The organism is Paenibacillus sinopodophylli (genome assembly GCF_005930355.1).
Lineage (GTDB): Bacteria > Bacillota > Bacilli > Paenibacillales > Paenibacillaceae > Pristimantibacillus > Pristimantibacillus sinopodophylli.
This window is the reverse complement of record NZ_VDBO01000001.1, coordinates 2,135,820-2,304,210: the sequence shown is the minus strand read 5'-3', so window position 1 is coordinate 2,304,210 and position 168,391 is coordinate 2,135,820. Positions and strand designations below refer to the sequence as shown.

Sequence of the window (168,391 nt, the reverse complement as noted above, 5' to 3'; positions counted from 1 at the left end):
GTCACGCGTGCTCCTTCGGCAACCGCTGCACTTGGTTCACTTACACTTAGTTCGGCTACGCTTAACGAACCGTTCGCTTCCGGCACCACCGCTTATACGTCAAATGTCGCGAACAACGTCGATTCGATTAGCATAACGCCAACTGTATCGGACAGCACGGCGACTTTGGAAGTGAATGGCGTTTCTTCGGTAAGCGGCGATGAGTACGGCCCGATTTCACTCGATGTCGGCCCGAACACGATTACCGTCAACGCAACGGCCGAAGATGGCACCACAGTGAGCGAATACACGATTATTGTCACGCGTGCTCCTTCGGCAACCGCTGCACTTGGTTCACTTACACTTAGTTCGGCTACGCTTAACGAACCGTTCGCATCCGGCACGACCGCTTATACGGCAAATGTCGCGAACAATGTAACGGAGATTAGTGTGACTCCGACCGTTTCTCTCAGCACGGCATCGCTGAAGGTTAATGGTGTGGCGACGGTTAGCGGATCAGTGTACGGACCAATTGCGCTTGCTATCGGTGCTAACGTAATTACGATTGCTGTTACCGCGCAGGACGGTGTGACAACTAGCTCCTACAGCATAGTCGTGACACGTGCTCCAGCTTCTACAGTACCGCTGCCGGAACAGTCTTCAGGAGGAAGCGGGATTGTAACGCCTCCGGTCATCTTGAATGATATTTCCGGTCATTGGGCGGAAGCAGAAATACGTAAAGCGGTAGCGGAAGGATGGGTTACCGGTTATCCGGACGGCTCGTTTAAGCCTAATGGTGAAGTGACCAGAGCCGAGTTCGTTCAGATGTTGGCGAGGTCTCAAGGTTGGAAGATGCTAGAATCGATGAATATTCCTGTTTTTACCGACATCAACGACATTGGATTATGGGCGCGGCCAACCATTTCGATGGCGGTTCAGAAGGGCATTATTAACGGCTACGAAGATGGAAGCTTCCTTCCCAATCAGCCAATGATGCGTGCAGAAATGACTATGATGATCATCAGAGCACTTGGTATAACCGTTGAGTCGGATGGATACACCTCATTCGCTGATAACGCCAAGATTCCCGCGTGGTCACGGCCTTATATTGCTGAAGCAGCCAAGCGAGGCCTTGTCAAAGGGGGGGATAATAATCGGTTCGAGCCAAATCGTACATCAACGCGAGCTGAAGCTGTTGTCATCCTAACCAGATTGTTGAATAAAAATTAGTCGATCCATTCACTGGCCATCCCCGCACAAGAATACAACCAGCCCGCATTCTATTGGATGCGGGCTGGTCTGTTTTTACAGCTTGAGCATTACTGCAGCATGCGTTGATCCTAAAGAATAGACTCCATTCAATCCAGAACACGCCTAGCATCCAACTGCTGCTGTACTTCTTTTCTTACCTCTTCGATACCCGCTTGCCGGAGCTCCTCGTTAAACTTAGGGAGGATCATGTCAACATCTACAGTGCCCGTCATAAGGCTTGAATAGTATTTCTTCCATACCATCTCGATGTTATCCATTTGGGATGTCATTTTGGTTAGATCTGGTGTGAAGCCGAGAACGGTTGACTTTATGACTTCAGCGTTATATTTGCGGAATTGATCCCATTTATCAGGTGGCTCTGGATGATCACCACCCATGGTTTTTAAGATAAACCAATTTCCCTGTGTGTATTGTACGCCTGCATAGCTTGCTGGTGCATCTGGGATCGGGTTGCCTTGACTGTCTTTTTCCGGAATTGGAATGGCTTGCCCATTTTCACTTAGCTTGTAATGCACGCCTTCAATTCCATAATTAAATAAGTTTCGTATCTCAGGGTCGGTATTGAGTAAATTCAGAAACTTAATGGATGCAATGGGATGCTTGGTGTAGGCATTAACAGCCATAATCCCGCCTCGTACAGATTCTGTCGTGACGACGATGGGGGTTACCGGATTCGAAACAACCGTGTAGCCGCGATCCTTGCTCCAAGTCGTTTCCGAGAGCGGCCCGCCGCCTGAGGATTTCCAGAACACTTTATCCCCACGTTTTAGCCCGCCAGGCTCACGCAGCGCGGCATCCTTGTTAATGAAGCCTTCCTTGTAATAATGCCGTAATGTGTCTAATACCTGCCGCGCTTCCTCGGTTTCGAAGATGTTCACGACCTTAGCGCCTTGTTCCAGTGACTTCACCATCAAGGGCATTTTATGGTTCACAATATATTCGTAACCATAGAGTGCGAAGAAATTGTGTGAATCCCGATCTAATTCCATCGGTACATATGCAGGCTCCTTCTGCTTAATCATTCGGAGCAGCGGTTCAAGTGATTCCAATGTATTATACTTCGTAATGTCGATCTTGTACTTATTTACGATTGAAGCAGGGTACATCCAATGATCACGCACGGCCAATTCTTTATTGGTCGGTACACCATAAATACCTCCATCATTCATTCGTACCCCTTGCCAAAAGGTTGGGTCAATGGTATCGTACAAATCTTGACCCAGACCGGTAAGATAGTTATCAAGTCTAAGCCATGCGCCGCGCATAGCGGTTGTTCCATAGTTGGGGGTAAAAGCAATGTCAAAGGGAGTTCCTGCGGATATAATGGTGTTCAGCCGCTCTTCATATTCCTGCCAGCCTATTTTAATATAGGTAATCGTCACGCCTATTTTACGAGACATGATTTCATTAATTTTATCATTTACGAGCTGTAGATCCTTGTCAGGTTCTCCGATCGTGTAGTAGATCAGATTGATGGTTTCACTATAATCATTGTCATCAAAGTTTCTGCTAGGCTGACGGGAGCAACTGGTTGAATACGCTGTAAGCAGCAAAATCATACTGATCGTCATGAAGATACTTTTGTATCTAGAGTACTTTAGCATCCCTATTCTCCATTCAGTCTCGATCGTTGTTATCCTTTTACCCGCAGATCAGAGGGAGATTTCCCGAAAAAGCTGTGAAAGTGTGTATAGAAATAATTGAGATTGTTATAGCCTACGGAAACCGCGATCGTTGAAATTTTCTCATCTGATGATTGTATATGCTGTTGCGCAAGGAGCATTCGATAAGCCATTAGATATTCTGAAAATTTCATACCAGACTCTTTCAGAAATAATTGCCCAAGATAGGTGCTGTTCATCTGAAAGAGCTCCGCTACTGATTTTAAGGTAATATTCTGAGCATACTCCGTCTTAATCATTAATAGTATGCGGTTGACCAGCTTGGATAAGCGATCATAGCTTACACCGAGTACAGGGTCCTTGTTCAGGCTTTCGCAGCTTACATTACCTACTGTACCACCCAGATCCTCAACAATAATTTTCTCAATGACTTGCTGCAGCTTGGTACGATCTAAAGGCTTGAGTAGATAGTCTTTCACACCACAACGAATAGCCTCTTGGGCATACTTGAATTCACTATAGCCGCTCATGATCACATATTTGGTCGGAATTTGAAGCTCGTTCAGTCTTCGGATCGTTTCATAGCCAAGGTCCTTGCCCACACAAACATCAAATATGGCGACATCCGGCTGTTGCTCTACAACCTTAGACATTGCTGCATCCGTAGATTCGCACGTATCTATTCGACTGAAGCCGTATTGCTTCCAATCCAAGATTCGCTTCATGCCCTCTAGTATCTGTGGTTCGTCATCCATGATCAGTAGTTTGTACATCCCGGGTCACCTCTTTCGGAATCTGTACAGAAATTTTAACTCCAGCTTCTTCGTTATTTCCAATCTCTATGGAAAAGCTTCTCCCATAAAAGATGTGAAGCCTTGTGTATACGTTGCGTAAACCGATACTTTCGGAGGAAGTATCATCTTGGCTGAATAGCGTGCTTCGCACGGCATGTAAACGCTCGGCTTGAATACCACGCCCATTATCCACAAATTCTAAAACATAATGATCTTCAGCTTCCCAGCCATTGACGACATACAGGTTAAACGCATTACTAGCGTTAAAGCCATGGATGAAAAAATTCTCAGCCAAAGGCTGCATCCAGAACTTCACGGTAGGGATGGAGAGTAATGCATGGTCTACATTAACTTGATAAAAGAAACGTTCGGGGTACTTGAATTCCATAATCTCTAAATACTTCTGCAGTAATTCCAGCTCACTAGCAATCGTAATCGTATTTTCCTTTTTGACGATTTCACGAAAGAGAGCCCCTAAGGTAGCTATGGCATCAGCGGTGTCTCTATCTTGATTAACAAGAGCAGTGGAGCGGATAACCTCTAACGTATTGTATAGAAAATGAGGGTTGATTTGATTCTGAAGCGCTTTCATTTCTGTTTCTTGTTGTTTGAGTTTAAGCAAATATTCATTACGTATATGCTTATCTAGCTGCTGAATCATATCATCTAATTCCCTTGCGATCATTCCGTATTCATTGCGACGATAACGGGCAGGGCGATTAGGCGTGAAATTGGCTGTTTTCACACGTCCAATCGATTGAATAATGCGGTGCAGGAAGCGAGAATCATCCCGCAAATTGTACACAATGAGTAGAAGTACGCTAATCATGGTCGTTAAGACGATTAGAAAGATGGTGATCAGCATCTTGGTATGCTGCTGAATGAGCATAGACAAATCAACGATGCTAACGAATTTGAAGTTGAACTTGGTCGACGGAAAGGTAATAAAAAAGCTATGCTCAAAGACTCCCTTCGAAATATAGCCATGACTGTGTCCGCTCGCCACGGCTAGACGGGATAATTCCTTCAAGCTTTGGTCCTGTGGATTGCCGATAAGGTAGATTTCGTCAGAAGCACTAACTGCAGCGGCCTTTCCCAATCGATATTTGGGTATGGATTTGAAAATTTGTTCACTGCTTACCAAGAAGCGAAGCTCTCCTAGTTCCTTCGAGCCCAGAGCCGGGTCCGAAAGTTTCTTGCGATATACGAAGCCCTTTAGAATAGTATCTTGAAATGCTTCGTCTGAATTAGGCAGACCGAATAGGAAGCTTGCAATGCCGTTATCATTGAATCGTACGACATTGCCATGCTGGTTGGTATGCAGGCTAACCTGTGTAATTTCACCTTGCGCCCAGCTGTACAAATACGTTTTGATATCCTCTGGGAAGGATACGAGCGGCTGTGAGAATTGGCTGTTCTGAAGACTATTGGTTAAGTAGCCTTCGGCACTGCTGCTTAAGAAGCTGCGAGCATCATCCATCAGACTATGATTGGAGTATATGCGCTGCATGTAAGCCTCAATTCGGTCGGCATCATATTGCAGCTCATTCTCTACACCGGCGAAAGCATTAGCAGCCTCTAAACGAGCATCAGCAACCCATTGGTTCAGCAGCATGGCGCAGGTTAGAATCCCGAGTGTAAGTCCAATGATTACGACGAAGATTACGTATGCAATAAACTTATAACGATAAATTTTGATTTGTAGAAAAGAGCTCATAAGGCACCTCAATTGCAGCAGCTCATCTTAAAGTAAGTATTTACCATACTACTTTATCATGATTATGCAAAGCTTCATAGGTAGCATGAAAAAGCATCCCAGACAGAGTGTCTCAATAAGGGATGCTTATTTCAAATATAGGAAAGGATATGAGTTTACTCATACTTTCTCTATGTGTTTCGCAGAAACGATGGCGTCTATAGTAAGCACGCCATCGTTTCTTCTTAACTTACTGGAAATAACTATTAATTTGCTCTTGAGCAGCTTTCATAATTGCGTCCATGCCAGCGGACTTTAGTTCAGCTGTTATTTTCGGAATCATTTTCTCCGGATCGGATGCGCCTGTAATGAGTTCATATTTGTATTTATCCCATACCGCTTGGCTATTCGCGATTTCCGTCTGAAGATTGCTGATGTCCAGTGCGAAGCCGAGTACGGTAGAAGATGTAGCTGCATCATTCAACTTTTTAACTTGATCCCATTGATCCTCAGGAGCACCTTTGGTAACGGCTAGGTTAAAGAATGTAGCTTGGGAGTATGCAGCCAGCGGCCAAGTATCGGAAGTGCGCTCGATAACCTTCTCGCCATCCACATTTTTGTAGTCTACGTCTAGCTCACCGAATGCGAGCATGTTACGTAGTTTCGAATCCGTGTTGACTAATTCGAGGTATTTCAATGCTTCTTTCTTATACTTTGAATTCGCAGAAATCGCGTTCAGTGAGCCTTGAATCGTGCTCGTTGTATATATAGGTCCGAAGTGCTGAACCATATCGTACTTTTGGACAGCGTCGTTGATTTGCCAGCCTATTTCCGCGCCTGGGAATGCCTGTGCGGCAAAGAATGGTCTGCCTTTGTCACTTTCTGTTTTAGTCGGAGCGTCAGGGTTGATGATGCCATCGTTATACCATTGATGCAGAATTTTCAGATCGGCTATAACATCAGGCTGCTCAAGAACAGAGACAACTGTGCGCGATCCATCATCCGTTTTTACGCCAATGGGAGTGAAGCCGAGCGTTAAATCATCATAATTGTTGAAGAAGCCGTTCAAGCCTTCGCCTTGTGTCATTGGCAACGGATAGAAGTTTTTGCCTTCGCCGGATTTTATACTGCGCAGCGGTTTATCCAGATCCTGCAGCGTTTTGATGTTGTTGATATCGATATTGTATTTTTGTACGTACTTATCATCATATACCCAATATTGTGTCAGCGATGAATCCTTATAAGTAGGAACGGAATAATACTTGCCGCCAATTTTCGTGCCATCCCATACTTTCTCAGGAATCAATTTGTATAAGTCAGGTGATTCACTTTGAACCAAATCTGTAATATCGGCAAAAGCACCCATAGCGACCTGCTTGCTGTATTTGCCGCTGTTTGTGAACATAATGTCGAATGGTTCGCCTGTATTCACAATCGTGTTAATTTTGGTATCCCATTCTCCCCAGCTGGCTACCTTGATGTCGATTTTCACACCAATTTTCTCCGCTGTGTATGCATTCATGGCGTCAATCGCTTTGCTGAAGTTACTCGGTACTTGGCCGCCAATCGTCCACCAGACCAGTGTCGGAATATCTTTATTTGGTTCTGTGTTGTCCTTTGGTGCATCTGTAGCTGCATTCGTTGCATTGGCTGCATTTGTCGCAGCTGGAGAGTTCGTCGAGCCGGAACAGGCTGCTACGGTAGTTGCCAGTAGTGAGAGCGTACAAAGCATAGACATGAGCTTCCAAGGTTTTTTCATTTCATTTCCCCCTTATTGAAGTTGGATCACCGTACGAGTTGTAAAGTGATCTATCATAAACCAAGCTAGCTTGGCTTATTTCGTTGGTTATCCTTTGACAGCGCCAATCGTAAGTCCGGAGATAAAATATTTCTGGAAGAACGGATAGGCGAAGGCTACAGGCAGAACGATAATAATGGCTACAGCCATGCGGGCAGATTCCTTCGGCATCGTTGCAACGAGTACGGCGTAGCTAACACCCATACTTGCGGCATTTTTGGCAAGGGCATCGACATTGCTCATCAAGCTATTTAGCAGTGCCTGCAGTGAGTACAGGTTCTGGTTGTTGATATACAGCATCGATTGAAACCAGTCATTCCAATAAGAGAAGCAGAGAAACAGGCCTATGGTTGCAATGACAGGTAAAGAGATCGGTAGGACAATGGAGAAAAAGATTCGCAGCTGGCTCGCACCATCTATTTCGGCAGACTCAATCAACCCATCGGGAATCGTGCTTTTGAAAAAGGTTTTGCAAATGATTACGTTGAACGATGAGACGGCCAGCGGCAGAATAAGTGCCCAGACACTATCCTTCAGCCCTAGTAAATTCGTATTAATGAAGTAGCTGGAAACTAAACCGCCATTAAAGATCATGGGAATGAATACGACCCAGGTCAGAAACCCATTCAGCTTGTAGGTTGGGCGAGAAAGTACGTAGCCCATGGAGGTCGTAAGCAAAACACCGAGCACAGTACCTACTAAAGTAACAAGAGCGGATACGCCGAGCGCTCGCAGAATCATCGTTCCTTGCTTGACCACATAGGCGTAAGCCTCTCCTGACAAAGCAACCGGCAGCAGATGATAGCCTGACTCACGTATGGAATCCTCACTGGATAATGAAATAGATAGGACAACGATTACAGGTATAACACAGAGCAGCGCCAGTATGATAAAGATCAAGTTGAAAAAGAGGTTTACAACGTTGCTTGTACGATTAAATTTCTCAAGTCCTGATTCGTAAGTCTTTCTCGTAGACACGGTCATGCCTCCTTACATCATCGCGCTGTCAGGATCAATTCTGCGAACAATCCAATTAGCGATTAGAATAGTTGCACAGCCTAGTACAGACTGCACGAATGCGGCAGCACCTGCCATCCCTAAGGTAGCGGATTTCAGTTGTTTATATACCATGACATCGATAGTGGTAGATACGTTGAACAGAGAATTGGAATCTCGCGTGACCTGATAGAACAAGCCAAAGTCAGTGTAGAATATACGTCCAACTGCCAAGATGAACAGCATGACGATAACAAGCTTGAGCATAGGCAAAGTAATATATCTTGTCTGCTGCCAAATGGAAGCGCCATCAATAACGGCTGCTTCATAATAAGTGCTATCCAGGCTTGTGATGGTTGCCAGATAGATGACCATGCCGTAGCCTAAGCCTTTCCACACATTCAAGAGAATAAGAATGTAAGGCCAGTATGCAGGCTCCATATACCAGTTAACTGAATCGCCTCCCATATTGACGAGCGTCTGATTGAGAATCCCTTTATCGAAGCTTAGGAACGCCCAGCCTACCGCAGAGACGACAACCCAAGATAGGAAATAGGGGAGGAACATCATCGTCTGATAAACTTTACTAGCTTTGCGGCTGTGGAGCAGTCCGATCATAATAGCGAGTAGGACAGGCAGTACAATGCCTAGAACGATAAAAATGATGTTGTATCCAATGGTGTTTCGAATAATGATCCAAGCGTCATTCGACCGGAATAAAAATTCGAAGTTTTTGAAGCCTACCCAGGGACTATTAAATACGTTGCTCAGAAACCCGCCGCTAATTCTGAAGTTTTTGAAGGCAATAATGATTCCGAACATCGGCAAGAAGCAGAACAGGATGTACCAGATCGTCGTAGGCAATGCCAAGAGTGTGAGCTCCGTATCCTGTTTATGCCAACGAATCCGTAAGCGCTTTCTTTTTTCTTGAAGCTCGACTGTCGATTTCATGCCTCTCAGTCCTTTCGGTGTTTTCGCTTGTCGTGCACCTGTTGATTTCATTGTATATGACGAGGATTCGATGCTTCTAGACAACAAACTTGATACTGTAGTCAACAAACGTTAGATTCGAACAATTCGGTAACCGGTGCAGTCATCGGTAGTGAGGCTATACAAATGAAAAAAGCTCAACCAGGGTGCTGGTTGAGCTTTTGATAGGAACAAAAAAAAGATGATCTCCTGATGAATACAAGGATCATCTTCTGACAGCTAAAAGTTGCGATCGTTTGGTGTAAGGGTCAAAAATCAGGATAGTGTTGCGCTCACTCAGAGAAAAAAATAAATTGAACACAAAATAACGCTGTGATACAATCAATAGCGTAATTGGCAAATTTAAATAAAGGTGTATTTAATTTTATCCCTACGTTAATTGTACATCTGGCGTTTTGATTTGTCAATGCTCTTTTTTATTCCAGAAAGAGGAAAAAGGAGTGTGTTCGGGAGAGATGGAAACAAATGATTGGCGGCAGGAACAGGAGAGAGTTGATTGGGTAAGGAACAAGCTGCTGGCGAGAATTACTAAGCTGGAGCCAGAGGTAGCAGGGCTGTACGATCAAGCAACGGATATCCGCAGACGGTTCTGGGAAGAAGTTACGATCAATACAAGCACGTATGAGGATTTCGAAGAAACCTTTCACACAATTAACCAGCAATCTGCGATATTGGCTGAACGGGAGCGCGGCCACAAGCTGTTGACTCAGCAATGGAGAAGTATGAACCGACTGCTCCCGTCTCCTTATTTCGGACGCATCGACTTTCTAGAGGATGGCTTGAATGACAATGAGCAAATCTATATCGGTGTATCTTCCTTCGCTGATGAAGAGGGCTTGAGCTTTCTAATTTATGACTGGCGTTCACCAATTGCCAGTCTGTATTATGATTACTCTCCTGGCTTGGCGTCTTATACCACACCTGCCGGAAGAATTGAAGGGATGATGGAACTCAAAAGGCAGTACCAGATTCAAGACGGGCATATCCGCAATATGTTTGACGCTAGCGAAACGATTGGTGACGAATTGTTGCAGCAAGTGCTTGGCAAAGGCGCAGATTCACAAATGAAAAGTATTGTTGCAACGATTCAGAAGGAACAGAATGCCATTATTCGTAATGACCAAAGCCGTATGCTTATCGTGCAAGGGGCTGCAGGCAGCGGTAAAACCTCGGCGGCACTACAACGGGTGGCGTATTTGCTATACAAACACCGTCAGTCGATTAGGGCGGATCAGATTGTTCTATTCTCACCAAATCCGATGTTTGCTAGCTACATCTCCACCGTCCTTCCGGAGCTTGGTGAAGAGAATATGCAGCAGACGACCTTTCAAGCCTATCTCGATTATTGGCTCGGCTCCGCTTTACAACTAGAGGATTCTTTTGACCAGATCGAATATGTTCTTACCGCAAGAGGAGCACAGGGGTATGAGGCACGACTAGAGGGGATCGCATACAAAGCTTCCGAGGATTTCCTGAAAGCACTGCAAAACTATGGCACTTGGCTAGGACGGGAGGGCATGCGCTTCAACGATATTCGGTTTCGGGATCGCAAGCTGATTACCGCGGAGCGAATAAGAGCGAAATTTTACAGCTTTGATCGCACTTTGCCATTAAACAATCGTGCCGTTCTCTTGCAGGAATGGCTGCTGGATGAACTAGTTTCGTTGGAACGCGTGGAGCGCGATGCGCTGTGGGTGCAGGATGAGCTGCAATATCTCGACACCGAGCAGTATGCGGAGGTTTTTGCCATGCTGCATAAAGATAGGGAAGTATTCGACGTTGCTGAACAATTCGCCACAATTCGCGAGAAAATGAACAAGAAGCGTAGAGAAGATGAAGGCGACTTTGACTTCGCTTGGCGGGAAGAAGAGCTGCTCCGCAAAGGAATCGTGAAAGAAAGCTTTCAACCGCTAAGGAAAGGTGTGAAAAAATTCTCGTTTATAGATGTTAAAGGTATATATGGTCAATTATTCGAGGGTGACGCCGCTTATCAAGAGCAAACGAATGGGACTACGATCCCTCCGCTTTGGAATGAAATATGCAGTCAAACGAAGGAGATGCTGCTGAGAAACGAGCTGTTCTATGAGGATGCTACTCCGTATTTGTATGTAAAAGAAATGATCGAGGGCGTGCGGACAAACACGGAAATAAGGTATGTCTTCGTGGATGAGGGTCAGGATTATTCGTCATTTCAGTATGAATATTTGAAAAAACTATTTCCTCGTGCCCGGATGACGGTGCTCGGTGATTTCAGTCAAGCGATTTACATGCAGTCTACAAGCTTGACCGCATCCGATTCGCCGCTAGTTCGCCTCTTCGGCGAGGCTGAAACAAGCCTTATCAGCCTTGTTCGCAGCTATCGATCAACGAGGGAGATTGTTGAATTTACGAAATCAATGCTTCCAAGCGGAGAAGACATTACATCGTTTGAAAGGGAAGGGCGGAAGCCGCTTCTGACGAGACTGGATGGCGGGGAGAAACGTGATTCGCAAATTGTGGCACATATCGCATCGCTCCTAGCTGAGGGCTTCGAATCGATCGCCGTAATTACGAAGACCGCAGCCGAAAGCCGGGAGGCTTATGAGTCCTTACGGACTCAAGGTGGCGAAGCTCTGCAGCTTATTACGAAGGAGACGCTCGTTTTTGAAAAAGGAGTGATGGTCATTCCTGTATATCTCGCCAAGGGTGTCGAGTTCGACGCCGTCCTCGTCTATGATGCTTCTTCCGAAGCTTATGGACTAGAAAATGAACGGAAGCTTCTTTATACAGCGTGTACGCGGGCGATGCACCGGCTTCATCTTTACACGACGGGCAATTGGTCGCCCTTTGTGCAGGCATTGCCAGCCAAAGTGTACGAGAAAGCACCATATTGACGGTTCAGATTCACATTGGATAAGGTAAGCTGCACTTATGAATCTACAAGTTTTGCGCCATCCTAAACCACAACGTTTATTATCATCCATACACAGCTCTCTGAGCAGAAAGCAGGACTATATGTCAGCATCTACGCAAATGAAACCAACGCCATCAGGCGAGGACAGCTTCTCATTGAAAGCCATTCTGCCGCCGCTCATAGCTATTATTGCCGCCATGATCATGGTTATTCTGGACAGCACCGTCGTCAATAATGCCATACCGAAGCTTGTGGAATACTTCGATACCGATCTGAAGACGATTCAATGGACCATTACCGGCTATACACTAGCCTTATCAGCGGTTATCCCGCTTGCAGGCTGGATGACCGATAAATTCGGATCTAAGCAGATTTTCATGCTTACAATCGCCCTGTTCACAATCGGCTCCGTGCTGTGCGGTATCGCGCAAACGCCGGAACAGCTGATTATTTTCCGTATCATTCAAGGCTTGGGCGGCGGCATGGTGGCACCAATCGGAATGACCATGGTGTTCAAGCTCGCACCTCCAGAGCGCCGCGGATCCATCATGGGCTTACTTGGCATCCCTATGCTGCTGGCGCCAGCGTTCGGCCCAGTGCTATCCGGCTGGCTTGTCGATTCTGTCAGCTGGCACTGGATTTTTATTATCAATCTGCCGATCGGCATCATCGCCTTCATTCTCGGTCATAAATATTTGCCCAAATCGGAACGCCATGTCGCTCCTCATCTAGATCTTATTGGGATGTGCCTCGCTCCAATTGCATTCTCCATGCTGGCGTTTGGCGTAAGCGAAGGTGGCACCAGTTGGTCTAGTACATCGACCGTTACGGGCTTGACGATTGGCGGCATTGCGCTTATCCTCTTTATCTTCGTGGAACTGAGACAAAAGCAGCCGCTGCTGGAGCTTAAAGTGTTCAAGTCGTCCGACTTTACACGCAGCATCATCTTGACGTGGATCGTACAGCTCGCAATGTTCGGTGCTATGCTGATCGTACCGCTGTATCTACAAGGCGTTATGCACTATACGGCGCTTGAAACAGGCTGGATTCTCATGCCTTATGCGCTATGCGCGGCGATCGGCATGCCGATAAGCGGCAGGCTGTTCGACAAGATCGGCGCACGTCCGCTCGCTTTCGCTGGTCTTACCGTCGTGTCTATTTCCTTGTATATCTTGTCCGGCATCTCATTGGATACCTCGCTGTGGGTGATCATTGTGTGCATCAGTATCATGGGTCTCGGGATGGGCTTCTCCATGATGCCGCTTAATACGCATGTGCTAAATTCTGCGCCTCGCCGTCTGGTGAGCCGCGTTACACCGTTGACAACAGCAGCTCAGCAAGTCGTCGTCTCGTTCGCGGTCGCGGGTTTGACCGGCTATTTGACTTCACAAATCACTCTCCACGCTGCAAGCGCAGGCGAGGACACCAATCCGCTAAGCGCTGTCGTTGCGGGTTACGGCGACACGTTCTTCCTCTCCGCATGCCTTGCGACCGCAGGCGTTGCACTTTCGCTTATTTTGCGTAAACCGAAGCAGCAGGAAGAAGACGGACCCGCTGGCGGAGACAAACCAGATCCTTCGGCGATGATGGGTCACTAACCGCGGAAGGGAACGGATTCGCTCTTATGAAAATAGCCTTGGCCGCTAGTCGGCCAAGGCTATATGTGCTGATTATGTGTTGGTCTGTATGGTGCGTCTTCTCAACACTTTGTTTTGAAATTAGCTTTTCCTTCCAAAGTAGCATTCAAGAATTTTTTCGACTTACTCAATCGCCTTTGAATATCATCAATTTCTTTGATTTTTTGTTCTACCATTCTCTTCTTTACCTCGTAAGACAGGTTAAGTTGTTGATTTACAAGCAAACTTAACTCCTCTATAGAAAAGTCTACGGATAATAGTGCCTTCACATCATCTAGGAATTCAACGATCTCTACAGAAAAAATACGATAGTTATTTGCATCTCTTTTAACAAATGAGTTCGGAATTAGGTTTTTACGTTCATAGAATCTCAATGTGGATATAGGCAGACCCGTTAATTTTGAAACATCATTTATTTTCATATGAGGACCTCTTTAGTTATTGCTATAAACCTAGGTTTATAGTTCATAATACGAATATGATAACGAACGACATGCATATTGTCAAAAAATCTAATGTTATCAAGAGGAGAGGTTCTATGTTTAACCGTATTAAGAATAACGATTTCACCAATATCGTCAAGGGAAGACGTTCCGTGCGTAATTATGATGAGAACATTAAAATATCGAAAGAAGAGATTAGCGAAATGGTTATGGAAGCCAGTTTGGCTCCATCCTCTGCCAATATGCAGCCTTGGCGTGTCATTGTAGTTGATACTCCAGAAGGAAAGGAAAAACTAAGACCTCTTGTGCGTTTCAATACGTTGCAAAATGATACTTCATCAGCCATGTTATTAATTTTTGGTGATACTCAAAGCTACTTAAATGCTGAAGAAATTTACAATACAGCGGTGGAACAAGGAAAAATGCCAGCCGAAGTACGAGATAGTCAACTTGGAATGATTCTAACGATGTTTCCGACGCTATCAAACGAATTGAAAGTTGAAGTCGCAAAAGTGGATAGCAGCCTCTTTGCGATGCAGCTTATGTTAGTAGCTCGTGCACACGGGTATGATACGAATCCAATGGCAGGCTTTGAAGCAGATCAGCTAGCAAAAGCATTTGATTTAGATGAAGAACGATATGCTCCTGTCATGATTATTTCAATAGGAAAAGCCAAAGACGAGGGACATGAGACCGTTCGATTAGATTCTGAAAAGATCACATTTTGGAGGTAGGCATTTATCCGTAATCTATTAAAAGCCACTAAAGGCAAGCTTGCTATTGAACTGGAGAGCTTGATTTATTCTAACGGGAAGCTATAGCTTAACGATCATATAACGAGGCAGCCGGCATAGATCGGCAGCCTCGTTGTGCTAACAGACAGGCTGGAGCCATGACAATGCTGCTTGGATATTGGGGCTGTGAACGATAAATGAAGGCTCGATATATCGGATAGCTGCAATTTAGTTTGATTATTTTGACTTTTCAGAATTTAAAAAAGTAATTAGTTCCATTTTATGGTATGGTGATTTGTGGTGAATGTCATACTATAGGGGTTGTATATGAATGATAGAGGATACGAAAGAGAAAGAGCGGACGATATTTGATCATGTTGGAAATATGATTAAGACAAATGATCGAGAGATTCGCATTCTTGCCAAGTATGAGTCGCCGTTGGTTGTTGTACTAGGAAATGTGCTTAGCGATGAGGAATGCGATGAGCTAATTCAACACGCTAGGGAAAAACTGCAACGCTCAAAAATAGGCGGAAATCATGAAGTTAATCAAATTAGAACGAGCAGCGGGGTGTTCTGTGAGGAGAATGAGACGATTACTAGAATAGAGAAGCGTTTCTCTCAAATTATGAACATACCGATCGCGCATGGTGACAGTATGCAGGTTCTGCTGTATACCCCTGGTCAAGAGTATCAACCTCATTATGATTTCTTCGCGGAAAAGAGTCGAGCAAGTGCTAACAATCGAATCAGTACGATGGTGATGTATTTGAATGACGTGGAGGAAGGCGGAGAAACGGCGTTCCCTATGCTTAATATTTCAGTTATTCCTAATAAAGGCATGGCTGTCTATTTTGAATATTTTTACAGCAATCATGAATTAAACGATTTTACCCTTCATGCAGGCACCCCTGTGATTAAAGGGGAAAAGTGGGTTGCAACGATGTGGATGAGACGGCAAGCCCTTCGCTTTTCCTAAACCCATACCATTGAAAGTGAAGTATGGTTCCGATTGAAACGTTGGAAGTTCTGGATTCTAATCTGCCTGAAGCGGTTAAACCCCCTTAACGTTTTATATACCGCACTATACCGGTTATCTAGAACAAGGTGCTTAACGTTAAAACACCCCACCAACAGTAATATCATGTCAGTGGAGTGTGCCTAATTGTGTAGTTAGCTGGATTCTATTTTAGGGTACCTTGAGTCTCGAATATGCTTGAAAAGCAAAGCCACAGCTATCTATAATGCCAGTGTTGTAAGTACCATGAGTATTAGGAGCATACCCCTGTTACCTAGAATACTAATCCACAATTTTATTGATACGATTATCCAAGGAATAAGCGTAAACTTTGAGCCTAGAAATACGTTCAACATCTTAAACGGTACTTCTATTATAGTCCAAAAGCTTCTGTCCTTTCTTAAAGAACCCCTCTGAATAGCTACTGTATTTGTCTTAGCTGCGCAGATCTGTCTTGGATCAAAAATAACAAGTTTTATTTTACTATAAGTGCAGGTTTTTCTAAGCTAATCGGCAATATTCCGAGTATAATATTCGATTATATCTTTGCGGCGAATAATACCAAGGAAGACACGATCGGCGTTAACGACCGGAACGAAGTTCTGGTCGGCTGCTAGCGCGAGCATATCGTCCAAATCGGCGTTAATTTCGACGCATTCGATTTTTATCCGTTTTTTGATAGAGACGACAGGGATTTCGTGCATATTATTAAAGCTTAGTTCAGGTGTAGCCTTCAGCTTCCATAACAAATCACCCTCGGATAACGTTCCAAAATATAAGCCATTCTCGTCCAAAATCGGAATAGCTGTATAGTTGCTCGCTTCCAATTTATCAACAGCTTCCTTCATTGTAGAGGAAGTCATGAGGTATGAGACCTCGTTCTTGGGATATAAAAACGAATTGATGTCCATTGAGTCACACTCCTTTGGTATATTAAAGCATATTTCGTCGCGAAGTGCATGTGGGAGTAACTGGGGTGTGCTCTTCGGATATAAAATTACATCTCCATTTATATAGACTGAAATAGCAAAGTTAAAACGATTAATACGCCACTAAGTGGATGAATAGGATTTTTTAATGGGATTTTTTTATTTTCAATTCGTTTCGAATAATAGTATAAAAGTAGTAGGAGTGGGTGATGAGGAGCGGTATGTATAAATCTAAGTATGTGAAAAACGGTGAGTTAGTCATACTTGGATATACCTGTTTTAGTGGCAAGAGGATTGCTTGAAGATTCGCTAATATCGAACTCTGATATCGAGCTTTATAAGCGTATGTGCACTAATTTGATAATCAAACAATATCCGGCTTCAGGTCATGATCTTAAAGGACATGACAAAGAAAGATTTTACAACGATATTCTCACTTTTATAAACGACATTGACTAAACCATTATCTTAACACGATACCATTTGGCTATAGTTGAACAATCAGAGAGCAGCTATTCGACCGATGATTTTGTGAAGCGTGCCTATTCTTGGTGCTCGGGAGATTATTCGGAAGAGAAATCAATAGCTGAGATGAAGGAAATTTATGATGAGATTAATAGTCAGAGCATAAAACTTAGCTCATACAGGGTAGATGGTATTGCCACAGCAGAGGATGGCGCAGTCATGATTAAGGTGACTCGGCATTGGGAAGACAAATCAGAGGATCAAACCTCTTATTCTATTATCAATTTGGATGGCCAGTGGAAGATAGATGATCGCTTCTAACGATGCGAAATAAGGTGTATTAGCACGAAATAAAACATGCAGTCTCTATATTTTTCACGATTAAGTACGTTTTTCATTGCGAGCGTAGGCTGTAACGGTCATGAACGCAGGTTAGCATCGAAAAAACGAAATGTGTAATGGCTAACGGACAATAGGGATGCTTACAGATCAAAATTCAGACGTCTAACTAGTTCATCTTGTCCTTAGTTGCAGTGGTGACCGTTAAAAGTTAGGATGGCCTTCTTTCATCATGTTGCCCGCCGTTATGTCCGTTAGAGAAGATCCCGATCATGGTTACATTCTCAACGACGTAACAGCTTCAACGAAATTACTTGCCAGCGTTCGTGAAAGGTCGTCCAGTATCTATGCCGGTATGGGTAAGCTGCACATGAGCTTCAATTGTAAATGCACTTTTACTGAAACGGTCGTTCCACGTCGTCTCCCAAGACTTCCAACGTTTATTATGGTAACGATGAAGATAAGTACCTGCTCCGATGACATCAGCTTTCTCCGCCATTATATAATTCATCGTATCGGCAAGCTGTTTCTTCAGTTTATTCTCAATCTGATCGGTGAAATGATTAATTTCTTGTTCTGTTCCAAGCGGTGAGCAGGTCAGTTCCATCACGCTGCCTGAAACGGTAACATTAACATGAAGCAGAAGTGAGTTATCCTTAATATGATGCGAAATCTTTGTTTCAAGTTTGTCAATCCGAAAGGCATCATTCTGTTTCGGAGAATTTTTGCTATCCGAACAAGGGGTTGTGATCATACCGCTTTGATATTTGTTCATGAGCATGAGCAGATAAGGTGTTTTGCTATGGGGCACAATCTTCAGCAGCTTTCCCTCGGGAAAACTGAATATAGCTGTTGTGTTAGAGGGGGGCAGCGTGCTCTCGGCGGCAGAGTACACAAATGGGATAACAAAGGTCGCACTAGGTTGTTTGGCGAAAATGCTGAGATCCGTTAGCGTGACGGTTGTGGATAAACCAGACTGTTTCTCGGTTGTTTTGATGCTTGAGGAAAGCTGCTGCCCAATATTGTTATCGACGAAGGGCTTATCTTTCAAATAGGTAAGGGCATCGCCGTGTGTAACGATAATGGACATAGAGCTCTTCGGTTCATTCGAACGGGAGAAAAAATCAAGCACCTCACCGATATTTCTTTTTCGTGAAAAGTTCTCTCCTATTAACAAAGCCTCCATATGGCTCCATTGTATCTTTCTCCCCAGCTCGTTGTTGATCAAAAGGGAAGCACCAAATACAGTTGTACCTTCACTTGTCATATTAAAGAAGGATGACTCTTTACCTGGAATCATATCCTGTGCATTCGTCCCGCCTGGCTTGTAGATCTGTGTGGTCAGACGAATACGGCCGTCATCTGCAAGGTCGATACCAGCTGCTTGGACGAATGCCCAATCGTTCAGCTCCAGCTTGTCCCAGCAGCCGCTCAATACAGGCATGACCAAACAAAGCAAAATAAATATATATATCGGTCTCATCAAGCGGCCTCCTTGCAGTAGTTGTTATTGTACGCCTAGTATGCGCAGGGGCAGCCCTAGACGTATCATTCTTTACGGCTGGAGCTGTGCAGGCGTCGATTTCTCGGGGATTTCAACATTTGCTTTAACGGTACTCGAATGAAAATATCGCGCAGATCTCTAATTTTCAACGGAGCTAGTGATGATAAGTATGGTTGGCCAAGCGAATGCAAACAAGTCAAATGAAGCAATGTAAGCAGAAATACGACCATAAGCCCATAGCCTCCCAGCAGGCTTGCAGCAATCATATAAGGAAAGCGCAAAACCCTAAGTGCAATAGCCATATCGTAATGAGGGATCGCGAAGGACGCGATTCCGGTTAAAGCAACGACAATGACCATAAAGGGAGAGGCGATTTTGGCCATTATCGCAGCTTGTCCGATAACGAGCGCGCCGACGATGCTTACCGCAGAGCCTACCGTTCTTGGCAGCCGGATGCCTGCCTCACGCAGCAGCTCGAACGAAATTTCCATAACAAGCGCTTCAATGAAGGCAGGGAAAGGAATGCCTTCCCTGGAATCAACAATGGCAAGCAGCAGCACTGTTGGTATGAGCTCGGGATGGAAGGTTGACAGCGCGATGTAAATGCTTGGCAGTGTGAGCGCAATAATGAAAGCGAGCAATCGTAAGCTGCGGATAAAGGTTGCAAAGACGGATCGGATATAATAATCCTCAGCCGTTCCCATGAAATCAACCAGCAAGGCAGGGCATATCATAATCATAGGCGAGTTCTCAACTAATACGATTATTTTTCCATCTAATAAAGCGGCAGTTGCCGTATCGGTTCGCTCCGTATAGCGAACCTGAGGGAACGGGGTAAGCGTCGATTCCTCAATCCAGTCTTCCACATATGACGTTTCCAGCACTTCATAATCAACGATGCTTGCGATGCGTGTGCGGAAGGTTTGGAGAACCTCTTGATTGACGACGTGCTCCAGATAGCCGAATCCTATTTTGCTTTTGATAACTTTCCCAACTTGCAGAAATTCGACCTTGAACTCCGGCGTGCGTACTCGTTGTCTAATCATACCGAGATTGGTAGCCATATTCTCTACTGTACCTTCTCTTGGGCCATGTACAGCGGGCTCGTTGACAGGTTCTGTTACCTGCCTTTGTGCCGTAGATCCGGATTCGAAAGCGAGCGCTTTATCCAACTGGTCGAACACGATTATGATATACCCGTTCATGATGTACTCGTATACCTGCTCATAATGCTCAAGCAACACAAAGGGCTGGAGTGCCGTATTATTGGTGGATATGCAGGTCGAAAGCTTACCCGGCGTAACGGATTCCCAAGTTTCTAAAGCATAGGCTGCTACTTGCTCCAAGGCTTGTTGAAGCAGATGCGTCGTATAGCTGGCCAGAGATGCGCAATAAATAGAGAGTGCATCATATTGAAAGGACGTGCCGTATTGCCAATCTTGAAAATTAACATCCTCACAATTCGTAAAAACTTGTTCAATTTGCTTCCGATTTACGAGCAGATTTTGATCCAGTTTGGTTATCAGCGAATTAGCTTCTGTCAAAGTGGCGTCCTCATTCTTTAATGGTTATTTTTTTGATCCAAGTAATGAAAGTGAATAGAAACACAAGAAAGCAGCCTACGGCCAGTACGCTAAACGGCCAAATGAGATAGACCTGCTCTTGAAAATCGGCAGGACTCTTAAACATCGTTAATGATAAAAAAATACAGACCAATGCTAGCGGATAAATGAATATTTTATCGTCCTTTATCCGCAGAAGTTCAATAAAGACGTAATTCAATATCATAAGAAGCAAGGTTGCCTTCATATAAGAACCCAGAATAAGGGCTATCCCGATGATGGCCTCCACCCGTTGGAAGAGCTCAGCAATATGGATTTCAACAGCTAGGCGGTACAAGGAATAATTGAAGACGCCTGCTGCGGGGCCGAATGCCATCGTTGTGCTCAGCGTTGATATAAGCAGCATGAGTCCGGCAAAAGAAAAAGCATAATACAGCTTTTTATTAATGGATTGCTTATTGATCGTTTTGACAAACGGCAACAGCATAGAGAACAAGCAAATTTCTCCGAATGGAAATCCGGCTGCGATAAAGAAACCGTGTAGAACTGGCTTTAGACCATGGTCGAACATAGGGAGCAACTGGCCCGGCTTATAAATCGGAATCGCAAGCACAATCACAAGCAAGGAGAAGAGGAGCATAATGACAAGCAAGAGCAGAAACATTCTCGCGGCGACTCGAATGCCGGCTCGAGCTGTCAAGGCCGAAAGCAGCATGCCGATGGAATGAAAGACGTACGGAGGCGTTTGCTCCATCATGACGCTTGTGAAAAAATCGCCAATACTGGAGTTAATGGCACTTATAGCGAAAAAAAGCATACCTATGATCGGAATAGATATGATGACGGTCAGCGATTTGCCGATGAGTGTGCGACTATATGCAATTAAATTGACGCCGTTATGCGCATGGTATAGATAGAGTACGCAAGCAAACACGAGCATGCCGAATAGATAGGCGGCCGTTATGGACAGCCATGCGTCATTTCCTGCAGCAGCCGAAAGCGGGTTAGGAATGAACACGATGGCTGACCCGATCGAATAGGCTGAGAGCAAACCAGCAAGTTGCGTTAAGGTTATTGTTGAAGTTTTGGCAGTCATAGTGGTTACCTACTCTCGATTTGGTTCTATGTTAATAAGGCCAATAACTGTTTGGCTGGCCACCCGTAGGCGATTCGAGTGATATAGCCGATATTAGGCCACGGCAAATGAAAGATAAACAGGATGGACAGGTAGGCGGACGGGATTAGCAGCAGAATATAAACCGTTCTAGCCTTACTAGCAGCTTGCTTGAAATTCCGCCAATCACATAGCCATATTGCGATAAGCAATATGGAAACGACAATAAGGTTCTCCAGCATGATCATGTTCCTCTCGCAATATGTGGGGAGATAACCTTATCATTCCTGTAGGCTTCCCAAAATATTCAACAATTGGCTGACTTCGGGCGGGCTCGGAAAGCTGCAAATGCCCATATGTCTTTCATTGCGCGTGCATCGAAAAAGTTGTAAAATATTCTTTATAATCGCAGTCGTACTGGAAGGAGTTATACTATGACCGAATTACAGTTGAAAGTGCTCGAGCTGCTGAAGGAAGACGCGCGAAGAGATGCTGAGCTGATTGCAACGATGCTTGCCGTGCCTATTGAGGAAGTGAAGCAAGCGATCTCCGAGCTTGAGAATGACCATATCATTGTGAAGTATGCTACCGTTGTGAACTGGAGCAAGATCGATGACCAGAAGGTAACGGCTCTGATCGAGGTACAAATTACACCTGAACGCGGTCGCGGATTCGAAGGAATCGCCGAGCGCATTTATTTATATCCGGAAGTAAAATCGGTTTACTTGATGTCGGGCGCCTACGATCTGCTGGTTGAGGTTGAAGGGAAAAACTTGAAAGAGGTTGCCTCTTTTGTTTCGAATAAATTATCGCCAATCGACGCAGTACTATCGACCAAAACATTTTTTATATTAAAAAAATACAAACAAGACGGCATTATCTTCGAGGAGCATGAAGGTGATCATCGGTTGATGGTTTCGCCGTAAAAAGGGTGATGGCAATGATTAAAGATGAAGAGAAACAACCCACCACACCTGTGCGGCGTCAATCCATGGCCGATTATTTGTCCCCGCTCGTTCGGGACATTAAACCGTCGGGTATCCGTCGGTTTTTTGATTTGGTCAGCACGCGCAAGGATGTCATTACGCTAGGCGTAGGTGAGCCCGATTTCGTAACGCCTTGGCATGTACGGGAAGCAGCCGTATATGCGCTGGAAACAGGGAAAACGCAATATACCTCGAATGCCGGTATGCCTGAACTCCGCGGAGCGATCGGGCAATACTTAAATGATCAGTTCGCGGTGGAATACAATCCTGCGGATGAGATATTAGTAACGGTAGGCGGCAGCGAGGCGATCGATCTTGCACTCCGTGCGTTTATTGCACCAGGCGATGAGATTCTAATACCAGAGCCTTGTTACATTTCTTATTCGCCGATTACGGCGCTGACAGGCGGCAAGCCGGTAGGCATCGAAACCTTTGCCAAGGATGAATTCAAGCTCAAGGCAGAATCGCTTCAAGCGGTCATTACGCCGAAATCAAAAGTACTTATTCTCTGTTACCCGAGCAATCCGACAGGCGGCACGATGACCTACGAGGATTGGCTGCCGATAACGAAGCTTGTTGAAGAGAATGATCTCGTCGTGATATCTGACGAAATATATGCAGAGCTTACTTATGGCTCGAAGCATGTGAGCTTTGCCGCTATGCCGGGCATGAAGGATCGTACGATTCTAGTGAGCGGATTCTCCAAGGCGTTTGCAATGACAGGCTGGCGGATGGGCTATGCTTGCGGGCACCCGGATTTGATTGCCGCCATGCTGAAGATTCATCAATATACAGTGATGTGCGCGCCGATCATGGCGCAATATGCTGCGCTTGAAGCACTTCAGCATGGACTTGAAGAGAAGGACCGTATGGTTGAAGCGTATAACCAGCGGCGCCGTCTTGTCGTTAAAGGCTTTCGGGATATTGGCCTCGATTGCCACGAGCCGCAGGGGGCTTTCTATGCATTCCCATCGATCGTATCGACGGGCTTAACGAGTGAACAATTCGCACAGCGACTGCTCGATGAAGCGGGTGTTGCAGCCGTTCCGGGTGATGTGTTCGGACTTGGTGGCGAGGGTCATCTTCGCTGCTCGTATGCGACCTCCGTTACGAATTTGACAGAGGCGCTTGAGCGAATCGGCGGATTCGTCCACCGTTTGAAACAGCAAGCTTAAACCGGATTGGTTATTTTACTTTAAAGAGCAGCAGGTCAGGAGCATATCCGACCTGCTGTTTGTATGATAATCGGGCTAGGTATGAACGAGGAGGCTGATCAGATTGAAACTATATACGAAAACCGGCGATAGCGGCCAAACTTCCTTGATTGGCGGGCGAGTGCGCAAAGATGATGCTCGCGTTGAGGCATACGGCACAATTGATGAGCTTAATTGTTTCGTCGGTCAAGCAGCAGCAGAAGCGGCGAAGCACGAGGGACTAGCGGAAATGGCGGCATTGTTGATCGATATCCAGCATGAGCTGTTCGATTGCGGCTCTGACCTTGCATATGCAGTCGCAGGAGCTCCGCTGAAGATCGATGCGGAACCAGCTGTTCGACTGGAGGGCTGGATTGACCGTTATGTGACGGAAGCGCCGGAAATAACAAAGTTTATCTTGCCAGGCGGAAGCTCAGTGTCTGCGCTGCTGCATGTTTGCAGAACGGTATGCCGCCGTACGGAGCGGCGCGTGGTGACGCTTGCTGGCGAGAATGAGATTAATCAAGAGGTTATCACCTATCTGAACCGCTTGTCGGATTTTTTCTTCGCTGCTGCGAGAGTGGCTAATGAGAAGCTTGGTGTGTCGGATACCGAATATATACGAAGCGCAGAAGTATTTCGGAATCCGAAGAAATGAATGAGCAATTAGAGGAGCTGTATTACAAACCGCTAATTGCCATTGTTCGTGAAGCGGAGCACGGGAAAACGGTTCGCACTGTTCTGGAGCGGCAGCTTGGCGTCTCTCGCAAGTTGCTTTCACAGGTTAAATTGACGGAACATGGGCTGACAGTTAATGGCATTCGTGCCTATACGACCGCACCTGTTGTAGCCGGCGATATTATCCGTGTTCGCATGGAGCGAGAAATATCTGAGGATATATTGCCGCAGCCCATTCCCGTTCAGATTGTATTCGAGGATGAGGATCTCTTAATTGTGAATAAACCAGCTGGAATGATTGTGCATCCGACGCACGGACATTACACCGGCACACTTGCGAACGGAATCGTCTATCATTGGCAGGAGAATGGGGAACGGGTTCGCTTTAGGCCCGTTCATCGCTTGGATGAAGAAACCTCGGGCCTAGTCGCCATAGCCAAAACCTCATATGTTCATCAGCAGTTATCTGAGCAAATGCAGGCGAACGGTTTTTTGAAGCTGTATCGGGCATATGTGTATGGCAATCCAATGCCGGCGCAAGGGACAGTCGATGCACCGATTGATCGCGATCCTGATCAGCCGCATATTCGAATCGTTACACCAAAGGGTTATCCTTCCGTTACGCATTATGAAACGTTGACGAGCTTCCAAGGGACAGCTTCCAAACCTGCAGCCGCAGTTGTTCAATTGAAGCTGGAGACTGGCAGAACGCATCAAATTCGTGTTCATATGCAGCATATCGGCTGTCCGCTAATAGGAGACAAAATGTACGGGCTTGAAGACGGCAGCATAGAGGCCTGGGAGCAGACTGCTCAGAGACAAGCATTGCATGCCGAAATATTAGGCTTCACTCACCCGCTCACGAAGCAATGGATGGAATGGCATGCAGCACTGCCGCCTGAGCTGGAGCTGCTGGAGCAAATGTTGACTGAATCATAACGATGTCGTTATTCATATATAGGGGGAATCAGGGAGATGGCCAAGCAACAACAGCTTACGATCATACAATATCCGAAATGCAGTACATGTAAGGCAGCGGTGAAATCGCTGCGAAGCAAAGGGAATGAAGTAATCCTGCGCGATATTGTGGAGGACACACCTTCAGCATCAGAGCTGAAAGTGCTTGTCGCAAACAGCGGTTTGGATCTGAAAAAGTTTTTTAACACCTCAGGAGATGTTTATCGGGAGCAGGGGCTCAAGGACAAGCTGGCTGGCATGTCAGAGAATGATAAATATGCTCTGCTTGCAGCGAACGGCATGCTAATCAAACGCCCCATCGTGACAGATGGTAGTAAAGTTACGGTTGGCTATAAGGAAGAGCAATACGAGCAAGAATGGAATAATGGAAAAGGGTGAACGCAACTATGTCGCAAACCAAATGGCGGTCGAATCGGCTCTCGCAACTAGGCTCTTCCATATTTGCTGAAGTAGCTGCTTGGAAACGGGCTGCAGCTGAGAGTGGACTTGATATTATTGACCTTGGCATTGGCAATCCGGATCAACCGCCTGCAGCAGTAGTTAGGCAAGCGTTGAGCGATGCGGCTCTCCGCCCTGATATGTACGCATATCCCGCCATCAAGAGTGGACTTCCCTTCCGTGAGCAAGCAGCGGCATGGATGAAGCATCGCTTCAAGGTGGAGCTTGATGCCGAGACGGAGCTGGTTACACTTCTGGGCTCTCAGGATGGTCTCGCACATCTAGCTATGGCGCTTTGCGATCCGGGAGATATGGTGCTGCTGCCTAACCCCGGCTACCCGATTTATGCTGCTTCATTAGCGCTTGCAGGTGTGGAATCGGTGCTCATGCCGTTAAGGGAAGAGAATGACTTTATGCCTGATTTGAATGCAGTCTCAGACCAAGAATGGGATAGAGCCACATTTATTTTGGTCAATTATCCGAATAACCCTATTTCGGCCGTTGCAGACATCGCTTTCTTCGAGCGTCTTATTGAAAAGGCACGCAAACATGACGTCTTGGTCGTTCATGATCTTGCTTACTCCGAGATGGGCTTTGACGGCTGTGAGCCGCCGAGTATCTTGGAGGTTCCAGGAGCGATGGAGCAGGCTGTAGAATTCCATTCATTGTCGAAAAGCTTTAATATGGCAGGATGCCGCATTGGTTTCCTTGCGGGGAACAAGGCTGCTGTAGCCGCGCTTCGTGAACTCAAAGCCAACATTGATTACGGTGTGTTTGATCCTATACAGGAGGCAGGTATCGCTGCTCTGAGGGAAGCAATCGCAAGTCCAGAACAGCCAAAGGCGGGCAAGCTATATGAGCGGCGTTGTGACCTGTTTCTGGAAGCGCTGAGGAGTGAAGGCTGGCTAATAACGGCGCCGAAAGCGACGATGTTTATATGGGCACCGCTGCCTCCGATGCAATGGACACAGGAGGAGCCATGGAATGCAAGGCGGATTTCCCAGGAAATGCTGAGGCAGACGGGAGTAGTTGTCGTGCCAGGAGAGGCATTCGGCTCTGAAGGCGAGGGGTATGTAAGAATTGCTCTTGTCGAGGACGAGGAACGTCTTCAAGAAGCGGCGAAACGAATTGGACGTTTTATTCGCGGATAATAAATGATGATGAAAGAGAGGGTGATAGAAATGACTGAACAACGGTTGCTGCTCGTAGATGGCATGGCTATTTTATTCCGTGCTTATTTCGCTACATCATTCACAGGCAGCATACGCAGGACGAGCACCGGCGTACCGGTTAATGCAGTGCATGGGTTTGTACGTTATTTCATGGATGCAGTCAAAACGTTTAATCCAACTCATGTGATTTGCTGCTGGGATATGGGAAGCACGACCTTCCGAACGGAGCAATATGTGGGCTACAAGTCGAATCGCCCTGCTGCTCCGGAGGATCTCATTCCCCAATTTGATCTCGTAAAGGAAGTTGTAGCTAGCTTTAACGTACCGAATATCGGCATTGAAGGTTTTGAAGCGGATGATTGTATCGGCACTTTAGCGGCTGCGCTTAAGGATCAAGCACATGTATACATCGTAACAGGTGATCATGATATGCTCCAACTCGTAGACAATCGTGTTTCTGTTGCGATTATGAAGAAGGGAATCGGCAACTATTTGGTGTATACGCCGGAGAGCTTGATGGAGGAACGTCAGCTCACGCCTTTGCAAATTATTGATATCAAAGGGCTAATGGGCGATACGAGCGATAACTATCCTGGTGTTAAAGGCATTGGAGAGAAAACGGCACATAAGCTGATTCAAGAACATGGCTCGATTGAAGGGTTATTATCTAACCTGGATGCTGTTTCCAAGACGATTCGTGCCAAAATCGAAGCAGATCTCGAGATGCTTCATTTGTCACGCGACCTGGCAACTATCCAGCTTCAAGCTCCTGTTGCCTGCGAGCTGCTTGACTGTCTCTGGAGACTGGATACGGCGATAGCCATCCGCAAATTTGAAGAGCTGGAATTCGGTAGTTTGGTGAAGCTATTGGAGCAGCCTATATTACGTTAAATAGAACGACAAAAACAGCTGAACCGCTATGATGTGGTGCAGCTGTTTTTTTGTGTCATTTTGGAAATGAAAGAGAGTGTTATCAGAAAATTCAATAGGTCAAAAGTAACATATACTGAAATTGGGCATAGATAGTTGCCTGAATACATGCTACTATGGAATCAAATTGCGCAGAAATTGTTTCAATGTGTCGTTATATGGGTATGTAACCATGGAGGAGGGTGTTCAAATGGGCAAGTTTGCCGTTCATATCGTTGTTGTCTTCTCGTTGTGCCTGATGACGGCTTGCGGAAAATCGCAGTCTGGAGCTATCAAAGAAGCACCATTACTCCCTCCAAACCACTACGGAGACAGCGTCAAGCAGGCTCCGAACAGGGCTGCTTTAATAAGCTTTATTACGAATAAACTGTCAGGTAATGACGGTACATATACAAATTACATAGATACCGAGCAGTCAGCAGAAGCCGCATCGGGGCATGAGGTGCTTAGCGAATCGGCTGGTTTGCTTATGAGGTATTATGCCATGACCAAACAGCAGGATGCATTCGATTCTGAGTGGGCGCGAGCTAAGCGACTGTTTGATCTTAAATACGGATTCAGCTACCGCTTCAGTCCTAAGCAAAGTAAGTCATATCAGCTTAACGCGGCGGTAGATGACTTGCGAATCATTCGAGCGCTCCATGAAGCAGGAGAGGTGTTTAAGGATGCCCATTATACGCAGATCGCGGATGAATACGGCAGCAGATTCTACATGTATAACGTAAAGGATGGCTATTTGTATGATTTCTATGATGAAATCTATCAATTAACGAACGATTTCATTACATTATGCTACATTGATTTGAAATCTTTGCAGCTTCTTCCTCTTTCCTCGAAGGAAAAGAAGACATTGATGAACCAGATGACAGAAATTACTCGAAATGGATATTTGTCAGATGCATTCCCCTTCTACGAAACTCGTTACACGTATGCTTCGCACGCATACAGCTCTGAGAAGATCAATACGGTGGAATCGATGCTAACGATCCTTGCATTGTCCGAGGTGGGATTACAGCAAACCGCGAGTATCAGCTATCTGAAGGAGCATGTAAAGAACGGGACGCTGTATGGGCAATACACAAAGGACGGAGCAGCGCTCACGGAAATAGAGTCGACAGCGATTTATGCGATTGCGGCTATGATAGCAGCTGAGATAGGCGATAAAAGCTTGTATGAGGATAGCATGGAGCAGATGAATCAATTCCGTATTGTTGATGCGAGCAGCAAGTTTCAAGGCGGCTTTGCCGATGAAGCATCAGGTCAAGCTTATTCGTTCGATAACCTAATGGCATTGTTGGCTTATGCTTATTAAATCTCTCTCAGAGGAGGCAATCACCAAGCATGTCGGTCATTGACACCCAGAATTTATCTACAATAAATCGCCGATGGGCAGCTCTTCAAAGATGGTTCTCACCGGCTGTGCTTGCTTCATTAGGCGTGCTGATTATCACTTCTCTAGCCCTGTTTGTCTCGCCGTATATCGGTATGGCGGATAACGGGGATTATTTCCGTATATTATACAGCAATGGGCTGTATTTCAACGCTCCTGATTACGATAGTCAATATTTGGGGCATTTCGTGAAAAATTACGGAATATTTCAATATTACAACGAGAACGGAGCCACTTTATCCTCGTCCCAGTCCTTATTTATTCGATTATCGATATGGATCAATCAATGGTTCAATTCGAACCAGTTCGATATCCGTATTCAAGCTGCGTTGTTCACGCTGCTGTATACAGGCGCGATATTCCTATTGACCGAGAGCCTTACTTGGAAATTAAAGGCGAAACAGGGCTATATGATTGCTGGCATTACTATTTTTATATTCGGAGATACAGCATATACGGCCTTTTTCAATTCTTTCTTCAGTGAAAGTATTGTATTGATCTCGATGATCTATTTGTTCGCCTCGGTGCTGCTGTTGTACCGTCATCGGTTCAACGACTACGTCTTAATGGGCATTTTTCTAATAAGTGGACTGCTTCTAACAACGAGCAAGCAGCAGAATGCCCCGGCTGGCATCGTAATAGCTGTAACTGGCATTTTATTGATTTTTGTCCGCAAACAAAAGTCGTTCCGAGTCTTCGCAGCCTCGTCACTGGTTTGTCTATTTGCAGCAGGTATTGCGACTTATGCATTCATTCCGCAGCAATTCGTCAATATAAACAAATATCATGCCATGACACGCGGCGTTTTGCTGCAATCGGAGGACCCTGAAGCTGCATTAAAGTCATTCGGTATTGATCAGCAATTCGCAGTCTTGGGTAAAAGTATTTATTACGAGCCTTACACGACCATAGATGTGGATTCTGATTTATTACAGAAACAATTTTATAGTAAATATGGTTTCGGTCAAATCGTTGCGTATTATGCCGCGCATCCTGATCAGGCTGGGAAAATGCTTGACCTAGCGGCTAAAAATGCATTCACGATCCGCCCAGAGGCGATGGGGAATTACGAAAAGTCTGAGGGAAAGGCGTTCGGTGCCCAGACGAGCTTCTTCACGGCTTATAGTGATATTAAAAAAATGCTTGCCCCGAAAACCTTTGGTTTTATCGTGATTTGGACGATTATTATTATAGGCCTTTATCTGCCGTCCTTCATAAACGCATGGAGAGATAAAGATAGGAGGCGAATGCTGCGGCTGCCTCATATGGTGTCGATGATTGCAATGGGCTTCTCCGGCATTCTCGTATCGATCATTGGTGCCGGAGATGCGGACTTGTCTAAGCATGAATTTCTGTTTACTTTAGCTTTTGATATTGTTACGTTTGCGACAGCGGCCGATGCGATCCAAGGAAATCTATGGAGAAGCGAGAAACGGCAGCCATCCGTTACCCTTAGTCACTCAGCATGATTTGGTTATCAAGGCGGTGATTCGAATGTACAAGCCCATTAAGCCTATTTCAACAAAGATTGCGCTGCTGTTTATGATGTTCCTGCTGCTGCCTTCATTTTACGTTGAAGCGCAGGAGAAGACTGAGCCTGGGGCTGTTCTGCTCGTCTACGATAGCTTGGCTGTCGGGACGGATAATGAGGGGAATATTGAGGCACTTCAGCGACTGCTTGCTGGGTTTGGTGTGACGGTGACACTGCTCGCGCGTGATGGCTATCGGGCTGGAGACATGCAGCATTTTAATAAGGTCATTGGACTCGTTAATGCTTCCGATATGGCTGATTCAAGTCAAGCATATACCGATGATCTCAGTCATTTTGCAGGTGATTACCTCCATATTGGCGGCAATGTGCCAGCAATGGTTTCAACGAAGCTTCATCTCAATCTCATACAGGGCGGCCAGGATAGTGTAAAGCTGACAGTTCGTTCATTCACAGAATCGTCCATTAGGGTGCAGGATACTGCTTATATCGAACAGTCAGAAGGAAAAGCTTACGGTGAGATTACTTCAGGCAGCATAGCGGTGGCCTCTCCTTACGGTGTAATCCATGAAGGCATCGCTTATATTCCTTTCTTCAGGTCGAAACATCTTAGTGAATGGGCCATGTCCGATGTGTTGAGGGATTGGCTCGGTATAACGGCTGAGAGCCAGAGCTATGTAGCATTTAAAGACATATACCCCTTCTCTGACCTTGAGCTGCTTGTGAAGCTGGCTGATCGGCTCTACGATGCGGGCATACCGTTTATCGCAAGTGTCAGCCCAGTCTTTGACAATACCGATTATCCAGCGATGAAACGCTATTTGGAAACACTGAAATATGTACAAGCGAGAAATGGAACGATTCTAGTCAATGCTCCCGCTGTCGCATCTACGATCAGTGAGCTAGATCGCGATTTGAAAAAACAGATGGAACTGTTTATTGATACGCTAGCTGATTATGGCATTGCACCACTGGGCATAGGTGCCGAGATGTATTGGTCATATGACCAGCTGTATGTGGATCATGCGATGACCCTGTTCGATTCAGCTCTTCTCTTCCCGAATGAAAAGGTGATGCACAAAGCACGTACGAATACATCATATGCTTTCCCGTCTTCGCTATACAGTGTACAGCCTGACGAATGGGCGAATTATGAGGATAAGGGAAAGGTAATCGAGCCGCTGCCCATGGATACTGTGATTACGATTCCATTCTTCACGAATGAAGAAGAGCTGGGCAGAGGTGTCCAAGCTCTTATGAACAGCTGGCTGATATTTGCTGATTATAAAGCCCGCGAGCATAAGGTCCAGACCGCGAACCATGTAATCACTTCTCGCAGCGGAATGCTGCAAGTAAATGGCGAAAGCTTATCCTTGATCAGCGAGAGGACGAGCATCAGTTCAGAATATGTTTATGCGCCTGAAGCAGAGCAAAGCTTCGTGAAATGGTTTGCCGTACAAAATAAGCTGTTCATCGGTATTATCTTGATTGCGATCTCTGCTTTCACCGTATTTTTCTTCTTAGGTTCCCGGATGTATAAACGCAAATATTACAAGTAAGGAGACAGAAATGACAATTGCTGATGTATTAATGCTGATCGCGGTCATTTGTATCTGGTCGCTGTTGCTCGTGAACGTTGTGCTTATTATTGCGGGCTATTTGTTTTATATGGAGAACGAGGGCAGGCCTGTGCCTGATATCGAGGGAGAGGCTCCATTCGTGTCGATCATGGTTCCTGCACATAATGAAGGGATCGTCATCGTACAAACGGTAGAAGCGCTCTTGGCGCTGGATTACCCGCATGATCGATATGAGATTATCGTTATTAACGATAACTCGTCAGATAATAGCAGTGTGCTGCTAGGCGGCTTACAGCAAAAGTATGCCGGCAGGCAGCTGATTGTTATTAATACGGATGCGGTTACCGGCGGGAAAGGAAAGTCCAATGCACTCAATATTGGCTTTGCAGAGAGCAAGGGACAATTGATCGCCATCTACGATGCGGATAACACGCCGGAGAAGAAGGCGCTTCGCTACCTAGTAGGGGAAATTATGCATGATCAATCGCTTGGCGCCGTAATCGGCAAATTCAGAACCCGTAATCGTAATGCGAGCCTGTTGACCCGTTTCATCAACATAGAAACCTTGTCCTTCCAATGGATGGCGCAAGCAGGCAGATGGAAGCTGTTCAAGCTTTGTACGATTCCTGGAACGAACTTTATTATGAGGCGTGATATTGTAGAGCAGATCGGCGGGTGGGACGTCAAGGCTATTGCCGAGGATACAGAGATAAGCTTCCGAATCTACATGATGGGCTATCGCATTAAGTTCCAGCCCAAGGCGGTGACGTGGGAGCAGGAGCCGCAAACGCTCAAGGTATGGTTTAAGCAGCGTACGCGTTGGGCGAAAGGGAATATTTATGTCATTGTGAAAAATACGCCTTTGTTATTTAATCGCTCAGCCAAAAATATACATTTCGACATTCTGTATTTTATATCGATCTACTTCTTATTGTTAACCTCTTTGATTATGTCGGATTTGCTGCTGCTACTGCACGCGCTCGGATATGTGCATACTACGATTGCGGGATACAGCGCATTTCTATGGGTGCTGGCTATCATTTTATTTATTACTGGGACGTTTATCACCTTAATTACTGAAAAAGGCGAAATGCGCCTCTCCAATGTTTGGATCATTATGCTGATGTACATAACCTACTGTCAATTATGGATGGTGGTCGCAGCTTACGGGCTATACAACTATGTGAAGGATTTTATTTTCAAGAGGGAAATCAAATGGTATAAGACAGAACGTTACTGAGTAGGAGGAGAAGTAATTGCAAATGAGATGGTTAGTCACAAGCTTGCTCTGCCTTACTTTATTATTTTCTCAGAATGGATATGCTGCAGCCGCTGCAGCCATTCTGAACCCGAGCTCTAATCACCATTATGATGTTACCTTGGCGAATACGGATTCGTTGCTGTCAGGAAGCTCAGCATCCAAGCCATTTTATTTCGAGATAGAGGATTATTGGAATATAGAGACGGTAACGCTAAATCTGGACTACAAAATGACACCACTCGCACAAGACGAATACTCCAGTATTACGCTTTCTGTGAACGGGAACGCTTTTCATTCTTTCAGGCCAGAAGCAACGTCAGAAGAGAAGAATCATTTGACGGTATCTGTGCCCAAAGCGCTTTTGATAGCGGGCAATAATATGCTGACAGTCGGTGGCGTTGTACAAACAGCGACGCCTGACCAAGTTTGCTTGCCCGTTGATAAGCAGGAGAGCTGGCTTCAGTTGTACAAGACGTCGAACCTTTCTATGACGTATGCTAAAGAACCAATTGGAGGCAGCATAAAAGGCTTCTATCAGCAATTTATAGGTCTTGATACGGTGAGTGCAGGGTTGAACGCGATAGCCGTGCCAGTGGATAGTGAACCTGGTGAGCTGGAGGCTGCGGTACAAGCCTTAGCAGGCCTAGCGAAAGCAAATCCGCTCGAGGATGAGAGCATCCCGATGCTGGAGTGGAACAGTGATGCTAGGCTAACGAAATCGATGATCGTGGCAGTGGCTCTATATGATCACTTGCCGGGTGAAATTAAAAGCCAATTAGCTGATGAAGATCTGAGCAAACAGGCGTTGATTCAGTTACTGAGCGTTGACAAGCAGCAGATTCTTGTTGTGACATCAGAGAATGCGGAAATGCTTGTAAAGGCAGGGCGATTGCTCAATAATCAGGAGCTTGTCTTGCAGCTAAGCAGTAGTAGAAAGCTCGTAGGCGAGCAAACGAATATTGCGACACCTGCTGTCAGTGTGAATAAAAACGTTACGCTCACGGAAACGGGAGATCGGCTAACCGGAATATCGCATCAGGAAAAAGCATATTTCATTGCACTGCCGGCTAACCGATCAATTGCAACAGCAAGTAAAATTAGTCTAGATATGCGTTATGCGAACAATCTGGATTTTGACCGTTCCTTGGTTACAGTATTGATCAATGATTTGCCGATTGGCAGTAAGAAGCTGAGCGCTGAGCTAGCGAATGGTGATCAGTTGACATTGCCGATTCCAAAAAATATGGATATAACGGGCAACTTTTCAGTGACGGTGGCATTCGATCTGGAGCTGAAAAATGCTGGCTGTATAACGCTTCAGAATCAAACGCCATGGGCATTTGTAGAGAATAGCTCCGTCTTACAGCTGAATACGCTGGATCAAACGGCGCTGCTGTTTAACAATTACCCAAATCCTTTTTTGCGGGACGGCGCTTTTAATCAAGTAGCAGTCGTGCTGCCTGAGGTACGCGACCGTTATACGTACTTAACCATTTCGAATTTATTCCATATGCTCGGCCGTTTCGCTGAGAGTAATGCGGGAGAAGTTGAGTTCTATGAGGACGACACGGAAGCTGCTGCGCTTGCGAACCGTAATATTATCGCGATTGGCACTTATCAGAACAACAAGGTTATTCGAGATCAGAATGAGCACCTTTATTTCCAATATAACGAAGCTGGCGATGCGATCCAATCGAATGAGAAAATGAGCATCGACGAGGACTACGGCAAACGAATTGGAACATTGCAGCTGATTGATTCGCCGTATACCGCAGGTCTCGGCTTGATGGCTGTGACAGGAGCAGGCTCGGACGTTTATTACTTGGCATCCAAGCTGCTGACGAGTGAGAGTACGAAGTGGAAAGTATTCGGTGATGGAGCCGTCACAGACAAAGATGGAAATATTTACGCTTTCCGCTTCAAGAAAGAAGCAGGGGGAGAGCAATCGACAAACATGATCGAAGAGGTAATGGAGAGAAGCGATGTGCTTGGCTTTATGGTTGCCATCGTGCTGGTTCTAGTCGTCATCTTGCTTTCATTGATTCTGTTGATTCGCAAATATCGGATGAAACGGAGGGAGAGCGATGAAACGTAATCAAAGCAGTCTTATGTCGGACATCGCTTTTCTGCTCTTGTTCGTTATAAGTTTTATATCGATCCTATTCACAGCGGGCAATCCCGATCAATATATCCTTAACATTATTTTATTGAATATTGCGTTTCTAATCTCGATCGTAACGTATTTCACGTCCGTTACTACGGGGCTGATTATGAATATTTTGTTTATATTCGGCTACGGAACGTTTACGCTGTACCAGACAGTTGCCCTCGGAGACGTCGTAGACATCCAAAATTACTTTTGGCTGATCATGACCCCTGTGTTTACGATGGTGACCTGGATGCTGACGGCAGCAAGCAAGCAGCTTCAAGCAGAGAAGGAGCAATTGCTGAAACAGAATGCTTCGCTGGCTACGATGGACGAGCGCACAAACTTGAAAAACAGCCGTTCTTTCCAAAAAGACGCTACTGTATTTATGGCTCTCTCAACTAGATACAGCATTCCTTTGACTTTGATGGTTGTCACTGTAAAGTACTGGGATGAGCTAAGCCGAATGATTAGTCAGACGCAGATGACCGAGATGATCTATGACGTTTCCAAATTAAACGAGACGAGCATCCGTTTGAATGATTCCTTATACATGCTGAATACGGAAACCCCGACTTGGGGAATGCTGCTCTTCACGGATGAAGAGGGGGCAGGAATCGTTATCAAGCGTTTAAAGGAGAAGGTTGAACAGTTCAACTCCGTTGATTTTGCGGAAAAATATAAAGTGGAATTGAACCTTACAATGGGTGCGGTTGAATATAAACCGGAATCGATCCCGACACCTCTGGATTTCATCGTTCAAGCACGGAAACGACTGGAGTACGATGTGTAGCTGCATACTAGCTGTCCGATTAATTTTATGAGCAGGAAAATCGCCGAAATCACTTGATTTCGGCGATTTTTCATCCTATAGGAAAGACGATAAAACGACAAATGTAGATGGAAAAAGCAGAAATGGTATTGACTTTGTTCTCTTTAAAGAACTAAGATATAGTTACTGTCTGTTATAAAGTTTTTGTTTTCGGCAAGTACTTAGCAAACGGTTAGGATCTAAACTGGGCGAAGGAGAATAATATGATTGGGGAACGGATTAAAAGTCTACGGGAAAAAAAGGGCTATTCGATAACGAAGCTTGCCGACCTAGCAGGCGTATCCAAGTCCTATTTGAGCTACATCGAACGAAATATGCAGAACAACCCTTCTCTACAGGTGATGGCAAAAATAGCGGCACCTTTGGATTCTAACATTGAATATTTGCTTGGGAAAGAGATTTTACCGAAACGTAATCAAGAAGAAACGCTTGATGAGGAATGGCGTGCGATTATTAAGAATGCAGTTGATGAGGGTATGAGCAAGGGCGATTTCCAAGCGTTGAAAGATTTAGTTCAATCGAATATGTGGAAGAATAGCAGAGTAGAAACAAACGTCCATGCAAGCCAGAAAAAGAAATCATCAAATATCATTATTCTTCATATCGATAATTGATCATCACCTGATCAACAGTAAAATGATATTGACATGTTCTATATAAAGAACTAATATTGACTTATTGTTCTTTATAAAAAACAACGTAAGCAGGTGGGTGTTCACATGTACGTTAGTCAATCAGATGACTCGCAGGCCATTCGCGGCGAGAAGGAAAAGATGAAAGAAATTAACATTAAAGCCTTATACGCAATCATTCGTAAACGAGTATGGCTAATTGTACTTATTACCATCGTTGTAACGGTTTTGGCGGGTCTCTACAACAATAGGCCCGAAACACCTATGTATGCGGCTTCGTCCAGAATGATTGTCGCTGCCACTCCAGATATGATTGGAACGGTCAGAGTATTGTTCAGGGAGCCGCTTGTGCTGAAGCAAATTATTGAACAGCTTGAACTGAATCGCTCAGTTGCGCAGCTTAGAGGCCAGATCCGAGTAGACAGCGTAGACGGCTCGCTCGTCACGGTCGTATCGGTAGTGGACACTAATCCTAAGCTAGCGGCTGACATTGCAAATACAGGCGTAGAGATTTATAGAGATGTGGCTAGGGATACCTTAGGCGTAACGAGTATTCGCCTTCTTTCTTCGGCAGAAGAGAATCCATACCCAATCAATGAGCAAAGTAATTCAATCGTGTTTATAGGCTTCATCGTAGGTTTGACGCTAGGCATCGGATTGGTATTTTTACTAGATTCGCTCGATGATTCTATTAAATCAGAACGAGAGATTGAAGAGCTTCTCGGGCTGACGATGCTTGGTCAAGTGACCAATATGAAGCGTAAAGACTATGTTAGACATTTGAAAAAACGAAAAAGTATTGTAACCAGAGGTGAGACAATTGGTTCGTGAGAGGCAAAAGGCACCTAAATCATATGTAAATCGAAGCTTGATTGCTTCTATTCACCCGCATGGCGATATAGCGGAGCAATATCGTACGATTCGAAATAATATTCAGTACGCAGCTAATGGCAAAAAAATTCGATCTTTGCTAGTGACCTCATCATCTGAAGGCGAGGGTAAATCAACGGCTGCGGTCAATCTGGCGGTCTGTATGGCACAGCGCGGGGATCGCGTACTCATTATCGACACGAACTTCAGAAACCCGATTATCAACAAAATCTTCAATGTACAAACCTCGCCAGGTCTGTCGAATGTGCTGGGGCAGCAGCTTGAAATACGCGAAGCGATCTACAATACCGAGGTCGAGGGTTTGGATATATTGCCAAGCGGCCAGCGGATGTATAATTCAACAGAATTGCTTGATTCGCAAATTATGGTAGATGTTATGGAGTTTGCATCCGAGCATTATGATATGGTTTTGCTGGATTGCCCGCCTGTTCTCGGTATATCGGACACGAATACGCTGGTCAGTAAGTGTGAAGGCGTGTTGCTGCTTGTGAAAAGTGGAAAAACACAGCTGGCGCTGGCACTCGAAGCAAAGCGTGCGTTGTTGTTCGCCAAAGCTAATATTCTTGGCGTCATATTGAATAAAAAGAGCGGTTGATCAGGTAACACTTTTTTTGAAAAGTAGAAAAGTATAGCTAAAGGCTATGCTCTCGCTATTTGTCCAAATGAAACGTGCTGAGTCGTCAAAGGGCGGCGACAGCCGTTTCATCTTGACGTATAGGAAAGATTATGATTTTACTCCTACTTTCGCTATACATTTCGCAGAAACGATGGTGTCTATAGTAAGGACGCCGTCAAGCGGTGCTTCTTATGGAAGGGTGTTCTTTATAAAGCACAATCGCCTGTTTGCAAGAACAGATGGCGAGTGCGGTAATGTCTCCTGACCGTTATCAATGGAGGCACTCGGTCATGCTGTGGGTTTGTTTTAACCTTAGACGCCAGTCGTCAAGAGTGTGGTGTGAGGTGGGGTTGAATGCCCTGAATTCTGCGTTAGAGTTTTTAACTAAATGGTTTTGCTAAAAGCCTCTTAGTTAAACACTCTAAAGATATTGCAGTATTCAGCTTGGGAGTAGCCTAACAATAGTGTTTGGTCGTTGACATCCACTTGATATGAAGGATGACAGGAAAGGGTGAAAGAGTTTGACGTATAGGCAAAGATTGTCCTTTTTAATGTTTATTGACTCGTTTATCGTTCTGACCGCTATTTTTTTTAGCAGATTTTTGCTGAGTGCTTCGCTTGATGTGGTGACAGCACCAATTGTGATCAGCTCTATTACGTTATTGTTAAGCCATCATTTCTTCTCATTCTATTACAAGCTATATAAGAAGGCATGGGAGTATGCAAGTGTTGGCGAGCTGTTGATCATTTCGAAAGCAGTGACGTTCTCAATCATTGCAGCAGCGGTTATCCAGCAAGTTGTCATGCAGGATGTGTTTTTCAGACTGCTTGCTGTTACATGGATGATCCACATGCTCTTGATCGGCGGTTCTAGGCTCTGCTGGCGCATATTCCGAAGCGGCTATCAGAGAAACGTGGGCACGCGCAAGCGTACCTTGATTGTGGGTGCAGGCTCTGCTGGTACTATGCTTGCAAGGCAATTGTTAAGCAACAGCGATACCGAACTGCTTCCGATTGCGTTCATTGATGATGATGTCAACAAGCATAGCCTTGATATCATGGGCATTCCCGTCAGAGGGGGCGTCGCAAGCATTGCAAAAACGGCAAATGAGCTTGCAATCAACAATATTGTGATTGCGATTCCTTCACTGAGCAAGAAGCAGCTCAATACGATTTTTAGCGAATGCGGGAAAACGAAAGCGAAGACGCAAATTATACCGATGCTTGAGGATTTGGCTACCGGCAGAGTCTCGGTTAGTCAATTTCGTGATGTTCAGGTAGAGGATCTGCTCGGACGGGAGCCTGTAGAGCTGGATATTGAGAGTATCTCAGGTTACGTGACCCAGAAGGTAGTCATGGTAACGGGAGCAGGTGGCTCGATTGGCTCAGAGGTATGCAGGCAAATTTCGAGATTTTTGCCAGAGAAGCTCATCTTGCTTGGTCACGGAGAAAACAGTATCTATTCCATAGAGATGGAGTTAAGAGAGCTGTATGGGCATACGAATATTGAATTTATAACCGAAATAGCTGACTTGCAGGATGCAAGCAAAATGCTGACTGTCATGCAGGCTCATCGTCCGCAGGTTGTCTACCATGCAGCCGCTCATAAGCATGTGCCTTTAATGGAGAGAAATCCAGAGGAAGCATTTAAAAATAACGTTATAGGCACATTAAATGCGGCAAGAGCGGCAAGTCAAGCGAAAGTAGATACGTTCGTTATGATATCGACGGATAAGGCAGTTAATCCAACTAGCGTCATGGGGGCGACCAAACGCATAGCCGAGATGGTCATACAGCATATGGACCGTGCAAGCCAAACGAAATTTGTAGCTGTTCGATTCGGTAATGTACTAGGAAGCCGCGGCAGCGTCATTCCATTGTTCAAGAAGCAAATTGAAAAAGGCGGTCCAGTTACCGTGACACACCCGGATATGGTTCGGTATTTCATGACGATACCCGAGGCTTCAAGGCTCGTCATTCAAGCCGGTGCGCTCGCCCGAGGCGGAGAAATATTCGTTCTGGACATGGGGGACCCCGTCAACATTACTGATCTCGCACAAAACGTTATTCGGATGTCCGGCTTCACGGTTGAAGAAATTGGCATTCATTATACAGGTATTAGGCCTGGCGAGAAGCTGTTCGAAGAAATGCTCAAGGATAGTGAAATGAATGAGAAGCAAGTGTATCCCAAAATTTACATAGGCAAATCCGCAGACATCTATTTCGACCAGATTGAAGAAATAATTGCACTTCATGGCGGTATGAACAAAGTAGAGCTGAGAATTAGATTGCTCGATCTCGCGAATAACGTAGTCGAACTGCCGGAATTCGTATCGGTTACGGGCTAATAGAACAAAGGAGCTGTTGAGGCGATGAAAGTTAGAAAAGCGATTATACCTGCTGCAGGACTAGGTACGAGGTTTCTGCCTGCAACGAAAGCGATGCCTAAGGAAATGCTGCCGATCGTTGATAAGCCGACGATACAGTATATTGTCGAAGAAGCCATTGAATCGGGTATCGAGGATATTATTATTGTGACTGGAAAAGGCAAACGCGCGATTGAGGATCATTTTGATAATTCGGTCGAGCTGGAGCAGATTCTGACCGCCAAGCACAAATTTGATCTGCTTAGCGAGGTTCGCAAATCTGCGGATATGGTAGATATTCACTACATTCGTCAAAAAGAGCCTAAAGGACTTGGGCATGCGATATGGTGCGCTCGCAAATTTATCGGCGACGAACCGTTCGCTGTATTGCTTGGTGACGATATCATCTCTGCGGAGAAGCCATGCATTAAACAAATGATTGAGAAATATGAGCAGTATCATACCTCCATTATTGGTGTGCAGCGAGTCGCTGACGAAGCGGTATCAAGGTATGGGATCGTCGACGGCGCTATGATGGAGGAGGGCTTCCACCGTGTCAGAAATTTGGTCGAGAAACCAGCAAGAGAGCAGGCTCCTTCCAATATGGCGATTATGGGACGATACATTCTGAACCCGGCTATATTCGATATATTGGGTAAGCAGACACCAGGGGCTGGCGGCGAGATTCAATTGACGGATGCAATTGCGGCATTAAACTTGTCCGAGGCTGTTTATGCATACGAATTCGACGGAAAGCGTCATGATGTTGGCGAGAAGATGGGGTTTATCCAAACGACAATCGAGTTTGCCCTGCAGCGCGAGGATTTGCGTTACGACCTATTAAACTACCTATCGGCTATAGTTGACCTTGAAACCGCTAGAAAATAATTCTAGTATAGGATGGTATGAGCATGCCTAATAAAATATTATTTTGCGCAACTGTTGATTACCATTTCAAGGCTTTTCATTTGCCAGTTCTGGAATGGTTCAAGCAGCAGGGCTGGGAGGTTCATATCGCCGCTAAAGGCGAGCTGGATCTCCCTTTTGTTGATCGCAAGTTTAATTTGCCGATTGAGCGCTCCCCCATTCATACAAACAATATAAAGGCGTATCGAGAGCTTAAGGCGATCATGAATGAACAGCAATATCAAATCATTCATTGCCATACGCCTACAGGCGGCGTTCTTGCCCGCCTTGCAGCGCAGGGAGCTAGAAAAAAGGGCACCAAGGTTATTTATACGGCGCACGGTTTTCATTTCTGCAAGGGCGGCTCGCTTGTGAATTGGATGCTATATTATCCAATCGAGAAGTACTTTGCGCGTTTGACGGATTGTTTGATAACGATTAATAACGAGGATCATCAGCTTGCAGTATCTAGACGGTTCCAGGCAGGGCAGATCGTCCATACCCACGGAGTAGGTGTCAATACGGTCCGCTATAAGCCTATGTCCAAAATCGACAAATGGCGGCTAAGGCAGGAGCTTGACTATCGTACAGACGATTTTCTAATGTTCTATGCGGCCGAGTTCAACAACAACAAGAATCATCAATTGCTAATTCATGCGCTGGCTTCTATTAAAGAGGAAGTACCTCATGCAAGGCTGATGCTCGCGGGAAAAGGCGGCCTGCTGGAAGCTTGCAGAGCACTCGCTGAGCAGCTTGGCGTTGGCAACATGGTTCATTTCCTTGGGTACAGGACGGATATTGATAGGCTTCTGCCGATGTGCGATGTCGCTGTTGCTTCCAGTCTGCGCGAAGGGCTGCCCGTCAACATTATGGAGGCTATGGCCTGCGGTCTGCCGATTGTAGCATCTCGGAATAGAGGGCATTCAGAGCTGGTCATAGACGGGGTGAATGGATTTGTACTGGAAGGGCATCAGATACAGGCATTCGGGCAGCGCCTACTTGAGCTAAGTCGATCCAAGACGCTAAGGGAAGAGTTCGGCGGGAACAGCGGAGCAATGGTCAAAAAGTATTCATTAGCGCATGTAGCACTTGAATTACACGAAATTTATAAGCCTTTGATGGGGCAGCCGCAGGCAGAGCAGGAGGAGAAGTTGCAATGGGTGGTCCTTTAAGGATATTGCATGTTGTCGTAAACATGAACCGCGGCGGCGCCGAAACCTTGCTTATGAATATGTATCGTCATATCGATCGATCCAACGTTCAATTTGATTTCTTAACCTGCAAGGAAGGCGTATTCGATGAAGAGATTCGTAGTCTTGGCGGAATCATCTATCGTATTCCACATATTACTGAGGTTGGTTATCGATCTTATATGAAAGGTTTGGAGCGTTTCTTCGTGCAGCATGCAGAGTATAAGGTCATTCATTCGCATATGGACAAAATGAGCGGCTTCGTTCTTCGTGCTGCTTCCCGTGCAGCTATTCCAGTAAGAATTGCGCATAGCCACAACACAAGAAGCGAAGGCAGCGTTCCTGCTCGGCTCTTTAAGTGGTATGCGGGAACGCTTGTAGAATCGGCTGCTACGCATTATGTCGCTTGCTCCAGCGCTGCTGCTACCTGGATGTTTCCAAGGAATAAGAAGAAATCAACAGTGCTGCCAAATGGAATAGCCAGTGAACAATTCGCCTTCTCTATAGAAACGCGCTCAAGGCTCCGCAGAGAGCTGAATATTCCGGAGGATTGTTTAGTTGTCGGTCATGTAGGCAGGTTTGCACACCAAAAAAACCATACCCAGCTTATTGATATGTTTTGTTTGCTGCAGAACAAGAAGCCGAATAGCCTGCTTGTATTAGTGGGCGACGGGCCGCTGAGGACAGAGATCGAGCGCAAAGTAAGTGAGCTTCAATTAGACCATAAGGTCATGTTTCTAGGTGTGAGGAGCAATATTAATGAAATGATGCAGGCCTTTGATGCATTCGTATTCCCATCTCATCATGAGGGACTGGGCATCGTTGTTATAGAGGCGCAAGGTGCTGGGCTGCCTTGTATTATCTCGGAACATATTCCTGCGGAGGTCGATATGGGGATCGGCTTGGTTCAATTTTTCTCTCTGAAACAGGTCGATAGCGGTGTGGATCATATCATAGCAGCAGCCCCGCGCGGAGCTAGGGAAATTCCAGAGGGAGCGCTAGCTCAAAAAGGCTATGATATTCGCCAAACTGCAAGGCAAGCAACCGAGCTCTATTTATCCCAATTCGAGGTGACGAATGAAGACGCTAACCGTGTTTACGCCCACGTATAACAGGGCTTATTGTTTGCATCAAGTATATGAGAGCTTGCGGCGCCAGACATGCAAAGATTTCGAGTGGCTTATTATTGATGATGGATCGAGCGATGACACCGAGGCGCTTGTCGCTGGATGGGCGGCGACGCAGGAGCTATCCATTACATATGTCTATCAGCACAATCAAGGCATGCATGGCGCCCATAATACAGCATACGAACATATTGAAACGGAGCTCAACGTATGCATCGATTCAGACGACTATATGCCCGACGATGCAGTCGAACAAATCGTCAGCTTCTGGCATACAAATCGAAGCGACAGCGTATGTGGTTTTGTAGGGTTAGATGCGTATGGAGACGGGAGAATCGTTGGCTCGACATTTCCGGAGGGGCTGTCAAGCTCAACTTTGTTTGATCTATACCACAAGCATGGCGTTACTGGTGATAAGAAATTAGTGTACCGCACCGTATTGACGAAACAGCATCCCTACCCTCTGTTTGAAGGAGAGCGGTATGTTGGATTGGATTACAAGTATCATCTGCTGAGCCAGAATTATGAGCTTCTGCTGCTGAACAAGGTTCTTTGCCATGTGGAATATTTGGCTGATGGCTCCTCTAGAAATATGCTGATGCAATACCGAAGAAATCCTAATGGTTTTGTGTTCTATCGGAGATCGTTGATCAACATGCCGATCGGCGGCCTCAAGTTCAAGTACAGGCAGGCGATTCATTATGTATCAAGCGGCCTCTTGTCTAAGAATGGGCAATGGGTGAAGGAAGCTCCTTCCAAGCTGCTGACGATAGCGGCTCTACTCCCCGGACTGCTGTTGTTTGCATATATTACGATAAGAACAAGCAAGGCGTACTCAGCGAAAGGAACAGCCAATGACTATCCTATGGCTTAACTTAATCGTCGTTTTTATGTTGGCAGTCACTGCGAGATATTATGCTGTGCCAGCCCGAATAGGCTATCTGACGATTCAGCCTAATAAAATATTAGCAGCCGCGGCTGCGGTATCGCTTATTCTTGTCTCCGGCCTGCGGAACAATATCGGCGATACCTTTTTTTATGTTCATGCGTATACGGTAGATCATTATGACTGGGCTACCATTGTGAGTAAAAAGGATATCGGCTTCGGCATTCTGCAGCTTCTGCTCAAGCAGATTACAGCAGACCCGCAAATATTGTTAATGACGACAGCCCTTGTGACCAACATGATCATAGCCATCGTCATGTTCAAGTACTCTCGTATGTATGAATTAAGCTTGTATGTGTATATAACGTCCGGTGCATTTGTCGTTTCCATGAATGGGTTACGTCAGTTTCTAGCTGCTGCAATCGTATTTGCTGCGACCAAGGCTCTTTTCGAAGGCAAATGGAAAACGTATACGGCAATCATTCTATTCGCCGCTGTATTTCACCAAAGCGCCTTGGTCATGCTCCCGCTTTACTTCCTAGTGAGAAGAAAAGCATGGACAGGCACAACCTTTTTTTTACTAGCAATAGCTATCATTATTGTCGTAGGCTTCAATCAGTTCTCCGATTTGTTATTCAAAGCGATTCAAGGTACCCAATACGCCCACTATCAGAATTTCGAGGAGGGTGGAGCGAGCATCATTCGGGTACTCGTTTATGCTGTACCGCTTCTGATCTGCTTTCTGGGGAGAGAGAAGCTAAGAGCATTATTTCCGAAAAGTGATATTTTAGCGAATTTATCGATTATAGGCATTATCCTTATGATTATTTCAACTCAGAACTGGATTTTTGCAAGAATGACGATTTATTTTAACCTGTACCAGCTCATTCTGATCGGGTGGATCGTGAAGGTGTTTCGAGAGAAAGATCAGAAGCTGATTTATATGGCTATCCTCGTATTCTATTTGCTGTTTTTCTATTTTGAAAGTGTCATTACATTGGATATTAGATATACAAGTGATTATTTGAAATGGTAAGCACAAAGGAGGCAGCAGCGTGAGTGAAGCCGAAAAAATTCCCCGTATTTTGCATTATTGCTGGTTCGGCAGAGGGGAGAAACCGCGGAAAATAGTGAAGTGTATGAAAAGCTGGGAAAAGCAGCTAGGTGGCTTTCAAGTCATAGAATGGAACGAGGACAACTTCGACATCTCGTCCAATCGTTATGTGAGAGAAGCATACGAGGCTCGCAAATATGCTTTCGTAAGTGATTATGTACGATTATACGCTTTGTATAAGTTCGGGGGCATTTATTTGGATACCGATGTCGAGGTCATCAAGCCGCTCGATGCCTTTCTAGGTCATGAGGCGTTCTCGGGATTTGAAGACGAACGGTTTTTGCAGTCTGGTACGATGGGAGCTGCGCTAGAGCATCCTTGGATTAAGGAGCTGTTAGAAAATTATGATCAGCGCAGCTTTTTGCTTCAAGACGGAAAGCTCGATACGACGACCAATACGGCTGTAATTACCGAGATATGCAGCCGACATGGCCTTCAATTAAATGGCCAATATCAAGTGCTGAGCAATGGTGTAACCTTTTATCCGCGTACGTATTTCAGCCCTTATGATTATATCGATGGCGGTAATTACATATCGACTGACAGCTTTACCATTCATCATTTTGCTCAATCCTGGCTGCCTGCCCATGTACGTATGAGAGGCAGTCTGAAGAAGGCAGTAAGCCGTATTGCCGGCCCTGCTTTTATCTCCAGAATGAGAAAGCTGATGTCTTCTAATTAACGAATGAACGAAACAAATTGAATGCCAGGAGCCATACTCATGATAAAAAGATTAGTTGACCTCATTCTCTCAGCCTCGCTACTCATACTGCTCTCACCAGTCATTGCTGTAACGGCAATGCTGGTTCGATTCAGGCTGGGCGCGCCCGTCTTGTTCAAGCAGCAGCGGCCAGGGCTGCATGGCGTTCCATTCCATGTATACAAATTCCGTACGATGACCTCAGAGAAAGACAGTATGGGCATCTTGCTGCCTGACCATCTGAGATTGACAGACTTTGGAAAATTCATGCGCAAGTTCAGTCTTGATGAGCTGCTGCAGCTTGTGAATGTTCTTAAAGGCGAGCTTAGCTTAATAGGACCGCGTCCGCTGTTGATGGAGTATTTGCCGCTGTACAACGAGCAACAGGCAAAGCGCCATCTGGTACGACCAGGCATTACGGGCTGGGCGCAAATTCATGGTCGAAATGCGGTCTCTTGGGAAGAGAGATTTGAGCATGATGTCTGGTATGTAGAGAATCAAAGCTTCATGCTAGATTTACGAATATTAATATTGACGGTGAAGAAGGTCGTCACGTCTGAAGGGGTATCCAATGGCAACCATGCTACGATGCCCATATTCCAAGGAACGACGACGAGCAGTGAAGGGTAAAGCCATTCATCAAGCAGCAGCATAGCTTGAGGGATGGCTTATTTTAGTGGATAAGGATGTGTGGAGACATGCCCACAAATGAAATGAAACGAATCTATTTATCCCCTCCTCATATGAGCGGCAGGGAACAGGGCTATATTAATGAGGCATTCGAGACGAATTGGATTGCTCCCTTAGGGCCCAATATTGATGCCTTTGAGAAGCAGCTAGCGGCATATACGGGATCTGCTGACGCAGTGGCAGTCAGCTCAGGCACGGCTGCGATTCATCTGTCCTTGCAGCTTCTTGGCGTTGGTGTGGGAGATACGGTATTGTGCCCCAGCTTTACATTTGTTGCAACCGCGAATCCGATTCGTTACTGCGGAGCGGAGCCCATATTTATTGATTCAGAGCCGGAAACCTGGAATATGTCGCCCTCTGCACTCAAGCGGGCTCTTGAGGATGCGGATCGTGGGGGCACATTGCCGAAAGCGGTCATAGTCGTCCATTTGTACGGCCAAGTTTCGAAGATGGATGAGCTGGCTGCTCTGTGCGAGCAATATGAAGTGCCTTTAATTGAGGATGCGGCAGAATCACTTGGATCTACCTACAGAGGGAAACAGAGCGGCACATTCGGCAAGTTCGGCATTTATTCCTTTAATGGTAACAAAATTATAACGACGTCGGGCGGAGGGATGCTTGTTTCCGATGATGTTGAGCTACTTCATAAAGCACGTTTTCTGGCTACGCAGGCTAGAGATGCTGCAGCGCATTATCAGCATAGCAGCATGGGGTTCAACTATAGGATGAGCAACATATTGGCAGGTGTTGGAAGGGCTCAGCTAGAGGTGTTGGATGAGAGGGTTGCGGCCAGAAGAGCCGTATATGAGAACTATGAGCAAGCATTATCGGCTGTACAGGGCATAAGCTTTATGCCTGAGCTTCACTATACGCGCTCCAATCGCTGGTTGACGACGCTAGTCATAGATCAGAGTGTGACGAACACGACGATAACAGAACTGCTGGAATGCATGGCGGCTGCCAACATCGAAGCTCGTCCGTTATGGAAGCCGCTGCACTTGCAGCCGTTGTTCGCCGGAACAAAGTTCTATTCGCATGCCGGCAATATAGCGGTCTGCGAGCAGCTGTTCGAAACCGGCATCTGCCTGCCTTCAGGCTCAAGTATGACTAGCATCGATCAAGTAAGAGTCGTCGATTGTGTGAAGGATGTATTAACGAAGGCAACCGGGAAAAGCATACAATCCGCATAAGTAGCCTCCTATAGATAGCGTTCGCCTTGCACTCTGGTGCGAATGACCTTAGCTGGCGTACCGTAAGCTACCGAGAAGGCATCTATATGGGATAGGACAGTTGAACCGGCGCCGATTACTGCATGCTCGCCAATGGTTTTGCCGTGAATAATGGCTGCACCGATCGACACGACCGTATAATCGCAGATAATGACGTTCCCTCCTGTACATGCTTTTGGGGCCAGTGTAACATAATGACCTAGTTGTGAATCATGCTCAATGACAGACATCGCGTACATGACGCAATGGTCGCTAATACGTGCATCGCTGCCGACGATACAGCCCGCCATAAGGACCGTTCCGCTGCCAATTTGCGCTCCTCTAGCTACCGAAGCAGTAGGATGAATGGCTGTTATGAAGGTGAAGCTCGGCATGATGTCCTTGATTTTTGCAACGACGGATGCTCGCGTCCAATTATCGCCGATGGCGACGATACCGCTGTATACAAGTGACTTGCTGCTTGTCAGCCAGCTCTCATCACCCAGTATCTCATAGCCGTAGAACTTAGAACCGACTGGTTTATACCCGTCGAGTATACCAACGATCTGGTACAGACCGGTTTTCTCAACCGTATCAATGACAGCTTTGGCATGGCCGCCGGCACCGAATATGATTATGTTCTGCATAGGCTTGAACGCTCCTTATCCATTAAGCGATTTACTCGTTTCTCCTATTCTAGCAGAACCAGTGTCGTTTATCTAAAAGAATAATGTAAGCCATAAGGAATGTAGATTGACAGATATTAGGGAAGGTGTTAATCTGTATTGGTGTTCTCTTTATAGAACAAAATACATATTTTGTTCGTTATTGGCTAATTAGTATGAAGGAGAAATTCATGAATAACGATGTCACTCTCCATAAAGAAGATTTGTCTGATGAATTGAGACTGATGCTCTCGATTCTTTCAATGGACCATAAGGCTGAAATTACATTTGATTTGCAGGAGCTGCTTCGTCATGCAGATTGGGATCGATTCATTGAGCTCGCCAGACATCATAGAGTATTCCCATCCCTTAATCATAAGCTGCAGAAGCTGAAGACGAGTGGCATTCCGGTATTTGTCTCCCAATTGTTCCAGAGAGATTATTATCGGAATACGCTTCAGATGCTCACTTTGAGCGGTGAGATGGAGCAGCTTGCCAAATTGTTCTCGGACAATGGCATACGCTCGTTATTCCTGAAGGGGCCTGTTATCGCTGCAGACTTATACGGCGACGTGTCGCTTCGAACCTCATGCGATTTGGATCTGCTCGTTCCTATTGTTGATCTGGAAAGAACAGAAGCACTTCTTCTCTCGTGCGGGTATGTGAAGGACGATTATATCGTGTCGGTATTGAATGATTGGAAATGGCGGCATCATCATACCTCCTTCATGCATCCAGACAAAAAGATCAAGGTAGAGGTTCATTGGAGGCTGAATCCTGCACCTGCCAAGGAACCAAAATTTGACGATCTATGGGAACGAAGAAGACAGAGCTCGTTGATTTCGCGCCCTATTTATTACTTAGGCAGAGAGGATCTATTCCTGTTTCTTGTATCCCATGGAGCGCGTCATGGCTGGTCGAGGCTTCGCTGGCTGCTCGATATTAAGCAGCTGCTGGAGCAGAAAGTAGATTGGCCTAAGCTTAATCAGCTTCTTCGCAAGCATCAGCTCTCACATATCGGGGGGCAGGCCTTGTTATTGCTAGCCAGGCTGTTCACCGTTCCGCTGCGCGAGGAGATGAAGCCATTGATAAATGATAGAAGAGCAGAATGGTCGGCTGAGGATGCGATGTTCTATGTGCACCGAATGATTAATTTGCATAGCCCGCCTATACCGGAGGATGTTGATCGTTACCATCGTAAATATTTATTCGGACTGCTTACTGTGAGGCAGAAGCTCGTATTTCTAGCCAGCTTTTTGTATCCGTATCCGGAAGATGCAAGGACACTTCCGCTACCGAAACCGCTGCATTTTCTTTATTTCCCGCTTCGTCCATTTATTTGGGGCTGGAGAAAGCTCCGCCATACGAATAAGGATAACGAAACTTATATGTGACTAGGAGTCAAGTATGAAAAATGTACTCATAGCGTCTTACGATATGGAAGTCGGCGGCGTTGAGCGAAGCTTAGCAGGCATGCTCGATCAGTTTAACTATACGGCGTTTAACGTTGATCTGATGTTGTACCGGCATAAGGGCGATTTCATGAGCCTTTTGACTGATCGAGCAAACCTGTTAAGTGAAATTCCGCAATACACTTCGTTTAGAAAATCAATAGCAGAAACACTGAAGGATAAACAGCTTCCCATCGGCATTGCCCGTATCATGGCAAAAGCACATGCCGGGCTTTATCGCAGAATGAACCGAATCGAAGATATCGGCTATGTTCAAATGCAAATGGTCTGGAAGTATGCGATGCCGTTTCTGCCGCCGCTCAAAAGCGATTATGACGTCGCGATCAGTTATTTGTGGCCGCATGATTTTGTTGCCAATAAGGTAACTGCGAATCGTAAAGTCGCTTGGATTCATACCGATTATTCAACGATAGCAGCGAACCATCAGCTGGATTTGGAAATATGGGATAAATTTGATTACATTATTGCGGTTTCTGAGGCGTGTAGAAACTCCTTTCTTGAACGCTATGAATCACTTCGTGTGAAGGTGTTCGTTATTGAGAATATCGTAGCGCCGATTCCTATTCAAAGCCTCTCTATTCAGCCTGTTGAAGGCAATCCACTGGTTCATGATTCGCGGTTTAAGCTGCTATCGGTAGGCAGGCTTTGTCATGCGAAGGGATTTGATGACGCGATCAGAGCATTCAAGCTACTGATTGATAAAGGCTATGATAATCTCGTGTGGTATATCGTTGGCTACGGCGGCGATGAAGCGATGCTTCGAGCCTTAATAGAGGAATATGAGCTGGAAGATCGGTTCATTCTACTGGGGAAACAAATCAATCCCTATCCGTTCATGAGCCAGTGCGACTTGTACGTACAGCCTTCCAGGTACGAAGGCAAGGCGGTTACCGTGACAGAAGCCCAAATATTAGGGAAGCCGATTGTCATTACGAACTATGCAACGGCTGCAAGTCAGATTGAGCATCTGAAAGATGGCTATATTGCAGAGCTGTCAGTAGCGGGCATAGCCGATGGGATCGAGAGATTATACAACGACCATGAACTGAGAGCACAGCTTGCCGATTATTGCAGCAGCTCGGATTACAGCAACAGCGGCGAGCTTGAGAAGCTGTATATGCTGCTGGAAGCGGAGGGGGTCACCGAAATTGACGATAAAGGTTAGCGTCATTATACCGGTATACAATGCGGAAGCTTATCTTGCTGAGTGTATAGAATCGCTTCTTAACCAAACCATTCAAGCATGCGAATTTATATTTATTAATGACGGATCGGCGGATAACAGCGTCTCTATTATTCAGAAATACGGACAGCAAGATACTAGAATTATCCTCGTCGAGCAGATGAATCAAGGGGTTAGCGCTGCGAGAAATGCAGGGCTGAAGGTAGCTTCAGGAGCATACATCGGATTCGTAGACGCGGATGACTATGTTGAAGCGGATATGTTCGAGCGGCTTTATACAGCTGCAGACAGGGATGGCAGTGAAATTATGGTATCTAATTTCGGAACCGTGATTGAAGGGCAATATGTGATGGTGAAATACAGTTACCCTGTGGATAAGCGCTTAGATGAAGCTTTTATTCAAGCTCAAGTCATACCTAGGTTTTTGGAGAAAGATGATTTGAATGCCGTCTGGAATAAACTCTATCTCAGATCGCTCATTCAGACCAATGAAATTACTTTCTCCAAGCAGCTGGCTCTCGGAGAAGACGGCTTGTTTAATATGATCGCGTTCAGCTATGCAAAGAGTATGACCTATATTGATTATGCTGGTTATCACTATAGAGAAACGCCAGGCAGCGCTACAAGAGATATTGTACGTATGGATTATTTCAAAAGGGCAATAGAAGTGTATTACACGGACCCTCCTGATCGCTACAAGCAATTGCTAGATGAACAAACGATTGGCGAGCTTAAAGCGATTAAATTAATGAACAATGTCATGGCTTACATCCATATGTACTCGAAACCGACCAGAAACTTCCCTTTCAACGAACAAATTAAATACATACAACGCATGATCGCCTGTGATGAGGTCCGAATGGCACTGCGTACTTATAAAGGGAAAATAAGGGCGGAGCGGAATCGGTATGAAAAGCTTTTTCTTCATTTCATTGGCATAAGGTCATGGCTGGGTCTTTATTGCATGACAGCTTACAGCAGATATAGAAATTGAAATCGTGGAGGGTAATACTGTGAAAATAATGATGTTTGCTCATGATGGCAGTCTTAACCGTGGATGTGAAGCAATCGTTAGATCGTCGACATCTATCATCAAAGAAAAAATAGAAGGTGCACAGGTGTTCCTAGCTTCAAGACAACCAGAAACCGACCATATCATTCCGAAATTAGATGGTGTCTACAATGGCTCAAACGTATCCATTAAAAAATACTCTTACGATTGGTTATTATCTTCAATGAAGTTCAAGTTATTTCAAGACGAGTCTTATGCTTTAGGAAAAATCCATCACAATATTATAAAAAAAATTAAAGACATGGACGTTTGCCTGTCGATTGGCGGAGACAATTATTGTTATGGGGAGCAGCCAGGCTGGTATGAAGTTGACAGACGGGTGAAAGCGGAAGGAAAGAAGCTCGTACTGTGGGGCTGTTCCATCGGAGAAGAGGATATGTCGGAGCGCAAGCTCGAGGATCTCAAGTTATTTGATCTTATTCTATCCCGCGAAACGCTTACCTATCAGATGCTGCAAAGTAAAGGACTTACCAATGTGAAGCTGTGCGCGGACCCCGCGTTTACGATGGAGAAAGAGGAGCTGCCGCTTCCAGAACGATGGCAGGAGGGCAATACGATTGGCCTTAACTTCAGCCCGCTGGTGTGGAAGCGCAATAAGCAATCACAAGCTGCGGTAGATGACTTGATTCAGCATCTATTGGATACAACGGATATGGCTATCGCATTCACACCGCATGTCATCATCAACGGAAATAATGATTATGATGTTCTGAGCGGCTACTATGAGAAATATAAGCATACAGGTAGAGTGCTCCTATTACCAGATAATCTGACGGCTGTTCAATATAAAGGCTACATTGCAAGAATGAGATTTTTTATAGGTGCTCGAACACATGCAACGATTGCGGCGTATTCCAATTATGTACCAACGATGGTGCTTGGCTACAGCGTGAAGTCAAAGGGAATCGCGAAAGATATATTCGGAGAAGAGAAGCTTGTGCTCGGTATTGAAGAAATATCAGACAGCAAGCGCCTAATCGATAAGTGTGACGAGATGCTTCGTGATGAGGAAGCGATCATCACGCAGTTAAAGCTATCCATTCCCCGCATTAAGAAGATGTCATACAAAGCAGTAGACTATTTGCGCAGTCTAGCATGAGGCAGCTATGAAAAAAAACGTATTGTTCATTATTCCGAGCCTCTCAGCCGGAGGTGCCGAAAGAAGCCTAATCAACCTGCTTACTCATATGGATTTCGAACAGTACCAGGTAGATTTGTTTATGTTCAGCCCTAAAGGCATATTTCTAGAACTGCTGCCCGAGCAGGTTCGGGTACTGCCATTGCCAGACAATTATAGCCAATTTGTAAAACCGATGTTTCCTGCTGTATCGCGCTTATTGTGGAGAAGAAATGCGAAATTGGCCTTTAGCAGATTGATGTATAGCTACAAGAATCGAATAGCTGGCAACACCAGTGTAAAGGAACAAGAAAGCTGGAAGTATATGGCGCATTCCTTCGCTGTCCTAGAAAAAAAATATGATATCGCAATCGCTTTTCTTGAGAAATCCTCTATTTATTTCTGTGCGGAGAAAGTGCAAGCCGATAAGAAAATAGGCTGGGTACACAATGACTATGACATGCTCGGCATGAATCCGTATTTCGACCAAAGCTATTTCCGTAAGCTGAATTATATCGTTACCGTTTCCGAGGAGTGCCGCCAGATTTTGCAGCAAAGATTTCCTAACCAGAGTGAAAAGGTAAAGGTGATCTACAATATTGTATCTCCAACGATTATAAGAGGGCTGGCTAATAGGGTTTCTGAGGATGTTTATGATCGGAAAGCGGATGAGATGGTTATTCTGTCGATTGGAAGACTGCATCCACAGAAAGGTTTTGAACATGCGATAAGAGCAGCAAAGTGGCTGCTTGACAGCGGTTATCCATTTCAATGGAACATTATTGGCGAAGGGGAGGAGAGGGCTGTATTATCAGAGCTCATTGCTTCGCTCGGACTCACCCATCACGTAAAGCTCCTCGGATTGAAATCGAACCCCTACCCGTATATCAAACAAGCAGACATCTATGCTCAAACCTCTATATATGAAGGAAAAGCGATCGCAATTGACGAGGCCAAAATTTTGCATAAACCGATCGTCATTACGAACTTCAGCACAGCTAAGGATCAGCTGGAGCATGGCATCGAAGGGCTTATCGTCGAGACGAACGCGGAGGCGATCGCAATAGGAATAAGTGACCTCATTCAGAATGCTGAGCTTCGCTTGCGGATTACGCAGCATTTGGCAGAGCTTACACTCGGTACGGAAGACGAGATTGAAAAGCTGTATCAAATTATAGGATAGGCGGAGATGAGTTGAAAAAAAAACTATTGTTCGTCATGAACAATTTGAACTGCGGAGGTGCAGAGAAGTCTCTGCTTTCCTTGCTGCAGACCATTGACCTCTCCAGGTTTGACGTTGATCTCTATTTATTCAAGCATGAAGGCATCTTTCTCGATAAGCTTCCCGAGGCCGTTCATTTGCTAGAGGAACCGATTGGCTTTCGCTATTATGATATGTCGGTTCGGAAGGCCGTATTTGCATGCTTGAGAAGCGGCAACGTGATGCAGGCCATCAATCGAATCGTTGCAGGCTTTATCTTCTCTTCTGAGAAGAATGCCGCAAGAAGAGAGCAGCGCGTATGGAAATATTTGTCCAAGGGGCTGCCGAAGCTTCAACAAAAATACGATGCGGCTATCGGTTTTCTTGAGAAAAACCCGGTTTACTTCTGTATCGAAAAGGTTAATGCTAATCAAAAAATCGGATTTATCCATAATGATTATGACAAGCTGCAAATGGATCCAAGGCTGGATCTGCCCTATTTCAAAAAATTAGACCATTTGGTTACGGTGTCTGACGGATGTGGAGAGGTGCTGCTTCAACGCTTCCCGCAATTCAAACAGAAAATCAAGGTCATTCAAAATATTGTATCACCTCCCACCATTCATAAAATGTCGGCAGAAAGAGCAGATGTAGATATAAATGAAAATCCCGCTATTTCGATTGTCTCCATTGGACGCTTGACTGCGCAAAAGGGTTTTGAGATGGCAATTGAAGCTTGCAAAGCTTTGATTGAGCAAGGCTATACCATTCAATGGTATGTCATTGGAGAAGGGGAAGAGCGGCACAGGCTGGAGCAGCTAATTACTGCATACGGGATTCATCGCTATTTCCATTTGATTGGTCTAAAGGAAAACCCATACCCCTATATCCACAATGCGGATCTTTACGTCCAGCCCTCGCGATTTGAAGGGAAATCGATTGCAATCGATGAGGCGAAAATACTGCAAAAGCCGATTATTGTAACTAATTTTAGCACAGCGAAGGATCAAATTACGCATAATCAAAATGGACTTATCGTTGAGATGAATGCGGGTTCGTTAACTGAAGGTATCAAGAAGCTGATTGATGACGAAGGCATGAGGCTGTATTTCAAGGAACAATTAGCGCTTGAGAATCTCGGGAATGAGTCGGAGATCGAGAAATTGTATGCCATTATATAACGATTGGCGAGGGAGCGAATAAGATGCTAGAAATTTTAGCTGCTATATTTATCGGAATGGTTATCCTTATCGTGCTGATTGATATTGTGCCGATGAGCTGGGACTGGGTAAGCAGAATTTATATTGGAAGATATCGAAGCAAGCAGGAATGGAATCAATCCATTACACAAATCGGCGTGAATTGGCTTAATCATACGCCAAAGATTAAAGTGACGGACAATGTAAGATTAGTTGCAATCGATATGATCAAAGGCAATTATTCGAAAAGTGCGATTCAGCATTGGCAGGAAGCCTCATTATTGCTGGGGCTGTCGGAGTGTATGAAGAATGGTGCAGGCAAAGAGATGGATATGAGCATCGAGCAATTTCTTAAAGCGAAGTTCGATAGCAATGGCGAGTGGAAAGTGAAGCCGGATTATATTGATTGTGCCATTCTCGCTTACGGCGTATTGAAGCTGGAGCATGTGGATATCGATCGATTTAAGCCTGCTTTCGACAGCACATGGCAGCTCATTCAATCGCATATTGGTGAAGACGGAACCGTGCAGTATCGTAAGTTTATGAATAAATACAGGTACGTCGATACGATTGGTTTTGTGTGTCCGTTTCTGGTGAGGTATGGCATGAGATACAACAAGCCGGAATGTGTAAAGCTGGCCGTTAAGCAATTGGAGCAATATGAGAAGTTTGGCATGCTCGAGGAGCATTTCATTCCAAGTCATGCTTATCACACCGATAATGCTATGCCGCTTGGCTTGTACGGCTGGGGGAGAGGACTTGGCTGGCTCGCAATTGGTTTAAGCGATGCTTGGTGTGAATTGCCTGATGAGCATGAATTCAAACCGAGATTGAATCAATTTGTGCTGAAATTTGCTCGGGCGATTCTAGCCTTTCAGCGTCCAGATGGGAACTGGAACTGGACGGTTACACGGAAAGAGACGCGAGCAGACTCTTCGACTACAGCTACGTTAGCATGGTTTTTACTGCAGTCTTCACAGCTGCCAGAGCTGTCAGAGGAGTGCTTGGAGGGTTCAGAGCGGGCGATTCATTACTTAATGAAAGTCACGAGAAGAAGCGGTGCCGTTGATTTCTCACAAGGCGATACGAAAGATATAGGTGTGTATTCCATGTTGTTCAACATTTTGCCGTTCACGCAAGGCTTCTGCATCCGAATTGCCAATTTTCGTTCAAGTGCAATGGGAGGTTAAGCGTATGCTTGCAAAGATCATCGCATTCGGGAGAGCGCGGATAAGGAAGTGGCTGCTAGAGGAAATATGGATGGAGGATTATGTGAAGCTGGGTATGAAAATCGGTCAGAACTGTTCCATACAGCCGGGTGTAACGTTTGACTACTCCCATTGCTGGCTCATATCGATCGGCAATAATGTGACAATTGCTCCACAAGCCTACATTTTGGCGCATGATGCGAGCAGTAAAAGAGCAATGGGCTACACTAGAATCGGAACTGTCACGATTGAGGACGATGTATTTATTGGTGCTAGAGCAATCATTATGCCAGGCGTATCCATTGGCAAAGGATCGATCATTGCAGCTGGAAGCATCGTTACGAAACCAGTTCCGGCAGGCTGCGTGTATGGGGGAAGCCCAGCCAAAGAAATGATGAATATGGAAGCTTACAAGCAAAAAGTCAGAAAGGCGTTTGACGAGCAGCCCCAATATGACGAGCGCTTCACGTTAAAAGGAAGTATGACTAAGGAAGAAAAGGAACGGATGTACAAGGAACTGCTAGTTACAAACGGCTTCGTCAGATAGGAGATTCACATGAGGGTAAAGAGCTCATTACTGAACATTTCTGCCGGTCTTGGCAGTCAGCTCGTCATAACGATATTAAGCTTTGTATCAAGAACGGTGTTCATTAACAGCTTAGGCATTGAATACTTAGGCGTTAACGGCCTATTCACTAGTATCCTGGCTATGCTCTCGCTTGCGGAGGCTGGAATCGGGTCCAGTATTATTTATAATTTGTATAAGCCTGTCGCTGAGAACAATAGACCCAAAATCTTAGCGCTTATGGATTTGTACAAGAAGGCTTACCTTGTTATCGCAGGACTCGTTATGCTGCTGGGCCTCGGTGTTATGCCGTTTCTTGATCTTATTATTAAGGACACAAGTGTCGAGAACCTGTCGATCATTTATTTGTTGTTTCTTATCAATACGGCAGCTCCCTATTTATTTGTCTATAAACACTCCTTCCTGAACGTAAATCAGAAAAACTATATCGTCACCTCGATCTTTTCCATCTCTTCTATTCTATCCACTGGTTTGCGAATCGCGATATTATTGTACACAGAAAACTATCTCCTTTATTTGGCTGTTGAAAGTGTCTTCTCGATTATTACATCCGCCATTGTCGTTATTCTAGTAAACAAGATGTATCCTTTCCTCAAGGAGAAGGTAGAAGCAAAGCTTGATCCGGAGACGAAAGCTAATTTTATCAAAAATATGAAAGCGATCATTTTGCAAAACGTAGGCAATTATTTTATTTTTGGTGTAGACAGCATTCTCATCTCTACGTTCGTCAGCATTACGGCCGTAGGGCTTTATTCGAATTACAAAATGCTTATCGATATTTGCCGGACTCTACTCAATCAGGTATTCGCCAATATGTACCATAGTTTAGGCAATTTAATCGCGAAGGAAAGCTCGGATGCGGTATACCGCATATTCAAGGTAACCTATTTGCTTAATTTTTGGTTGTATTCGCTCTTATCCATTGGTCTTTATTTGTTGGTCGAGCCGCTTATCACGTTATGGCTAGGACAGGAGTTTGCGATGAGCAATGCGATATTGTTAGTGCTGGTGGTGATGTTCTACGAGAGAGGCATGCGGAATTCGCTCAGTGCCGTGAAATCGACCGCAGGTATATTTCATGAGGATCGTTACGCTCCGATTGTACAGGCAGCCGTCAATTTAACGGTTTCACTGATTCTGGTTCATTATCTTGGTATTCTAGGTGTGTTCATAGGAAACATAGTCAGTGCGCTAGCTGTACCGTTCTGGTACACACCCAGGCTTGTTTATCGCAACGTCTTTCAGCAGCCCGTCATGCACTATTATAGAAGTTATCTATTGTATACGTTGTTAGGGGTATCGGTATGTTTAGTAGCGGGCTTCATCTGCGAGCTTTTTCCATCCTCCACTCTATTAGGACTTGTTGGCAAAGGATTCGTATGCGTGGTCCTTGTTAATTTCGTTTATGTAGCCGTATTTTACAAGACGGAGCAGTTCCGCTACTTGCAGATGATAGGGGTCGGATTATTAAATAAAATACCGTTGCTGCGAAATCCGCGACTGAAAAAGCAGGAACATAGCCGTCCTAGCTTGGAAGTTGGCGGAGATAAGTAACCTTTTGCTGACAAGCTACATACGATAGCGGTAAAAGGAAGGTGAGGGCTATGACTCAGCATACGACTTACCGCTTAGAACTTGACCGGTTTAAAGTTAGCAATACGGGACGGAATGCAGCAGAAACGACCAAAGGGATTAATGATGCAATTGTGTGGGCCAAGCAGGAGGGGTATTCTCATGTGGTGCTTCCGAGCGGAATCTATAGCGTGAAGCTAGATCCTAGTATGCTTATTGCTATTAAAATGCAAAGCGGCATTCATTTGGAATTGGAGCAAGGCTGTGAAATTGTTCTTGAGCCCAATTCATCCCCCAATTATTCTATCATTGATATGACAGCGGTTAACGATGCCAAAGTATCGGGCGGGAAGCTTATTGGGGACAAAAAAAAGCATGTATATGAGATTTATGTAAAGTTTGTCAGGGGAGGAGTGAATGCGGACGGGACATTAAATAATGATCCCAACTGGATTCGCAGCGAAGTGATTGATCGATATGCAAACCCAGGCCTGCTGGCGAGCTTCAGACTGTGGAGTATAGCCGGCGTTAATGCTGTATCCTATTCTTTCTATCAATATAAGGATACGGTCTCCAAAGCAACCTTAGTAGGCTTCCGCACCAACGGCGTGTTTGCGCCGACGAGCTCTGCGGGGAGAGGCTGGTTCCTTAACGAGGATAAGGATGTCAGCCGGAACAACAAAATGGTATTTGCGATACCATTAACCTCGCCGCTCACGGATGGTAAAATTTCCGAAATTGCGGCCAAAGTCGATTCTTCTTATTATACGCATGAGGGCGGCTATGGCATTGGATCGTTTGGGTCCAATCATATTGAGATTAGCCATATCGAAATTTCGGATTGTGTAGGCGATGGCATTATGACGGGATGGGAGAAATACCAACTTGATCCCGCAGCCTACACACAAGAGCAAATGGGGCAGCATGTTCTGATTCATGATTGTCATATCCATCATTGTAGAAGACAAGGCATATCGCTTTGCGCTTCCAGCGACACGCATGTATTTAGAAATAGGATTCATCATATCGGCTTTGATGATGACGGAGTAACAACAAACTTCCGCAACGGCACTCCGCCTATGTTCGGGATTGACATTGAATCCATGTACGGTGAAACGAATATTCCAATTAAATCGCCTGATCGTCCGAATGGGCTTGAGCTGAACTACCGAATTCGAATAACGGATAATTATGTGTACAGCAATGTTCGGGGACATTTCGTCAATTCGGATGGAACGGATGTTACAGTTACGAACAACACATTCGAAGGCGGGAACGTCGGCGGAGTAAGCTCAAATTCTATATTTCCTTATGTTAAATTTATTAACAATACGTTTATTGGATGTGAGCTGTGGGTTCAAGGAGATCAGTTCGTGAACGGTGCAGTCATTCAGAACGGGAATTTGAGATTACTTGATGTAAGGGGAGCCGTTGTCCAGAATTGCAAAATTATGAATGGAGCTGTACATGGCTCCAGCGTATATGGATACTTCGGATCTCCAGCGGTCGATGTTTCGAAGGGCGTATTTACGTTTAAAACGGCTCATAACATGGGTAACGGCGCGCAGGTTGCCTTCGAGCAGTGGGTGGGAAAAGTGCCTACTGGCATTAGTGTGGATAAATTGTATTATACCGTAAACGTAACCTCGTTAGGCTTCCAGGTTTCAGAATCGCTGGGCGGGGCTCCGGTCATCATTAAGGATGCGGGTGAAGCGGGTTTTCATGTCGCGCGGTATCAATATGGCAGATGTTATTTATCGAACATCACGGTTGAACGGGAGTGGCGCAAGGATAACGCGTTAACGCCTAACTTTAATGTATTAGCTGCTGGAGCAGTGATTAGAAACGTCACGATCAAAAATTATGATTTGGCGTTATTGGTTCCTCCCGATTATGCTGGTCGTCCCAATATAATTGACGGACTCACTTTAATTGAAGGGTCAGCCCGCTTTGAAGGCAGTCACATTAGTAACAGTGAGTTTCTAAGAGCAAAGACGCCTGCACTTGGGAGCACTGACATCCAGCTAGGCTCTAACGATGTGAAATACAAGCGGCAAATTACGCTGCGCAACGGATTATTTCAAAGTCTTGGACTGGTCGTCGATGGGAATGTAACCGTAACGGGAACGACCTTCTTGAATGGGGCAGTTGGCAAAGCAGATAATACGAATAAAGCAGTCATCGCTCAATCTTATTTCGAGAGCAGTAAATTGAATTTCAACTGGTTGCGACAGAATCAATCGGTTACGGTTGCAAAGTCTGTATTTAAGGGAGTAACGGTAACGGGAACAGCACCTTATATAAGGCTGATAGATAATACGGATTTAGGCGTTTCATGATAGCTGGATACGAATATCCCTGGAGTTTTTATACGCTGCAGGGATATTATTTGTTATAATGTTCTTAATAAAGAAAATAATGATGTAAAAAAGGATAAGAGAGGGGCTGATGAAATGGCCATTCTGGTAACAGGCGGGGCAGGCTACATTGGGAGCCATACTTGTGTGGAACTATTGGAAGCGGGATATGAGGTAGTCGTTGTAGATAATTTGTGCAACAGCAGCAGAATCTCTTTGGATCGAGTTGCTGAAATTACGAATAAGGAATTATCATTCTATGAACTGGATTTGCTGGATAGGAATCGGCTTGATGACGTATTCACCAAACATGATATTGAAGCCGTTATTCATTTCGCAGGTCTTAAAGCGGTGGGAGAATCTGTCCGATTGCCTCTCTCTTATTATTATACGAATCTGACAAGCACGCTTGTACTATGCGAGGTTATGAGAAAGCATGAGGTACATAAGCTTGTATTCAGTTCTTCAGCGACGGTATACGGTCTTCCGGATCAGGTGCCGATTTCAGAGCATTTCCCGCTTGGAGCAACTAATCCCTATGGATGGACGAAGCTGATGCTTGAGCAAATTCTTCAGGACTTGGCTGCGTCGAGCGAGCATTGGGGCATATCTATTCTACGCTATTTCAATCCAATCGGTGCTCATAAAAGTGGTAGGATCGGTGAGAATCCAAGTGGTATACCGAATAATCTACTGCCTTACATTGCGCAGGTGGCCGTTGGAATACGGGAGCAGGTTAACGTATTCGGCAATGATTATCCAACAATCGATGGGACGGGAGTTAGAGATTATATTCATGTCGTAGACCTTGCAAGAGGACATTTGAAGGCGCTGGAGCAGGTGATGAGCAAAACAGGCGTAGATGTGTTCAACCTTGGTACGGGACGGGGATATAGTGTACTGGAGATGATTGCAGCATTCAAGAAAGTATCCGGCAGAAATATTCCTTATGCGCTCATTTCACGCAGACCTGGCGACATAGCTGTATGTTATGCAGATACGGTGAAAGCGAACGTGGTCCTTGGGTGGAAAGCAACGATGGGCATTGAAGAGATGTGTGCAGACTCTTGGCGCTGGCAGCATATGAATCCTGACGGTTACGGTTTAGACACGGCTGCGGGGACGATAAAGGAAACAGCGGAATACATAAGTGCAGCACAATAATAAACCGTATAAAAAAAGTCTGACTATATTCGGCGTTTTCACGAGTAGATTTTCATTAAATATTCCCTAATACCATTCGACAAAACTTGTAAGTATTTCTCATTTTTGGCGGACATGAAGCGACAGCATACGCAAATATGGTGATCTATAATACTACTATAAGTGAATGAAAAGCATAGGGAGACGTTGAAATGCGTTTAGTATCTGGGCACCTTAAACGCATGGAGTCAGTGGTGCAACCGCCCCAATTCGAATGGGGGATATGTGAAGATGGCACTTGTGAAATCAGATCATAATCAAGACCTGGATATGGAATGGACGAGACTTATTATGAAGGCTCGTCAATTAGGCTACAGCAAGGAAGATGTTCAGAAGGCGCTTCTCGTCCTAAAGGAAAGCAGTAAGGACGATATTCAAGAAGCCGCTGTATAGACAAAGCCTGATTATTCGCGTTTAATCTTCCATTTATTGAACTCCAGAAATTCCTTGAATTGATCTTTACTTACGCCTGAGGCCATCGCTTCTCTTACGAGATCGGCCCATTCAAGATCAAGGATCTCTGATTGGTGTTCGGAATGGTCATTGTTTAAAAACTCTTCAACGGGAACCTTCAGCACCACTCCTACTTTCTCGAGAAATTGGATGGAAGGGTTTTGTTGCAGGCCGCGTTCAATGGAGCTTAGATAGGATTTCGCAACACCGGCTCTTTGTGAAAGCTCAGTTAAGGATAGGCCATTTCTCTTTCGCAGTGCTTTTATGCGTTCTCCGATCATAACAAACTCCTCCGTCAATGCATCGTTGTAAACTAGAACTAATTATAACGAATTATTAAGGAATGCGAAAGCTTTTTAGCCGCCACATCGGTATGATAGTGGAGATTATCATTCTAATTCGATCATATTATTTAAAATTCTCGTACAATAAGCAATAGGGCTTACCTCCAGCGGTAAGCCTTTTTTATATAGCTATCATTGTAATAGGCTGCATGACTATGCACTTGCCACGGACTGGTTGTGCAGCAGACTTCCGAACAGGCTATTCGAATCAGCTGCTAGCTGGTGAAATTCCCCTTGCTCGACTACCGCTCCTTGATTCAATACGATAACCTGATCAGCTTGCCTAATGGTTGACAACCGATGAGCAACGACAATTATTGTCATCTTCCCCTTCAAACGTTCGATCGCCTCTTGAATCTTTCTTTCATTGTCCGTATCCAGCGCACTCGTTGCTTCATCTAGAATAAGGATAGACGGTTTTCGTATAATCGCACGGGCAATGACAATGCGTTGACGCTCGCCTCCAGATAGCCGTATTCCGCGATCCCCGATAACCGTATCAAGTCCTTCAGGCAGCTTATGAACAAAGTCGGCAGAGGATGCGAATTGCAGCGCCTCCCACATTTCAGTGTCGGACGCGTCAGGTTTGACCATATAAAAATTTTCTCTTATGCTCGCATTGAACAAGAATGGGTCTTGCGCTACGTAGCTGATTGAATGGCGGTAAGAAGCGAGCTGATGGCTGGCGAGAGGAAAGCCGTCAACTAAGATGTGGCCAGCTTCAGGCTGTATTAAGCCCATTATAAGATCGATCAGCGTGCTTTTTCCCGCTCCAGAAGGACCAGCTATGGCGGTCATCTGGTTAGAGGGAATGAACAGGTTTATGTTATGCAGCGTGCAGGCATACTCATCTTGGTTGTATCGGAAGCTGACATTGCGGCATTCAATTCCATGATCAATGCGCAAGGCGGCGGTTGTTTCCATATTTAGATCGAGCTGCTCATCTGAAGCTCGGCATTCATTCTGAAGTTGAATAAGTGCTTTGCAAGCAGGTACCATCGATGAAAGCTGCTCCAACGTGGATTGGATGCTGGTGAAGCGCGGCCATAATCGAGCGAATATAACCGTAATCGTCAGCAACTGTATGCTTTGTGACTGGAATAGCTTGAATGAAATGAGTATAAAGCATGAAATGAGCACCGCGGAAGTTAATTTATAGACGAGCTGCGAGTTCATTCTTAGCCGAACATAGGCGACCTGCTCCTCCATCATTCCCCTCGTCAAAGCGGACAGCCAGCGTAAGCGAGAAGCTTCAAGCGTGTTGCTTTTGATATCCTTCATTCCATTTAGTTGATCGGTTATGCCAGCAAGATAGCTCTGTGACAATTGTGAGGTCTGATTCCCAAGCTGCTTAGCCTGCTTAATGAATTTTCTGGAGCAGACGCCTAGTACAATACCGCAGCCGAGCACGAACAGCGTGAGTACTGGAGACAACCAGAAGGCGATTCCAATTTGAATCACGGTGAAGATAAGCGCGGTAATCAACTGCAGGAATAGATGGATGGCGCCGAGCACACGAGCGAGTTCAATCGTCAGCAGATTAATAAGATCCGATGATCTTTTTTTTATGAAAAAGGACCAGTTGGATTGCAGAAGCGTTCGGTACGTTTCCTGGCGTAGATGGCGACTATAACGTTGTTGGATTTCGGCGTTCCGAATCGTTACCTTTTGTTGAATGCGATTCTGGATGAGCACGATCGTGATATAGACTCCAAGAATAATGGATAAGGACAGCGTGGGGGAGAGCTTCTGCATATAAGTAGACAGGCTGGAGAAATAGCTGTTCTGAACGTCGAGGTTGATGATGCCGATCAGGCTCAGCATAGGAATTAATAGGAGGATGCCGATACTTTCGAGAAAGCTGGAGACGGTCATTCCGAGAAGGTTAATGGATAGTGCTGCCCCCGAGAAACGATGCAATCGCTTCATGAAATATAAGATAGAATTCATTTTCTTCTCCTTTCGGGAACTGCAGATAGCAAGCAACGCTTACTCCATCTGATTGCGAGGAGAAGGCTCAGCTTGCTTTTTTAGCGAATTTTTGGACGATAATGAATTGCTCCATAACATCGGCACCTGTTATAAATAAAGGACCGCTGCGCAGCCAGGCATGTGCAATTAATTTGCCCTCTTCATCTTTAGCTGTACCTAGATAAAGCGTACTGTCTAGCTTTCTTCTCTCTAGCATTTTTGAGCCGGCGATCGCCTTTACAAGGCATTTGCTGTCCCAGAACGTATAGCGGCTCACGATGCTCACCGCTTGAGAGATACGCTTCAACTCGCGCAGATCCTCTTTCCCGGCGTGGAGGGTCGTTTCTTCCGTTTTAGCTCCAAGCAACGGTGCGATTTTTGAGAATGGCCGAAGCATAAGCAGGCGTGCCCATGCCAAGTAGAGATAAGACTCACCAAACAAGAGGAAGGTGCGCTTGTCTAGCACGGCTATGAGCTTAAGTTTTTTCAGCAACAAGCACGAGACCTTCTTTCCTCATTTGCTCCAAAAACGAAATAACCTGCTGCTCACATTCCCTCTGATCAACATCATATTCAGATAATAGCTGCTCAACGATTTGCTGCGCCGATATATTCTCAGACAGAAGATCCCAAATTCGTCCGCCAGTTGTCCCTAGATTGTAATAGTTGCCGTTGCGTATGCTGAGCATGACCTTCTCACCGCCCATATCGCTTACGATGTTTTGCTCGCATGACATAATAAGATCTGATAATTGGATCGTTTCAGTATGAAGCATTTCATTATTCCTCCTTCTGTAAGGTGTTTACTAATAAGTCGGCAAGCTCATGTGCGCTAAAGTGCGAAGAGGATCTTTGCAGCTGGTGCATATCGATCTGACTCACAAATCGCGAGAGAGTCGTGAAATGCCAGCTCCGCAATTGCAGATGCTCTAATAAGAAATTTCGGAACGTATGCCGGAGCAGCGTTTGGAATCTGATTAGCCCTTGAATAGGCTTAATCAAGGTGTCTCCTTCCGTCTTCACAAGCTCGAATATTCCGCATAGCGGCAAGGGCTGGCTGCAGAATTGTGCCGTCACTGGAACCGTGAATTTGGTTTCCCGATCAAACAATGGCTGGAGGCGAGCAGAGCTCATGCCGAGGTGGTCGATCGTTTCCTGCCACATTTTTTGCTGTGGATAGGAAGGTGATACAATCGGAACGTTATTCTCATTAAGTGTTAGCGGTATGAGATCATCGCTTAATAGATGAAAGCCTTGACGAAGCAGCGTGGAGGCAAGCGTTGATTTGCCGGCTCCGGACTCGCCCAGAATGGCGTAGGCTTTGCCATGAATCGCAATTGCGCTTCCATGCAGCGGGAGAATTCTTTTCTGCAACAAAATAACGCCCATACAGGTGCCCAATAGGTACAATCTTATTTTATCTTCATTAAAGCCCTCAAACGGAGAGACGGTAATGCTATCGCCATTGCTTATAAGGAATATGGCGGTGTCAGGAACCCGAATGAGCACTTGATTATTTTCAACTGCGAAGTATTCATTGTCTGAGACCACGGAGCTCCATTGCAGCGTAAGATCCATCCGCGTTATGTGGACAGTATTCTCGGCGCTTGTATGAGGCTGAGTAAGCGGCGGGAGCTCAGGCAGTGGTAGATAGCTGTCGATTCGGAAACCAAAGGAAAAGTAGCTGTTCATGTTTATCGTATTAATCAAGGGTATCACTCCGGATCATGATGCGATATTGGGGGGCAGGTGCCTACAAGGAAAGATATAGGCACCTGAATGCTAAGTATGGGAAACGTATGGACTTGGAGCTAGCTGAAGTTGATAATTTCAGTTGGATCGGGTTGAACGGCATCGGGAGTTTTCAGCCCTGGTCCAGCCATAGTCATATTGACATTAAGCACTTCCAAAGCAGGTTGTTGCCACGATTTTTTTACTTGATTTTGCATAGAAATCACCTCCCTTCAAGCATGTTTTTTAATAAAGCGGCGAAAAATGAGACTGCGCATCAATATTCGAAAGTCAGTCTCGAAAACCTGTTCAGGACGCGGATTTTTCTCAATGGCAAGCAGCGCCTTTTTAAGCTCTACGATATTGAGGTAGTTGGATACGAGAGGGTCGCTTACCACTTGTCTCAATTCATCAATCAGAACGTCCCAAGAAGGAAGCATCCGATGTAGTCCATCGGCGCCTTGTATACCGCGTACCTTCTGATTAAGTCTGATGTCTTCTGGCAAATAGTTTTTGGTAGAGCGCCGAATGAGAGAGCGATCGAAGCCGTTCTGTACGAACTGCTCCTCAGGTACTGACAGACAAAATCGGATGACACGCAGATCATTCGTAGCATCACGTTCCCAAACGGCATACTTCAGCGATTGCTTGCAGCCGACAGTACCTGTAATGTTCCAATAATAGAGCATTTCGAATTGCTTCTTCCTTACCTCGTACACATCTTGGAAGGGGTTGCCCCAGAAATCATAGCCATGCTGCTGCAGCCGCTCATAGACATTCGTTTTGCGAGCGAATTCCGGATTGATTAGGTCGGGTAACTCAGGTTCGCTATTCCGAGACATCAGCTTCGCCATTGCGGGGAAAGCTTTTTTGCCCAGAATTGGCCAAATCCGCGATTGCTTGATGCCAAGCTCTTTGCTATAAAGTCTGGACTCCTTGGCAAGCTGTACCCACTTCAGCTTTCGCAGCAGGCTTGCTTGGTAATCGAGGGCTGGTCCCCAAGAAATGGTCCAGTTGCCGCGGCTCCCAGTGAGCAAGACGCCAAGGTTAAGGGCATTTGCTTGCTGATAAATACCTTTGACCCAATACGAGTTTTCATAAAACTTATAAGGTGTTTCCATAATCTCAAGCCATTCATCAATTTCTGTAAATGAGTTCTGATCGGGAAAGTTCAAATATTGCTCATGAATATTGCCAACGTGATCGACTGTCGATTGAATATTGTGGCGTTCATTTGCAATACGGCTCTTGGGCGTCCAATCATGGAAATCCTCGAGGGGCACATAGCTGAACGTATGCAATCGCTTGTTTTGCTCACGCAGCGCCTTGGCTGCAAAGCTTACGACGGATCCTGAATCGAGCCCGCCGCTTAGATTCGCACCAACTGGGCGGTGTGTGCGAAGCCGTGATGAAACTGCTGATTGGAAAACGTCACGGAAAGCTTCCTCATAGTCCTCGTTGGATTTCAGTTTTAGTTTAGTATGATAGGTAAATGTCGAATAGCGCGAGAACTTCAGCTCGCCATTACAAACCGTAATCGTATGTGAAGGCGGGATCTGGCCAATATGCTTATATACAGTCGTAAAGAGATCTACAGCCTCTGTCGTAATCGGAATCGCTAGAAATTCGGACATCCATTGCTCATTCAACTGTTTGTTTAAGCCCGGAATGGATAACAGCGGCTTTATAAGAGTGGAAAATGCGAACAACTCTTTCGTTCGGGCGTAATACAAGGTGCGGCTACCCGAGAAGTCTCTGGCTCCAAACAAGGAGCGATTATGCTCATCCCATATGACAAATGCGAAATCACCGATTAAGTGCTTAGGAGCATCATTGCCCCACTTCTTATAAGAGAGTAAAATTAACGCGCTATCCGTTATTTCTTTGCGGTTAGCCGGAGGAACTTGCAATTTCTCAAATAATTCTGAGCGATTGTCTATAATGGCATCAGCGGTAATGGTAAGACCGCTTGAGGGATCATGATAGGGCATGCTTTCTCCTACGGATTCAGGAGTAATCCATTGGGCATGGCAGCCTAGAAATACTTGCTCGTTGTGCCATGCATCAATATGATCAGCGGGATATTTCTGCAATTGCTGAAGCAGTGCAATACCCAGCTCTGGAGCGATAGGTTCATGATTGAGATGGCATATACCGACGATAGCGCTCATTGTTTCCTCCAGTCATTGATTAAGCAAAAATCAGTTGAAACTGTATTTGATGAATAGAAGGTTCTTATTAAAGAACATCCATGTGTGGTTGAAGTAAATGTTATTCATAAAGAGAATACATAAGGGCGGGCATGATCTGGTTTGGCATATTTAGCAGGGCGCTTCTCTTATTTTTGTTCTTTATAAAGAACTTGTGATTAGATTAGCATCTCTGCTGATTCGTTGTCAACAAGTTAATTTGAAAAGTGTGTTTTTTGTAGAAAGAGAGGGGATTAATAGATCGAGGATCGCTTATGCCAGCTGGCCATCTCTCTTGAGAGCAGTTGAGATTCGTTATTTAGTTTAATATACTAGAGCGTAAAGGTGACGTAGATGTCGGAGAAAAAAAGGGGGGGGGGAGATCGTTCTGATCTATATGCTAATACCCGCAGGTGTCGTTATTCTGTATTTATTATTTGTTTTCCCGACCCAATGGTTAAAGTTAGAGAGGATTAAACAGCCGATTGGCTTAAATAAGAAGATTTTGCAAATAAGCGATCTTCACTTTGATAGATTGCGTATACCTGTCAGCCGTATTAGCAAAGTCATTGAGGAGAATCGTCCTGACTATCTATTTCTGACAGGAGATTATACGTATAAGGAACGATATTTGACACGTGCAGCCCACTATTTCGAAGCGTTTGCGAGAAGTGGCATACCGATATATGCCGTATTAGGAAATCATGATTATGAACTGCCTCACCTGCAGAAGCTGCTTCGATTATTCGATGCTTACGGAATTAAGCTGTTACGGAATGAAGCTGTATTAGAAGAAAGCTTCTATTTGGTTGGGATTGATGATTACGGAACGGGACACAGTAAAATCAATAAAGCGTTTCAGTTTGTAGATGATTCGAAGCCCATCGTCGTTATCACCCATGATCCAAACGTGGTGCTTCGAATGAAGCGTCCATACAACTACTTAATGGCAGGTCATTTACATGGAAAACAGCTGAATGTGCCTTTCTTCTTCACCTTTAAGCCCAAAGGGCCGCTCACAGCGAAAGGGATATATAAAGGGCTTCATCACGACGAGAATGGAACCTACTATATATCCAAAGGAATAGGGCAGGCTGGGGTCAATGCACGCTTTATGGTTAGAAGTGAATTGACAATTCATGAGCTGTAACGCATTTGGCTTTAGGATTAGCTTTAAGATTAGCATTGACAAAGCTGCATGATGTTGCTAAGATTCTGATATAACCAAGTAAATCACTATGATTATCCGATTTAGGGATTTTTATTATTTATATACTCACGCGACCGTACAAACGGAGGTGTCCTTTTTCACAAGGGTCACCTCTTTTTTTATGTATATAGAAGGAGTGGCTGACATGGCAGAGAGAACGATTGTGTCACAGACGTTTGAGATTAAGTTGAACGAGCACCTCTATTTACGCGGCAGGGTGAAGACGCTTGAGGGAGGAGTAGCGAGGCCGATCGCCATCGTCGGTCATGGCTTTCGCGGCTTTCAGGATTGGGCATTCTGGCCAGAGGTGACGAATGGCTTGGCAGAGAATGGGTTCTACGCTGTCAGCTTCGATTTCTCACGGATTACAGCAAGGGAAGCTGGAATTAGCGAGGAGCTCATCGCTCAAGCTAGTACGGTTACGCAAGAACTTGTAGATTGGGATGTCATTATTCAGCATATTAAGCAAGGACTGCTGCCGCTTATCGAAGCTGCAGATGCCAGTCGAATTGCAATAATAGGCCATAGCAGAGCAGGAAGCAGCGGCCTCATTCTAGCAGGTGAGCAGCCAGAGGATGTGCAAGCTGTTGTCGTTTGGAATGGAGGTTCGACACCTTCCGGCGCTGCTGCCGATCAGCAGGCTACGCTGCTCCAGCAGCGGGTGGCTGAGGATGCGGAGACCAATCAACAACGGTTTGATGTGCTTGCCCATTTCGGTTCATTGGAGCAGCCTGTACTCATTGTGCAGGGAAGCATAGATCATGAGCGCCTACTCGCCGAGAATGCGAAGCTACAAGAAGCGAATCCAGAACAAACCTATGTTTCAATTGAGGGAGCCGACCATGTGTTCGGCGTTCGTCATCCTTATGAGGGAGCAACGCTTTATCTGAAGGAAGCACTCCATGCTACACTTAGTTTTCTTGAGAAGGTGTATTAATTTCTCTTTAAGTTAACAAGAGACCCCGAACAGCCGTTTAAGAGCGGCAGCACGGCGTCTCTTTCGTATGCCAGCCTATAAGAAAAAAAGAGATTAGTACGTTGAAACGGTTGCTGTTGCAAGGAAAAATCATGTTGACACATATGAAATGACGATGATATATTGTTTTCAGTAAAGTGCAGTAATCTTATCGGGATTATAATTGATTAATTTAAAAGTTAATTTGTGCATTACGTAATAGTCATTAGACAGAGGGGAAGATTGCTGCATTATGGAAAATAATTTATTAACGGCACTTGAGAACAATTGGATTACCTTGGTCGTATCAGCGGTGCTGCTTGGCGGTCTATACTTCTTGGCCAAAAAGCGGGTCGGCTTCGGAACTCGGGTCCTCGTTGCCCTCGGTTTGGGATTGGTTGCAGGCATTCTATTTAATAACTTCGAACTGGAAACCGAGGGAGTTGGCACAATTGGCTCCATCTACATTAACTTGATTCGAATGATCGTAATCCCGCTTGTATTCGTTCTAGTCATTAACAGTATCATATCGATCACGAACATTGAGTTTCTCCGCAAGCTTAGTGTTAAAACCATTGCATGGTTCCTCGCTACGACAGGTGTAGCCGCAATTATCGGACTACTCGTAGCGTCGGCAATTAATCCAGGCGCAGGCTTTGAATTAACGACACCAGAAAACTTTGTGGCTCGTGAAGTGCCAAGCTTCTTCAAAGTTATTTTGGATCAAGTACCGTCGAATCCGATTAGTGACGCTGCAGATGGGAAAGTAGTACCGATACTCATATTTGCGCTGTTTATTGCGGTTGCAATCGTGAAGGTAGGTGCAAAAAATCCGGAATCTGTTCAGCCATTCCGAGCGTTTATTCAATCAGCTACCACTATTCTTCATCAGGTCGTTAAGTTTGTACTTCGCTTTACGCCATACGGTGTTTATGCGTTGATTGCAGTTATGGCAGCCAAATATGGCTGGGAAACGCTTGAGCCGTTAGCCATGCTGATTGCTGTGAGTTATATCGCACTCATCCTCCATTTTGTATTCGTATTTGGCGGGTTGGTAACGTTTGTTGCGAAGGTTAATCCGTTCAAGTTTTTCCGGAAAGCTTATCCGACGATTGCAGTAGCGTTCACAACGCGCAGCAGCTTTGCGACGCTTCCTATCAATTTAGAGGTTATTACGAAACGTTTGCGCGTATCACCCAAAATTGCTAGTTTTGTAGCTCCGTTAGGCGCTACAATGAACTTTAATGGCTGCGGCGGCATTTGGCCGGCTGTTGTGTCCGTATTCGTCGCACAGGTTTATGGAGTAGCACTTACGGCAACGGACTATGTCCTAATTGTAGTAGTCAGCGTAATTTCATCAATCGGCGTAGCAGGAGTACCTGGACCTGCATCTATCTCAACAACGGTTGTTCTAACGGCTGTTGGCTTGCCGCTTGAAGGTATTGCTCTTGTAGTAGCGGTTGAGTCTCTAATCGATATGGGCCGTACAGCTGTTAACGCAACAGGTACGACTGTAACGGCATTGCTTGTAGCAGATTCTGAAGGTGAATTCGATCGTGAAGCATTCAATCGCGGGGATGAAGATGATCTGGAGCTTAATCCAGCCTAATCCGAAGAGTTTGTTCACGTTGCCGGCGCGAGCCTGAGGCAGTGCTCGCAAACGATCAAGCATACTGCATATAATGGAGTTTTGTGTTAAAAAAGCCCTTGCCTGTCACATCTATCGTGTGATGGCAAGGGCTTTGTGCAAATATAGGAAAGAATATGAGTTGACCATTCTTTCTCTATATTTCTCGGAATGAAACGCGCCGCCAAAGGAGAGAAACTGCCGTTTCGCCTTGAAATATAAGAATTTATAAGATTGTTCGCTTATAAAGGGCTTATATTTCACCGTCAAAGCTACTTCAGCGTCTTAAATGACGCCGAAGGCGTTTTTGCTTGGATTATGGTTCGTCGTGTACCTCTGGAAACCCGTGATCGTATTCGTCTTCACCGGGATAATCACGCGGCATTCCCGCATGGAGCGAGCGGTTCTCGTAATAAAAGCGGTTGGATGGCCGCTGGTCTATTCGCCATGGCGTGCTCTTGCCCAGTGATTCCATCAGCAGGTCAGAGCCATACGGGCCATCCGGAAATTCCTCCGGAATCAGGTCGTTGCGCTGCGATTCTACCGTCGATACATCGGTGTACGGCTGGCGATTTTCTTCCACAAATCGATCCATCAGCAGACTCCTCCTACAATGGTATGTGATTACCATTAAAGTGTACCCTGATTAATCGGTAAAATGCACCGTACCTACAACAAAATACAAAAATTGTACAAGCTCGGAAGCTTCTTCTTCCGTTAGTTTAAATACATGCTCTAAATAGCCTTCTTCTTCCAGATCATCCGGGCCGATTATAGCGGTTTTGCCGAATTGAAGATCTGTAATCAGCTTCTTGCCATAAAATCGGCTTGTAGACGTGATGGCCAGATCAAAACGCTTCAAGCTTGGACCGATAAATGTCACGTAGCGGGTCGACGTTTCTTCGGTAGAATCGGACATAAAATCAAAATCAGGCAGCAGCATATCGTATAGCCTCCACTTCATTAGTACAATCATTATACAATAACAAAATGCTTGTAATAAAGAAATCATTATGATAGCATGAAGGCAATCGAATCATTGAACGTGGAGGAAGCACCTCCTTTGCCCGTTGGGCAAAGGAGGTGCTTTTTTTTGTTTTACGGCATCCTCTCCTTCATTGGAAGCGCCTGCCCGTTCAAGCCATTCGCGAAACTACTATTTATTGGAGGATTGAGGTCAATATGCAAATTGTTTTTTTTAACACGTTTGAGAAGCCAGGCGAGGATCAAGGAATGGCCAGCGCACAGCTGTCCATTTGTGAGAGTCAAGGAATCTGGTCTGTGCTATGGATGGAGGGCGAATCGGAAAGCGGCAGCCCCCTGACCTGGTTCGAGGGCATGTCGTGGGAGGAAATGATCGTAGCCTTCCGGCATGGAGTCTCACGTGTTATGGGGGAAGGATACACACCCATTATCGATGGCATGCTGGATGATCGGAGGCCATCGTCAGGCAGCTTCGTCACGATGCTGCAGTGCTATGGTGAGCATCATCACAATCCAGAACTGTTCCAGAAGCTTCGCGAATGGCGACGTGCAACAGCGATAGCAGAGAAGCGTTCTGCCTATCTCGTTGCGACGAATCGGATATTATGGATGATCAGTGCATTCGTTCCTAAGACAGCAGAGGAATTATCCCAGATTCCTGGTTGGGGCAGCACGAAGCATGCTTCCTATGGTGCAGAAATGCTCGCCATTCTGGAAGAAGTGGAGCATGATTCGGTGTTCCCGCTGCAGTGGGTTGCTGAGAAGCTCGATACTGGCATTTATACACAGTGGCTCTACAAACAGAAAGAAACAAAATATAAATCGCTGATGGATCGTCAGATGGTCAAAAAGCACATTCTGCTAATGGTGCAGCAGGGGGGCTCGCTGGAACAGCTTGGTTCTGAGCTGGAGCTGTCCAGACGTGAGCTTATGGATCGGATCGAGCAATTGGAGCAGGAAGGTTATGACATGGATTCCCTCATAACGAGAGAGCTTAATGAGGTTCCCGAGGATGAGCAACTGCTCGTATGGGAAGCGCTGTCGCAGGTCGGTGATAAATACCTCAAGCCTATTCTTCAACAGGTATATGGGGCATCGGATGCATCGCAGCTCGGTAAGCCAGTCGATGTATTATATGAAAGGTTGCGGCTAATCAGGCTGCGGTTTCGCCGAAGCCTGACAAGTAAAGCTGTATAACGTAGAAGAACGACTGCGATATCTTTGGTGCTGAGCGTGCAGGCGTCTTCGTTAAGAAGGCGCCTTTGTGATTCCGATCTGATCAGTCCATACCGTATCCGCGAACCGAATACCTATATCCGACTCGCAAGGAAGACCGGTTTCGTAGGAACGGTTGCTGATCAGTGCAATGGCATGTTCGCGCAGCTCGCGCACATAAGAACGATCCTCTTTGGTAATCTGAGGTGCTTCATGGGCTCTGAGCCAAACAAGTATCGAGCGGATGACCTCGATTCCGTCATTTAGTGCTTGCTCCCATAAAGTCCACGCACTTGCATGATGATAGGAAATGCCATCTACAGGGTCAAGCCAAGGGGCTTCTGCTACATTCAAGACATCATAAGGAAAGGGTTCCTTTCCAAAGACGAATGGTTTAATCTGACCAAAGGTTAATGCACTTCTGAGTCCTGTCGGATCATGGAACAATCGCTGAGCAGCAATAAAATCTCGATTGGCTTGGTTGAAATCTTCACGCTGAATAAGAGGTGCAAGCTCTTCGTAATAGTGCGCAACAATGGATTCCAGCGCATCAAGTATAGGCGGAGGAAAGCTTCCGCCCGTGTGAACGAATTTCCAAACTGGGGTTTTCCATGTTTCGACACCCCAAAGCTCTCGCGCGATAATGGTGTCCATCATAATTTCAAAACGTTGATGATCCCATTTGCGGAAACCGGATTTGCTGAATACGTAAGGGTGCAAATTGCGATCGAGCACGTGATGAAGCACGAATCCAAGCGCATATAGGATGGAGGAATCAGGACTTTTAGGGCATGCCTTCCTTCCATTGACACCATCAAGCAGCTCTACTAGGACAGGGCCGCAATGAAAGTTATGCATTTGAGTGCCTAAACGGTTTAATGCTAAGCTTTGCTGCCACGGGAAGAAGCGGTGATAAAACAAAAAATCAGGTCCTTGGCAGCCCATGTTAAACATGTTTTTATGCTGTTCGGATTGCAGAAGCGCGCTTTCTCCCAGCTTTCCAAGCACTAGCTGTCCAAATATGAAATGAGCCCATACGTTTGGCACGCAGTAAACCCTCCAGTCCATTCCGGCATAGTGCCGTTTTCAAAAATAAAAAATAGTTCTTTAGTTATATATATTTTTTTTATAGTATACTTGTCCTAATCAATTAAGTATAATATAAACTAAATAAGACAAACCACGAATTTTGTCGAAAAGGAGCGTATCTTCATTATGAAGGCAGAATACATTAACCCGTTTCTTGAATCCGCAAAAATCGTAATTGAGCAAGTTGTTCAAATACGTCCTGCGACTGGAGAGCTAGGCCTCAAGGACATCAAGTTTGTAGAGAACTATATTTGGATTCAAATTGGGCTCAATGGACAAATGAACGGAGACATTGTATTCGGACTAAGTGAAGAAGTAGCTATGAAAATGGTTTCTGCGATGATGGGCGGATACGTAATTTCTGAAATCGATGAAATCGTGAAGAGTGCTATTTCTGAGCTCGGGAATATGATTAGCGGAAATGCCAGCACGATGTTGTTTAACCAAGGGGTGCGTGTCGATATTACGCCGCCTAAGGTTATCCAGTCTGCACAATCAGCAGGCTTTACTGCGCAGAAGGCACTGACCATACCGCTTATTATGGATGGAATCGGAGAGCTTGACATCCAAGTTTTAATCGCATCTTAGCATAGAAATAGCTCCTTAGGGAGCTTTTTTTGCGTCTGCAGGAGCAATCAAGTAAACTTGTAAATGGGTGATGTTGGATGCTAAAAGGCAAGGTTATATTCATCTCCGGCGCATCAAGCGGAATCGGAGCGTTAACGGCAGTCAAGCTTGCGGAGCAGGGGGCAATACCTGTGCTAACCGGAAGAAATATCGATAAGCTCAAAGAGATCGCCTCGATGATAAAAGGTTCAGTCTCTTATTATCAAATGGATGTAACCGACAATAATCAAGTACTGCAAACAGTAGAAGCCGTCATTGCGAAATACGGTAAAATAGATGTCTTGCTGAATAATGCCGGATACGGTCAGTTTGAACATTTTGCAAGCATGCCTTTGGAGAACTTCGCCCAGATGATGGATACCAACTATATGGGAATCGTACGCTGTACAAAGGCTGTCCTCCCGCATATGGTGAAACGCGGAAGTGGACACATTGTTAATATTGCTTCGCTAGCAGGCAAGATCGGAACAGCGAAATCGACCAGCTACACGGCTACCAAGCATGCGGTGCTGGGCTTTACGAATTCGCTGAGAATGGAGCTTCAAGGGAGCGGCATTCAGGTGTCAGCCGTGAATCCAGGGCCGATTGATACCCCTTTTTTCTCGCTTGCTGATCCTTCAGGCTCTTACGTGAAAAACGTTAGTTGGTTTATGATGAAGCCAGAGTACGTAGTCACTCGGATTGTCAGGCTGATTAAACGGCGGAAATCCGAGCTTGACCTTCCCAAAAAGGCGGCTTTTGCCATCAAGCTTTACCAGTTGCTGCCACGCACCATTGATCGACTCTTCGGCGGCATGCTGAATCGAAAATAAAGGTTTAATTGAGAGAGGATTAAAGAATGAGTAAGCATACTTGGAATGAGATTGGTATTAATGAGCTGCTTGAGAGTAAGCTGGCAGCTAACGGAATAATGGAACCAACGGATGTGCAGGCAGAGACGATCCCGATTCTGCTTGGCGGAAGCGATGTTTCTGCAAGATCGCAGACGGGGACAGGCAAGACGCTTGCCTATTTGCTGCCGCTGCTGCAGAAGCTGAACTCGTATTCGAATGCGGTACAAGGCGTTATTCTTGCGCCGACGCAAGAGCTTGCGATGCAAATCGTGCGTGTAGCGGAGATTTATGCAGAACCGCTCAATATACGTGTGCAGCAGTTGATTGGCGGTGCGGCACTTAAGCGTCAGGTCGAGAAGCTCAAGCTTCGCCCTCAGCTCGTTATCGGAACGCCGGGGCGCATCCATGAGCTGATTAAAATTCGTAAGCTCAAGCTTACGGATGTCAACAATGTCGTTGTCGATGAAGCGGATCAAGTATTCCAGCTTGGCTCGACAAAAGAAGTTGAGGTTATTTTGCATAACATGGGCAAGGGACGTCAAATCGCGTTTTTCTCTGCGACATATCCGGATCAAATGGCGCGTTTTGAAGGCCGCTGGATGAAAAATCCGGAGCGTATTCAAATTACGCCGGAGCATCGTGTGTCTCAAACGATTGATAATTATTTCGTAGTCAGCGACAAACGTGACAAGACGGATACGGCGCGGCGCCTTGTCCGCTTACTGAACCCATCATCGGCATTGCTTTTCTTGAATGACACGGATAACATCTCCAACTGGGAATCGAAGCTTAGCTATGAAGGATTTACAGTTGAGGCTCTTTATGGTGACGCGGACAAGCAGCGCAGAGCCGCAACGCTTACACGGTTCCGCGAGGGTCGCTGCCAACTGCTGCTCGCAACCGATGTTGCTGCAAGGGGACTCGATATTGAAGGTTTGCCACTGGTGATTCAGCTAGATCCAGCAGCTGATGCGGATCATTACGTTCACCGTGCTGGGCGCACAGGGCGTATGGGCAGGCCAGGTACGGTTATTTCGATCGTAATGCCGCAGGAGCTATTCATAATGGAGAAGTTCCGTAAACAGCTCGGTATCGAGCTTTCTGAGCGAACGATGTTTAGAGGCAAGCTTCTATCGGATGAAGAACTGAAAGAAGCAACTCGTCCATTCGCGGCCCGTCATGAAGCGAAGCTGGCTGAGCGTTCAGATGCACAGTTCAAGCGTTCACAAGAAAAGAAGGAAGCTGCTGCAATGCCAACAGCAACAACAGCAACAGCAACAACAGCAACAGCAACAACAGCAAAGGAACTGAAGCCTGTTGAGATCAAAGCCGCTGCCGCAGCACCAAAACCGAAAGTGAAAACGGCAGCCCAAGGAACTCCTAAGCCGTCACCGAAGAAAGTGGAGCGTAAGCGCGAGGGTAAAAACAAGGGCGCTCCGAAGTGGTTGAAAGCGAAGCGCGAAGCCGAAAAAGAAAAGTAATACAAAAAATTTGAACAGCCACCCTCTTAAATCGATTAGCCTATCCCGAAACCTATGGGCGAAGGTAAAAAAATGCGGCAAAACCCGCAATCGAAAAAGGAGAGTGGCTTTCTTGATGAAACAAACGATGTGGAAAAAGACGGCAATATCCTCGCTTGCGCTGCTAATGCTTGCAGGCGGAGCTTCGTCAGCTTTTGCTGATGGAGGTAAAGGCAAGGGGCATAACGGCGGTCGAGACGACGATAAGGGCCGTAATGAGGATAAGAAGGATAAAGATGATGATTATAAAGTAACTTGGAAATTCAAGGATGAGGATGACCTGAAGTGGGCAATGGAGTATATTATGCGACTAGCCTCGAAGGGTGTATTCACCGGATATGAAGATGGCAGCTTCAAGCCGAACCAGAAGATCAGCCGGATTGAAACGCTGACTGCAGCAGTCAGACTTATGGGTTTGCGTGCACAAGCTGAATCGACGGAAGAGATGAACACCGATCTTCAATTCAAGGATGCAGACAAGATTGAGAAAAAATATCCGTGGGCGGTTGGCTACGTAGCGGTTGCACTGGAAAACGATTTGTTCTCCGAGACTGAAACGGAAGTGAAACCGGAGGCAAACGCAACAAGATTGTGGTCCACCATTCTTCTTGTAAAAGCGCTTAAACTGGAAGCTGAGGCGAAAGCGCTGAACAATACGAAGCTGGACTTTAAGGATGCAAACGAAATACCAGCCGGATCTGTAGGTTATGTTGCGCTTGCACTTAAGAAGGGTATCATTACAGGCTATGAGGACAAGCACGGTAAAACCTTCCGACCGAATCAGCCGGTTACTCGCGCAGAGCTGGCAGCGCTTCTGGATCGCACAGATACGGAGATGCCGGATCAGGATGCCCAGGCTGTAACGGGCAAGCTGAAAGCTGCTCCTGCTGACGGCAAGCTGACTATTGTGAAGACAGACAATTCGGAAGCAACGCTTGCCATTGATCCGAATGTATTCATATTCCGCGATGATAAGAAAGCACCACTGAGCGCGCTGCGCGCCGGCGATGAGGTTCTCGTCCGGACTTATCAGAATAAAGTAGTATTCATCGAGGTAACCAAATCTGCGCAGGCGGTTACGACGTTCTCGGAGCTTGGTACTATTCATTCCTTAACGTTTAATGCGCAGGCAAAGCTTGCAACGATTTCCATTACACGGGTTGAGAACTCGCAAACCGTGCTGCTGGTCTATAACGTAGACGCCAATGTAGCCATTGCCGGAGACGCATCGCTGCTGAAAGCGGGACAGCTTGTGCAGGTGAAGGGTGAAAATACAATTGCAAAGGTAATTGAAATTAAATAATGGTTAAGAGACGGCGCCATCGCTAGCGATGGCGTCTTTTTTTTGTTAGGGCACGCTAGGAGATAAGGTAGGAAAATAGGCTTCTTTACTAATTCCGATAAAAACGATGGGATAAATTAAAATAATCGTTGACATGGCATTCTTTGGGTAATAGAATAAACATGTAATCAAAGTGTGTTGGCTAACCATTTTGTAGGATAACAAAAGAAGAATAATCGACTGGACCACCAGAGATTCGATGAGCGCGCTAAGAGGCGTCTTGTTGAGTCTCCTTTTTTTATCTTAGCAAATAACAACAAAACGATGCTCAATGAGCGAAGCGAAAGGGATGTTTACAAAAATGAAAAAACTAACATTAACATTGATTTCTGCTACCGTGGCTTTCTCAGCTCTTACTTACGTAGCCGTTTCTGCAAAACAAGCACAAGGCGTTCCACTTCCTAAGAATAATGCTGCAGTTACAGCTCCTGTTCAAGAAGAGAAGCCGGCAGTTGCTGATACAGCAGTCGTAAAAACAGCTTCAGCAGTGGTAGAGAACGAGCCAAAGGCAGATGCTGCGGCAGTGAAAATAGAGGAAGCAGCACCGCAAGCGGCTAAAGCGGCAGTGGTGGTGGAAGAGCCGAAGGCAGCAGCTGCGGCTGAAACCAAAACAGTGGAATCCAAACCAGCAGTTGTCGCATCATCTACTGAAAAAGCAACGGCACAGCCTAAAGCAAGCACATCGGCAGTAAAAGAAGAAGCTCCAAAAGCAGCTGCTCCTGTCGTAAAAGAAGCAAGCACTACGAAAGCTGCTGCTTCCGCTCCAGTGGTGAAAGAAGAAGTAAAAGCTGCTCCTGTAGTGAAAGAGGAAGTAAAAGCAGTAGTGAAAGAAGAAGTAAAAGCTGCTCCTGCTCCGGAAGTCGTGAAAGAAGAGAAAAAACAAGTTACGATTATTAAAAAAGAAGCAGCTGCACCGAAAGCACCAGCAGCTGCGAGCTCAAATTCTTCGTCAGGTTCTTCTTCAGGCTCTTCGTCAGCACCAGCTGAGTCAAGCACATCTGTTGAAGAGATTTGCTAGTCATAATACGTATCAGTAATAACCTATTTCCATATGAGCTTCCTAATTAGCTCTACACAAAAAATGGGCGGTCGATGGCTGCCCATTTTTTTTGTTTCATCTTGCTGTGATAATAGCATGTCTGAAGATCAAGGGCATACGAAGGAGTAGAATAGTTTGGATTATTTTTTAGCATTTTCAGCAGGGCTGTTATCTTTCTTATCGCCATGTGTACTCCCGCTTATTCCGGTTTATTTAAGCTATATTATCGGCTCATCCGCATCAGAGGCGAACATCGGCAAAGCAAAACTAAATGTTGGCGCCAAATCTGTGTTCTTTATTGTTGGCTTCTCAATTGTATTCATTCTTCTAGGCATTTCTGTAAGCTCAGTGAGTAAATTGTTCGCTGATCATATGGTTGTCATTCGGCAGATCGGCGGTATTCTCATCTTTATTTTTGGCTTGCACATGATCGGTCTGTTTAGAATCAAATTTCTGTATGCACAGAAAAGATTCTCACCTGCTGCGTCAAATAAGAAAACCTGGAGCTCGTTTCTTCTAGGCATGGCTTTCGCAGCTGGCTGGACCCCCTGCATCGGGCCAATATTGTCTACGATTCTGATCTACGCTGGAAGCATGGATACGATTGAGAAAGGGGTATCGCTGCTTGTCCTCTATTCACTTGGCATGGGTCTGCCATTCTTTCTGTCAGCCTTGCTTGTTGATCATTTGAACGTTTATTTGAAAAAGTTTTCAACCTATATGCCGATCGTATCTATCGTCAGTGGAGTTATTATGCTTGTAATGGGTGTTCTCGTCCTCACTGACAAGCTGGATATGATCAACCAATCCTTTAGCTTCTTCGGTTTATAAGCGAAGCGATCCAACTGCCAAATGTCTATTTTCGAAACCGAAGCATTGTTTTTTTTGATATTGGACTCATAATTCGGTATGCTGTTTACGAGTAGTATACCAATTTGCAATGTTGAAGGTGATAGAATGGAGTCTATTTTGAAAGTAAGCGGATTAACCGGAGGCTACAGCCCAAGAAGACCTGTGCTGCATGATATAACCTTTGAAGTGAAGGCAGGCGAAATGATCGGGCTGATTGGGCTGAACGGAGCAGGGAAAAGCACGACAATTAAGCACATACTGGGCTTGATGAAGCCGCAGACCGGTGATGTGCGTATCGACGGCGTCACGCTGGAGGAGGAGACAGAGCGTTATCGTTCGGCATTCGCTTATGTGCCGGAGACACCGGTGCTGTTCGATGAGCTCACGGTGGAGGAGCATTTACGGTTAACGGGCATGGCTTACAGCGTCAAGGATAATCATTATGAGGAGCGGGAGGAAGAGCTGCTGGAGCAATTCCAAATGATGCCTAAGCGCAAAGCGTTCGCGTCACATTTGTCGAAAGGCATGAAACAGAAGGTTATGATTATGAACGCGCTACTAGCGGATCCGTCTTTGTACATCATCGATGAGCCTTTTCTAGGTCTTGACCCGCTTGGGATCCGCTCTTTGCTTGAGCGCCTAGTTGAGGTGAAGCAGAAGGGGGCGGCGATCCTGATGAGCTCGCATATCCTATCAACCGTGGAAGCCTATTGCGACCGGTTTATCGTTATGCATCACGGTTCAATCGTTGCGATGGGGACGCTGGAGGATGTGCGCAGAGCAGCAGGGATGGAAACAAGGGGCGGTTCGCTGGAGGATGCCTTCTATAAGCTTGTTACTGGGGGCAATGCTTAATGGGCAGCGACCGCACGCTTGAATCGATATGGCAACGACGGGCAAAAGCATTTCGAACGGAGACTATGCCTTATTTCCGCTATATGGGACAGAGTGGATTTCCTGCATTCCTGTCATTGATCGTTATATCCTCAGCGATCGGATATATCGGTTTACTTCGTCATGTACCAGATGATTTTCCATTTACGATTGTCGGCGTTATCGCTTTGACTCTAGTCCTCTGCTGGAGCCCGCTTCGTACTTGGCTGGCTGCTGGCGATACCGTATTTATGATGCCGCGCGAGGCGGACATGAACGGTTATTTGCGATTATCTCTCCGTTATACGACGTTAGGCTGTGCAGTGCTCGTTGCAATCGTATTCCTTCTGTATATGCTCATTTACGTACAAGGGCCAGCTATTAATGGTGCTTGGACACTTGGGATTGTGGCTGCCGGCTTAAAGGCAGTCAATGTTTGGGGCGCTTGGCAGGAACGTCAGATGACGTGGCCGAGCATGAGATGGCTGCTTCGTTCGCTGCGCTGGGCGATGACGGCTTTGACTGTTGCAGCCTGGCTTACCAGTCTGTTATGGCAAGCTGCAGCCTTTACATTGCTTCTAGGCATACTCTGCATGGTATTGTACCGATTGCCAAGCAAGCATCGTTTCCCGTGGGAGAGGCTGATTGACGAAGAAGCGAGAACACGGAAGCGCTATTATGTTTTTTTCGGATTGTTCATTGATGTTCCGACATTGTCATCGAGCATAATCAAAAGATCCTACTTGTCTTGGATGCTCCGCAGGATTAGCTTTGCGAATCGCAATACTTTCGTTTATCTCTATTCTGCATCGCTGATGAGAACAGAGGTAGGGGGAATTGTCCTTAGGCTTCTCTTCCTTGGCTGCTTAATTGTTTATTGGTTTGCTGAGGCCGTTTCTTTGTCTGGCTATGGCAGCTTGATCGCCTTTTTCATTTTCATGGGTTTGATCGCTGTTCAGTTAGGCGGGTTGAGGCATGTTCATCGTTACTCGGTGTGGAAGCATGTATATCCACTGCCAGAGAAGCAGAGAACGGATCAATTTCTACGCGTAGACCGCTTTGCAATAGTGCTGTGCACAGCACTATTATGGCTGTTTGCAGCGATTCCATTGGCGCTGTCTGGCGTGTATATGCTTTCGCTTGCGGCGGCAGTGCTGGCGATCGTTTATTTGGCTGTTCGTCCCATGCGTTTGCGCAAGAAGCTTGCTCAAGACGAGGAAGAGGAATAATAGTGCAGTACAACAGCAGCTCATAACAAAAAAACGTGCTTGCGGGCATTGTCAACAGACAAGCCGCAAGCACGTTTTTTTTTATAATATTAGGAAAGTAGGTTATTTCGCCAATAATTCATTAACGGCTTTGAATATCGTATCGAACAATTCTTCGAGGTTGCCTTCCTCAATGCAGGAGAATGCAACTCGCAGGTCCGTTTCACCTAGCGCGATTGTCCCAATGCCGTATTGGTTCAACAAATGGACCCGAACCGCTTCAGCCGAAATACCTTGCAGCTTCAAGCACATGAAATAGCCGGAGTTAAACGGGTAGTATCCCCATACATTGCCATAGCGCCCGCTTTCGAGCAAATTTTTGACGCGGTTGGCGCGCCCCTTCATAATATCGTACTTCTCAGCCTTCTGGGCTTCGAAATCAGGTGATGTCAAAGCATGCAGTACGAAGGTTTGAGAAGGATGAGGTCCGCTCGAAATCGTTGCACGTATAATGCCGGTCGTTTTTTGCTCAAGTGCAGCCAGAACAGCTGGGGAACTGGATGCATAGGTGATAAAGCCAACGCGGAAGCCCCATACGTATTCCTCTTTTGTAGCGCCGTCTACCTTAATTGCAAGCACACGAGGGTGCAGATCGGATAGCTTAGCGAACAGCGATTCGTGCAGGGAATCCTCAAAGAACAAGCCGAAATAAGCATCGTCGGTTACGACAACGACATTAATGCCTGCATCAGCGGCATCACGGATTGCAGCAACGATCTCATCGCCTTCTTCAGGACCTGGTGTGTATCCAGTAGGATTGTTCGGAAAGTTAAGCAGTACAATGGCTTTGCCTTTATCCTTCTGAGCCAGCAATGCTTGGCGGAGACCTTCGCTGTTGAAACGAGTTTGGTCATTATATAGCGGGTACTCCACGATTTCGGCGCCGCGGCGAATGCCGAAGGTCAGCTCGTAATTTTCCCAATTTTTATTCGGAATAACAACAGCATCTCCCGCATCCGCGAATAAATCGGCAACAATGCTTAATCCGTGAGTCAAAGCGTTGGTTACGACAGGATTGCCGAAGCTCTTGCTCTCGAGCGACGGGTTGTCTTTCACCATCTTGGTGCGCCAAGCAGCGCGAAGCTCGGGCTTCCCGCCTGGAGGCGCATATTCATATATATCTTTCGGATTGTAAGCAGAAAGCGTCTCTTGAATAACCTTGAGATGCATAGGCTGTCCGCCTTCTGTTGCAATGCCGATCGTAGCGTTAAATTTAGTTGCTTTCGTCTTCGCTTCGGCGGACTGGCTCAGTATGCCCTCTTTCGGGAAATAAATCGCTTTGCCTAAGGCTGACAACATCGCATAGACGTTCGGACTCTCCGATTGCAACGTCTCGTTTAACTGATGAGCAAGTGGGTTCATGGACTTTATTCCATCCTTCCGAAATCATTCTTTTAGATTGTATACTATTAGGCGTAAGCCATTTTCGCTTGAAATATAGGAAAGTATATCTTTAGGCTATACCTTCTCTAAATTTCTTGGAATGAAACGCGCACCGCCACCAAAGGACAGAGACAGCCGTTTCACCTTGTCGGGTGCTATTATAACATTTTTTTCGAGCTGCAAACCATTCTCAAAGCAAATATTTTCGTAATTTTACGTGGCTTGCGTAAAACTTTGCCACTGTTGTATGATGACGGCATAGATTTGTACAGGAGGTTGCATGATGCTGCACATTTCGCCGGATTCATTTGTTCTACTGCCTGCTTTTGCCAAGATCGTATGCGAGCCTGGCTGGAGATGGGCAAGACGCGAGAAGCCAATGGCTAATTTTGATTTATTTTATGTATGGAGCGGAGAAGGCGAGGTAGAGGTTAACGGAACCCCCTACGACGTTGGACCGGGAAGCTGCTTTTTATTTCGTCCAGGTGATTACACTAGCGCCACTCATAATCCTCAGCGTCCACTCGTATTATCCTATATTCATTTTGCCGTCAGTGAAACGATAGATGCGGTGCCTAATCGCTATAGGCAATTTCAAGACACCGTCGACTTTGAATATATGCTCTCTCGTTACGTAAGGTTGTTTCTTGTTCAGACCTACGCGGCCGAGGAGGAGGCGCAGCTCGTTCTGAAGCAGCTCATGATTCATTTGCTGCGAGAGGACAAGCAGCTGCCTGTGGAGAAGAAGGCGAGCAATCAGTTGACCGAGGCCATCCATGAAGTGGCTAACTTCGTCCGTCAGAACCCGAGCATTGCACATCGCGTTGAGGATCTGGCCATGCGTGCTCAGCTGTCGCCACGATACTTCTCGATGAAATTCAAAGAGTTGATCGGCATGTCTGTACAAACCTACATGATCCGCACACGTATTGAACGGGCACAGCATTTGCTCATGCATGCGGGAATGAACGTAACAGAGGTAGCGGATGCACTGGGCTACCGGGACATCTTTTTTTTCAGCCGACAGTTCAAGCAGTATACGGGGCGCAGTCCATCGGAAATAAGATGACGATGTATGAATACGACACAAACAAAAACCGAACGGCTCTGTAAGGAGCCGTTCGGTTTTTGTTTGAAATAAAGGAAAAGATACATTTCGCCAACTTCTCCATATTTCTACACGAAACGTTAGCTTAGCCGCCAGATGACTATATCAGCCGTTTACGCTTGTGTCGTTAGCTGTGAAGAGTACCAAGCAGCTCGCCCATTCGAACCTTTGTGCCAAGCAGTCCACTCTCTCTCGGCTTGAAGCTGCCATCCTCTAACAGCAGTACTACGGTGGAGCCGAACTCGAAATAAGCAAGCTCATCACCCTTAAGCATCTCCTCTTGAAGCGGCAGCACATATTGAATGCTGCTTACATTCATCGCACCAACCTTAACAACGGCGGCCTCGCCTGCTTCGTGCTTCATATAGGTGATGAGCCGCTCGTTTCGGCTAAGCACCCGGCGCATATGACGGAGCCCGAAATCGTTAACGGGGTATACCTTGCCTGGAATATGCTCGCGTTCAACGACACGTCCGCGGACAGGTGTGTGAATGCGGTGGTAATCGGTAGGACTCAAATAAAGGACGAGGTAATAACCATTCATATAATTAGCCGTTCGTGGTGATTGGTTTAGCAGCTCATCAATCGTATAATTCTGACCTTTTACATTGACGATTGTGCCGCTGTTAATGTCACCTGCACCTGTGATCAGCGCGTCTACCGGACTGACGAGGGAACTAGCGCCATCGTGAATCGGCCTTAGTCCTGGTTTTAGACGGCGGGTGAAAAACTCGTTTAACGTCTTATATTGTGAAAGAGGTTTTTCTGCTTCCTCCGTTTTAATACCGTATGCTGCGGCGAAGCGTGAAATAAATCGACGGCTGACGGTCGATTGCGCCAACTTGCCGGTTATGCGGGATATCCACTTGCGAGAGCTTAATTCTGTCATTGAACGAAGCAGCCATTTCATCATACGTGAACCGTCACGTCCTTTCCTGCATGGGCCATTTATACTTATACCCACCACACAGTGTGACATATCCAGTTCCATTTTTCAATATGCTGCAGCTTTCCTTTTATTCGCAAGGATAAAAACATACACAGCAGTCGCGGCGAGAAGCGCCGCAAGTATAAAGGCCGCAACTGTAACATCAGCCTGCTGTCCGTCTTTGACAGCAATGGCGATGAAAGACCATACGAAAACGAGAATAAAGGCAGGATCAAGATAGGCGAAGCCGATGGTTACAGCAAGCAGTGTAGCAATAACAAGCAGAATAACCGTCCATATGTCATCGGATAAGCCGAAGCCGTTCCAGTTCGTTGCAGACAATGCAACCGTAATGTTCACAATGGTCGCATTGCTGATCCAGCCTAGATATATACTGAACGGAAGCCTGACGAGAAAACGTTCACCTGAGGTAGGGGACTGCTTTCTTTTTCTTACGGCTGTATAAATAGAGATAAGTGAAAGCAGCAAAGCAAGCATCACGAAGACACTGCTGCCCAGTTTTTCGTAATGCCATACGAGGATCCAGGCTATGTTAAGCAAACAGCTGATTAGAAACCAAGGCCCGATACTCTGTACGATTTTGCTATTTGTGCCTTTAGGGGTTAGCTGATAGAATACGAAGCCGATCAACAGCAGGTAGATGACGGACCATATGGAGAATGCATACGGCGCAGGAGTAATAAGCACGGGATATTTGGCGGATAACTCACCTGTTGTTTTCCCATTAATCGGGAGCCACTGCGCCAGTGCATTCACGATTAAAACGGCAGCGAGACCAATTACATTCAACCATCGCAAACTGCTTTTCATTTCAGATCCCTCCAATTTCATTAATTGCATAAGCTTCTTGTATCATATGTAAACCATTCGACTGCTTTTTATTCATAATAAGTTGTTCGTAAGCGAGGAGGTCTAGTTTAAGGCTGCAACAAATGACCAATCCTTATGCTAAGAGGTGAAGCAGAGAAATGATCATTTTGATAGGGGCAGCCCTTGTTGTCGGAACGGTTTTAGTCGTATGGATGAGCAGAATCAGCGAAGTTGCCAGCCGTGTTTTGGACGGTGCAGCGGCTTTGGCTGTATTTTTGTTTTTTGTAACTGCAGCAGATGCCGTGGCAGAGACGCTGCTTCATGACACCATATTTATGACAGAAGTGCATCGTGTGCTTGCAAATCCTATTTTTCTTGCTAGTGGTGCTTACCTCGGACCTTACTTATTAGCGAGGATAGCTGCGCTGCCAGTGTATTTCAAATATAGGAAAGGATAGCCTAGGCCATCCTTTCTCTATATTTCTCGGAGTGAAACGCGCCACGCCGCCAAAAGATGGCGCCAGCCGTTTCACCTTGAAATATAGGAAAGTATATGATTTCGCCATCCTTTCTCTATATTTCTCGGAATGAAACGCGCCACGCCGCCAAAGGATGGCGCCAGCCGTTTCACCTTGTTCAGTCCCAAATATGCCATCTCGCTTGCCATTATTTCCTGCATTCCAGTATGATATGAACAGACGTTGAAGGAGGATTCTGCTATGAGTGAGCCAAAGCTTCCCTTGCCGGAAGCGTTAATATTTGATATGGACGGCACGCTGTTCGAGACGGATACACTGCTTGTAGCCGTTCACGAGCGCGTGTTCGAGACGCTGAGAGCAGAGCATCTTTATGAGCATCCAACACCTCCGGTGGAACGTTTGCTTAGCTGCCTCGGCATGCTGCTGGAGGATATATGGCGCCAGGTGATGCCGGGAAGCACAGAGGCGGCTAGAAATCGCGCAGATGACTTGCTGCTGCAATATGAGCTTGAGGGCTTGGCAGTGGGTGAGGGGAAGCTTTATCCCTATGTGGCAGAGACGCTTCGCGAATTGAAGCTTCGTGGAATCAAGTTGTTCGTTGCAAGCAACGGGCTGGAGGATTATGTGAAGGGCGTTGCACGTTACAAAGGCATAGCTGAGTTGTTTGACGGACTTTATAGTGCGGGCGAGTATGCAACTGCGAGCAAGGTCGATTTGGTCGAGCGTCTTATGCAGGATCATGGCATACAATCGGCATGGATGGTCGGAGACCGTTCATCTGATGTGGAGGCAGGAAAGGGAAATGGATTGCCAACCATCGGGTGTGCATATGCAACATATGGGCGCTCTGCTGAGCTTGAGGGAGCGGACGCCTTGATTAACGATTTCCGTGATCTACTCAAGCTGCTGGAAACGTAATAGAATAAACGCGCCTCTAAAGGCAACAAAGCTAAGGCTGCCGATTAGAGCACGAGGCTGGAGTTGAATGAACGTGGTTCAAGCTATCAAAGATTCAGAGCTTATTGTGTCCGCTGAGCAATTGAAGGAAATCGTAGGAACGCCGCATGAAGCTGTTGTCAAAAAAAGTGTTTCCCGAATGGAAGATCATATTCGGCACTTCTTATCATTATCTCCTTTGTTTTACTTATCGTCATCGGACGCTTCGGGTCGTTGTGATTCGTCTCCGCGTGGAGATGAGCCGGGCTTCGTAAAAACGCTTGATGATTACAGACTCGTTTATCCGGAGCGGTCAGGCAATCGCCGAATAGACTCTTTGCTCAATATTATCCAAAACCCTCAGATCGGCATGCTCTTTATTATTCCCGGCATGCAGGAGGTGCTTCGTCTGAACGGGCGCGCTTCGATCACGAAGGATGTGGAGCTGATCGAAGGTATGGGGTGGAGTGGGAAGGCTCCTGAGCTTGCTGTCATCGTCGAGGTAGAGGAATGCTTCATTCATTGTCCAAGGGCATTGAAGCAATCAGGCATCTGGTCTGCAGACACCTGGCCGGAGGCTGAGGGTTTGCCGTCGACCAAAGAGATGTTCAAAGCACATTTGCAAATGAATGGATACGAGCTGTAGACTGCTTATATAACGATTTCTGAAAAGCAGCCAATGACAAAAAACCTGCCGGTAAGCTGCGCTGTTGCGCTCAATCCGGCAGGTTTTTTTGAACGATAGGAGAGTATATATCCTTTGGCTATACATTCTCGACACTTCTCGGAACGAAGCACGAGTATTAATCGAAGTCCCATTCATCGTCATAATCAGCACGGACATCCGAGACAGCTGCCTGCTTATCCTTGAATCTCCTGCGCTTCTTCTGATTGTAAAGCCACAGAGCGTACTCCAGCGGACGAATGATCGCTTTGCGGTACACTTCTTTCTCACCAGCCTGCGCGAATACTTCCCGTGCCGGCTTTGGATTAACCTCCAGCAGCCAGATACCGCCTTTGCGATCGATAGCGAGATCAAGGGCAAGCTCGCAAAGTCTTCCGTAGTTCCTCTCAAGGTAGGCGGCTATGGACACACCGAGCTGCTCCGCTTCTTCCTTCACCTGCGAAACTCTCGTTTCGTCGCGCAGCCAATCTTTCAGCAATGCGCTCATCGTAGCGGCATGGCCGCCGCCATGCAGGTTGGAAGTAATGCTTCCAGCTGCACCGATCCGCCCAGCGCAGCCGGTTACCTCCCATACACCCTCGCCGTTTTTTTGCACGAGCATACGATAATCATGTACGCGTCCGCTCGCAAGCTTTATTTGAATGCCTTGCTGGGCAATGTATCGGTTGCTCTTGAGGTGCCACGGGATCAAATAGCTGCTTAGTTTTGACGCCGTAATATGCTGCGGACTGACGATACGTCTTGCTTGGTCGCGGCCTTGAATATGGAGCTGGCCATCTTTACCTTTCTGGATTCGCAGGATGCCTCTACCGCCAGTTCCGTTAATCGGCTTAAGATATACGAGCGGGTACTTGCGAATCATATCCGATACGTCACTAATATCTTCGATATACTTCGTTGCTGGGAGATAAGTGCGATAGACCGGTTCCTTCGATAAGATGCGATGAATCGTCCATTTATTGCGAAGAGGGCGGTTTAGAAATGTCAGATGACCATATCTGCTCCGAAACTTCAGCAATTGATCGAACCGATACGTTCGTTGAATGCGGCAGCGATCATAGATCATATGCGGGAAAGCGGTCCATTTGCGTGACCAAGAGTTTGTCTCTGTATGGTAGAACAGCGCATGAATGCGATTCAGCGTATAATTGACATCCTTTGGCGTGAACACGAAGACGCTAAGTCCAAGCTTTCGTCCAGCCGCAGTCATTTTTTGGTAGATAGAACGTTCCTCCAGATGCCCTGCTTCATTGAGGTATAAAGTCAGGATGCCTAGGACGGGCTGTGTCATTGGCGGTTCCCCTTTCAAAACGAAGCGTTGGTTTGCCTGTCGGGCCTCTGTGCATAGACACAGCAGTCATACCAAGCCGAAAACATAGCGCCATGCTCGCGGTGTTATCTGCCGCAACATTGCAGCTTAGCTTACCTAAACGCTGAATCATAGCTTGAACGAGGGATCCGCCGATACCGAGACTTCTTGCTTCTGGATGAACGACAACCATGCAAGCCGCCTCCCCGCCTGCTTCCGCAAATCCAAAGCCTACGATGCGGCTGCCATGCTTCGCTAGAATGGCTGCCGCGCCGTATTGTCCGTTCAAACCTTGGTCGAGCAAAGAAGGATCTAGTTTGCGGAGCGCGTGGATGGTTGAGACTGCAAGGCGTTTATCTCCGAATCGAATGGAGAAGCCGATGAGTCTTTTTTGTTCCGCCAGCCATGTTTCAGGTGTGAGCAGCTCTAGATCCACATTACGCGCCTCCCGCTTTTTCTGTTTTTAATCTTGCTAAATATGCACCATAATGAAAAATACGCTCCAGCGATTTTTGGCGGATATGCGGCTCATCGAACTTCATAGGCTTGGAGTTTGCCTCGAAGAACCACATGTTTCCCGCATGGTCTATGCCTAGATCCATCGACATTTCGCCGAGCTGCTGTCCGGAAGCGCGCTCGATCTGCTTGGCGATCAACACGGCCGTATTTTTTGCTTTTATTAGTAGTTTACGCGCCTGCTCTTCATTAAATGAATGGACAAGGAGCTTCTCTGGGTCCTCGATCATTCCACCGCGTGGAACATGGGTTGTAATGCTGGAGACGCCGGCTATTCTTGCACCGATGCCCGTAATATCCCATTGTCCCCGTTGGTTTTTTTGGACGAGTGCACGGAGATCAAACCTTCTCTCATTAAAGGAAGCAAGATTGATGCCTTGCTGAGCAATATACGCCTCGCCGGTGCTTTGCTGCTGGATTCGGCTCCAGAGCTTATAGATCGTTGCACAATTAAAAGTGGCACTTTTTTTGTTTTCTTGAATTTTCAATCGATAAGGGAGCTGCTTCTCAGCATATACCTTGATGGTCATGATGCCTTTGCCTGCTTTCCCGCTTTCCGGCTTCAGATAGAGGTAGGGATGTTTCTGCATCATTCGGCCTAGGCCGGATATCGAATTGAGCTTGCGCGTCGTCGGAATATACGGTTTGGTAGATTTCGATAGACGCAGCCATTCGAACAAATCCCATTTGTTAAAAAAAGCCGGATTAAACAATGTGACGCGGGGATGCTTTTTGCAGGCATTAATCTTCATTCGCACAGAAGGCTGAATCTCATCCTCCCGCAGCGGAATCCGGTTATAGATGATATCGGGGAAAGGCAGCAAACGCAGCTGCCAGGCATCCTCGGATTCATTATAAACATAGCCCTTGAGACTGCGCCTCGTGAGCAGTAGGTTTTTGACAGTTAATACATAAACGATGAAACCCATAGATTGACCGGTACGGATCAGATCAACAAAGTTGCTGCGGTTGCCGCGAAAAAGCTGGACATCATCCTCGATGGTGAGAATAGCCAGCACATTCCTTCCGGCGCGCAGCTCTTTGTAGTCGGCGTCCTCTGGAAGCATGCTGTCCATTAGCCATTACCTCCCTGACCTTGGAAGCGACTAAGGTATAAGCAATGTTCTAAAATATAGGAAAGGGATGCGCGCCCCTCGGAGCGAAGCGCCGGATGCTTGAAGATCGATCGTCCAGGCTTGGCGTTGGCTTCGAACATCCATATTTCGCCGTCCTTATCAATACCCAGATCAAGACCCAGCTCGCCTAGTCGATGTGGGTAATTACGTTCAATGGCCTCCGAGAGCTTGATGGATGCAAGCTTTGCTTTCTCGAGAACGGCATCCGCTTCGGAGCCGAATGTTTTGCTGAGCGCTTGCTCGGGTGTCATCAAGGAGCCGCCGTTCTTAACATGAGTCGTCACACTGCCGCGACCCGCTTTCTTGGCGCCAATACCTGCTGGTATCCATTCGTTGTTGCCGTTTTTATGCATATGAAAACGGAAGTCGAGCGGGCAGCTGTCTATTTCGACGAGGCGAATGCCTTGCTGAACAACATAATGGTTTAAATTGCCGCCGTGCTTTGCCTGCAGCATGCGCATAAGGCTGCTGAAGGTGTTAAAGCGAAGCAGCACATTCTGGCTTCCCTTGCGATAACGCGCGAAATAGCCGCGCTTTGGATGATAGGTCAGGCGATAGATGCCTACGCCAAGGCTGCCAGCGGTAGGTTTGAAGTATAGAAATTGATGCTTCTCGAGCATTTCCTTCATTTTCTCAGCTGATGGTCCGGATATCGATTCAGGCAAATGATTCAGTGCTTCCGGGTCACTGTCCAGGAGCTTGTAGACATCAGCCTTATTGAAGAAGCTCCAGTTGAAGAATGGAATTTTACGGCGGACAAAACGCTCGCGGAGCGCGTTGATAGAAGCGGATGTTTCAGCTTTTCGACTTGGCAATCGGTTGTATACAACATCTGGAAGGGGCACGATTTTACGATACCACCCGCCTTGAGGATTGAGGAAGTAACCGTTAATCGTTTCCTGCTGCCAGTTAATATCACTTGGTGTGAAGCCGAACAGGTAAGCTTTATGCTCTCCGGTCCGAATAACCTGTTTAATGAAACCGGTTCTTGGGCCGAAAGGATTGCTCTCGGAACGAATAGGGTTATCACTCAGAATGCCGACCAGCGGACCGAGTTGTACCTCGTTTTCACCGGAATTGAGCACATACACGTTGCCTGACTTAGGAACCTTGATCGACTGGCGGATGCCGGAAGGCAAATACAAGTGATTGCCCGGCCGCTTGAGCTGCTTAATTTCCGCTACGATTACCTCATTGCCCAGCTTAAGATGAATCGATTTTTTCCCGGAGAGCTTCAGCTGCTTGAGGAGCGGGCTGGATAAATAGACGATTTTATTCGATTGCTGCGAGAAATGTACGTTGCAAGTTGTCAAACTCATCGATGAACCTCCTGAACGTTGAAAGGCCGTAATAGGTTATTAGGGCTTGCGTGAAGAAGACGGCCGTTTGCGGATTCATTGGCTACAAATGACGGTGATAAACGCCTAGTCAAAGTGCGTGCGTATAGAAGCGGTCTTTCGATTGAAAGCCGCTCGGCTTCTTGGTCGCCAATCCTCTGGAAGGATGAACGGCCTGGCTTGGTATTCGCTTCGAGCAGCCAAAGTCGGCCGCTGCGGTCAATACCGTAATCCAACCCAAGTTCGGCAAGTCTGCCGAAATGGCTTTCCAGCTGTTCGGCGGTTTGCTTGCTTATTGTATGGATTTGTTCTAGTAAACGTTCGGCTTTTGACTTTCCGAATTTGGCAGAGAGCAGCTGCAATGCTGGATAAGCGTTGCCTCCGCCGTGCAGGTTGGAGGTAACGGAGCCGGCAGTGCCTGAGCGAACGGCAACCCCAGTAATGAACCAGCGGCGGTTCTCTCCTTTTTGGACGAGTGCTCTTACATCAAACGGTTTTTCATCTTCTCCGCTCAGCTCCAAATAGGGCTGTAGGAGGTATGGGGAGCGATTGATGAAGCGGGATATCCAGTCTCCAAACACCCGTTCCTTGGAAAATGAAGCAGTGAAAAAAAGATTCTCTCTGTTGCGTCCCTTAACGAGAATATTCCGCTCAATCGGGCAGCGCGTTACATGGAGAATGCCTCGTCCCTGCATGCCTGCTGATGGCTTGATAATGATACCGCTAGTGTATCGATCTGCAAGCGCAAGCAGTTGCTCTGGTGTATCAAGAAGCACAGTGTGTGGCAGATGCTTTGCAAGCAGGCTCTGTTCCTTCAGTGACTCATATACGCCCAGCTTTGCCGGAAGCTTGCCACTCAGTTGCTTGAAAGGTTTGATCTGTGCAAGCTTGCTCAGCATGGTTCGCGCAGCTAGCTGCTGCGCTGCATTTGTGAAAAAACAGCGATCATATACGATGTCAGGCAGCGGGACAGGCTGCAAGGCGAATCGATTCTGCTGCCATCTCCAGCCAAGCAGCTCATGAGCATGCAGACCTTCTGCGCTAAAAACGTAAATATCGATGCCAAGCCGTTTGCCTGCAAGGCAGAGAGCCTTGTAGAAGGAGGCCTCAGGCAATAGCGGCTCATTTTCTTGGTTCAAGGGAATGGAGGCGACGAGTATTCCGAGATGGAATGAAATTGCTTGCATAGGCGCCCCCATCAAAAGCCCGACAAAAATCGGGAGTATTGAATCATCATGCGGACCGACGGACGTATTTTGTTGTCATTCAGCGGCGTATTATCGTTTTTGGATGGCTTGGAATTCACTTCAAGCAGCCATACGCGTCCGCTTGTATCCATGGCAAGATCAATGCCCAGCTCGCCGAAATGTGCCGGAATTTGTGTATCGACTCCGCGTGCGATATTTAATGCAGCTTGCTGAAGCCGCTGGGCGGCATCTTTCCTGCTGACACCTGCTTGCAGATTAGACTTGGCTACGGCCTCGCCAACTGTACTGAGCGTTCCGCCGCGCGCCAAATTAGAAACGAAGTGATGGGTGCCTGCAGTTCGTGCCACGATCGAAGTTATCGTCCATTTGCCGGCTGCATTTTTTTGGACGAGAGCGCGGAAATCTACCGGCCGCTTCTGAATTTCAATCAATTGCAGTCCTTGCTGGATTTGATACCGTACCGTTTTCATTTTGACCGAGATCGTAGAGAATAGCTTAACTAAGCTGGTATAGGGCTGCTTGCGCGTTCCTGCCGCTGTTGCGTACATCGCTTGATAAGTGCCATTGTCGAGTCGTATAATCTGAATGATTCCTTTGCCTAAGCTGCCGCGAACGGGCTTGAGAAATACGCTGCTATAACGCGAACACATGGATTTCATCATCGTGTAATTGCGTAGCAAATGAGATTCGGGCAAATAGCGTACCAAGGTTTCATCCTTTTTGAGCGCGTCGAAAACCTCGGTCTTATCGAGAAATTTTTCGTTAAACACACTCGTCTGATGCTGCTGTTTTACTTCCTTCATGAAATGTTGGACGCTGGGTCTGTTCTCTAGTTTTCGAGAGGTTAGACGATTATTGACGACGTCAGGGACAGGCATCGTGACTTTGCGCCAGCCGCCCTCGTACACCCAGCCGTCGAGGTTGTCAAGACTTGAACCGATCTGATTGGGCGTGAAAAAATAAACGTATGCGCCTTGCGCCGTGCAGGCTTCAACAAGCTCCTTGCAGAACATTGTGATGGAACCAAAAGGTTTATCCGGCATATGAGGATAATCCCGACTGATGAGCACACCGATCAATGGCCCCATAACAAGCGTTGACGTGTTGGCTTTGTACTGCAGCCGAATAACCGTTCCGTTTGTTATTCCCATTAGTCTGGCTAAGCTTTGGCTCATTCTCATCCCGTCATACTTCGCGACAGGGATGACCTTCACATGCTGCCGAAACGCGCCGAACTTCAAGAGGATATGCTGACCTTGAGGGATTTTCCATTGCTTGACTTGAGCTTCGCCTAGCATGAGTGTATCCTCAGGAAGCATGCCGGAGCTGATCACCTGTACGGCTACTTTCGATTTGAGCATCATAAATCTCCTTCCAAGCAGGAGGATGACGATAAGTGGTTAGCGGCCTATAGGTGTTTTACACGAATTACTTCATCATATGAGGACATCTATCCCTTTGTGAATCGAAGACGAGTGTGAATTATTTTGGGAATAGGAATGGGAGAGATTCGAATGAATGTTTATGACAAAGCTTATGAATTAGCGAAAACGCTCAAGGAAAGTGAAGAGGCAAGTCAGTTGAAGCTTGCGAAGGAAGAGGCAGAAGCGAATCCTGAAGCGAAGAGTATGCTGGATGATTTCCGCGAGCGTCAAACGTTTCTGCAGCAGAAAATGATGGCCGGCGAAGAGCCGTCTACCGAGGATATGGAGAAGATGAGCGCGCTCTACGAGGTCATTACGCTTAACCCTTTGATTGGCAAGCTTCTTGATGCTGAGCGTCGCTTTGCTGTCGTATTCGAAGATGTGAACCGCATTATGTCTGACGTGCTGAAGTCGATCGTAGATTAAGGGAGTCATATAACCTGTCCGTCCTTCATAGAATAGTCATAGGGACAAGGTGATTGTTCATCTATGACGTTATGGAGGAGTTGAATGAGATGGTTAACGGAAAAGTCCGTCACGTATTGTATTTGATTGTTGCGCTTGCGATGCTTGTATATGCGTTTCCGCGACTGGAGCTGACTGCGCCATGGAGCTTGATGAGTGTATTCGGGCTTGTATGGCTCGTGTTCGCGTCATTGATTGTCATTGCTAATGTCAATGCGCTTCTGATGGGAGAAGAGAAACGGAAGGAGCTGGCCCGTATAAAGAAAGCGAAAGCTCTTCTATGGGAACAAAAGCTTCTTCAAAAGGCATCAGCCTCCAGAAGAGTACGCGGCTGATCGGATTTATCACTATTTTTCAAGGACGCTATAACAAAGAAGCTGCTCAATGTCATCCTAGATGACTATTGGGCAGCTTCTTGTCTGTACAAGCCTATCTTATTCCCGTTCATTGCATATCTTTGAATTGAACGAGCTGCTTTACGAATCGGTAGACGGCTTCCTGCTCCTTTAAGCTGAGGCCGTTCATTTGATGAACCACCTTTGTAGCATAACCGTCTTCGAGCGGCTCTCTATCAGAGTTTGCCAAACTAACGACGTTTACGATGTTCTCTAAGGGCATTTGAAGCGCTTCCGCGATTTTACTGAGCACATCAATCGTTGGGTTTTTCTCGCCGCGCTCAACTTGTCCCATATAGGATGAGTTGATGTGAGCACGTAAAGCGAGCTGTTCCTGACTGAACCCTCTTTTTTTACGCAACTGACGAATATTCTCGCCAACAAGCCCCGCAATTTCACTCATGCTCTCACCTCAGTCTAACGATAAAACTTTAGGAGTCTACCAACAACGTCCTATAGAGGATAATAAAAAAAGTGACTATAGTCATTGACTAATAGATGGACTATTTACTATAATTGTGTAAAAAAGTATCATTCTAATATGATGATTACCTGTTAAGGATCAATTTACCAATTCCAATAATAATGGTAGGATAATAAAGGGCAAAATTGTTGACGCGAGGAGGTTGTAAAATGGTTGATGAATTCGAGTTTTTCAGAAAAGTTCGTGCTTATTACAATAACGTACCCTTTTTAGTTCAATTCACCTATCGCTTGTCTCATCGCGTCGATAAAGCGATAACAGCCCGCGGGTCCTTCAGTTGCCGCGTTAATCCCCATACTCAAATTGTGGAATATGTGATTGATCTGAAATCAGACATTATTTCCAGACCTTATAGCGAGCACAGCTCATTCTTATTTTCGAATATATATGATGAAATTCCGGCACAAGTGATTGAATTGAGTGAGTATCCCATTCAATCCTTACGTTATCCACTTCCGATAGAGTACGATTGGCAGGCTTTTATTATGTCTGGCGCAGAGGACTCTATTAATACGCACACGCTTCAGCAGTTGCTCAAGAAATGGAGATTTAGGAGACCGGAAGAGCAGGCAATTGACGGGAAGCTGAAAGTAGAGCAGGTATTGTTGCAATGGCAGTTGTAGACGATGAACAGCAGACAAGAACATGACTTGTTCCGAGCTTTCACTTATAATTAGACCATTATGATTGAAAGTTGGACGGAGGACATACATTGGCTCCAATCGGACCTAGTAACGATACAATTACGAAACATGAGCAGATTCTAAACTATATTCAAGGACTCAAGATTGGAACGAAAATATCAGTCAGAGCTATCGCGAAGGCGCTTAGTGTCAGTGAAGGAACAGCCTACAAGGCTTTCAAGGAAGCGGAGAGCTCAGGACTTGTCAGTACGAGGGAGCGTATCGGAACGGTTCGAATCGACCGTAAGCGCAGGGAAGCGCTTGATCAACTGACATTTGGCGAAGTAGCTGAGATCGTTGAGGGCAGACTGTTCGGCGGTGCTGCGGGACTCGATAAGTCTCTGCACAAATTCGTCATTGGTGCGATGGAGCTCGATGCTATGCTTCGTTACATTGACCAAGGCAGCCTGCTTATTGTAGGTAACAGAATGGGAGCCCACCGCTTAGCGCTTGAGGAAGGAGCAGGCGTTCTTATTACCGGGGGCTTCGAGCCGAGCGCAGAGATTATTCAGCTTGCTGATGACCGCGTTCTTCCTATTATTACGTCACGGCACGACACTTTTACTGTTGCCTCCATGATTAACCGAGCGATGTATGATCGCCTTATCAAACGTAAGATTATGCTCATTGAGGATATTGTAACATTCAGCAAGCCAGCAGATGTGCTTCGAATGGGGCAATCCATTACAGCATTTCATAGACTCTCACAGGAAACGGGCTACTCGCGTTTTCCAGTCGTAGATGATCGAAGCAAGGTTGTAGGCATGATGACGGCCAAGGATGCAATAGGCTCCCCTGAGGATGGAACGATCGATAAAGTGATGACCAAGCATCCCATTACGGCCGCGCCGAATATTACGGTTACGTCGGCTGCCCATACGATGGCGGCAGAGGGCATTGATTTGCTTCCTATCGTAGATAGACACCGCAAGCTGCTTGGAGTAGTGACGAGGCAGGAAGTATTGGACGCGATGCGATTTGCTGGCAAACAGCCTGAATCTGGCGAAACCTTTGAGGATTTGATGTGGACAGGCTTTCTCGCTACAGCGAGTGTCAACGCTTCTGGATATGACGAGCTTGGCATTGCTTACAAGGGCATTATTACGCCTCAGATGTCGGGAGCGCTTGGGATGGCATCAGAAGGAATGCTGGCAACGTTGATGACGCAGGCGGCGCGCAGAATGATTAGGGAAACAGCGAAGCGGGATTATCTGCTGGAGAGTATGACGACTTATTTCGTAAGACCGGTGCAGATTGACAGCGAGGTGACGATCATTCCAAGAGCGCTTGAGATGAGCAGGAAGTTTACGAAGCTTGAAATCGAAGTGAAGGATGGGAAGGGCTTGGCCGCCAAAGCGATGATGACGGCCCAAATGATTGATCCCTACTGATTTAAGAAGCGAAGCTTAATGTCTAGTTGTGCTGTAAACACTTAGATTGCGAAGGCCGGCGAACAGATTGAATACACCGAGGACTAAGAAGATCGCACCAATGACGATGCGCAGCGTGGATTCCCCGGACAGAAACAGCTGTACGAGGGCGATGAACATGAGCATGGTACCCATACTTATGTTCATTCGTGCCGAGAATAGGCCTCTCGTTCTCGCATCAGAGGATCGGCGGGATTTGAAGCTGAATATGGCAGAGAGGACTAGTGAAATCAGGATGCCTGGAACGAACACCCATTGCAGCAGTTGATCCAAAACTTGCAGCTCCTTTAAGTGGAATAATAACGGCTATGTTTCGTGATTGTCAGCCCTATTGTAACATGAATGAATGCTGTGTGCCTAAGCAGGCGGCTTCGTATACCCTCGAACCTTAACCCACACCTGAAGGTCGTTATCAACCACCAGAATCGTATTCAACTCGATAGAATAATCTTTGTTATATACATCCATATAAACCTTTTGTTCGAGCAGGCTGCGTGCGAGGCTGGCATCGGAATCGATTTCATAAATGCTTCTGCCTATGAAGATTTTGAGATCTGCTTTAATCCGTTTGATAAGCTCAGCCTCCGTAACTTGGTCAAGTCGAGGCCGCTTCGAATCCTGTCCGGCTTCTTTCTCGATGCGCGGCAGCAGGCTCTTTATTACCGTATGCTGATTTTTAAATTCTTTTAAGTGTTTCATATCCTGCTCATATTGCTCCAGCTTAACCTCTAGCTCACTCTTCAAGGTAATTAACGCCTCGAAACGTGCAATGAAAATCGTATTATATAGGATCGCGCCTATGATTATGCCGAGTGTCAGAATGCCCGCCATTTGCATCCCTCTGACAAATCGGTCAAACGGCGGCATACGCATCTTACGCAGCTCCTTTGCATATTAAACGAACGAGCTCCGTCGCCAAATGCGCCCCAAGAAATGCAATAATAATAAAACAAATCTGCTGCGCAGCAGGAGATAAATGTCCCTCCATAATATTGCTTTCGATGACCCGTACAGGATCGATTGAGCCGCCAATTGCGGCTACGATCGCCCATATTTTTAGTCTTGCAGCTGTGTCGAGCATTGTCGTCGCCGGAGGAAGAAGCATGAAAACAGATCCGACTCCCGCAAGTGTAGATCCCCCCATGACAACGCCAAATGCAATAAAGAAATCAAGCCCTGCTTTGGACAAGAAGTAGCTCATCTATATCCCTCCACGATCTTTAATAATGGAACAAGGCAGCCTGCATCGAACGCCCTGCTACCATTCTATGGGCGTGTCCACTGTGATTATGATAAAATAGAGTTACTTATTTGGACATCGCGGAAAGGATCGGATGCAATGAGCGGTCAAAACGAACCATCTTTCGTACATTTGCATGTTCATAGCGAATACAGCTTGCTTGACGGAGCAGCTAGAATCCGTGACCTTACGGCAAGAGCGGCGGAGCTAGGTATGAAGGCGCTAGCACTAACTGATCACGGAGTCATGTACGGGGCAATCCCGTTCTATAAAGCGTGCCGGGCGAGAGGCATTAAACCGATTATCGGGTGTGAGCTCTATCTGACGACCGGTTCACGGTTTGAGAAGGGTGCGCGGAAAGACAATCCTACTTATCATTTGATCGTGCTAGCCAAGAACGAAATAGGCTATCGTAATTTGATGAAGCTGTGCTCGATCGGTCATTTGGAGGGCTTTCACTATAAGCCGAGGGTCGACTTTGAGGTATTGCGAAGCCATTCTGAGGGTTTGATTTGCCTGAGTTCATGCCTTGGGAGTGAAATATCCCAGCATTTGCTGCATGATCGAACCGAGGAAGCGCGGACAAGCGCTCTGCGTTATAAAGAGATTTTTGGCGATGATTTCTATTTGGAGCTTCAGGACCACGGCCTGCTCGAACAGAAGAAGGTCAATCTGGCGATGATTCAGTTGGCTGAAGCTGTAGGAGTTAAGCTTGCGGCGACTAATGATGTTCATTATTTGCAAGCTGAGGACGCTGTGATGCAGGATGTGCTTATATGTATAGGCACAGGCAAAACAACGGAAGACGAAGGCAGATTGCGTATGCATTCCGACCAGATGTATTTGAAAAGCACGGAAGAAATGGCATTGCTGTATCGGCATGTACCAGAAGCTATATCGAACACCATTGAAATTGCGGATAAATGCGAGCTGGAACTAACTTTTGGCAGGGCAGCTCTTCCCGTATTCCGTCCAGTACCGTCTGCGATGAGCTCTTCAGACTATTTGGCTGCGCTATGCATAGACGGCTTGGCGGCAAGATATGCAGGATTGCCGTTAGATCAGGAGTTTATGCAAAAAGCAGAGCAGAGGCTGGAATATGAGCTCTCCGTCATTGATAAGATGGGATTCAGCGATTATTTTCTAATCGTTTGGGATTTTATTCGCTTTGCTCATGAAAGCGGGATTAGAACGGGACCGGGACGCGGCTCTTCTGCGGGCAGCTTAGTTGCCTACACGCTGCGAATTACCGATGTTGATCCGCTGAAATATAAGCTGTTGTTTGAGCGATTTTTGAATCCTGAGCGTATTTCTATGCCCGATATCGATATCGATTTCAACGATGAGCGCCGTGATGAGGTTATCGCCTATGTGGCAGCTAAATATGGAGATGAGCATGTCGCTCAGATTATTACCTTCGGAACGATGGCGGCAAAGGCGGCTGTACGGGATGTAGGAAGAGCGATGAACGTACCATTCCATGAGGTAGACCGTGCAGCCAAGCTTATTCCGAATCAACTCGGCATTACGCTGGAAGAGGCACTTCGTATGAGCAGCGAGCTGCGCGAAGCCAGTGAGCGTCAGCCTAAGACGGCTAGCATGCTCAAGATGGCTGTAAAGGTAGAAGGAATGCCTCGGCATTCATCTACGCATGCTGCAGGTGTTGTTATTTCGCAGGAGCCGCTAACGAACCATACGCCGATTCAGACTGGCAGCGAGCAAATTCCGCTGACTCAGTATTCGATGGAGCATCTGGAATCAATTGGACTGCTCAAAATGGATTTTCTCGGACTTCGTACGCTCTCCATATTGGAGCGCGCACTTCAAGCGATTAAAGAGCAGCATGGCAAAATCATCGACTTTCAATCGATTAGCGATAATGATCCTGCGACGTATGCCATGCTCAGCAGAGGCGATACGACGGGTATATTCCAGCTTGAGTCAGCTGGTGTACGGCGGGTGCTGAAGGAGCTGAAGCCGACGGAATTCGAGGATATCGTATCTGTGTTAGCCCTCTACCGACCAGGTCCTATGGAGTTTATTCCTAAATATATACAAGGAAAGCATGGACTTGTTACTGTAGAATATCCTCACCACTCGCTTGAGCCGATTTTATCGGAAACCTACGGGATCATTGTGTATCAGGAGCAGATCATGCAGATTGCATCCTTGATGGCAGGCTTCTCGCTAGGTGAAGCTGATTTACTGCGCCGCGCCGTCTCCAAGAAAAAGCGGGAAGTGCTTGACGAGGAGCGTGCACATTTCGTAAAGGGAAGCCTCATGCAAGGGTATTCGGATGAAGAGGCTAACCGTGTCTATGATATGATCGTTCGATTCGCTGATTATGGTTTTCCACGTGCACATGCCGCAGCATACGGCGTGCTTGCTTTCCAGACAGCTTGGCTTAAAGCCAATTATCCGATTCCTTTCATGGCATCGATGCTTGCTTCAGTCACCGGAAACCAGCGTAAAACAGCTGAATATGTGGATGAATGCCGCCGCATGGGCATTGCAGTATGGCCTCCTGACGTAAATGAAAGCAGCGTTTCATTCACACCGACCGAGCAGGCCGTTCGCTTTGGTTTAGCATCGATTAAAAACGTAGGTACTCAGGCGATTGATGCGCTAATGAAAGAGCGTCAAGAACGTCCCTTTGAGAGCTTGCTCGATCTGTGTCAAAGAGTGGATTTGCGCGTCGTGAATAAGCGGGTTCTCGAGTCTCTTATTCAAGCGGGAGCCTTCGACACACTTCCTGGACATCGTGCCCAGTTGCTGGCCGCACTTGAGGAAACGGTGGAAACAGCAGTCAAATGGCGCAAGGAACGCGAGGAGCTGCAAATCGAAATGTTCGGTCTGGACGAAATTCAGAACTGGGATGTCGAGCTTCCGGATATACGTCCGTACACGACTGGACAGCAGTTGGATTTCGAGCGGGAGCTGCTAGGCTTATACTTATCGGGCCACCCACTGGATGCAGCGGAGCAGCAGCTTGCACCGCTTGGTCTTGATCGACTATTGGAGCTGAGCGATGCGAAGGATGGCACCATCGCGATTGTTGGTGTAATGGTCGTATCGATTAAACCTTTCACGAATAAGAAAGGTCTTTCAATGGGTTTTATCGAGCTGGAGGACCGAATCATGCGCGTTGAAGCAGTTGTTTTCCCGGCGGTATGGAAACGGATCGGCAGCAAGCTTGCGAAGGGCGGCCTTGCGATCATTCAGGCAACTGTTCAGCAGCAAGATGACGATTATAAGCTTCTAGTGGAGGATTGTGTGCCCATTGCAGATACCGATATGGATCTCAGAGAGCATGCTGCAAGGCTGCAGAAGCAGGCTAAAGCGCGCGCGGCACGCACAAGCAGCAGTGGGGCTGCTTCAAGCCAAACGGCAGCGCAAAGTACGCCTGCTTCAGCGGAAGCACGCAATGGGCAGCCACTAAGAAGCAAAGCAACGTTAGTATCCGGTGCGGATCATACCGTGGCTGCTGTTGGAGAGGGAGTGAAAACGACTCTCCAAGCAGATCGTAAGCCGCAGCGTGCCTATATCAAAATCTCGTCCCAGATGGAGCAGCCAGTGATATTGGAGCAGCTTAAAGTGTTGCTCGCAAGTCACCCTGGTCAGCTTGCAACCGTGTTGTTCTATGAGCAAAGTCAGAAGTCTATCGCTCTTAGCGACAGCTACCGTGTTAAGCCGTCCTCTCAGCTTATTGCTGCTGCGGAGAAGCTGCTTGGCGCAGGGACGATTATCGTCAGATAGCCTATTCCCGTTGTCTTGGAAACAAAAGTATTTCTTGTGCACGTAAGGGCTCGTACTTGCATATGTTTAGAGATACAAGTGACGATGGCAATGATGCTCCTTTACTCGAGAACCTTATGTTTAGGACAATGTCATCTGCTCACGCCAATGTTTCCAAGGGTAAACGTACAAGCAGCTACTGGAGGGATGAGTCCGATGACAGGAATCGAGAAATGGCTCTTAAAACGAGGGGTATCGATCGACGACGTATCCGAAATTGTTTATACGCTTCAGCGTCCCTACAATGCCGACTTAACAATGGAAGAATGCGAGGAGAGCGTAAGGGCAGTACTTGCCAAGCGCGAGGTTCAATACGTCATGTATACGGGCATTGCCCTAGATGAGCTGGCAGAGCGCAAATTATTGCCCGAGCCCTTGCAGTCAATTATGGAAACCGATGAGTCGCTATATGGCGTTGATGAGACACTGGCGCTCGGGATAACGAATGTTTATGGCATGATTGGATTGACGAGCTTCGGATATTTGGATAAAGTAAAACCCGGTATTATTCGTCAATTGAATGTGAAAGGCGAGCGCATTCATGTGTTTTTGGATGACTTGGTTGCCGGATTAGCCGCTGCTGCATCGGCCAGAATTGCGCATCAGGACCCGAAAGCGATCCGATATCATTTGCCGGATTCGCCATGACTATGGTATCATTATGAGATCATATGGCCTGTTACCGGGATAGCTATGCTTAGTAAGTGAGCTTTGCGGAAGCAAAGTTTTCAGGAGGTACCATGATGTGGACGGTCATTTATATCGCACCAACAGCAAAAATCGCAGATAACATCAAGAAGCGGCTAACGGAGGAAGGATTTTTGGTGAAAATCCGCTCTGTCAATCTGTCCAAACAGCAATACGAGATACTGGTTCCATCAGGAGAGTTGGAGGAAGTACAAGAAGTATTTAACTCCATTATGCGCCCTTTATGATGGATAGCTTTATACTATTGCGCCTTGAGAGGTGTCACACGTGCAAATAAAGGATCTATTTACGAAGAAGAAGTATGCAACCATACCATCGGAGCCGCGCAAGCGCGAGGTTCCTGAGGGCTTAATGAATAAGTGCTCCAAGTGCGGCACCATTCAGTACAGCAAAGAACTAGAGAAAAACTTGAAGGTATGCTCCTCCTGCGGACATCATTTTCGTCTCACCGCTTGGGAACGTATCGCTTTGACGTTAGATGACGGGCATTTGCTCGAATACGATGCGGATATGGAATCCGTCGATCCTCTTAACTTCCCTGGATATGCCAGCAAGCTTGAGCAGCAGAAGAACAAATCGAATCTTCGCGATGCTGTCATTACAGGAGAAGGTACGATCGGCGGTTTTCCGGTTGTCGTATCCGTTATGAGCTTTGATTTCTTTACTGGTAGTATGGGATCCGTCGTTGGAGAGAAAATAACAAGAGCGATTGAAGCGGCTCACGCCAAACAGCTGCCGCTTCTCATTTTCTCAACCTCCGGCGGCGCCCGGATGCAGGAAGGCATTATCAGCCTGATGCAAATGGCCAAAACAAGCGCAGCGCTTTCTAGATTTCAAGGTGCTGGTGGTTTGTTTATCTCAATTTTTACCGATCCTACTACAGGTGGGGTATCGGCTAGCTTTGCGAGCTTAGGTGATTATAATTTGGCCGAGCCTGGTGCTTTAATCGGATTTGCCGGTCGAATCGTCATTGAACAGACGATCCGCCAGAAGCTGCCTGATGATTTCCAGACGGCTGAATTTAATTTGCAGCATGGCCAATTGGATAAGGTTGTCCACCGCAAAGATATGAAGCCTACGTTAACGAAGCTGCTTGATATGCATGTCGCAAGGGGGGAAACATCCTATGGCGGGTGAGCTGCCTTTCGAAAAACCGTTGAACGATTTGCGGCAGAAGGTTACAGAGCTGAAAACGCTGAGCGTGGAGAAGGGTATTGACTTCACGGAAGAGATTCGCGGGCTCGAGCAGAAGTGCAAGCAGCTGGAGGAAGAACTGTACAGTGAGCTTTCCCCTGCTCAAAAAATGCATATGGCACGCCATCATCAGCGTCCAACTTCGCTTGATTTTATTCAGACGGTTTTTACTGATTATATGGAGCTTCACGGCGATCGTTTGTTCGCAGATGATCTTGCGATCGTTGGAGGTCTTGCCAAGCTGAATGGCGTTCCTGTTACAGTCATTGGTCATCAACGAGGCAAAGATACGCGTGAGAATATTGCACGTTTCTTCGGCAGTCCTCACCCAGAGGGCTTCCGCAAGGCGCTTAGACTTATGGAGCAGGCGAACAAATTTAAACGTCCGATCATTACCTTTATTGACACGAAGGGCGCTTATCCTGGCAAAACAGCAGAGGAACGTGGTCAATCTGAAGCGATTGCACGAAATTTGCGTGAGATGGCGGGTTTCGGTGTGCCTATCGTATGTGTCGTTATCGGCGAAGGCGGCAGTGGCGGTGCTCTTGCACTTGGTGTGGGTAACCGCGTGTTAATGCTGGAGAATGCGATTTACAGTGCTATTTCGCCGAATGGTGCAGCATCTATTTTGTGGAAGGATGCATCGAAGGCGGATCAAGCAGCTGAAGCGATGAAGATTACAGCCAAGGATTTGCTGGAGTTCGGTATCATTGAAGATATTATAGCTGAGCCGCAAGGCGGAGCACATAAGGATTTGGAATTCCAAGCTGAGCAAATTAAGGAGAAGCTGTGGCTTCATTTACAAGAACTTCTTCCTTTGACAGCGGAGCAATTGATTGAAGACCGTTATAATAAGTTCCGCAAGGTAGGGCAATTCAAAATTGCGGAGAAGCCGCTTGAGGTGTTAGAAACGGCTGAAACCGATCCTAGCAAGGATGAATCGACTGAAGGTACGGAGCAACAATCTGTTCAATCGCAAGAGGCAACACCAACCGTTCAGTAAATTATATGTAAAATTGATTATTTCGCTGTACAAGCAGTGGGGTGTCATGTCAGTATAGAATAGAATATCAGGCAATTTACGGAGGAAACTTAACATGCGCAAAACTAAAATCGTTTGTACAATCGGTCCATCCAGCGAGTCGTTGGAAAACACAAAAAAACTTATTCATGCAGGTATGAACGTTGCCCGTCTTAACTTCTCCCACGGAGATTTCGAAGAGCACGGCAACCGTATCAAAAACATCCGCCTTGCAAATGCCGAACTCGGCACTTCAGTAGCGGTATTGCTTGATACGAAAGGTCCAGAAATCCGTCTAGGCAAGCTCAAAGAAGAGCCTATTGAATTGAACCAAGGCGACACGATCACGTTGACGACTGAGGAAATTCTAGGCGATCGCAATCGTGTTCCCATTACTTACAACAATTTGCCAAACGATGTATCAATCGGCTCGACGATTCTAATCGACGATGGTTTGATCGGTTTGACAGTAGAAGAAGTTAAAGGAACAGAAATTCTTTGCCGCATCGTAAACAGCGGCCCAATCAAAAGTAAAAAAGGCGTTAACGTACCTGGAGTGAAAATTTCTTTGCCTGGTATTACGGAGAAGGATGCGAATGATATCGTATTCGGAATCGAGCAAGGCGTAGATTTCATTGCAGCTTCTTTCGTACGTAAAGCAAGCGACGTGCTTGAAATTCGTGAGCTGCTTGAGCGCCATAATGCAGGACATATCCAAATCATCTCCAAAATCGAGAACCAAGAAGGCGTAGACAACCTTGATGAAATTCTTGAGGTTTCCGACGGTTTGATGGTAGCTCGTGGAGATCTTGGCGTAGAAATTCCAGCAGAAGAAGTTCCACTCGTTCAGAAAAATATGATCAAAAAAGGTAACCTTGTAGGTAAGCCGGTTATCACAGCTACACAAATGCTTGATTCCATGCAACGCAACCCTCGTCCAACTCGCGCAGAAGCGAGTGACGTTGCGAATGCGATCTTCGACGGTACAGATGCAATCATGTTGTCTGGTGAAACAGCTGCGGGACGTTACCCGACTGAATCCGTACAAACGATGGCACGTATTGCAGAGCGCGCTGAAGCAGCTTTGGAATATCGTGAAATATTCACGAAACAAGCAAACGCTCAACAAACATCAGTAACAGAAGCAATCAGCCAAGCTGTTGCAAACTCTGCACTTGATTTGAGAGCGAAAGCAATCATTACTTCGACGCAAAGCGGCTTCACAGCTCGCATGGTAGCGAAGTACAAGCCGAAAGCACCGATTATTGCTGTAACGACTGACGAGAAGGTATTGCGTCGTCTATCACTCATTTGGGGTGTATTCGCTGTTCTTGGTCCTGATGCTGATACAACGGATGAAATGTTCGAAAATGCGGTTAAAGGCGGCTTGAGCACAGGATTCCTTAATCTTGGTGATACAGTTGTCATCACAGCAGGCGTTCCTGTTGGCCGTGCTGGTACAACAAACCTTATCAAAATCCACCATATCGGTGAGCTTTTGGCACAAGGTCAAGGTATCGGCAGCCAAACGGCTATCGGTAAAATCGTTGTAGCTCGCACACCACAAGAAGCGATTGCAAAAACGACTGAAGGCTCGATCTTGGTTACCGTTTCGACAGATAAAGAATATATGCCTGCTTTCGAGAAAGCTGGAGCGGTTATTACAGAGCAAGGCGGAATTACGAGCCATGCTGCAGTAGTCGGCCTAAACCTTGGAATCCCAGTTATTCTAGGTATCTCGAACGCGACAGAATTGCTTAAAGATGGAATGGAAGTTACCATCTACGGCGAAACTGGTGTTATCTATCACGGCCAATCTAAAGTATTTTAATGATTAAAGTACTTTAAAATAATTCAATAAGTAGAAGTTTAAAGCGATGGTGAATCTCACCGTCGCTTTTTGCTAATTCATGATCTTATATGCTTGTTTAATTCAAAATATAAGAAAGTATAAGTTTGACCCTTATACTCCGCTTATATTTCTCGGACTGAAACGCGCTGAGCCGCCAAAGAACGGCGACAGCCGTTTCACCTTGGTTGATGTCAGGAGGGGTTAAATGCTTTCACATACTAGTTGGTATGTACATCCACTGCGCGTTCGGTATCAGGAAACGGATCAAATGGGCGTTGTATTCCATGGGAATTATGTAACCTGGTTTGAAATCGGACGTACTGAATGGATAAGAAATGCCGGTTATACCTATAAAGAAATTGAAGGGCAGGGACTGCTGCTGCCTGTTGTTGATTTGCAATGTCGCTACATCTTACCAGCGCGCTATGATGATACGGTCATTGTCTGCACGCGCATATCTGCCTGCACGCCTGTGCGCGTCACTTTTGAGTCACAGGTAAGAAGAATCTCAGATATGAACTTCCAAGCACGAGAGATTGCGGGTAACGAGCAATTGCCCGGTGAGTTGCTTGTAGAAGGCGGAACGAAGCATGTGTGGGTGAATGCTGCTTGGCAGCCCGCCCGCTTAAATAAAGTAATGCCCGAGCTGTATAATCTGCTGCTTACGAAGTAAGTTTGCTTTACAAACCAAGCTAATGCTTACGAAGTAAGTTTGCTTGGCAAACCAAGCTAATGCTTACGAAGTAAGTTTGCTTCGCAAACTTTTAAGGAGGTCCAATTATGTACAAATGGCTGCTAGCGGTTTTTATTATTGTGCCTGTTATCGAACTATGGGGAATCTTTCAAATGGGTAGTTGGATCGGTGGATGGAATACCTTGCTTATCCTTCTCGTGACGGGACTTGCCGGCGCTTATCTGGCTAGAGCAGAAGGACGCAGAGTGTGGGGCGAGGCCCAGCGCCAAATGCAGGCTGGTCAAATCCCAGGACAAACCATGCTCGATGGTCTTTGTGTGCTTGCTGGAGGCCTATTACTCCTTATGCCGGGATTTTTGTCCGATATAGTAGGTGTTACGCTGCTCTTTCCACCGACGAGATTGTTCTATAGACAAATGATGCTGCATTGGATCGAAAAAAGAATGAGAAACGGCAATTTTAAGATAGGAAGGTTCTAATATTTACGCCATATTTACAAAAGGTTAACATGGCAATAATAGTTCTGCTTCATAATAGAAGAGAAAGTTGTCGTTTCTTGCGGCAGTCTTGATACGCATACTGCAGCGTATGCTATAAAAGCAGGTTAATTTCGCAAAATTACTCAGGAGGCGTGAGAAATGACCAAGCTTTTATCCAACTATGTAAATCGTGACCTAAGTTGGATCGAATTCAACCGAAGAGTTCTCCAAGAGGCTCAGGATCCGAACAACCCACTGCTGGAGAGAGCCAAGTTTCTAGCGATTGTGACGAGCAACCTAGACGAGTTTATGAGCGTACGAGTTGCAGGTATACAAATGCAAATGAGAGCCGGTTTATCAAAAATAGATTTCACGGGTTATACGCCGTCAGGACTTTGGAAGCGGCTCATTAAACGCGCAACACAAATGGTTAACGATCAATACCGTACATACAGAGAAGTATTTCGCGGATTAAGCCGTGAAGGCATATTTATTCGTTCGATTGAAGAGCTGAACGTGACGCAGACGAAAGCCGTATCGGACTATTTTCATGAAATCGTATTTCCTGTCTTAACACCGATGGCTGTCGATCAAAGTAGACCGTTCCCGCTCGTTCATACGAAAGAATTGTATTTGGCTGTCCTCCTTAAGCAAGAAGGAAACGACTCGGAGGAAGAACCGCTGTTTGCTATCGTGCAGGTGCCTTCCATCTTATCGAGATTCGTTCCTGTTCCGGGCAGAATCAATAGCAAAAAAACAGAGTTTGTCCTGCTCGAGGATTTAATCGAACAATTTATTGATACGTTGTTTAACGGCTATATTCCTTTCTCGGTTAATCCATTCAGGCTCACTAGGGATGCGGACATTACGCTGAATGAAGAGGATGCTGAGGATTTGCTCGAAGAAATTGAGAAGGAGCTTCGTCGGCGCCGCTGGGGCATTCCGGTCCGGCTTGAAGTAGCGAAAGGGATGCATCCTTACGCACTAGAGATGCTGACGGAGGAGCTTGAGATTGAGGATAACTTATTCGAAATTGACGGCCCACTGGATCTTAGCTTTCTAATGAAATTTGCAGCGGCGGTTCCAGGAAATGATAATTTGCGCTACGAGAAACTGGAGCCTGTATACCCAAGAGAGTTCGATGAAACAGACGATATGTTCGAGGTCATTCGACAGCGCGACGTATTAATGTACCACCCATATGAGTCGTTTGACGCCGTTAACGATTTTGTTATGCAAGCGGCATATGATCCGGACGTGCTCGCTATAAAAATGACCTTATACCGCGTCAGTGGTCAGTCTGCGCTCGTTCAAGCTCTTGCTAAGGCAGGCGAAGCCGGCAAGCAAGTAACGGTCGTCGTGGAGCTCAAGGCGAGGTTTGACGAGGAGCGGAACATTGCTTGGGCGCGCCAGCTTGAGAAAGCAGGCTGCCATGTTGTTTACGGCTTGGTCGGATTAAAAACGCATGCGAAAATATTGCTGGTCGTTAGGCGTGAGCAAGGTACGCTGCGTCGTTATGTGCATGTTGGCACAGGCAATTATAATGACAGCACGGCTACATTGTATACGGACATCGGCTTGTTCACTTCGCATCCGATTATTGGCGGCGATGCTTCGGCTTTGTTCAATGAGGTGACAGGGTATTCGTCCCCCTATGAATGGAAAGCTTTCGGCGTTGCACCGTCGGATCTGAAGGAAAAGCTGTATCGTCTAATAGACCGGGAACGATTAAACGCGATTGCAGGCAAACCGGCCCGTATTATTGCCAAAATGAACTCACTGTCCAATCAGGAAATGATCGATAAGTTATACGAGGCATCTCAAGCAGGGGTGAAAATCGTACTTATCGTGCGCGGAGTATGCTGTTTGCGGCCAGGGGTGCCGGGACGCAGCGAGAACATTCAAGTGATCAGCATCGTAGACCGCTTTCTCGAGCATGCTAGAATTATGTATTTCCATAATGGGGGAGAAGAAGAGGTGTATTTGTCCAGCGCGGACTGGATGACACGGAATTTGACGAGACGAATTGAGCTCATATGTCCAGTGTTTGACCCGTCGCTTAGACAAATATTGATCAAAATGCTTCATCTAAATATTGATGATAATGTAAAAGCTCGCCAGCTGCAGCCGAACGGTACTTATGAGCACATCTCACATGCTGATAAGCAGCCGTTCCGCAGCCAATTCGAAGCAAAGGTTATTGCAACGTGGAAGGGACTTGCTTAGCAGTCTCATTGAGGCTGGGAACAAGTCCCCATAGCTTCTTAAACTCGGAGCTAAGCTCAATCACTTCACGTCGTTCCACTTCAAGTGTTCCCAGCGGTTCAATAGGGCTGATAAACAGTTGGCTGCCTGATAGCTGGACAGTCATCTGAGTAATGGCTTGGGTTTCACCGCGGTCAAGTGCGGCTGACAATTGCAGCAGCGCACCTAGCTTATAAATCATATCAAGGTCGGAATCGTTCAGCAGCTCCTTATATTCGGATATGTGCTGACGAGCCCGGCCTTTGCTTTTGAAAGAAGCGATTGCCGCGGTCATAATCATCTCTCGGTGAGTAAGTCCGTTTAACTGAGAGTTGACGATGAGATAGAAGGAATGCCGCGCATATTCGTAGTAATCGATGGTTGCACCGATCCGGAACAGCTGAGAGGCTGTATCAAGCAATACTCTCGTTTGTATGGGCATCGGGTTTACAGCATAAAGAGCATCATAGATCGTCAGCGCAAGTCGGTTGACCTGCTCAACATGCTGTCTTGGCGCTTCTGGATGCAGAGCGCTCAAGTTCGTCAGGCTGTAATGAAGCACATCGTCAAGCTTAGGCTGATTAGGAAACCGCGTTGCATGAAACAAACCGTCGCGCAGCCCTGCACCGCAGATGTGATAGTACGCAGCTTTAGCAGCGCGAAACAAGACGCGTAGAATAGCTACACCGGGAACGACAACATCCGCACGGTCTTTGGACAAGCCAGGCAGCTTGCGTCTTTTGTCCAGCGGCAGCTTGCGTATTTGATGGAACAGTTCATCCACTTGCTCAGAAGCAGCAGGGTAGTTATGAGTCTGCGGGAACGGATATTTGTAGGCAGCTTGATGCATTTTGCCAAGAGCCCGTACAGTGCCTCCTACTCCAACAAGGGGTAGACCAGGCGACTCGCCAATCCAAGGCTCATTCCGCACCGCATCGCTGACTAGCGTTTCCAGTGCTTTTAGTTCATCATCTTGAAGCATGCCTTTGGTGCCGAAGCGTTTATTGAGGCTCACGCAGCCAAATGGGAAAGAAACGGAGTGAACGAGCGTGCGATTACGGAATAAGGACAGCTCTGTGCTTCCGCCGCCTATATCGATTAGCAACCCGTCCTTGATGTTCATGGAATTGATCATTCCAAGAAAACCGTAGGATGCTTCTTCTTCGCCGGACAGCAATTCAATCGTCAATCCCGTTTCGGCTTTGATGCGTCCGAGTATTTCGGAGCGATTATTTGCGTTCCGAATAGCAGCGGTTGCGACTGCTCGAACATTGCTTGTATGATTATGCGTGCAAATCATGGTAAAATAGTTCAGTGTGTCGATAAGCTCTTCGATCGATGTTTCAGTAAGACAGCCTTTTTCGTCAATGCGTTCGCTTAATCTGGCAGGACGTTTGCTGCTGTCCGCCACACGATGAGCACCGTTTGCGGTCTTCTCGTATACGACGAGCCGAACTGAATTGGAGCCTATGTCAATAATACCGATACGTTGTTTCGTCATGTAGTGCCTCCAAATACAGCAAATTTTGCTCGCTTACGTTCTCTATATGACATTTTACCACTATATTCGATTCTGTAAAAATAGTTTATGTCTCGGCTAAAATGGAGACGAATAGGGAAAAATGCTGCTGGAGCTTACGATACGATGTGTTGAAATAATAAGCGAAAAAAATATTAATGATGCCGATAAAGCATTTTTATGTCCTTATTTGTTCACATCGTTGTCAAAATCATTTATGATTAAAGGCGATGGTACAAAAACGAAACCCTTTTATTGTTAACGATACCACTTGTTAAAGGAGAGAGAACGATGACAGCAACTAAAGGTTTGGAAGGAATTGTCGCAGCGGCGTCGTCCATCAGCTCGATTATTGATGGCGTATTGACATACCGTGGAATTAATATTGACGATCTCGCTGAAAACGCTACATTTGAAGAGGTCGCTTATCTACTTTGGTACGGAAAATTGCCCAATCGTTCTGAACTTGACGGCTTGCAGAAGCAATTGGATGAATATGCTGCAATCCCTCAGGGTGTAATTGATCAAATCAAACTCTATCCAAAAGATACAAATTCCATGGCTGCTCTACGGACTGCAGTATCCAGCCTGGCCTTGTACGATGCATCGGCTAACGATATGTCTCCTGAAGCGAACCAAATAAAAGCCATCAAATTGCAGGCGCAGCTGCCAACGGTTATTGCAGCATTCGCACGTATTCGTCAAGGATTGGAGCCCGTTGCTCCTAAGCAAGGCGTTTCGATCGCTTACAATTTCTTATACATGCTTACTGGCAAGGAGCCTGCAGAGGTGGCTATCAAAGCGCTTGATCAAGCACTTGTTCTGCATGCCGATCATGAATTGAATGCTTCGACTTTCGCAGCACGCGTAACCGTTGCAACGCTGTCTGACATTTACTCAGGCGTAACTTCCGCGATTGGCGCTTTGAAAGGTCCACTTCACGGCGGCGCGAACGAGGCTGTAATGGTTATGCTGGAGGAGATTGGTTCAACGGCTAACGTTGAGAACTTCATCAGCAATGCACTTGCTAACAAATACAAGATTATGGGCTTTGGTCACCGTGTTTACAAAAATGGTGATCCGCGCGCGAAGCATTTGCAAAAAATGTCGCGTGAACTTGGCAAATTGACTGGCAATATGGAGCTTTATGAAATGTCAGTTAAAATTGAAGAGCTTGTTACTGGCCAAAAAGGTTTGAAGCCAAATGTTGACTTCTATTCCGCTTCGGTTTATACAACGCTAGAAATTCCACGCGATTTGTTCACGCCAATCTTTGCTATTAGTCGTGTGTCAGGCTGGAGTGCTCATATTCTAGAGCAATACCAAGATAACCGTCTGATTCGTCCTCGTGCAGATTACGTTGGGCCGGTTAACGCGAAGTATATTCCAATTGAACAGCGCTAGTCGCCAAAAGAAGGCGACAGCCGTTTCACCTTGAGATACAATGGTTAGGGGGCGGACAAACTGTTCGTTTCCTCATCCTTTATATAATCTTTTATAAAGCTGTACATATGAAAGATTAATTGTTGCAAAAATAAAAATTATTTGATCTGCTTGTTGAGCAGGTTCCAATCCAAGGAGGATTTCATTCATGGCTCAGTTCGAAAAATTCGCGCTTCCAACTGAAGGCGAGCAAATTACAATTGACAACGGTGTGCTTAACGTACCAAACAACCCAATTATCCCTTTTATCGAGGGTGACGGCACTGGCCGTGATATCTGGAAGGCTTCGAAACGCGCTCTTGATGCAGCTGTTGAGAAAGCTTATAACGGCGAGAAAAAAATCGCTTGGTACGAAGTTTTTGCAGGCGAAAAAGCATTCAATCAATATGGTGAATGGTTGCCAGCAGATACGCTTACAGCTATCCGCGAATATATCGTTGCGATCAAAGGTCCATTGACTACGCCTATCGGCGGTGGCATTCGTTCATTGAACGTTGCGCTTCGTCAAGAGCTTGACCTGTACACTTGCTTGCGTCCAGTTCGTTATTTCACTGGCGTACCATCCCCAGTAAAACGTCCTGAGCTTGTTGACATGGTTATCTTCCGTGAAAACACTGAGGATATCTACGCGGGTATTGAATACCAAGAAGGTTCCGCTGAAGTGAAGAAAGTAATTGAATTCCTTCAAAACGAAATGGGAGCTAACAAAATCCGTTTCCCAGAAACTTCTGGTATCGGCATCAAGCCAGTATCCAAAGAAGGTTCACAACGCCTTGTTCGTGCAGCAATTGAATATGCAATCAAGCACGGCAAAAAATCCGTTACGCTTGTACACAAAGGCAATATCATGAAATATACAGAAGGCGCGTTCAAAAACTGGGGCTACGAAGTGGCTGAGCAAGAGTTCGCTAACGAAACGTTCACATGGGGCGAGTACGACCGTATCAAAGAAGCAGAAGGCACTGACGCAGCTAACAAAGCACAAAAAGATGCTGAAGCTGCTGGCAAGCTAATCGTGAAAGACGCAATCGCTGATATCGCGTTGCAACAAGTTCTTACACGTCCTACTGATTTCGACGTAATCGCAACATTGAACCTTAACGGCGACTACTTGTCCGATGCTCTTGCTGCACAAGTTGGCGGTATCGGTATCGCTCCAGGCGCGAACATCAACTATTTGACTGGACACGCAATCTTCGAAGCGACTCACGGAACAGCTCCGAAATACGCTGACCTTGACGTAGTAAACCCAGGTTCCGTAATCCTATCTGGCGTAATGCTTCTTGAGCACCTAGGCTGGCAGGAAGCGGCTGACCTTATCTATAAAGGTATGGAAGCTTCGATTCACAACAAAACAGTAACTTACGACTTCGCACGTTTGATGGAAGGCGCAACTGAAGTGAAATGCTCCGAGTTCGCAGACCAAATCATCAAAAACATGTAGTCTAACCATTCATTCAGAATGGCTTTCAATCAACTTGCATAACCTATCAAGATCTCTACACAGAGCGGAATAGTGTCCCTTCAGGGACACTTTCCGCTCTGTGCTCTAAAGAGGAATAGCGTTCCGCAAGGGAGATATTCCTGCTCTGTGCTCTAAAGGGAATGGCGTCCCTCAAGGGACACATTCCGCTCTGTGCCTTAAAGGGAATGGAGTTCCGTAAGGGACATATTCCGCTCTGTGCCTTAAAGGGAATGGAGTCCCGCAAGGGACACATTCCTGCTCTGTGCTCTAAAGGGAATGGAGTCCCGCAAGGGACACATTCCTCCAACAGCGTAAAGCGTGTCCCATAGGGACGAAAGCGATCCAAGCTCAAACGTAACAGAGACGCTCATCTCTCGCACCTTACGTTAGTCAGTGCAGGTGTCCAGAGGGCGCAGCGCCTCGGGGTCCTCCCTTGGAAGGGAGGATTTAGGTGGGTTCGAAAAGCACTTAGGTTAAGGGCTAAAGGGTTAAAGGGTTGAACGCTCAAAGCTTCAATTGAAAAATGGGGGTCAAAGGGGTCTCCCCTTCGAAAACCTTCTTAAGGGAGGATCTATCCAAGATGGCTATTAAACGTAAGAAAATCACGGTGGTAGGAGCGGGCTTCACAGGCGCTACGACTGCGCTTATGCTTGCTCAAAAAGAACTAGGTGACGTTGTTCTTCTTGATATTGCGCCGCTTGAGAATCCAACTAAAGGCAAAGCGCTTGATATGCTGGAAGCAACACCTGTGCTCGGAGTAGATGCGAACATTATCGGTACAGCGAACTACGAGGATTCGAAGGATTCCGACGTTGTCATTATTACAGCAGGGATCGCACGTAAACCAGGTATGAGCCGCGATGATCTTGTCAGCACGAATGCTGGAATCGTGAAATCCGTATGCGAGAACATCAAGGCGACCAGTCCTAATGCTTATGTCATCATTCTGAGCAACCCGGTTGATGCCATGACTTATGCTGCATACCAAGCGCTGGGTTTCCCTAAAAATCGCGTAATCGGTCAATCAGGTGTTCTGGATACGGCTCGTTATTGCACCTTTATTGCGCAAGAGCTTAACGTATCTGTTGAAGATGTTCGCGGCTTCGTCCTTGGCGGTCACGGTGATGATATGGTACCGCTTGTTCGATATTCGAATGTTGGCGGCATTCCAATCGAGAAGCTGATTTCTGCAGAACGTATTGAAGCAATCGTTCAACGTGCTCGTGTAGGCGGCGGTGAGATCGTTAACCTACTTGGCAACGGAAGTGCTTATTATGCGCCCGCAGCCTCGCTCGTCCAAATGACGGAAGCTATTCTGAAAGACAAGCGGCGCATTCTCCCAGTTATCGCATTGCTTGAAGGTGAATACGGCTATGACAATCTGTTCATGGGCGTTCCGACCATCATTGGCGGCGACGGTATCGAGAAAGTGCTTGAGCTTGAATTGACAGCGGAGGAGAAAGCGGCGCTTGATAAATCCGCTCAATCCGTTCGCAGTGTCATTAAAGTCGTATCAGGCGAATAAACGAACGGCTCGCAGTTCATAGATACGAATGCGTTTGGGAGGACCCTGACAGAATGCTGCCAGGGTCCTCCCTGTTTATTTTACAATGAAAATTACTTTGAATATGGTGAAGGAGGTGCTTAGGTTGATTGAACAAGCGAGACAAGCTCTGAAAAAGGTATACGGCTATGACTCCTTCCGCAAAGGGCAGGAGGATATTATTTCAGGCATTTTGCACGGACGTGATACGCTTGCGATATTGCCGACTGGTGGAGGGAAGTCGATTTGCTACCAAATTCCATCCATGCTGCTGCCCGGTACTTCGCTTGTCATCTCACCGCTCATATCCTTGATGAAGGACCAAGTGGATGCGCTCAGACGAGTAGGCGTGTCAGCCGCGTTTCTGAACAGCTCATTAGGGGCAGCAGAATACCGCGAAGTTATGCGAAATGCAATGCATGGTGAATATAAGCTGCTATATGTAGCTCCAGAGCGGCTAGATGCACCGATGTTCCAATCTCTGTCGGAGCAGCTTTCGATTCCGCTTATCGCAATTGATGAGGCCCACTGCGTATCGCAGTGGGGTCATGACTTCCGGCCAAGCTATAGACAACTTGCAGGCTGGATTGCCCGTATGAAGGATCGTCCGCTCGTGGCAGCATTTACGGCAACGGCAACAACGGAGGTTGCAACTGATATTTCGGATATGCTCAAGCTCCGAGATCCAAGTATATTTGTTACGGGATTTGCTCGACCTAATCTATCATTATCCGTCGTTACAGGAGTCGATAAGAAGAAGTTTCTAGAAAGCTTTTTGTCTGGTCGCAAGGATCAATCAGGCATTATCTACGCGGCAACGCGCAAAGAAGTAGAGAATGTATATGAGCAATTGACTCGCCGCGGTATTCGTGCTGGAAAATACCATGGGGGTCTGTCAGATGTGGAACGGGCTGATACGCAGGAGAAGTTTCGATTCGATGACATCCGTGTCATGGTCGCAACGAACGCCTTTGGTATGGGAATCGATAAGCCGAATGTACGTTTTGTCCTTCATTGGCAGATGACTAGCGACATTGAATCCTACTACCAAGAAGCAGGACGTGCTGGTCGAGATGGTGAGGAGAGTGAATGCGTCCTTCTATTCGAGCCTGCTGATATGCAGGTACAGCGTTTCCTTATTGAACAAGGTACGGGGGACACCGATCGCAAATCGATTCAGCTTGCGAAGCTGCATACGATGATGAATTTCAGCCGCACACAGCGCTGCTTGCAGCAATTTATCGTTGATTACTTCGGTGAGACAGGTGTGGGAGCCTGCGGCAAGTGTAGCAGCTGTCTTGACAAGAGTGAACCAGTCAATCGAACAGAAGAAGCGAAGATGGCACTCTCCTGTGTCGGACGAATGAGAGGGCGCTTTGGTGTTACGATGGCAGCCAAGGTGCTGAAGGGCTCGAAGGACAAGCGCCTGTTGGAATTTAATCTGGATCGGCTCTCCACCTATGGACTTATGCGTCATTTGCCTGAGAAGGAAATTGCAGACTGGCTGTATTGGCTCGTTGCAGAAGGCTATCTGAAGCTGAGCGAAGGCCAGTATCCGGTTGTATCACTTGCCGCGAGCGCGCTTCCTGTACTCGAGGGACGAGAGTCGATTATGCAAAGAGTTCGGGCTACCGTAAGGCAAGCAGCTACTACCGATTATGCCAACGCTTCGCCGCTGTTCGATGCGCTTAAGCAGTGGCGGAAAGAGAAAGCAGCATTGGAGGGAGTTCCACCATTTATGCTGTTCTTCGACGCCACACTTAGAGAAATTGCGAATGCAAAGCCAAAGAGTATCGACGAGCTGCTTGGAGTGAAAGGCATTGGCGCTGCAAAAGCGGAGAAATACGGAAGCGATCTACTTGCACTCATTCAATCGATGTCTGGTGAGAGCGAGTTGGCCTCTACTCATACAGCAGCCGTAAGACCGGCAGCTGTGCCTGCGAGATCAGCCGCTAGTGGTGATGAACAACCAAGCCATTTGGCGACGCTCGCCCTATTCCAAGCAGGGCAAGCTACAGAAGAGATTGCAAAGGCACGCGGCCTAAGCAAAGTGACGGTTGAGGGACATATCATTCGCTGTGCAGATGAGGGGGAGGAAGTGGACTTTAGCCGCATCATTCCTGCTGAGTATGAGCAAATGATCGTAAAAGCTATTGGCGAGCTTGGCATCGAGAAGCTTAGACCGATTAAAGACGCCTTGCCGGAAGAAGTGTCTTATTTCTCTATTCATGGTGTGATGAGCAAGTATGGCTTCAAAGGCTGATTTTTTTTGAAGTCAATGTTAGCAAAGGTGTGAAAATTTCAGGAACGATTCGAAATAAGATCAGCTTTCCGGCTTGTAAAGGCGGCTTGATGGGGCGTTATGATTTGAAAAAAATCTTGTTTCTGATAAACTATTCGATATACACAATTTTGGCAGGAGTGAATCTCTGATTACGCTTTACCAAAACAGGAGGAGTACAAAATGGAAAAGATTATGGTTTTTTTGCACGTATTAGGAGCTGTCGGAATGGGCTTCTATATCGTGCTGCCTATCATGGTAGGAAGAGCGTCCAAGCTCGCTGGTTTAGGACAAGGCGGTCTGGCAGAGGGACTGTTGTCGGCTAATCGCATCGCACAGTACTTTCTAATTCTACAATTGCTGACAGGCGGTTATTTGATCTCAAAGGCTGATTATACCGTAGCATGGATGATTCTTGTCGTATTGCTTTTCCTTGCTATTGCTGCGCTGGGTGGAATTATTTCTAAGCCGTTGAAGCTGGTAGTCGCTTCGATTCAAGAGGGAAAAAGTGCAACATCGCACATTAGCAAAGCACGCGTAATGAGCATCATCGTGCTCGTACTATACATCGTCATTGTTTATTTCATGAAGTTTCCGATGTACCAACCCTAATTAATCATGGACTACAATAAAAAGCTGTAGGGGGATATTAACTTGCGTGAATCAACTCCGGAAATTGTAACGTTTGGCGAATCCATGGCTCTATTCATGCCGCAGGAGCATAAGTCGATTGAACGTGCAGCAACGCTCGACCAAAGCTTCGGCGGAGCAGAAAGCAACGTCGCAATTGGACTAGCCCGTTTAGGCGCTTCTGTCGGCTGGTTCGGTTCATTAGGCGATGATCCATTCGGTAAAATCATCCTCAAAACGTTGCGCGGCGAAGGTGTTGACATCTCCCGCGCTCAGCTCAGCTCAGACGCGCCGACAGGCATGATGTTCCGTGAGCATGTTGCCGGACGGCTGGCAGTCCATTACTTCCGCAAGCATTCGGCTGCGAGCCGGATGCTGCCGGAGCAGCTGGATGAGAATTATATTCGCAGTGCCAAGCTGCTACATGTAACCGGTATCACAGCAGCGCTCAGCGAAGATTGCCGCAGAACACTGCGCAGAGCGGTTGACATCGCGAAGGATGCCGGCGTTCTTGTCAGCTTCGATCCGAATCTGCGTTTGAAGCTGTGGTCGATTGAGGAAGCGCGTGAAGTGCTGCTCCCAATTGCTGCGGATGCCGATTATTTCTTGCCAGGCTGGGACGAGTTGAAGCTGCTATATGATACGGATGACTATGAGTTTATTAAAGGCCGTTTGACGGAGCTGAAAGCCGTTTCGATCATTAAGGGTAGAGGCGATACGACCGTTGTATTAAATAAAGGACAAGAAGAAAGCTTGCCATTCTATCCAGCTGAGCAGGTTATCGATACGGTTGGAGCAGGGGATGGATTCTGTGCAGGCTTTCTCGCAGGCATTATGAAAGGCTTGTCTCCGGTAGAATCGGTTCGCCTTGCAAGCATCAATGGTTCATTGGTTGTGCAGATGCGCGGCGATTGGGAAGCTTTGCCGGAGTGGAGCGTTGTAGAGCAGCGGATGTCCGCTAAAGTCTGGGTGGAGCGCTGATAATGGCTGAAGCAAATGGCAATAAGGGGCAGCGACGCCGTGAGGCTGTTCTGCAACTGTTGAAGCAGCAAGGAAGAGTGACGATCTCAGAGATGGTTGAGCGATTCGCTTGCTCAGAAGCAACGGCGCGTCGTGACTTAGAGCAGATGGAAGTTGAATATCCCGTTATCCGGACGATAGGCGGAGCGATGTACGACGGTTTGAATGCGGCTAGGGATTTGCCATTCGCAGAGAAGGAAGGACTGTCGATTCTAGAGAAGGAACGCATTGCTGCTCTAGCGGCTTCCTTGATTCTTGAAGGTGATGTGATCGGGCTCTCAGGCGGCACGACCAATTTCCTTATAGCCAAGCTGCTGAAATCACGCAAGGGAATAACGGTTGTTACCAATGCGGTAAATATTGCGATGGAGCTTGCGGGCAGCGACATCCAGGTTGTGGTTACTGGCGGTATTATGCGCCACAACAGCTTTGAGCTGTGCGGCCCGCTTGGTGAAGGAATGGTTGGCCATCTGCATATTGGTAAAATGTTTATTGGGGTGGACGGCATTTCTGCTGCAGGCGGAATTACGACCTACTCGGAGCAGGAAGCACAAATTGCCAAAGCACTTATTAAGCGTTCGCAAGCGGCATATGCCGTATTCGATCATACCAAAACAGATCGTTCTTCGTTATTCTCAATCGCGGCCCTCTCCGAGCTTTGCGGCGTGATTACAGATGTTCCTCTTACGAAGGAGCTTGCTGAAGTTATGGAAGAGCATCACATCTCTGTATATGTGACTGGTTAATCCATGTGCAGGAGACACTACCCAATTAAACCAAACAAAAAGGCACGAAGCGCATAAGAACGCTTCGTGCCTTTTGTGTTAGTACATCAAGCTTCATAAACCGAACGTCCCTTTACCCAGGTCTGCTTAATTTGCAGATGCTCGTCGGTCCAGACGAGGTCAGCCTGCTTGCCATTTGCGATATTGCCTGTAAGGCTGTTAATGCCAAGCTGCTTAGCTGCATTACCGCTTGCGAGTTTGCTTAGCTGCTCAAGCGGCAAGTTTGTATGTTCGCGAATATAGCGCAGTGCGCTGATCATCGTCAAACAGCTGCCTGCAAGGGCATTGCCTTCCTGCAGCCGAGCTTCCCCATTCTTAACGATTACAGCTAAACCGCCCAGCTCATACTCGCCGTCAGACATTCCGGCAGCAGCCATCGCGTCTGTAATCAGAATAACCTTATCTGCCGGCTTAGCTTTGAGCAGCAGACTTATCGCACCGGGATGCACATGTATGCCATCAGCAATTAGTTCAGCAGCAATACGGTCGTCGGTCAGCACGGCGCCAAGCGTACCTGGCTCGCGATGATGCAGACCGCGCATAGCATTATACGTATGGACCGCTTGCGACAATCCGGCATCAGCTGCGGCAATCACTTCTTCATAGAGGGCATCCGTATGTCCGCATGCTGTATTGATGCCTTGCTCTGCGAGCCAGGAGATGGTTTCAAGGGAGCCTTCTTTCTCAGGAGCAAGCGTAAGCTGCTTTATAAGTCCAGGCCATCTAGCTTCCCATTGCTGCATCCATTCAAGCTGAGGCGCCATGATGAATGCGGGATTCTGTGCACCAGACCATTTCTCGCTAATAAAGGGGCCTTCCAAATGAACGCCGTGCAAAGCCGCATAAGGCATCTCAGTGCTGCGATACTCGGTTACCGCAGCAAGTACGGCTTCAATAGCTTCCTTGGAAGCCGTCATTGTCGTTGCTAGCATGGTCGTTGTGCCTTGAGAGGCATGGAAACGGGTGATTGTATCAAAGCTATCCGAAGTGGCATCCATGAAATCAGCGCCGTAGCCGCCATGTATATGGACGTCAATAAAGCCGGGAAGCAAGTATCCGTTCTGTCCATCAATGACGGACCATTCACGATCACCAGCATAAGCAGCAGGATCCGCGGGGTTATCTATTAACAATTCCGTTATTTCGCCATTGCGTACGACAACGCTGCCGAATGCAACGCGATCCTCAAGAACGATATTTACATGATGAATAAGCCAATTAGCAGAGTTTGTCATGAGTTAGGCTAACATCCTTCCAGCCTCGCGATCAAGCAGGACGATTACGCGGGCGTGTGTTTGCAGTAATGAAGCAGGAATGCTGGTCGTGATCGGCCCAGTTAATGCTTCTTTTACGATTTGTGCTTTGTCAGCCCCGCGAACGACTAGCAACAGCGTGTTTGCTTTGAGAATCGAGCCTACACCCATCGTAATGGCATATTCGGGAACTTCATTCATAGAAGCGAAGAAGCGGGCGTTGGCTTCACGGGTTTCTTCCTTCAGTTTCACAGCATGGGTACCACCTGATAGATGGACATCGGGCTCGTTGAAGCCGATATGTCCGTTATGCCCAAGACCTAACAGCTGGATATCAACAGGCTGTGCTGCCAGCATGGTGTCATAACGTAACGATTCTTCATGCATGTCGGCAGCCATGCCGTCAGGCAAATAGGTTTGGGCTGCAGGGATATCGATATGGGAAAATAAATGTTGATTCATATAGTAAGCGTAGCTTTGGTCGTTCTCAGGATTGATGCCAACATACTCATCCAGATTAAAAGTCGTAACTTCTTTAAAGCTGACTTTATGTTCCTTGTAGGACTCTACTATTTTGTCATAAATACCGATAGGTGTCGATCCTGTTGCAAGTCCGAGCACGGCATTAGGCTTCTCGTTAACGAGATTTATAAAAAGCGAAGCAGCATAAGTGTCTAATTCCTGTTGTGTTTCAAAAATGATTATTTCCATATGATAGCCCCCTGATGAGTTTGTTATTTATAGTTTATCGGAGTTTTGACGAATTAACAATATAAAATGATTGTAAAGATCAAATTTATGATCATAAAAATCATTTAGAGCATGGACAATTTAGGGGATGACCTCTAATACAATAAATAGATAAGAACTTTTAATGAAGAAGTAGGCGTATCGTTTACAGCTTAAATAGGTGAATGTATAATGTATGTATAATATTTGTATAAGATGAGGTGAAGCTTTGGACAGAGGGAAAAGCGTTATTGTCATCGGCGCAGGACCAGGTGGATTAGCCTCTGCCATGCTTTTATGTGCGCAAGGCTACCAAGTTACCGTATTAGAGAAGCAAGCCTATGTTGGCGGGCGAACATCAGCATTGAAGTTCGATGGCTATACATTCGACAGAGGTCCGACTTTTCTTATGATGCCGCAATTGCTGGAGGAGCTCTTCCATTCCGCAGGCCGCTGGCTTCATGATTACATAAAACTCGTGGAATTAAATCCACTTTATAGGCTGCAATTCGGTGGTACGAAGCTAGAGTTGTCGACTGACAGAGAGAAAACGGCAGCCGAAATTGAACGTGTCTTCCCCGGCGAATCGAAGGGGTACCTCGACTTCTTGCGGGAGGAGGGGGATAAGTTTGAGCGGGTCATGCCATTGCTGCAGCGGCCTTTTATGAAGCTTACCGACTATTTGCGCAGGGATACGTTCCACGCATTGCCTAAGCTCCATTTGAATGAGCATGTATATGGTAGACTATCCCGCTACTTCAAAGACGAACGGCTGCGTTACTCGTTTGCTTTTCAGTCCAAATATTTAGGAATGTCGCCTTGGAACTGCCCAGGTACATTTACAATTCTCTCCTATATTGAGCATGCTTATGGGCTATGGCATCCCATTGGCGGAGTGAATCGGGTCTGTGAAGCGATGGCGGAAGTCATTCGGGAGTACGGCGGCAACATTCGGCTGGAAACAGGAGCCAAACAAGTTCTGACGAAGCAGCGGAAGGCAGTAGGTGTTCTACTGGAGAATGGTGACACGCTGGAAGCGGACCATGTTATTCTAAATGCTGATTTCGGCATGGCGATTACCAAGCTGTTCCAACCGGAGCAGCTAAAGAAATGGAAGCCGGAACGATTGCATAAGCTGAAATGGTCGATATCCACTTATATGCTGTATCTGGGCATTAACCGAAAAGTAAATATGCCGCATCATACGGTTATGTTCGCAGATGATTACAGCCAGAACCTGAAGGAAATGGTTCAAGGGAAGCTAAGCACGGATGCTTCCGTATATGTACATAATCCAAGCGCGATTGATCCGACTTTGGCGCCGGAGGGCAAATCAGCACTTTACATACTCGTACCCGTACCGAACCTTGACGGGGAGACGGATTGGTCATTGCCTGAAACCCTTGAAGCGATGAGGACGCAGGTGCTAGCGCGACTTGAGCGAGAGCCCGAACTGCAAGGTTTAAGTGACTGGATTGAAGTTGAAAAAACGATATCGCCGCTTGATTGGGAGCAGTCTATGTTTGTTTATAAAGGAGCAGCCTTCAATATGGCCCATTCTCTGGACCAGATGATGATGCTGCGTCCGCATAATCGATTCGAAGACGTTGCGAATTGTTATTTGGTAGGCGGCGGAACTCATCCAGGCAGCGGGCTTCCGACCATATTCGAATCGGCACGCATCAGCGTGAATCTGCTTCTTGAGCAAGATGGACGTTCGCTTCCTGCTCGGCAACAGGCAACTCAGGAATATCGCAAGGAGGCAGCTTCATGGAGGTAGCCATTATTGGTGGAGGCTTAGGTGGCATGGTTAGTGCACTTTTGCTCGCGAGAAGAGGCATTAAAGTTACGTTGTATGAGCGGCAGGAGCGGCTTGGAGGAAGGCTTGCATTCGAGCAGGATCAGCGTTACCGCATCGATAGGGGACCAACCATCGTTTTATTGCCAGAAATGCTTCAGTCTATTGCGAAAGAAGCAGGCATAAGTGATGATGAGTATGAGCTCATCCGGTGCGATCCGATGTATCGGTTTCACTTCCAGGATGGCTCGCATTTGACGAAATGGTCCGATACAGATCGGATGTCAGACGAGCTAGATACCGTATCTCCAAACGACAGAGGTCCATTCCGCCAATATATGCAGGATATGAACCCTGTCTTTCAAGAAGGCAAAGAGCTGTTCCTCGAGAAAACTTTTTTGCAGCGTCGAACCTTTTTCTCATGGCGCAATATGAGGCTGCTTGCGAAGCTGCGTGTATACAGAAATGTGCGGCAGGTTGCAGAGAGCTATTTCGGTGACAAACGGGTCATCGATGCTTTTTCGTTGCAGACGCTATACGTCGGAGGCTTACCCTCTAGTTCACCTTCGTTGTATACGTTCATTCCTTATGCGGAGCATGCATTCGGCATTTGGTATATGAAGGGCGGGTATGCAAGCTTTGCAGATGTGCTCGAGAGGGCGCTTTATCGGGAGAACGTTCAGATCCATAAAGGCGAGCAAGGTGCAGTCAGACAAATAATGGTCTCTAATGATACAGTAACGGGTCTACAGCTTGAAGACGGTTCAAAACACGCTTACGACAGTGTGATCTATAACGGTGATTTTCCGCATTTGGCAGGTATGCTGCAAGGAGCCGCCGTAAAGGTCAAGCAGCGTGAATTCACACCATCATCAGGCTGCGTACTGGCTTACATCGGAGCCAATAAGCAGTGGGCGAGCGGCGCGGAGAGAACAACACATCAATTTGTTATGCCGGAGTCGCTTCAAGACAGCCTGCGCTCGATTGCAACGAAAAAGCAATTGCCTGGAGAGTCGGATAAGCTTCCAGCTTATTATATTTTTAATCCATGTGAAATCGATGAAGATGCAGCTCCTCCAGGCGAAACGGTACTTTATATTCTCATTCCAGCCCCAATTCCAGTAGAGCCGCATTCGACATATGATTGGCGCAAAGAGAGCGAGCAGCTTGTGGACAGGGTGCTGGCTGATGCGGATGAGAAATTGTTTCCTGGACTAAGGGAAGCAATCGTTTGGAAGAAGATAAGAACACCTCAAGATGGAGCGAGCGAAGGCTGGTATCTGGGAGGAAGCTTCGGCATAGCTCCGACATGGTCGCAATCCGGTGCGTTTCGTCCCCAATATGCACCTTATAAAATAAAAGGATTATACAGCGTAGGTGCTTCTGTGCATCCAGGCGGCGGCGTACCGATCGTCATGCAGGGAGCCAGAATGCTTGTAAATCACTTGGTAGAGGAGTGGGCAGATTGGAAAACCAATTGAATGTTACTCTCAAAGCATGCGAGGAAATGATACGAGAGGGCTCTACAACGTTCTACAAAGCATTTGGGTTTTTGGACAGCCCGCGCAAGGAAGCTGTATATGTCATTTATGCCTTTTGCAGGATGATCGATAATGCAGTAGATGAGCCGGAGCGATCCCCCTATACGCTTAATGAGCTGGAGCAGCACTTCAAGCAGCTTGAAGCGGCAGATGGACATTTCATATGGCCGGCGCTTAGGTGGCTGCTAGAAGAGTTTCCAATTACAAAGGAACCGTTTTTTCGCCAAATGGAGGGGCAGCGGCTCGATCATCATCTGACGCATTACGATACGATCGATCAATTGGAAACCTACAGCTATTTCGTAGCGGGAACGGTAGGCGAGATGCTTTTGCCTATTCTGCATGATGCACCAGATGAGACGGTTACCGCTTCTGGTATTTGGCTTGGCAAGGCCATGCAAATCGTTAATATCGTCCGTGATGTTGGCGAGGATCGAGGCAAGGGGCGCAGATATATACCGTTGGAGCTGCTTGCACGGCATGGCTATACAGAGGAGATGTGGAAGCTTGGCGTCGTGAATGATGCGTGGCGCAATGCAGTTATGGAGCTTATCGGACTTGCTCAAAAGTGGTTTATTAAAGGATTAGCCGATATTAATCGGTATCCGCGTACGAGCAGCTTTTGCGTAGAGCTGTCTGCCCGAATGTATGCGGCGATACTTGATGACGTTGTTGCACATGATTTCGATGTATACAGCAGAAGAGCATACGTGCCCAAACTTAACAAAGTATCGATTATGACCTTATTAAAACTGCAGCATGGCATGAGTGCATTGCAGCCAAAGACAAAAGCGAGCAGCGCGGTATCATGAAGGCCATACGCTATGTATTCTGGTGCTGGCTTACGATCGGCTTGACGCTGATGTTGTTTTATGAGGTTCCCGAGCCGCTTGGCTTCAGCAATGGGTTATTTCTCGTTTTTTTCGCTCTTTATGCTTATTCTTTAGAACAACAGTCACTTGGCGGCTTTCATAAGGCGGTGCTGGGAAGAGCCTTATTTGTCGGTATATTTACGTTTATACTCGAATGGGTCGGCACGGAAACGGGCTGGCCTTTCGGACGTTACGAATACAGTGAAACGTTAAGGTTCTGGAACGGAGGCGTGCCGCTTGCCATCGGTTTCGCTTGGATCGGCGTTATGTCGAGCGGTGTATTGCTATCCACTGGCACAACAAAATGGTTGCGCGCGCTTCAAGCCGGGATGTTCGCTGTGCTTTTCGATTTGGTGCTTGATCCAGTCGCGTTCGCTCAGCAGTTCTGGATCTGGAGCGAGGAGGGGGCATTCGGGCTTTATTATGGTGTTCCCTTGCAAAATTTCGCAGCCTGGTTTGTGACAGCAGCGCTGCTCTCCCTGCTATATCCGCTCAAACAGGAACGATCGATACCGACGTCGTCCATTCATAATGAGGCGGTTCGGCTCTATCAAGGCATGCATGTGATGTTTGGATTATTAGCATTCAAGGAAGGGCTTTGGGGCCCGTTCATCCTCGCGATAGTGGTCATTGCTGCTCTCGAAGGAGGGCTGCGGCTTGATCGAAGCAAACAAAAGCAGCTCGTTTGACCGTATATTCCGAAAATATAATGAGCTCCATTTGCTGCGAAAACATTTTCATTATGTTGGCTTTAAGGGAGAGCTAGACCCTTATCCGCAGGAGAGTGTACTTTACGTAATGAATCACAGCTCTTGGTGGGATGGCTTACTCGTTTATCAGCTGTTTCGTTCTCTCTCTAAGGGAGACCACTATGTCATGATGGATGAGCAGCAGCTCCAGCACTTTCGTTTCTTTCGCAAGCTGGGCGCTTACTCTATTGATAAGCGTACACCGCAATCGATGATCCCTTCCTTGCGTTACACAGGCAAGCTGCTTGAAGCAGGCAAGCGGGTATGGATGTTTCCGCAAGGTGATATTCACCATCTGGAGCAGCGCCCGCTTTTGTTAAAGGATGGGGCCGCACATGTATTGAGACAGCAGCCGAATACGACGGTTATTCCGGTGACGGTCTACTATTCGCTCTTCCATCATCAGAAAGCGGATGCGACGATGCAGGCGGGCAAGCCGATACAGCTTGCTTGGGACCAAATAGGGAAAAGAGAAATTACGGAGCGGCTCAGAGCGTGCCTCGAATCTCAACTTGACGAGCATCGAGCAGGCATCATAAGCGGCTGCGAGATGGACACGCTTGGTTATGAACGTATCGTTAAGCCGGGAGGCTCCACAAGTGCTGCGTTTACTGCATTCAAGAGGAGGATGACAGCTTGGAAATCGTTCTTTGGACGATAGCAGCGCTGCTTGCGCTGCAGTTGCTGTTCGCTATGTGGAATATCCGCCAGCTGCCTATGTTCGCCCGGCTTGGCAGCAATGTCCACTCAGTCTCTAATAACACGGATAGGATGGCAGCAAAGGGTAGCAACGAAATGCCGCTCTCTATTTTAATTCCTGCCCGCAACGAGGAGCATAACATTATTGCATGTTTGCAATCCATTCAGCACGCTTTAATGGAAGATGGGGCTGGTGAGAATGTGGAAGTAATCGTACTTGACGACCGCTCGGAGGACGGTACGGCACGAATGGTGGAGCTGCTCTGCAAGGAGGATTCACGGTTTAAACTTGGGAGAGGTGCAGAGCCTCCTGTTGGTTGGGTTGGGAAGGCATATGCCTGCCATCAGCTTGCCGAGCTTGCCAAGGGACGATGGCTGCTGTTTGTCGATGCGGATGCTAGGCTGCTCCCTGGAGCAGTTGCAGCTGTTAAGCATATAACGATTGCTCGGGAGACAGGTATGATATCTGGGTTTCCATTACAGCAAACAGAAAGCTGGCTGGAGAAGCTTATTGTGCCTATGATGGGCTTCACCATTGCTTGCCACCTGCCGATTAAGCTGGTGGCATCCACTTCGGACGCTCGGTTTTCCGCTGCGCATGGGGCATGGATTGCAATCAGTAGATTGTCGTATGATGCGGCGGGTGGTCATGAAGCAAGTCGTGGTCATTTGGTAGATGATGTGGCGCTTATGCGCGCTGTGAAAAAAGTGAAGCATCCCGTTATATTGGCGGATGTACGGCAGCAGGTTACGATGCGGATGTACCGGAATGCATCTGAGGTATGGAACGGTTATAAGAAAAATATATATGCTGGGGTCGGCAGAAGCGGGTGGCTGCTGTTTGCTGTACTTGCAAGTTATGCTCTGCTCTATTTACTGCCTTTTGCGTTTATATTCGTTTCTATATTCCTTCCTTCGTTATTCCTTTCGGCATTGACCGCGTACGTGCTTGGAGTTGCCGTTAAGGCGACGGCTGATCGCATGCAGGGACAGTCTGTCTGGCTTGCTTGGCTTATCCCCTTCTCCATACTCGCAACCATTGCTATTGGTACTGCTTCATGGCGTTCTGCGAAGGCTGGAGCAGGTTATGTTTGGAAGGGTAGGTCATATGAGTGAGTAAATCGGTGTCCAAAAAAGTCATCATTATAGGGGCGGGGTTAGGCGGCTTGTCTGCAGCCATTCGTTTGGCTCATGCTGGCTTTCATGTTCGGGTGCTTGAGCAGCAGGATACGATCGGTGGGAAGCTTCAGCGGGTTACGGCTGAGGGATATCGATTTGACCGGGGGCCTAGCACGATTACGCTGCCTCATCTGTTTGCCAGCGTATTTGAAGCAGTCTGCAGACGCATGGAGGATTACGTTACGATTGAACGCATGCAGCAAGCGACTCGGAATGTATTCTCGGACGGTTCTATCGTCGATTTGGCAGGCACTTCTTCCGATGTAGCCGCTCAAATTGCTACATACAGCCCAGAGGATGCTGCTTCGTACGAAACGTTCTGCAAGGAGGCGGCTCGTTTGTACCGGCTGTCAGACGAGCAGTTTCTGAATCGTCTGCTGCTTGGTTTAAAGGAGAAGTTGGATCCCAGATTAGCGGCAAGCTTCCTGCAGGTCAAGCCGCTCACTTCGCTGCATAAGCTGCTGCAGCGTTATTTTCGTCATCCGAATACACTAGCGATGCTGGGTAGGTATGCTACCTATGTCGGAGCTTCACCTTATGCTTCGCCCGCCATATTCGCTATGCTTGCTCATGTAGAAAGTGAGCTGGGCATTTATAGTGTGAAAGGCGGCACTTATGCGCTTGCAGAAGCTTTCGCTAAGCTGGCGCTGGAGCTTGGTGTTTCGATTGAGACAGGTACACAGGTCAAGCGAGTGATGATCAATGGCGGTATCTGCACTGGCGTTGAGACGGCTCATGCCCAGCTGGAGGCGGATATTGTGCTTGCGAATGGTGATGCTTTATCCATTTATCGCAATCTCGTGCCTGCCGAGCATCGGCCGTCGTTCTCCGATACGAGAATTGACAGTTACGAGCCCTCGCTCTCTGGTTTCGTACAGCTCATCGGCATTAAGCGTACGTACGAGCAGCTGCTGCATCATACGGTGTTTTATCCGAAGCGGTATGAGCAAGAGTTTTCCGATATTTTCACTGCGCTCAAGCCTCCGAGTGATCCCACCATTTATATATGCAATGCGGCTATCTCTGACAAGAGCGCTGCGCCAGAAGGCGGAAGCAGCCTATTCGTACTCGTCAATGCGCCATATGTGTCAAAGTCGTGGAGCTGGGAGCGAGAAACAGAAAAATATGCTATGCTAGTACGTAAACGTCTTGCCGGATTTGGTATGGATGCCTTGGAGCAAGCAGACGTAACCATTACGTATACGCCGGAGCAGCTGGAGCGCGATACATCAGCGCATCGAGGCTCCATATATGGCATATCCTCGAATGGTGCGAGGCAAACCTTCTTTCGCCCTAGCAACCGATCAGCTGACATTAAAGGCCTGTGGTTTGCGGGCGGGACGACGCACCCCGGAGGCGGAACACCAATCGTTGCGCTTTGCGGTCAGCTTGTCGCCGAGGAGCTTATTAAACAGTATAAGATATAAAGTGATAGAAAAGCGAAATGTGAGCGGCGTCGCTATCGAGAGGCTATCCGTTTACGTTTGGGAGGTACAAGCATGTCAGTTGATCAGCAAGCAGCAACCGCAAAGCGAAAGGGAGAGCATATTCGCATCTGCCTACAGGAGCAGGTGAACAGCGTTGGCATTGAAACGGGGCTGGAGCGTTATCGCTTCAAGCATAACGCGATGCCTGAGCTTTCTTTCGGTGAAATAAGTTTGCAAACAGAATGGTTTGGTAGAAAGCTAGGCGCTCCGCTCCTTGTTAGCTCCATGACCGGAGGAACCGATGAAGCGGGAGCGATAAATCGCCGCTTGGCTATCGTAGCGGAGGAGCGGGGCTGGGCGATTGGTCTTGGTTCAATGCGAGCAGCAATTGAGAATGAAGAGCTCGCCAGCTCCTTCTCCATTAGGCGCGATGCGCCGACCGTGCCCGTTATAGCCAATATTGGAGCAGTGCAATTTAATTACGGCTTTGGTGTTGAGTCCTGCCGCAGAGCGGTAGATATAGCGGAAGCGGATGCACTCGTCCTGCATCTAAACAGCATGCAGGAGGTTTTCCAGCCGGAGGGCGACACGGATTTCCGCAAGCTGCTGTCTGCCATTGAACAGGTTTGTCGAACATTGGACGTGCCTGTTGGCGTGAAAGAGGTAGGCTGGGGAATTGATGCAGATACCGCTGAGGCGCTGACTGGCGCTGGTGTGTCCTTCATCGACGCGGCAGGAGCAGGTGGTACCTCTTGGAGCCAGGTCGAGAAATTCCGCTCCAGCGACGAGCTTCGCAGACAAGCGGCAGAGTCGTTTGCTGACTGGGGCATACCGACAGCGGAAAGCGTAGTAGAAATCCGCGAGCGGCTGCCAGCAGCGAATATCATTGCCAGCGGCGGCTTGCGTACAGGCGTTGACGCAGCGAAGGCGCTCGCTCTCGGAGCAGATCTTGCCGGCTATGGACGCGTTCTGCTTCCGCAGGCTGCCCAAGGCAGCAGTGCGATATCGCAGGATCAGCTAAGGCAGCAGTTTGAGCGCATTGAGTTCGAGCTGCGCACGGCGATGTTCGGAATCGGAGCTGGAACAGTTAACGAGCTTAGGCAAACGAAGAGGCTGCTGCTCAAATAAGAAAGAGTCTTTAACAATCGGGCTGACTCAAACGAGCTTCATGGAAAAAATGGCGTCACAGATCTTACATCTGTGGCGCCATTTCTCGTCTTTGGTCAACTGCAGCTTCTGGAGCAAGAGCGAGCGGAAGAACATTCGAATGCGCAGTGGTTTATTTGATCAAACCGGTACCCTCAATTCGGATATTGGCATTCACTTTGAATTTCACGTTCGGATAAATGGATTTCCATTCCTTCCAAGCGGAATTGCCGGGATGAGTGGCACGATAACGCAGACCGAAACCGATCGGATCAACGTTTGCTTTCTGAATTTTTTTAAGCAAGGCCACACAGGATTTAGAATATTCCTTGTTCAGCTGCTGCTCAACCGGCCCCCATTGATCATTGTAAAGTCCTTTCGGCGCTTCTTCGAAGATGACCTTCATTTTCACATTCATCGTTACAATATCCTCGTCGTTTTGCTTGCTTAAGCGAAAGTTGGAATGGATGGACGTTATTGCGACGACCAGATCCATGCCTTCAAACATGCCATGCATGGATGATTTGGTGAAGTCTTTGGCAAGCTGGTTGTAGAGCTGGGATTCTGAGGAGGATAAAACTAGTTTAACCCGCTTTTTGTTCAGAAGGGCGGTACGATTAATAATAAAGCTCTCTTTGCTGTCTTTTGTAATAATCGGCATTAGCGGATCAAGCCCCTTCTCGGAGGAACGCCTAGAGAAGTCGGATAATGATTCTACATATGTATACGACGATTCTGTTCCATCTGCTCCGAAGCTAAGAAACAAGGTGTTGCCGGGGTAACGCTCCGAAATGGGCTTAACCTGCAGCAAGGACTCGGCGTCAGGCTTGCCGATTGCGATATCGGCTACACTTTGGATATCTCTTCTTCTAGACATCCACTGCAGCACATCTTGATAATCCGTGCGGGCAAGCTGCTCACCAATGAGAAAAACTTTGCAATGCCCGAAATCAAGCTCTTTGTCCACATAGGCTTTCAACATGCGTACGCCCTCTGCAATGCTCTCGGAATCAATCGTCTCGATCTGTGTTTTGGAGGCGCCAGGCTCAATCTTAGGAGAAGGCACCGCAAGCTGAAGCGTCAGCCGATAAGGTTTCTTCTCATTTTCTGAATGGTCAATTCCCAGTGCAACTACGAAAAATCGCTTATCGATATCTTTGAAGCCGCAGCCGCCGAGTAAACAAACCGCGAGCATCGTCAAAGTGACCCGGATGGATAGGTTCACGCTGTCTTGGCCCCCTTTTTGCTTAGTATGACTACCCAGACTACGATAAACAACTCCACGAACAACCGAAGGACAAGCCAATAGGAAGTAACGAGCATGTTGATTTTTTCGTTTGTCATGAGGAGATATAGAATGCTCAGCAGAGCAAAGATACCGACAATGATGTAATTGGACACTGGCGTTTTGGGGCTGTCGATTTCTGGCTTGTTGCTGGGGAAGCAGCTTTTCACAAACTCCATCGCTTGATGCCAGCCAGCCATCGTATAGACGAGCGTTAGATTCAAATAGACAATGAGAAACAGGAACAATACGCGTTCAATAAAGCCATATTGCATAAGCAATGAATCAGCAGTAAAGCTCCAAATATAGATGTACTGGCCCACGCCTTCTGTCCCATGAAAGCCGATCGGTACAAAAAACGTAATCAGTAGGATCATAGCACCGAACAAGGGGTAAAAAAACCGGAATTTAAACCGGAAGTTGGGCGGAAATAGCCGATTGAACAATGAGAGATTGATATAGCCTGTAAATATAAAGGAAGCTGCCGCAATGCAGGTTAGAGTAGGCATTACGGTTACGTAATTAGCGGCGATATGTATTGCGTCCCAATTCAGCTGCGTGCTCCGCACCGCCTTAAACAGCACAAACAAAATAATGGGTGCATTAATGATCAAGCCAATTTCCATTACGAACATCACAGATAGCGTCGATCGTGTAGCTGCGTAACCGCAGGCAATGACAAGCATCGTCAGGATGATGAGTGTATTGGCATCGGGATTGAAGAAACGATTGATCAGCACCGCAAAAGCGACAACGACGATTGTTGTTGCAAACCACCACATGATTGCGAAAAATAACATAGAGGCAGTTACTACCCACTGCGGGTAGTAGAGCTTCAATATTTCGGGCAATCCTTTCCCTGGAAAACGAGCCATAGCGCTTGTGTACAAATAGACGAGAATCGAGCCAATAACGATGCCAATCAGGATGGAGGATACTGCGCCTGTAAATCGATAATCAATCAAAATATGCGGAACGTACAGCATCAAATTCATGAAGCTGACGAGAATGAAATTGTAAAAAACATAGCGGTTCACTTGATCTTCACCTGCCCAATATCGCCTTCTAGCGGTCTTAATTTTCCGAATATACGCATATATGGTTTTCCGAAGCTTCTAAGATTGCAAAGGTAAACAATATAAACGAACATACCAACTGAAACGCCGGTTATACCGAAGAAAATGGCAATGCCGATGAGCGGATATTTCAAAAACCTTACAGCAAAGGAAAGAGAATTAACGGGAATGACAAAATTCGAAATCGCAACAACGGATGTCACAATAATCATGATGCTGCTTACTAATCCAGCTTGTTGGGCAGCTTGTCCAAGAATGAGACCGCCTACTGTCGTAGCTGTAGATCCGATATAGCGAGGCAGCCTTATGCTGGCTTCAATGAGCGTCTCGATCATGAACAGCATGATGAACACCTCAATAAATGAGGGATAAGGTACGGCTGAGCGACTGCCTGCAATGGAGAAGGCAAGTTGTACGCGAAACAGCTCAGGGTTGTAAGAAACAACCGAAATATAGAGGGCGGGCAGCGTAATCGTTAAGACAATGGAAGTGTATCTAAGGAAGATGAGAAAGCGTGTCATCCAATAAGCATCGTAATCGTCCTCCACAGCATGCATGAAATCGAAAAAGGTAGCGGGTAAAATAATAGCAAACATATTGCCTTTGAGAAGAATGACGATTTTCCCTTTGGCTATCGCTTTGGATATCCGATCTGGTCGTTCCGTAATCAAGATTGTCGGGAACAAATGCTTCCGTTTGCCGACGAGCAGCTTCTCAAGTTCACCTGCTGCATGAAGCATTTCTACATTGATGGTCGTGAGCTTCGTGCGAACGCTATCAAGAACAGTAGGATCTACGCGCCGCTGATCAAATAGGGCAAATACCGGCGTTTTGGACAATGATCCGATCGTATGCTCCTCCACAGATAAATCGGGGGATGGATACATGCTGCGTATGAGGTTGAGGGAAATATTCACGTCCTCGCTCAAAGCCAGCTGAGGTCCTTGAATAGCACTTTCCACCTGCGTTTGCGGGTTCTCGATACTGATGATTCGTGAAGCGTCAAAGGAATAAATAATGCCAGCAGCTTCTATTAATACATTTCCTCTTAGCATAAGCTCCTGCCATTTGGCGACATCGTCGACCTTACGGTAGTCGGGATTCGTGCTTAGCTGGCTTTCAAAGGGATAGAAATCTTTCGTGAACGGGACGATGATAAAATCATTTATTTTATTTTCTTCGCACAGTGGTGCAATATAAGCGATCTCAATCGTAAGCTCGCTATTATGCAGCACTTCAAGCTTGATATCGACGGCTTCCGCAAACAATAATCGGAGACGTTCGTTCATGGAAGAGTCCTCCTTCTCAAATCTCAGTGAATGATAGATCGCAATTGGATAAGCTTCCATAGTTTGCACTGAAATCCATAAATTATGCCTGTCGAACTCTGTTTTGCGAGTATGCACGAATTCAAGTACAATGAAACGATCATATTGATTTGGTGTGGAAGGTACATAGTGAAGGAGAGCCGTATGATGAAACCATGGTACGAACAGAGCTTCGGCTCCGATTATATGCTTGTTTATAAGCATCGTGATTGGGACACTGCGAATAAAGAAGCCCGTAAAATGTTAACATGGCTCAATCTCCCGGAAGGTGCACAGGTGCTGGATATTGGCTGCGGCATGGGTCGGCATGCGCTGGCGCTGGCAAGCTTCGGATATGCGGTAACGGGAATTGATCTATCGCCGATCCTTCTGGAGGAGGCACGGATGCACGATAGGGCAGGGGTGGTAAGATGGGAGCAGGGCGACATGCGAGAGCTGCCGTTCGAAGCAGGCTGCTATGATGCAACCGTTAATCTATTCACCTCCTTCGGCTATTTCTCAATTGAGGAGGATAACTTGAACGTGCTTAGACAAATCGAAAGAGTCCTTCGCAAGGACGGCTCCTTTCTGATTGATTTCTTAAACCCTTCTTACGTGGAGAAAACATTTATTCCAAGGTCTGATCGTGAGGATGAGGAAGCAGGCATACATATTCAAGAGGTTAGATCGATTACGAATGGCTGGGTGCAGAAAGAAATAACCGTAACCGATTTGCATAGCAAGGATAACCCAAGACAATATCTTGAGCGTGTGAGGCTGTTATCCCTTGACTGGTTCAAGCATAATCTTGCCGGTGCAGGGCTTTCACTTGAACAGCTATATGGAAATTATGACGGCTCTGCCTATGATGAGCAGCGATCACCGCGTTTAATTATGACGGGAAAGGCTAAGAAATGACGAGAAGAGAGCGATTGAGCAAATCAAGACTGTTTGCAAACGATGCTGACACGAACCCGTATTGCGTAAAGTGGAATGAAGGCTGGCTGCAGATACGTGTCCCTGTTCCATTTTCGCTGAAATGGGTGAACAGCTATCTTATTTCAGAAGATGAAGGATATACGCTCATTGACCCTGGATTGAAAACGGATGAAGCGATTCATGTGTGGGAAGCTGTACTTCATCAGAATCGTATAAAATGGACCGATATTTCACGGGTTGTTCTCACGCATCAGCATCCTGACCATTATGGTCTGGCAGGTTATGTACAGGAGAAAAGCGGCGCGCCAGTATATATGACAAGTGCTGCACATGCCTATGCGGTAAGGCTTTGGGGCGAAGAGAGCGGGTTCTCGCAGCAATTGCAATTGCTGTATGAGGAGCATGGCATGCCCTTGCAGGATAGAGAAGCAATTGCGGACAATCTCGATACGTTTGTGAGTATGGTCACGCCTCAGCCGCAGGTTCAATTTATTGAAGCGGGTGGAACCTTGTCGTTAGGCGGGCTTAACTGGCAACTGATTGATGCGCCGGGTCATGCAAACGGCCAGCTATGCTTCTATCAATCGGAGCGGAAGTGGATGATATGCGGTGATCAGGTGCTTCCTCACATTACGCCTAACGTTAGCGTCGTTCCAGGAGAGGACGGCGATCCTTTGGAAGCCTTTCTCCAAAGTCTGCGCGAGCTCCAATCATTCGATGTGCTGTTTGCGTTCCCAGGGCATCGCGATCCTTTTGCCGAATTCGAAGGCCGAATTGATGAGCTTCTGCAGCATCATGAGAGAAGGCTAGCTCAGATGGCGGCGCTGCTTAGCGAAGAGCCTCGCACGGCTTATGGCCTGTGCGGAGTTTTATTCGGAACAAGGCTGAACGGCAATGCGCATCAATTGCGATTCGCGATGTCGGAGACGATCGCGCATTTGGTTCATTTGGAACGCAAGGGGATAGCTGTTTCCTCTTGCAAAGCAGGCATTCGTTATTACTCCATCCTTGACCATGCAGGTAATCATGGAACGGCTGAGGCATAATGAATCAGCGCAGATTCTAACAGAGAATCGTTACTGGACAATAGGTTGCATAATAGAGCTTATCTCTTGGGCTATCCTGAGGGATATGCTCTTTTTTTGCTCTATTTCGACCATTTAATAAACATGATAAGAGTATATCTGTATTAATGATGATTTAATGAAGATATCAAATATATATTGCGACATATATAAATATATGATACATATTAAATAACGGAAATGACTTCAACATGTATGCTAATAATCTGTTCCGTCATATGAAAGTAGAAGGAGACTGGATGATATGGAGAGAGAATTAGCATTAGAACTCGTAAGGGTAACCGAGCTTGCGGCACTTGCATCGGCGCCATGGATGGGGAGAGGCGATAAGAATAGCGCAGATGGAGCAGCGACTTCGGCCATGCGTTCCATGTTTGATTCCGTATCCATTCGCGGCACAGTAGTCATCGGCGAAGGCGAAATGGATGAAGCTCCGATGCTTTATATCGGTGAGGAAGTAGGCAGCTTGAATGGGCCTGAGGTTGATGTGGCAGTAGATCCGTTAGAAGGAACGGAAATTGTCGCGAAAGGTTTGAACAACGCGATGTCAGTTCTAGCCGTTGCAGGAAAAGGCCAGCTGCTTCACGCACCTGATATGTATATGGAAAAGCTGGCTTTCGGGCCTGCTTTAGTCGGTAAGCTGTCTATCACAGATCCTATGGACGTGACGCTGCGGAAAGCAGCAGATGCATTAAATAAAAAGGTTTCGGATTTAACGGTCATGATTCTGGACAGAGTGCGTCATGAATCCATTGTGAAGGTGCTGAGAAAGGTTGGCGTACGCATCAAGTTTCTATCGGACGGAGATGTTGCTGGCGCTATGGCTCCGGCGTTCCCAGAAGCCGGTATCGACTTGTACGTAGGCTCAGGAGGAGCTCCTGAGGGAGTCATTGCCGCTGCGGCGCTGAAGTGCTTGGGAGGCGAGCTGCAGGCGCGTTTGATGCCTGCTGACGGCAACGAGTACAACCGATGCGTTCAAATGGGCATTGAGGATCCGTACCGAGTGCTTACGATGGAGGATATGATCGGTACAGGCGATGTTTATTTTGCGGCAACGGGTGTTACGCCAGGTGAATTTCTGGGCGGGGTTCAGTATTTCCCGGATCAGCGGGCAGAGACGCATTCTATTGTCATGAGGGCGAAGACCAAGACGGTACGTTTCGTTCGCGCCTTGCATTATTTGCCGAATAAATCATTTCTAAACAATCATAACGAATAGAGCATTATCATGTTGGTATAGTAAAGTGCCATTAAGCGTACACGTTCAGGACTGCGTTATTACCAATCATCTATGGTTCGGCGTGCGACGATCACCAAGAATGGAATAAAGGCCAGCGTGTCCCTGCGGACGCGCTGGCCTTATGTTAGGAGTGCCGAATCTACATATACAACCCTACAACGTTCATTGCTCGCGTTACTTAGCTGCCGCCAGGAATGAATTTCTTCACCCAAGTTCCGAAGCTTGCTGGATTACGGCTCTGGATGAGCACGACACCTTCGCCACGGAAGCGGCAGACAAGTCCTTCACCGCTTGTAATGCTGGAGAACCAGCCTTTGGAAGCTTTCTCAATCGTGTAATTCATATAGCCCGGCCATGCAACGAGGTGGCCGTTGTCTACGATCACTTCTTCGCCAGGACCGAGGTTGAGCGCATGGATAGCGCCGTAGGAGGAGAGGAAAACAGTACCTTTCCCACTAATCTCGACGATAAAAAAGCCTTCACCGGATAGGAGACCTCGGCTTAGATTTTGCATTTTGGTATTAACCTCTATGCCGCTTGTGCCAGCTAGAAAACCGTCCTTCTGTACATAGAGCTTATACGAGCCGTCGAGCTCAATGGCTTCAATATCGCCAAGGGAAGGAGGAGCAAGGTGAACTTCCCCTTGTCCTCGCGTGGCAGTCATTTCTTGGAAGAAGAAGGTTTCTCCGCTGAGCATTCTTCCAAGTCCGCGCATAAAGCCACCATCTGTCGTGCCCTTCAGGTCGATGCTTGGCGACATGGATACCATTGCCCCCATCTCAGCCTTCACACTTTCTCCGGGATTCAGCTTTACCTTCAACATGGCGAAAGCGCCTTTGTAAAATACATCGTATTGCATAGGTTACCCTCCTAAAAGGTTATAAGCGTGTAAGTTTCTACTTTGTTCCGCGCTTATCGACTCCCTTTAATCGAGCGGCGGCTGTGTTACGCCCTCACGCTCAGCTTGACTGCGGTGAGCGATTCGGCTGGCAGCCGATGCTGCGATTGCACCTACGATGTCATCGAGAAACGTATGAATTTCCCCATCGCTCTTATCGTTCAGCTTGACTAGAATGCCTGGCTTGAGCTTGTCGACATACCCGAAATTAGTGAATCCGATACTTCCATACACATTGACAATGGACAGTGCCAATATTTCGTCGCAGCCATAAAGGCTCTCGTCATGCTTGATCATATCTTGAAGCGGCGGCATCAGCTTGCCTTCCTCAGCGAGGATGTCGAGCTGGATCCCCGTCAATACGGCATTCTGAACCTCACGCTTGGACAGTACGGCATTGACATGAACAATACAATCCTCAGGCGTCAGATCTGGAAAATAATCCTTTTGCAAAAAGTGCACGAGCTCGGCAATTGCCATTTTTGTAACTCCGCGTTTAATGAGCCATTCGTCTGTAGCCTCAGCGACTTTGCGGCTGTTCAGGCTATAAATTTCGGGTTTGGACATGTTTTTGTTCCCCCTTAGGATTTTATGGACAAAACTGGTCTAAAAAAGGGAAGGGCTCGTATACATAGTACTACAAATAAGGAGTTGTACAAAGCCGTCAGGCAAAACTTGATTAGGGAGGAAAGGTCAATATGATTCAAAAAAGATGGATTAGGGGTGCCGTACTTTCAGGGGTTCTTGTATTGCCGATTCTAACAGCGGGCTGTGGTTTGTTCTCGCAAGAGACGAGCCAGTCAATCGATCCGCCGCAAATTGAAGTGAAGGACGGAGTAGACGGGGCGGAGACCGGACAGGCCGTTGTGGATGGAGAAACGCAAATGACGGTATATCTCGAGGATCGCAATGGTTACTTGGCACCAATCTCCTTGCAAACAACGCTTGGCGTTAACGAGCAGGCCGGTCAGAAGGCACTTGAAATGATGGTCGAGAATGGCGCATACGCGGGCCAGCTTCCAGAGGATTTCCGCGCCGTCATCCCGCAGGGAACACAAATCAAGTCTTACAAATACGACAAAGAGCAAAAGCTGGCTACGGTCGAATTCTCCGAGCCCTTCGCTGATTATAACGTGCAGGATGAGCGTACAATCGTAGAAGCTATTACATGGACGCTTACGGCAATTCCAGGAATTGAGGGCGTTGAAGTCTGGTATGAAGGCGCAAAGCTGCCTGAGATGCCGGTCGATGGTTACCCGCTCGATGATAAACTGACACGTGCGGTAGGCATTAATATTGAGGCGGCAGAAGGTGTGAATTATGCACAGTCAACGCCAGTGACCTTATATTTCTCTGCACAAACCTTGAACGATGAGCAATATTATGTGCCGGTAACACGGCTCGTTGACCGCTCGGCATCTCCGGCACAAGCAGCGCTTGAGCAGTTGATCTCGGGACCACTTAACAAAAAAGAGCTGACGAGCGTTATTTTACCGGATGTGCAGGTGAAAAACGTCGTTCAGGAAGGCGATACGGTTACAGTAGATTTGCAGGATGAGGGTTACCAGGAAGGAGAGAAGCTTCCGACAGAAATGCTGCAGGCTCTCGTACTATCCGTAACGGAAGTGACTGGCGCAGCTTCTGTTCAGATCAAAGTGAACGGAGAAGCCAACATTGTAGACATGAAAGATCAATCCTATAGCGCGCCGGTAGGACGTCCGCATCATGTGAATGCGATCAAATCATAATCAATCGAGTTAATGAAGACGCTGCAATAGGCTGTCCAAAAGCAAATGCTTTTGAGCAGCCTATTTGCTTGCAATCATGTAACTGCTGAACTAGGGCAGCTGACGTATTATTTTTTTCGCGAGCTGCGGGTGCAATTCAAAGGTTACTTTGTTAAAATAAGAAGGATTGTAGCGTGGAAGCAAATGCTTCTTAAAGCTTATTATGCAAGACTCAGGAGGAAATAAGAATGAGAAACGACGGTCGACAACCGAACCAGCTTCGGCCGGTAACCATAACAACAGGTGTCAACAAATACGCAGAGGGCTCGGTTCTAATCGAGGTTGGTGAGACGAAGGTCATTTGTACGGCAAGCGTTGAGGATCGTGTTCCTCCGTTTATGAAAGGGCAAGGAAAAGGCTGGATTAATGCGGAGTACGCGATGCTCCCAAGAGCCACGCACTCACGAAATATTCGCGAGGCAGCCAAAGGCAAGCTGACTGGCCGCACGATGGAAATTCAAAGACTGATTGGACGCGCGCTGCGCTCCGTCGTTGATTTGCAGGCGCTCGGTGAGCGCACGATCACGCTGGATTGTGACGTTATTCAAGCCGATGGCGGAACACGTACAACTTCCATTACAGGAGCGTTTATTGCACTCTCCATCGCAGTCAACAAAATATCGGAGAAGGTTCAATTCGCCAAATATCCGATTACTGATTTTTTGGCCTCTGTAAGTGTCGGGGTCATTCAGGAGAAGGCGCTGCTTGATCTCAATTATGAAGAAGATTCGAAAGCAAAGGTCGATATGAATGTCGTCATGACAGGAAACGGGAAATTCGTCGAGGTACAAGGCACTGGTGAAGATGCTCCTTTCTCGCGTGACGAGCTTAATCAGCTGCTGGCGCTCGGTGAAGCGGGCATATCCGAGCTGATCAGCAAGCAGCGCGAAGTGCTTGGACCTTTGGCCGCACGTATTGGAGGTTAATGCTCATGTCGAAGCATCAAATACTGCTGCATGAAAAGATTGTAGTAGCTACCAAAAATGTGGGCAAGGTCAAGGAGTTTGCGCACGCGCTCCAGAAGCTCGGCAAGGAAACATTAAGTTTGATTGACTACCCTGAGATCCCAGATATTGTGGAAGATGGCGATACGTTTGCGGCTAATGCTCGCATTAAAGCGAAGACGACAGGAGATGCGCTCGGCGTACCTGTCCTAGCTGACGATTCGGGACTTCGCGTGGCGGCGCTCGGAGGAGATCCTGGCGTTTATTCCGCGCGGTATGCGGGAGAGAACGCAGCGGACAGCGAAAACAACGAGAAGCTGGTACGTGAGCTGAAACGATTGTTTGACGAAGGCGGGCTGGAAGAAATGGGACAGCTGGCAGATGGATCGCAATTGCTAAGCAAGGCTCAATTTGTTTGTGCATTAGCGCTGTATGATCCGGCAAGCGGCTCGTTTATTGAAGCAGAGGGAACGGTAGACGGCATCATTACAGACCATCCGCATGGCGACGGCGGCTTCGGCTATGATCCATTATTTTGGGTGCCAAGCTTGAACCGCGGGATGGCTGAGATGACCAAGGAAGAGAAACAGCAAATCAGTCACCGCGGCGAAGCATTGAGGAAACTGCTTCCGCTTTTGGAACAAGCGTAGGCTCCAAGGTGAAACGGCTGTCGCCGTCCTTTGGCAGCTCGGCGCATTTCATTTCGAGAAGAGTAGCGAAGGGATGGCGGAATCATATCCTTTCCTATATTTGAACAAAACCCCATTCGCAGAGGATGCCTATTGAATAGGACACCCTTGCAGATGGGGTTTTTAAGTGAGTCGTTGTGGAATCAGGCGAAGGATGGCTAACCTATAACGACGTTATACTGCTTCAACCAGAGATTAACCTGATACAAATAGGCGAACAGCTGTGGACCGGACATGAGTTGGCCGAACCACGGGATGTTTGACTTGGCAGAATCAGATTCAGCAAGCTCTCGGACCTTCGTCACGTTAATGAGCGGAAGGATAGGAGAAGTAGGGTCGTTCAGAACATCAAGCAGCAGTCCTTTAACCGCGGCCAAATAATTGGGATTATGGGTTTTGGGATAAGGACTTTTTTTACGGGTCAACACATCATCGGGGAGAATGCCACGCAGCGCTTTCCGCAGTATTCCTTTTTCCCGATCACCGGATGTTTTGATCTCCCAAGGGATATTCCAAACATATTCCACAAGGCGATGATCGCAGAATGGCACGCGCACCTCAAGTCCTGCTGCCATGCTCATGCGATCTTTGCGATCGAGAAGCGTTGGCATGAAGCGGGTAATATTCAAATAAGACATTTGCCGCATCTTACGCAATTGCTCGCTCTCTCCATCAAGATGAGGCACTTCTCCAATTGCTTGCGCGTAGCGGTCTCCGATATAGTCAAGCGGCTTGATCCAAGCTGCGACGTCCGGAGCGAGCAGGTCTGCACGCATGGCTGAGGCGAGCGACCATGGGAAGGTGTCGGCATTAAGCGCCTCCTCGCGGTGAAACCAAGGGTAACCGCCAAATATCTCATCAGCTGCTTCCCCGGATATTGCAACCGTCGCATCCTTTTTAATCTCATGACAGAAGAGAAGTAAGGAGGCATCCACGTCTGCCATTCCTGGAAGATCCCGTGCAAAGGTAGCAGCCTGTAAGGCATTGACAAGCTCTGGCGTGTCGAATTGAATCGGATGATGAATCGTTCCTAGATGCGTGGTCATTCTTTCAATCCAAGGGGCATCGCTGTTCGGTTGGAAGGCATGTGCCTTGAAATGTTTGTCATTATCGGTGTAATCCACGGAATAGGTATGGACATCTCCTTGCCCGTTTTCATTGTAATAATTAACGGCCAAAGTGGTCAGGGCACTAGAATCTAGGCCGCCGGACAACAGCGTGCAGACGGGAACGTCTGATACAAGCTGGCGTTCAACGGTATCCTTCAATAATTCACGAACCTGCTCTGCTGTTTCCTCGATGGTCTGCACATGCGGTGAACTCTGAAGCTGCCAATACGTAATGGTTTTGACGCCAGCGTGATTGACGGTCATGCAGCGGCCAGGCCTCAGCTCGCTAATTTGTTTATATACACCGTGGCCAGGTGTCCGTGCCGGGCCGAGTATGAAGATTTCGGCAAGCCCTTCCGCGCCAACCTCAGGCTTCACGGCAGGATGGGCCAATATGCTTTTTTGCTCCGAGCCAAATATAAATAAGCCATCCTGCGTGCTGTAGAACAAGGGCTTCACACCTAGCCGGTCACGCGCAAGAAACAGCTCCTGCTCGGCCACATTCCATATCGCAAACGCGAATATGCCGTTGAATTTTTCTACACAAGACTTGCCCCATTCCATGAATGCAACCAGCAGCACTTCCGTATCGCAATTTGTCTTAAATGTTCTTCCACTGCTTTCAAGCTCCTTGCGAAGCTCAGGCGCATTGTACAGTTCTCCGTTATAGACAACGACAAATTTGTCATCGCCGTTATGGCGTATCATCGGCTGTGCTCCGTTTTCCGGGTCAATGACAGATAAACGGCGATGGCCTAAAGCGCAATGCGCCGATATCCACGTACCGGAAGCGTCGGGACCGCGCGGTGCAAGGGTGTCTGTCATCTTCTCTAAGCTCTCGCTTTGCTTAGTTAGATCACGGTTCCAATCGATCCAGCCCGTAATTCCACACATCGATCTCATTCCTTTCTTTTGCAGGTCTCAAAGTAGCGATAATATCAGTTATATGCAGAAAAAGGGATAAAATGTCTGTCCAACGGGGGATGCTAGAGGTGTAGGCGAAAAGTATTGAAGCAGAAGGGAGTGCGATTAGATGACTGATTTGGAGGCTGGCGGCGAGGAACGCAAGAGCTATTATGTATCTGTTCAGGCGGGACAAATATTAGAGGATCCACAGGCTGCGGCATATGAGCTTGAGGTCAGCTTGAATGAGGAGGAGCACATCAAGCTTCGAGAGCTGTTTGACGAGTTGTCCAGCATGGACGAGGCTGAGATGTTGCATTTCTCCCAGTCGCCATTCGGTTCGGCAAGCGACAGTGAAATCAACGGAGGTTATGACGACCTCATCCAGCAGATTTACAGAAAGCTGCATGAGCGTGGTACGGAACCGACGAAGCGGCATATTGAATCCATGCAGCTGCTGTAGCGACAGCTGGTACGGGCCGCCCTAATCAGGCGGCTTGCTCTTGCTGCTGCAACTTCATTCACACAATGGATACCTAAGGAAAACGACCAATCCTCGTCTATTAAATTGAAACAAAAAATGATATACTTCTACAAAAATAGTGGAGGTTTATCGCTTTGCAAAAGTTGGTTTTTTTCGTAGGAGTAGCAGGTACAGGCAAGACAACGGTAGCTAGGAAGCTGGCAGATCGCATCCCAGCGGCATTTCTAGATCGTGATACGATCGGAGGCAGATTTGTCGAGGCGATTCTGGAGCTTAACGGTTTGGACAAAAGGGACCGTGACTCGGATTACTATAAGAAGCATTTACGTGACTTGGAGTACGATACGGCGAAGGATGTCTGCATCGAAAATCTGGCTGCAGGCCAAAACGTGTTTATGATTTCTCCCTTTACGGCGGAGCTTAAAAATAAGCAGTGGATCGAAGAGGTCGTAACGGCAGCAGGCTTGTCGCTGCAAACGGTGGATATCAAGGTCGTTGTCGTGACGCTGCAAGATATGGAACTCCAAAAAAATCGGATTATCGGACGGCACACCGACCGGGATCAATGGAAGCTAGACAACTGGGGTGACTTTGAGAAACGAATTGAATTCGTACCGCAGATTAACTGGGCTATTCCGGCCTCATCCGTATTCATATTCGATAATAGTGGCGAGTTGACAGAAGAGAAATCCGAGCAATTATACCAATTCGTTAATGATAAGCAGGTTACTATAACGGTTTAGGCTGTTAAATGAGCAAGATAAGCAAAGGGCGTTCCTGATGGATTTTTCCTTGAGGAGCGCCCTTTTTTTGTTGTGTTCTGAGCTTGCATGAATCTACCTATTTATTAACGAAATATCTTTTCAATTGGTGAAGTGTGGTCTTCGAAGCTGCATTCGGCTCACGTGATTTATGGGTGATTATGCCGTGTGTAATTGATAACGGATGAGAAATAGGCAACGATTGCAGCATGCCTGCGGATATTTCTTGTACGACATTCGATGCAGGCAAAAACGAAATGCCCATCCCGCAGCTTACCGTTTGTTTAATCAGCTCCGTACTGGAAAAAGTGAGCTGTTCAGAAGGCTCAACCTTCATATTCATTAATTGTTCGCAGCCATACGTGTGGTAAATGCATTGCTCACCGAAGCTGATAAAGGAGGAGTGCTGCAAGGCTTTCGAGCCCTCCCGCTCAAACTGCTCTTTGAGAAGGGGGGAACATACAAGCAGCAGCTTCTCCTTCAGCAGCGGCGTGAATAGCAGGTTATCCCGTTCAGGAGGCTTTGGCACGATGCCTAGATCGGCACGATGCGTGGCTACAAGCGACGTTATTTCTTTATGAAGCCCTGGTGCAATATGTAGCTTTATTCGTGTGAACTGCTTGAGGAAGGAGGTTAAGAAACGCGGCAAATGAGATACAGCGAAAGATTCCAAAGCCCCGATTCTGACGATGCCGCTTGGCGATTCGGAGTCGGCCATCGCTTCTTCGAGCGATTGTCCGAGTCGAATAAACTGATAGGCATATGGAGCAAGTCGCAGCCCGGCCTCTGTGGGCTCGACCCCCCGCGGTAGACGGTGAAACAGCTTTTTCCCGGTGGAATCCTCCAGATGGCGGATATGAGCAGTTACAGTTGATTGGACATAGCCGAGCCGATCTGCGGCGCGGCTGAAGCTGCTCTCCTCCAGTACAGCCGCGAAGGTTAAGAAGAATCGTCCCTCCCATGATTCGAGCATGCTTGACCCCCTAGGTATTTTGATTTGAAATGAATAGTATCGAAAACATTCAATTTTCAAATGGTTAATCCTATGATAGCATAAGCAGTAAGATTATGGAATGAGGGTGGAGACATGCTGAAATGGATAAATTGGAAACCTTTAGCGGCAGCAGCCGGTGGTACTGCGGCAATTGCCTTGTTATTGTTAATGGGGAACGTGATGTCGCTTGCTTTGTTGATGGCTCCTTTTGGGGCAAGCTGCGTGATTGCTTTCGTACTGCCGGAGAGTCCGTTAGCTAGAGCTAGAAGCATTATTGGCGGGCATTTGGTTAGTACAGCTATAGGGCTGACGATGTTTCACCTTTTTGGAACGAATACCTGGACACTCGCTCTTTCCGTAGGCTTGTCCATTCTGCTTATGCAATACACACGTACGGTTCATCCTCCCGCAGGTGCCGATCCGCTTGTTGTGATGCTCTCGGGAGCGGGCTGGTCTTTCTTGCTCACGCCAGTTTTGTTCGGTGCGGTTGTTATAGCACTTGCAGCTTATGCCTATCGCAAGATGTTGGCCAAGAACGCCGGGGTGGTTAAGCAAAACTAAAGGTGAGGGCACTTGAAATTTTTAGACATAGCAATGCATAGGGTCCATGGCATGGCCCTATGCAATATAGTTCTAAGAAATGAAGCAGTCCGAACGCATGGAGGTTACGTTATGACTATTTTTTCATAGAAATTAGTAACCGCCGAAGCCAAAGCCAGTACCGCGAGAAATAATTACCAGCAAGATAAACAATACAAGGATAAAACCGATGCTGTTAGCACCACCAACATAACCACCCATTAAACATCCACCTCCTAGCAACTTGAGTACAATGTAGGTTATGCGTGGATGGCCTTCTGTGTTTGGGTGTTTGTGATGTAATGATAGTTGCCTATGTCGATTGTGACAAGGTAGTATTTGGCCGTTAGTATTCAGCTGATAAACGAAATAAACCCGCAAATCCCTTGAAGGGGTTTTGCGGGTTTATTTCAATCATCTCGTTTCATTTTCTTATTGATCATTCGTTTTCGATGGTGACGATAATAAGCTCTGTCTCTCACACATATCACACTCGCTCTGAGTTATTCACTCAGCCTGAAAATCACCTCAGAGAAGATTGTGAATGGCTTTCAGGCTGGGTGTTGAGAGATGTGTGTTTTGAATAAGCATATTGATCATCCTTTCGTTATAGTGATCTAATGCGTGATCATATTTGAAGTCCACTTTTACGCTGCTCTAACAAAATACCAATTCTTATCCAGTTTTTTCACTTTGATAAAGTATCCTCCAAAAAGCATTTCATCAGGGGTACTATCATTAGCGGTATAAATAAATCCATCCATATTTCCCATTACTCCACGATAGGTGAAAAAAAGAATTTGAGCACTCTGTCCGTGCCCTTCAGCCCAGATCTCACCACCGCCTTTGGAAAGTTTCTTATATTCCTCTGGCAAACGAATCAATAAATCATTATCAGATGAATTTGGTTTTAATGAGCCATCTAATACCATTCGAACTACATCTTCTCTATCTTTCTTATTTAAGCGAAAATCGATATCTAAAACTATTGAGGTAAAAGGAACAATTGACACCAAAATAAAAATAATGAGATTCAACAGAAAGGGTATTCCGTTTCTTGCCCTATTGACGGATTTACTTACGACAAAATACACAAAAACAATCAGTGAGCACATAAAGAAAACAATAACACCCAATATCTCAATAAATGGCGCCAAAAAGGGAGTAAGGATCTCTACTAAAGTCAAGTGATAGATATTCAGAAACAATATTATCGTTGATCCAATTATTGCGATTGTAAGCATGAAGTAGAATGTTATATTCGATTGGTTATTCTTAATTTGCTTTATTTCATCCTCCAAGAGACACCTCGATAACAAAAGTTTTAAAGTGGATTTCATCTATTGGCTTATTTACGAACTTCACGAAATTTCCATATTTGAAGCATTTGTGACGTGAATGAAACAATCCTGCCCCTTCAATTTGGAAATGGAACATTCTCTGCTGGACCTAGGTTTGTCCTTGTTCGTTAACAGGGTAAGCTTTCTTTCCGGTTTGGAAAAATTAAATTTACCAATCAACCCATAATTTATACGATTATACCATCATGATTGTTGCGTTGTCCTGTTCTTTCATTTGATAACTATGTTCTCATGTAATCATTCGATTAGATTGCTCATCAATAAAGTAGTCAAATCAGTTGTTTCACATGTGTAAAAAAATGTGTAAAAGCAAATCAAAAGTTATCTTACCTAAACAAATTGCCGAGAAGTGAATGCAATAAAAAAACCCGCAAATCCCATATGATCTAGGGTTTTGCGGGTTTATATCAATCATTAAAATGATCTAGGTTAGTCTTAATGGCGTCCCGGGAGGGATTCGAACCCCCGACCAACGCCTTAGAAGGGCGTTGCTCTATCCAGCTGAGCTACCGGGACACAAGAAATAATATATCATAAGCAAACAATTTATTGCAAGCTTTATTTTAAAATATAGGAAAGTATTTCTTTATCCTACACATTCTCTATATGTCTCGGATTGAAACGCACCGCGCCGCCATAGCTCGGCTATAGCCGTTTCTTCTTCTTAATTTGCTTTATTTTGATGAAAATCAACCGAAAATCCGTAAGAAAACGACATTTGTTTTTTCTTTTGACTGTACATGGTATAATCGAACGCAAGATTGTACGTATGAACAAACGGCATGACCATAAGGCGGTGTTATCATTACAACTCCCAATGACACACAAGGCGACAACAAGGACAACGTTTATTTGTTCCCTAGCATGCTGGACCATTATCAGGTACAGTTAACCCGTATGCTAGAAGCGGAGCAATACGGGGAGGCCAAGGAGTTGCTGCGCTTTTTGCTGCAATGCCAGGGCGAGGACGCGCGCCATTATGAAGAGTGGGATAGTCTTCTGACGTGGCTCGACATGGCTTTTCCTGAAGATGGGAATGCAGAAGGCAGTACAGGGTTTATTGTAGCCAAACGGGAAAAGGAAGAAGATGAAGCGACTATACGCGAGCAGCTTCTGAATCCACCTGAACAGGACGAGGCTTATGTGAATCAGGTGCTCTACATCATGCAGAATCATCCGATGATCGATCAGCAGATCCTTGCTCTTGAACGTGCTGCCTACATTCAGTCCCCAGATATGGATGAGACGATTAAAAATTGGCTCTCCACGCAGCAGGTTCATCCCGTCGTACAGTTCAAGGCGCTTCAATGCTTGCGAAAGCGGGGGGCAAGCGGGACCATTGCACTGGAGAGGCTTGGGGAGACAATCGAGCTTGATCTGGAGGCTACACCGCTATCCATGGACGAATTCCCGAATCCGATCATCCGGATTTTGGAGCGGACAGAGCAGGTTGCCGAGGTCGATGATCCGACATTGCCGCATTTTGCAAGAGAGTTATGGAAAGAAAGTTTGCAATTTTTGTATGGTACGGCTGCATATCATTGGATGCTGAGAGAAGACGAGGACACGGTGGATTATTTCGCTGCTGCGCTGCATTTGACGCTGCTGCTCACTGTATACGGCTCGGCGAACGATGACGATATTCGTGATACATACGGCATTACGGAAGGTTTAAGATTCCGTTATGAGCAAGCATGCAAGGCATTAAGACAGGTTGCTGTGCTGCAGCAATCCGGAGATGATGAACCGGAGTCTTGATAATCTGAGCCAGCTTGTTTATAATAGAATGGTTTATGAAACGTGAAAACTACTGATGCATGAGCATTTTCGGAGGGGAAGGCATAAAATGAAAGCAACTTGGGAAAAAATAGACAAGAACATCGTGTCGATCGACGTGGAGGTAGAAGCGGAGAAAGTCACCGTCGCTCTTGATCAAGCATTTAAGAAAGTCGTTCAGAAAGTAAATGTACCTGGATTCCGTAAAGGTAAAGTGCCGCGCGGCATTTTCGAATCCCGTTTTGGAATTGAAAGCTTGTACCAGGATGCGATTGACATCCTATTGCCAGATGCTTATACCGAAGCAGTAAACGAGCACAATCTTGAGCCGGTTGACCGTCCTGAGATTGATGTAGAGCAATTCGCTAAAGGCGAAACGTTCAAATTCAAAGCGAAAGTAATCGTTAAGCCAGAAGTTACACTTGGCGAATACAAAGGCCTAGAAGTTGAAACGGTTGTGGCTGAAGTTACGGAAGAAGAAATCGCGGCTGAACTTGAGCGTCTGCAAACGCGTCATGCTGAGCTTTCGGTTGTTGAAGAAGGCGCTGCAGCAAACGGCGATATCACAGTTATCGATTTCGACGGTTACGTAGACGGCGAAGCATTCGAAGGCGGAGCAGGCGAGCGTTATTCGCTTGAGCTTGGTTCGAACTCGTTCATCCCTGGTTTCGAAGAGCAAGTTGTTGGCATGCAAATCGGAGATTTCAAGGATGTTGAAGTAACATTCCCTGATAGCTACCACGCTGAGCACCTTGCAGGTAAGGCTGCTGTGTTCAAAGTGAAGCTTCACGAAATCAAACGCAAGACGCTTCCAGCTCTTGACGATGAGTTTGCTAAAGATGTCAGCGAATTCGATACGCTTGAAGAGTACAAGAACGATCTTGTCAGCAAGCTTCAAGAGCGTAAAAACCAAGAAGGCGAGCAAGCTCGTGAAGTTGCCGTTGTTGATAAAGCTACAGCAGCTGCAGACGTTGAAATTCCTGAGCCGATGATCGTTTCCGAAACGGATTACATGATCAAAGATTTCGAGAACCGTCTCAAAATGCAAGGCATGAACATGGAACTTTATTTCCAGTTCTCTGGTCAGAATGAGTCTGTTCTTCGTGAGCAGATGCGTGCAGACGCTGAAAAACGCGTTCTTAACAACCTTGTACTTGATGCTATCGCTAAAGCGGAAGGCATTGTTGCTGGCGACGAGGATCTGAACGAAGAGCTTGAGAAGCTGTCCAAATCATACAACCGTCCTTCCGATGAGCTTCGTACAATCTTCACGCAAAACGGTAACCTTAACAGCTTGCAAGAAGATATTGCGCTTCGCAAAACGATCAAGTTCTTGCTTGATAACAGCAAAGCTGTTTAATACACCACATAAGCAAAACCGAATAAATGCTTCATTCAAGGTAAGGCACGTCATTGGTACGTGCCTTATTTTGACCCTACATATGAAATTGTGCTTGACCTGGAGAATAATCTCCGTACATATCGAACGGCCGTCGTCGTATAATGTAAAAGCGGAAAAATGACATCAATACGACTACGTGTTACAATAAGTAAGTAACCAAAGTCATAAACGAAAAGAGGTTGGTCGCATGAATCTGGTGCCGATCGTAGTCGAACAAACGAATCGCGGGGAGCGTTCTTACGATATTTATTCCCGTCTACTGAAGGACCGCATTATTTTCCTTGGGAGCGCAATCGATGATGATGTAGCAAACTCCATCATTGCACAGCTGCTGTTTCTGGCGGCCGACGACCCAGAGAAAGACATACATCTGTACATTAACTCTCCCGGCGGCTCCGTGACTGCAGGAATGGGTATATTTGATACGATGCAATATATTAAGCCTGAGGTGTCCACAATTTGCATGGGCATGGCAGCCAGCATGGGCTCGCTTCTTCTTACAGCGGGTGCCAAGGGCAAGCGTTTCGCGCTCCCGAATGCTGAAGTAATGATTCACCAACCGCTTGGCGGCGTTCGCGGCCAGGCATCGGATATTAAAATCCACGCGGATTGGATTCTAAAAACGAAACAAAAGCTTAATCAAATTTACGTAGATCGCACCGGACAGCCCTATGAGAAAATCGACCGCGATACCGACCGTGACAATTTCATGAGCGCGGAAGAGGCTCTTGCCTACGGTTTGATTGACAAGGTGATTACAGCACCGGTATCGACGATTTAATCGAAGGGGTGATTACATGTTTAAATTCAACGACGAAAAAGGCCAATTGAAATGTTCATTCTGCGGCAAATCGCAGGATCAAGTTCGTAAGTTGGTTGCCGGTCCCGGCGTCTATATATGCGATGAGTGTATCGAGCTGTGCACTGAAATTGTTGAGGAAGAACTCGGTAATGAGGAAGAGCTTGATCTGAAAGATATTCCGAAACCGAAAGATATTCGTGCCATTCTGGATTCTTATGTCATCGGTCAAGAGTTTGCCAAGAAATCATTGTCTGTAGCGGTATACAACCATTACAAACGGATTAATTCGGGCAGTAAAATCGAAGATGTCGAATTGCAAAAAAGTAATATTTTGCTGCTAGGTCCTACAGGCTCAGGTAAAACATTGCTTGCACAAACGATGGCGAAAATATTGAACGTTCCGTTTGCAATTGCAGATGCAACTTCGCTTACAGAAGCGGGTTATGTCGGCGAGGACGTTGAGAACATCTTGCTTAAATTGATCCAAGCTGCGGATTATGATGTGGAGAAAGCTGAGCGCGGCATTATTTATATCGACGAAATTGATAAAGTGGCTCGCAAATCAGAGAATCCGTCCATTACGCGCGATGTATCTGGTGAAGGCGTTCAACAAGCCCTTCTGAAAATTTTGGAAGGCACGGTAGCTTCCGTACCACCGCAAGGCGGACGCAAGCACCCGCACCAAGAGTTTATCCAAATCGATACAACGAACATTTTGTTCATTTGCGGCGGTGCATTCGACGGACTCGAGTCTCTGATCAAACGTCGTATCGGCAAGAAAGTAATTGGCTTCAGCTCAACGGGCGAATTGCAGAAGGATCTGAAAGCAGGCGAATACCTCACTATGGTATTGCCGGAGGATCTGTTGAAATTCGGCTTGATTCCAGAGTTTGTTGGCCGTTTACCTATTATTTCTACGCTTGAGCCGCTTGATGAGCCAGCACTTGTTCGGATTCTATCCGAACCGAAGAACGCGCTCGTGAAGCAGTATCAGAAGCTGCTTGAGATGGACAATGTGAAGCTTGATTTCGAGCCTGCCGCACTCGATGCAATTGCGAAGGAAGCGATCAAACGCAACACAGGTGCCCGTGGCTTACGCGCCATTATCGAGAGCATTATGCTGGAAGTCATGTACGAGGTGCCGTCACGCGACGATCTAAGTACATGTCTCATCACCGAACAAACGGTGCAAGAGAAAATCATGCCAGAGCTTACAGCTAAGAAAAGCAAGAAAAAGGAAGAGAGCGCGTAAGATAGCGTTCAAATAGAAGGGCTGTAAGTTCGGGTGTTCTGCCCTTACTTGCAGTCCGATTACGTAACGAGCGTTTGTCGCCAATGACGACTTTGCCGATTGCGATTGACTACCGTCATTGTTTCCACCCCGCCGCGCAGCACGATTGCTGCCGGTCAAAGGGTGGACTTTGACGTTCATGGGAGAGATAAGCTTATGTATTTGCGTCAAGATACAGTGGCGGTTAAAGTCGGCAATCTAACGATTGGCGGCAGTAACGAGGTCATTATTCAAAGTATGTGTACAACGAAGACAGCGGATGTCGAAGCGACGGTTGCAGAAATTCTTGGCCTTGAAGAGGCGGGCTGTCAGCTTGTAAGGGTCACGGTCAATAATAAAGAAGCAGCAGAAGCGATCAAGGAAATTAAAAAACGCATTCATATTCCTCTTGTAGCAGATATTCATTTCGATTACCGTTTAGCATTGCTTGCGATTGAGAATGGCATCGATAAGGTTCGGATTAATCCGGGTAATATCGGCCGCCGCGAGCGTGTAGAAGCTGTCGTGAAAGCGTGTAAGGAAAAAGGAATTCCGATTCGAATTGGCGTTAATGCAGGCTCATTAGAAAATCATCTGCTTGAGAAATACGGCTATCCAACGCCGGAAGCAATGGTTGAGAGCGCATTGTTCCATATCGGCATCTTGGAAGAGCTTGATTTCCACGATATCATCGTATCGCTCAAGGCGTCTGATGTTCCGATGGCGATTGCTGCATACACAATGGCTTCGAAGGTAATTAAGTATCCGCTCCACCTCGGAATTACAGAGGCGGGCACACTGCACACGGGCACGATTAAGAGTTCTGCGGGTATTGGTGCTTTATTAGCACTTGGTATCGGGAACACGCTGAGAATCAGTCTGAGCGCGGATACAGTTGAAGAGGTGAAGGTAGCTCGCGAGCTGCTCAAAACCTTTGGTCTTATTACGAATGCGGCAACACTTGTATCTTGTCCGACCTGCGGACGTCTTGATATCGATTTATTCTCGATTGCCAATGAGGTAGAAGAGTATATTTCCAAAATCAAGGTGCCGATTAAAGTATCTGTACTTGGCTGTGCGGTTAACGGTCCTGGAGAGGCTCGTGAAGCCGATATCGGCATTGCTGGCGCAAGAGGCGAAGGGATGCTGTTCCGTTACGGAGAGCTTATCCGCAAGGTGCCTGAGGCTGAGCTGCTGTCAGAGCTGAAGAAAGAAATTGACGAAATCGTACGGGTGTTCGACGCAACTGGCGAAATTCCCGGCCGTAAGCATCATGCGCCTGCATAATAAACGAAGAGGCTTGTTGTATCCCTAGTGGATGCGACAAGCCTCTTTTTTGTTCATATAACCGGTCTCTATTGGTGAAGAAGTATAATTTTCGGAGATGGAGGAAAAATATTGGTTACAATATGCGGGAGGTAAAGGCGGGGGTGCAATTGCAGCGGATTAGTCTCAACCAGCTAGGCTCCATGATCATCTTGTTTCTGATCGGAAGCTCCTCGTTGTTTCTACTGGCTAGTGACGCTTCTAAGGATGCTTGGCTCGCTGTAATTGTTGGGATGCTTGGTGGTCTGCTCCTATTATGGGGCGTCAATTTGTTTTTGTACCGCTTGATGCCTGAGATGAATCTAATTGAAATGATTTTTGAACTCATGGGCAAGCCGATTGGTTATTTGATAGGGATCGCTTATGTGCTTTATTTCTGTTACAAATCGATCCGTAATGTTCGAGAGTTCGGCGATCTAAGCATTATGTATTTATTGCCGCAAACGCCGTTGCCGGCCTTAATGCTCATTGTTTGCCTGCTGTCTGCGTTCACGATCTTCCATGGTGTAGATGTTTTTTTTCGGATGGCGGAGGCTGTACTGCCCATTGTCATTATTATTTACATCTTACTGTTTTTGCTTGTTGCAGGCTCTGGCCTGCTCCATTTCGATCATGTGACGCCTGTGCTTGACGAAGGTTTTAAACCGATCTGGGATGCTGCCATTCCTGAACTTATTTCATTTCCGTTCGGTGAGATCGTATTGTTTTTAATGTTTTGGAAGTATACGGAGCATAGAGGCAATATGGTGAGCTTGACTGTAAAATGTTTTCTCTTCTCTGGCTTGTTTATTACGTTTACGAATTTGTTTATACTAGCAGGCCTCGGCAGTCTCGCAGGGACGGTGTCGATTCCTTTGATGCAGCTGACAAACCTGATAGAATTTGCCCGATTTCTCGAGCGGATTGATCCGCTAGTCGCGCTTCTTCTGTTTACAGGTGTTTTTTTTAAGCTAACTGCCTATTACTTCGGAGCCGTTCTGGCCTTGTCACAGATTGTGAACAGGCCTAACAACAAATACATTATTTTGTTAATCGGGATGGTTATTTTCTTTGGATCGTTTTTGTTTAGAAACTACCTGGAGCATATATATGTCGGGTTTCAATATAACGTTAAATATCACTTCCCCATCTTTCAAATTTTCCTTCCCATAATGCTGCTGACACTGGCGATCATTAAAAAGAGACGGAGTGAAAAGGTGCATGCGAAATGAATGAGGAAATTAAAGGAAACCATTCAACTGATGAAAAAGAGCTCAAGCGCTTATCTGCCGATTTGGATCAAAACATTAAGATGGTTACGGATCAGCTAGGTACACAGCCTGATATCATGATTAGACAATTGCATCTGTTTAGTAACAGCAAAGCTGCACTTCTGTATATCGCAGGCATGACGAATGTGAACGCGGTTAACCTGCTCGTCATGAGTATGATATCCGAACCTCCTCTAGGCAGCAGTGAGCAGGTGGAATCACCCTTCGACAGCTTAATGTATCGGTCTCTTGCGGTTGGAGGCATACGCAAGCTTGCGAGTCTTGACGAGGTGCTGCTCGCTATGCTGGAGGGAAACTCGATTATACTGCTTGATGGCTTCTGCGATGCGATTGCCGCCTTTACATGCGGTGTAGAGAAGCGCTCGGTTGAGGAGCCAAGTACGCAGACGGTCGTGCGCGGGCCTAAGGAGGGCTTCACAGAAACGCTGCACGTTAACACGGCGCTGATCCGCAACAAAATCAAGTCGCCCAATTTACGTATGGAATACCGAATAATCGGCCATCAGACCCGAACGACGATTGCCCTCGTATTCATGAAAGGGATTGCGGACGACAAAGTGATTGAGGAGGCACGTCGGCGATTAGATTTAATCGATACGGACAGTATTTTGGAGAGCGGTTATATCGAGGAGTTTATCCAAGACAAGACGTTTACTCCGTTTCCACTGCTGCAAAACTCCGAGCGTCCTGATGCGGTTGCAGCCGGCCTGCTTGAGGGGCAGTTTGCAATTATTGTGGATGGCACACCATTTGTGCTGTTGGCTCCGGTCACGTTCGTGAAATTTTTTCAATCGAGCGAGGATTATTATCAGCGTTATGATATCGCAACCTTTCTGCGAATCATTCGCTTCTTTTCTTTTTTTGCATCGATGCTGCTGCCTTCCATTTATATTGCAATCACAACCTTTCACCAAGAAATGCTGCCTACACAGCTGTTGATCAGTATTGCTGCGCAGCGGGAAGGAGTGCCGTTCCCTGCTTTAATAGAAGCAATGATTATGGAGGTTACGTTCGAAATATTACGCGAAGCAGGCGTAAGAATGCCTCGCATCATCGGCCCTGCAATCTCAATCGTCGGTGCGCTCGTTCTAGGTCAATCTGCTGTACAAGCGGGACTCGTCTCGGCTGCGATGGTTATTGTCGTATCGTTTACCGCAATTGCAAGCTTCGTCATTCCCTCCGTTAATATGGGGACAGCAGCGCGTTTAATTCGTTTTCTATTAATGATACTTGCAGGTACGTTTGGGGTATTCGGTATATTGGCAGGTCTTATGATGTTATTAACGCACTTGTCAGCGCTGCGCTCCTTCGGTGTTCCTTATTTGGCTCCGATAGCTCCACTTGTGCCGGGGAGCCTGAAAGATGTATTCATACGGGTTCCATGGTGGGCAATGAAGAAACGCCCTGGCTTCCAGAAGAAAGAGGCGACTGTGCGTCAGGGGACGCCGAGCAGCCTCTCAGAAACAGACGATGAGCATCCTCAGGAAGGGAGTGAGCAGTAGTGAAACAGCGTATAACGAGCTTACAGGCGATTGTAATCGTCGTAATCTCGATCGTCCCAAGCTCTTTGTTCTATATACCAAGCGTTGTTATTCAAATAGCTAAGCAAGACGGATGGATTTCTGTCTTACTTTCGCTGATTGTTACATTGCTTCTCGCAATCGTGATTGGACATGTATGCAGGGAAGCGAATAGGCATTCATTATTAGCATGGCTCCGAAGCCGGCTTGGAAAAATAATAGCGACGGCAGTGGGTCTAATTTTATGCATGTACTATTTCATAGCTTCAGTTATCATTGTCAGGCAGTTTGCTGATTTCATGTCTACAGAGACGTTAATGGCGACGCCACTAGTTATGCTGGCCGGCATTATTGTGCTCGTATCCGTCTATATCGCTTCGCAAGGTATTGAGTCGTTAGCTCGCGTTATCTTTGTTGTATTTTTGTTTTTTATGTTTTTTGTATGCTTGAACACAGCTTTAATATGGGGACAGAGTGATTTCAAGCAATTTCTCCCCCTTTTAGAGAGCCTGCCTGCTGATCATATGAAAGCAATGCTCATGCCGCTTGGATGTCTCTCGGAAATAGCTGTTCTGCTGCTGCTTGCTCCGTTTTTGGAAACTCCCGCCTCTGGCATCAAAATCGCTTTGTGGAGCACTTTGATTTCTGGTTTGATCTGTGTGGTAGTGACCGGGGTTACCATTACAGTGTTCGGAACGAAAATTATTAGTGCGATTTCCTATCCTGCTTTTGCAGCGATTGGTACGGTTGAAATTAGTCAGTTTATTGAGCGAGTAGATGTATTGCTCGTGTCGGCTTGGACGGCTTCGATGTTTGCTCAAGTCTCTATTTATACATTCGGGTTTTTCCAGATGGTTACACAAACGTTCAAGCTCACCTCGCATTTCAGTCAATATGCGGCTGGAGGTCTCTTGATTCTAGCCACGGCATTGTATGCTTGGCCAAGCAATGTTGTCGTGGCTGAGTTCAGCTACACCACACTAACAATCTACTTTCTGTTGAACAATTATGGGGTATGTATAATGATTTGGTTCGGTCTTCGATTGACACAGTATAAAGCTAAAATAGCCACGGAGAGCTTATGAGCATAACTCGCATCTCGATTGTTGCTGCGGTCGCTATCGTTCTCACTTGTCTATTGACGGGCTGCTGGAGCCGAATTGAGCTCAATGAGCTTGCGATCACATCTGCTACCGCTGTTGATAGGAAGGGGGATGAGTGGTTCGTTTCCTTCCAGGTGCTCATTCCCTCGTCAATATCTTCTGGCATTGGCATTACGGGAGGTGGATCAGGGGCTCCGGTAATTGTATATTCTACGAAAGGAAAGACCATAAAGGAGGCAAACTCACGCAGCTTTTTCGAGAGTCCCCGCAAGCTTTATTTTGCACATAATCGTGTCATTATTGTAAGCGAAGAAGCGGCGCGCCGAGGTTTGAATCCAGTATTGGACGTTTATTTAAGGAATACGGATGCAAGGGAGACTGTCGACGTGCTTATTGCTCCAGGCAGTGCGCGCACCATATTGGAGCAAATGATGCAGATTCAGAAAATCTCTGGAGACGGCATTCGGGAAATCAACCATTTGGAGTCCAAATATACGTCCATTCTGCCTGAGGTGAAGATGTATCAGTTAGCTATGAGTTTGGCGAGCGATTCAGGCAGTGCGCTGCTTCCAGAAGTTTTCTTGTCAGGACATTCTGATGCTGCATCGCTTAAAGTATTTGATCGAACAACGTTGCCAGCCAAAGTAAAACTCGGCCGTTTAGCTGTTATCAAAAAAGACAAAATGGTCGGCTGGCTCTCGCGCAAGGAAGCGCTCGGGGTAGCCTTTCTACGCAATGATGTGAAAAAAACGTCTTTGACCTTCGCTTGTCCGAACGAGGAAAACAAACACTTAACCCTGCAGGTGGGCAGCTCCTCAACAGAGCTTCAGCCGATTCTAAAGGGGGATAAGATGACGGTCAAGGCTCATATAAAAGGAAAAGCCGTGCTGTCCGAGTCAGACTGTGCCTCGATGGATTTGTATAAACCGGAGATTGTTGATGCACTGGAGAAGGCGGCAGTGAAGGAACTCCTAACCTACACCGAGGCAGGCTGGAAAGCGACTCAGCGGTTACACACCGATACTTTAGGGTTCGCTGATCTGGCACATCGGAAATACCGCAAGCAATGGAGGACGTGGAAAAAGGATTGGGATCGCTATTTTGCTGCGATAAAAGTCGAGGTTTCGGCTGAAATTACGCTAACCAACGTCGGTCTGAGCAATCAACCGTTCAATGCGGACGCATTGAGAGAAGGCAAGAAATAAGGAGGTTTAGCGATGAGTTACATAACCATCCTATTTATTATTTCGATAGCCGCAATAGTTGGAGCAGGGTACAAGTTCTTGATTAAGAAAGGACTGTACCGCAACTTTGTTGCCTATTCAGTTATGACGCTGTGGGCGGCTTATTTGTTCAGTTCACAGTGGTATGACTGGCCGATTATTACACTCGTAACACCAGTCACGTTGTTATTTGCTCCGCTCAAGCGGTTTTTGAATATGATGAGCTGGATGAGCTAATCGGCCTAGATTGTAAAATTAACGAAGATTAACGGTTATTACCACTTCTCAGGGGCAATACTATCCAATACGATTGCAGAATACGATAATGGAAAAATAAACAATATTTCCATATATATGATTCATTACCGATTACACGGTTACGACCGTTTACGCTTGAAATAGAAGTATGGTGTGGAAATGTCTCCATGCTGCTTCTATTTCTACGCGAAACGAGTCTTCACCGATTACACGGTTACGACCGTTTACGCTTGAAATAGAAGTATGGAGTAGAAATGCCTCCATGCCGCTTCTATTTCTACGCGAAACGAGTCTCCACCGATTACACGGTTACGACCGTTTACGCTTGAAAGGAGCGGGATGTTATGAGTTTGAGTGTTGTATTGATGTTGATTCAAGTTTTTTTTGCCGTTGTAATCGGCTTGTACTTTTGGAATCTGCTGCGCAATCAGAAGACGAACCGCTCTGCAGTTGATCGAGAGTCGCGGAAAGAAATGGATAAGCTTCGTAAGCTCAGAAGTGTGTCCTTGACGAAGCCGCTTGCGGAGAAAACAAGGCCCCAGGCTATGCAGGACATCGTTGGGCAGCGAGACGGTCTGCGCGCCCTCAAGGCGGCGCTGTGCAGCGCAAATCCACAGCATGTGATCATCTATGGTCCGCCTGGCGTCGGCAAAACAGCCGCTGCGCGCGTTGTGCTGGAGGAAGCTAAAAAAAACGTCTCCTCCCCCTTTTTACCTGAAGCGAAATTTACCGAAATCGATGCAACTACGGCTCGCTTTGACGAGCGTGGAATTGCGGATCCGTTGATCGGCTCTGTTCATGATCCGATTTATCAA

155 protein-coding genes, 1 tRNA gene and 1 riboswitch (1 of these 157 running past the window's edge) are annotated in these 168,391 nt (G+C 46.6%); of the genes, 107 read left to right on the top strand and 49 right to left on the bottom strand.

The features are described 5' to 3' along the window. Positions 1-1,209: S-layer homology domain-containing protein (locus FGT79_RS10210; protein ID WP_171056157.1), on the top strand; the 1,209-nt coding region annotated here is incomplete at its 5' end. A 128-nt stretch (positions 1,210-1,337) separates the two neighbouring features. Here FGT79_RS10210 and FGT79_RS10205 read toward each other — a convergent pair. The 6 genes from FGT79_RS10205 to FGT79_RS10180 all read right to left on the bottom strand — a co-directional run bounded on the left by FGT79_RS10205 (position 1,338) and on the right by FGT79_RS10180 (position 9,108). Then, a complete protein-coding gene (locus FGT79_RS10205) occupies positions 1,338-2,855 on the bottom strand; it encodes an ABC transporter substrate-binding protein (RefSeq protein ID WP_138752551.1) in 1,518 nt (505 codons plus the stop codon). A gap of 29 nt (positions 2,856-2,884) precedes the next feature. After that, on the bottom strand, positions 2,885-3,646 hold the full coding sequence (locus FGT79_RS10200) for a response regulator transcription factor (protein WP_138752550.1): 762 nt from the start codon (positions 3,644-3,646) through the stop codon (positions 2,885-2,887). Beyond that, positions 3,621-5,384, bottom strand: coding sequence for a sensor histidine kinase (locus FGT79_RS10195; protein WP_138752549.1), 1,764 nt, complete (start codon positions 5,382-5,384; stop codon positions 3,621-3,623). Before FGT79_RS10195 ends, FGT79_RS10200 begins: the two co-directional genes overlap by 26 nt. A 229-nt stretch (positions 5,385-5,613) precedes the next feature. Beyond that, complete coding sequence (locus FGT79_RS10190; RefSeq protein WP_138752548.1) at positions 5,614-7,122, bottom strand: ABC transporter substrate-binding protein; 1,509 nt, start codon at positions 7,120-7,122, stop codon at positions 5,614-5,616. A gap of 87 nt (positions 7,123-7,209) precedes the next feature. Next, entirely contained in the window at positions 7,210-8,139 is a 930-nt protein-coding gene (locus FGT79_RS10185; protein ID WP_138752547.1) for an ABC transporter permease family protein, read from the bottom strand. Positions 8,140-8,151: 12 nt separating this feature from the next. Next, positions 8,152-9,108: an ABC transporter permease gene (locus FGT79_RS10180; RefSeq protein WP_138752546.1), complete on the bottom strand. Its 957-nt coding sequence runs from the start codon at positions 9,106-9,108 to the stop codon at positions 8,152-8,154. Positions 9,109-9,602: 494 nt separating this feature from the next. On the opposite strand from FGT79_RS10180, the gene helD reads away from it, so the two are divergent. Then, entirely contained in the window at positions 9,603-12,020 is a 2,418-nt protein-coding gene (gene helD / locus FGT79_RS10175) for an RNA polymerase recycling motor HelD (protein WP_138752545.1), read from the top strand. A 121-nt stretch (positions 12,021-12,141) separates the two neighbouring features. Next, complete coding sequence (locus FGT79_RS10170; RefSeq protein WP_138752544.1) at positions 12,142-13,638, top strand: MDR family MFS transporter; 1,497 nt, start codon at positions 12,142-12,144, stop codon at positions 13,636-13,638. 101 nt (positions 13,639-13,739) lie between these two features. On the opposite strand, the gene FGT79_RS10165 is transcribed toward FGT79_RS10170, so the two are convergent. Beyond that, entirely contained in the window at positions 13,740-14,099 is a 360-nt protein-coding gene (locus FGT79_RS10165) for a MerR family transcriptional regulator (protein ID WP_138752543.1), read from the bottom strand. 116 nt (positions 14,100-14,215) lie between these two features. On the opposite strand from FGT79_RS10165, the gene FGT79_RS10160 reads away from it, so the two are divergent. Both FGT79_RS10160 and FGT79_RS10155 read left to right on the top strand, forming a co-directional pair. Then, positions 14,216-14,854, top strand: coding sequence for a nitroreductase family protein (locus FGT79_RS10160; RefSeq protein WP_138752542.1), 639 nt, complete (start codon positions 14,216-14,218; stop codon positions 14,852-14,854). Between the two features lie 331 nt (positions 14,855-15,185). Then, positions 15,186-15,833, top strand: a complete 648-nt coding sequence (locus tag FGT79_RS10155) for a 2OG-Fe(II) oxygenase (RefSeq protein WP_138752541.1) — start codon at positions 15,186-15,188, stop codon at positions 15,831-15,833. Positions 15,834-16,378: 545 nt separating this feature from the next. On the opposite strand, the gene FGT79_RS10150 is transcribed toward FGT79_RS10155, so the two are convergent. Then, the gene (locus FGT79_RS10150) at positions 16,379-16,783 is read right to left on the bottom strand and encodes a CBS domain-containing protein (protein ID WP_138752540.1); all 405 of its coding nucleotides are present in this window, start codon (positions 16,781-16,783) and stop codon (positions 16,379-16,381) included. Between the two features lie 501 nt (positions 16,784-17,284). Here FGT79_RS10150 and FGT79_RS10145 point away from each other — a divergent pair. Continuing rightward, positions 17,285-17,587 carry a hypothetical protein gene (locus FGT79_RS10145; RefSeq protein ID WP_138752539.1) on the top strand — a complete coding sequence of 101 codons (303 nt, stop codon included), beginning with the start codon at positions 17,285-17,287 and terminating at the stop codon, positions 17,585-17,587. 328 nt (positions 17,588-17,915) lie between these two features. Here the strand turns inward: FGT79_RS10145 and FGT79_RS10140 are convergent, their stop codons facing one another. From FGT79_RS10140 to FGT79_RS10125, 4 genes are all read right to left on the bottom strand, one after another. After that, complete coding sequence (locus FGT79_RS10140) at positions 17,916-19,088, bottom strand: Ger(x)C family spore germination protein (RefSeq protein ID WP_138752538.1); 1,173 nt, start codon at positions 19,086-19,088, stop codon at positions 17,916-17,918. A gap of 65 nt (positions 19,089-19,153) precedes the next feature. After that, positions 19,154-20,653: a spore germination protein gene (locus FGT79_RS10135; RefSeq protein ID WP_171056156.1), complete on the bottom strand. Its 1,500-nt coding sequence runs from the start codon at positions 20,651-20,653 to the stop codon at positions 19,154-19,156. Positions 20,654-20,663: 10 nt separating this feature from the next. Continuing rightward, on the bottom strand, positions 20,664-21,767 hold the full coding sequence (locus FGT79_RS10130; protein WP_138752537.1) for a GerAB/ArcD/ProY family transporter: 1,104 nt from the start codon (positions 21,765-21,767) through the stop codon (positions 20,664-20,666). A 26-nt stretch (positions 21,768-21,793) separates the two neighbouring features. Further along, positions 21,794-22,027 carry a hypothetical protein gene (locus tag FGT79_RS10125; protein WP_138752536.1) on the bottom strand — a complete coding sequence of 78 codons (234 nt, stop codon included), beginning with the start codon at positions 22,025-22,027 and terminating at the stop codon, positions 21,794-21,796. 192 nt (positions 22,028-22,219) lie between these two features. Between FGT79_RS10125 and FGT79_RS10120 the strand changes: the two genes are divergently transcribed. From FGT79_RS10120 to FGT79_RS10000, 25 genes are all read left to right on the top strand, one after another. Continuing rightward, a complete protein-coding gene (locus FGT79_RS10120) occupies positions 22,220-22,711 on the top strand; it encodes an Lrp/AsnC family transcriptional regulator (RefSeq protein WP_138752535.1) in 492 nt (163 codons plus the stop codon). A gap of 14 nt (positions 22,712-22,725) precedes the next feature. Beyond that, on the top strand, positions 22,726-23,946 hold the full coding sequence (locus FGT79_RS10115) for an aminotransferase class I/II-fold pyridoxal phosphate-dependent enzyme (protein ID WP_138752534.1): 1,221 nt from the start codon (positions 22,726-22,728) through the stop codon (positions 23,944-23,946). 103 nt (positions 23,947-24,049) lie between these two features. Beyond that, on the top strand, positions 24,050-24,622 hold the full coding sequence (locus FGT79_RS10110) for a cob(I)yrinic acid a,c-diamide adenosyltransferase (protein ID WP_138752533.1): 573 nt from the start codon (positions 24,050-24,052) through the stop codon (positions 24,620-24,622). Beyond that, entirely contained in the window at positions 24,619-25,581 is a 963-nt protein-coding gene (locus FGT79_RS10105) for an RluA family pseudouridine synthase (RefSeq protein ID WP_138752532.1), read from the top strand. Before FGT79_RS10110 ends, FGT79_RS10105 begins: the two co-directional genes overlap by 4 nt. A gap of 36 nt (positions 25,582-25,617) precedes the next feature. After that, entirely contained in the window at positions 25,618-25,998 is a 381-nt protein-coding gene (locus tag FGT79_RS10100; RefSeq protein WP_138752531.1) for an arsenate reductase family protein, read from the top strand. Positions 25,999-26,006: 8 nt separating this feature from the next. Then, positions 26,007-27,209: an aminotransferase class I/II-fold pyridoxal phosphate-dependent enzyme gene (locus FGT79_RS10095; protein WP_138752530.1), complete on the top strand. Its 1,203-nt coding sequence runs from the start codon at positions 26,007-26,009 to the stop codon at positions 27,207-27,209. 30 nt (positions 27,210-27,239) lie between these two features. Continuing rightward, entirely contained in the window at positions 27,240-28,121 is an 882-nt protein-coding gene (locus tag FGT79_RS10090; protein WP_138752529.1) for a 5'-3' exonuclease, read from the top strand. Positions 28,122-28,350: 229 nt separating this feature from the next. Then, positions 28,351-29,472 carry a hypothetical protein gene (locus tag FGT79_RS10085; protein ID WP_138752528.1) on the top strand — a complete coding sequence of 374 codons (1,122 nt, stop codon included), beginning with the start codon at positions 28,351-28,353 and terminating at the stop codon, positions 29,470-29,472. Between the two features lie 29 nt (positions 29,473-29,501). Next, complete coding sequence (gene wsfD / locus FGT79_RS10080) at positions 29,502-31,019, top strand: glycan biosynthesis hexose transferase WsfD (RefSeq protein ID WP_212758536.1); 1,518 nt, start codon at positions 29,502-29,504, stop codon at positions 31,017-31,019. A gap of 25 nt (positions 31,020-31,044) precedes the next feature. Next, the gene (locus FGT79_RS10075) at positions 31,045-32,598 is read left to right on the top strand and encodes a DUF2334 domain-containing protein (RefSeq protein ID WP_171056155.1); all 1,554 of its coding nucleotides are present in this window, start codon (positions 31,045-31,047) and stop codon (positions 32,596-32,598) included. 10 nt (positions 32,599-32,608) lie between these two features. Next, complete coding sequence (locus tag FGT79_RS10070) at positions 32,609-33,859, top strand: glycosyltransferase family 2 protein (RefSeq protein ID WP_138752526.1); 1,251 nt, start codon at positions 32,609-32,611, stop codon at positions 33,857-33,859. Positions 33,860-33,881: 22 nt separating this feature from the next. After that, positions 33,882-35,975, top strand: coding sequence for a cellulose biosynthesis cyclic di-GMP-binding regulatory protein BcsB (locus FGT79_RS10065; protein ID WP_138753031.1), 2,094 nt, complete (start codon positions 33,882-33,884; stop codon positions 35,973-35,975). Further along, positions 35,965-36,819 (top strand): MFS transporter, encoded by an 855-nt coding sequence (locus FGT79_RS10060; RefSeq protein WP_138752525.1) that lies wholly within the window; start codon positions 35,965-35,967, stop codon positions 36,817-36,819. Before FGT79_RS10065 ends, FGT79_RS10060 begins: the two co-directional genes overlap by 11 nt. 242 nt (positions 36,820-37,061) lie before the next feature. Further along, positions 37,062-37,472 carry a helix-turn-helix domain-containing protein gene (locus FGT79_RS10055; RefSeq protein ID WP_138752524.1) on the top strand — a complete coding sequence of 137 codons (411 nt, stop codon included), beginning with the start codon at positions 37,062-37,064 and terminating at the stop codon, positions 37,470-37,472. Between the two features lie 105 nt (positions 37,473-37,577). Continuing rightward, positions 37,578-38,321 carry a YveK family protein gene (locus FGT79_RS10050; RefSeq protein ID WP_138752523.1) on the top strand — a complete coding sequence of 248 codons (744 nt, stop codon included), beginning with the start codon at positions 37,578-37,580 and terminating at the stop codon, positions 38,319-38,321. Beyond that, the gene (locus FGT79_RS10045; RefSeq protein WP_171056154.1) at positions 38,311-38,976 is read left to right on the top strand and encodes a CpsD/CapB family tyrosine-protein kinase; all 666 of its coding nucleotides are present in this window, start codon (positions 38,311-38,313) and stop codon (positions 38,974-38,976) included. Before FGT79_RS10050 ends, FGT79_RS10045 begins: the two co-directional genes overlap by 11 nt. A gap of 542 nt (positions 38,977-39,518) precedes the next feature. Then, entirely contained in the window at positions 39,519-41,345 is a 1,827-nt protein-coding gene (locus FGT79_RS10040; RefSeq protein WP_138752521.1) for a polysaccharide biosynthesis protein, read from the top strand. Between the two features lie 24 nt (positions 41,346-41,369). Beyond that, positions 41,370-42,251, top strand: a complete 882-nt coding sequence (gene galU, locus FGT79_RS10035) for a UTP--glucose-1-phosphate uridylyltransferase GalU (protein WP_138752520.1) — start codon at positions 41,370-41,372, stop codon at positions 42,249-42,251. A gap of 23 nt (positions 42,252-42,274) precedes the next feature. Beyond that, entirely contained in the window at positions 42,275-43,441 is a 1,167-nt protein-coding gene (locus FGT79_RS10030; RefSeq protein ID WP_138752519.1) for a glycosyltransferase family 4 protein, read from the top strand. Continuing rightward, a complete protein-coding gene (locus FGT79_RS10025; protein WP_138752518.1) occupies positions 43,426-44,571 on the top strand; it encodes a glycosyltransferase family 1 protein in 1,146 nt (381 codons plus the stop codon). Before FGT79_RS10030 ends, FGT79_RS10025 begins: the two co-directional genes overlap by 16 nt. Continuing rightward, positions 44,537-45,460, top strand: coding sequence for a glycosyltransferase family 2 protein (locus FGT79_RS10020; RefSeq protein WP_138752517.1), 924 nt, complete (start codon positions 44,537-44,539; stop codon positions 45,458-45,460). The genes FGT79_RS10025 and FGT79_RS10020 overlap by 35 nt, the downstream gene beginning before the upstream one ends. After that, on the top strand, positions 45,441-46,508 hold the full coding sequence (locus FGT79_RS10015; RefSeq protein ID WP_138752516.1) for an EpsG family protein: 1,068 nt from the start codon (positions 45,441-45,443) through the stop codon (positions 46,506-46,508). Before FGT79_RS10020 ends, FGT79_RS10015 begins: the two co-directional genes overlap by 20 nt. Positions 46,509-46,527: 19 nt before the next feature. After that, entirely contained in the window at positions 46,528-47,268 is a 741-nt protein-coding gene (locus tag FGT79_RS10010) for a glycosyltransferase family 32 protein (protein WP_138752515.1), read from the top strand. A gap of 42 nt (positions 47,269-47,310) precedes the next feature. Then, on the top strand, positions 47,311-47,916 hold the full coding sequence (locus FGT79_RS10005) for a sugar transferase (RefSeq protein WP_281285930.1): 606 nt from the start codon (positions 47,311-47,313) through the stop codon (positions 47,914-47,916). Positions 47,917-47,984: 68 nt separating this feature from the next. Further along, positions 47,985-49,166 carry an aminotransferase class I/II-fold pyridoxal phosphate-dependent enzyme gene (locus FGT79_RS10000; RefSeq protein ID WP_281285918.1) on the top strand — a complete coding sequence of 394 codons (1,182 nt, stop codon included), beginning with the start codon at positions 47,985-47,987 and terminating at the stop codon, positions 49,164-49,166. A gap of 8 nt (positions 49,167-49,174) precedes the next feature. On the opposite strand, the gene FGT79_RS09995 is transcribed toward FGT79_RS10000, so the two are convergent. Next, a complete protein-coding gene (locus FGT79_RS09995; protein ID WP_138752513.1) occupies positions 49,175-49,831 on the bottom strand; it encodes an acetyltransferase in 657 nt (218 codons plus the stop codon). A gap of 209 nt (positions 49,832-50,040) precedes the next feature. Between FGT79_RS09995 and FGT79_RS09990 the strand changes: the two genes are divergently transcribed. From FGT79_RS09990 to FGT79_RS09935, 12 genes are all read left to right on the top strand, one after another. Beyond that, on the top strand, positions 50,041-51,243 hold the full coding sequence (locus FGT79_RS09990) for a nucleotidyltransferase domain-containing protein (RefSeq protein WP_138752512.1): 1,203 nt from the start codon (positions 50,041-50,043) through the stop codon (positions 51,241-51,243). 13 nt (positions 51,244-51,256) lie between these two features. Next, positions 51,257-52,486 carry a glycosyltransferase gene (locus tag FGT79_RS09985; RefSeq protein WP_138752511.1) on the top strand — a complete coding sequence of 410 codons (1,230 nt, stop codon included), beginning with the start codon at positions 51,257-51,259 and terminating at the stop codon, positions 52,484-52,486. Further along, a complete protein-coding gene (locus FGT79_RS09980; protein WP_138752510.1) occupies positions 52,470-53,498 on the top strand; it encodes a glycosyltransferase in 1,029 nt (342 codons plus the stop codon). The genes FGT79_RS09985 and FGT79_RS09980 overlap by 17 nt, the downstream gene beginning before the upstream one ends. Positions 53,499-53,517: 19 nt before the next feature. After that, entirely contained in the window at positions 53,518-54,675 is a 1,158-nt protein-coding gene (locus FGT79_RS09975) for a polysaccharide pyruvyl transferase family protein (protein WP_138752509.1), read from the top strand. A gap of 7 nt (positions 54,676-54,682) precedes the next feature. After that, positions 54,683-55,876: a glycosyltransferase gene (locus FGT79_RS09970; RefSeq protein ID WP_138752508.1), complete on the top strand. Its 1,194-nt coding sequence runs from the start codon at positions 54,683-54,685 to the stop codon at positions 55,874-55,876. A gap of 11 nt (positions 55,877-55,887) precedes the next feature. Beyond that, positions 55,888-57,075, top strand: coding sequence for a glycosyltransferase (locus FGT79_RS09965; RefSeq protein WP_138752507.1), 1,188 nt, complete (start codon positions 55,888-55,890; stop codon positions 57,073-57,075). Positions 57,076-57,098: 23 nt separating this feature from the next. Then, positions 57,099-58,283 carry a glycoside hydrolase family 88 protein gene (locus tag FGT79_RS09960; RefSeq protein ID WP_138752506.1) on the top strand — a complete coding sequence of 395 codons (1,185 nt, stop codon included), beginning with the start codon at positions 57,099-57,101 and terminating at the stop codon, positions 58,281-58,283. Positions 58,284-58,287: 4 nt separating this feature from the next. Then, positions 58,288-58,848: an acyltransferase gene (locus FGT79_RS09955; RefSeq protein WP_138752505.1), complete on the top strand. Its 561-nt coding sequence runs from the start codon at positions 58,288-58,290 to the stop codon at positions 58,846-58,848. A gap of 9 nt (positions 58,849-58,857) precedes the next feature. Next, entirely contained in the window at positions 58,858-60,441 is a 1,584-nt protein-coding gene (locus tag FGT79_RS09950; protein ID WP_138752504.1) for a lipopolysaccharide biosynthesis protein, read from the top strand. 50 nt (positions 60,442-60,491) lie between these two features. Beyond that, positions 60,492-62,798: a right-handed parallel beta-helix repeat-containing protein gene (locus FGT79_RS09945; RefSeq protein ID WP_138752503.1), complete on the top strand. Its 2,307-nt coding sequence runs from the start codon at positions 60,492-60,494 to the stop codon at positions 62,796-62,798. Between the two features lie 114 nt (positions 62,799-62,912). Beyond that, complete coding sequence (gene galE, locus FGT79_RS09940; protein ID WP_138752502.1) at positions 62,913-63,980, top strand: UDP-glucose 4-epimerase GalE; 1,068 nt, start codon at positions 62,913-62,915, stop codon at positions 63,978-63,980. Between the two features lie 170 nt (positions 63,981-64,150). After that, positions 64,151-64,234, top strand: a riboswitch (cyclic di-GMP riboswitch). 16 nt (positions 64,235-64,250) lie between these two features. Beyond that, positions 64,251-64,412, top strand: coding sequence for a protein sinI (locus FGT79_RS09935; RefSeq protein ID WP_138752501.1), 162 nt, complete (start codon positions 64,251-64,253; stop codon positions 64,410-64,412). An 11-nt stretch (positions 64,413-64,423) separates the two neighbouring features. Here the strand turns inward: FGT79_RS09935 and FGT79_RS09930 are convergent, their stop codons facing one another. From FGT79_RS09930 to FGT79_RS09900, 7 genes are all read right to left on the bottom strand, one after another. Further along, positions 64,424-64,753, bottom strand: a complete 330-nt coding sequence (locus tag FGT79_RS09930; protein WP_138752500.1) for a helix-turn-helix domain-containing protein — start codon at positions 64,751-64,753, stop codon at positions 64,424-64,426. 216 nt (positions 64,754-64,969) lie between these two features. Further along, on the bottom strand, positions 64,970-66,766 hold the full coding sequence (locus FGT79_RS09925; protein ID WP_138752499.1) for an ABC transporter ATP-binding protein: 1,797 nt from the start codon (positions 66,764-66,766) through the stop codon (positions 64,970-64,972). A 67-nt stretch (positions 66,767-66,833) separates the two neighbouring features. Then, entirely contained in the window at positions 66,834-67,283 is a 450-nt protein-coding gene (locus tag FGT79_RS09920) for a lasso peptide biosynthesis B2 protein (RefSeq protein ID WP_281285917.1), read from the bottom strand. Next, on the bottom strand, positions 67,264-67,563 hold the full coding sequence (locus FGT79_RS09915) for a lasso peptide biosynthesis PqqD family chaperone (RefSeq protein ID WP_138752498.1): 300 nt from the start codon (positions 67,561-67,563) through the stop codon (positions 67,264-67,266). The genes FGT79_RS09920 and FGT79_RS09915 overlap by 20 nt, the downstream gene beginning before the upstream one ends. 4 nt (positions 67,564-67,567) lie before the next feature. Beyond that, the gene (locus FGT79_RS09910) at positions 67,568-68,497 is read right to left on the bottom strand and encodes an HPr kinase/phosphorylase (protein ID WP_138752497.1); all 930 of its coding nucleotides are present in this window, start codon (positions 68,495-68,497) and stop codon (positions 67,568-67,570) included. Positions 68,498-68,598: 101 nt separating this feature from the next. After that, positions 68,599-68,736 (bottom strand): paeninodin family lasso peptide, encoded by a 138-nt coding sequence (locus FGT79_RS09905; protein WP_138752496.1) that lies wholly within the window; start codon positions 68,734-68,736, stop codon positions 68,599-68,601. Positions 68,737-68,751: 15 nt separating this feature from the next. Next, the gene (locus FGT79_RS09900; RefSeq protein WP_138752495.1) at positions 68,752-70,689 is read right to left on the bottom strand and encodes an asparagine synthase-related protein; all 1,938 of its coding nucleotides are present in this window, start codon (positions 70,687-70,689) and stop codon (positions 68,752-68,754) included. A gap of 415 nt (positions 70,690-71,104) precedes the next feature. Here FGT79_RS09900 and FGT79_RS09895 point away from each other — a divergent pair, with 415 nt between their 5' ends. From FGT79_RS09895 to FGT79_RS09885, 3 genes are all read left to right on the top strand, one after another. After that, on the top strand, positions 71,105-71,857 hold the full coding sequence (locus tag FGT79_RS09895) for a metallophosphoesterase (protein ID WP_171056153.1): 753 nt from the start codon (positions 71,105-71,107) through the stop codon (positions 71,855-71,857). Between the two features lie 205 nt (positions 71,858-72,062). Next, entirely contained in the window at positions 72,063-72,854 is a 792-nt protein-coding gene (locus FGT79_RS09890; protein ID WP_138752493.1) for an alpha/beta hydrolase family protein, read from the top strand. A 271-nt stretch (positions 72,855-73,125) separates the two neighbouring features. Continuing rightward, positions 73,126-74,481 carry a dicarboxylate/amino acid:cation symporter gene (locus FGT79_RS09885; RefSeq protein ID WP_138752492.1) on the top strand — a complete coding sequence of 452 codons (1,356 nt, stop codon included), beginning with the start codon at positions 73,126-73,128 and terminating at the stop codon, positions 74,479-74,481. 334 nt (positions 74,482-74,815) lie between these two features. On the opposite strand, the gene FGT79_RS09880 is transcribed toward FGT79_RS09885, so the two are convergent. After that, positions 74,816-75,094 (bottom strand): hypothetical protein, encoded by a 279-nt coding sequence (locus FGT79_RS09880; protein WP_138752491.1) that lies wholly within the window; start codon positions 75,092-75,094, stop codon positions 74,816-74,818. A gap of 51 nt (positions 75,095-75,145) precedes the next feature. Continuing rightward, positions 75,146-75,442, bottom strand: coding sequence for a DUF3055 domain-containing protein (locus FGT79_RS09875; protein ID WP_171056152.1), 297 nt, complete (start codon positions 75,440-75,442; stop codon positions 75,146-75,148). Between the two features lie 239 nt (positions 75,443-75,681). Here FGT79_RS09875 and FGT79_RS09870 point away from each other — a divergent pair, with 239 nt between their 5' ends. Then, a complete protein-coding gene (locus FGT79_RS09870; protein ID WP_138752490.1) occupies positions 75,682-76,680 on the top strand; it encodes an HRDC domain-containing protein in 999 nt (332 codons plus the stop codon). Positions 76,681-76,731: 51 nt separating this feature from the next. On the opposite strand, the gene FGT79_RS09865 is transcribed toward FGT79_RS09870, so the two are convergent. Beyond that, entirely contained in the window at positions 76,732-77,745 is a 1,014-nt protein-coding gene (locus FGT79_RS09865; protein ID WP_138752489.1) for a zinc dependent phospholipase C family protein, read from the bottom strand. Between the two features lie 168 nt (positions 77,746-77,913). Here FGT79_RS09865 and FGT79_RS09860 point away from each other — a divergent pair, with 168 nt between their 5' ends. The 8 genes from FGT79_RS09860 to FGT79_RS09825 all read left to right on the top strand — a co-directional run bounded on the left by FGT79_RS09860 (position 77,914) and on the right by FGT79_RS09825 (position 86,102). Further along, positions 77,914-78,375: a chemotaxis protein CheX gene (locus FGT79_RS09860; protein WP_138752488.1), complete on the top strand. Its 462-nt coding sequence runs from the start codon at positions 77,914-77,916 to the stop codon at positions 78,373-78,375. Positions 78,376-78,452: 77 nt separating this feature from the next. Continuing rightward, positions 78,453-79,226, top strand: a complete 774-nt coding sequence (locus tag FGT79_RS09855; RefSeq protein ID WP_138752487.1) for an SDR family NAD(P)-dependent oxidoreductase — start codon at positions 78,453-78,455, stop codon at positions 79,224-79,226. A gap of 26 nt (positions 79,227-79,252) precedes the next feature. Continuing rightward, positions 79,253-80,728, top strand: coding sequence for a DEAD/DEAH box helicase (locus FGT79_RS09850; protein WP_138752486.1), 1,476 nt, complete (start codon positions 79,253-79,255; stop codon positions 80,726-80,728). 115 nt (positions 80,729-80,843) lie between these two features. Beyond that, entirely contained in the window at positions 80,844-82,070 is a 1,227-nt protein-coding gene (locus FGT79_RS09845; RefSeq protein ID WP_138753027.1) for an S-layer homology domain-containing protein, read from the top strand. A gap of 340 nt (positions 82,071-82,410) precedes the next feature. Next, positions 82,411-83,127 carry a hypothetical protein gene (locus tag FGT79_RS09840; RefSeq protein WP_138752485.1) on the top strand — a complete coding sequence of 239 codons (717 nt, stop codon included), beginning with the start codon at positions 82,411-82,413 and terminating at the stop codon, positions 83,125-83,127. Positions 83,128-83,283: 156 nt separating this feature from the next. After that, complete coding sequence (locus tag FGT79_RS09835) at positions 83,284-83,979, top strand: cytochrome c biogenesis CcdA family protein (RefSeq protein ID WP_138752484.1); 696 nt, start codon at positions 83,284-83,286, stop codon at positions 83,977-83,979. 126 nt (positions 83,980-84,105) lie between these two features. Then, positions 84,106-84,855 carry an ABC transporter ATP-binding protein gene (locus FGT79_RS09830; RefSeq protein ID WP_138752483.1) on the top strand — a complete coding sequence of 250 codons (750 nt, stop codon included), beginning with the start codon at positions 84,106-84,108 and terminating at the stop codon, positions 84,853-84,855. Continuing rightward, the gene (locus FGT79_RS09825; RefSeq protein ID WP_138752482.1) at positions 84,855-86,102 is read left to right on the top strand and encodes an ABC transporter permease; all 1,248 of its coding nucleotides are present in this window, start codon (positions 84,855-84,857) and stop codon (positions 86,100-86,102) included. The genes FGT79_RS09830 and FGT79_RS09825 overlap by 1 nt, the downstream gene beginning before the upstream one ends. A gap of 102 nt (positions 86,103-86,204) precedes the next feature. On the opposite strand, the gene FGT79_RS09820 is transcribed toward FGT79_RS09825, so the two are convergent. Beyond that, entirely contained in the window at positions 86,205-87,503 is a 1,299-nt protein-coding gene (locus FGT79_RS09820) for an aminotransferase class I/II-fold pyridoxal phosphate-dependent enzyme (RefSeq protein ID WP_138752481.1), read from the bottom strand. A 304-nt stretch (positions 87,504-87,807) separates the two neighbouring features. Here FGT79_RS09820 and FGT79_RS09815 point away from each other — a divergent pair, with 304 nt between their 5' ends. Continuing rightward, entirely contained in the window at positions 87,808-88,593 is a 786-nt protein-coding gene (locus FGT79_RS09815; RefSeq protein WP_138753026.1) for a helix-turn-helix domain-containing protein, read from the top strand. A gap of 166 nt (positions 88,594-88,759) precedes the next feature. Here FGT79_RS09815 and asd read toward each other — a convergent pair whose 3' ends face one another. Continuing rightward, complete coding sequence (gene asd, locus FGT79_RS09810; RefSeq protein WP_171056151.1) at positions 88,760-89,545, bottom strand: archaetidylserine decarboxylase; 786 nt, start codon at positions 89,543-89,545, stop codon at positions 88,760-88,762. 81 nt (positions 89,546-89,626) lie between these two features. Next, on the bottom strand, positions 89,627-90,391 hold the full coding sequence (locus tag FGT79_RS09805) for a tryptophan-rich sensory protein (protein WP_138752480.1): 765 nt from the start codon (positions 90,389-90,391) through the stop codon (positions 89,627-89,629). Between the two features lie 158 nt (positions 90,392-90,549). On the opposite strand from FGT79_RS09805, the gene FGT79_RS09800 reads away from it, so the two are divergent. The 3 genes from FGT79_RS09800 to FGT79_RS09790 all read left to right on the top strand — a co-directional run bounded on the left by FGT79_RS09800 (position 90,550) and on the right by FGT79_RS09790 (position 92,452). Next, entirely contained in the window at positions 90,550-90,849 is a 300-nt protein-coding gene (locus FGT79_RS09800; protein ID WP_138752479.1) for a hypothetical protein, read from the top strand. 261 nt (positions 90,850-91,110) lie between these two features. After that, the gene (locus FGT79_RS09795; protein ID WP_138752478.1) at positions 91,111-91,788 is read left to right on the top strand and encodes an HAD family hydrolase; all 678 of its coding nucleotides are present in this window, start codon (positions 91,111-91,113) and stop codon (positions 91,786-91,788) included. A gap of 67 nt (positions 91,789-91,855) precedes the next feature. Then, on the top strand, positions 91,856-92,452 hold the full coding sequence (locus FGT79_RS09790) for an MSMEG_1061 family FMN-dependent PPOX-type flavoprotein (protein ID WP_138752477.1): 597 nt from the start codon (positions 91,856-91,858) through the stop codon (positions 92,450-92,452). 157 nt (positions 92,453-92,609) lie between these two features. Here FGT79_RS09790 and FGT79_RS09785 read toward each other — a convergent pair whose 3' ends face one another. The 6 genes from FGT79_RS09785 to FGT79_RS09760 are packed head-to-tail and all read right to left on the bottom strand — an operon-like array spanning position 92,610 to position 99,358. Beyond that, entirely contained in the window at positions 92,610-93,782 is a 1,173-nt protein-coding gene (locus tag FGT79_RS09785; protein WP_138752476.1) for a YheC/YheD family endospore coat-associated protein, read from the bottom strand. Next, the gene (locus FGT79_RS09780) at positions 93,739-94,236 is read right to left on the bottom strand and encodes a GNAT family N-acetyltransferase (RefSeq protein WP_138752475.1); all 498 of its coding nucleotides are present in this window, start codon (positions 94,234-94,236) and stop codon (positions 93,739-93,741) included. The genes FGT79_RS09785 and FGT79_RS09780 overlap by 44 nt, the downstream gene beginning before the upstream one ends. 1 nt (position 94,237) lies before the next feature. Then, complete coding sequence (locus FGT79_RS09775) at positions 94,238-95,392, bottom strand: YheC/YheD family endospore coat-associated protein (protein ID WP_425464995.1); 1,155 nt, start codon at positions 95,390-95,392, stop codon at positions 94,238-94,240. Beyond that, positions 95,392-96,771, bottom strand: coding sequence for a YheC/YheD family endospore coat-associated protein (locus tag FGT79_RS09770; protein ID WP_138752474.1), 1,380 nt, complete (start codon positions 96,769-96,771; stop codon positions 95,392-95,394). The genes FGT79_RS09775 and FGT79_RS09770 overlap by 1 nt, the downstream gene beginning before the upstream one ends. After that, positions 96,768-97,976, bottom strand: a complete 1,209-nt coding sequence (locus tag FGT79_RS09765; RefSeq protein WP_171056150.1) for a YheC/YheD family endospore coat-associated protein — start codon at positions 97,974-97,976, stop codon at positions 96,768-96,770. The genes FGT79_RS09770 and FGT79_RS09765 overlap by 4 nt, the downstream gene beginning before the upstream one ends. A gap of 11 nt (positions 97,977-97,987) precedes the next feature. Further along, a complete protein-coding gene (locus FGT79_RS09760) occupies positions 97,988-99,358 on the bottom strand; it encodes a YheC/YheD family endospore coat-associated protein (RefSeq protein ID WP_138753023.1) in 1,371 nt (456 codons plus the stop codon). Between the two features lie 153 nt (positions 99,359-99,511). Between FGT79_RS09760 and FGT79_RS09755 the strand changes: the two genes are divergently transcribed. Together FGT79_RS09755 and FGT79_RS09750 are read left to right on the top strand one after the other, a co-directional pair. Then, complete coding sequence (locus FGT79_RS09755) at positions 99,512-99,847, top strand: YlbF family regulator (RefSeq protein WP_138752472.1); 336 nt, start codon at positions 99,512-99,514, stop codon at positions 99,845-99,847. A gap of 89 nt (positions 99,848-99,936) precedes the next feature. Continuing rightward, complete coding sequence (locus tag FGT79_RS09750; protein ID WP_138752471.1) at positions 99,937-100,221, top strand: hypothetical protein; 285 nt, start codon at positions 99,937-99,939, stop codon at positions 100,219-100,221. A 109-nt stretch (positions 100,222-100,330) separates the two neighbouring features. Here FGT79_RS09750 and FGT79_RS09745 read toward each other — a convergent pair whose 3' ends face one another. Next, a complete protein-coding gene (locus tag FGT79_RS09745) occupies positions 100,331-100,684 on the bottom strand; it encodes a helix-turn-helix domain-containing protein (RefSeq protein ID WP_138752470.1) in 354 nt (117 codons plus the stop codon). A 230-nt stretch (positions 100,685-100,914) separates the two neighbouring features. Between FGT79_RS09745 and FGT79_RS09740 the strand changes: the two genes are divergently transcribed. Together FGT79_RS09740 and FGT79_RS09735 are read left to right on the top strand one after the other, a co-directional pair. Continuing rightward, on the top strand, positions 100,915-101,388 hold the full coding sequence (locus FGT79_RS09740) for a hypothetical protein (protein WP_138752469.1): 474 nt from the start codon (positions 100,915-100,917) through the stop codon (positions 101,386-101,388). A gap of 89 nt (positions 101,389-101,477) precedes the next feature. Next, positions 101,478-102,839: a DRTGG domain-containing protein gene (locus tag FGT79_RS09735; RefSeq protein WP_425464994.1), complete on the top strand. Its 1,362-nt coding sequence runs from the start codon at positions 101,478-101,480 to the stop codon at positions 102,837-102,839. Positions 102,840-102,854: 15 nt separating this feature from the next. Here FGT79_RS09735 and FGT79_RS09730 read toward each other — a convergent pair whose 3' ends face one another. From FGT79_RS09730 to FGT79_RS09720, 3 genes are all read right to left on the bottom strand, one after another. After that, a complete protein-coding gene (locus FGT79_RS09730; protein WP_138752468.1) occupies positions 102,855-103,151 on the bottom strand; it encodes a YtpI family protein in 297 nt (98 codons plus the stop codon). Between the two features lie 84 nt (positions 103,152-103,235). Then, a complete protein-coding gene (locus FGT79_RS09725; RefSeq protein WP_138752467.1) occupies positions 103,236-103,751 on the bottom strand; it encodes a sporulation membrane protein YtrI in 516 nt (171 codons plus the stop codon). Position 103,752: 1 nt separating this feature from the next. Continuing rightward, on the bottom strand, positions 103,753-104,079 hold the full coding sequence (locus tag FGT79_RS09720) for a YtrH family sporulation protein (protein WP_138752466.1): 327 nt from the start codon (positions 104,077-104,079) through the stop codon (positions 103,753-103,755). 138 nt (positions 104,080-104,217) lie between these two features. Between FGT79_RS09720 and FGT79_RS09715 the strand changes: the two genes are divergently transcribed. The 9 genes from FGT79_RS09715 to ppk1 all read left to right on the top strand — a co-directional run bounded on the left by FGT79_RS09715 (position 104,218) and on the right by ppk1 (position 116,087). After that, positions 104,218-107,874 carry a DNA polymerase III subunit alpha gene (locus tag FGT79_RS09715; RefSeq protein ID WP_138752465.1) on the top strand — a complete coding sequence of 1,219 codons (3,657 nt, stop codon included), beginning with the start codon at positions 104,218-104,220 and terminating at the stop codon, positions 107,872-107,874. A 195-nt stretch (positions 107,875-108,069) separates the two neighbouring features. Next, positions 108,070-108,561, top strand: a complete 492-nt coding sequence (locus FGT79_RS09710) for a phosphatidylglycerophosphatase A family protein (RefSeq protein WP_138752464.1) — start codon at positions 108,070-108,072, stop codon at positions 108,559-108,561. A 95-nt stretch (positions 108,562-108,656) separates the two neighbouring features. Then, a complete protein-coding gene (locus tag FGT79_RS09705) occupies positions 108,657-108,848 on the top strand; it encodes a hypothetical protein (protein WP_053374720.1) in 192 nt (63 codons plus the stop codon). 40 nt (positions 108,849-108,888) lie between these two features. Next, complete coding sequence (gene accD / locus FGT79_RS09700; RefSeq protein ID WP_138752463.1) at positions 108,889-109,758, top strand: acetyl-CoA carboxylase, carboxyltransferase subunit beta; 870 nt, start codon at positions 108,889-108,891, stop codon at positions 109,756-109,758. Further along, on the top strand, positions 109,748-110,818 hold the full coding sequence (locus tag FGT79_RS09695) for an acetyl-CoA carboxylase carboxyltransferase subunit alpha (RefSeq protein WP_138752462.1): 1,071 nt from the start codon (positions 109,748-109,750) through the stop codon (positions 110,816-110,818). Before accD ends, FGT79_RS09695 begins: the two co-directional genes overlap by 11 nt. Before the next feature lie 94 nt (positions 110,819-110,912). Further along, positions 110,913-112,667 (top strand): pyruvate kinase, encoded by a 1,755-nt coding sequence (gene pyk / locus FGT79_RS09690; protein WP_138752461.1) that lies wholly within the window; start codon positions 110,913-110,915, stop codon positions 112,665-112,667. Between the two features lie 226 nt (positions 112,668-112,893). Continuing rightward, a complete protein-coding gene (locus FGT79_RS09685; RefSeq protein WP_138752460.1) occupies positions 112,894-113,361 on the top strand; it encodes an acyl-CoA thioesterase in 468 nt (155 codons plus the stop codon). Positions 113,362-113,468: 107 nt separating this feature from the next. Beyond that, entirely contained in the window at positions 113,469-113,861 is a 393-nt protein-coding gene (locus tag FGT79_RS09680) for an FxsA family protein (protein WP_138752459.1), read from the top strand. A 159-nt stretch (positions 113,862-114,020) separates the two neighbouring features. Beyond that, complete coding sequence (gene ppk1, locus FGT79_RS09675) at positions 114,021-116,087, top strand: polyphosphate kinase 1 (RefSeq protein ID WP_138752458.1); 2,067 nt, start codon at positions 114,021-114,023, stop codon at positions 116,085-116,087. On the opposite strand, the gene FGT79_RS09670 is transcribed toward ppk1, so the two are convergent. Next, entirely contained in the window at positions 116,059-117,606 is a 1,548-nt protein-coding gene (locus FGT79_RS09670) for a Ppx/GppA phosphatase family protein (RefSeq protein ID WP_138752457.1), read from the bottom strand. The two genes, ppk1 and FGT79_RS09670, sit on opposite strands and share 29 nt — an antisense overlap. 309 nt (positions 117,607-117,915) lie before the next feature. On the opposite strand from FGT79_RS09670, the gene citZ reads away from it, so the two are divergent. From citZ to FGT79_RS09635, 7 genes are all read left to right on the top strand, one after another. Next, positions 117,916-119,028, top strand: a complete 1,113-nt coding sequence (gene citZ / locus FGT79_RS09665; RefSeq protein ID WP_138752456.1) for a citrate synthase — start codon at positions 117,916-117,918, stop codon at positions 119,026-119,028. Positions 119,029-119,215: 187 nt separating this feature from the next. Beyond that, the gene (gene icd, locus FGT79_RS09660; protein ID WP_138752455.1) at positions 119,216-120,511 is read left to right on the top strand and encodes an NADP-dependent isocitrate dehydrogenase; all 1,296 of its coding nucleotides are present in this window, start codon (positions 119,216-119,218) and stop codon (positions 120,509-120,511) included. Positions 120,512-121,112: 601 nt separating this feature from the next. Further along, positions 121,113-122,057: a malate dehydrogenase gene (gene mdh, locus FGT79_RS09655; protein ID WP_138752454.1), complete on the top strand. Its 945-nt coding sequence runs from the start codon at positions 121,113-121,115 to the stop codon at positions 122,055-122,057. Positions 122,058-122,181: 124 nt separating this feature from the next. Continuing rightward, positions 122,182-124,338, top strand: a complete 2,157-nt coding sequence (recQ, locus tag FGT79_RS09650; protein WP_138752453.1) for a DNA helicase RecQ — start codon at positions 122,182-122,184, stop codon at positions 124,336-124,338. Positions 124,339-124,539: 201 nt separating this feature from the next. Then, positions 124,540-124,968, top strand: a complete 429-nt coding sequence (locus FGT79_RS09645; RefSeq protein WP_138752452.1) for a hypothetical protein — start codon at positions 124,540-124,542, stop codon at positions 124,966-124,968. 42 nt (positions 124,969-125,010) lie between these two features. Next, positions 125,011-125,967, top strand: coding sequence for a sugar kinase (locus tag FGT79_RS09640; RefSeq protein ID WP_138752451.1), 957 nt, complete (start codon positions 125,011-125,013; stop codon positions 125,965-125,967). A 2-nt stretch (positions 125,968-125,969) separates the two neighbouring features. After that, positions 125,970-126,752: a DeoR/GlpR family DNA-binding transcription regulator gene (locus FGT79_RS09635; RefSeq protein ID WP_138752450.1), complete on the top strand. Its 783-nt coding sequence runs from the start codon at positions 125,970-125,972 to the stop codon at positions 126,750-126,752. Positions 126,753-126,838: 86 nt separating this feature from the next. On the opposite strand, the gene nagA is transcribed toward FGT79_RS09635, so the two are convergent. Together nagA and nagB are read right to left on the bottom strand one after the other, a co-directional pair. Continuing rightward, positions 126,839-128,026 carry an N-acetylglucosamine-6-phosphate deacetylase gene (gene nagA, locus FGT79_RS09630; protein WP_138752449.1) on the bottom strand — a complete coding sequence of 396 codons (1,188 nt, stop codon included), beginning with the start codon at positions 128,024-128,026 and terminating at the stop codon, positions 126,839-126,841. Positions 128,027-128,029: 3 nt separating this feature from the next. After that, a complete protein-coding gene (gene nagB, locus FGT79_RS09625) occupies positions 128,030-128,755 on the bottom strand; it encodes a glucosamine-6-phosphate deaminase (RefSeq protein WP_138752448.1) in 726 nt (241 codons plus the stop codon). A 247-nt stretch (positions 128,756-129,002) separates the two neighbouring features. Between nagB and FGT79_RS09620 the strand changes: the two genes are divergently transcribed. The 8 genes from FGT79_RS09620 (at position 129,003) to fni (ending at position 138,166) form a co-directional block, all read left to right on the top strand. Continuing rightward, positions 129,003-130,553 carry a phytoene desaturase family protein gene (locus FGT79_RS09620; RefSeq protein WP_138752447.1) on the top strand — a complete coding sequence of 517 codons (1,551 nt, stop codon included), beginning with the start codon at positions 129,003-129,005 and terminating at the stop codon, positions 130,551-130,553. Continuing rightward, positions 130,544-132,052, top strand: a complete 1,509-nt coding sequence (locus FGT79_RS09615; RefSeq protein ID WP_138752446.1) for a phytoene desaturase family protein — start codon at positions 130,544-130,546, stop codon at positions 132,050-132,052. The genes FGT79_RS09620 and FGT79_RS09615 overlap by 10 nt, the downstream gene beginning before the upstream one ends. Continuing rightward, complete coding sequence (locus FGT79_RS09610) at positions 132,037-132,924, top strand: phytoene/squalene synthase family protein (RefSeq protein ID WP_246096251.1); 888 nt, start codon at positions 132,037-132,039, stop codon at positions 132,922-132,924. The genes FGT79_RS09615 and FGT79_RS09610 overlap by 16 nt, the downstream gene beginning before the upstream one ends. After that, a complete protein-coding gene (locus tag FGT79_RS09605; RefSeq protein ID WP_246096250.1) occupies positions 132,921-133,673 on the top strand; it encodes a carotenoid biosynthesis protein in 753 nt (250 codons plus the stop codon). The genes FGT79_RS09610 and FGT79_RS09605 overlap by 4 nt, the downstream gene beginning before the upstream one ends. Further along, a complete protein-coding gene (locus FGT79_RS09600; protein ID WP_138752445.1) occupies positions 133,642-134,394 on the top strand; it encodes a lysophospholipid acyltransferase family protein in 753 nt (250 codons plus the stop codon). Before FGT79_RS09605 ends, FGT79_RS09600 begins: the two co-directional genes overlap by 32 nt. Next, on the top strand, positions 134,370-135,548 hold the full coding sequence (locus tag FGT79_RS09595) for a glycosyltransferase family 2 protein (protein ID WP_138752444.1): 1,179 nt from the start codon (positions 134,370-134,372) through the stop codon (positions 135,546-135,548). The genes FGT79_RS09600 and FGT79_RS09595 overlap by 25 nt, the downstream gene beginning before the upstream one ends. After that, on the top strand, positions 135,545-137,038 hold the full coding sequence (locus FGT79_RS09590) for a phytoene desaturase family protein (protein WP_246096249.1): 1,494 nt from the start codon (positions 135,545-135,547) through the stop codon (positions 137,036-137,038). The genes FGT79_RS09595 and FGT79_RS09590 overlap by 4 nt, the downstream gene beginning before the upstream one ends. A 72-nt stretch (positions 137,039-137,110) precedes the next feature. Continuing rightward, positions 137,111-138,166 (top strand): type 2 isopentenyl-diphosphate Delta-isomerase, encoded by a 1,056-nt coding sequence (gene fni, locus FGT79_RS09585; protein WP_138752443.1) that lies wholly within the window; start codon positions 137,111-137,113, stop codon positions 138,164-138,166. Positions 138,167-138,317: 151 nt separating this feature from the next. On the opposite strand, the gene FGT79_RS09580 is transcribed toward fni, so the two are convergent. Genes FGT79_RS09580 through FGT79_RS09570 form a run of 3 tightly spaced genes read right to left on the bottom strand, consistent with a single transcriptional unit; the run spans position 138,318 to position 141,834 of the window. After that, positions 138,318-139,409 (bottom strand): Ger(x)C family spore germination protein, encoded by a 1,092-nt coding sequence (locus FGT79_RS09580; protein WP_138752442.1) that lies wholly within the window; start codon positions 139,407-139,409, stop codon positions 138,318-138,320. Beyond that, positions 139,406-140,506: a GerAB/ArcD/ProY family transporter gene (locus FGT79_RS09575; protein WP_138752441.1), complete on the bottom strand. Its 1,101-nt coding sequence runs from the start codon at positions 140,504-140,506 to the stop codon at positions 139,406-139,408. The genes FGT79_RS09580 and FGT79_RS09575 overlap by 4 nt, the downstream gene beginning before the upstream one ends. Then, a complete protein-coding gene (locus tag FGT79_RS09570) occupies positions 140,503-141,834 on the bottom strand; it encodes a spore germination protein (protein WP_138752440.1) in 1,332 nt (443 codons plus the stop codon). Before FGT79_RS09570 ends, FGT79_RS09575 begins: the two co-directional genes overlap by 4 nt. 183 nt (positions 141,835-142,017) lie before the next feature. Here FGT79_RS09570 and FGT79_RS09565 point away from each other — a divergent pair, with 183 nt between their 5' ends. From FGT79_RS09565 to glpX, 3 genes are all read left to right on the top strand, one after another. Further along, the gene (locus tag FGT79_RS09565) at positions 142,018-142,770 is read left to right on the top strand and encodes a class I SAM-dependent methyltransferase (RefSeq protein WP_342778467.1); all 753 of its coding nucleotides are present in this window, start codon (positions 142,018-142,020) and stop codon (positions 142,768-142,770) included. 14 nt (positions 142,771-142,784) lie between these two features. After that, positions 142,785-143,837: an MBL fold metallo-hydrolase gene (locus FGT79_RS09560; RefSeq protein ID WP_246096247.1), complete on the top strand. Its 1,053-nt coding sequence runs from the start codon at positions 142,785-142,787 to the stop codon at positions 143,835-143,837. Between the two features lie 283 nt (positions 143,838-144,120). Continuing rightward, positions 144,121-145,095, top strand: coding sequence for a class II fructose-bisphosphatase (gene glpX, locus FGT79_RS09555; protein ID WP_138752438.1), 975 nt, complete (start codon positions 144,121-144,123; stop codon positions 145,093-145,095). A 199-nt stretch (positions 145,096-145,294) separates the two neighbouring features. Here glpX and FGT79_RS09550 read toward each other — a convergent pair whose 3' ends face one another. Beyond that, the gene (locus FGT79_RS09550; protein ID WP_138752437.1) at positions 145,295-145,975 is read right to left on the bottom strand and encodes a TIGR00266 family protein; all 681 of its coding nucleotides are present in this window, start codon (positions 145,973-145,975) and stop codon (positions 145,295-145,297) included. Positions 145,976-146,041: 66 nt separating this feature from the next. Continuing rightward, positions 146,042-146,581 carry a phosphatidylglycerophosphatase A family protein gene (locus FGT79_RS09545; RefSeq protein ID WP_138752436.1) on the bottom strand — a complete coding sequence of 180 codons (540 nt, stop codon included), beginning with the start codon at positions 146,579-146,581 and terminating at the stop codon, positions 146,042-146,044. A 131-nt stretch (positions 146,582-146,712) separates the two neighbouring features. Between FGT79_RS09545 and FGT79_RS09540 the strand changes: the two genes are divergently transcribed. The 3 genes from FGT79_RS09540 (at position 146,713) to rdgB (ending at position 149,395) form a co-directional block, all read left to right on the top strand. After that, the gene (locus tag FGT79_RS09540) at positions 146,713-147,762 is read left to right on the top strand and encodes a GerMN domain-containing protein (RefSeq protein ID WP_138752435.1); all 1,050 of its coding nucleotides are present in this window, start codon (positions 146,713-146,715) and stop codon (positions 147,760-147,762) included. A 227-nt stretch (positions 147,763-147,989) separates the two neighbouring features. Then, on the top strand, positions 147,990-148,727 hold the full coding sequence (gene rph / locus FGT79_RS09535) for a ribonuclease PH (protein ID WP_138752434.1): 738 nt from the start codon (positions 147,990-147,992) through the stop codon (positions 148,725-148,727). A gap of 5 nt (positions 148,728-148,732) precedes the next feature. Beyond that, positions 148,733-149,395 (top strand): RdgB/HAM1 family non-canonical purine NTP pyrophosphatase, encoded by a 663-nt coding sequence (gene rdgB / locus FGT79_RS09530; protein WP_138752433.1) that lies wholly within the window; start codon positions 148,733-148,735, stop codon positions 149,393-149,395. A gap of 197 nt (positions 149,396-149,592) precedes the next feature. On the opposite strand, the gene asnB is transcribed toward rdgB, so the two are convergent. Next, the gene (gene asnB / locus FGT79_RS09525; RefSeq protein WP_138752432.1) at positions 149,593-151,437 is read right to left on the bottom strand and encodes an asparagine synthase (glutamine-hydrolyzing); all 1,845 of its coding nucleotides are present in this window, start codon (positions 151,435-151,437) and stop codon (positions 149,593-149,595) included. 139 nt (positions 151,438-151,576) lie between these two features. Between asnB and FGT79_RS09520 the strand changes: the two genes are divergently transcribed. Further along, positions 151,577-151,909, top strand: coding sequence for a hypothetical protein (locus tag FGT79_RS09520; protein ID WP_138752431.1), 333 nt, complete (start codon positions 151,577-151,579; stop codon positions 151,907-151,909). Positions 151,910-152,064: 155 nt separating this feature from the next. Further along, positions 152,065-152,673, top strand: a complete 609-nt coding sequence (locus FGT79_RS09515) for a P-loop nucleotide/nucleoside kinase family protein (RefSeq protein ID WP_138752430.1) — start codon at positions 152,065-152,067, stop codon at positions 152,671-152,673. A gap of 97 nt (positions 152,674-152,770) precedes the next feature. Here the strand turns inward: FGT79_RS09515 and FGT79_RS09510 are convergent, their stop codons facing one another. Further along, positions 152,771-153,664 carry a LysR family transcriptional regulator gene (locus FGT79_RS09510; protein WP_138752429.1) on the bottom strand — a complete coding sequence of 298 codons (894 nt, stop codon included), beginning with the start codon at positions 153,662-153,664 and terminating at the stop codon, positions 152,771-152,773. A 114-nt stretch (positions 153,665-153,778) separates the two neighbouring features. On the opposite strand from FGT79_RS09510, the gene FGT79_RS09505 reads away from it, so the two are divergent. Next, positions 153,779-154,246: an HPP family protein gene (locus FGT79_RS09505; protein WP_138752428.1), complete on the top strand. Its 468-nt coding sequence runs from the start codon at positions 153,779-153,781 to the stop codon at positions 154,244-154,246. Between the two features lie 132 nt (positions 154,247-154,378). Here the strand turns inward: FGT79_RS09505 and FGT79_RS31620 are convergent, their stop codons facing one another. The 3 genes from FGT79_RS31620 to FGT79_RS09495 form a co-directional block, all read right to left on the bottom strand. Then, positions 154,379-154,486: a dihydroorotate dehydrogenase gene (locus tag FGT79_RS31620; protein ID WP_212758534.1), complete on the bottom strand. Its 108-nt coding sequence runs from the start codon at positions 154,484-154,486 to the stop codon at positions 154,379-154,381. A 425-nt stretch (positions 154,487-154,911) separates the two neighbouring features. Beyond that, positions 154,912-155,565 carry a hypothetical protein gene (locus FGT79_RS09500; protein WP_138752427.1) on the bottom strand — a complete coding sequence of 218 codons (654 nt, stop codon included), beginning with the start codon at positions 155,563-155,565 and terminating at the stop codon, positions 154,912-154,914. Positions 155,566-156,064: 499 nt separating this feature from the next. Next, positions 156,065-156,141, bottom strand: a tRNA-Arg gene (locus tag FGT79_RS09495). A 417-nt stretch (positions 156,142-156,558) separates the two neighbouring features. Between FGT79_RS09495 and FGT79_RS09490 the strand changes: the two genes are divergently transcribed. The 11 genes from FGT79_RS09490 to lonB all read left to right on the top strand — a co-directional run. Beyond that, the gene (locus FGT79_RS09490) at positions 156,559-157,383 is read left to right on the top strand and encodes a hypothetical protein (protein WP_246096245.1); all 825 of its coding nucleotides are present in this window, start codon (positions 156,559-156,561) and stop codon (positions 157,381-157,383) included. 88 nt (positions 157,384-157,471) lie between these two features. Further along, entirely contained in the window at positions 157,472-158,761 is a 1,290-nt protein-coding gene (tig, locus tag FGT79_RS09485) for a trigger factor (RefSeq protein WP_138752426.1), read from the top strand. Positions 158,762-158,990: 229 nt separating this feature from the next. Next, positions 158,991-159,584: an ATP-dependent Clp endopeptidase proteolytic subunit ClpP gene (gene clpP / locus FGT79_RS09480; protein ID WP_053374767.1), complete on the top strand. Its 594-nt coding sequence runs from the start codon at positions 158,991-158,993 to the stop codon at positions 159,582-159,584. Positions 159,585-159,600: 16 nt separating this feature from the next. Next, positions 159,601-160,857, top strand: coding sequence for an ATP-dependent protease ATP-binding subunit ClpX (gene clpX, locus FGT79_RS09475; RefSeq protein WP_076271649.1), 1,257 nt, complete (start codon positions 159,601-159,603; stop codon positions 160,855-160,857). A 195-nt stretch (positions 160,858-161,052) separates the two neighbouring features. After that, entirely contained in the window at positions 161,053-162,162 is a 1,110-nt protein-coding gene (gene ispG, locus FGT79_RS09470; protein WP_138753016.1) for a flavodoxin-dependent (E)-4-hydroxy-3-methylbut-2-enyl-diphosphate synthase, read from the top strand. 143 nt (positions 162,163-162,305) lie between these two features. Then, positions 162,306-163,412, top strand: coding sequence for a GerAB/ArcD/ProY family transporter (locus FGT79_RS09465; RefSeq protein ID WP_246096243.1), 1,107 nt, complete (start codon positions 162,306-162,308; stop codon positions 163,410-163,412). Next, entirely contained in the window at positions 163,409-164,974 is a 1,566-nt protein-coding gene (locus FGT79_RS09460) for a spore germination protein (RefSeq protein ID WP_171056149.1), read from the top strand. Before FGT79_RS09465 ends, FGT79_RS09460 begins: the two co-directional genes overlap by 4 nt. Then, positions 164,974-166,077, top strand: a complete 1,104-nt coding sequence (locus FGT79_RS09455) for a GerAB/ArcD/ProY family transporter (RefSeq protein ID WP_138752424.1) — start codon at positions 164,974-164,976, stop codon at positions 166,075-166,077. Before FGT79_RS09460 ends, FGT79_RS09455 begins: the two co-directional genes overlap by 1 nt. Further along, positions 166,074-167,300, top strand: a complete 1,227-nt coding sequence (locus tag FGT79_RS09450; RefSeq protein WP_138752423.1) for a Ger(x)C family spore germination protein — start codon at positions 166,074-166,076, stop codon at positions 167,298-167,300. Before FGT79_RS09455 ends, FGT79_RS09450 begins: the two co-directional genes overlap by 4 nt. 12 nt (positions 167,301-167,312) lie before the next feature. Beyond that, positions 167,313-167,555: a hypothetical protein gene (locus FGT79_RS09445; protein ID WP_138752422.1), complete on the top strand. Its 243-nt coding sequence runs from the start codon at positions 167,313-167,315 to the stop codon at positions 167,553-167,555. A gap of 365 nt (positions 167,556-167,920) precedes the next feature. Then, a protein-coding gene (gene lonB, locus FGT79_RS09440; RefSeq protein WP_138752421.1) for an ATP-dependent protease LonB crosses the window boundary here: on the top strand, positions 167,921-168,391 show its 5' portion. The gene runs 1,233 nt beyond the window's last position; only the first 471 of its 1,704 coding nucleotides appear in the window; the start codon lies at positions 167,921-167,923; its stop codon lies beyond the right edge, outside the window.

What these genes read in the sequence shown, in the direction of transcription:
- FGT79_RS10205 (WP_138752551.1), bottom strand. Translation starts at nt 2,855, where the DNA reads ATGCTAAAGTACTCTAGATACAAAAGTATCTTCATGACGATCAGTATG.
- FGT79_RS10200 (WP_138752550.1), bottom strand. Translation starts at nt 3,646, where the DNA reads ATGTACAAACTACTGATCATGGATGACGAACCACAGATACTAGAGGGC.
- FGT79_RS10195 (WP_138752549.1), bottom strand. Translation starts at nt 5,384, where the DNA reads ATGAGCTCTTTTCTACAAATCAAAATTTATCGTTATAAGTTTATTGCA.
- FGT79_RS10190 (WP_138752548.1), bottom strand. Translation starts at nt 7,122, where the DNA reads ATGAAAAAACCTTGGAAGCTCATGTCTATGCTTTGTACGCTCTCACTA.
- FGT79_RS10180 (WP_138752546.1), bottom strand. Translation starts at nt 9,108, where the DNA reads ATGAAATCGACAGTCGAGCTTCAAGAAAAAAGAAAGCGCTTACGGATT.
- helD (WP_138752545.1), top strand. Translation starts at nt 9,603, where the DNA reads ATGGAAACAAATGATTGGCGGCAGGAACAGGAGAGAGTTGATTGGGTA.
- FGT79_RS10170 (WP_138752544.1), top strand. Translation starts at nt 12,142, where the DNA reads ATGTCAGCATCTACGCAAATGAAACCAACGCCATCAGGCGAGGACAGC.
- FGT79_RS10165 (WP_138752543.1), bottom strand. Translation starts at nt 14,099, where the DNA reads ATGAAAATAAATGATGTTTCAAAATTAACGGGTCTGCCTATATCCACA.
- FGT79_RS10160 (WP_138752542.1), top strand. Translation starts at nt 14,216, where the DNA reads ATGTTTAACCGTATTAAGAATAACGATTTCACCAATATCGTCAAGGGA.
- FGT79_RS10155 (WP_138752541.1), top strand. Translation starts at nt 15,186, where the DNA reads ATGATAGAGGATACGAAAGAGAAAGAGCGGACGATATTTGATCATGTT.
- FGT79_RS10150 (WP_138752540.1), bottom strand. Translation starts at nt 16,783, where the DNA reads ATGGACATCAATTCGTTTTTATATCCCAAGAACGAGGTCTCATACCTC.
- FGT79_RS10140 (WP_138752538.1), bottom strand. Translation starts at nt 19,088, where the DNA reads ATGAGACCGATATATATATTTATTTTGCTTTGTTTGGTCATGCCTGTA.
- FGT79_RS10130 (WP_138752537.1), bottom strand. Translation starts at nt 21,767, where the DNA reads ATGACTGCCAAAACTTCAACAATAACCTTAACGCAACTTGCTGGTTTG.
- FGT79_RS10125 (WP_138752536.1), bottom strand. Translation starts at nt 22,027, where the DNA reads ATGCTGGAGAACCTTATTGTCGTTTCCATATTGCTTATCGCAATATGG.
- FGT79_RS10120 (WP_138752535.1), top strand. Translation starts at nt 22,220, where the DNA reads ATGACCGAATTACAGTTGAAAGTGCTCGAGCTGCTGAAGGAAGACGCG.
- FGT79_RS10115 (WP_138752534.1), top strand. Translation starts at nt 22,726, where the DNA reads ATGATTAAAGATGAAGAGAAACAACCCACCACACCTGTGCGGCGTCAA.
- FGT79_RS10105 (WP_138752532.1), top strand. Translation starts at nt 24,619, where the DNA reads ATGAATGAGCAATTAGAGGAGCTGTATTACAAACCGCTAATTGCCATT.
- FGT79_RS10100 (WP_138752531.1), top strand. Translation starts at nt 25,618, where the DNA reads ATGGCCAAGCAACAACAGCTTACGATCATACAATATCCGAAATGCAGT.
- FGT79_RS10095 (WP_138752530.1), top strand. Translation starts at nt 26,007, where the DNA reads ATGTCGCAAACCAAATGGCGGTCGAATCGGCTCTCGCAACTAGGCTCT.
- FGT79_RS10090 (WP_138752529.1), top strand. Translation starts at nt 27,240, where the DNA reads ATGACTGAACAACGGTTGCTGCTCGTAGATGGCATGGCTATTTTATTC.
- FGT79_RS10085 (WP_138752528.1), top strand. Translation starts at nt 28,351, where the DNA reads ATGGGCAAGTTTGCCGTTCATATCGTTGTTGTCTTCTCGTTGTGCCTG.
- wsfD (WP_212758536.1), top strand. Translation starts at nt 29,502, where the DNA reads ATGTCGGTCATTGACACCCAGAATTTATCTACAATAAATCGCCGATGG.
- FGT79_RS10075 (WP_171056155.1), top strand. Translation starts at nt 31,045, where the DNA reads ATGTACAAGCCCATTAAGCCTATTTCAACAAAGATTGCGCTGCTGTTT.
- FGT79_RS10070 (WP_138752526.1), top strand. Translation starts at nt 32,609, where the DNA reads ATGACAATTGCTGATGTATTAATGCTGATCGCGGTCATTTGTATCTGG.
- FGT79_RS10065 (WP_138753031.1), top strand. Translation starts at nt 33,882, where the DNA reads ATGAGATGGTTAGTCACAAGCTTGCTCTGCCTTACTTTATTATTTTCT.
- FGT79_RS10060 (WP_138752525.1), top strand. Translation starts at nt 35,965, where the DNA reads ATGAAACGTAATCAAAGCAGTCTTATGTCGGACATCGCTTTTCTGCTC.
- FGT79_RS10055 (WP_138752524.1), top strand. Translation starts at nt 37,062, where the DNA reads ATGATTGGGGAACGGATTAAAAGTCTACGGGAAAAAAAGGGCTATTCG.
- FGT79_RS10050 (WP_138752523.1), top strand. Translation starts at nt 37,578, where the DNA reads ATGTACGTTAGTCAATCAGATGACTCGCAGGCCATTCGCGGCGAGAAG.
- galU (WP_138752520.1), top strand. Translation starts at nt 41,370, where the DNA reads ATGAAAGTTAGAAAAGCGATTATACCTGCTGCAGGACTAGGTACGAGG.
- FGT79_RS10030 (WP_138752519.1), top strand. Translation starts at nt 42,275, where the DNA reads ATGCCTAATAAAATATTATTTTGCGCAACTGTTGATTACCATTTCAAG.
- FGT79_RS10025 (WP_138752518.1), top strand. Translation starts at nt 43,426, where the DNA reads ATGGGTGGTCCTTTAAGGATATTGCATGTTGTCGTAAACATGAACCGC.
- FGT79_RS10020 (WP_138752517.1), top strand. Translation starts at nt 44,537, where the DNA reads ATGAAGACGCTAACCGTGTTTACGCCCACGTATAACAGGGCTTATTGT.
- FGT79_RS10015 (WP_138752516.1), top strand. Translation starts at nt 45,441, where the DNA reads ATGACTATCCTATGGCTTAACTTAATCGTCGTTTTTATGTTGGCAGTC.
- FGT79_RS10000 (WP_281285918.1), top strand. Translation starts at nt 47,985, where the DNA reads ATGCCCACAAATGAAATGAAACGAATCTATTTATCCCCTCCTCATATG.
- FGT79_RS09995 (WP_138752513.1), bottom strand. Translation starts at nt 49,831, where the DNA reads ATGCAGAACATAATCATATTCGGTGCCGGCGGCCATGCCAAAGCTGTC.
- FGT79_RS09990 (WP_138752512.1), top strand. Translation starts at nt 50,041, where the DNA reads ATGAATAACGATGTCACTCTCCATAAAGAAGATTTGTCTGATGAATTG.
- FGT79_RS09985 (WP_138752511.1), top strand. Translation starts at nt 51,257, where the DNA reads ATGAAAAATGTACTCATAGCGTCTTACGATATGGAAGTCGGCGGCGTT.
- FGT79_RS09970 (WP_138752508.1), top strand. Translation starts at nt 54,683, where the DNA reads ATGAAAAAAAACGTATTGTTCATTATTCCGAGCCTCTCAGCCGGAGGT.
- FGT79_RS09960 (WP_138752506.1), top strand. Translation starts at nt 57,099, where the DNA reads ATGCTAGAAATTTTAGCTGCTATATTTATCGGAATGGTTATCCTTATC.
- FGT79_RS09955 (WP_138752505.1), top strand. Translation starts at nt 58,288, where the DNA reads ATGCTTGCAAAGATCATCGCATTCGGGAGAGCGCGGATAAGGAAGTGG.
- FGT79_RS09950 (WP_138752504.1), top strand. Translation starts at nt 58,858, where the DNA reads ATGAGGGTAAAGAGCTCATTACTGAACATTTCTGCCGGTCTTGGCAGT.
- FGT79_RS09945 (WP_138752503.1), top strand. Translation starts at nt 60,492, where the DNA reads ATGACTCAGCATACGACTTACCGCTTAGAACTTGACCGGTTTAAAGTT.
- galE (WP_138752502.1), top strand. Translation starts at nt 62,913, where the DNA reads ATGGCCATTCTGGTAACAGGCGGGGCAGGCTACATTGGGAGCCATACT.
- FGT79_RS09935 (WP_138752501.1), top strand. Translation starts at nt 64,251, where the DNA reads ATGGCACTTGTGAAATCAGATCATAATCAAGACCTGGATATGGAATGG.
- FGT79_RS09930 (WP_138752500.1), bottom strand. Translation starts at nt 64,753, where the DNA reads ATGATCGGAGAACGCATAAAAGCACTGCGAAAGAGAAATGGCCTATCC.
- FGT79_RS09925 (WP_138752499.1), bottom strand. Translation starts at nt 66,766, where the DNA reads ATGAATTCTATCTTATATTTCATGAAGCGATTGCATCGTTTCTCGGGG.
- FGT79_RS09915 (WP_138752498.1), bottom strand. Translation starts at nt 67,563, where the DNA reads ATGCTTCATACTGAAACGATCCAATTATCAGATCTTATTATGTCATGC.
- FGT79_RS09905 (WP_138752496.1), bottom strand. Translation starts at nt 68,736, where the DNA reads ATGCAAAATCAAGTAAAAAAATCGTGGCAACAACCTGCTTTGGAAGTG.
- FGT79_RS09900 (WP_138752495.1), bottom strand. Translation starts at nt 70,689, where the DNA reads ATGAGCGCTATCGTCGGTATATGCCATCTCAATCATGAACCTATCGCT.
- FGT79_RS09895 (WP_171056153.1), top strand. Translation starts at nt 71,105, where the DNA reads ATGCTAATACCCGCAGGTGTCGTTATTCTGTATTTATTATTTGTTTTC.
- FGT79_RS09890 (WP_138752493.1), top strand. Translation starts at nt 72,063, where the DNA reads ATGGCAGAGAGAACGATTGTGTCACAGACGTTTGAGATTAAGTTGAAC.
- FGT79_RS09885 (WP_138752492.1), top strand. Translation starts at nt 73,126, where the DNA reads ATGGAAAATAATTTATTAACGGCACTTGAGAACAATTGGATTACCTTG.
- FGT79_RS09880 (WP_138752491.1), bottom strand. Translation starts at nt 75,094, where the DNA reads ATGGATCGATTTGTGGAAGAAAATCGCCAGCCGTACACCGATGTATCG.
- FGT79_RS09875 (WP_171056152.1), bottom strand. Translation starts at nt 75,442, where the DNA reads ATGCTGCTGCCTGATTTTGATTTTATGTCCGATTCTACCGAAGAAACG.
- FGT79_RS09870 (WP_138752490.1), top strand. Translation starts at nt 75,682, where the DNA reads ATGCAAATTGTTTTTTTTAACACGTTTGAGAAGCCAGGCGAGGATCAA.
- FGT79_RS09860 (WP_138752488.1), top strand. Translation starts at nt 77,914, where the DNA reads ATGAAGGCAGAATACATTAACCCGTTTCTTGAATCCGCAAAAATCGTA.
- FGT79_RS09855 (WP_138752487.1), top strand. Translation starts at nt 78,453, where the DNA reads ATGCTAAAAGGCAAGGTTATATTCATCTCCGGCGCATCAAGCGGAATC.
- FGT79_RS09850 (WP_138752486.1), top strand. Translation starts at nt 79,253, where the DNA reads ATGAGTAAGCATACTTGGAATGAGATTGGTATTAATGAGCTGCTTGAG.
- FGT79_RS09845 (WP_138753027.1), top strand. Translation starts at nt 80,844, where the DNA reads ATGAAACAAACGATGTGGAAAAAGACGGCAATATCCTCGCTTGCGCTG.
- FGT79_RS09840 (WP_138752485.1), top strand. Translation starts at nt 82,411, where the DNA reads ATGAAAAAACTAACATTAACATTGATTTCTGCTACCGTGGCTTTCTCA.
- FGT79_RS09830 (WP_138752483.1), top strand. Translation starts at nt 84,106, where the DNA reads ATGGAGTCTATTTTGAAAGTAAGCGGATTAACCGGAGGCTACAGCCCA.
- FGT79_RS09825 (WP_138752482.1), top strand. Translation starts at nt 84,855, where the DNA reads ATGGGCAGCGACCGCACGCTTGAATCGATATGGCAACGACGGGCAAAA.
- FGT79_RS09820 (WP_138752481.1), bottom strand. Translation starts at nt 87,503, where the DNA reads ATGAACCCACTTGCTCATCAGTTAAACGAGACGTTGCAATCGGAGAGT.
- FGT79_RS09815 (WP_138753026.1), top strand. Translation starts at nt 87,808, where the DNA reads ATGCTGCACATTTCGCCGGATTCATTTGTTCTACTGCCTGCTTTTGCC.
- asd (WP_171056151.1), bottom strand. Translation starts at nt 89,545, where the DNA reads ATGATGAAATGGCTGCTTCGTTCAATGACAGAATTAAGCTCTCGCAAG.
- FGT79_RS09805 (WP_138752480.1), bottom strand. Translation starts at nt 90,391, where the DNA reads ATGAAAAGCAGTTTGCGATGGTTGAATGTAATTGGTCTCGCTGCCGTT.
- FGT79_RS09800 (WP_138752479.1), top strand. Translation starts at nt 90,550, where the DNA reads ATGATCATTTTGATAGGGGCAGCCCTTGTTGTCGGAACGGTTTTAGTC.
- FGT79_RS09795 (WP_138752478.1), top strand. Translation starts at nt 91,111, where the DNA reads ATGAGTGAGCCAAAGCTTCCCTTGCCGGAAGCGTTAATATTTGATATG.
- FGT79_RS09790 (WP_138752477.1), top strand. Translation starts at nt 91,856, where the DNA reads ATGAACGTGGTTCAAGCTATCAAAGATTCAGAGCTTATTGTGTCCGCT.
- FGT79_RS09785 (WP_138752476.1), bottom strand. Translation starts at nt 93,782, where the DNA reads ATGACACAGCCCGTCCTAGGCATCCTGACTTTATACCTCAATGAAGCA.
- FGT79_RS09775 (WP_425464995.1), bottom strand. Translation starts at nt 95,392, where the DNA reads ATGGACAGCATGCTTCCAGAGGACGCCGACTACAAAGAGCTGCGCGCC.
- FGT79_RS09770 (WP_138752474.1), bottom strand. Translation starts at nt 96,771, where the DNA reads ATGAGTTTGACAACTTGCAACGTACATTTCTCGCAGCAATCGAATAAA.
- FGT79_RS09765 (WP_171056150.1), bottom strand. Translation starts at nt 97,976, where the DNA reads ATGCAAGCAATTTCATTCCATCTCGGAATACTCGTCGCCTCCATTCCC.
- FGT79_RS09760 (WP_138753023.1), bottom strand. Translation starts at nt 99,358, where the DNA reads ATGCTCAAATCGAAAGTAGCCGTACAGGTGATCAGCTCCGGCATGCTT.
- FGT79_RS09755 (WP_138752472.1), top strand. Translation starts at nt 99,512, where the DNA reads ATGAATGTTTATGACAAAGCTTATGAATTAGCGAAAACGCTCAAGGAA.
- FGT79_RS09750 (WP_138752471.1), top strand. Translation starts at nt 99,937, where the DNA reads ATGGTTAACGGAAAAGTCCGTCACGTATTGTATTTGATTGTTGCGCTT.
- FGT79_RS09745 (WP_138752470.1), bottom strand. Translation starts at nt 100,684, where the DNA reads ATGAGTGAAATTGCGGGGCTTGTTGGCGAGAATATTCGTCAGTTGCGT.
- FGT79_RS09740 (WP_138752469.1), top strand. Translation starts at nt 100,915, where the DNA reads ATGGTTGATGAATTCGAGTTTTTCAGAAAAGTTCGTGCTTATTACAAT.
- FGT79_RS09725 (WP_138752467.1), bottom strand. Translation starts at nt 103,751, where the DNA reads ATGCGTATGCCGCCGTTTGACCGATTTGTCAGAGGGATGCAAATGGCG.
- FGT79_RS09720 (WP_138752466.1), bottom strand. Translation starts at nt 104,079, where the DNA reads ATGAGCTACTTCTTGTCCAAAGCAGGGCTTGATTTCTTTATTGCATTT.
- FGT79_RS09715 (WP_138752465.1), top strand. Translation starts at nt 104,218, where the DNA reads ATGAGCGGTCAAAACGAACCATCTTTCGTACATTTGCATGTTCATAGC.
- FGT79_RS09710 (WP_138752464.1), top strand. Translation starts at nt 108,070, where the DNA reads ATGACAGGAATCGAGAAATGGCTCTTAAAACGAGGGGTATCGATCGAC.
- FGT79_RS09705 (WP_053374720.1), top strand. Translation starts at nt 108,657, where the DNA reads ATGTGGACGGTCATTTATATCGCACCAACAGCAAAAATCGCAGATAAC.
- FGT79_RS09695 (WP_138752462.1), top strand. Translation starts at nt 109,748, where the DNA reads ATGGCGGGTGAGCTGCCTTTCGAAAAACCGTTGAACGATTTGCGGCAG.
- pyk (WP_138752461.1), top strand. Translation starts at nt 110,913, where the DNA reads ATGCGCAAAACTAAAATCGTTTGTACAATCGGTCCATCCAGCGAGTCG.
- FGT79_RS09685 (WP_138752460.1), top strand. Translation starts at nt 112,894, where the DNA reads ATGCTTTCACATACTAGTTGGTATGTACATCCACTGCGCGTTCGGTAT.
- FGT79_RS09680 (WP_138752459.1), top strand. Translation starts at nt 113,469, where the DNA reads ATGTACAAATGGCTGCTAGCGGTTTTTATTATTGTGCCTGTTATCGAA.
- ppk1 (WP_138752458.1), top strand. Translation starts at nt 114,021, where the DNA reads ATGACCAAGCTTTTATCCAACTATGTAAATCGTGACCTAAGTTGGATC.
- FGT79_RS09670 (WP_138752457.1), bottom strand. Translation starts at nt 117,606, where the DNA reads ATGACGAAACAACGTATCGGTATTATTGACATAGGCTCCAATTCAGTT.
- citZ (WP_138752456.1), top strand. Translation starts at nt 117,916, where the DNA reads ATGACAGCAACTAAAGGTTTGGAAGGAATTGTCGCAGCGGCGTCGTCC.
- icd (WP_138752455.1), top strand. Translation starts at nt 119,216, where the DNA reads ATGGCTCAGTTCGAAAAATTCGCGCTTCCAACTGAAGGCGAGCAAATT.
- mdh (WP_138752454.1), top strand. Translation starts at nt 121,113, where the DNA reads ATGGCTATTAAACGTAAGAAAATCACGGTGGTAGGAGCGGGCTTCACA.
- FGT79_RS09645 (WP_138752452.1), top strand. Translation starts at nt 124,540, where the DNA reads ATGGAAAAGATTATGGTTTTTTTGCACGTATTAGGAGCTGTCGGAATG.
- FGT79_RS09635 (WP_138752450.1), top strand. Translation starts at nt 125,970, where the DNA reads ATGGCTGAAGCAAATGGCAATAAGGGGCAGCGACGCCGTGAGGCTGTT.
- nagA (WP_138752449.1), bottom strand. Translation starts at nt 128,026, where the DNA reads ATGACAAACTCTGCTAATTGGCTTATTCATCATGTAAATATCGTTCTT.
- nagB (WP_138752448.1), bottom strand. Translation starts at nt 128,755, where the DNA reads ATGGAAATAATCATTTTTGAAACACAACAGGAATTAGACACTTATGCT.
- FGT79_RS09615 (WP_138752446.1), top strand. Translation starts at nt 130,544, where the DNA reads ATGGAGGTAGCCATTATTGGTGGAGGCTTAGGTGGCATGGTTAGTGCA.
- FGT79_RS09605 (WP_246096250.1), top strand. Translation starts at nt 132,921, where the DNA reads ATGAAGGCCATACGCTATGTATTCTGGTGCTGGCTTACGATCGGCTTG.
- fni (WP_138752443.1), top strand. Translation starts at nt 137,111, where the DNA reads ATGTCAGTTGATCAGCAAGCAGCAACCGCAAAGCGAAAGGGAGAGCAT.
- FGT79_RS09570 (WP_138752440.1), bottom strand. Translation starts at nt 141,834, where the DNA reads ATGAACGAACGTCTCCGATTATTGTTTGCGGAAGCCGTCGATATCAAG.
- FGT79_RS09565 (WP_342778467.1), top strand. Translation starts at nt 142,018, where the DNA reads ATGATGAAACCATGGTACGAACAGAGCTTCGGCTCCGATTATATGCTT.
- glpX (WP_138752438.1), top strand. Translation starts at nt 144,121, where the DNA reads ATGGAGAGAGAATTAGCATTAGAACTCGTAAGGGTAACCGAGCTTGCG.
- FGT79_RS09550 (WP_138752437.1), bottom strand. Translation starts at nt 145,975, where the DNA reads ATGCAATACGATGTATTTTACAAAGGCGCTTTCGCCATGTTGAAGGTA.
- FGT79_RS09545 (WP_138752436.1), bottom strand. Translation starts at nt 146,581, where the DNA reads ATGTCCAAACCCGAAATTTATAGCCTGAACAGCCGCAAAGTCGCTGAG.
- FGT79_RS09540 (WP_138752435.1), top strand. Translation starts at nt 146,713, where the DNA reads ATGATTCAAAAAAGATGGATTAGGGGTGCCGTACTTTCAGGGGTTCTT.
- rph (WP_138752434.1), top strand. Translation starts at nt 147,990, where the DNA reads ATGAGAAACGACGGTCGACAACCGAACCAGCTTCGGCCGGTAACCATA.
- rdgB (WP_138752433.1), top strand. Translation starts at nt 148,733, where the DNA reads ATGTCGAAGCATCAAATACTGCTGCATGAAAAGATTGTAGTAGCTACC.
- asnB (WP_138752432.1), bottom strand. Translation starts at nt 151,437, where the DNA reads ATGTGTGGAATTACGGGCTGGATCGATTGGAACCGTGATCTAACTAAG.
- FGT79_RS09520 (WP_138752431.1), top strand. Translation starts at nt 151,577, where the DNA reads ATGACTGATTTGGAGGCTGGCGGCGAGGAACGCAAGAGCTATTATGTA.
- FGT79_RS09510 (WP_138752429.1), bottom strand. Translation starts at nt 153,664, where the DNA reads ATGCTCGAATCATGGGAGGGACGATTCTTCTTAACCTTCGCGGCTGTA.
- FGT79_RS09505 (WP_138752428.1), top strand. Translation starts at nt 153,779, where the DNA reads ATGCTGAAATGGATAAATTGGAAACCTTTAGCGGCAGCAGCCGGTGGT.
- FGT79_RS31620 (WP_212758534.1), bottom strand. Translation starts at nt 154,486, where the DNA reads ATGGGTGGTTATGTTGGTGGTGCTAACAGCATCGGTTTTATCCTTGTA.
- tig (WP_138752426.1), top strand. Translation starts at nt 157,472, where the DNA reads ATGAAAGCAACTTGGGAAAAAATAGACAAGAACATCGTGTCGATCGAC.
- clpP (WP_053374767.1), top strand. Translation starts at nt 158,991, where the DNA reads ATGAATCTGGTGCCGATCGTAGTCGAACAAACGAATCGCGGGGAGCGT.
- clpX (WP_076271649.1), top strand. Translation starts at nt 159,601, where the DNA reads ATGTTTAAATTCAACGACGAAAAAGGCCAATTGAAATGTTCATTCTGC.
- ispG (WP_138753016.1), top strand. Translation starts at nt 161,053, where the DNA reads ATGTATTTGCGTCAAGATACAGTGGCGGTTAAAGTCGGCAATCTAACG.
- FGT79_RS09460 (WP_171056149.1), top strand. Translation starts at nt 163,409, where the DNA reads ATGAATGAGGAAATTAAAGGAAACCATTCAACTGATGAAAAAGAGCTC.
- FGT79_RS09450 (WP_138752423.1), top strand. Translation starts at nt 166,074, where the DNA reads ATGAGCATAACTCGCATCTCGATTGTTGCTGCGGTCGCTATCGTTCTC.
- FGT79_RS09445 (WP_138752422.1), top strand. Translation starts at nt 167,313, where the DNA reads ATGAGTTACATAACCATCCTATTTATTATTTCGATAGCCGCAATAGTT.